This window comes from Polynucleobacter sp. AP-Latsch-80-C2, assembly GCF_018882185.1.
Taxonomy (GTDB): domain Bacteria; phylum Pseudomonadota; class Gammaproteobacteria; order Burkholderiales; family Burkholderiaceae; genus Polynucleobacter.
This window is the reverse complement of record NZ_JACVOY010000004.1, coordinates 1-229,350: the sequence shown is the minus strand read 5'-3', so window position 1 is coordinate 229,350 and position 229,350 is coordinate 1. Positions and strand designations below refer to the sequence as shown.

At 45.6% G+C, this 229,350-nt stretch carries 224 protein-coding genes, 1 tRNA gene and 2 pseudogenes; 137 read left to right on the top strand and 90 right to left on the bottom strand.

Annotated features, from left to right (window positions below; all coding sequences use genetic code 11):
* Window positions 1–443: 443 nt before the first annotated feature.
* From ICN47_RS06630 to ICN47_RS06620, 3 genes are all read left to right on the top strand, one after another.
* Window positions 444–869 carry an organic hydroperoxide resistance protein gene (locus tag ICN47_RS06630; RefSeq protein WP_216219097.1) on the top strand — a complete coding sequence of 142 codons (426 nt, stop codon included), beginning with the start codon at window positions 444–446 and terminating at the stop codon, window positions 867–869.
* Between the two features lie 27 nt (window positions 870–896).
* Window positions 897–1,388: a Dps family protein gene (locus ICN47_RS06625; RefSeq protein ID WP_216219096.1), complete on the top strand. Its 492-nt coding sequence runs from the start codon at window positions 897–899 to the stop codon at window positions 1,386–1,388.
* 252 nt (window positions 1,389–1,640) lie between these two features.
* A complete protein-coding gene (locus ICN47_RS06620; protein ID WP_216219117.1) occupies window positions 1,641–3,071 on the top strand; it encodes an IS1182 family transposase in 1,431 nt (476 codons plus the stop codon).
* A 300-nt stretch (window positions 3,072–3,371) separates the two neighbouring features.
* On the opposite strand, the gene ICN47_RS06615 is transcribed toward ICN47_RS06620, so the two are convergent.
* A complete protein-coding gene (locus ICN47_RS06615) occupies window positions 3,372–4,337 on the bottom strand; it encodes a helix-turn-helix transcriptional regulator (RefSeq protein WP_216219095.1) in 966 nt (321 codons plus the stop codon).
* Window positions 4,338–4,520: 183 nt separating this feature from the next.
* Here ICN47_RS06615 and ICN47_RS06610 point away from each other — a divergent pair, with 183 nt between their 5' ends.
* Both ICN47_RS06610 and ICN47_RS06605 read left to right on the top strand, forming a co-directional pair.
* Complete coding sequence (locus ICN47_RS06610; RefSeq protein ID WP_216219094.1) at window positions 4,521–5,561, top strand: nucleotidyltransferase domain-containing protein; 1,041 nt, start codon at window positions 4,521–4,523, stop codon at window positions 5,559–5,561.
* A 181-nt stretch (window positions 5,562–5,742) separates the two neighbouring features.
* Window positions 5,743–5,814, top strand: a tRNA-Ser gene (locus ICN47_RS06605).
* A gap of 47 nt (window positions 5,815–5,861) precedes the next feature.
* Here the strand turns inward: ICN47_RS06605 and ICN47_RS06600 are convergent.
* A complete protein-coding gene (locus ICN47_RS06600) occupies window positions 5,862–7,187 on the bottom strand; it encodes an MFS transporter (protein ID WP_216219093.1) in 1,326 nt (441 codons plus the stop codon).
* A 166-nt stretch (window positions 7,188–7,353) separates the two neighbouring features.
* Between ICN47_RS06600 and ICN47_RS06595 the strand changes: the two genes are divergently transcribed.
* Window positions 7,354–7,938 (top strand): phasin family protein, encoded by a 585-nt coding sequence (locus tag ICN47_RS06595; protein WP_216219092.1) that lies wholly within the window; start codon window positions 7,354–7,356, stop codon window positions 7,936–7,938.
* A gap of 99 nt (window positions 7,939–8,037) precedes the next feature.
* Here ICN47_RS06595 and ICN47_RS06590 read toward each other — a convergent pair whose 3' ends face one another.
* The 5 genes from ICN47_RS06590 to hemA form a co-directional block, all read right to left on the bottom strand.
* Window positions 8,038–9,231, bottom strand: a complete 1,194-nt coding sequence (locus ICN47_RS06590) for a DNA recombination protein RmuC (RefSeq protein ID WP_255538942.1) — start codon at window positions 9,229–9,231, stop codon at window positions 8,038–8,040.
* A gap of 96 nt (window positions 9,232–9,327) precedes the next feature.
* Complete coding sequence (grxD, locus tag ICN47_RS06585; RefSeq protein WP_216219090.1) at window positions 9,328–9,636, bottom strand: Grx4 family monothiol glutaredoxin; 309 nt, start codon at window positions 9,634–9,636, stop codon at window positions 9,328–9,330.
* A gap of 100 nt (window positions 9,637–9,736) precedes the next feature.
* Window positions 9,737–10,579: a peptide chain release factor N(5)-glutamine methyltransferase gene (gene prmC, locus ICN47_RS06580; RefSeq protein ID WP_216219089.1), complete on the bottom strand. Its 843-nt coding sequence runs from the start codon at window positions 10,577–10,579 to the stop codon at window positions 9,737–9,739.
* 6 nt (window positions 10,580–10,585) lie between these two features.
* Complete coding sequence (gene prfA / locus ICN47_RS06575; protein ID WP_216219088.1) at window positions 10,586–11,665, bottom strand: peptide chain release factor 1; 1,080 nt, start codon at window positions 11,663–11,665, stop codon at window positions 10,586–10,588.
* Window positions 11,666–12,982, bottom strand: a complete 1,317-nt coding sequence (gene hemA / locus ICN47_RS06570) for a glutamyl-tRNA reductase (RefSeq protein WP_216219087.1) — start codon at window positions 12,980–12,982, stop codon at window positions 11,666–11,668.
* 1 nt (window position 12,983) lies between these two features.
* Here hemA and ICN47_RS06565 point away from each other — a divergent pair, with 1 nt between their 5' ends.
* The gene (locus tag ICN47_RS06565) at window positions 12,984–13,280 is read left to right on the top strand and encodes a hypothetical protein (RefSeq protein ID WP_255538941.1); all 297 of its coding nucleotides are present in this window, start codon (window positions 12,984–12,986) and stop codon (window positions 13,278–13,280) included.
* An 8-nt stretch (window positions 13,281–13,288) separates the two neighbouring features.
* On the opposite strand, the gene ICN47_RS06560 is transcribed toward ICN47_RS06565, so the two are convergent.
* The 6 genes from ICN47_RS06560 to ICN47_RS06535 form a co-directional block, all read right to left on the bottom strand.
* Window positions 13,289–13,615, bottom strand: coding sequence for a type II toxin-antitoxin system PemK/MazF family toxin (locus ICN47_RS06560; protein ID WP_216219086.1), 327 nt, complete (start codon window positions 13,613–13,615; stop codon window positions 13,289–13,291).
* Window positions 13,612–13,827 (bottom strand): antitoxin MazE family protein, encoded by a 216-nt coding sequence (locus ICN47_RS06555; RefSeq protein WP_216219085.1) that lies wholly within the window; start codon window positions 13,825–13,827, stop codon window positions 13,612–13,614. Before ICN47_RS06555 ends, ICN47_RS06560 begins: the two co-directional genes overlap by 4 nt.
* 83 nt (window positions 13,828–13,910) lie before the next feature.
* Complete coding sequence (locus ICN47_RS06550; protein ID WP_216219084.1) at window positions 13,911–14,672, bottom strand: uracil-DNA glycosylase; 762 nt, start codon at window positions 14,670–14,672, stop codon at window positions 13,911–13,913.
* Complete coding sequence (locus ICN47_RS06545; RefSeq protein ID WP_216219083.1) at window positions 14,672–16,462, bottom strand: M61 family metallopeptidase; 1,791 nt, start codon at window positions 16,460–16,462, stop codon at window positions 14,672–14,674. The genes ICN47_RS06550 and ICN47_RS06545 overlap by 1 nt, the downstream gene beginning before the upstream one ends.
* A 5-nt stretch (window positions 16,463–16,467) precedes the next feature.
* Window positions 16,468–17,184, bottom strand: coding sequence for a DsbC family protein (locus ICN47_RS06540; RefSeq protein WP_216219082.1), 717 nt, complete (start codon window positions 17,182–17,184; stop codon window positions 16,468–16,470).
* Window positions 17,177–18,451: a UbiH/UbiF family hydroxylase gene (locus ICN47_RS06535; RefSeq protein WP_216219081.1), complete on the bottom strand. Its 1,275-nt coding sequence runs from the start codon at window positions 18,449–18,451 to the stop codon at window positions 17,177–17,179. The genes ICN47_RS06540 and ICN47_RS06535 overlap by 8 nt, the downstream gene beginning before the upstream one ends.
* A gap of 40 nt (window positions 18,452–18,491) precedes the next feature.
* On the opposite strand from ICN47_RS06535, the gene ychF reads away from it, so the two are divergent.
* Window positions 18,492–19,586 (top strand): redox-regulated ATPase YchF, encoded by a 1,095-nt coding sequence (gene ychF / locus ICN47_RS06530; RefSeq protein WP_216219080.1) that lies wholly within the window; start codon window positions 18,492–18,494, stop codon window positions 19,584–19,586.
* Between the two features lie 83 nt (window positions 19,587–19,669).
* Here the strand turns inward: ychF and ICN47_RS06525 are convergent, their stop codons facing one another.
* Complete coding sequence (locus ICN47_RS06525; protein ID WP_216219079.1) at window positions 19,670–20,017, bottom strand: hypothetical protein; 348 nt, start codon at window positions 20,015–20,017, stop codon at window positions 19,670–19,672.
* Between the two features lie 134 nt (window positions 20,018–20,151).
* Here ICN47_RS06525 and ICN47_RS06520 point away from each other — a divergent pair, with 134 nt between their 5' ends.
* The gene (locus ICN47_RS06520) at window positions 20,152–20,724 is read left to right on the top strand and encodes a hypothetical protein (protein WP_255538940.1); all 573 of its coding nucleotides are present in this window, start codon (window positions 20,152–20,154) and stop codon (window positions 20,722–20,724) included.
* On the opposite strand, the gene trpC is transcribed toward ICN47_RS06520, so the two are convergent.
* The 5 genes from trpC to rpe are packed head-to-tail and all read right to left on the bottom strand — an operon-like array spanning window position 20,705 to window position 25,333.
* Entirely contained in the window at window positions 20,705–21,508 is an 804-nt protein-coding gene (gene trpC, locus ICN47_RS06515) for an indole-3-glycerol phosphate synthase TrpC (RefSeq protein ID WP_216219078.1), read from the bottom strand. The genes ICN47_RS06520 and trpC overlap by 20 nt on opposite strands.
* A gap of 6 nt (window positions 21,509–21,514) precedes the next feature.
* A complete protein-coding gene (gene trpD, locus ICN47_RS06510; protein WP_216219077.1) occupies window positions 21,515–22,540 on the bottom strand; it encodes an anthranilate phosphoribosyltransferase in 1,026 nt (341 codons plus the stop codon).
* 12 nt (window positions 22,541–22,552) lie between these two features.
* Window positions 22,553–23,119 (bottom strand): aminodeoxychorismate/anthranilate synthase component II, encoded by a 567-nt coding sequence (locus ICN47_RS06505; RefSeq protein WP_216219076.1) that lies wholly within the window; start codon window positions 23,117–23,119, stop codon window positions 22,553–22,555.
* Window positions 23,103–24,608: an anthranilate synthase component I gene (trpE, locus tag ICN47_RS06500; protein ID WP_216219075.1), complete on the bottom strand. Its 1,506-nt coding sequence runs from the start codon at window positions 24,606–24,608 to the stop codon at window positions 23,103–23,105. The genes ICN47_RS06505 and trpE overlap by 17 nt, the downstream gene beginning before the upstream one ends.
* The gene (gene rpe / locus ICN47_RS06495; RefSeq protein ID WP_216219074.1) at window positions 24,608–25,333 is read right to left on the bottom strand and encodes a ribulose-phosphate 3-epimerase; all 726 of its coding nucleotides are present in this window, start codon (window positions 25,331–25,333) and stop codon (window positions 24,608–24,610) included. Before rpe ends, trpE begins: the two co-directional genes overlap by 1 nt.
* A 49-nt stretch (window positions 25,334–25,382) precedes the next feature.
* On the opposite strand from rpe, the gene apaG reads away from it, so the two are divergent.
* The 3 genes from apaG (at window position 25,383) to ICN47_RS06480 (ending at window position 27,827) form a co-directional block, all read left to right on the top strand.
* On the top strand, window positions 25,383–25,757 hold the full coding sequence (gene apaG / locus ICN47_RS06490) for a Co2+/Mg2+ efflux protein ApaG (RefSeq protein ID WP_028819232.1): 375 nt from the start codon (window positions 25,383–25,385) through the stop codon (window positions 25,755–25,757).
* Window positions 25,758–25,843: 86 nt separating this feature from the next.
* Window positions 25,844–27,025, top strand: a complete 1,182-nt coding sequence (locus ICN47_RS06485) for a murein transglycosylase A (protein WP_255538939.1) — start codon at window positions 25,844–25,846, stop codon at window positions 27,023–27,025.
* A 25-nt stretch (window positions 27,026–27,050) separates the two neighbouring features.
* Entirely contained in the window at window positions 27,051–27,827 is a 777-nt protein-coding gene (locus tag ICN47_RS06480) for an enoyl-CoA hydratase (RefSeq protein WP_216219073.1), read from the top strand.
* Here the strand turns inward: ICN47_RS06480 and ICN47_RS06475 are convergent.
* From ICN47_RS06475 to bioA, 4 genes are read right to left on the bottom strand one after another with little or no spacing between them, the layout of a single operon-like run.
* A complete protein-coding gene (locus ICN47_RS06475; RefSeq protein WP_216219072.1) occupies window positions 27,824–29,020 on the bottom strand; it encodes a M20 aminoacylase family protein in 1,197 nt (398 codons plus the stop codon). The two genes, ICN47_RS06480 and ICN47_RS06475, sit on opposite strands and share 4 nt — an antisense overlap.
* A gap of 58 nt (window positions 29,021–29,078) precedes the next feature.
* Window positions 29,079–29,798 (bottom strand): dethiobiotin synthase, encoded by a 720-nt coding sequence (gene bioD / locus ICN47_RS06470; RefSeq protein ID WP_216219071.1) that lies wholly within the window; start codon window positions 29,796–29,798, stop codon window positions 29,079–29,081.
* Window positions 29,795–31,027 (bottom strand): 8-amino-7-oxononanoate synthase, encoded by a 1,233-nt coding sequence (locus tag ICN47_RS06465; protein WP_216219070.1) that lies wholly within the window; start codon window positions 31,025–31,027, stop codon window positions 29,795–29,797. The genes bioD and ICN47_RS06465 overlap by 4 nt, the downstream gene beginning before the upstream one ends.
* Window positions 31,024–32,370, bottom strand: coding sequence for an adenosylmethionine--8-amino-7-oxononanoate transaminase (gene bioA, locus ICN47_RS06460; protein ID WP_216219069.1), 1,347 nt, complete (start codon window positions 32,368–32,370; stop codon window positions 31,024–31,026). The genes ICN47_RS06465 and bioA overlap by 4 nt, the downstream gene beginning before the upstream one ends.
* 89 nt (window positions 32,371–32,459) lie before the next feature.
* On the opposite strand from bioA, the gene bioB reads away from it, so the two are divergent.
* The 19 genes from bioB (at window position 32,460) to lpxC (ending at window position 53,452) form a co-directional block, all read left to right on the top strand.
* Window positions 32,460–33,497: a biotin synthase BioB gene (gene bioB, locus ICN47_RS06455; RefSeq protein ID WP_216219068.1), complete on the top strand. Its 1,038-nt coding sequence runs from the start codon at window positions 32,460–32,462 to the stop codon at window positions 33,495–33,497.
* 12 nt (window positions 33,498–33,509) lie between these two features.
* Window positions 33,510–34,139, top strand: coding sequence for a 2-polyprenyl-3-methyl-6-methoxy-1,4-benzoquinone monooxygenase (coq7, locus tag ICN47_RS06450; protein ID WP_216862625.1), 630 nt, complete (start codon window positions 33,510–33,512; stop codon window positions 34,137–34,139).
* Between the two features lie 298 nt (window positions 34,140–34,437).
* A complete protein-coding gene (gene mraZ / locus ICN47_RS06445) occupies window positions 34,438–34,866 on the top strand; it encodes a division/cell wall cluster transcriptional repressor MraZ (protein ID WP_216219112.1) in 429 nt (142 codons plus the stop codon).
* Between the two features lie 12 nt (window positions 34,867–34,878).
* Window positions 34,879–35,829, top strand: coding sequence for a 16S rRNA (cytosine(1402)-N(4))-methyltransferase RsmH (gene rsmH / locus ICN47_RS06440; protein WP_216219067.1), 951 nt, complete (start codon window positions 34,879–34,881; stop codon window positions 35,827–35,829).
* Entirely contained in the window at window positions 35,826–36,092 is a 267-nt protein-coding gene (gene ftsL, locus ICN47_RS06435) for a cell division protein FtsL (RefSeq protein WP_216219066.1), read from the top strand. The genes rsmH and ftsL overlap by 4 nt, the downstream gene beginning before the upstream one ends.
* Window positions 36,089–37,861 carry a penicillin-binding protein 2 gene (locus ICN47_RS06430; protein WP_216219065.1) on the top strand — a complete coding sequence of 591 codons (1,773 nt, stop codon included), beginning with the start codon at window positions 36,089–36,091 and terminating at the stop codon, window positions 37,859–37,861. Before ftsL ends, ICN47_RS06430 begins: the two co-directional genes overlap by 4 nt.
* Entirely contained in the window at window positions 37,858–39,408 is a 1,551-nt protein-coding gene (locus ICN47_RS06425; protein ID WP_216219064.1) for a UDP-N-acetylmuramoyl-L-alanyl-D-glutamate--2,6-diaminopimelate ligase, read from the top strand. The genes ICN47_RS06430 and ICN47_RS06425 overlap by 4 nt, the downstream gene beginning before the upstream one ends.
* Window positions 39,408–40,856 carry a UDP-N-acetylmuramoyl-tripeptide--D-alanyl-D-alanine ligase gene (gene murF / locus ICN47_RS06420; RefSeq protein WP_255538938.1) on the top strand — a complete coding sequence of 483 codons (1,449 nt, stop codon included), beginning with the start codon at window positions 39,408–39,410 and terminating at the stop codon, window positions 40,854–40,856. Before ICN47_RS06425 ends, murF begins: the two co-directional genes overlap by 1 nt.
* Entirely contained in the window at window positions 40,847–42,016 is a 1,170-nt protein-coding gene (gene mraY, locus ICN47_RS06415; RefSeq protein WP_216219063.1) for a phospho-N-acetylmuramoyl-pentapeptide-transferase, read from the top strand. Before murF ends, mraY begins: the two co-directional genes overlap by 10 nt.
* 13 nt (window positions 42,017–42,029) lie before the next feature.
* Window positions 42,030–43,652 carry a UDP-N-acetylmuramoyl-L-alanine--D-glutamate ligase gene (gene murD / locus ICN47_RS06410; RefSeq protein ID WP_216219062.1) on the top strand — a complete coding sequence of 541 codons (1,623 nt, stop codon included), beginning with the start codon at window positions 42,030–42,032 and terminating at the stop codon, window positions 43,650–43,652.
* Between the two features lie 32 nt (window positions 43,653–43,684).
* Window positions 43,685–44,920 carry a putative lipid II flippase FtsW gene (gene ftsW / locus ICN47_RS06405; protein WP_255538952.1) on the top strand — a complete coding sequence of 412 codons (1,236 nt, stop codon included), beginning with the start codon at window positions 43,685–43,687 and terminating at the stop codon, window positions 44,918–44,920.
* A complete protein-coding gene (gene murG / locus ICN47_RS06400) occupies window positions 44,917–45,990 on the top strand; it encodes an undecaprenyldiphospho-muramoylpentapeptide beta-N-acetylglucosaminyltransferase (protein WP_216219060.1) in 1,074 nt (357 codons plus the stop codon). The genes ftsW and murG overlap by 4 nt, the downstream gene beginning before the upstream one ends.
* Window positions 45,987–47,423 carry a UDP-N-acetylmuramate--L-alanine ligase gene (gene murC, locus ICN47_RS06395; RefSeq protein WP_216219059.1) on the top strand — a complete coding sequence of 479 codons (1,437 nt, stop codon included), beginning with the start codon at window positions 45,987–45,989 and terminating at the stop codon, window positions 47,421–47,423. Before murG ends, murC begins: the two co-directional genes overlap by 4 nt.
* A complete protein-coding gene (locus tag ICN47_RS06390; protein WP_216219058.1) occupies window positions 47,416–48,420 on the top strand; it encodes a D-alanine--D-alanine ligase in 1,005 nt (334 codons plus the stop codon). The genes murC and ICN47_RS06390 overlap by 8 nt, the downstream gene beginning before the upstream one ends.
* Complete coding sequence (locus ICN47_RS06385) at window positions 48,417–49,274, top strand: cell division protein FtsQ/DivIB (RefSeq protein WP_216219057.1); 858 nt, start codon at window positions 48,417–48,419, stop codon at window positions 49,272–49,274. The genes ICN47_RS06390 and ICN47_RS06385 overlap by 4 nt, the downstream gene beginning before the upstream one ends.
* A gap of 9 nt (window positions 49,275–49,283) precedes the next feature.
* The gene (gene ftsA, locus ICN47_RS06380) at window positions 49,284–50,513 is read left to right on the top strand and encodes a cell division protein FtsA (protein ID WP_216219056.1); all 1,230 of its coding nucleotides are present in this window, start codon (window positions 49,284–49,286) and stop codon (window positions 50,511–50,513) included.
* Window positions 50,514–50,561: 48 nt separating this feature from the next.
* Window positions 50,562–51,893, top strand: coding sequence for a cell division protein FtsZ (gene ftsZ, locus ICN47_RS06375; RefSeq protein ID WP_216219055.1), 1,332 nt, complete (start codon window positions 50,562–50,564; stop codon window positions 51,891–51,893).
* A gap of 113 nt (window positions 51,894–52,006) precedes the next feature.
* The gene (locus ICN47_RS06370) at window positions 52,007–52,507 is read left to right on the top strand and encodes a peroxiredoxin (protein ID WP_216219054.1); all 501 of its coding nucleotides are present in this window, start codon (window positions 52,007–52,009) and stop codon (window positions 52,505–52,507) included.
* 30 nt (window positions 52,508–52,537) lie between these two features.
* Complete coding sequence (gene lpxC, locus ICN47_RS06365) at window positions 52,538–53,452, top strand: UDP-3-O-acyl-N-acetylglucosamine deacetylase (protein WP_216219053.1); 915 nt, start codon at window positions 52,538–52,540, stop codon at window positions 53,450–53,452.
* 24 nt (window positions 53,453–53,476) lie between these two features.
* Here the strand turns inward: lpxC and ICN47_RS06360 are convergent, their stop codons facing one another.
* Complete coding sequence (locus ICN47_RS06360) at window positions 53,477–53,980, bottom strand: hypothetical protein (RefSeq protein WP_216219052.1); 504 nt, start codon at window positions 53,978–53,980, stop codon at window positions 53,477–53,479.
* Between the two features lie 53 nt (window positions 53,981–54,033).
* Between ICN47_RS06360 and secA the strand changes: the two genes are divergently transcribed.
* From secA to ICN47_RS06330, 6 genes are all read left to right on the top strand, one after another.
* The gene (secA, locus tag ICN47_RS06355) at window positions 54,034–56,793 is read left to right on the top strand and encodes a preprotein translocase subunit SecA (protein ID WP_216219051.1); all 2,760 of its coding nucleotides are present in this window, start codon (window positions 54,034–54,036) and stop codon (window positions 56,791–56,793) included.
* Window positions 56,794–56,955: 162 nt separating this feature from the next.
* Complete coding sequence (locus ICN47_RS06350) at window positions 56,956–57,414, top strand: (2Fe-2S)-binding protein (RefSeq protein ID WP_216219050.1); 459 nt, start codon at window positions 56,956–56,958, stop codon at window positions 57,412–57,414.
* A 12-nt stretch (window positions 57,415–57,426) separates the two neighbouring features.
* Entirely contained in the window at window positions 57,427–59,556 is a 2,130-nt protein-coding gene (locus ICN47_RS06345; RefSeq protein ID WP_216219049.1) for a molybdopterin cofactor-binding domain-containing protein, read from the top strand.
* 90 nt (window positions 59,557–59,646) lie between these two features.
* Complete coding sequence (gene argJ, locus ICN47_RS06340) at window positions 59,647–60,882, top strand: bifunctional glutamate N-acetyltransferase/amino-acid acetyltransferase ArgJ (RefSeq protein WP_216219048.1); 1,236 nt, start codon at window positions 59,647–59,649, stop codon at window positions 60,880–60,882.
* 15 nt (window positions 60,883–60,897) lie between these two features.
* Window positions 60,898–61,755, top strand: coding sequence for an ATP-binding protein (locus ICN47_RS06335; RefSeq protein ID WP_216219047.1), 858 nt, complete (start codon window positions 60,898–60,900; stop codon window positions 61,753–61,755).
* Window positions 61,756–61,769: 14 nt separating this feature from the next.
* Window positions 61,770–62,186 carry an NUDIX domain-containing protein gene (locus ICN47_RS06330; RefSeq protein ID WP_216219046.1) on the top strand — a complete coding sequence of 139 codons (417 nt, stop codon included), beginning with the start codon at window positions 61,770–61,772 and terminating at the stop codon, window positions 62,184–62,186.
* On the opposite strand, the gene zapD is transcribed toward ICN47_RS06330, so the two are convergent.
* From zapD to ICN47_RS06300, 6 genes are read right to left on the bottom strand one after another with little or no spacing between them, the layout of a single operon-like run.
* Window positions 62,183–62,935 carry a cell division protein ZapD gene (gene zapD / locus ICN47_RS06325; RefSeq protein WP_216219045.1) on the bottom strand — a complete coding sequence of 251 codons (753 nt, stop codon included), beginning with the start codon at window positions 62,933–62,935 and terminating at the stop codon, window positions 62,183–62,185. The genes ICN47_RS06330 and zapD overlap by 4 nt on opposite strands.
* 26 nt (window positions 62,936–62,961) lie before the next feature.
* The gene (coaE, locus tag ICN47_RS06320; RefSeq protein WP_370626278.1) at window positions 62,962–63,633 is read right to left on the bottom strand and encodes a dephospho-CoA kinase; all 672 of its coding nucleotides are present in this window, start codon (window positions 63,631–63,633) and stop codon (window positions 62,962–62,964) included.
* Complete coding sequence (locus ICN47_RS06315) at window positions 63,588–64,088, bottom strand: A24 family peptidase (RefSeq protein ID WP_216219044.1); 501 nt, start codon at window positions 64,086–64,088, stop codon at window positions 63,588–63,590. The genes coaE and ICN47_RS06315 overlap by 46 nt, the downstream gene beginning before the upstream one ends.
* Complete coding sequence (locus tag ICN47_RS06310) at window positions 64,088–65,140, bottom strand: type II secretion system F family protein (protein ID WP_216219043.1); 1,053 nt, start codon at window positions 65,138–65,140, stop codon at window positions 64,088–64,090. Before ICN47_RS06310 ends, ICN47_RS06315 begins: the two co-directional genes overlap by 1 nt.
* A complete protein-coding gene (locus ICN47_RS06305) occupies window positions 65,137–66,216 on the bottom strand; it encodes a GspE/PulE family protein (RefSeq protein WP_216219042.1) in 1,080 nt (359 codons plus the stop codon). Before ICN47_RS06305 ends, ICN47_RS06310 begins: the two co-directional genes overlap by 4 nt.
* Window positions 66,213–67,502, bottom strand: a complete 1,290-nt coding sequence (locus ICN47_RS06300; RefSeq protein WP_216219041.1) for an HlyC/CorC family transporter — start codon at window positions 67,500–67,502, stop codon at window positions 66,213–66,215. Before ICN47_RS06300 ends, ICN47_RS06305 begins: the two co-directional genes overlap by 4 nt.
* Window positions 67,503–67,619: 117 nt before the next feature.
* Here ICN47_RS06300 and ICN47_RS06295 point away from each other — a divergent pair, with 117 nt between their 5' ends.
* The gene (locus tag ICN47_RS06295) at window positions 67,620–68,129 is read left to right on the top strand and encodes a methylated-DNA--[protein]-cysteine S-methyltransferase (RefSeq protein ID WP_216219040.1); all 510 of its coding nucleotides are present in this window, start codon (window positions 67,620–67,622) and stop codon (window positions 68,127–68,129) included.
* Here the strand turns inward: ICN47_RS06295 and ICN47_RS06290 are convergent.
* On the bottom strand, window positions 68,126–69,100 hold the full coding sequence (locus ICN47_RS06290; protein ID WP_216219039.1) for a squalene/phytoene synthase family protein: 975 nt from the start codon (window positions 69,098–69,100) through the stop codon (window positions 68,126–68,128). The genes ICN47_RS06295 and ICN47_RS06290 overlap by 4 nt on opposite strands.
* 108 nt (window positions 69,101–69,208) lie before the next feature.
* On the opposite strand from ICN47_RS06290, the gene ICN47_RS06285 reads away from it, so the two are divergent.
* Both ICN47_RS06285 and ICN47_RS06280 read left to right on the top strand, forming a co-directional pair.
* Window positions 69,209–70,624: a sodium:solute symporter family protein gene (locus tag ICN47_RS06285; RefSeq protein ID WP_216219038.1), complete on the top strand. Its 1,416-nt coding sequence runs from the start codon at window positions 69,209–69,211 to the stop codon at window positions 70,622–70,624.
* 104 nt (window positions 70,625–70,728) lie between these two features.
* Window positions 70,729–71,748 carry a 2-dehydropantoate 2-reductase gene (locus ICN47_RS06280; protein ID WP_216219037.1) on the top strand — a complete coding sequence of 340 codons (1,020 nt, stop codon included), beginning with the start codon at window positions 70,729–70,731 and terminating at the stop codon, window positions 71,746–71,748.
* Window positions 71,749–71,841: 93 nt separating this feature from the next.
* On the opposite strand, the gene ICN47_RS06275 is transcribed toward ICN47_RS06280, so the two are convergent.
* Window positions 71,842–72,609 (bottom strand): fumarylacetoacetate hydrolase family protein, encoded by a 768-nt coding sequence (locus ICN47_RS06275; RefSeq protein ID WP_216219036.1) that lies wholly within the window; start codon window positions 72,607–72,609, stop codon window positions 71,842–71,844.
* 56 nt (window positions 72,610–72,665) lie between these two features.
* On the opposite strand from ICN47_RS06275, the gene ICN47_RS06270 reads away from it, so the two are divergent.
* A complete protein-coding gene (locus ICN47_RS06270; RefSeq protein WP_216219035.1) occupies window positions 72,666–73,601 on the top strand; it encodes a reductase in 936 nt (311 codons plus the stop codon).
* A 6-nt stretch (window positions 73,602–73,607) separates the two neighbouring features.
* Here ICN47_RS06270 and ICN47_RS06265 read toward each other — a convergent pair whose 3' ends face one another.
* On the bottom strand, window positions 73,608–74,612 hold the full coding sequence (locus ICN47_RS06265; RefSeq protein ID WP_216219034.1) for a polyprenyl synthetase family protein: 1,005 nt from the start codon (window positions 74,610–74,612) through the stop codon (window positions 73,608–73,610).
* 75 nt (window positions 74,613–74,687) lie between these two features.
* On the opposite strand from ICN47_RS06265, the gene rplU reads away from it, so the two are divergent.
* The 4 genes and pseudogenes from rplU to proB form a co-directional block, all read left to right on the top strand.
* Window positions 74,688–74,999, top strand: a complete 312-nt coding sequence (gene rplU / locus ICN47_RS06260; protein WP_011902040.1) for a 50S ribosomal protein L21 — start codon at window positions 74,688–74,690, stop codon at window positions 74,997–74,999.
* A gap of 19 nt (window positions 75,000–75,018) precedes the next feature.
* Complete coding sequence (gene rpmA / locus ICN47_RS06255; RefSeq protein ID WP_011902041.1) at window positions 75,019–75,279, top strand: 50S ribosomal protein L27; 261 nt, start codon at window positions 75,019–75,021, stop codon at window positions 75,277–75,279.
* Window positions 75,280–75,366: 87 nt separating this feature from the next.
* Window positions 75,367–76,455: an Obg family GTPase CgtA gene (gene cgtA, locus ICN47_RS06250; RefSeq protein ID WP_216219033.1), complete on the top strand. Its 1,089-nt coding sequence runs from the start codon at window positions 75,367–75,369 to the stop codon at window positions 76,453–76,455.
* A gap of 26 nt (window positions 76,456–76,481) precedes the next feature.
* Window positions 76,482–77,258: pseudogene (proB, locus tag ICN47_RS06245) on the top strand (glutamate 5-kinase); the annotation flags it as partial.
* A 22-nt stretch (window positions 77,259–77,280) separates the two neighbouring features.
* Here the strand turns inward: proB and ICN47_RS06240 are convergent.
* On the bottom strand, window positions 77,281–77,832 hold the full coding sequence (locus ICN47_RS06240; protein WP_216219031.1) for a CNP1-like family protein: 552 nt from the start codon (window positions 77,830–77,832) through the stop codon (window positions 77,281–77,283).
* Window positions 77,829–78,428, bottom strand: a complete 600-nt coding sequence (locus tag ICN47_RS06235) for an RNA pyrophosphohydrolase (protein WP_216219030.1) — start codon at window positions 78,426–78,428, stop codon at window positions 77,829–77,831. Before ICN47_RS06235 ends, ICN47_RS06240 begins: the two co-directional genes overlap by 4 nt.
* A gap of 48 nt (window positions 78,429–78,476) precedes the next feature.
* Here ICN47_RS06235 and ICN47_RS06230 point away from each other — a divergent pair, with 48 nt between their 5' ends.
* Window positions 78,477–80,219, top strand: a complete 1,743-nt coding sequence (locus ICN47_RS06230) for a proline--tRNA ligase (protein ID WP_216219029.1) — start codon at window positions 78,477–78,479, stop codon at window positions 80,217–80,219.
* A gap of 18 nt (window positions 80,220–80,237) precedes the next feature.
* Here ICN47_RS06230 and ffh read toward each other — a convergent pair whose 3' ends face one another.
* Window positions 80,238–81,620, bottom strand: coding sequence for a signal recognition particle protein (ffh, locus tag ICN47_RS06225; RefSeq protein ID WP_216219028.1), 1,383 nt, complete (start codon window positions 81,618–81,620; stop codon window positions 80,238–80,240).
* A 20-nt stretch (window positions 81,621–81,640) separates the two neighbouring features.
* On the opposite strand from ffh, the gene ICN47_RS06220 reads away from it, so the two are divergent.
* The 5 genes from ICN47_RS06220 to ICN47_RS06200 all read left to right on the top strand — a co-directional run bounded on the left by ICN47_RS06220 (window position 81,641) and on the right by ICN47_RS06200 (window position 88,431).
* Entirely contained in the window at window positions 81,641–82,489 is an 849-nt protein-coding gene (locus ICN47_RS06220) for an inner membrane protein YpjD (protein ID WP_216219027.1), read from the top strand.
* 3 nt (window positions 82,490–82,492) lie between these two features.
* Window positions 82,493–83,311: a 1,6-anhydro-N-acetylmuramyl-L-alanine amidase AmpD gene (gene ampD / locus ICN47_RS06215; protein WP_370626276.1), complete on the top strand. Its 819-nt coding sequence runs from the start codon at window positions 82,493–82,495 to the stop codon at window positions 83,309–83,311.
* 275 nt (window positions 83,312–83,586) lie between these two features.
* Window positions 83,587–86,553: a ribonucleoside-diphosphate reductase subunit alpha gene (locus ICN47_RS06210; protein WP_216219026.1), complete on the top strand. Its 2,967-nt coding sequence runs from the start codon at window positions 83,587–83,589 to the stop codon at window positions 86,551–86,553.
* Between the two features lie 45 nt (window positions 86,554–86,598).
* Complete coding sequence (locus tag ICN47_RS06205; protein ID WP_216219025.1) at window positions 86,599–87,783, top strand: ribonucleotide-diphosphate reductase subunit beta; 1,185 nt, start codon at window positions 86,599–86,601, stop codon at window positions 87,781–87,783.
* A 333-nt stretch (window positions 87,784–88,116) separates the two neighbouring features.
* Window positions 88,117–88,431 (top strand): hypothetical protein, encoded by a 315-nt coding sequence (locus tag ICN47_RS06200; protein WP_255538953.1) that lies wholly within the window; start codon window positions 88,117–88,119, stop codon window positions 88,429–88,431.
* A 225-nt stretch (window positions 88,432–88,656) separates the two neighbouring features.
* On the opposite strand, the gene ICN47_RS06195 is transcribed toward ICN47_RS06200, so the two are convergent.
* From ICN47_RS06195 to ICN47_RS06170, 7 genes and pseudogenes are all read right to left on the bottom strand, one after another.
* Window positions 88,657–89,622, bottom strand: coding sequence for a carbohydrate kinase family protein (locus ICN47_RS06195; RefSeq protein ID WP_216219024.1), 966 nt, complete (start codon window positions 89,620–89,622; stop codon window positions 88,657–88,659).
* A 42-nt stretch (window positions 89,623–89,664) separates the two neighbouring features.
* Complete coding sequence (locus tag ICN47_RS12950) at window positions 89,665–90,186, bottom strand: DUF3426 domain-containing protein (protein WP_255538949.1); 522 nt, start codon at window positions 90,184–90,186, stop codon at window positions 89,665–89,667.
* Between the two features lie 78 nt (window positions 90,187–90,264).
* Window positions 90,265–91,185 (bottom strand): annotated as a pseudogene (gene prmA, locus ICN47_RS12945) (50S ribosomal protein L11 methyltransferase); the annotation flags it as partial.
* Between the two features lie 16 nt (window positions 91,186–91,201).
* Window positions 91,202–92,566 (bottom strand): acetyl-CoA carboxylase biotin carboxylase subunit, encoded by a 1,365-nt coding sequence (accC, locus tag ICN47_RS06185; RefSeq protein WP_216219022.1) that lies wholly within the window; start codon window positions 92,564–92,566, stop codon window positions 91,202–91,204.
* A gap of 48 nt (window positions 92,567–92,614) precedes the next feature.
* Entirely contained in the window at window positions 92,615–93,070 is a 456-nt protein-coding gene (gene accB, locus ICN47_RS06180; protein ID WP_216219021.1) for an acetyl-CoA carboxylase biotin carboxyl carrier protein, read from the bottom strand.
* 37 nt (window positions 93,071–93,107) lie between these two features.
* A complete protein-coding gene (gene aroQ, locus ICN47_RS06175) occupies window positions 93,108–93,557 on the bottom strand; it encodes a type II 3-dehydroquinate dehydratase (RefSeq protein ID WP_216219020.1) in 450 nt (149 codons plus the stop codon).
* Window positions 93,558–93,796: 239 nt separating this feature from the next.
* The gene (locus ICN47_RS06170; protein WP_216219019.1) at window positions 93,797–94,324 is read right to left on the bottom strand and encodes a redoxin family protein; all 528 of its coding nucleotides are present in this window, start codon (window positions 94,322–94,324) and stop codon (window positions 93,797–93,799) included.
* A 26-nt stretch (window positions 94,325–94,350) separates the two neighbouring features.
* Between ICN47_RS06170 and mpl the strand changes: the two genes are divergently transcribed.
* From mpl to mtgA, 6 genes are read left to right on the top strand one after another with little or no spacing between them, the layout of a single operon-like run.
* Window positions 94,351–95,748: a UDP-N-acetylmuramate:L-alanyl-gamma-D-glutamyl-meso-diaminopimelate ligase gene (gene mpl / locus ICN47_RS06165; RefSeq protein WP_216219018.1), complete on the top strand. Its 1,398-nt coding sequence runs from the start codon at window positions 94,351–94,353 to the stop codon at window positions 95,746–95,748.
* 24 nt (window positions 95,749–95,772) lie between these two features.
* Window positions 95,773–96,507, top strand: a complete 735-nt coding sequence (gene fabG / locus ICN47_RS06160) for a 3-oxoacyl-ACP reductase FabG (RefSeq protein WP_216219017.1) — start codon at window positions 95,773–95,775, stop codon at window positions 96,505–96,507.
* A gap of 2 nt (window positions 96,508–96,509) precedes the next feature.
* Window positions 96,510–98,522, top strand: a complete 2,013-nt coding sequence (locus ICN47_RS06155; RefSeq protein ID WP_216219016.1) for a ribonuclease catalytic domain-containing protein — start codon at window positions 96,510–96,512, stop codon at window positions 98,520–98,522.
* Complete coding sequence (locus ICN47_RS06150; protein ID WP_216219015.1) at window positions 98,506–99,360, top strand: energy transducer TonB; 855 nt, start codon at window positions 98,506–98,508, stop codon at window positions 99,358–99,360. Before ICN47_RS06155 ends, ICN47_RS06150 begins: the two co-directional genes overlap by 17 nt.
* Before the next feature lie 58 nt (window positions 99,361–99,418).
* A complete protein-coding gene (gene aroE / locus ICN47_RS06145) occupies window positions 99,419–100,321 on the top strand; it encodes a shikimate dehydrogenase (protein ID WP_216219014.1) in 903 nt (300 codons plus the stop codon).
* A gap of 11 nt (window positions 100,322–100,332) precedes the next feature.
* A complete protein-coding gene (mtgA, locus tag ICN47_RS06140) occupies window positions 100,333–101,076 on the top strand; it encodes a monofunctional biosynthetic peptidoglycan transglycosylase (RefSeq protein ID WP_216219013.1) in 744 nt (247 codons plus the stop codon).
* 26 nt (window positions 101,077–101,102) lie between these two features.
* Here the strand turns inward: mtgA and pyrF are convergent, their stop codons facing one another.
* On the bottom strand, window positions 101,103–101,948 hold the full coding sequence (gene pyrF / locus ICN47_RS06135; protein WP_216219012.1) for an orotidine-5'-phosphate decarboxylase: 846 nt from the start codon (window positions 101,946–101,948) through the stop codon (window positions 101,103–101,105).
* 73 nt (window positions 101,949–102,021) lie between these two features.
* Here pyrF and corA point away from each other — a divergent pair, with 73 nt between their 5' ends.
* Entirely contained in the window at window positions 102,022–102,987 is a 966-nt protein-coding gene (gene corA, locus ICN47_RS06130; protein WP_216219011.1) for a magnesium/cobalt transporter CorA, read from the top strand.
* On the opposite strand, the gene ICN47_RS06125 is transcribed toward corA, so the two are convergent.
* From ICN47_RS06125 to thiL, 3 genes are read right to left on the bottom strand one after another with little or no spacing between them, the layout of a single operon-like run.
* Window positions 102,988–103,488, bottom strand: a complete 501-nt coding sequence (locus ICN47_RS06125) for a CinA family protein (RefSeq protein ID WP_216219010.1) — start codon at window positions 103,486–103,488, stop codon at window positions 102,988–102,990.
* A gap of 7 nt (window positions 103,489–103,495) precedes the next feature.
* Window positions 103,496–104,053, bottom strand: coding sequence for a phosphatidylglycerophosphatase A (locus ICN47_RS06120; RefSeq protein ID WP_216219009.1), 558 nt, complete (start codon window positions 104,051–104,053; stop codon window positions 103,496–103,498).
* Window positions 104,050–105,069 (bottom strand): thiamine-phosphate kinase, encoded by a 1,020-nt coding sequence (thiL, locus tag ICN47_RS06115; protein ID WP_216219008.1) that lies wholly within the window; start codon window positions 105,067–105,069, stop codon window positions 104,050–104,052. The genes ICN47_RS06120 and thiL overlap by 4 nt, the downstream gene beginning before the upstream one ends.
* A gap of 84 nt (window positions 105,070–105,153) precedes the next feature.
* On the opposite strand from thiL, the gene ICN47_RS06110 reads away from it, so the two are divergent.
* Both ICN47_RS06110 and ICN47_RS06105 read left to right on the top strand, forming a co-directional pair.
* Window positions 105,154–107,475 (top strand): NADP-dependent malic enzyme, encoded by a 2,322-nt coding sequence (locus ICN47_RS06110; RefSeq protein WP_216219007.1) that lies wholly within the window; start codon window positions 105,154–105,156, stop codon window positions 107,473–107,475.
* Between the two features lie 128 nt (window positions 107,476–107,603).
* The gene (locus tag ICN47_RS06105; RefSeq protein ID WP_216219006.1) at window positions 107,604–108,224 is read left to right on the top strand and encodes a barstar family protein; all 621 of its coding nucleotides are present in this window, start codon (window positions 107,604–107,606) and stop codon (window positions 108,222–108,224) included.
* 35 nt (window positions 108,225–108,259) lie between these two features.
* On the opposite strand, the gene ICN47_RS06100 is transcribed toward ICN47_RS06105, so the two are convergent.
* Window positions 108,260–109,021, bottom strand: coding sequence for a 16S rRNA (uracil(1498)-N(3))-methyltransferase (locus ICN47_RS06100; protein ID WP_216219005.1), 762 nt, complete (start codon window positions 109,019–109,021; stop codon window positions 108,260–108,262).
* Between the two features lie 44 nt (window positions 109,022–109,065).
* Between ICN47_RS06100 and tkt the strand changes: the two genes are divergently transcribed.
* Both tkt and gap read left to right on the top strand, forming a co-directional pair.
* Complete coding sequence (tkt, locus tag ICN47_RS06095; protein WP_216219004.1) at window positions 109,066–111,060, top strand: transketolase; 1,995 nt, start codon at window positions 109,066–109,068, stop codon at window positions 111,058–111,060.
* A gap of 37 nt (window positions 111,061–111,097) precedes the next feature.
* Entirely contained in the window at window positions 111,098–112,126 is a 1,029-nt protein-coding gene (gene gap, locus ICN47_RS06090; protein ID WP_216219003.1) for a type I glyceraldehyde-3-phosphate dehydrogenase, read from the top strand.
* 134 nt (window positions 112,127–112,260) lie between these two features.
* On the opposite strand, the gene fur is transcribed toward gap, so the two are convergent.
* Window positions 112,261–112,716, bottom strand: coding sequence for a ferric iron uptake transcriptional regulator (gene fur, locus ICN47_RS06085; protein WP_216219108.1), 456 nt, complete (start codon window positions 112,714–112,716; stop codon window positions 112,261–112,263).
* Between the two features lie 43 nt (window positions 112,717–112,759).
* Between fur and bamE the strand changes: the two genes are divergently transcribed.
* The 10 genes from bamE to hemL all read left to right on the top strand — a co-directional run bounded on the left by bamE (window position 112,760) and on the right by hemL (window position 123,466).
* Complete coding sequence (gene bamE / locus ICN47_RS06080; RefSeq protein WP_255538937.1) at window positions 112,760–113,449, top strand: outer membrane protein assembly factor BamE; 690 nt, start codon at window positions 112,760–112,762, stop codon at window positions 113,447–113,449.
* 61 nt (window positions 113,450–113,510) lie between these two features.
* Window positions 113,511–114,311 (top strand): 4-hydroxy-tetrahydrodipicolinate reductase, encoded by an 801-nt coding sequence (gene dapB, locus ICN47_RS06075; protein WP_216219106.1) that lies wholly within the window; start codon window positions 113,511–113,513, stop codon window positions 114,309–114,311.
* A 37-nt stretch (window positions 114,312–114,348) separates the two neighbouring features.
* Window positions 114,349–117,021, top strand: a complete 2,673-nt coding sequence (leuS, locus tag ICN47_RS06070) for a leucine--tRNA ligase (protein WP_216219002.1) — start codon at window positions 114,349–114,351, stop codon at window positions 117,019–117,021.
* A gap of 29 nt (window positions 117,022–117,050) precedes the next feature.
* On the top strand, window positions 117,051–117,611 hold the full coding sequence (lptE, locus tag ICN47_RS06065; RefSeq protein WP_216219001.1) for an LPS assembly lipoprotein LptE: 561 nt from the start codon (window positions 117,051–117,053) through the stop codon (window positions 117,609–117,611).
* A gap of 16 nt (window positions 117,612–117,627) precedes the next feature.
* Complete coding sequence (gene holA, locus ICN47_RS06060; RefSeq protein WP_216219000.1) at window positions 117,628–118,689, top strand: DNA polymerase III subunit delta; 1,062 nt, start codon at window positions 117,628–117,630, stop codon at window positions 118,687–118,689.
* 12 nt (window positions 118,690–118,701) lie between these two features.
* A complete protein-coding gene (locus ICN47_RS06055; protein ID WP_216218999.1) occupies window positions 118,702–119,979 on the top strand; it encodes a glutamate-5-semialdehyde dehydrogenase in 1,278 nt (425 codons plus the stop codon).
* Between the two features lie 8 nt (window positions 119,980–119,987).
* Entirely contained in the window at window positions 119,988–120,413 is a 426-nt protein-coding gene (locus tag ICN47_RS06050; RefSeq protein WP_216218998.1) for a CopD family protein, read from the top strand.
* Window positions 120,414–120,454: 41 nt separating this feature from the next.
* Complete coding sequence (locus tag ICN47_RS06045) at window positions 120,455–121,909, top strand: class I SAM-dependent RNA methyltransferase (protein WP_216218997.1); 1,455 nt, start codon at window positions 120,455–120,457, stop codon at window positions 121,907–121,909.
* Between the two features lie 49 nt (window positions 121,910–121,958).
* Window positions 121,959–122,129 (top strand): rubredoxin, encoded by a 171-nt coding sequence (locus tag ICN47_RS06040; protein WP_216218996.1) that lies wholly within the window; start codon window positions 121,959–121,961, stop codon window positions 122,127–122,129.
* 35 nt (window positions 122,130–122,164) lie between these two features.
* Complete coding sequence (hemL, locus tag ICN47_RS06035; protein WP_216218995.1) at window positions 122,165–123,466, top strand: glutamate-1-semialdehyde 2,1-aminomutase; 1,302 nt, start codon at window positions 122,165–122,167, stop codon at window positions 123,464–123,466.
* A 12-nt stretch (window positions 123,467–123,478) separates the two neighbouring features.
* Here the strand turns inward: hemL and ICN47_RS06030 are convergent, their stop codons facing one another.
* Complete coding sequence (locus ICN47_RS06030; RefSeq protein ID WP_216218994.1) at window positions 123,479–124,318, bottom strand: symmetrical bis(5'-nucleosyl)-tetraphosphatase; 840 nt, start codon at window positions 124,316–124,318, stop codon at window positions 123,479–123,481.
* A 33-nt stretch (window positions 124,319–124,351) separates the two neighbouring features.
* Window positions 124,352–125,830 carry a deoxyribodipyrimidine photo-lyase gene (locus ICN47_RS06025; protein ID WP_216218993.1) on the bottom strand — a complete coding sequence of 493 codons (1,479 nt, stop codon included), beginning with the start codon at window positions 125,828–125,830 and terminating at the stop codon, window positions 124,352–124,354.
* 64 nt (window positions 125,831–125,894) lie between these two features.
* On the opposite strand from ICN47_RS06025, the gene ICN47_RS06020 reads away from it, so the two are divergent.
* From ICN47_RS06020 to ICN47_RS05995, 6 genes are all read left to right on the top strand, one after another.
* Window positions 125,895–126,704, top strand: coding sequence for a YdcF family protein (locus ICN47_RS06020; RefSeq protein WP_216218992.1), 810 nt, complete (start codon window positions 125,895–125,897; stop codon window positions 126,702–126,704).
* 127 nt (window positions 126,705–126,831) lie between these two features.
* Window positions 126,832–127,371 (top strand): YqgE/AlgH family protein, encoded by a 540-nt coding sequence (locus ICN47_RS06015; protein ID WP_255538948.1) that lies wholly within the window; start codon window positions 126,832–126,834, stop codon window positions 127,369–127,371.
* Window positions 127,364–127,789, top strand: a complete 426-nt coding sequence (ruvX, locus tag ICN47_RS06010; RefSeq protein WP_216218990.1) for a Holliday junction resolvase RuvX — start codon at window positions 127,364–127,366, stop codon at window positions 127,787–127,789. The genes ICN47_RS06015 and ruvX overlap by 8 nt, the downstream gene beginning before the upstream one ends.
* Window positions 127,790–127,821: 32 nt before the next feature.
* Window positions 127,822–128,325, top strand: coding sequence for a bifunctional pyr operon transcriptional regulator/uracil phosphoribosyltransferase PyrR (gene pyrR, locus ICN47_RS06005; RefSeq protein ID WP_216218989.1), 504 nt, complete (start codon window positions 127,822–127,824; stop codon window positions 128,323–128,325).
* On the top strand, window positions 128,322–129,302 hold the full coding sequence (locus tag ICN47_RS06000; RefSeq protein WP_216218988.1) for an aspartate carbamoyltransferase catalytic subunit: 981 nt from the start codon (window positions 128,322–128,324) through the stop codon (window positions 129,300–129,302). Before pyrR ends, ICN47_RS06000 begins: the two co-directional genes overlap by 4 nt.
* Window positions 129,303–129,311: 9 nt before the next feature.
* Window positions 129,312–130,682, top strand: coding sequence for a hypothetical protein (locus ICN47_RS05995; protein ID WP_370626272.1), 1,371 nt, complete (start codon window positions 129,312–129,314; stop codon window positions 130,680–130,682).
* A gap of 9 nt (window positions 130,683–130,691) precedes the next feature.
* Here ICN47_RS05995 and ICN47_RS05990 read toward each other — a convergent pair whose 3' ends face one another.
* From ICN47_RS05990 to gmd, 3 genes are all read right to left on the bottom strand, one after another.
* Complete coding sequence (locus ICN47_RS05990; RefSeq protein WP_255538936.1) at window positions 130,692–132,125, bottom strand: mannose-1-phosphate guanylyltransferase/mannose-6-phosphate isomerase; 1,434 nt, start codon at window positions 132,123–132,125, stop codon at window positions 130,692–130,694.
* 104 nt (window positions 132,126–132,229) lie between these two features.
* Entirely contained in the window at window positions 132,230–133,171 is a 942-nt protein-coding gene (locus ICN47_RS05985; RefSeq protein ID WP_216218987.1) for a GDP-L-fucose synthase, read from the bottom strand.
* On the bottom strand, window positions 133,164–134,255 hold the full coding sequence (gmd, locus tag ICN47_RS05980) for a GDP-mannose 4,6-dehydratase (RefSeq protein WP_216218986.1): 1,092 nt from the start codon (window positions 134,253–134,255) through the stop codon (window positions 133,164–133,166). Before gmd ends, ICN47_RS05985 begins: the two co-directional genes overlap by 8 nt.
* A 208-nt stretch (window positions 134,256–134,463) precedes the next feature.
* Between gmd and ICN47_RS05975 the strand changes: the two genes are divergently transcribed.
* Both ICN47_RS05975 and ICN47_RS05970 read left to right on the top strand, forming a co-directional pair.
* Entirely contained in the window at window positions 134,464–135,621 is a 1,158-nt protein-coding gene (locus ICN47_RS05975) for a glycosyltransferase family 9 protein (RefSeq protein ID WP_216218985.1), read from the top strand.
* Window positions 135,622–135,638: 17 nt separating this feature from the next.
* Entirely contained in the window at window positions 135,639–136,970 is a 1,332-nt protein-coding gene (locus tag ICN47_RS05970) for an undecaprenyl-phosphate glucose phosphotransferase (protein ID WP_216218984.1), read from the top strand.
* Here ICN47_RS05970 and ICN47_RS05965 read toward each other — a convergent pair.
* Window positions 136,967–138,346 (bottom strand): O-antigen ligase family protein, encoded by a 1,380-nt coding sequence (locus tag ICN47_RS05965; RefSeq protein ID WP_216218983.1) that lies wholly within the window; start codon window positions 138,344–138,346, stop codon window positions 136,967–136,969. The two genes, ICN47_RS05970 and ICN47_RS05965, sit on opposite strands and share 4 nt — an antisense overlap.
* A 134-nt stretch (window positions 138,347–138,480) precedes the next feature.
* Here ICN47_RS05965 and galE point away from each other — a divergent pair, with 134 nt between their 5' ends.
* The 3 genes from galE to ICN47_RS05950 are packed head-to-tail and all read left to right on the top strand — an operon-like array spanning window position 138,481 to window position 141,374.
* Window positions 138,481–139,491, top strand: coding sequence for a UDP-glucose 4-epimerase GalE (gene galE, locus ICN47_RS05960; RefSeq protein ID WP_216218982.1), 1,011 nt, complete (start codon window positions 138,481–138,483; stop codon window positions 139,489–139,491).
* Window positions 139,492–140,397, top strand: a complete 906-nt coding sequence (locus ICN47_RS05955) for a DUF6492 family protein (RefSeq protein WP_216218981.1) — start codon at window positions 139,492–139,494, stop codon at window positions 140,395–140,397.
* Window positions 140,398–140,399: 2 nt separating this feature from the next.
* On the top strand, window positions 140,400–141,374 hold the full coding sequence (locus ICN47_RS05950) for a glycosyltransferase family 2 protein (RefSeq protein WP_216218980.1): 975 nt from the start codon (window positions 140,400–140,402) through the stop codon (window positions 141,372–141,374).
* Window positions 141,375–141,381: 7 nt separating this feature from the next.
* Here the strand turns inward: ICN47_RS05950 and ICN47_RS05945 are convergent, their stop codons facing one another.
* Window positions 141,382–142,272, bottom strand: coding sequence for an alpha-1,2-fucosyltransferase (locus tag ICN47_RS05945; RefSeq protein WP_216218979.1), 891 nt, complete (start codon window positions 142,270–142,272; stop codon window positions 141,382–141,384).
* Between the two features lie 95 nt (window positions 142,273–142,367).
* On the opposite strand from ICN47_RS05945, the gene ICN47_RS05940 reads away from it, so the two are divergent.
* From ICN47_RS05940 to waaC, 6 genes are read left to right on the top strand one after another with little or no spacing between them, the layout of a single operon-like run.
* Window positions 142,368–143,444 (top strand): glycosyltransferase family 10 domain-containing protein, encoded by a 1,077-nt coding sequence (locus tag ICN47_RS05940; RefSeq protein ID WP_216218978.1) that lies wholly within the window; start codon window positions 142,368–142,370, stop codon window positions 143,442–143,444.
* Window positions 143,441–144,499, top strand: coding sequence for a dTDP-glucose 4,6-dehydratase (gene rfbB / locus ICN47_RS05935; RefSeq protein WP_216218977.1), 1,059 nt, complete (start codon window positions 143,441–143,443; stop codon window positions 144,497–144,499). The genes ICN47_RS05940 and rfbB overlap by 4 nt, the downstream gene beginning before the upstream one ends.
* 26 nt (window positions 144,500–144,525) lie before the next feature.
* The gene (gene rfbD, locus ICN47_RS05930) at window positions 144,526–145,479 is read left to right on the top strand and encodes a dTDP-4-dehydrorhamnose reductase (protein ID WP_216218976.1); all 954 of its coding nucleotides are present in this window, start codon (window positions 144,526–144,528) and stop codon (window positions 145,477–145,479) included.
* A 19-nt stretch (window positions 145,480–145,498) separates the two neighbouring features.
* Complete coding sequence (rfbA, locus tag ICN47_RS05925; RefSeq protein ID WP_216219103.1) at window positions 145,499–146,413, top strand: glucose-1-phosphate thymidylyltransferase RfbA; 915 nt, start codon at window positions 145,499–145,501, stop codon at window positions 146,411–146,413.
* Between the two features lie 12 nt (window positions 146,414–146,425).
* A complete protein-coding gene (gene rfbC, locus ICN47_RS05920; RefSeq protein WP_216218975.1) occupies window positions 146,426–146,995 on the top strand; it encodes a dTDP-4-dehydrorhamnose 3,5-epimerase in 570 nt (189 codons plus the stop codon).
* A 55-nt stretch (window positions 146,996–147,050) separates the two neighbouring features.
* Window positions 147,051–148,088 (top strand): lipopolysaccharide heptosyltransferase I, encoded by a 1,038-nt coding sequence (waaC, locus tag ICN47_RS05915; RefSeq protein ID WP_216218974.1) that lies wholly within the window; start codon window positions 147,051–147,053, stop codon window positions 148,086–148,088.
* Window positions 148,089–148,100: 12 nt separating this feature from the next.
* Here waaC and ICN47_RS05910 read toward each other — a convergent pair whose 3' ends face one another.
* A complete protein-coding gene (locus ICN47_RS05910) occupies window positions 148,101–149,723 on the bottom strand; it encodes a TolC family protein (protein ID WP_216218973.1) in 1,623 nt (540 codons plus the stop codon).
* A 121-nt stretch (window positions 149,724–149,844) separates the two neighbouring features.
* Here ICN47_RS05910 and ICN47_RS05905 point away from each other — a divergent pair, with 121 nt between their 5' ends.
* Genes ICN47_RS05905 through trmB form a run of 4 tightly spaced genes read left to right on the top strand, consistent with a single transcriptional unit; the run spans window position 149,845 to window position 152,940 of the window.
* Window positions 149,845–150,690: an undecaprenyl-diphosphate phosphatase gene (locus ICN47_RS05905; RefSeq protein ID WP_216218972.1), complete on the top strand. Its 846-nt coding sequence runs from the start codon at window positions 149,845–149,847 to the stop codon at window positions 150,688–150,690.
* Window positions 150,691–150,714: 24 nt separating this feature from the next.
* Window positions 150,715–151,170 carry a DUF2721 domain-containing protein gene (locus ICN47_RS05900; RefSeq protein ID WP_216218971.1) on the top strand — a complete coding sequence of 152 codons (456 nt, stop codon included), beginning with the start codon at window positions 150,715–150,717 and terminating at the stop codon, window positions 151,168–151,170.
* A gap of 47 nt (window positions 151,171–151,217) precedes the next feature.
* The gene (locus ICN47_RS05895; RefSeq protein WP_216218970.1) at window positions 151,218–152,153 is read left to right on the top strand and encodes a UDP-glucuronic acid decarboxylase family protein; all 936 of its coding nucleotides are present in this window, start codon (window positions 151,218–151,220) and stop codon (window positions 152,151–152,153) included.
* Window position 152,154: 1 nt separating this feature from the next.
* Window positions 152,155–152,940, top strand: a complete 786-nt coding sequence (gene trmB, locus ICN47_RS05890; protein WP_370626271.1) for a tRNA (guanosine(46)-N7)-methyltransferase TrmB — start codon at window positions 152,155–152,157, stop codon at window positions 152,938–152,940.
* 27 nt (window positions 152,941–152,967) lie between these two features.
* Here trmB and ICN47_RS05885 read toward each other — a convergent pair whose 3' ends face one another.
* The 4 genes from ICN47_RS05885 to ribBA form a co-directional block, all read right to left on the bottom strand.
* A complete protein-coding gene (locus tag ICN47_RS05885) occupies window positions 152,968–154,446 on the bottom strand; it encodes an NAD-dependent succinate-semialdehyde dehydrogenase (RefSeq protein ID WP_216218968.1) in 1,479 nt (492 codons plus the stop codon).
* Between the two features lie 146 nt (window positions 154,447–154,592).
* Window positions 154,593–155,108 (bottom strand): transcription antitermination factor NusB, encoded by a 516-nt coding sequence (gene nusB, locus ICN47_RS05880; protein ID WP_216218967.1) that lies wholly within the window; start codon window positions 155,106–155,108, stop codon window positions 154,593–154,595.
* Between the two features lie 2 nt (window positions 155,109–155,110).
* A complete protein-coding gene (gene ribH, locus ICN47_RS05875) occupies window positions 155,111–155,623 on the bottom strand; it encodes a 6,7-dimethyl-8-ribityllumazine synthase (RefSeq protein WP_216218966.1) in 513 nt (170 codons plus the stop codon).
* A gap of 7 nt (window positions 155,624–155,630) precedes the next feature.
* Window positions 155,631–156,776, bottom strand: coding sequence for a bifunctional 3,4-dihydroxy-2-butanone-4-phosphate synthase/GTP cyclohydrolase II (gene ribBA, locus ICN47_RS05870; protein WP_216218965.1), 1,146 nt, complete (start codon window positions 156,774–156,776; stop codon window positions 155,631–155,633).
* A 122-nt stretch (window positions 156,777–156,898) separates the two neighbouring features.
* Between ribBA and ICN47_RS05865 the strand changes: the two genes are divergently transcribed.
* The 8 genes from ICN47_RS05865 to ICN47_RS05830 all read left to right on the top strand — a co-directional run bounded on the left by ICN47_RS05865 (window position 156,899) and on the right by ICN47_RS05830 (window position 161,233).
* A complete protein-coding gene (locus ICN47_RS05865; protein ID WP_216218964.1) occupies window positions 156,899–157,222 on the top strand; it encodes a hypothetical protein in 324 nt (107 codons plus the stop codon).
* A 4-nt stretch (window positions 157,223–157,226) separates the two neighbouring features.
* Window positions 157,227–157,787 (top strand): hypothetical protein, encoded by a 561-nt coding sequence (locus tag ICN47_RS05860; RefSeq protein WP_216218963.1) that lies wholly within the window; start codon window positions 157,227–157,229, stop codon window positions 157,785–157,787.
* Window positions 157,784–158,113, top strand: a complete 330-nt coding sequence (locus ICN47_RS05855) for a hypothetical protein (protein WP_216218962.1) — start codon at window positions 157,784–157,786, stop codon at window positions 158,111–158,113. The genes ICN47_RS05860 and ICN47_RS05855 overlap by 4 nt, the downstream gene beginning before the upstream one ends.
* A complete protein-coding gene (locus ICN47_RS05850; protein ID WP_255538935.1) occupies window positions 158,106–158,675 on the top strand; it encodes a Tfp pilus assembly protein FimT/FimU in 570 nt (189 codons plus the stop codon). The genes ICN47_RS05855 and ICN47_RS05850 overlap by 8 nt, the downstream gene beginning before the upstream one ends.
* A 93-nt stretch (window positions 158,676–158,768) precedes the next feature.
* On the top strand, window positions 158,769–159,857 hold the full coding sequence (ribD, locus tag ICN47_RS05845; RefSeq protein ID WP_255538934.1) for a bifunctional diaminohydroxyphosphoribosylaminopyrimidine deaminase/5-amino-6-(5-phosphoribosylamino)uracil reductase RibD: 1,089 nt from the start codon (window positions 158,769–158,771) through the stop codon (window positions 159,855–159,857).
* A 9-nt stretch (window positions 159,858–159,866) separates the two neighbouring features.
* Window positions 159,867–160,478: a riboflavin synthase gene (locus tag ICN47_RS05840; RefSeq protein ID WP_216218960.1), complete on the top strand. Its 612-nt coding sequence runs from the start codon at window positions 159,867–159,869 to the stop codon at window positions 160,476–160,478.
* A 66-nt stretch (window positions 160,479–160,544) separates the two neighbouring features.
* Entirely contained in the window at window positions 160,545–160,853 is a 309-nt protein-coding gene (locus ICN47_RS05835; RefSeq protein WP_216218959.1) for a type II toxin-antitoxin system HigB family toxin, read from the top strand.
* On the top strand, window positions 160,850–161,233 hold the full coding sequence (locus ICN47_RS05830) for a type II toxin-antitoxin system HigA family antitoxin (RefSeq protein WP_216218958.1): 384 nt from the start codon (window positions 160,850–160,852) through the stop codon (window positions 161,231–161,233). The genes ICN47_RS05835 and ICN47_RS05830 overlap by 4 nt, the downstream gene beginning before the upstream one ends.
* 2 nt (window positions 161,234–161,235) lie before the next feature.
* Here ICN47_RS05830 and queC read toward each other — a convergent pair whose 3' ends face one another.
* The 7 genes from queC to tolQ form a co-directional block, all read right to left on the bottom strand.
* Window positions 161,236–161,976 (bottom strand): 7-cyano-7-deazaguanine synthase QueC, encoded by a 741-nt coding sequence (gene queC, locus ICN47_RS05825; RefSeq protein WP_216218957.1) that lies wholly within the window; start codon window positions 161,974–161,976, stop codon window positions 161,236–161,238.
* A gap of 12 nt (window positions 161,977–161,988) precedes the next feature.
* Window positions 161,989–162,720: a tol-pal system protein YbgF gene (gene ybgF / locus ICN47_RS05820; protein WP_216218956.1), complete on the bottom strand. Its 732-nt coding sequence runs from the start codon at window positions 162,718–162,720 to the stop codon at window positions 161,989–161,991.
* Window positions 162,720–163,208, bottom strand: a complete 489-nt coding sequence (pal, locus tag ICN47_RS05815) for a peptidoglycan-associated lipoprotein Pal (RefSeq protein WP_216218955.1) — start codon at window positions 163,206–163,208, stop codon at window positions 162,720–162,722. Before pal ends, ybgF begins: the two co-directional genes overlap by 1 nt.
* A 128-nt stretch (window positions 163,209–163,336) precedes the next feature.
* Window positions 163,337–164,638 carry a Tol-Pal system beta propeller repeat protein TolB gene (tolB, locus tag ICN47_RS05810; protein WP_216219101.1) on the bottom strand — a complete coding sequence of 434 codons (1,302 nt, stop codon included), beginning with the start codon at window positions 164,636–164,638 and terminating at the stop codon, window positions 163,337–163,339.
* A 13-nt stretch (window positions 164,639–164,651) separates the two neighbouring features.
* Window positions 164,652–165,476, bottom strand: coding sequence for an energy transducer TonB (locus ICN47_RS05805; protein ID WP_216218954.1), 825 nt, complete (start codon window positions 165,474–165,476; stop codon window positions 164,652–164,654).
* A gap of 30 nt (window positions 165,477–165,506) precedes the next feature.
* Window positions 165,507–165,926 carry a protein TolR gene (tolR, locus tag ICN47_RS05800; protein WP_216218953.1) on the bottom strand — a complete coding sequence of 140 codons (420 nt, stop codon included), beginning with the start codon at window positions 165,924–165,926 and terminating at the stop codon, window positions 165,507–165,509.
* Window positions 165,927–165,937: 11 nt separating this feature from the next.
* The gene (gene tolQ / locus ICN47_RS05795; protein ID WP_216218952.1) at window positions 165,938–166,594 is read right to left on the bottom strand and encodes a protein TolQ; all 657 of its coding nucleotides are present in this window, start codon (window positions 166,592–166,594) and stop codon (window positions 165,938–165,940) included.
* Window positions 166,595–166,658: 64 nt separating this feature from the next.
* Between tolQ and glyA the strand changes: the two genes are divergently transcribed.
* The 4 genes from glyA (at window position 166,659) to ICN47_RS05775 (ending at window position 169,148) form a co-directional block, all read left to right on the top strand.
* Window positions 166,659–167,903, top strand: coding sequence for a serine hydroxymethyltransferase (gene glyA, locus ICN47_RS05790; protein WP_216218951.1), 1,245 nt, complete (start codon window positions 166,659–166,661; stop codon window positions 167,901–167,903).
* A 15-nt stretch (window positions 167,904–167,918) separates the two neighbouring features.
* Entirely contained in the window at window positions 167,919–168,365 is a 447-nt protein-coding gene (gene nrdR / locus ICN47_RS05785) for a transcriptional regulator NrdR (protein ID WP_216218950.1), read from the top strand.
* Between the two features lie 183 nt (window positions 168,366–168,548).
* Entirely contained in the window at window positions 168,549–168,845 is a 297-nt protein-coding gene (locus tag ICN47_RS05780; protein ID WP_216218949.1) for a type II toxin-antitoxin system RelE/ParE family toxin, read from the top strand.
* Window positions 168,846–169,148, top strand: coding sequence for an addiction module antidote protein (locus ICN47_RS05775; protein ID WP_216218948.1), 303 nt, complete (start codon window positions 168,846–168,848; stop codon window positions 169,146–169,148). It abuts the gene before it with no gap.
* Window positions 169,149–169,207: 59 nt separating this feature from the next.
* Here ICN47_RS05775 and adk read toward each other — a convergent pair whose 3' ends face one another.
* The 6 genes from adk to ICN47_RS05745 all read right to left on the bottom strand — a co-directional run bounded on the left by adk (window position 169,208) and on the right by ICN47_RS05745 (window position 173,193).
* Entirely contained in the window at window positions 169,208–169,873 is a 666-nt protein-coding gene (adk, locus tag ICN47_RS05770) for an adenylate kinase (RefSeq protein WP_216218947.1), read from the bottom strand.
* Window positions 169,874–169,977: 104 nt separating this feature from the next.
* Window positions 169,978–170,742: a 3-deoxy-manno-octulosonate cytidylyltransferase gene (kdsB, locus tag ICN47_RS05765; RefSeq protein ID WP_216218946.1), complete on the bottom strand. Its 765-nt coding sequence runs from the start codon at window positions 170,740–170,742 to the stop codon at window positions 169,978–169,980.
* A gap of 21 nt (window positions 170,743–170,763) precedes the next feature.
* The gene (locus tag ICN47_RS05760; RefSeq protein ID WP_216218945.1) at window positions 170,764–170,940 is read right to left on the bottom strand and encodes a Trm112 family protein; all 177 of its coding nucleotides are present in this window, start codon (window positions 170,938–170,940) and stop codon (window positions 170,764–170,766) included.
* A 32-nt stretch (window positions 170,941–170,972) separates the two neighbouring features.
* Window positions 170,973–172,061: a tetraacyldisaccharide 4'-kinase gene (gene lpxK, locus ICN47_RS05755; RefSeq protein WP_216218944.1), complete on the bottom strand. Its 1,089-nt coding sequence runs from the start codon at window positions 172,059–172,061 to the stop codon at window positions 170,973–170,975.
* 26 nt (window positions 172,062–172,087) lie between these two features.
* Window positions 172,088–172,549 carry a biopolymer transporter ExbD gene (locus ICN47_RS05750; RefSeq protein ID WP_216218943.1) on the bottom strand — a complete coding sequence of 154 codons (462 nt, stop codon included), beginning with the start codon at window positions 172,547–172,549 and terminating at the stop codon, window positions 172,088–172,090.
* A complete protein-coding gene (locus ICN47_RS05745) occupies window positions 172,546–173,193 on the bottom strand; it encodes a MotA/TolQ/ExbB proton channel family protein (RefSeq protein ID WP_216218942.1) in 648 nt (215 codons plus the stop codon). The genes ICN47_RS05750 and ICN47_RS05745 overlap by 4 nt, the downstream gene beginning before the upstream one ends.
* A gap of 314 nt (window positions 173,194–173,507) precedes the next feature.
* Between ICN47_RS05745 and xseA the strand changes: the two genes are divergently transcribed.
* Together xseA and ICN47_RS05735 are read left to right on the top strand one after the other, a co-directional pair.
* Window positions 173,508–174,719 (top strand): exodeoxyribonuclease VII large subunit, encoded by a 1,212-nt coding sequence (gene xseA / locus ICN47_RS05740; RefSeq protein ID WP_216218941.1) that lies wholly within the window; start codon window positions 173,508–173,510, stop codon window positions 174,717–174,719.
* 37 nt (window positions 174,720–174,756) lie between these two features.
* Window positions 174,757–175,848, top strand: a complete 1,092-nt coding sequence (locus tag ICN47_RS05735) for a GSU2403 family nucleotidyltransferase fold protein (protein WP_370626270.1) — start codon at window positions 174,757–174,759, stop codon at window positions 175,846–175,848.
* On the opposite strand, the gene murB is transcribed toward ICN47_RS05735, so the two are convergent.
* Window positions 175,849–176,892, bottom strand: coding sequence for a UDP-N-acetylmuramate dehydrogenase (gene murB, locus ICN47_RS05730; RefSeq protein ID WP_216218940.1), 1,044 nt, complete (start codon window positions 176,890–176,892; stop codon window positions 175,849–175,851).
* 102 nt (window positions 176,893–176,994) lie between these two features.
* Between murB and ICN47_RS05725 the strand changes: the two genes are divergently transcribed.
* The 8 genes from ICN47_RS05725 to ICN47_RS05690 all read left to right on the top strand — a co-directional run bounded on the left by ICN47_RS05725 (window position 176,995) and on the right by ICN47_RS05690 (window position 181,958).
* Entirely contained in the window at window positions 176,995–177,480 is a 486-nt protein-coding gene (locus ICN47_RS05725) for a YajQ family cyclic di-GMP-binding protein (protein ID WP_216218939.1), read from the top strand.
* Window positions 177,473–178,429 (top strand): site-specific tyrosine recombinase XerD, encoded by a 957-nt coding sequence (gene xerD / locus ICN47_RS05720; RefSeq protein ID WP_370626269.1) that lies wholly within the window; start codon window positions 177,473–177,475, stop codon window positions 178,427–178,429. Before ICN47_RS05725 ends, xerD begins: the two co-directional genes overlap by 8 nt.
* A 55-nt stretch (window positions 178,430–178,484) precedes the next feature.
* Window positions 178,485–179,150 (top strand): glycerol-3-phosphate 1-O-acyltransferase PlsY, encoded by a 666-nt coding sequence (gene plsY / locus ICN47_RS05715; protein ID WP_216218938.1) that lies wholly within the window; start codon window positions 178,485–178,487, stop codon window positions 179,148–179,150.
* A complete protein-coding gene (locus ICN47_RS05710; protein WP_216218937.1) occupies window positions 179,147–179,518 on the top strand; it encodes an MAPEG family protein in 372 nt (123 codons plus the stop codon). The genes plsY and ICN47_RS05710 overlap by 4 nt, the downstream gene beginning before the upstream one ends.
* A gap of 42 nt (window positions 179,519–179,560) precedes the next feature.
* Window positions 179,561–180,355, top strand: a complete 795-nt coding sequence (locus ICN47_RS05705) for a GTP cyclohydrolase I (RefSeq protein ID WP_216218936.1) — start codon at window positions 179,561–179,563, stop codon at window positions 180,353–180,355.
* A gap of 4 nt (window positions 180,356–180,359) precedes the next feature.
* On the top strand, window positions 180,360–181,271 hold the full coding sequence (locus tag ICN47_RS05700; RefSeq protein WP_216218935.1) for a hypothetical protein: 912 nt from the start codon (window positions 180,360–180,362) through the stop codon (window positions 181,269–181,271).
* A gap of 3 nt (window positions 181,272–181,274) precedes the next feature.
* A complete protein-coding gene (locus ICN47_RS05695; RefSeq protein ID WP_216218934.1) occupies window positions 181,275–181,493 on the top strand; it encodes a hypothetical protein in 219 nt (72 codons plus the stop codon).
* 156 nt (window positions 181,494–181,649) lie between these two features.
* Window positions 181,650–181,958 (top strand): high-potential iron-sulfur protein, encoded by a 309-nt coding sequence (locus tag ICN47_RS05690; protein WP_216218933.1) that lies wholly within the window; start codon window positions 181,650–181,652, stop codon window positions 181,956–181,958.
* A gap of 282 nt (window positions 181,959–182,240) precedes the next feature.
* Here ICN47_RS05690 and ICN47_RS05685 read toward each other — a convergent pair whose 3' ends face one another.
* Both ICN47_RS05685 and ICN47_RS05680 read right to left on the bottom strand, forming a co-directional pair.
* On the bottom strand, window positions 182,241–183,404 hold the full coding sequence (locus ICN47_RS05685) for a hypothetical protein (protein WP_216218932.1): 1,164 nt from the start codon (window positions 183,402–183,404) through the stop codon (window positions 182,241–182,243).
* Window positions 183,405–183,414: 10 nt separating this feature from the next.
* The gene (locus ICN47_RS05680) at window positions 183,415–185,538 is read right to left on the bottom strand and encodes a DUF6311 domain-containing protein (RefSeq protein ID WP_223146612.1); all 2,124 of its coding nucleotides are present in this window, start codon (window positions 185,536–185,538) and stop codon (window positions 183,415–183,417) included.
* A 70-nt stretch (window positions 185,539–185,608) separates the two neighbouring features.
* On the opposite strand from ICN47_RS05680, the gene ICN47_RS05675 reads away from it, so the two are divergent.
* The 4 genes from ICN47_RS05675 to ICN47_RS05660 all read left to right on the top strand — a co-directional run bounded on the left by ICN47_RS05675 (window position 185,609) and on the right by ICN47_RS05660 (window position 193,257).
* Window positions 185,609–187,783, top strand: a complete 2,175-nt coding sequence (locus tag ICN47_RS05675; protein ID WP_216218930.1) for a DUF6311 domain-containing protein — start codon at window positions 185,609–185,611, stop codon at window positions 187,781–187,783.
* A gap of 76 nt (window positions 187,784–187,859) precedes the next feature.
* The gene (locus ICN47_RS05670) at window positions 187,860–188,927 is read left to right on the top strand and encodes an acyltransferase (RefSeq protein WP_216218929.1); all 1,068 of its coding nucleotides are present in this window, start codon (window positions 187,860–187,862) and stop codon (window positions 188,925–188,927) included.
* A gap of 36 nt (window positions 188,928–188,963) precedes the next feature.
* On the top strand, window positions 188,964–191,099 hold the full coding sequence (locus ICN47_RS05665) for a DUF6311 domain-containing protein (protein WP_216218928.1): 2,136 nt from the start codon (window positions 188,964–188,966) through the stop codon (window positions 191,097–191,099).
* Between the two features lies 1 nt (window position 191,100).
* Window positions 191,101–193,257 (top strand): DUF6311 domain-containing protein, encoded by a 2,157-nt coding sequence (locus ICN47_RS05660; protein WP_216218927.1) that lies wholly within the window; start codon window positions 191,101–191,103, stop codon window positions 193,255–193,257.
* Window positions 193,258–193,263: 6 nt separating this feature from the next.
* Here ICN47_RS05660 and ICN47_RS05655 read toward each other — a convergent pair whose 3' ends face one another.
* Genes ICN47_RS05655 through ICN47_RS05645 form a run of 3 tightly spaced genes read right to left on the bottom strand, consistent with a single transcriptional unit; the run spans window position 193,264 to window position 197,439 of the window.
* Window positions 193,264–195,399: a DUF6311 domain-containing protein gene (locus ICN47_RS05655; RefSeq protein ID WP_216218926.1), complete on the bottom strand. Its 2,136-nt coding sequence runs from the start codon at window positions 195,397–195,399 to the stop codon at window positions 193,264–193,266.
* Between the two features lie 33 nt (window positions 195,400–195,432).
* Complete coding sequence (locus ICN47_RS05650; RefSeq protein WP_216218925.1) at window positions 195,433–196,545, bottom strand: glycosyltransferase family 1 protein; 1,113 nt, start codon at window positions 196,543–196,545, stop codon at window positions 195,433–195,435.
* Window positions 196,546–196,554: 9 nt separating this feature from the next.
* Window positions 196,555–197,439, bottom strand: coding sequence for a GDP-mannose 4,6-dehydratase (locus ICN47_RS05645; protein WP_216218924.1), 885 nt, complete (start codon window positions 197,437–197,439; stop codon window positions 196,555–196,557).
* A gap of 97 nt (window positions 197,440–197,536) precedes the next feature.
* On the opposite strand from ICN47_RS05645, the gene ICN47_RS13085 reads away from it, so the two are divergent.
* The gene (locus ICN47_RS13085) at window positions 197,537–199,699 is read left to right on the top strand and encodes an O-antigen ligase family protein (RefSeq protein ID WP_216218923.1); all 2,163 of its coding nucleotides are present in this window, start codon (window positions 197,537–197,539) and stop codon (window positions 199,697–199,699) included.
* A gap of 17 nt (window positions 199,700–199,716) precedes the next feature.
* Here ICN47_RS13085 and ICN47_RS05635 read toward each other — a convergent pair whose 3' ends face one another.
* Window positions 199,717–200,808, bottom strand: a complete 1,092-nt coding sequence (locus ICN47_RS05635) for a glycosyltransferase (protein ID WP_216218922.1) — start codon at window positions 200,806–200,808, stop codon at window positions 199,717–199,719.
* Between the two features lie 196 nt (window positions 200,809–201,004).
* On the opposite strand from ICN47_RS05635, the gene ICN47_RS05630 reads away from it, so the two are divergent.
* From ICN47_RS05630 to ICN47_RS05610, 5 genes are all read left to right on the top strand, one after another.
* Window positions 201,005–201,649, top strand: coding sequence for a hypothetical protein (locus ICN47_RS05630; RefSeq protein WP_216218921.1), 645 nt, complete (start codon window positions 201,005–201,007; stop codon window positions 201,647–201,649).
* Window positions 201,650–201,761: 112 nt separating this feature from the next.
* Window positions 201,762–202,805, top strand: a complete 1,044-nt coding sequence (locus tag ICN47_RS05625) for a hypothetical protein (RefSeq protein WP_216218920.1) — start codon at window positions 201,762–201,764, stop codon at window positions 202,803–202,805.
* Between the two features lie 4 nt (window positions 202,806–202,809).
* A complete protein-coding gene (locus ICN47_RS05620) occupies window positions 202,810–203,505 on the top strand; it encodes a glycosyltransferase (protein WP_216218919.1) in 696 nt (231 codons plus the stop codon).
* Window positions 203,502–204,401, top strand: a complete 900-nt coding sequence (locus ICN47_RS05615) for a glycosyltransferase family 2 protein (RefSeq protein WP_216218918.1) — start codon at window positions 203,502–203,504, stop codon at window positions 204,399–204,401. The genes ICN47_RS05620 and ICN47_RS05615 overlap by 4 nt, the downstream gene beginning before the upstream one ends.
* Window positions 204,398–205,177 (top strand): glycosyltransferase family 2 protein, encoded by a 780-nt coding sequence (locus ICN47_RS05610; RefSeq protein WP_216218917.1) that lies wholly within the window; start codon window positions 204,398–204,400, stop codon window positions 205,175–205,177. The genes ICN47_RS05615 and ICN47_RS05610 overlap by 4 nt, the downstream gene beginning before the upstream one ends.
* Window positions 205,178–205,195: 18 nt before the next feature.
* Here ICN47_RS05610 and ICN47_RS05605 read toward each other — a convergent pair whose 3' ends face one another.
* Both ICN47_RS05605 and ICN47_RS05600 read right to left on the bottom strand, forming a co-directional pair.
* Window positions 205,196–206,128, bottom strand: a complete 933-nt coding sequence (locus ICN47_RS05605; RefSeq protein WP_216218916.1) for a glycosyltransferase family A protein — start codon at window positions 206,126–206,128, stop codon at window positions 205,196–205,198.
* Window positions 206,125–207,135 (bottom strand): glycosyltransferase, encoded by a 1,011-nt coding sequence (locus ICN47_RS05600; protein ID WP_216218915.1) that lies wholly within the window; start codon window positions 207,133–207,135, stop codon window positions 206,125–206,127. The genes ICN47_RS05605 and ICN47_RS05600 overlap by 4 nt, the downstream gene beginning before the upstream one ends.
* Before the next feature lie 72 nt (window positions 207,136–207,207).
* Between ICN47_RS05600 and ICN47_RS05595 the strand changes: the two genes are divergently transcribed.
* Complete coding sequence (locus tag ICN47_RS05595; RefSeq protein WP_216218914.1) at window positions 207,208–208,095, top strand: hypothetical protein; 888 nt, start codon at window positions 207,208–207,210, stop codon at window positions 208,093–208,095.
* Between the two features lie 47 nt (window positions 208,096–208,142).
* Here ICN47_RS05595 and ICN47_RS05590 read toward each other — a convergent pair whose 3' ends face one another.
* Entirely contained in the window at window positions 208,143–209,084 is a 942-nt protein-coding gene (locus ICN47_RS05590; protein ID WP_216218913.1) for a hypothetical protein, read from the bottom strand.
* A 154-nt stretch (window positions 209,085–209,238) separates the two neighbouring features.
* Between ICN47_RS05590 and ICN47_RS05585 the strand changes: the two genes are divergently transcribed.
* Both ICN47_RS05585 and ICN47_RS05580 read left to right on the top strand, forming a co-directional pair.
* Window positions 209,239–210,318: a glycosyltransferase family A protein gene (locus ICN47_RS05585; RefSeq protein ID WP_216218912.1), complete on the top strand. Its 1,080-nt coding sequence runs from the start codon at window positions 209,239–209,241 to the stop codon at window positions 210,316–210,318.
* 31 nt (window positions 210,319–210,349) lie between these two features.
* Window positions 210,350–211,702 carry a glycosyltransferase gene (locus ICN47_RS05580; protein WP_216218911.1) on the top strand — a complete coding sequence of 451 codons (1,353 nt, stop codon included), beginning with the start codon at window positions 210,350–210,352 and terminating at the stop codon, window positions 211,700–211,702.
* Window positions 211,703–211,723: 21 nt separating this feature from the next.
* Here ICN47_RS05580 and ICN47_RS05575 read toward each other — a convergent pair whose 3' ends face one another.
* Genes ICN47_RS05575 through ICN47_RS05560 form a run of 4 tightly spaced genes read right to left on the bottom strand, consistent with a single transcriptional unit; the run spans window position 211,724 to window position 214,994 of the window.
* Window positions 211,724–212,482, bottom strand: coding sequence for an FkbM family methyltransferase (locus ICN47_RS05575; RefSeq protein ID WP_216218910.1), 759 nt, complete (start codon window positions 212,480–212,482; stop codon window positions 211,724–211,726).
* Between the two features lie 19 nt (window positions 212,483–212,501).
* Window positions 212,502–213,362: an alpha-1,2-fucosyltransferase gene (locus ICN47_RS05570; RefSeq protein ID WP_255538943.1), complete on the bottom strand. Its 861-nt coding sequence runs from the start codon at window positions 213,360–213,362 to the stop codon at window positions 212,502–212,504.
* Between the two features lie 26 nt (window positions 213,363–213,388).
* Window positions 213,389–214,177: an ABC transporter ATP-binding protein gene (locus ICN47_RS05565; RefSeq protein WP_216218908.1), complete on the bottom strand. Its 789-nt coding sequence runs from the start codon at window positions 214,175–214,177 to the stop codon at window positions 213,389–213,391.
* Window positions 214,178–214,181: 4 nt separating this feature from the next.
* On the bottom strand, window positions 214,182–214,994 hold the full coding sequence (locus tag ICN47_RS05560) for an ABC transporter permease (protein WP_216218907.1): 813 nt from the start codon (window positions 214,992–214,994) through the stop codon (window positions 214,182–214,184).
* A 193-nt stretch (window positions 214,995–215,187) separates the two neighbouring features.
* Between ICN47_RS05560 and ICN47_RS05555 the strand changes: the two genes are divergently transcribed.
* From ICN47_RS05555 to ICN47_RS05530, 6 genes are all read left to right on the top strand, one after another.
* Window positions 215,188–216,153, top strand: a complete 966-nt coding sequence (locus tag ICN47_RS05555; protein WP_216218906.1) for an NAD-dependent epimerase/dehydratase family protein — start codon at window positions 215,188–215,190, stop codon at window positions 216,151–216,153.
* A complete protein-coding gene (locus tag ICN47_RS05550; protein ID WP_216218905.1) occupies window positions 216,150–218,102 on the top strand; it encodes an HAD-IIIA family hydrolase in 1,953 nt (650 codons plus the stop codon). The genes ICN47_RS05555 and ICN47_RS05550 overlap by 4 nt, the downstream gene beginning before the upstream one ends.
* Window positions 218,099–219,091, top strand: coding sequence for a GHMP kinase (locus tag ICN47_RS05545; protein WP_216218904.1), 993 nt, complete (start codon window positions 218,099–218,101; stop codon window positions 219,089–219,091). Before ICN47_RS05550 ends, ICN47_RS05545 begins: the two co-directional genes overlap by 4 nt.
* Before the next feature lie 50 nt (window positions 219,092–219,141).
* Window positions 219,142–219,711: an SIS domain-containing protein gene (locus ICN47_RS05540; protein ID WP_216218903.1), complete on the top strand. Its 570-nt coding sequence runs from the start codon at window positions 219,142–219,144 to the stop codon at window positions 219,709–219,711.
* Between the two features lie 64 nt (window positions 219,712–219,775).
* A complete protein-coding gene (locus ICN47_RS05535) occupies window positions 219,776–220,678 on the top strand; it encodes a glycosyltransferase family 2 protein (protein ID WP_216218902.1) in 903 nt (300 codons plus the stop codon).
* Window positions 220,679–220,689: 11 nt separating this feature from the next.
* A complete protein-coding gene (locus ICN47_RS05530) occupies window positions 220,690–221,874 on the top strand; it encodes a glycosyltransferase family 1 protein (RefSeq protein WP_216218901.1) in 1,185 nt (394 codons plus the stop codon).
* Window positions 221,875–221,906: 32 nt separating this feature from the next.
* Here ICN47_RS05530 and ICN47_RS05525 read toward each other — a convergent pair whose 3' ends face one another.
* Window positions 221,907–223,847: an acyltransferase family protein gene (locus ICN47_RS05525; RefSeq protein WP_216218900.1), complete on the bottom strand. Its 1,941-nt coding sequence runs from the start codon at window positions 223,845–223,847 to the stop codon at window positions 221,907–221,909.
* Window positions 223,848–224,075: 228 nt separating this feature from the next.
* On the opposite strand from ICN47_RS05525, the gene ICN47_RS05520 reads away from it, so the two are divergent.
* The 3 genes from ICN47_RS05520 to ICN47_RS05510 are packed head-to-tail and all read left to right on the top strand — an operon-like array spanning window position 224,076 to window position 227,517.
* On the top strand, window positions 224,076–225,080 hold the full coding sequence (locus ICN47_RS05520; RefSeq protein ID WP_216218899.1) for a polysaccharide biosynthesis protein: 1,005 nt from the start codon (window positions 224,076–224,078) through the stop codon (window positions 225,078–225,080).
* Window positions 225,081–225,096: 16 nt separating this feature from the next.
* Window positions 225,097–226,209, top strand: coding sequence for a non-hydrolyzing UDP-N-acetylglucosamine 2-epimerase (gene wecB, locus ICN47_RS05515; RefSeq protein ID WP_216219098.1), 1,113 nt, complete (start codon window positions 225,097–225,099; stop codon window positions 226,207–226,209).
* Between the two features lie 48 nt (window positions 226,210–226,257).
* Window positions 226,258–227,517: a glycosyltransferase family 4 protein gene (locus ICN47_RS05510; RefSeq protein ID WP_216218898.1), complete on the top strand. Its 1,260-nt coding sequence runs from the start codon at window positions 226,258–226,260 to the stop codon at window positions 227,515–227,517.
* Between the two features lie 28 nt (window positions 227,518–227,545).
* Here the strand turns inward: ICN47_RS05510 and ICN47_RS05505 are convergent.
* Window positions 227,546–229,350: hypothetical protein (locus tag ICN47_RS05505; protein WP_216218897.1), on the bottom strand; the 1,805-nt coding region annotated here is incomplete at its 5' end.

The following is a 229,350-nucleotide window of genomic DNA, read 5'->3' as shown; positions in this document are numbered from 1 at the left end:
CAGGCGGTCACGATCGCTGAAATACGCAATTGTCATTTAAAGTCTTAAGAGGTGCGTTGAGATCGGAATGATTAGTATGATCATATCCAAATCTTGTTATCGATATTATCGATTATTAAATCCAATTTAATTCATTGGACCGATATCTCAATATCCCCCAGAATCACTTCACCGCCATTAAAAAACTAAAGGAGCGAGAAATGAAGAATCATCACCACTTATCTGAGGGCCTGTACTTTCTCAATCACGAGTTTGAAAAGGATTTAGCCACCTTCTTTTGCACCAGAAAATAGGAGAAAGATATGTCAGCTTTTATCCAATCAAAGAATCCAATGAAGTTATACGCAGGAGTTTGCATCAATGCTCTTGGAGCTGGATTAACTGTCTTTGATATCGCCAAGCACTTTATTCGTTAAACACATTTAATTAGAAGGAAAAGTATCATGAATACGCTAGATAAAGTAATGTACACAGCCCACACCCACACTACTGGTGACCGAGATGGCAAGGCAGTTAGCGATGATGGCCTGCTGAATGTAACTCTATCAGCACCTAAAGCCATGGGTGGAGCTGGTACGGCCACTAATCCAGAGCAATTATTTGCAGCTGGTTACTCAGCTTGTTTTATGGGAGCGCTTAAGCACGTAGCAGGATTGAAAAAAGTAAAGGTGCCTGATGATGCTTCAATTGACGCCAGTGTTGATATCGGTCCAATCCCACAAGGATTTGGTATCGCTGTTAAGTTGGCCATAGCCTTACCAGGCTTAGAAAAAAAGGTTGCTAAAGACTTAGTCGATGCGGCTCATCAGGTTTGCCCCTATTCCAACGCTACCCGTGGCAATATTGCAGTTGATATTTCCGTCTTATAAATCATTATTTCCAATGAAGGGGAACTTATGAGTAACAAATTAACTAAAACCATAATAGATATTGGCATTAGTGAAAAAGATCGCAAGACCATTGCTAAAGGATTATCAGAGCTTTTGGCGGACAGCTACTCTCTCTATTTGATGACTCATAACTTTCATTGGAATGTGAAAGGTCCAATGTTTAACACCCTTCACGCTATGTTTATGACTCAATACACTGAGCAATGGGCAGCGCTTGATTTAATAGCAGAACGAATCAGGGCGCTTGGGGAACCAGCACCGGGTACTTATAAGGAATTCTCAAAGCTTACCTCCATCAAAGAAGTAGATGGAGTGCCCAAGGCGATGGATATGGTCAAGTATCTTGTGAAGGCTCAAGAGGCTACTGCGAAAACTGCTCGCAAACTTTTCCCTTTAGTAGAAAAAGCGAATGATCAACCTACAGCGGATCTATTAACTCAACGACAAGATATTCACGAGAAAACTGCTTGGATGCTAAGAAGTTTATTGGAAGAGTAATTCCATCGGCATCGTTTAAAAAGATAGATTGATATTAGGCCTAAAAGAAAATAGCCCAATTCAATTGATGGGCTATTTTCTTTACTCCCCGGGGAGAATTACTCCGTCAATACAAAGTCTTCAATCATCTGCTCTACCGACCGCTTCTGGCCGAGGCTGTGTAAAAACCCCCAATAATCCCCCTGTTTTTGTAAACACCTAAGCACCCTCAAACGTTAATTAAGTATCACTAATTAACGGGTGTTCATGAAGATGAAACGATTCATTACTGTCCAAGATCGAACCCAAAGTACTTTATTACCTGAGCTGCTTGATGAGTACATCACCGAAGAAAATCCCGTGCGCGTCATTGATCTGTTTGTCGATCAATTAGATTTAAAGAGTTTAGGTTTTGAAGGAGTAGTTCCTGCTGATACTGGTAGGCCGTCCTATCATCCTGCAGTGCTGTTGAAATTGTATGTCTATGGATACCTTAACCGTATTGCATCGACTCGTCGCCTTGAAACCGAAGCGCTACGTAATGTTGAACTCATGTGGCTCATTACCCGCTTAGCTCCTGACTTTAAAACCATTGCGAACTTCCGCAGGGAGAACGGCAAAGCCATCCGTAAAGTCTGCGCCCAGTTTATTGAGTTGTGCCGTCAGATGAATCTCTTTACCGACGCGATGGTGGCAGTCGATGGCAGTAAATTTAAAGCCGTGAACAGCTCCGATCAGAACTTCACCCAGGCCAAGATCAAACGTCGTATCCAAGAAGCTGAAGCCAGCATTGCGCAGTACTTAAAAGACTTAGAGGCAGCTGATCTGCGCTCTCCAGCCCAATCAACCGCACACCAAGCCAGACTTAAAGAGCGCATCGCGCTCTTTACAGAGCAGATGGCGCAGCTACAAGCTATTGAAGAAAAAGTACAAGCAGCACCAGATAAACAGATCTCCATGAGTGATCCCGATGCCCGGTCGATGCAACACCGTGGAGGCGGTATCGTGGGCTATAACGTGCAAGCTGCTGTAGATACCAAGAACCATCTCATCGTTGCCCATAAGTTAACCAATGTCGGGCATGATCGCAGTAGCCTAGCTAAGATAGCAAACCAAGTCAAAGAAGCGCTGCAAGTAACGCAGCTGACCGTAGTGGCAGACAAGGGTTATTACAGTGGTGAACAAATCAAAGACTGTATGGACTTGGGTGTCACTCCCATCATGCCTAAATGTAAAACGTCTAGCAATCGATCTAGTGGTCTGTTTGATAAGAATGCGTTTATCTACCACCCTGATAAAAATGAATACGAGTGCCCTGCAGGGCAAGTATTAACAGAGCGATTTAAAACCGTGGAGCATGGTAAGAATCTGATTGCATACTGGAGCTCGAGCTGCAAAAACTGCGCCTTAAAGCCTCAGTGCACTACCGGAACAAACAGAAGAGTCAAGCGCTGGGAACATGAAGCAATGCTCGATCAAATGCAGGGCAACCTAGAAGCCATGCCTGATGCGATGAAGATTAGGCGTTGCACGATTGAGCATACTTTTGGCACACTCAAGAGCTGGATGGGGGCGACGCACTTCCTCACCAAAACCAAAGAGCACGTCAGTACAGAAATGAGTCTACATATCCTGGCTTACAACCTTAAACTAGTGATGAACATCATGGGTAGCAGCAATCTAATGAAGGCGATGGCGACGTAAGGCGAGAGCCTTACTTAATCTGTAATAAGCAGGCCTGAGTAACGCCTCTATGAGGTGTTAATAAAAAACCAATATTTACCGAAACAGGATGCTTGAGCCCCTCAGGGAGCTTTATTGAGAAACCAAAACCCGTGTGCACGCTCTAAATCGAAATTAATGGAAGTGTTTTGAGTTTTTACACAGCCTCGACCGAATTGAGACATTTAAGATTGCAACCTAGTGAGTTATCGGCGTCCAAATTAGCTTTAAAAGCAGCCACAGATCCCATTAAAGAAAAGTCATACTCTCGCCGCCCCTCAGTCAGGGCGCCTCAGTAAGTGCAGCATTTATCTCCTCTGGGCTAATATCCAGTTTTTTAAGAATCAAAGGTAGTACTGCATGGATCGCCCTCATTCCTTCCAGCAATTCATTCATATAGATATCTGGATGGCTGCGCTGACTTTGAAATATCCACATATCCCGGTCACTAGTGTCATCCCTTATGTTCTCAGGATTCTCGGTTATTAGGTCATTCAATTCGGCTTCAAGCGGAAGGCCTAATTCATATGCCTTCGCCTTAACTTCACCAATTAAATTGCTGAAATCACTCATCGTGATGAACTGAAACTTCCCAAATAAAGGCGCGATTTCTTTATTCACATTGGCCTTTGCTGTAGCAAGCTCAAGCTGACGATGCAAGATCTCTTGCTTGGCTTCCAGATTTTGAAAGTTTGGATGATTTAATCCCAGGTTGGATACATACATTCCAATGAAATGATCAATGCAGGCGTAATTATCAAAAATTGATCTGATTAAATGAATGAGGGGCTGCTCTTCAAATGCATCTATCGTCGCATCAACCTTATCATTGCCCTCGCCATAGTGGTCATACATTTCCTCATATTCCCATTGCAAAATGAACTCTTGCGGAAAAGGTTTTGGGATGTTGACTCCAATGAGGGCTAAGATTCTCATTAGCTCGGCACAAACCGCTTCATCCTCAATCCCATAATCTAGTTCGGCCTCATTGTTATACATTTGGTAAGTGATCAATTTGGCCCATTTTTTAGCGTCGTCCACCGATCCGCAAGAGATTACAAAATCGGGATCAAGGTCTCCAGCCTGGGTTATATCGCGCAGTTTCTTTTCCATAACTGCCGACATTGACTCCCCATTCTTCCACTTGCTGATCTGGACTTTTGAGACACCCATCTCTATAGCTAATTCTGTTTGATTGCATTTCAATATCTCTAAGGCAATTTGCACCAGCGTTTTTCCGTTTGACATATGTACCTTTTAAAAGTTACTTAATTATTATTAATGTTAAGTAACAATTTACACCTTTATTTGAAGTCATAAAAATTAGTTTTTGAATGCCTGCTATGTATAAGGTCCAAAGTTTTACGTAATTAGTGGGGCTATACAGGGGTTTTGATTGACAACGCCTATATTTCCAAGTAATTTATTAAAATGCAAAATAACTTGGAAATAATAGATCTTCCCGAAGATTCCATCCGGCAATATATTGACGCTAAAAGCGCATTTACCGCTTTAGAGCAGGCTAAATTACGGTCGGCAGAGTTTCGTGGAGGAATGGTTTGGAAAACCGTTAAAGGTAAGGAATATCTGGTGCGCACGACTACTAGGGGCGACCAAACCGGCCTTGGTGCCAAAAGCGCTGAAACAGAAGCCATCTACAACAAATTTACCGCCGGCAAAGCGCGCGCAGCAGAACTCTCGTCAGGGTTAAAGCAAGCCGCTGTAAAGCATCAGCGACTAAATCGTGCGCTAAGGGTGGGCAGAACACCCAACATCATTATTGATATCCTGGTTGGGTTGAGTGATGCTGGCATGTCTGACAAGTTCACCATTATTGGCACTAACGCACTATATGCCTATGAGACTGCCGCTGGGGTCCGCCTTAATGAGGCTCATCTGGCAACTCGGGATGTTGACTTGCTATGGGATAACCGTAAAAAATTAAGCTTGTTTACTCAAGAAAATACCCTTGCTGGCGGTATGCTGGGCTTTCTTCAGAGCATTGATTCAACCTTCACGCTGCGTGATGACCAGCTGTATACCGCTGTTAATAAAGATGGCTATGAGGTTGATATTTTGCGCCGCATGGGTCAGGGCAGTGATGCTGAGCCTGGTCGCTTTAGTACTCTGGTTGATGATTTTTGGGTAGTAAAAGCGCGTAATGCAGATTGGTTACTCAGTGCACCCAAATTTAGTGAGGTTATCGTTGGCGTTAATGGCAAGATGGCCCGTATGAATACAGTTGATCCACGTGCTTTTGCTTTATTTAAGCTGTGGATGGCTGATCAACCCGATAGAGATCCGGGCAAGCGCATCCGTGATGCTAGTCAGGCCCGTATTGTGGTTGATGTGATTAACAGTCATTTGCCGCAATATAGCTTTGAGGATATCAAGGTGTTTCCATCAGCCGTTGCCGATAAGATTGCAGTTGATGATATGGGTAACCGGAGAATTGTTAAGCCCCTGAAGTGAAGTTGAACGTTTAATTTGAATTAAGCAACGCATTAAAATTGAGGCATACTCATTCTGTAGGGCGTAAGTGCTCAACAAGACCCCTCATTGAAAATCCGTCAACAAAGTGTCAACCTAAGCTGATAAAAACGTGATCCAATGTGGTTTAATATTAACCAAGCCCAATGACTGTATAGGGGAGGCCTTACTGGCAAAGCTGTTAAACTGCTTTGTAATCAGTAGGTGGTCTGTTCGAGTCGGACAAGGGGCACCAAAATCAAAAGGCATCTAGGTTAATAAACTTAGAAGCCTTTTTCACTTTCAGTGATGCAGATTAGTCTTGTGAGTCTCAGGCAGATAGAGCAAGGCGACAATCGCGCCGCTTGCTAAGAAGATGGTTGGATACCAAAGTCCAGCAACATCACTGCCCCATTTTTGATTTAACCAGGTCACTATCAAAGGTAACAATCCACCAATCCATCCTGCTGCCAGGTTGTGTGGAAAGGTTGCAGCACTACTTCTAGTCTTTGCGGGAAAGAGTTCGGCCAGAAGGGCGGTTTGTGGACCAACCACCAAGGCGAGTGCAAGGGATAGGCCTGTGAGCACTAGTACGATCATGATGAGATTTGATGTCTGTCCAAATACTTGCAGCAATTGATATGCTGGATGAATAAATATCGCCCCGAGGAATAATCCACTGACAACTACAGGTTTTCTGCCGATCTTGTCAGAGAGCCAGCCAGCAAATAGCGTTAAGGGGAATAGGGCTAAGGTTGCATAAATACTGAGTTCATCAACCAGCTGCGGCGCAAGCTTGACAGAAGTTTTGAGAAAGATCGCCGTATATACCTGCACAGAAAAGAAGAGTACTGCGCCGCCTGCAGAAATGCAGAAGAAAAGCAGGAACATTCTCTTGCGCGTATGCGAATCTCTGAAGTTATTCAAGAAAGGATTTTTGACTTTCTTACTGCTTTTATTAAGCTCCAGAAATACCGGAGTTTCTTCTAATGCCATGCGCGCTTTAAAGGCGATTAGTAGCAGCACAATCGAAACCCAAAAAGGTACACGCCATCCCCAGGATAAAAATTCTTCATTGGTAAGGCAATGGTGTAATAGGGCAATTTGCAAAGTAGAAAATAAAATTCCCAATGGCCCCATCAGTTGCAAGAAGCTGGTTTTAAAACCTCGATATTGATCGCCCGCATGCTCGGTTAAATAAACTGCGCTCCCACCGATTTCGCCGCCGGCAGACAGACCCTGCATCAGGCGTAGGCTGACAAGTAAGATTGGCGCCCAAATACCTATCTGTGCATAGCTCGGTAAAAAGCCTACGCTGACAGTAGCTAGCCCCATCAAGGCGATGGTGATCATAAAGACAGGCTTACGACCAATACGGTCGCCCATAGAGCCAAATAGAGCGGCTCCAATGGGTCTGACTACCATTCCAACACCAAAGGTCGCCAAGCTTGCCAAAAGGCCTGTGTTGGGGTCGCTTGAGGGAAAGAATAAGGGGGCAAATACCACTGCTAAAGTGGCAAAAGTTAAGAAGTCATACCACTCTAAAAAAGTACCAAAACAGGCTGCAATAGCGACTTTTCGGTAAGAATGGGAGGATTGTGATTTTTCTAAGTTATTGATTTTATTCAATTTAATACTTTATTAGTGAATATATGTTGCATAGCAGCAAAAAGTTCTTGCATTGTCATATTGCTTCAGTTAAAGTTTCATGGTGCAGTGCAATATTTAAGGTAAATGAATTCTCCTTAAATGCACTTAATTGATTAGTTGTACCACTTAATTACTGGAGAAATACATGAACCAAGACCAAATCACCGCTAAATTGTCCCAAATGAACAGCAAAGGCCTCGAGGCTTCTTTTTCTTTAAGCGAAGCTGCTTTGGAAAATGCTCAGAAATTGGCTGAATTGAACTACGCTGCATCTAAAGATGCATTAGTAAATGCTCAAGACGGTATTCAACAAGTTTTGACTGCTAAAGACCCAAAACAAGTTACTGAAATGATGAGCGCTGATGCATTGCAAGCTGCTGGTAACCAAGCTGCTGCGTACCAAAAGAAAGTTTCTAAAGTATTGCGTGATGGCAATAAAGAATTTGCAAACGTTGTTGATGCGAGCATCGACCAGTTGCAAGATGGTTTTCAAGACTGGATCAACACTGTAGCTGCTAACGCACCTGCTGGTTCTGATGTATTTGTATCTTCTTTCAAAACTGCATACGGTAGCGCATTGCAAGGTTTCGAGCAGTTCCGTGCTGCAAGCAAAGAAGCTTTTGCAACTGCAGAAAAAACTGCTGACCAAGCAATTGATGCTGTTCAAGGTCAGATGGCTCAAGTAAAGAAAGCTGCTACACCTGCATCACGTAGCCGTAAATCTGCTTAATTAACTTTGATAAGTTGGTTGTAGTTTAGTAATGCGCCTTAAAGAAAACCCCGCTTAGTGCAATCTAGGCGGGGTTTTTGTTTGTCTTAAATAAAGACTTTATTCAGTATCTACAGAAGACTCAATGAGGGGCGCAGATAAATTCTTGCTAGGCTTAACGCCTAATTCGCGTACCTTCTCAGCAGAGCGAATAAGGTTTCCCTTACCGCTCTTGAGTTTGTTGAAGGCGTCGTGATAACTAGTTTGCGCCTGATCTAAGCGTTGACCTAGTTTCTCTAGATCATCTACAAAGCCAACAAACTTATCGTAGAGGTTGCCACATTGTTTGGCAATTTCTAAAGCATTGCGATTCTGATGATCTTGTCTCCAGAGGTGCGCAACAGTTCGCAGAGTTGCCATCAGAGTGCTTGGGCAAACAAGCACAATATTTTTTGCCAGTGCTTCTTGATAGAGATTGGGTGCAGTTTTGAGGGCCAATAAGAATGCTGGCTCAATTGGCACAAACATCAACACAAAGTCCACAGAGCCAATGCCATATAAGGAGCTGTAGTTCTTTCCAGAAAGGCCTTGTATATGTTGGCGTAAAGACTGAATATGAGCCGCTAACTCCTGTTCTGCAGCGGCTGGATCGGTTGCTTCTGCATGCCGTGCATAGGCAGTAATGGAAACTTTGCTATCGACTACCAGGCTTCTGCCTTCAGGAAGTTTGACAACAACGTCGGGCTGCAGTCTGGAGCCATCGATTTGGGTATGACTATCTTGTACTAAGTATTCTTCGCCCTTACGTAAGCCCGAAGATTCCAGAATAGACTCTAAAACCAACTCACCCCAGTTGCCCTGAACTTTAGAGTCACCCTTTAAGGCTTGCGTCAAAGAGCGTGTCTCATCTGACATGCGCAGATTGAGGTTGGCAAGGCGTTCGATTTCACTCTTCAGCGCAAATCGTTCGCGAGCTTCATTGCCATAAGAGGTGCTGACCTGCTCTTTAAATTCTGTGAGCTTGGTTTGTAAAGGTTTGAGAAGGGCATCTAAGCTGGCAGCATTTTGTTCCGTAAAACGCTTAGATTTATCTTCCAAAATTTCATTCGCTAGGTTTTTGAATTGACTAGTCAAGGCTTCTTTGGCTTCATTCAGTGATTCAATTCTGCCCAGGCCCTGCTTGCGCTCAGAATCTAACTCGGCTTCTAGGCGAATCGCATTTTGCAATGCCTGATCCCGCTCTGTACGCAAGCTAATAGCCGCAGCAGACTCTGTTTGCGCTATTAGCTCAGTGCGCGCAAGAGTAGAGCGCATATTCAATGCATAAACTAAAAGGCCTACACAAAAACCAAATGGTAGGCCAAATAGCAGCAGAGAGCTTAGGTCAAAAGTCACAGGGTAATGCTGAAATTAAGCCTGAACTAACTTCTTGAGCTCACCCGATTGGAACATTTCAGTCATGATGTCTGAGCCACCAATAAACTCACCGTTGATATACAACTGAGGAATGGTTGGCCAGTTTGCATATTGCTTGATACCTTGGCGAATACCTTCGTCCTCTAAGACGTTCACGGTATGCAACTTATCAACACCACTTGCGCGGAGGATATTGATGGCATTTCCAGAAAATCCACACTGTGGAAACTGGGCAGTGCCTTTCATAAACAAGACCACGGGGTGGCTTGTCACGATTTCTTTAATTTGAGCTTGTGTATCCATAAATTCTTTCTAGAAGAGCGGTATATCTATCAATGCGCCTATATAAATCGGCACTAGTCTAATTTTAAGACTTTATCCCAAAAAGGGTTATTCAAACACCCTATTTCCTGCCGGAGGCTACCCGGCGATGGCCTGCTAAATCGAGGTGGGTTTGAATATCAAGCAAACCGGCAGATCTCATGAGGTCGACTACGGCATCAGACTGATCAAAGCCGTGCTCGACCGCAATCAATCCTTTGGGATTTAAATGCTGACTGGCTTTGGAAATAATGCGTTCTAGGCAGCTCAGCCCATTTGCTTCATCGGTAAGCGCATTGAGCGGCTCAAAGCGTAGGTCGCCTTGGGTTAGGTGGGGATCGCCACTTTCGATATAGGGTGGATTACTCAGAATGAGATCAAAGCATGCCTCTTTACTAATGGCGTCATACCAGTTTCCCTGAGCAAATTGCACTTGGCCCTCTAGATGTAACTGTTTTGCATTCAATCTTGCAATAGCCAATGCGTCTGGCGATTGATCGGTTGCTATGACAAATGAGCTTGGCGCAGCACTGGCAATAGCTAATGCAATTGCCCCAGAGCCTGTACCTAAATCGAGTAGCTTAGCTTTGCCGCCGAGTTGCGTGATTTCACGAAGTCCAATTTCAACTAGCAATTCCGTTTCTGGACGTGGAATCAATACACCTGGTGCAACTAGTAATTCAATATTGTGAAAACCTTTTTTACCCACTAAATAAGCAATGGGTTCGCCATCAAGGCGCTTGGCCTCAAGCATCTTCCAGTCCGCCAATGCATCGGCGTTGAGCGTCATCTCATCTCGAGACAGCAGGGCTGAGCGGGGTAGTTGATAGTGCTGCTCAAGGACGTGTGCTAGCAGCAGGCGTGCCTCACTTTGAGGAAGGGTGGAGCTGCGCAATAAGTCGCGCAATGACAAATCAGCACGCATCAATTATTAGCTATCGCCAAGAGCAGCGAGCAATTCCGCTTGATGTTCAGATGCCAGGGCATTGCAGAGATCATCGATATCCCCGTCCATCATGGCATCTATCTTGTAGAGCGTGAGGTTAATGCGGTGATCGGTAATGCGACCCTGCGGGAAGTTGTAGGTGCGAATACGATCGCTACGATCGCCCGTGCCAACCAGTGATTTGCGGGTTTGGGCTTCAAGCTGATGCTTCTCGCGTTCGCGAGCATCCATGATGCGTGATACCAATACCTTCATTGCTTGTTCGCGGTTACGGTGTTGGCTGCGATCATCTTGGCACTCAACCACAGTGCCAGTGGGCAAATGGGTAATCCGCACTGCGGAGTCTGTTTTATTAATATGCTGACCACCAGCTCCAGAGGCACGGAAGGTATCAATACGCAGTTCAGCTGGATTAATTTTGACAGCTTCTAGTTCATCGGCTTCAGGCATTACCGCCACCGTACAAGCAGATGTATGAATCCGTCCCTGCGTTTCAGTTTGGGGAACACGTTGTACACGATGGCCGCCAGATTCAAATTTGAGGCGTGAGTAGACGGATTGACCTACTAAGCGTAGAACAACCTCTTTGTAACCCCCTAAATCGGATTCAGCGGCGCTGACAACTTCTACCTTCCAGCCTTGGCGTTCTGCAAAGCGGGTGTACATGCGCAACAAGTCCCCAGCAAACAGGGCGCTCTCATCACCACCAGTGCCTGCACGAATTTCTAGAAAGACGTTGCGCTCATCATTCACATCTTTGGGAAGCAGCAGTTTTTGTAGTGCAGCCTCTAGCGTCTCCATTGTTGCAGTCGCTTGTTTTGCCTCATCATCCGCAAAGTCTTTCATCTCCGGATCTTTACGCATTTCTTCGGCGGCTTGGGCATCTGCCTCAGCTTGCTTATATAAACCAAATTGCTCTACTACCGTAGCAATATCAGAATGCTCACGCGTGAGTTTCCGATAAGCATCCATATCTTTGGTTGCTTCTTCAGAAGTTAAAAGGGAATTAAGTTCGGCTAAGCGTGTGTCTAGGTGATCTAGCTTAGCCCGCATGCTGGGCTTCATCTAATGGTCTTCTAGCTTGGAGTGCGAGGCGAATAACTTGGGTAACAACTTCATCAGGGCGTCACGCTCAGCGCCATTGGAATGTTGTAATGCATGCAGAGAGCCATGTAAAAATTTATTAGTCAGACCTTGAGCCATGGCATTGAGAACTTCTTGTGGGTCATCGCCACGCATCAAGCGTTTCATTGCACGCTCAAGCTCAAGCTGTCTTAAGCGTTCGCCTTGCTGTTGAATGTCCTGAATAATCGGAACAGCATGGCGACCTTGCATCCAGTGCATGAAGTTGCCAACGCGATCTTCAATAATGGCTTCCGCCTGACTAACAGCTGCTTGACGTAAGTTAGTCCCTGTCTGAATCATGACCCCTAAATCATCAACGGTATAAAGATAGACATCATCGAGCCTGGAGATCTCTGGCTCAAAGTCCCGCGGAACGGCTAGGTCAATCATCACCATCGGTTTATGGCGACGGACTTTCAGGGCGCTTTCCACCATACCAAGACCGATGATGGGTAAGGAGGAGGCGGTGCTCGAAACAATAATGTCGAATTCATGCAGGCGACTAGGAAGATCCGATAACTTAAACGATTCCGCTTGAACGTCTTGCTCAGAAATGGAGTCTGCCAATTCTTGACCGCGTTCAATCGTACGATTTGCAATGGCGACATTTTTGGGTTTGCGCGCCACGAAGTGCGTTGCACACAGGGTGATCATGTCACCAGCGCCAATAAATAAAATGCGTTGATCAGAAATCTTTTCAAAGATCCGTTCTGAGAGACGTACAGAAGCTGCTGCCATTGAAATGGAATGTGTACCGATTTCGGTTGAGCCACGAACTTCTTTAGCAACAGCAAACGTTTTCTGAAAAAGTTGATTGAGGTAAGTACCCAGTACCCCTGCATCATTCGCAGTACGAACCGCATCCTTCATCTGCCCCAAGATTTGGGTTTCACCAATGACCATCGAATCTAAGCCGCACGCTACTCTGAAGGCATGACGCACAGCATCGGATTGGGGAAGGGAATAAATATGGGGCTGTAGGCTGCTTGGCGCAAGCTGCTGTGTTTTTGCGAGCCAATCAAAGGTGGCTTCGTGCAAGAGACCAGCGGCGCTCGCATCATTCGCAGCGCAATAGACTTCAGTGCGATTACAGGTCGACAAAATGGTTGCCTCGGGCAGGCCAGCCTGATTCGCGCCAACAAGGTGTTGGCGAAGATCGTGCAACGCTTCTTGAAGAAATTCAGGGTCAAAGGCGACCTTTTCCCGAATGGCGACCGGCGCTGTGTGATGATTGATGCCGAGTGTCAACAACTTCATAATGGGGATTATAGATTTGATGACGCTATTAATGGGGGTAACAATGGGGTTTTTGGCTTTTCTGCTAATTGGTGGGGCATCTGGCGCCTCAGCCTGGATTTTTTACCCCAGCAAGCCTGGCGTATCAAAACCTGGAAAGCTCCTTGTGGCAGTCCTCCTGGGCTTTCTAGCTGCTGCTGCCAGTTCTTATTTAGGGCAATACCTGGGTTTTTTCCAATCAGGGCAGATGTTCGAATGGCTCAGCGCCATATTGGCCTCTTGTTTGGTGGGCTGCGTCTTTACGGCTTTTGCCAAATAGTGTGGCGGCTAGACCAATCCAAGCCAAAGCGCTAAGGCTCGGTTCACTCTTACCAATAGCGGTTCTTCTATTTCCCCGATCACAGAACCAATTTTTTCTTTTTTAATGCTCATGATTTTGTCCATCTGAATTTGACTATCTTTTGATAGCCCATTGAGTTGGCTTGGGGCAATATCAAGACGGAATATTGGCCCCTGAATTAATCTACTGGAAATTAATGCAACCGTGATGGTTTCGTGGATGTCATTAAAGACATCCGATTGAAGAACTAGAGCAGGCCTTGGTTTTCCAAAATCACCCTGAAGGGCAATCGTCACGATTGAGCCGCGTTTCATAAGTCCTGCAAATCAGATAGGGCAAGATCCATAAAAGCCATCAGTTCATGGTCTTCCCGGTCGGATTGTGCGGCCAAAGCAGACTGACGGCGACACTCTTCAATAAACCCGGTAGAGCGTGTATCTGGAACCCAAATTTGAACGGGTCTTAGGCCAGCGGCGCGTAGAGCGAGACGGTGTTTTTGAACCCTTTTGGCTGTATTGGAGGACATTTTTCTAATCCCGATCGTTTGTTACATGTAACATTTTAGCGCCGAAAGTAGACGCTTTGCCAGTTTTTATTTAAACATCTAAATTAAATGAGGTTTATTTGATGAGGGCCGCTGTGAGGCTTTATCCACTGAATTACAGGCTTTCCGTGAGACTCTAACCATGTATTGGTTTTGCTGAAGTGGCCACAACTCTTTTGACCCCCGGGTTCTAAAAAAGGCTTATCGGTTTTATAGACGCCGAGTCCTGAAGGGTGGGACGATTGCAGAATAAGTTGGCCGACACTATTAGTAATTAGCGGTAATTTGGATTGAGCGTGTCCACCCCATAGCATCCACGCGAGATTGGGTTTGTGCAGTGCCAGTGCGTAAATCAATTGGTCGATCAGAGTCTTCCAGCCTAGGTTAGCGTGACTACCTGCTTCACCTAATTTCACACTCAAGGCGGTGTTTAGAAGTAGCACCCCTTGCTGTGCCCAGTGATGCAAATCGCCGTTGGGAAGGGCGCCAAATTGTTCAAGCAACAGTGCTTTGCTGATGTTGCGCAGTGAACTTGGAAATGCACGTGAGTTGCTTGGAATATCTGCAGGAATTGAAAAAGCTAAGCCTTGTGCAAGTCCTGGCGAGTGATAGGGATCTTGGCCGAGAATAACGACTTTTACAGAATCCACCGGTGTTAATTGCAAGGCTTTAAAAAAATCTTCAGGCGCCGGACGAATGAGATCAGAGCCATGATCTAAAGCTGACTGTAAATTATTTTTTAATGCAATCCATGCGCTTGATTGAAAGTAATCACCAAGTAACTCTCGCCAATCTGAGGGGATATCTTTTTCTGAAAAAGCGTACATTAAGTTGATGTTGATTTGCTCATTGAGCTCAGTTCATATTGGTTAGGGATTTGGCTATCTTCTAAAAAAGCCATACGCTCATGCATTAAGTCATCCCGATAAAAACAGATACTCATGCTTTGGCCTTCGCATAAGCTGCCAAGAACCCGATCCCAGCGGGCATTGGTAAGGCGTTGGCCATTAATGCTTGCTAGTAGGTCACCTGCCGCCAGACCAGCGGCCTGCGCCAGTCCGCCGTCTAAAACGTGGGTGACCTTTAGCCAACCACTCGATTCCGTATGGCGCATTCCAAATTGCAGCTTCAGCTTTTCTAGTTTGGATTGGGGTTTAGCTTTTACTGAAATCAGTTTTGAGCCAATCCATTTTTGAATGGGAATATCTTCTGCGCCAAAAATATATTTGGTTTTGATGGTATTCCAGGTTTTAGTAAAGCCATCGCCCAGCAAGGAGAGGATCAAATCATCTAATCCATCTTCAGCAATGCCCTCTAAGGTGAGCCCATGTTTTTGCCAAATCAAGCGCATGAGATCGTCGAGAGATTTCTGATTTTTAGAGAATGCTCGAATTTGTAAATCCAGCCCTAAGGCAAGTAGAGCTCCTTTGCCGTAGTAACTGACCACAGCGTTAGGGGTATTTTCATCTGCCTGATAATACTTGGTCCAAGCATCAAATGAGCTGTCCGCTAGACTCTGTTTGCGTCTGCCGGGGCCCCGCAAAATACCATTCCAATTATCGGCAACTAATTTCAAATACGTTTTGAGATCAATCCGCTTACTGCGGAATAATTGGAGATCATCGTAGTAGCTTGTAAAGCCTTCGAATAGCCAAAGCAGGCGCGTGTGATTTCTACGATCGAGTTGATATGGTTGAAAGGCTTTGGGCTGAATGCGCTTTACCAACCATGCATGAAAGTACTCATGACTACATAAACCTAGAAATTCACGATAGGCATTTTCTTCAAAGAGTACCTTCTCTTGCGGAATTTGGTCGCGCCGACATAACAGGGCAGTGCTATTGCGATGCTCAAGACCACCATAGCCATTCAGTACAGCATTGACTAAAAATAAATAGCCATCAAATGGCGCCCGTTTTGTTTTGGGCTCAAATAACGCAATAGTAGATGTACAAATGGCTTGCAGATCATCCGCTAGACGACTGGTATCGATCGGATGTACGCAGCCTTGAATGGCCATACGGTGGTCCACGCCTTGGGATTCCCAGCTGATCAATTGAAATTCACCCATTGCTATAGGATGATCTAAGAGGTCATCGTAGTTTTGTGCGAGATAAAAACCAAAACCACGCGAATCGGTTTTGACAGCCCTCAAACTAGTCTGCACTGTCCAGTGCTCTGCGGTAATCGCCTCAGGTGCAAGAATGGCTAGAGAGCACGGTACCTGCTCTTGACCTTGCGCTGCCAAGCAGAGGCTGCTGGCATTAAAGAAGGCGCGCTCGGTATCTAGATAAGCTGCGCGTACAGAAGAATCAAAGGCATACACAGTAGTTACAACATTGACTGCGCCACTTCCCTTGGGTAGGCGCCACCGATCGTTATCAATTCGCTCTAAGGAAAGTAGTCTTCCATTTGCATCTGCCGAATACGCCTCAATAGATTCAATCTGCTTACTAAAATCCCGAATTAAATAACTTCCCGGAATCCATGCTGGCATTTGTAGGACTTGCCCATCAGGATCGGGATTGGCAATATGCAGCTTAACTTTAAAGCGATGACCATGAAGGTCTGCTGGCCAGACGGTGTATTGAATTTCGGGAAGATCGGATTGACTCATAGAGATTATTTAAGTGAGCTAAATTTCTTTTCGATATCGGTGATCTGAACGGCGCCTGGGAAGCGACTCCCGTCTGTAAAGAAAAGGGTGGGCGTTCCAGTAATCCCATAAGACTTTGCAAAAGCCATATTTTTGTCTAAGGGAGTGCTGCAATCACTCTTGCCGCTAGGGGCAACCCCATTAATCATCCAGTCGATATAGGCCTTATAGGGGTCAGTAGAGCACCAAATTTGCTTGGATTTCTGAGCGGAGTCTGGCGACAAAATGGGAATCAGATAGGTATAGATGGTGACGTTATCTAGTTGCTGAAGGGATTTTTCAAGACGCTTACAGTAGCCGCAATTAGGATCTGAAAAGATCGCTAACTGGCGACTTCCATTACCGCGGACAGTTTTGATGGCATTAGCTGGAGAAAGATCAGTCCATTTGATGCGATTGAGATCTGCCTGTCGTTGCTCGGTAAGATTTTTACCGGTTGCCAATTCAATAATCTCACCCTGGATTAGATATTTTCCAGTGCTATCGGTATAAAAAACATCATTGCCAACCAGTACTTCATATAGGCCATTAACAGGGGCGGGTGAAACGCTACGAACTTTGGCATTACTCCCTAATTTTTTTTGCAGATCTGTTTTGAGTTGCTGTTCTGCTTGCGCATGTACTAGTTGAGTGCAAAGCAGGGTAGCAAATACAAATGCACAAGCTGTTAAAAATTTATTCAAAATCAATTTCCCCTAGGGCGCGTTCAATGAGACGCTGTTTTATAAAGTGGCTTTTATTTACTAGGCCTAGACCCCAATTCCGGAGCTGGCGCTCGGTGTTGCTTGATGCAGAAAATAATTTCTTAAGTTTGTCAGTAACCCATAGTAATGCGCTGGTATCACCCTGACGCTGTCGTTCATAGCGCCGCAATAGCACGGGGTCGCTTGGCGAGCGGAAAGATTCGCGTTTACCGAGAATGTTGAGTAAGACAGCAACATCACGCAGCCCCAAGTTCAAGCCTTGTCCTGCCAGTGGGTGCATGACGTGGGCAGCGTCACCAATTAAGACCACCTTCGGTGAAGATTCTGGACCTATAAAGCGACTTGCTCGAATTTTTCTCAGTGGGAAGGCTGTGGGCGCTGAGTTAAGTGTGAGTTCTCCGAGTTGCTTTTCGATTGAGCCATTGGCAATCGTCGAGAATTTCTCAGCCCATTGGACTTGATCTAGTTTTAATAATTCCGCTGCATTCTCTGGTGAAGTTGACCACACCATGGACACTTGCTTGTTGGGTAATGGCAGCATTGCAACGATGTCGCCGCCAGGTAGGAACCACTGAAAGGCGGTTTCTAAATGGGGATAGGTGCAATTCCAATTGGCGACAACGGCACTTTGAGAATAACTTTCTTCGCTGGTAGTAATTCCGAGTTCGGATCGAATGGGAGAGTTGGCGCCGTCCGCAGCAATAACTAACTGAGCGCGGATCGTAGTGCCATTTTGAAGCTTGAGGGTAACGCCTTCAGGATCGACCTCTATTTTTTCCAGAACATCAGCAATACGTTCTAATTTATTTTGAAAGCGTGAAGCTTGATCAAGGGTATGTTCAATTAAATTGGCTTCACCAATCCAGGCTAGTTGAGGTGTACCTGCCTCAAATGCAGAAAGATGTAGCTGATCATTTTTTTCGCCGCGATCACCATAAATTCGCATATCGCGCACTGGTTGAAGGCGAGTATGGTCAAGCGCATCCCAAATCTGTAAGTGGGCCAGTAATTTTTGGGTACTTGGGGAAAAAGCATAAACGCGCTGGCCCCATTGCATGCCCTGGGGGCTAGGGACTGGCTGCCCTAGGTCAGGAGCAATTTCCACGGTTTGCAGGCCGAGTTGCGCCAAACCGAGTGCACAAGCTTTACCAGCAATGCCTCCCCCAATTACTGCCACATCTACTAAGCGAGTTTGGCTGGAATGGGCGGGGGATTTTGAGGGTGTTTTTAAGTGAACTTCTGACATAACTCGATGATATCGAAACCAGCCCCTTTACAATACGGACATGTCTTTGAAATGTGGCATCGTCGGCCTGCCTAACGTCGGCAAATCTACCCTCTTTAATGCGCTTACCAAGGCTGGAATCGCAGCGGAAAACTATCCTTTCTGCACGATCGAGCCAAACGTAGGCGTAGTTGAGGTTCCTGACCCCCGTTTGGCCGCCCTGGCTGAGATTGTGACGCCAGAGCGTGTGCTGCCGGCTGCAGTCGAGTTTGTGGATATTGCGGGCTTGGTGGCTGGCGCTTCGAAAGGCGAGGGCTTGGGAAACCAATTTTTAGCCAATATTCGGGAAACAGATGCCATTACCCATTTAGTGCGCTGTTTTGAAGACGCTAACGTGATTCACGTTGCAGGAAAAATCGACCCGATCTCCGATATCGCAGTAATTGATACTGAATTGGCCCTATCTGATTTAACAACAGTTGAAAAAACCCTTCAACGGTCAAGTAAGGCAGCAAAGTCAGGTAATGATAAAGATGCTGCAGCCTTGGTGGCTATATTAACTAAGGTACAAGCCCATTTAGATCAGGCTCAGCCAGTGCGCAGTATGAAGCTGACTGAAGAAGAAAATCTTCTTTTAAAACCACTTTGTCTAATCACGGCAAAACCAGCGATGTATATCGCTAACGTCAAAGAAGATGGTTTTGCTAATAACCCCCATTTAGAGGCTGTGATTCAGCATGCTGCTAAAGAAGGCGCCCCAGTAGTGGCAGTGTGCGCAGCAATCGAAGCTGAGATTGCCGATTTAGATGATGCTGATAAGGCCGAGTTTTTAGCTGACTTGGGTATGGAAGAGTCTGGATTGGATCGAGTAATTCGGGCGGGCTACAAGCTATTAGGTTTGCAGACTTACTTTACAGCGGGCGTTAAAGAAGTTCGCGCTTGGACTATTCATCAAGGCGATACAGCGCCACAGGCTGCAGGTGTTATTCATACTGATTTTGAGCGTGGCTTTATTCGTGCGCAAACCATCTCATACGAAGATTTCGTTCAGTTCAAAGGTGAGGCGGGGGCCAAAGAGGCAGGCAAGATGCGCGCTGAAGGCAAGGAGTATGTTGTTAAAGATGGAGACGTTCTGAATTTCTTATTTAATGTCTAACTCAATATCAGTTCTTCAGTAATAAAAAAGCCCTTCTAGTGAGGGCTTTTTTATTGAATACTAATTTAGCAAAGAATGCTCGATCACCCTGCTTTAGCGGCCTTCTCTAGGCACTTTGAAATCTCATCGTAACGTTTGAGTGCTAGCTTGGTTGGTACCACTTCCTTCTTACGCCCATCGACATTTGCAGCCATCTTGATATAACCCATCGCACTTAAGTTTTTTAAGCGACCATGCAAAGTAGCTTGTGAGCCCAGTGAGGAGAGTGAGATTAAATCGCCAACCAAGACAGATTGTTTTGCATGAAACGAGAGAATGATCTTATCGAGCAGACTTTCTTCTGTGCAGTCGAGCTTCTTGCCAGGGTTCATGCGATCAAGCGCATCAATCAGATTCAAAAAGCGAAGGTAAGAGGTTTTATTAATTGACATGGTATTGGTTTGAATAGCGATTCACTTAATAGCTATTCACCTGATGTAAACACCTAGAGTATATCTTTAAAAACCACTCCAAACTTGTTTGTTACTTGTCCGCACATATTAAAAAATTATTCTGATGCTTGGTAATGGATAAAACATTTTCTACGACACCGATGGCGTGGTTCTCTGAGCTGCTAATTAGTTCGTTGTCGTACACAATTCTCTATTACTTAAATCAATGGCTCACAATAGATTTAACTTACGACTTAGGGGTCAATTGGATTTATTTGCCCGCCGGTCTTCGATTATTTCTGACATTAATCTTTGGCTTGCCCGGCGCTATGGGCATCGCGCTTTCCTCATTTTTAATTAGTTATTACGGGGCTTTTCCGCTGGGCATCACGGCCTGCATTGGTATTGGCGTGATATCAGGGTTCGCGCCTTACTTGGCCAGAATCTTTGTTGTCAAAAATATTCATCTCGCTCCCGATCTGAGGAATCTTAGCGTTCAAAAGCTGGGCTTATGTATCTTGATTTATGCCTTATGGAGTGCGGGCCTGCACCAGTGGTGGTTCATGACTGTAGGCCTAGAGAATGCGGGAACGATCAAGCACTTTTTAGTGATGGTGCTGGGAGATATCTTAGGCTCTGTATTACTGATTGCCATCATTAAATATGGCATAGATCTTTTTAAGGGATCTAGAAAAACAGTTCACTAAGTGCGGAACCAGGATCTTGGGCTCGCATAAAAGCTTCGCCGACTAAAAACGCATTGATTTGGTTATCGCGCATGAACTGTACGTCTGCACGATTCAAAATTCCTGACTCAGTCACCAAGGTCTTATTGCTAGGTACCATCGACAATAGCGAGAGCGTGGTTTGTAAAGTAACCTCAAAGGTTTTGAGATTGCGATTGTTAATCCCGAGTAAAGGCGTCTTTAACTCTAGCGCTTGCTCAAGTTCAGGCGCGTTATGAACCTCAACCAAGACATCTAAACCCAATTCATGGGCGCACGCTTCAAGCTCTTTCATTTGATTCAACTCAAGGCATGCAACGATCAGCAAGATGGCATCAGCACCAATCGCACGGGCTTCATACACTTGATAGGGATCAATCGTAAAGTCTTTGCGCAACACGGGAATGGAGCAGGCGGCATGAGCTTCTTGTAAATAGGCATTGCAGCCCTGAAAGTAATCAACATCCGTTAATACGGATAAACATGCGGAGCCATGCTGCTCATAAGAGCGTGCAATTTCTGCAGGATTAAAGTTTTCGCGCAGGATGCCTTTACTTGGGCTTGCCTTCTTGATTTCGGTAATAACACCAGCTTTTCCAGAGACAATCTTTTGATTGATAGAGTTGATAAAGCCGCGTGGTTGTAATAGAGCATTTTGATTATTCGCAAGGGCTATTTCACGTTGATTGCCCAAAGAGATTTTCTGAGAGATCGCCGCTATCTCTACTTTTTTGGTGGCAACAATTTTGTCGAGAATATCGCTCATAAATAATTACTTAGATTGGGTTGCGCTAACAAAGGCGTCGAGTTTTTGACGGGCGGCGCCTGAACTAATTGCTGCTTGAGCCATCGCAATGCCACTGGCAATATCTTTAGCCACGCCAGCAACATATAAGGTAGCACCAGCATTAAGACAGACGATGTCACTTGCTGCCCCAGGTTTATTGTCAATCACGTCTAAAACGATTTTCTTTGACTCTTGGGCATTAGCTACTTTGAAGCTATTTGTAGGGGCTGTATTCAGGCCAAAGTCTTTAGGGTGGATCTCGTACTCACGAACTGCGCCATCTTTGAGTTCGCCGACTAGAGTTGGTCCTTCCAGAGAAATTTCATCCAAGCCATCGCGGCCATAGACTACGAGGGCATGTTCCATACCTAGGGCTTGCAACACCCGTGCCTGAATGCCCACTAGATCCGCATGAAAGACGCCCATCAGGATGCGCTTTGCATCAGCTGGGTTGGTGAGTGGCCCCAGGATATTGAAAATAGTGCGTACACCCAATTGTTTGCGAATCGGTACGACATTTTTCATGGCAGGGTGATGGTTAGGTGCAAACATGAAGCCGGCACCCACTGTAGAAATACACTTTGCTACTTGCTCTGCTGACAGCGCAAGATTCACTCCTAAGGCTTCTAGTACATCAGCGCTACCGGATTTACTACTGACGCTGCGATTGCCATGCTTGGCAATCTTGGCGCCAGCTCCTGCAGCAACAAACATAGCTGCAGTAGAAATATTAAAAGTATGGGCACCATCACCGCCAGTTCCTACGACATCCACGAGGTGGGTGCGATCTTCTACGTGTACTGAAGTTGCAAATTCACGCATGACTTGAGCTGCTGCTGCTATTTCTCCAACGGTCTCTTTCTTAGTACGCAAAGCTACCAACAGACCTGCCACCAGTTCAGGAGACATTTCGCCACTCATGATGAGGCGCATCATCGCCGTCATCTCATCATGAAAGAGTTCACGATGTTCAATACAGCGTTGTAGGGCTTCTTGTGGAGTAATGGGCATGGCGCTGAGGACTTATTTATTTTGCAGAAAATTCTTGAGCAAGGCGTGACCATGTTCAGACAGAATGGACTCTGGATGGAACTGCACACCTTCTACTGCAAGCTCACGATGGCGTACGCCCATAATCTCGCCGTCTGAAGAGGTGGCTGTTACTTCGAGTACGTCTGGTAATGAGCTCTTCTCAATTGCTAGAGAGTGATAGCGGGTGACTTTAAAAGGATTAGGTAAGTCCTTAAAAACGCCTACGCCAGTGTGATGAATATCATCCGTCTTGCCGTGCATGACTTTTTGTGCGCGAACAATATTGCCCCCAAAGGCTTCACCAATGGCTTGGTGACCAAGGCAAACACCCAGAATCGGAATGTGTCCCGCATAGCGCTTAATGGTACCAACAGAAATACCAGCCTCCGCAGGGCTACAGGGGCCAGGTGAAATGCAGATACGCGCAGGATTAAGTTTTGCAATATCTTCTACTGCAATTTCATCATTCCGAAATACTTTTACCTCTTCCCCAAGTTCTGCAAAATATTGCACGAGGTTATAGGTAAACGAATCGTAGTTATCAATCATGAGGAGCATCGAGACCTCCTTGTACTAAATCAGCAGCAGTCAGGACGGCACGTGCTTTTGCTTCGGTTTCTTTCCACTCGGCAGTTGGGTCGGAGTCGGCTACAACGCCAGCACCTGCTTGTGAGTGCAGCATGCCATCACGAATCACGCCCGTTCTGATCGCAATTGCAACATCCATATCACCTGAGAAGGAGAGGTAACCAACCGCGCCCCCATAAACTCCACGCTTCACAATTTCCATTTCATCAATGATTTCCATCGCACGAATTTTGGGTGCTCCAGAGAGAGTGCCTGCTGGGAAGGTGGCGCGCAATACATCCATATTGCTCATATTGTCTATAAGGTGACCTTCTACTGAACTCACAATATGTTGCACATGGGAGTACTTTTCAATCGACATTGAGTCGGTCACTTTGACTGAGCCCGTTTTGGCGATACGACCAACGTCGTTGCGCGCCAAATCAATCAACATCACATGCTCAGCAATTTCTTTGGGATCAGCCAAGAGCTCTTTGGCAAGCCGCTCATCTTCATCAGGATTAGCGCCGCGAGGACGAGTCCCTGCGAGTGGGCGAATAGTCACAATTTTTTCTGCAGCCCGTTTTTCTTGGCGTACCAAAATCTCAGGAGAAGATCCTACGATTTGCATATCGCCAAAATCGTAGAAATACATATAAGGCGATGGATTCAGAGAGCGCAAGGCTCTATAGAGGGCCAATGGTGAGTCTGTGAAAGGCTTGCTGATCCGCTGTCCAATCACCACCTGCATGCAGTCGCCCGCCAAAATATATTCTTTGGTTTTCAGTACAGCCTTCTCAAAATCTTCCGCTTTAAATTTTCTGATTAACTCAGTCTTCGCGCTTGGTAACGATGCAGGCATAGCAACTGGCTTAGAAAGACAGGCTAATAATTCTTTTAATCTGGCTTGAGTGCTATCAAAAGTATCGGGCTTACTTGGATCGGCATAAACGATCAAATAAATTTTGCCTGCAACGTTATCAATGACTGCTAACTCTTCGGTAAGCATCAGTTGAATATCTGGTACTCCTAACTCATCTGGTAATTCATGTTGGGCAAGACGCGATTCAATATAGCGAACGGTGTCATATCCAAAATAACCAGCTAAGCCTCCGCAAAAGCGTGGTAAGCCAGCTTCAACCGAAACTTTAAAGCGCTTGAAATAAGCGTCAACGAAGTCGAGGGGATTATCCGTGTTGGTCTCGACAACTTTGCCATCAGTAATCACCTGATTCACTGGTGCCAAAGGAGTGCCAACGGTTTTGACAATTGTCTTGGCGGGCAGGCCAATAAAGGAGAAGCGGCCAAAACGTTCGCCACCCAAAACCGATTCCAAAAGATAGGTATTGGTCTTACCAAATGCTTGTGTCAGTTTGACGTACAGGGATAGTGGAGTCTCAAGATCAGCAAGCACTTCCTTCACCAAAGGAATGCGATTGAAACCCTGCTTAGCGAGGGCGTTAAATTCTTCGCGCTGCATTACGCTTTACTCAACTTTCCTAATTCCGTGTGCATAGATTCAATCACACTGGCGTAATTGTCTTTGCCAAAAATTGCTGAACCAGCAACAAAAGTATCTGCGCCAGCTTTGGCAACTTGTGCAATGTTGTCTACCTTGATACCGCCATCAACTTCAAGGCGAATATGGCGCCCAGTTTCTGCTTGGTATTGGTCTAAGCGCGCTCGCACCAGAGCAATTTTATTCAGAGTGCTGGGAATGAAAGACTGACCACCAAAACCTGGATTCACTGACATCAATAAAACTAAATCGAGTAACTCAAGCGTATGGTCGAGATGATCTAAGGGAGTGGCGGGATTTAAAACCAATCCTGCTTGACATCCTTGATCTCGAATCAAGTTGAGTGTGCGATTAACGTGTGGACTAGCTTCTGGATGAAAGCTGATGATGTTAGCGCCAGCTTTTGCAAAATCAGGAACGATGCGATCAACCGGTTCAATCATGAGGTGAACATCAATCATGGCTGGTTTGCCATCTTTTAGGGCATGCGGACGAATTGCCTCACAAACTAAAGGGCCAATGGTGAGGTTGGGAACATAGTGGTTGTCCATCACGTCAAAGTGAATCCAGTCAGCGCCGGCCGCTAGGACATCTTGGACTTCCTTGCCCAGGCAGGCAAAGTCAGCCGACAAAATGGAGGGGGCGATAACAAATTGGCTATGAGACGGTGATTTTTGGCTTTCCATCCCTAGATTCTAGCTTGCAGTTGGCCTTGGGATGGAGCAGAATTCGTGCATGAACCCCCACGAAATAAGCATTACGGTCAAGACCCAGTACCTTCCTGAGCAATCTGACCCCGATAACCGTCAATTTGCCTTCGCCTATACGGTCACTATTCGCAATACTGGTACAGCCAGTATCCAGCTCATAGCCCGCCATTGGTTCATTACGGATGGGGATAACGAGGTTCAGGAGGTTCGGGGCTTAGGTGTTGTTGGGCAACAACCCTTATTACGTACCGGCGAACAATTTGAGTACACCAGCTGGGCGACTTTGCCCACGCCAGCGGGCACGATGCGTGGTGAGTATTTTTGCGTCACTGAGGAGGCTCAGTTTTTCCAAGCGCCTATCCCAGAGTTTGCGTTAGTAATGCCGCGTACCCTGCATTAAAACGCTATTTTTTGCCCTTACCTGTCCAAAGGACAATAAATAACAAAAGTCCCAATGCAATTGCACCTTCAAGAACAAAGAGCAGCATGGGGTATTCATCGAATAATTTGGCAATCATGTTTTCAATATTTAAATTTATACAGCCGGTAACAAAACAAACTTTAGTAGCAAGTGTATTCGCTATCCTGATTGGTGGTTTGATTGCGGGTTGCTCAACCCCACCTACGCGAGGCACGGGATATCGCTCTGGCTCAGGTGCAGCGCCAACAAATTACAGCTCTCCGATCGCCAGTTTTAATGCCGTCTCCTGGCAAGCCTTGCCAGGCTGGCAGGTAGATGACTTATCTCAGGCTTGGCCTGCATGGTTGAGAAGTTGTGAGGCACTACGTAAGCGCAATAGTGAAATCAATTGGCGTCAGGTCTGCTCTCAAGTTAGCAATGTTTCAGCAAAAGACTCTCAAGCTATTCGGCGATATTTTGAAGACAATTTTCAGGCTTATGAAATTCGCAATAGCGCAGGTAGTGAAATGGGTTTGATTACTGGTTATTACGAGCCCGTCATGAATGGTTCACAAACTCGCACAGGTGCTTTCACCATACCTCTCTATGCTTATCCCAATGTATGGCGGCAAGCAAGACCTAATCCGGGCTCAAGCCGCGCGGAGTTGATGAGCTCAGGTATTTTGAAGGGTTCCGAGATTGCTTGGGTTCAGGACCCAGTGGCAGCAGCCTTTATGCAAATTCAAGGATCGGGAAAAATTCGTTTGCAAGATGGGCGCGTGTTGCGTTTAGGTTATGCCGGAACCAATGAACAACCATTTAAATCTTTTGCACAATGGTTGCTCGACAGAAAAGAAATTACCCGTAGCGAAGCAACCATGCAGGGAATCTCGCAATGGGCAAAACGCAATCCCGATCGCGTCAATGAAATGCTCAATGCCAATCCGCGCTTTGTCTTTTTTAAAGAGCTTCCTGAAAATGTCAGTACCGATCTCGGCCCTACGGGCGCCTTAAATGTCCCCTTAACGTCTGAGCGCAGTATTGCTATTGATTTGCAAGCAATGCCCCTTGGCGCACCAGTATTTTTGGCAAGCACCAAACCCCTGAGCGATCAACCTTTGCAAAAATTGGTGATGGCCCAAGATACGGGAAAAGCGATTGTGGGAGGCGTTCGCGCCGACTACTATTGGGGTTCAGGGGATGCTGCTGGAGAAATGGCCGGGCGCATGAAACAAAATGGCAAGATGTGGGTATTGCTACCTCGCTAATTGAATACACCTTAGAAAGAAAACGATGAGCTACAAAACTATTTTGACTGACGTGGATGGTAAGGTTGCCACCATTACCCTCAATCGCCCTGAGGTTCTCAATGCACTGAACGACGAATTGATGAATGAGTTGGGCACAGCTTTATTGGGTTTTGATGCCAATGACAACATTGGTTGCATCATCATCACCGGTAGCGAGAAAGCATTTGCTGCTGGTGCAGATATCGCTTCGATGGCAAAGTATGGATTTAAAGATGTCTATCGCGAAGATTTTATTTCTCGCAACTGGGAAGAAATGAAAAAAGTGCGTAAGCCTGTAATTGCAGCTGTTTCTGGATATGCCCTTGGTGGTGGTTGTGAGTTAGCGATGATGTGCGACACCATTATGGCTGCAGACAATGCCAAGTTTGCACAGCCCGAAGTAAAGTTAGGGATCATTCCCGGTGCCGGCGGAACCCAGCGTTTGCCACGCGCAGTATCCAAAGCAAAAGCAATGGATTTGGCGTTGACGGGTCGCATGATGGATGCCGCAGAGGCAGAGCGAGCAGGCTTGGTAGCGCGTATCTTCCCACAGGCAGATCTATTGAAAGAAGTAAAAGCGATCGCCAAAGGTATTGCGGATATGCCTTTGCTCACTGCGATGATGGTGAAAGAGGCGATCAACACAGCTTATGAAACAACGCTGTCTGAGGGTATTCATTTTGAGCGTCGCTTATTCCACGCTTGCTTTGCAACGAACGATCAAAAAGAAGGTATGGCGGCGTTTATGGAAAAACGCCCAGCCAAATTTACGAACTCTTAATCTTGTTCTAGGTAGCGCTGAGCAAGCTTGATCCAATAGCTTACGCCTACCGGAATAAGAGCATCGTTAAAGTCGTAGGAAGGATTGTGAAGATGGCATGGGCCCATGCCATGACCTGCTGAGCGATGGTCACCATCACCATTGCCTAAGAATACATAGCAACCCGGCTTCTCAAGTAAGAAGAATGCAAAATCTTCTGCACCCATCGTTGGATCTATTGAGGTATCGACGTTTTGAGGGCCAACAACCTCACCCATGACTTCAGCAGCAAAAGCCACCTCTTTGTCATAATTAATTAAAGGCGGGTAGCTTCTTCTAAAAACAATTTCTGCCTGACAATCAAATGCACCAGCAACGCTATGGGAGATTTCTCGAAGGCGTTGTTCAATGAGATCTAGTACTTCTAATGTAAAGGTGCGAACTGTGCCGCCAATGAACGCGCTATCCGGAATGACATTACTGGTTTCGCCTGCATGAAATTGGGTAATCGACAAAACGGCTGCATCGACAGGGCGCTTATTGCGTGTAATGATGCTTTGCAATGCCTGCACAACTTGAACTCCAGTAAGTACTGGATCAGCGCTGTTATGCGGTAAAGCAGCATGACCGCCTTTGCCTTTGATGGTGATTTCAAAAGCATTACTTGAGGCCATCATCGGCCCGGTGGTAACGCCAAAGCTACCTTCAGCTAAACCAGGCCAATTGTGTAAACCAAAAATAGCATCACAGGGAAACTCTTTGAAGAGACCGTCTTTAATCATCTCTTTTGCACCAGCGCCGCCTTCTTCGGCTGGCTGGAAAATGAAGACAACGGTTCCTTTGAAATCCCGATGATTCGATAAATATTGAGCAGCACCTAGCAACATGGCGGTGTGGCCATCATGGCCACAGGCGTGCATTTTTCCAGGGTTACGGGAAGTATGTTCGAAAGTGTTGTGCTCTTGCAGTGGGAGAGCATCCATATCAGCGCGCAGGCCGATCATTTTTCCTGGCCCCAGATCGCCATCTAAACGACCAACTACGCCAGTCTTACCCATGCCACGGTAAACCGAAATACCCCAACTAGCGAGAGCTTCAGCGACGAGATCGGAGGTGCGATTCTCTTCAAAGCGCAACTCAGGGTGAGCATGAATATTGCGTCGAATATCTTGGATATCTTTTGCGGAATCGATAATTTCTGGAAGTAAATGCATGCCTTCATCTTATCCGAAAATGTATTCAGATGCGCCTTGAAGCCTAGCTACAGGGTCTTTAGGGCCTTGGCAGGCTTAGGTGCTGCGCAGCAAATGAGAGCGCTGCGATTGAATATGGTGCGTTATTGGGTTTTTGCAGGGATTTTGGCAAAGTGGGTATGCACCCTAGAAAAGGGGCAGGTATTTTTGAAATGAGCGTCTGAATATTTTGATCCAGCAGCGGCATTTCAGTTGAGAGTGAGTTGGCAATCCAGCCGGCAATCTTCAAATGACGCGATTTGATGGCTTCGCAAGTGAGTAATGCATGGTTAATACAGCCTAATTTCATACCTACAACCAGGATGATCGGTAAACCTAGGCTTTGAGCCAAATCCCCAAGATCCTCTTGAGTGTTCAGAGGGATTAAAAAACCACCAGCTCCCTCAACAATGACAGCGTCACCCTGTTTGCAGATCTGCTGATAAGCCTGGGTAATAGTGTTGAGATTTAATGGTTGTTGTTGTTTTTCGGCGGCAAGATGCGGTGCGGCAGCCATCTCCAGCAGGTAGGGGCAAAGCTCCATTTGCTCAGGCTCTAAACCAGAAGCAAGACGTAAGGTTTCTACATCTTCATTGAGTAGTTTTCCTTGAGCGTCTTGATAGCATCCTGCTGCTACAGGTTTAAAGCCTAAGGCTGTAAATCCTGCTTCGCGCAACTTCAAAATCAACGCACCAGACACTAGTGTTTTGCCAACCTCAGTATCTGTACCAGTAACAAAATATCCCTTAGCTTGACTCATGATGTACTTGCCAAAACCTCTCGCTCAATCGTTTGTAGAGTGCGAATCAGTTGACGCACATCATCAACGCTATGGTTGGCTGAGAAAGTGATGCGTAAGCGTGCGCTACCAGCGGGTACAGTGGGCGGACGTATTGCTGGAATCCAATATCCTGCTTTATCTAACTGACTTGCCGCCAAAAGAGCGTTGGCATTACTACCCAGAATGACTGGCTGAATTGGTGTACGAGAAGGTGCTTTTTCCCATTGAGAAAAAATCATTTCTTGTTGCCAAATCCCAATCAATTCCGATAATTTCGCTCTGCGCTCTTGGCCTTCCGGGCCTTCAATCATCTCAATGCTTTTGAGGAGGGCATGAGCAATCGCTGGCGGTGTAGCAGTGCTGTAGATATAAGGGCGACCCTTTTGGATGAGCCATTCGATAAAGGAATCTTGGGCACAAATAAAGGCGCCACTAACTCCCGCAGCTTTGCCTAACGTGCCAACATAAATGATGCGAGCGGAGTTCAGATTTTCTTGTTCCAAAATCCCGTGACCTTGTTTGCCTAGCACTCCAAATCCGTGAGCATCATCAATCAACAACAGCGCATCAAATTCTTCGGCAATTTTCAGGAGTGCTTGCACAGGCGCAAGATCACCATCCATACTAAAAACACCATCAGTCACGATGAGCTTTAGAGGTCTCAAGTCTTTCTGCAAATCTGCTCTTAAAGAGTCCAGCTGTTGGTGATTAAACAAGGTAATGGAGGCTTTATCTTGAGCGCTAGCCAAACGAACGCCGTCGATGAGGGAGGCATGATTGAGTTTGGCTGAGTAGATGCTGGCTTCGCCCGCGGGCGCCAGTCTTACAAGGCCAGTAATTGCAGTGAGATTGGCAAGATAGCCTGTACTAAAAAATAATGCGCGCGCTTTAGGAATATGGGGGCTCTGAAACGAGGCTAATTTCTTTTCCAATAACTCATGGGCAACGCTGTGACCACTAATTAAATGGGAGGCGCCACTCCCAGCGCCATACAGTTGTGCGCCCTGGGCTAGTGCGCTAATCAGAGCAGGGTGATTGGCAAAACCCAAATAGTCATTGCTACAAAAGGCAGTTACTTCACGTCCGTTGATTGTTATCTTGGTATCGCATGCTGAGTCCGTAACGCGTAACTGACGTCTCAGTAGTTGCGCATCCAAATCGGCAATTTGTTTTTCAGCCAGGTTCATGGCATTAAACGAATGGGTCATAACAAAACCTGCTCAAGTGCGCCCGCTACATTTTTGCCCATTTGCATTGCTTCATCTGTGCTCAAGATATAAGGCGGCATGACATAGATAGTGTTACCGATCGGTCTAATCAGCAAACCTTGATCAATGCATGCAGAAAACATCTCTCGTGCAAAAGTTTTGGAGTTCTTTAAATATTTTTCCTTAACATCGAAAGCCAAGATCATGCCTTTTTGCCGCCAATGCTCAATGCGTTCGTCAGACTTTGCCCACGCAAATGCATTTGCTAAATCGCGAGTGCGCGCTTTATTTTTTTCTAGAACATTTTCAGTTTCAAATATATCTAGGCAAGCAAGAGCGGCGGCACAGGCCAGTGGATTTCCAGTGTAAGAGTGAGAGTGCAAAAATCCATGCTTGGTTTCTTCTCTGTAAAACGCACGATAGATTTTGTCTGTGGTGAGGCACAGTGAGAGTGGGAGATACCCACCGCTAATCCCTTTTGAGAGCGTCAGGAAGTCAGGCCAGATCTGGGCTTGTTCGCAAGCGAAAAAAGTACCAGTGCGTCCACAACCTACGGCGATCTCATCGGCAATTAAGTGAATGCTGAAGCGATCACACAGGGCGCGTACTAGACGAAGGTATTCTGGTGAATACATTGCCATTTGTCCTGCGCATTGCACAAGGGGTTCAACAATAATCGCAGCAATATTCTCATGTTCTTTTTCAAACAGAATTTCCAATTCTGCTGCAGCGTGTTTCGCAACATCTTCCGCAGTCTCTCCGGATTTAGCTTTGCGTGCATCTGGAGATGAGACAGTAAAGACGTCTTGTAAGAGCGAGCCATAGGCTTCACGGAAGATCGCAACATCGGTTACGGCTAACGCACCTAGAGTTTCACCGTGATAGCCGTTTTGGAGACAAACAAATTTTTTCTTCTGAGGCTTCTGATTCAGATTCCAATAATGGTGACTCATTTTGAGTGCAATCTCGACCGCAGAGGCACCATCAGATGCGTAAAAAACGTGACCTAAGTTCCCCTGGGTAAGTGCAGATAATTTTTCAGAAAGCTCCACTACTGGTTGGTGAGTAAATCCAGCGAGCATCACATGCTCAATTTTTTCTAGTTGCTTGGTAATGGCTAGGTTGATGCGGGGATTGGCATGACCAAAGAGGTTGGTCCACCATGAACTAATGCAATCGAGCAGAGCATTTTCAGCTTCGTCATAGAGCCAGGCTCCTTTTCCGCTGGCAATAGCAATCAAGGGAAAAGATTCGTGCTGCTTCATCTGGGTACAGGGATGCCAAACAGCAGCCAAACTGCGATCCACCAGGGAGGATTGATTTAGATCAGAAATAACCTTCATGTTTGGTATTTGACCACTAGTTTTTCCTAAATTAAGCCTGTATCTGTTATGTTTATGGCTTGAATTGACCTATTTTCTGGAATTTACCTATGTTGGACACTCAAACCGTAGAAAAACCCCTCACTCTCGTGAAATCTCAAGCGAATTTACGTAAAGAGGTGGATGCTTCTGGGGAATGGTCGGTTGCACAAATAGAGGCCTTATTTGACCTGCCTTTTAATGAGCTCATGCTCAAAGCCCAGGAGACCCACAAAGCCTTTTTTCCTGAGGGCGATGTTGAGCTGGCTACCTTGTTATCAATTAAGACTGGTGGCTGTCCTGAGGATTGTGGCTACTGCCCGCAAGCGGCCCGTTATGACACGGACGTTAAAGCTGAAAAGTTGATGGGTCTAGAGGAAGTCCTCGAAGCGGCTAAAGCGGCTAAGGCTGCTGGCTCAAACCGCTTTTGTATGGGTGCCGCTTGGCGTGAACCCAAGGACCGCGATATTGAGAAAGTCACAGCCATGATCAAGGGTGTTAAAGCTCTCGGTCTGGAGACTTGCGCTACCTTAGGGATGTTAGAGGCTGATCAGGCCCAAGCATTGCAAGAGGCTGGACTGGACTTTTATAACCATAACCTAGATACCAGCGAGGATTTTTACCGTTCTGTCATTTCTACTCGCGGCTATCAGGATCGTTTGGATACGATCTCCAATGTTCGTGCGGCAGGCATGTCTGTTTGCTGTGGCGGTATTGTGGGTATGGGCGAATCCCGTGAGCAACGCGCAGCCTTTCTGGCCCGTTTAGCCAATTTGAGCCCTTATCCTGAGTCGGTCCCAATCAATCACCTGGTGCCGGTTGCCGGCACTCCTTTGGCCGATCAAAAGCCTTTAGATCCCCTGGAATTTGTAAGAACTATTGCGGTTGCACGTATCACGATGCCCAAGGCACGAGTGCGTTTATCTGCCGGGCGTCAGGAATTAGGACGCGCAGTTCAGGCAATGTGCTTTATGGCTGGCGCCAACTCGATTTTTTATGGTGAGCAACTACTCACTACCGGTAATCCCGAGGCAGAACAAGACCGCGCCCTTTTGGCTGAACTTGGCTTAAAAACCAAGCAAAGCTGCAAAGCCGAAGTTTTAGTCTAGTTTTTTAAGTCTATGTCTCCGATAGATCGCCTCATTATTGAGTTTGATACGGCTTTGCGTTCGGTGGTCGGTGGCGCAAATGCACAACGCTCTACCCCCGGTTCTGAACACAACTCAAAATCAGTTTTGGATGCGCAAGAGCGCAAACATGCCGCTGGATTAATGCGCGTTAACCATGTGGGTGAAGTTTGCGCTCAAGCGCTCTACCAATCTCAAAAATTAGTGGCACGAAATCCGCAAATTCAGGAGATGCTTAGTCACTCGGGACAAGAGGAAATGGATCACCTTGCATGGTGCGAAACCCGCCTCCAAGAGCTAGGTTCTCATACGAGTTACCTCAATCCGTTTTGGTATGCGGGATCCTTTGCAATCGGCTTGGCAGCTGGCTTAGCGGGCGATAAGTGGAGTTTAGGTTTTGTAGCTGAAACTGAAAAACAAGTTGAAAATCATTTAGAGAGTCATCTTGAAAAATTACCGCAAGAAGACCATCGCTCACGTGCGATTGTTGAGCAAATGCGAGTAGATGAAATTGAGCATGGACAGGCAGCCTTGCAAGCGGGCGGGGCAGTATTGCCAGAGCCTATTCAAAAAATGATGCAGATAATGTCAAAAGTAATGACAAGCACTGCTTACAAAATTTAAATTTGAATTACCTATCCGAGAATCAATTTTTGAATAATTTTGTTATGTTTTGATTTAGGCTACTGTTTTTAAATACAGTATATTGATGCATTATCTAGCTCTATAGCTAAGATCTATTCTTAAGTATATTTTCCAAGCCATTGTTTCAAGTAGCTATTTTACTATCACCATTTTGTGAACACATGACGCTAAGTGTTTGTAAACACTAGAGAATTTCCCAAAAAAATACCCAAAAACACTTGACCCCCTATTAGTGATCCTCTAAAGTGGGAGGAAGTGTGAAAAAGTGGGGTAAATGGTGTTTCAAGGTGCGTCAGCTCTCAATTTAGATGCAAAAGGTCGGATGTCTGTTCCGGCTAAGCATCGTGACGCCTTGTTAGTTCAAGGTGAGGGCCGTATCACGCTCACAAAACACCCCGATGGTTGTTTACTCCTCTTCCCAAGACCAGAGTGGGAGACTTTTCGAACAAGGGTTGCGCAATTGCCGATGGATGCCCACTGGTGGCGCAGAATTTTTCTTGGTAATGCTGCTGAATTGGATTTGGATAGCGCTGGCCGTATTTTGGTGAGCCCAGAATTACGTGCAGCAGCTGGTATCGAAAAAGAAATCATCTTGCTGGGCATGGGAAGTCACTTGGAGTTGTGGGATGCAGCAACATACGCCGCAAAAGAACAGGCTGCCATTGCACAAGGCATGCCTGAAGCACTCAAGCAATTTAATTTTTGATGACAGGGTGCCATGAACATGATTCATCGCCCAGTGTTACTGGCCGAGGCGGTGACGGCGCTAATCAGCGGCCCACTCATTCAAGAACAAAACCCAACAAAAAATATTTTGCTGATCGATGGAACGTTTGGGCGCGGTGGTCATACCCAAGCCTTGCTCAAGCAATTGCCAACATCGGCGCAGATGATTTCCTTCGACAAGGATTTGGATGCGATCGCAGTAGCTCAGCAGATCAACGATCCGCGCCTGAGAATTGTGCACGACAGTTTTGCGCAAATGGATCAATACGCAGAACCAGAATCAGTCGATGGAATTTTGTTGGATTTGGGAATCAGTTCGCCTCAGGTAGACGAAGCACATCGCGGTTTTTCATTTCGTCGCGAAGGTCCGCTCGATATGCGCATGAATACGGACCATGGTCTAACAGCTGCTCAGTGGTTGGAGCAAGCGCCGCAGGAGGAAATCACACACGTGATTAAGACTTACGGAGAAGAGCGTTTTGCATTTCAAATTGCGAAGGCTATTGTGGCCAAGCGCGAAGAAGGCTTGTCTCCGCAAACTACGACACAGCTTGCCAGCCTGGTAGCAAGTGTGGTGCGCACTCGTGAGGCTGGCCAAGATCCCGCCACCAGAACTTTTCAAGCATTACGAATTTTTATCAATCGCGAATTAGAAGATTTAGAGCTTGGTTTAAAGGCAGCACTGCGTTTATTAAAACCAGGAGCAAGATTGGCGGTAATTAGTTTTCATTCTTTAGAAGACCGTATCGTGAAACAGTTTTTGCAGGCGCATTCAAAAGTGGATGTGCCTCGGGGTCTGCCGGTGCGTGAAAAAGATTTACCGCAAAGCGAATTAGAAATTATTGGACGCGTGAAACCGAGCGATGCAGAGGTTTCAGAAAATCCTCGTGCTCGTTCTGCCATTATGCGTGTAGCAGAAAAGCGCATGGGGGAGTTAGTATGAACCGCGCTACCTTAACATTGCTCGCTTTGCTATTGGTTTGCGCTCTATCGCTAGTGGCGGCACAGCAGCGCGCACGGAAATTATTTCTTGCTCAAGAACACGCCCAAATTGAAGAGCGTAAATTAAATCAAGAATGGCTGCGCTTAGAGTATGAACAGCGCAATCTTTCTAAATCTGCCCGTATTCGTGATGTAGCACGCAATCAACTGCATATGTCACCGATTTCTCCTGAACGTACCTTGTACTTGAGAGAGGTCAAATGAGGCCGGTAGGATTTTCAACTTCTCCTAATTTAGTTTTGCGTCTGCCGATGTGGCGGTCACGCTTAATGCTATTCCTGCTGTTCTTCGTCTTCATGTTGCTATTAATCCGAGCTTTTTGGATTCAAGGTCCGGGAAATGCATTTTATGAAGCCAAAGGTGTGCGTGGTACGCAGCGCGAATTAGAGTTGCCTGCAAGTCGTGGAAAAATTCTAGATCGCAATGGTCAAGTGATTGCTACTAGCTTAGAAGCAAAGTCTGTCATCGCCTATAACGATACGGTGCCAGATGATCTATCTGCCGAGAAAGTCAAAAGTCTGGCTAATCTCTTGCAAATCAGTGAACCAGAGTTGCGCAAAAAACTCAAAGAAGAGCGTAAGCAGGTTTTCTTAAAGCGCCAGGTTGATCCTGTAGTGGCGCAGCAAATTAAGCAATTGGAAATTCCAGGGATTGGTTTGAACAATGAATATCGTCGCTTTTATCCAGAAGGCGAAGCGATGGCGCACGTTGTAGGTTTTACGAACGTCGAAGATCGTGGTCAGGAAGGTATGGAGCTCTCCAGAGAGAAGGAGCTCGCCGGACATCCAGGACAAAGAAGAGTGGTGGTAGATCGTCTTGGTCGAGTTGTAGAAGAGATGGCGATTTTGCAATTGCCTCAAAACGGAAAAGACTTAAATCTATCGATTGATAGCAAAATTCAATTTCTTGCCTATAACGCAGTAAAGAATGCGGTTGAAGAGCATCATGCAAAAGCGGGTGGTGCGGTGGTTTTAGATACTCAGACTGGTGAGATCTTGGCTTTGGCAAATTATCCAAGTTATAACCCAAACGATCGTAAATATTTAACCGGCGAACAATTGCGTAACCGGGTTTTAACTGACACCTTTGAGCCAGGCTCGACTATGAAGCCTTTAACAATTTCAATTGCATTAGAAAAGGGTGCCATTGCGCCAAATACCAATATGGTCATCGGCGCTAAGTATCTTATTGGCCCAAAGCCTATTACGGACACTCACCCATATGGAAATTTAACAGTAGCCCAGATCATTCAGAAGTCTAGCAATATTGGTACTGCAAAAATTGCCATGAACTATCTTTCTGCGCAAGAAATGTGGGATTTGTATACAGCGGCTGGATTTGGGCAGGCTCCGAAGATTGGCTTCCCAGGCGCCGTTGCTGGGACATTACATCCTTATAAAAAATGGGTTCCTTCTGATCAGGCGCGTATTGCGTTTGGTTATGGTGTTTCTGCTTCGCTCTTTCAGGTAGCGCGTGCCTACACGATCTTTGCGCGTGATGGCGAGCTAGTACCGTTAACCATTGAACGTAGTCCAGAAGTTAAGCCGGGTACACCAGTGATTTCTGCTAAGACTGCGATTGAGATGCGCAGCATGCTCGAGACAGTAACTGAGCCAGGCGGTACTGCAATTAAAGCGCAAGCTGAAGGTTTCCGCGTTGGCGGTAAGACGGGCACAGCTCATAAATTGGTGGGCAAAGGCTATGGCAATAAATACCGCGCCTATTTTGCAGGCTTAGCGCCAATTAGTGCTCCTCGTATTGTGGTGGCAGTAATGATCGATGAACCGACTGGTGGCAGTCATTATGGTGGCGACGTTGCGGCCCCTGTCTTTTCTGCGATTGTCAGTGAAACCTTGCACACCTTAAATGTCCTGCCTGATGCCAAAGTGAAGCAAATGGTGTTGCAAGATAAAGCACCGGAAGAAAGCCGTACGGCAAATGTACAAGCCCAGCATGTGGTTCTGAAAAGATGAGGGTGGCGTTGAATATAGAACCCAATCGCTTGATTGAATACTTACATAGCCTAGTAGATAGCTCTGCTAAGGTGAGTGCAGATAGTCGCCAGATTCGGTCTGGCGACATCTTTTTTGCCTATCCAGTGGGTCACGGCAACGCCTTACGTGATGGTCGTCAATATATTGATGCAGCACTATCTAATGGTGCAGCAGTTGTAGTGTTTGATCCAGCAGATTTTGGCGCGCAATATTTAGATCATCCACATTGCGTTGCAGTAGAAAATCTTGCAGCTAATGCGGGAGATCTTTGTGCGCAATGGTATGGCTATCCCAGCAAGCAATTGCAAATAATTGGCGTAACCGGCACCAATGGGAAAACCAGCATTAGTCAGTGGTTAGCAAGCGCCTTAGATGGTGTAGATCATCGCACTGCCGTACTAGGAACCTTAGGAACGGGTTTTGTTGGCAATCTGGTTCAGACTGGTTACACCACTCCGGATGCGCCGCGTTTGCAAACGCAATTACAAGAGTTGCTCGAGGCTGGCGCTAAACAAGTGGTTATGGAAGCGTCCTCCCATGCCCTAGAACAAGGTCGTATTGCCGGTATTGAATTTAATTGTGCGGTATTTACTAACCTCACTCAAGATCATTTGGATTACCACGGCAATATGGCGAATTATGCCGATGCAAAAGCGAAGCTATTTCAAATGGCGGGTCTTGAGCATGCAGTCATTAATTTTGACGATGCATTTGGTCGCGAATTAGCGATGCAGTTGTTAGCAAAGGGCGCTGTCAAAGTATGGGCATATGCACTAAGCAAAGCAGCATTAAGTGGCTTTGAGAAATTTGGTGATCGACTTCAACGAGTCTATGTAAATGACTGCGTCCTCAATGGCGTCGGTTATGACACTGAGTTTATTCATGAGGGTGTGAGCTTAAATGCAATACACATTCCGGTTGTAGGTGAATTTAATTTAAGTAATGCTTTGGCAGTGTGGGCTGTACTGCTGACGCAGGGGTTAAGTGCGGATGAGGCAAGCAAGCGTGTTACAAAGTTGCGCCCTGTTCCAGGACGCATGGAATTAATCTCCTTGGGTAACAGTGCTAAGTCCGATGGTTTGATGGTCATTGTTGACTATGCACATACTCCAGATGCTTTACAGAAGACCTTGCAAGCGATTCGTCCGATTGCAGATCAGCGCCATGGAAAAATTTGGTGCGTCTTTGGCTGCGGAGGCGATCGCGATAACGGTAAACGTGCCCAAATGGGTGCGGTTGCGGAGAAGCTAGCGCATCACATCATTATTACTAGCGATAATCCTCGCTCGGAAGATCCCCAGGACATCATGAACATGATTAAGGCGGGTACTAGCGATCAGGCTCAGAATATTCAAATGATTGCCGATCGTGCTGCTGCCATCATGGCAGCAGTTCGTCACGCGGATGCTTGCGATATTGTTTTGGTAGCTGGTAAAGGCCATGAAACGTCACAAGAAATTAATGGCAAAAAATTCGATTTCTCTGACCAGGAACATATTCTCTTGGCAGCCGGGGGTGTAGTCTGATGTCGCTGATGGCAACCCTCTCATCGCTTCAGGCAATGTTGCCTGGCAGCACACTGATCAATACTAGTGAACTTGCCGCTCAGAAAATCAATATTTCTAGGGTCGGAACAGATAGTCGCCAGATTGATGCAGATGAATTATTTGTAGCGCTAACGGGTGAGCGTTTTGATGCGCATGATTTTTTATCCGATGTAGCTAAAGCGGGTGCGGGCGCTGCACTGATCAGTACGCAGGATAAGTGCCCCAAAGAATTAGCGGCGATTTGTGTCCCCGACACTAGAGTTGGACTTGGACTCTTAGCTGCCGCTTGGCGTGCAAAACATTCGATTCCTTTGGCATTGGTAACTGGCAGCAATGGCAAGACTACGGTTAAAGAAATGATTGCTGCGATTTTTAAGGCAGCAGTTGGTGAAGATTGTACCCTGGTGACTAAAGGCAATCTGAATAACGATATTGGTTTGCCATTAACTTTATTGAAGCTACGCTCAACAGATAAGTTGGCGGTAGTGGAGTTGGGAATGAATCACCCAGGCGAGACAACAGTATTGGCAGCCATTGCCCGGCCTAATATTGCATTAATCAATAACGCGCAGCGTGAACATCAAGAATTCATGGCAACAGTCGCTGCTGTTGCTGAGGAGCATTCAGCAGCAATTAAGGCTTTGCCTTTAAATGGGGTGGCAGTATTTCCTGCGGATTCTGAGTTTGGCAACGTATGGCGCAAAGCGGCTGCCGGTCGCAAGATCATGGACTTTGTATTGAACTCTGGTTCAGCAAATGATAGTGCAGCTGTCACAGGGCGACTTTTAAATAATGGCCGAGTGCAAGTGCAGGCCGGGCAAGTTACGGTCGAGATTCAACTCAATACCTTAGGTAGTCATAACGTACGCAATGCTTTGGCAGCATGTGCTGTTGCTCTAGCTGCAGGTGTCAGTCTTGAAAAAATTAAGCAAGGTCTTGAGGCCTTTACACCTGTAAATGGTCGTATGCAGGCTAAGTCAATGGATTCCAATCACACCCTCATTGACGATAGCTATAACGCAAATCCAGATTCAGTTCGTGCTGCAATCGACGCTTTGAAAGCGGCCGGTAATGGAGCTTGGTTAATTTTGGGTGATATGGGTGAAGTGGGTAATCAAGGGCCAGAGTTTCATCGTGAAGTAGGCGCATATGCAGCCGCGCAAGGCGTAGATAAATTGTTTGCTCTTGGTGAGCAATGTCAGTTTGCGATCGCTGGCTTTGAAGAAAGTAAGCAAACACTTTCACTGACTGCCAGCTCTCAGCATTTTGCAGATATGGATTTACTCATTTCAACCTTAAGAAATGAATTACAGAATCAAGCGGTACATAGCAGCAGACATTTGAATATTTTGGTTAAAGGCTCTCGTTTTATGCGTATGGAGCGTGTAGTACAAGCTTTGTTAGAGGAGGCTAAAGCATGCTCTTAGCCTTAGCGCAATGGTTACAGGACGATTTTGGATTTTTCCGGGTCTTTAACTACATCACCTTTAGAGCGGTAATGGTAACAGTGACTGCTTTGTTGATTGGCCTAGCAGCTGGCCCATGGGTCATTCGGAAGTTGAGTGAATTGAAGATGGGTCAGGCTGTCCGTACGGATGGACCACAAACCCATTTAGTAAAGTCTGGCACCCCAACGATGGGTGGAGTGCTGATTTTGATTGGTATTTTTGTTTCATGCATGTTGTGGGCAGACTTAAGCAATCGCTTTATTTGGATTGTGATGATTGTTACGTTTGGCTTTGGTTTGATTGGTTGGGTTGATGACTACCGCAAGGTCGCTCGTAAGGACCCTAAGGGTATGGCTTCAAGAGAAAAATTCTTTTGGCAAACGCTGATAGGTTTGTTTGCTGCAATCTATCTGGCTTTTTCTGTTTCAGAAGTGAACAACCTTAAAGTATTGCAACTCTTTTATGAGTGGGTAAAAAGTGGGTTTGCATTAGATCTTCCAGCCAAGACCAATTTACTACTCCCCTTCATTAAGGAAGTTAGCTATCCCTTGGGCATGATGGGTTTCATTATTTTGAGTTACCTAGTCATCGTAGGTAGTAGTAATGCTGTGAATTTGACAGATGGCCTTGATGGCTTGGTCATCATGCCAGTCATTTTGGTGGGCGCCGCATTAGGCGCATTTGCCTATGTGATGGGTAATGCAATTTATGCCAAATATTTATTGTTCCCCTACATCCCAGGTGCTGGTGAGCTCATGATCTTCTGCGGTGCTATGGGTGGAGCTGGTTTGGCATTCCTTTGGTACAACACGCATCCTGCACAAGTATTTATGGGTGATGTCGGTGCACTTGCATTGGGCGGAGCTTTGGGAACCATAGCAGTCATCGTTAGACAAGAAATCGTACTGTTTGTCATGGGTGGCATTTTTGTTGCAGAAACATTTTCAGTGATGTTGCAGGTGTTCTGGTTTAAGTTCACCAAGAAGCGCTATGGAGAAGGTAGACGTATTTTCCGCATGGCACCTTTACATCACCACTTTGAATTAGGTGGCTGGAAAGAAACACAAGTGGTGGTTCGTTTCTGGATCATCACCATCCTTTTAGTCTTAATTGGCTTATCAAGCTTGAAGTTACGGTGAGTCAATAATCCATATGCTTAATTTAGAAAATATTTTCGCCAACCCTGCTGCCATAGCTGATGCAGGCTATGAAGCCCCACATCGTTTTCTGATTTTGGGTCTAGGGGAGTCAGGCTTGGCCATGGCGAAATGGTGTTTGCGTAATGGCGCTCAAGTGCGCATGGCAGATACACGCGATGAGTCTACATTATCGGCCCGCCAACTCGCTTGGGTTGATGAGTTAAGAATGGTGGGCTTAAAGGATATTCAATTTGGCCCTTTAGCTGATGACTTGCTAGTCGACATTGATGTCATTGGTATTAGTCCGGGCCTATCTCCATTGCAGGAGCCTGCTCAGTCCTTCTTAGTGAAGGCCAGAAAATCGAGAATCGATGTCTGGAGCGAGATTGAATTTTTTGCGCGAGCCATTGCTGCCCTAAGCCGTATGGCCCTGGAAACCCAATCAGCCTATGCATCTACTGTCTTAGCGGTCACTGGCACGAATGGTAAAACAACTACCACTGCATTGACTGGGCAATTGTGTGAGCGAGCCGGCAAGAAAGTTGCCGTTGCGGGAAATATTAGCCCAGCAGCGCTAGAGAAATTAATGTCTTGTTTGGATACATCTGATCAGCTTGAAGATATGCCAGATATTTGGGTATTAGAGTTATCTAGCTTTCAGTTGGTCTATACCTATTCTTTAAATGCAGCAGCAGCAACAGTTCTCAACCTCTCTCAAGATCATTTGGATTGGCATGGAGATATGCAGAGCTACGCAGCTGCGAAAGCCAATATATTTGGCAAAGACACTATTTGTATCTTGAATCGTGATGATGATTTAGTCATGAAGCTATTAACTGACGACCAAAAGGCAGAGCATTCGATAGTGACGTTTGGGGCTAATCGACCTGATGAGCAGGGTGCTTTTGGCATTGAGCATGATTTACGTGCAGGCGGAATTGATTGGCTGGTATGGGCTGAGGTTGATGAAGATCTTGAGCCAAAGCCGAAGCGGCGTCGTAAAGGCGCTGCAGTAGAAGAAGATGAGCCTTTACGTTTAAAACGTTTAATACCAGCCGATGCACTACGTATTCGGGGGCGTCACAATGCCTTGAACGCCTTAGCCGCATTAGCTTTGGCAAGAGCCGCCAATTTACCGATGAATGTTTTATTGCATGGATTGCGTGATTATCATGGCGAGCCACATCGTGTTCAAAGTATTGCCATCGTCAAAGATGTGGAATATATCGATGATAGCAAAGGCACGAATGTCGGTGCTACTGTTGCAGCCTTAAATGGCTTGGGTAACAGTGAATCTGGAAAGAGAATCTGGTTGATCGCTGGTGGCGATGGCAAAGGGCAAGACTTTGGTCCCTTACGTGAGCCAGCCTTACGTTTTGTTAAAGGCATCTTCTTAATTGGTAAGGATGCAGAAAAAATTGCTGAGGTTCTGAGTGATGAAGTGGCATGCATTCTCAGCGCTACCTTACCAGCAGCCGTTCAAGCAGCAGCAGCGCAAGCGCAGTCTGGAGACTTGGTTTTACTCTCGCCAGCTTGTGCAAGTCTTGATCAATTCCGCGACTACGTTGAGCGCGCTGAATTATTTGCTTCTGAGGTAGAAGAATTGGGAATGCGTTTCGAAGGAGTTCAAGTATGAGCCTAAGAGAAAAAATCTTTCCTGAAAACCGGATGGGTTTAAACCGTTTCTGGAATTTTTCTCGTGGCGGAATTCATAATTTCCGCAGTGGCTTAAGAGATGCCGTCTCTGGCGTTGAGCAAACCCGTTCGCGCATGATGGACTATGACCAATTATTAGTATGGGCAGTCTTATCATTGGCTCTGATTGGTTTAGTGATGGTTTATTCAGCCTCCATTACCTTGGCTGATGGACCAAAGTATGCAAACTACAGTAGTAACTTCTTTCTCATTCGTCACTTGATTTCTCTGGCGATTGCTGTGGGTGTGGGGATTTGGGCATTTAAAATTCCTACAAAAGTATGGGATCGTTACTCGCCAGTGATTTTTGGTTGCACTGTGCTGCTTCTTATTGCCGTCTTGATTCCTGGAGTGGGTAAGGGTGTGAATGGCGCTAAACGCTGGATCCCCTTGGGTCTGATGAACTTCCAGCCTTCCGAGCTCATGAAATTTGCAGCGGTGATCTTTGCTGCAAGCTATACCGTGCAACGCCAAGAATATCTTCACTCTTTTGTGAAGGGCATGTTGCCTATGGGTATTGCAGTTGCCTTGGTTGGTGGTTTGCTGATGGCAGAACCAGATATGGGTGCCTTTGTGGTGGTGGCATTGATAGCATTTGGAATTCTATTTTTAGGCGGCATTAATGCCAAATTATTCGGCGGTCTCATTGCGGTTGGCTTAATGAGCGGCGCTACGATGATTGCTTTATCTCCCTTCCGTCGCGGCCGTATGTTGGCGTTTATGGATCCATGGCAGGTAGATAACGCCGCAAATAAGGGATATCAGTTAACGCACTCTCTCATGGCATTTGGTCGTGGAGAATGGTTTGGTACAGGCTTAGGCGGAAGTGTTGAGAAGCTCCATTATTTGCCTGAAGCACATACTGATTTCATTATGGCGGTGATCGGTGAAGAGCTTGGCTTCGTTGGCGTCGTCGTCATGATCTTCCTCTTTTATTGGATCGTGCGTCGTGCATTCATGATCGGTCGTACGGCTTTGCAATTGGACCGAAGCTTTGCAGGACTCGCTGCAAAAGGGGTGGCTATTTGGATTGGCTGGCAAGCCTTTATCAATATGGGTGTGAATTTAGGCTTGTTGCCTACTAAAGGTCTGACATTACCATTAGTGAGCTACGGTGGTTCAGGCATATTGATGAACGCAGTAGCGATTGCAATGCTACTCAGAATTGATTACGAGAATCGCATTTTGATGCGCGGAGGGAAGCTGTGACAAGACCCTCTATTTTAGTGATGGCTGGAGGTACTGGGGGGCACATCTTCCCGGGCCTTGCTGTCGCTGAATATTTGCGGATCTGCGGTTGGAGTGTGTCATGGTTGGGAAACCAAAATGGCATGGAGTACCGTCTTGTGAAGTCTTGCGATTTTCCATTTGAGGCAGTTGATTTTGGCGGATTGCGTGGCAAGGGACTCAAGGCCAAGTTAATGTTGCCAATCAATTTAATGCGCGCCTGTTTCCAGAGCTGGAAGATTATGCGTCGACTAAAGCCAAGTGTTGTATTGGGTATGGGCGGATACATTACCTTCCCAGGAGGCTTGGTAAGTAAGTTACTAAAACGTCCATTGGTTTTGCATGAATCAAATGCAGTTGCAGGCAGCGCTAATCGTGCGCTCGCCAAAATTGCAATGCGTGTCTTAACAGGCTTTCCAAATACGATGAAACCTGCCGAGTGGGTAGGTAATCCAATTCGTCAAGAATTTGATCATGTGCAAGCGCCTGCTTTACGTTATGAGCAGCGTCAAGGACCCTTATCGATTCTGGTGGTGGGCGGTAGCTTAGGCGCTACAGCCTTAAATGAGAGTATTCCCGCTGCACTAGCTTTGATTCCTCAGGAGCAGAGACCTACCGTTATTCATCAGGCGGGTGATAAGCATTTAGCCGATTTGCAAAATCGCTATGCAAAGTTAGGAGTTGTAGCTGATATTCGTCCGTTCATTGACGATATGCCGTCAGCGTATGCACAGGCAGATTTAGTAATCTGCCGTTCTGGTGCGATGACGGTATCCGAGTTAGCTGCTTGCGGAGTTGCCTCCTGTTTAATTCCTTTTCCGCATGCGATTGATGATCATCAAACTGCGAATGCCAAATTTTTATCTGATGCAGATGCTGCCATTTTATTGCCGCAGCAATATCTCAATCCACAAGATTTAGCATTAATGATTCAAAACCTCAATCGTGCCGATTTAAAAGAGATGGCATTGCGTGCTCATGCTTTATCTAAGCCACATGCCACTCAGCGTGTAGCTGAGGTATGCGCTAATTGCGCAGGAGTAGGCATATGAAACATATCGTTCAACAAATTCATTTTGTAGGTATTGGCGGCGCTGGTATGAGTGGCATTGCCGAGGTCTTGTTGAACTTAGGTTACCAAGTATCGGGTTCGGATTTGGCGGAGAGCGCCACCACTAATCGTCTTCGTGAATTGGGCGCTGTCATTTATATAGGACATGATCCTAAAAATGTCGGAACAGCAGAGGCGGTAGTGATTTCAACTGCAGTTGCTGGTAATAATCCCGAAGTCTTGGCTGCACGTGCTGCGAAGATTCCTGTAATACAGCGAGCTGTGATGCTTGGTGAGTTAATGCGTCTGAAGCAGGGTATTGCGATTGCTGGGACACATGGTAAGACCACTACCACCAGTCTAGTAGCTTCAGTATTGGCAGAAGGGGGATTAGATCCAACCTTTGTGATTGGTGGGAAGTTAAATTCTGCCGGCGCTAATGCGCGCTTGGGGCAGGGTGACTTTATTGTGGTCGAGGCTGATGAGTCTGATGCTTCTTTCTTGCAGTTATTCCCGGCAATGGAAGTGGTAACCAATATTGATGCTGATCATATGGATACCTATCAGCATGACATGGCTAGATTAAAACAGGCATTTGTGCAATTTATTCAGCGCATGCCTTTTTATGGTGTTGCTGTGCTCTGTATTGATGATGCCAATGTGCGGGACATCATTCCATTTGTTTCTCAGCCGGTTCTACGCTACGGTATATCGGATGATGCGGACATCCGTGCAAGTAATGTTCGTGCGGATGGAACACAAATGCATTTCACAGTAGATCGTCGTACGGTGCGTCGTCATGGTAATAAACCAGGTCCACTCAATATCACCCTCAACTTACCTGGTTTGCACAATGTTCGAAATGCTTTAGCGGCTATTGGTATTGCAACTGAGTTGGGTGTTGGTGACGAAGCAATTCAAAAGGCCTTATCTCAATTTGGTGGCGTAGGTCGGCGCTTTCAGCGACATGGTGATATTGCCTTGCGTTCAGGTGGAAGCTTTACCTTAATTGACGACTATGGCCATCATCCTGTTGAGATGGCCGCAACTTTAGCTGCAGCACGAGGTGCTTATCCAGAGCGCCGTTTGGTGCTAGCGTTCCAACCTCATCGCTTTACGAGAACACGCGATTGTTTTGGTGAGTTTGTGCAAGTCCTAAAGAACTTCGATGCTCTTGTGCTTACAGAAGTCTATCCCGCTGGCGAAGCCAAAATTCCAGGTGCCGATGGTAAGAGTTTGATGAAGGCAGCGCTTGTTGAAGATAAGCAATCGACATCATCGCTGGATTCAAATGCCGTGATGTTTGCAGCAAACGTTGCTGAGATGCCAGAAAAGTTAAGTCAAGTTTTAAAAGATGGAGATGTATTGATTACGATGGGTGCAGGATCTATTTCGGCTTTGCCAAACACTTTGGTGGAGGCAAAAAATGTCTAAACAGTTGATGGATTGGGGGCAGCGTGTTCAGGCACAACTATCTAGTTTAGACGTCAAGTCTTTGGGTCGAGTGGGAGTCCTTTTAGGGGGTCGCTCAGGCGAACGTGAAATCTCCCTCATGTCCGGTAATGGAGTATTAGAGGCACTCCTATCTAAGGGTGTTGATGCCCATCCTTTTGACACGGGCTTGCGTTGCCCAACTGAATTGGCCGGTGAAAAGTTTGATCGGATATTTATTTCCTTGCATGGTCGTTATGGTGAGGATGGAACTATCCAAGGTCTATTAGAGCTCCTGAATGTGCCTTATACCGGCAGTGCAGTATTGGCTTCAGCTTTAGCGATTGACAAAATTGCCACCAAACAAATTTGGCTGAGCAATGGCTTGTCTACGCCAGAGTTTGAAGAGCTCACTGCTACAAGTGATTGGAATGCAGTAGTCAAAAAATTAGGACTACCGTTGATTGTGAAGCCTGCGCATGAGGGTTCATCGCTTGGTCTTACTAAAGTGAAATCAGTCGATGAGTTACCAGATGCCTACCAATTAGCGGCTGGGCTAGATAAAAAAGTCATTGCCGAGACTTGCATTATTGGAGATGAATTAACCTGCCCATTAGTAGGTCAAGGAAATACGGCAGAGGCTTTACCGGTCATCAAGATTATTCCGCCACAAGCCAATTACGATTTTCATAATAAGTATTACTCAGACGAAACTAAATATCTTTGCCCTACGGGCTTCAAACCAGAAGTTAATGCCCAGATCCAGGCTTTAGCTCTCGCGGCTTACAAGGCTTTGGGATGCCGTACCTGGGGTCGTGCTGATGTGATGTTGGATGAAAAGACTGGCAAGCCCTATCTCTTGGAAATGAATACCTCTCCAGGAATGACTTCACATTCCCTGGTGCCTATGGCGGCAAAAGCAGCAGGTGTTGGCTACGCAGATTTAACCCTCTGGTTATTGAGCCAAACCTTAGAGCAAAAGGTGGGATTTAAGGGATGAATAATTTCATGGACCGGTTCGGCGAAATTTTCGCCATGCTGATGTCTCCACTCTGGAATCACCCAGAGCGGATGCAAAAGCTGAGCCGTTTCTTGATGCGTTGTTTCGCAGTCATGCTAGTGATTGGGGTTTTAGTCTGGCTCAGTCAGCGCCCCGTCTTCGAGTTAAAACAAATCCAAATTGAACCCGTGGCCGGTCAAACCCTCAAACACATCAATAAACCCATTGTGAAGCAACAGTTTCTTGAAACTGTGCAGGGCAATTTCTTTAGTGTGCGATTAGAGGACGTTAAGCGTGGCTTTGAAAACATGCCTTGGGTACGTCATGCCAATGTTCGTCGCGTATGGCCAAACGGATTAGTGGTGAGTATTGAAGAGCAAAAGCCTTTTGGCACTTGGGGTGGTGCTGATAGCCATACCTTGATGAATACGCATGGCGAATTATTTTCTGGGCGCTCTTCCGAAATTGGTGATGATGTTCGCCTCATTGATTTTTATGGCCCAAGCGATGCCGGCAAAGAAGTGATGAGTCTTTATGACAAAGCCACAACCTGGTTTAAGCCATGGGATGTGGAAGTGAGAAGTCTTGCGCTGACGGAACGCTATGCCTGGCATGTGAAATTATCCAATGGCATGAAAGTGGAGTTTGGGCGAGATGAAGAAAGTTCTGACAAAAACTTAACTGAAGAACGGGTTGCACGCCTGTTTAAGTATTGGCCACAGGTTCAAGAAAAATGGGCGAATCGCGTTGATGCAGTGGACTTGCGATATGCCAATGGATTTGCTGTGCACTTGGCATCTGCCAGTGTAAAAAAGAATGACGTAGATGGTAAAAAAAGTGAGCAGAAGCAATGAGGAATTGGAATGAGTAAAGACAATCGCGATCTATTGGTGGGTTTAGATATTGGAACCTCCAAGGTGGTTGCCTTGGTGGCTGAATTGGCGCCAGATGGTCAATTTAATGTCGTAGGCGTTGGCCAAACCGCATCTAAAGGTTTGAAGAAGGGCGTCGTTGTCAATATTGAGGCGACTGTGCAATCTATTCAGAAGGCGCTTGAAGAGGCTGAGGTAATGGCAGATCGCCAAATCGTTCAGGTCTTTACTGGTATCGCTGGTAATCACATTGTGAGTTTTAACTCTAGCGGTATGGTGGCGATTCGTGACAAGGAAGTTGGTCAAGGTGATGTAGAGCGCGTACTTGAAACTGCTAAAGCAATTAATATTCCAACAGACCAGCAGATTCTGCATATTCTGGTTCAAGAATTCATCATCGATGGTCAAGAAGATGTGCGTGAGCCAATTGGTATGAGTGGCCTACGCTTAGAAGTGAAGGTGCATATCGTTACTGGCGCTGTGAGTGCCGCACAAAATATTGTGAAGTGTGTACGCCGTTGTGGCTTAGAAGTAAACGATCTCATCTTGCAACCTCTAGCTTCGAGCTTAGCGGTATTAACGGATGATGAGAAAGAGTTGGGCGTTGTTTTGGTCGATATTGGTGGCGGTACAACCGACATCGCGATTTACTGCCAAGGATCTATTCGTCATACGGCAGTTATTCCAATTGCAGGTGATCAAATCACCAATGACATCGCGATGGCGCTTCGTACTCCAACCATTGATGCAGAGGATCTCAAGATTGCTCATGGAATAGCCCGTCAAGAATTAGCTGATCCGACAACCATGATTGATGTGCCTGGCGTGGGTGATCGTGAGCCTCGTCCAATGTCTAAGCAGGCTTTGGCTGCGGTGATTGAGCCCCGCGTTGAAGAATTATTTACTTTAGTTAGAGGCGTGGTTCGTGACTCTGGCTATGAGGACATGGTCTCCTCGGGAATTGTTCTAACGGGAGGCACTTCATTGATACCCGGCATGGTAGAGCTTGCTGAGCAAGTGTTCTTACGCCCTGCTCGTATTGGTACTCCAGAGTACCGCGGTCATTTGCATGAAGTATTACGTAGCCCCAGATATGCCACCAGCATTGGTTTGCTGATGGAAGGTCAAGCGCAGTTATTGCGCGGTCGTCGTGTTTCTCAGTCAGGCGCGTTACAAGGGGTTATCTCGCGCATGAAGGAATGGTTTGCAGGGAATTTTTAAGTTTTTTCGTCGTCGTCAATGTAGTAATTTAATTACCTAGGAGGGTATATGGAATTTGAAATGTTAGATCAAGATACTGCTGGCAAAACCATTATTAAAGTGGTTGGAGTCGGTGGCGCTGGCGGTAATGCCGTTCAGCACATGATCCGTCGCGGAGTAAACGGCGTAGAGTTCATTTGCATGAACACCGATGCAGGCGCTTTGCAGCGTTCTGAAGCATCTGTGAATTTGCAACTGGGCTCTAGCGGATTGGGAGCTGGTGCAAAACCTGAAATCGGTGCTTCTTCAGCGATTGAAGCGCGTGAGCGTATTGCTGATGCATTGCAAGGTGCTCATATGGTGTTCATCACCGCTGGAATGGGCGGCGGTACTGGAACTGGTGCGGCTCCTATCGTGGCACAAGTGGCTAAGGAGATGGGTATTCTGACAGTCGGCGTTATTAGCAAGCCATTTGATTTCGAGGGCGTTAAGCGCTTGAAAGTTGCTGAGAACGGTGCTTCTGAGCTCGAGTCATATGTAGATTCATTGATCGTTGTGTTGAATGAAAAACTATTTGAAGTGATGGGTGAGGATGCTGAGTTTGATAAAGCCTTTGCTTGCGCCGATGATGTGTTGCATAACGCGGTTTCTGGTATTGCAGAAATCATCAATGTTCAAGGTCTGATTAACGTTGACTTTGAGGACGTAAAAACAGTAATGGGCGAGCAAGGTAAAGCCATGATGGGAACAGCAACTGTTTCGGGCATGGATCGTGCACGCTTAGCAGCAGAAGCTGCTGTAGCTTCACCATTGCTTGAAGGTGTTGATTTGTCAGGCGCACGCGGTGTATTAGTCAATATCACTGCAAGCCGTTCATTGAAATTGTCTGAGACTCGTGAAGTGATGGCTGCGATTCGTGGTTATGCAGCTGATGATGCAACGGTGATCTTCGGTACTGTATATGACGATAGCTTGGGTGATGCTTTGCGTGTAACAGTAGTTGCTACTGGATTGAATAATCCACAAGCCCGTCAAGCACATCAACCAGAAGTAGTGTGGAGACAGGCTACAGGTACACATGACGCAATGCCAACGATGGCCGATCTCAATAGCTTTGCTCCTGCCAGCCCATCGGCTGCAATGAGTAAGGTGGGTATGGACTCTGCTTTAGGTGCTAGTGCTGCCATGGCTGGAGGTTTATCTTCCGTGCCTGCGCAATCAGCTGGTGCTGGTAGTGTTGATTACAGCCAATATGATTTGCCACGGGTTTTTCGTAGCTCTCGTGAAGCGACTCCTGCGCCTACATTAGGTGCGGATAGCTCTCCTCAGGCTAAATCCATGTTGGACAAGGGGGCTGATTACTATGAAATACCAGCCTTTTTGCGTAAGCAAGCAGATTAATTGACTGCTCAATACAATAGGTAGTTGCGAAATGCCAGCGCGGGCGCCCCTCCGGACGACGAATCCCGCGCTTGCGTTGGCATACTAACGAACAACTAATTATTGGAGATGTCATGATTGCTGTTGGACAAAAATTACCTAACGCTACTCTTTATGAATTCATGAATGAAGAGAGCGAAGGCTGCTCCCTAGGGCCAAATGCATTTGAAGTTGAGAAGCTGTTAGCGGGTAAAAAAATTGTCATTTTTGCTTTGCCTGGTGCTTTTACGCCTACTTGTTCTGCAAAACACGTTCCTGGATATGTGGAGCACTACGATGCAATCAAAGCAAAAGGTGTTGACGAGATTTGGTGTATTTCTGTAAACGATCCATTTGTCATGGGTGCATGGGGTCGTGACCAAAAGGTCGGCAAAAAAATTCGCATGATGGGCGACGGCAGTGCAGAGTTCACTAAAAAAGTAGGCTTAGAGTTGGATTTAACTGCCCGCGGTTTAGGTGTGCGTTCAGATCGTTATGCCATGATTGTTGAAGATGGCGTAGTGAAAATATTAGATCGCGAAGCTCCAGGAAAATTTGAAGTAAGCGATGCTGCATCTATTTTGAAAAAGCTGTAATTCACATCCCCTGAATAGAGAAACATCATCATGATGAAGCAACGCACTATCGCTACTCCGGTGAAAACCGTAGGGATTGGCTTGCACTCTGGGCGTAAGGTAACGATTTCGATCAAACCTGCACACGTCAATTCAGGGGTTCAATTCGTGCGTGTTGATACACCAGAGCATTCGGTAGTTCCTGCCACTGCTCTGGCTGTGTGCGATACCCGCCTCGCCTCTGTGATTCAAAAAGATGGCGTTAGAGTCTCTACGGTTGAGCACTTGCTTTCTGCTTGTGCTGGCCTGGGCCTAGACAATCTCTTATTTGAATTAGATGGGGAAGAAGTTCCCATCATGGATGGTAGTGCTGCATCTTTTTTATTCTTAATTGAGTCTGCTGGCATTGTTGAGCAAGAAGCTCCACGTCAGTTTGTAGTGATTAAAAAACCAATCGAGGTTCGTGAAGGCGATAAGCTTGCACGCTTAGAACCATTCTTTGGATATAAGTTGGATTTCACCATCGACTTTAAACATCCAGCTGTAGATAAAACAGGCCAACGTTTCGTAGTGGATTTTGCAGAGCATGCTTACCGCAGTGAAATTGGCCGTGCTCGCACTTTTGGTTTTGCTCACGAAGTTGAAGCATTACGAGAGATGGGTTTAGCTCGTGGCGGCAGCTTAGATAACGCAATTGTTTTGGATGAGCATCGTATTTTGAATAACGAAGAACTTCGTTATGAAGATGAGTTTGTGCGCCATAAAATTTTGGATGCCATTGGCGATTTGTATTTAGTTGGCCATCCGATTGTTGGTGCTTATGTAGCTGAGAAATCAGGACACGCCCTAAATAACGCCTTGCTACGCAAGTTATTAGAAGATCCAAGTGCCTATGAAATTAGTACTTTCTCAGCCAATAAGGCACCTGAAGCTTATTCACAAGAGAGTCAGCCTCTCTTTTTCTGATAGATTCTTCCCGATTACTTAGGTTTACTTAGGTTTATTTTGTAGCAACTTCTCAACTGCCTTACGCAAACTTGAGTCAGGCGCCAATTTTTCAAGTAATCCTTGCCAAGATGATCTGGCTATTTCATTTAAACCAGTGGGTTTTCGTAGCGCTCCAGCATCGGTACGGGGTTTTATTTCCCGGCTTGCTGGCGCAGGCTTCACCTGCACCTTGATGGCGCTACAAACTAAGCCATTCTTCGCTAACTCATTGATTAAACTAGGTAAAACTTGTTGCAGACGGCTTGCAATGCTGGCGTTGCCGACGAGTAAAAACAACTCATTTTGGGTGCCTTGACGCCATCCAGATTCGATTTTTTGACTCAAGTGACCCAATTCGAGCGTGGTTAAGGCTCGCGCGAGGATGGACTTCAGCTTGGCTAGATCCTCGGTCTTAGCCAAAATGCCCCCCAAGCCCTCAGAATCCCGAAGGTAATCAACCCATTCATGGGCTGTTTGCTGACGTTTCGGTTTAGGAGCAAAGTTCATAAAAAAGGGGTTGCGGGTGATAAACTCAAGGACTTCATTTTCTTCAATATCCCATGGTAATCGGTCTTCTTAAAACCCTGGTCGGCAGTCGTAACGACCGCCTCTTAAAGCAGTATCGCAAAGTCGTTGCCAAGGTTGGCGCTTTTGAGTCCAGCCTTCAAGCTTTGGATGATGCTGCATTGGCCGCAAAAACTGAGCAATTTAAAGCGCGCTTAGCTGCGGGCGAGTCGCTGGACGACATCGCCCCGGAGGCATTTGCTGTAGTTCGCGAAGCCAGTGTGCGCGTTATGAAGATGCGCCATTTTGATGCCCAGATCATCGGTGGTCTAGCATTGCATCAAGGCAAGATTGCTGAAATGGGCACAGGTGAAGGAAAAACTTTAACTGCTACGCTTCCAGTATATTTAAATGCACTGACTGGTAAGGGTGTGCATGTAGTTACAGTAAATGATTACCTTGCTCAGCGCGATGCTGAGTGGATGTCCAAGTTATATAACTTTCTAGGAATGCAGGTAGGGATCAATCTTTCGCAGATGGATCACACTACTAAGCAAGCAGCTTACGCAGCAGATATTACCTACGGTACTAATAACGAATTTGGATTTGATTACTTGCGCGACAACATGGTGCAAGATTTAGGTCAACGCGTACAGCGTGGTTTAGCGTATGCCATCGTCGATGAGGTCGATTCGATTTTGATTGATGAAGCGCGTACGCCATTAATCATTTCCGGCCAAGCAGATGACCATACCGATCTCTACCTCAAGATTAATGCACTTCCCTCTTATTTAGATTTGCAAATTGGCGAAGAAAAAGCGGATGGAACTGGTGTTGAAAAGCCAGGTGATTATTGGGTAGATGAAAAGTCTCAGCAGGTATATTTAACTGAGCAAGGTCACGATAAGGCTGAGGCTGTATTAGTGCAATTAGGTGCTCTCAATGATGGCAACTCCTTGTATGCTCCGCAAAACATTACTTTGATGCACCATGTATACGCAGCCTTGCGTGCGCATTCCTTGTTCCACCGCGATCAACATTATGTAGTGCAAAACAACGAAGTCATCATCGTTGATGAATTTACTGGCCGCTTAATGCAGGGTCGTCGCTGGTCCGATGGATTGCATCAAGCTGTTGAGGCCAAAGAAGGCGTTCCGATTCAGAATGAGAATCAAACCTTAGCGACGATTACATTCCAGAACTATTTCCGCATGTACGGCAAGTTAGCTGGTATGACTGGTACTGCTGATACTGAAGCTTACGAATTTAAAGAAATTTACAACCTCGAAACGGTTGTGATTCCACCAAACAGAATTAGTCAGCGTAAAGATCGTCAAGATCAGATTTATAAGTCATCGCGCGAGCGTTATGATGCCGTGATTAAAGATATTGAAGATTGCTATGAGCGCGGCCAACCCGTACTAGTAGGAACTACTTCGATTGAAAATTCTGAGTTAATTGCGAAGATGCTTGATCAACGCAAAATGCCTCATCAAGTTTTGAATGCAAAACAGCATGAGCGTGAAGCGGAAATTATTGCGCAAGCTGGCCGCCCTAAGATGATCACGATTGCCACCAATATGGCTGGTCGTGGAACCGATATTGTATTGGGCGGTAATGTTGGTAAGCAATCCTCATTGATTGAAGCAGATTCAGCGTTTGCAGATGCAGAGAAGGCCGCAAAGATTAAGAGCCTTCAAGATGAGTGGCAAAGCATTCACGACCAAGTCTTAGCTGCTGGTGGTTTACATATCATTGGTACTGAGCGTCATGAAAGTCGACGCATTGATAACCAGCTAAGGGGTCGCTCAGGTCGTCAGGGTGATCCAGGTTCCTCACGTTTTTATCTTTCTTTAGATGATCCTCTTCTGCGTATTTTCGCTGGCGATCGCCTGCGCGCAGTCATGGAACGCTTGAAGATGCCAGATGGCGAGCCAATTGAAGCAGGTATGGTGACTCGCTCGATTGAATCTGCGCAACGTAAAGTGGAAGGCCGCAACTTTGATATTCGTAAGCAATTGTTGGAGTACGACAATGTTGCGAATGATCAGCGTAAAGAAACTTATCGCCTCAGAAATGAAGTCTTAGAGAGCAGTGATGTTGGTGAGTTAATTGCTAATCTGCGTGAAGACGTACTTCGTACAGTGTGCTCTGTATATGTGCCACAAGACTCCATGGAGGAGCAGTGGGATTTAGCGGGTCTTGAGAATGCCCTTGCAAGTGAATGGGGTCTCACGGTAGATTTACAGAAGTGGGTTGAAAGTGCTGAGACGGTGGAAGATGCTGAAATCCTAGAGCGTGTTCAGCAAGCTGCTAAAGCGGCATACGATGCCAAAGTGGATTTAAGTGGTAGAGAGTCCTTTGCTGGTTTTGAGCGCTCAGTGCTTTTGTATAGCTTAGATACTCATTGGCGTGAGCACTTGGCTGCATTGGATCATTTGCGCCAAGGTATTCATTTGCGTGGCTACGCTCAGAAAGATCCTAAACAAGAATATCGCCGTGAAGCCTTTGAGTTGTATAGCGAGCTCTTAGATGTAATCAAGAATGATGTTGTGAAAAGCATTATGACCGTGCAAATTCGAAGTGCTAGCGAGTTAGATCAGGCCTCTGAATCCATGAATGAGGATTTAGCTAAGCTATCTGACGTGCAATATCAGCACGCGGAAGCGGATGCTGCGATCTCCAATGCGCCAGATCTGGCTGATGTTGAATTAACCCCAGCACCTTTGCGTACAGGACCTAAGGTGGGTCGCAACGATCCTTGTCCTTGTGGCAGTGGCAAGAAATATAAGAGTTGCCACGGCGCTCTAGCGTAAATAGTTAGCCTCCGTCTCCGAGAGCCCAGTGAATGCTGGGCTTTTTTCTTGGTGAAATCCCTAGTAAATGATATGGGCAAGACATGAGTAAATCTGTCATGATTTGAGAGTGCTGCAAGGTTGAATTTATATTCGCAATAGAAAAAATCTAAGGGGGGTGATATGGCTATTTCTTTTAATCTCAATGGCAAAGCCGTTCGTTTTGAAGGGGACCCTGAAACCCCTATTTTATGGGTTCTTAGAGATCATATGGATGTAACGAGCCCTAAATATGGTTGTGGTGCAGCTCTGTGCGGAGCTTGTACTGTTCACCTTGAGGGCACTGCCATTCGCTCCTGCTCAACCCCGGTTTCAGCCGCAGCTAGCAAATCAGTTACAACCCTGGAAGGCCTACCAGCAAAAATGGGTAGCGCTCTTCAAGAGGCTTGGATTGAGTTTGATGTGCCACAGTGTGGATATTGTCAGACAGGGCAAATGATGTCAGCAGCTGATTTGCTAGCCAAAAAATCAAAGCCAAATTCTGAAGAGATAAAAAACGCAATGAGTGGAAACATCTGTCGTTGTGGAACTTATTCTCGGATTGAAAAAGCGGTTAAACGTGCTGCAGATAAATTGGCCTAAGGGGTAAACAATATGAAAAATAATTCCGTTAAGAGTTTAGGTCGTCGCCAATTTATTCAGCATGGTGCATCAGTATCAGGTGCATTTGTTCTTGGAATGTACCTGCCATTAGCTAGTGAGGCAGCTACTAGTGCTTCTGCGCAGCCTGCATTAGCAAATGCTTGGATTCGTATTACGCCCAATAATCAAATTACTTTGATTTGTGCTCGCTCAGAGATGGGTCAAGATGTCTACACATCAATGCCTGCTTTGTTGGCGGAAGAATTAAATTTGCCACTCTCCATGATTAAGGTGGAGATGGCAGGTGTGGCGCCGGTTTATATCAATGCCTTGCTGGGGGGTCAAATTACTGGCGGCTCAACATCTGTTCGCGAAGCCTTCGATAAGCTGAGAACAGCCGGCGCAGCGACTCGCACCGTGTTAGTAGAAGCGGCGGCTGCACGCTGGAAGGTATCACCTGAAAGTTGTCGGGCAATGAATGGCAAGGTTACTCATGTTGGCGGCAAGTCCGCAACTTATGGTGAGTTAGCTGCCGATGCGGCTAAATTACCATTACCTGAAAAGCCAGCCCTAAAGCCGCCTACAAAATTTATGGTGATCGGTAAAGAAAGTATGCGGCGTTTGGATACGCCCTTGAAAGTAGCTGGTAAAGCCATCTATGGAATCGATGTCAAGATTCCTGGTATGGCAATTGCTTCTTTGGCGCAATGCCCAGTTATTGGAGGAACACCTACTTCATTTGATGCATCTGCTGCCATGAAGGTATCAGGCGTGATAAAGGTAGTTCAGATTTCAGATGGTGTCGCAGTATTAGCTAAAGATTTTTATGCGGCTCGAAAAGGGCGAGATGCTCTCAAAATCGTTTGGAATGAAGGCCCTAATGCAAATTTGAATACCGCCATGATTCGCAAAAGCTTAGAGGAGTCATTGACGAAAAAAGGCGCCACTATTAAGACGGCTGGCAATACTGATGCCGAGTTGGCTAAAGGCAAAGTCATTAGCGCCCAGTATTTCTTGCCCTATTTAGCCCACTCCACAATGGAGCCAGTCAATTGTTCTGCTGATGTATCTAATGGTAAGTGCAGAATTATTGGGCCGATTCAGTTTCAGCAGGGTGGTGAAGCAGTTGCTGCTGCAGCAGCAGGTGTAAAGCCTGAGGATGTCACCATTGAAACAACATTCTTAGGTGGTGGTTTTGGTCGCAAATTAGAACTTGATTTCATTCGACAAGCTGCTGAGATTTCTAAGGCGGCTGGCATGCCTGTCAAGATGTTGTGGACAAAAGAAGATGACATTACGCATGACTTCTATCGTCCTATGAGCCTTCATAAGGTAGAGGGTGTATTGGGTGCAGATGGAAAATTAAATGTTGTTAAAGCGAAGATGGTTTCGCAATCCGTTACTGCTCGTGCATTCCCTGGGTTTGTAAAAGATGGCTTTGATCCTTTCATGGTCGAGGGCTCTCAAAACGTGACCTATGATGACGTACCAAATTTGGATCTTACCAATGTTATTTCTGATACCGGCGTGCGTGTTGGATATTGGCGCTCGGTAAGTAATGCATTAAATGCATTTGCTATTGAAAGCTTTGTTGATGAAGTCGCATTGGTGGCCGGCAAAGATCCTGTTGCATTCCGCTTGGCATCGCTTGGCAGAAAGCATCTGAGAGCAAACACTGTGCTCAATATGGCTGTGAAAATGTCTGGTTATACCCCTGGTAGTAAGCGTTTTGGGGTGGCGCAGATGGAATGTTATGGCACCTATTCAGCCTGTGTTGTTGAGTTAGATCCCACTGCAACTCAAACTAAAGTAAAGAAAGTGACTTTTGTTGCAGATTGCGGAATAACAGTTCACCCTGATCAAGCGAGAGCGCAATTAACGGGCGGAGTAATTTACGGTCTCAGTGCAGCCCTTAATAATGAAATTACGATTGAAAATGGTCGAGTACAACAAAGTAACTTTAATAACTACCCATCTCTACGTCAAAATCAGGTGCCTGTGGTTGAGGTTCATTTGATTCCAAGTGAAGAAAAGCCTGGTGGCTTGGGCGAAGTCGGGGTTCCTTTGGTAGCCCCTGCTTTGGTAAACGCTATTGCTGCCGCAACTGGCAAGCGGATACGTGAGTTACCAATCAAGGTATAGGGTGTTACAAAGCTAGCTCTAAAGTAAGTCAAGAAGCGCGCCATACTCTGGCGCGCTTTGTTTTTGTACGTCATCTACAATTGTCGAACTATGACCGTTAACTTACCTCTCCCTCAAAAATCAGACCTCAAGCCTATTGCAGGCTTTGAGATGGGTATCGCTCAGGCCGGAATTAAAAAGGCCAATCGCAAGGATCTATTGGTCATGAGATTGGCGCCAGGTTCGCAAGTAGCTGGTGTATTTACGCTCAATCGCTTTTGTGCAGCCCCCGTTCAAGTATGTCGAGAGCATTTGGCTCAAGAAGGTCGTAACGGCGAGATTCGGGCATTGGTCGTCAATACAGGCAATGCCAATGCGGGCACCGGTGAGCAGGGCATGAAGCATGCCCTAGAGACCTGCGCCGCTTTAGCAAATGACCTCAAATTAAACCCAGAGCAAATCCTACCTTTTTCTACCGGTGTGATTTTGGAGCCTCTACCCATTGAGAAAATTATCTCTGCTTTACCAGCGGCAGTTGCAAACTTAGGCGAAGACAATTGGTTGGATGCGGCTGAAGCCATCATGACAACGGATACTCAGCCGAAGGCTTGCTCCGCTTCAGTTCAGAGTCCTGCTGGCCTAGTGACGATGACTGGTATCTGTAAGGGTGCCGGCATGATTCATCCTAATATGGCAACGATGTTGGGCTTCATCGCTACTGATGCAGGCTTTGCACCAGGCTTGTTGACCGGCTTGACCCGTGAGGTTGCCGACCAATCATTTAATGCCATCACTATTGACGGTGATACCTCAACAAATGATTCTTTCATCATCATGGCGACGGGAAAATCTACCGTTCAGATTAGTTCCACAGCTGATGCCAACTATGCCATTCTGCGTGATGCCCTGATTGCGATCGCTAGAAAGTTAGCGCAAATGATTGTGCGTGACGGCGAAGGCGCAACAAAATTTATGACTATAGAGGTCGTTGGTGGCAAGACGGTTGAAGAATGCCGTTTAGTAGCGAAGGCTATTGCCCATTCACCTTTGGTAAAGACAGCCTTTTTTGCGAGTGACCCTAATCTTGGGCGAATCCTGGCAGCCATTGGGTATGCGGGTATCTTAGACCTGGATGTTGGCAAAGTTCAAATGTGGTTGGGAGACGTTTGGGTTGCCAAGGATGGTGGGCGCAATCCTAGTTATCAAGAGGCTGATGGCCAAAGGGTCATGCAGGCTTCAGAGATTACGATCAAGATTGATTTAGGTCGTGGCACGGCTTCGCAAACGATGTGGACTTGTGATTTATCGCATGAATATGTTTCGATCAATGCAGACTATCGCTCTTAATAAAGCCAAAAAATCATGAATGAAAAATTAGAGCAACTTTTAAATCATCTCGAAACTTTCCTGCCTAAGCCTTTAACGGAGAATGAGTGGAAATCTTCTACTGCATTTAGATGGCGTAGACGCGATAGTATTTTTGGTAGCATTGGATTTATGCAGCCGGTTAAGCATGTTGCAGATATTACCTTTGACGATCTGAAGAATATTGATCGTCAGCGTGATGCCATTCGGGACAACACCAAAAACTTCATTCAAAAAAAGCCCGCTAATAATATTTTGCTCACTGGCGCTAGGGGTACTGGTAAATCTTCCTTAATTAAAGCGAGCTTGCATGAATTTGCAAGTCAGGGCTTGCGCTTGGTCGAGGTTGAGAAAGATCATTTAGCAGACCTAGCGGATATTGCTGATATCTTGGCCGAGCGGCCTGAGCGCTTTATTGTTTTTTGTGATGACCTGTCTTTTGATGAAGGTGAATCAGGCTACAAGGCCATGAAATCAGCCTTAGATGGCTCAGTTTCTGCGCAAGTCGACAATATTTTGATTTACGCTACTTCAAATCGACGCCATCTTCTACCCGAATATATGAAGGATAACGAAGGTTATTCTTATAGTGATGATGGCGAAATTCATCCGGGTGAGGTGGTTGAAGAAAAAATTTCTTTATCAGAGCGATTCGGATTATGGCTGTCCTTTTATCCCCCCAAGCAAGATGAATATTTAGCTATCGTGGCACATTGGCTAACGCACTTTGGCTTAAGTGCGTCACAGATTGAAGCAGCACGTTCCGAAGCTTTAGTCTGGGCGCTTGAACGTGGCTCACGTTCTGGTCGTGTCGCGTGGCAATTTGCTAAACATTGGGCTGGATCGCACGCTTAAAAGCGGTTTATTTTATGGCTCAAGATCAGCGTCCCGTCACAGAAGTTGCGGCTGGTATCTTATTGGATACACAAGGTCGCTATTTATTAGGACAAAGACCAGAGGGCAAGCCCTATGCTGGTTACTGGGAAGTGCCTGGTGGAAAAATTGAAAAAGGGGAGTCTGTTTTTGAGGCTCTCAAGCGTGAGCTGCAAGAAGAGTTGGGTATTGAGATTGAGTCTAGTGAGGAGCTGACGGTTCTAGAACATGATTATCCTCATGCTTATGTGCGTTTGCATGTGAGTGTGATTCGCCAGTGGTCAGGTACCCCTGTAGGCTGTGAAGGTCAGGCTTTATCGTGGGAGTTGCTGACAGCAAAAACACCTTCAGTTGAACCCCTTTTGCCGGCCGCTTGGCCAATGCTGGAAAGGCTGAGAGAGCTACTCGCTTAAAACTGACAGAGCGTCAGCTTGAATGGCACATCTACGTTGACGTGCTGTGCTTTTTTATCCCGATCTGCTTTTAAGAAACGAACCGAGAGTAGATATTTATTGGCGCTAATTTCTGAGAAGAGCGTGTCATCTTCAACAGCCAGACGCATTAATTGATAGACTTTTCCTGAGGGTGCTTGCTGAAAAGAGCCATTGTGTGCAACAACATCTTTGGCTTCACCCGATTGACGAAGTAAGCGTAAAAATAATTGACAAGCTTCTTGCCATGGCAAGAGTGGTGTAACAAATTGATCGAGTAGTGCGCGACGTTCACTCGAGGGGCTATTTTTCCAGGCATGATAGCTCGGTAAATCTATCGGGCTGGTGCCGCCGGGAATATTTAATCTAGTGCGGATGGCATTGAGCCACTCGCTTTCTGAGATGGCTAAATTTGGCCTACCCATCGAACTGTTAATGCTACTTGCAACAGAATCAATTTCACTAAGGGTTTGGGTAAGAGCTTCTTGATCTACTTTTTGCGATGACTTAAGACCATTCAAGTTGTATTTCTGACGCTCAAATTCTTTTAAGAGTAATGACTTGATGTCACCGCGTGATCCGATGTCGCCGAGATCAAACAAAATCGAGATTGCATTGTGGTGAAGTTCAGGATCGTCAGAGCGATTAAAGTGATTGAAACGGGCGTACAAATACTCCAGCCGAAGCATGCTTCGAACTAATTCGTTGAAGGGGTATTCGTAAACAATCACAAGCCCATATTCTATGACGAACTGGCTTAAGCTTTCTTAATCCCTAGGATTTTTTGGTGCAATTGCTCAACAGCCAATTTGAGCTCAGCCAAGCTGCCTTGGTTTTCAATGACGGCATTTGCCAGCCGAAGTCTCTGTTGACGGCTTGCCTGGGCGTTTAATATCCCTTCGACCTCAGTTCTAGATAGCTTGCTGCGCTGCATCACCCTCTGGATTTGGGTTTCCTCTGGGCAATCAACCACTACCAGGTAATCAACTTGGCCTGCCCAGCTTCCAGACTCAATTAAGAGGGGAACTACAAAGACAAGGTATGGAACACCAGTATCGGCCAATTCCTTGGCCTGCTTTAGGGTCTCTTGGCGAATTAAAGGGTGGGTAATTTCCTCTAAGGACTCTCTGGCATCCGGAGAACCGAAGACAAGGGTTCGCATTTTGGCTCTATCTAGAGCGCCATTAGGCTCAATAAACTCAGGTCCAAATTTCGCCTGAATCAGCGGAATAGCAATTCCACCAGGAGCGGTAATCTGATGCGCTATCAAATCGGTATCGATGATGCCGGCACCCATTTGACCAAGTAAGTCGCTGACTGCTGTTTTGCCTGAACCAATTCCCCCGGTTAAGCCAACTAAAGGCAGAAGTTCCCTTAAGGTACTTAAGGGAGATTGCTCAGAAGGAATGGTAGGAGATGCTGTGGCCATAACAACTCAATAATGCCAGCAAAGGCAAGAAATGGCCCAAAAGGAAAGGCGTGACGAGTATTTTTTTTGCGCCATTTCAAGTAGATCAGCCCACCAATAAGGCCGGAGACTGAGGCAATCAGTAGGATGCTTGGTAAAGCCGCCCATCCCAACCAAGCGCCAAGAGCCGCCAGTAATTTTGCATCCCCCATGCCAATTCCATCTTGCTTTTTAGTTAGACGGTAAAGACGATTTAAGAGCCAGAGAGACCCATACCCAATAGCTGCCCCAGTAACAGCGCTAACAGGATCAACAAAGCTTATAGGTGATAGCTGATTAAAAAGAATGCCAGCAATGATGAGTGGCAGGGTGACAAAGTCTGGAAGCCTAAAGCTGCGTAAATCAATGTAGCTCAAATACAGTAAAGCCAGTATGAGCAAATAACGGATGAGGTCAAGATTATTAAGTAAACGCATTACACAATCTGTCCAAGATTAAAAATCGGGAGATACAGGATGATGACTAGGCTACCGATGATTATCCCAACAATCACAATTAAAAGGGGTTCAAGTGTTTGGCTAAGGGTATTTAATCGATTGCTTAGTTCGGAACCCAAAATATTGGCACGCTTGCAAAGCATGCTATCTAGCGAACCGCTCTCGGATGCAATCCTGAGTAATTGCAGTGTTTCAAGATCAAATAGGATCTGTTTTGGATCTGCCCTGGTTAATGATTCTCCTAATGGCCAGCCTCGAGTGAGCTGCTTAAATACCTCGGCGCTGAAATCATGGCTAAGCCAATGATTGGATGATTGGGCTGTAACCCGCAGGGCGTCTGGCAAGGAGAGTCCTGAAGAAATGAGGTGGCCGAGTGTTCGACACCAATGCGTTAAGGTAGCCAGCCTTAATAGCGGGCCGAGGATAGGAAGACGAAAACTGAGCCGATCACATTGCCTTTGTAGGCGCATAGACTTCGCCCAACTAAGGTAAAAGGTGACAATGCTTAGAACCAAGCCAAACCCAAGCTCAAGAAAGTAATGCTCTATCAGGGAGGAGGCTTGGATCAACATTCGCGTGGGCCCCGGAAGCTCTGCCTGAAAGTTGGCAAATACATCCTTAAAGACGGGTACCACCCAAACCATCATGACAATTACCAGTGCCAGAGAGGTCGTTAGAGTGATGAGGGGATAAGCCAGCGCTTGCTGTACTTTACGGCGTAATTCAATTTGCGCTTCGAGTTGTTCGCAGATGGCGGTAAGTGCAAGTTCAATATCTCCCGTGCGTTCACTCACACTGATGAGATTAATCAATTCCATCGAGAAAAGATCGGCATTCAAACGGAGACATTGTGACAGGCTGTACCCATTTTTTAATTGAGCATGAATGTTTTGTAACCATGCATGCCATGATTTGGGCGCGGTTTGGTAGATCAGCTCGATGGCATTTAGAAGTGCTAGGCCAGCCTGCAGTAAGGTAAGGAGTTGCCGAGCAAAGCCAAGTTGATCTTGTTTGGATAGTCTGTGACTCATGCCCAGGTACCCACTTCCGCGGCTAGAGCATCCTGTGTAATCCAGCCTCTTTCAACATGGCGTATTCCTGCGGCATGCATAGAGGGGTAACTTAAGTCAGGATTTAATATATGGGATGTATTGAGTACCTCATGAACGCCCAGACGCCCAAAGTATCCAGACCCCTTGCAGGACTCACAAATACTTTGTTGTGAATTGTCTTGTCCATGGCAGTGTAGGCAAGTTTTGCGTACTAAACGTTGAGAACTAATACTGCGAATGCAAGATTCAAGTGCGCCTTGATCAACACCAAGATTTTGCAATCTGGATACGGCAGCACGAGCATTGCGGGTATGCAGTGTGCTTAAAACGAGATGCCCTGTTTGCGCTGCTTGAATAGCAAGTTCAGCGCTGGCCTTATCCCGAATCTCACCAATCATGATGACGTCTGGATCCTGTCTGAGCAGGGCTCGAATGATGATTGAAAAGTCGAGGCCTGCTCGTGGATGGTAAGCGACTTGATTGATACCTGGTAAACGAATTTCAATCGGATCTTCAATAGAGCAAATATTGCGGTGCATGTGATTAAGCGCCTGCAAGCAGCTATACAAGGTACGCGTTTTACCGCTCCCGGTTGGGCCGGTCACCAAAATTAATCCATTGACTTGGGACAGAGCGCCTTTAAAAATATCCAGTTGCTCAGGTAATAGGCCTAATTGGTCTAGCGCGAGTTCATCAATTCGGTTTGGCAGAATACGAATGACTGCTTTTTCTCCATAGAGGGTTGGCAGTATGGATACTCGGCAATCTATATCCGGTCTAGAAAAATCATGACCTATACAAAGGCGCCCATCTTGTGGAAGGCGCTTTTCAGCTATATCAAGCCGCGCCAGAATTTTGATGCGAGTAATGAGTCGTTCGTGGAGTTCAGCAGAATATTGGGAGTGCTTTTGTAATAAGCCATCTACTCGGATGCGCACTAAGGTGTTGTGCGGGCCGGCCTCAATATGAATATCACTCGCCCTGGAGTTAATCGCATTAACAGCGATTTCATGCCAGATCCGAATAATGAGTGAGTCATCATGATTTACTCTCAATCTTGATCGCTATTAGTAGCGGGTCGATATAGTTTGACGGTTTTAATACCCTGCTCATCAAATTGCACGATCTCCATCACGACTCCTGCAAGGCGCACGCTGACATCATGATCAGGAATCGCCTCAAGCTTGTCCAGCAGTAATCCATTTAAAGTGCGCGGACCATCTAGCGGTAAATTAAGATTGAGAAGGCGATTGAGGTCGCGAAGTGAGGCGCTGCCGCTGGCTAAGTAAGTGCCATCAGCAAGCCAATGAGGGTCGGTAGATAGGTTCGAGAAGGATGTTGTGAACTCACCAATTAACTCTTCAACAATATCCTCGAAGGTAACGAGACCTAATACTTCGCCATACTCATTTACAACCAAGCTCAAGCGTTGTTGGTTGTCTTGGAAAAATTGCATCTGCTGCAGTACGGGTGTGCCGCTGGGGATGAAATAGGGTTCATTCACCAAAGACTTAAAGTCCTCATGTTTTAGATCGGTATCACCAAGCAGAGAAAGCGCCTTCTTCACCGACAAAATACCAATGATGCGCTCTGAGTCACCATCGCATACAGGTAATTTGTTGTGATAACAGGTCTCTAGCTGCTGTATTACTTCATCGATCGGTCTAGAAAGATCTAGAACCTCAATCTTGGATCGAGGCGTCATGACATCATCCACTGTAATTTTTTCTAGATTGAAAAGGTTGAGCAAAATATTGCGATGGTGAGTTGAGACGAAGCGATTGGATTCCAGCACGAGGCTACGTAACTCCTCTTTGCTCATCGCCCGGCTATCTGCAGAAGACTGTAGACCGGAGACTCGCATCAGGCCAGAGACAAAGCTATTGATAAGCCATAGCAGGGGCTTGAAAATAAAGGTGAGGGGCAGGATGAACCAGCCAACGCTGGAAGCAATTTTTTCTGGAAAGGCTGCGCCAATGACTTTCGGTGTGATTTCGCTAAAAACAATAATTAGCAAGGCAACAACGAGTGTAGCGATAGATAGAACGAGACCACTTTCTCCAAAAATATGAAGCGCAATACCGGTAACTAAAATCGGTAGGATGGTATTGATCAAATTATTGGAGATCAGTAATACGGAAAGTAATGAATCAATGCGCTTGAGAAGTCTTTCAGCTAAAGCAGCACCAGCATTGCCGCCATTGGCCATGGCACGTAGCCGATGACGATTGGAAGACAACATGCTGGTCTCTGCCATGGAAAAAAAGCCAGATAGTGCGAGTAGAAATAGGACTAGCGCTAGTTGGCCTATGAAGGGCCAATCGTCAAAAAAGGTGTCCATGTGATTTGCCTGCAATAAGTAAGATGGATTCAATATAGCAAAGTGTTATTTCACAAGCTATAGCTTGGGCGTAAAGCTACGTCATCTCATCTCTGAATGTGTGTGAGAATCTTCCTTATGGCTTCCTCTCCCCAGAAAACTTCTCCCGACCTGCAGTATTGCGTCATTGAGGCGCCCTTTGGGCGTTTGGGGATCGAAACAGAAATGGTGGAGGGTAGTTTGATGGTTTCCAGAATCGACTATTTGCCTGTTAAAGCAGTGTTAATCAAACCCCGGAATCAATTGGCTCGTGAAGTAGCTAAACAATGCCAGGCTTACTTCAAGAATTCAGATTACCTCTTTGATCTACCTTTGAAGCCACAGGGTACGGATCATCAAAACAAAGTTTGGAATAGCGTATTGAATATTCCCGCTGGCCAAACAAGCACTTATGGGCAGGTCGCAAAACAAATCAAGAGTGGGGCGCGTGCAGTGGGAACTGCTTGCGGTGCCAATCCCTATCCTCTCATTACACCTTGTCACCGCGTAGTTTCTGTGCAAGGTCTTGGTGGCTTCATGAAAGAGGATGCACCAGGGTTTTATCGGCAGATCAAAATCTGGCTTTTAAAGCACGAGGGAGTAATTTAAGTTCTATTGAGTTTTCTCAGTGAACCAGTCGATAGATAAAAAAATACTTTCATCAAAATATCACTAGAGGCAGCGAGCTTCGTAAGGCTGTAAAAGCCCATGACGGTGCTGCGAGAGAGTTTGACTTCATCTTTATGAGCAAATTGCTTACGATTGGCAATCTTAGAGAGGGTCATGGCAGCTAAGCCAAATGCCAAAAAGCAAAACTGTCGCATCCCAATATCTTGCTTGGGTATTAATTGGATATAGCGCAAGGAGTCTTCCAGTTTTTGATAGGCAATGCACAGTAACTCCGATTGGCTGACGTTGGTTGGCTTCCAAGACACACCACGAGCCCTATCTTCAGGGGAGTCCTTCAATATATTGGTCATTTGTAGTGCTTGACCAAAGGCGATGGAAAGGTCCTCATGTCCACCGATATGTTTGGCAAATTCAGGAGAGTGGTTGCTAAAAATAGTGGTGAGGAGTTCGCCAACAACGCCTGCAACTACATAACAGTATTCTTCGAACTCTTGAAGATCTTTAAGGCCTAATGCATTTTGTTTGCCATGAAAGTGCGACATGCCATTGGACATAATCGAAACGCAGCGACTTACAGCGGCCTGATCGCTAAGAGAGCAGGTATGCAAAATACGGAGAACCGTTGGTGTATGAATAATTAAATCCAACTCATCTTGATTGCTGTAATTCTTGAGGGCCTCTAGACAAGGGGTTACAAAAGAATCAACAGAAGATTTTTCAAGGACCGCATCTAAAAAAAGTTTAGAGAGTGCTTGTTTAGTGCCTGGACTTAAGTCTGCGGCATCTTCAATCGTATCGACGATGCGGCACAGCAAATAGGTGTTGCCAACCACTTTCTCGATAGCTTGGGGCAGCAAGGGAATGGTCAATGCAAAGGTGCGGGAGACTGATCCCAGAATGGTTTTCTGATATGCCAAATCGGCATGAGGGTTCTCTTCAAGGGAATTCACCCTTGAATTATGTCAGACCAGCCCGCATCAAATTGGTACTTATTCCCTTATTGCTAAAAGTGACAAGGCCATATAATTTGACCAATTTCCTTAAGGAGAAACTGGGCGATGTTGATTTGGTTTGTCATCATCTATTGGGTGGTATCGGTAGGCATAGGCTTATGGGCCGCCCTACGCGTGAAGAACACTGCAGACTTTGCTGCAGCTGGCCATAGCTTGCCCTTGCCTATTGTTACGGCAACGGTTTTTGCCACTTGGTTTGGATCTGAGACTGTCTTAGGTGTTCCGGCCACCTTTTTGAAAGAAGGTTTGGGCGGCATTGTTGCGGATCCTTTTGGCTCTTCACTCTGTTTGATTTTGGTGGGACTCTTTTTTGCAAGACATCTCTATAACCGTCGCATGCTCACCATCGGCGACTTTTTTCGTGAAAAATATGGCCGCACAGTAGAGGTACTGGTTACCTTATGTATTGTGGTTTCCTATTTAGGTTGGGTAGCTGCACAAATTAAAGCGCTCGGTTTGGTATTCAATGTAGTTTCCGAAGGTAGCATTTCACAGACGGGTGGCATGTTGATAGGCGCAGGAAGTGTGTTGATCTATACGCTCTTTGGTGGCATGTGGTCTGTAGCAATTACAGACTTTATTCAGATGATCATCATTGTGATTGGCATGCTCTATATTGGCGGGGAGATGACAGCACAGACCGGCGGCATCAGTGTTGTGGTTGAGCATGCTTCGGCTGCGGGGCTGTTTAGTAATTTCTGGCCAGAAATGAATCTGGCATCCATTCTTGGCTTTACCGCAGCCTTATGCACCATGATGCTCGGCTCAATTCCGCAGCAAGACGTTTTCCAGCGTATCACTTCATCAAAAAACGTCAACATCGCAGTACAGGCAGCCCTTTTGGGTGGCGTGCTGTATTTCATCTTTGCTTTTGTGCCGATGTATTTGGCGTACTCTGCAACCCTCATCAGCCCTGATTTAGTGAAGCAATATTTGGATACTGATCCACAAATGATTTTGCCAAAGCTAATTTTGAATCATGCCCCTGTCTTTGCTCAGGTCATGTTCTTCGGTGCGTTGTTGTCCGCGATTAAGAGTTGCGCAAGTGCAACCTTATTAGCACCATCGGTTACCTTTGCGGAAAATATTGTGCGAGGCTTTTTTAAACATTTAACCGATCATGATTTACTGAAAGTCATGCGTATTACAGTCTTGTGTTTTGCAGTAGTGGTGACCTTCTTTGCCGTGAACTCTGAATTGTCGATTTTTAAGATGGTAGAAAGTGCCTATAAGGTCACTTTAGTGGCTGCTTTTGTACCGCTGGCTTTTGGAGTCTATTGGCCTAGGGCAAATTCTTTAGGGGGTCTTTTGGCGGTGGTCTGCGGTTTAACGGTATGGATCAGCTGTGAAGTTTTGGCTCCCCACGATATCTTGCCTCCTCAATTGGCTGGTTTATTTGCCAGCATTGCAGGCATGCTTTTAGGGAGTCTGGTGCCAAAAGATATGCTCAAGGCGGTCTAAAGGGCATATTGCCTAAAAATTAGGCAATAATATTTTGTTGCAGTGCAAAATAATCTCCTCTAATATGGCATTAATTCAAAAATTTTTGTTCTTATGGAGTTCCTATGAAAATTTGTGTGATCGGTGGAGGAGGCGCAATTGGCGGTTATCTTGCTGTCATGTTGGCCCGAGCCGGCAATGATGTCACTGTCGTTGCGCGTGGCGCAACATTAGCAGCAATTAAAGAGCGTGGTCTCGCGCTAATTATGGATGACCAGCCTGAGCCTTTAGTTGCAACGGTAAAAGCGGTCGAAAAAATTAAAGATGCAGAAACACCGGATGTCATTATTCTGGCAGTCAAGGCGCATCAAGTGGAGCCGATTATTGATGACTTAGCTGCCATCATGGGACCAGAGACAATCTTGATCCCAATGCAAAACGGTATTCCATGGTGGTACTTCCAGAAGTTGGGTGGCGAGTATCAAGATCATGCTGTTGAAACAGTTGATGCTGGTGGTCTTGCTAAAAAAGCAATTAACCCAAACAACATTATTGGTTGCGTAGTGTATCCAGCAACCTTTACTCAAGCTCCTGGTGTGATTCGTCACGTAGAAGGCAATCGCTTTCCGCTGGGCGAATTAGATGGCAAGACAACAGATCGTATTCAGAAAATCTCCGAGATGATGACTGCTGCAGGATTTAAGTCACCGATTTTGGATGACATTCGCTCTGAAATCTGGCTCAAGTTGTGGGGCAATATGACCTTCAATCCGATTAGCTCTTTAACGCATGGCACGCTAGAAGGAATCTGTCAGTACCCATTAACCAAAGAGTTGGCACGCAATATGATGGCTGAAGCGCAGACCATTGCTGAAAAATTAGGAGTAACTTTCCGGGTTGATATTGAGCGTCGTATCGCTGGTGCTGAAAAAGTCGGTAAGCATAAAACCTCGATGTTGCAAGACTTAGAGGCTGGTCGCAGTTTAGAGATTGATGCTTTGCTTGGTTCTGTTATTGAGCTTGGCAAGATCACTAAAACGCCAACGCCTTGTTTGAATACCGTATTTGCTTTAACTAAATACTTGGATGAAAACGTTCAAGCTTCTAAAGGTAGTTTGGCGTTGCCATCGGTTTCTGGCTACTAATAAAAGAGAGCCACTGAGTTAGTGACTAAGCCCTATAAAAAAACCCTTGCTTTGTGAGTAGCAAGGGTTTTTTGTTATTTGCTCAGAATGGATTTATTCGAAGCGATTATCCAAACGACCTACGCCATCAATAATGATGCTGACATTGCTGCCGGGTTTCATAGAGCCTACACCAACTGAAGTGCCGCAAGCAATAATGTCACCTGGTTCCAATGGCACATCTTGTGAAATCAGACTGACCAATTTTGCAGGCGGGAAAATCATATCGGCAATAGGATAGTTTTGACGCTCTTGCTCATTCAAGATGGTCTTGATGTGGAGTTTGCTTGGATCAACATCAGTCGTGATGTAAGGACCAAACACACCAAAGGTATTAAAGCTTTTTGAGCGTGTCCACTGGGCATAACCCGGGTCACGATTGAGAATTTCAATCGCGGTGACATCATTGATGCAGGTATAACCAAAAATGGTGTTTGCAGCTTCAGCTTCGCTGACTCCATGACACCGCTTGCCAATCACAATCCCCAGTTCGCCTTCATAAACCACTTTGCCTGAGTAAGACTTTGGTGTGCGAATCACTTGGTTAGCTGCTAAAAACGAGTTATTGCCTTTGAGGAAGTACAAAGGCTCTGCAGGTACAGCATGCTCCAGCTTGGTTACTAATGCATGAAAGTTATCTACCATCGCAACCATTTTGGATGGCGTACATGGTATATCAATCGTGACGTCTGCTAGCTTGAGCGTCTCTCCAGTGGCCTTAGGTTGATTAAAAAGATCGCCGGTATAGACAGCGATTTGATCGCCTTGAACTTGCCCTAAACCACTTTTTCCTTGGTGTTGATATCTCAGCCATTGAGCCATAATCAGTTCCTGTGAAGTTTAATATTTAATAAGCAATATCTTACAGGGATGTATTGATGGCAAAGACTTCAGAACTGCCTTTTGCACCAGAACAGGATCAGCCAGTTCGCTATATCGAGCGCACCCGAAGCTATTACTTCGGATTGGGTTATGACAACCCTTACGTATGGGCACATTACTTGGATGTGCCATTTGCGCCCTTAAAGAAACCTCTCAATCAGTCTGCACTCGGCCTCATTACTACCGCCGTACCTTACGATGCTGATAAAGGGCCTCAAGGAAAGGGGTCACCCTATAACGCGGCTGCAAAGTTTTATCAGCCCTATAAAAGCGCTATCAATCAAAAACTGGATTTGAGAATTGCTCATGTGGGCGTCGATCGCAAAAATGCCAATATGGAAGAGCTTGAATGTTGGTTTCCGTTGGCTGCGGCAAGACGTGTGGTTGAGATGGGCAGACTCCGGATGGTATCGCCAAACTTTTATGGTTTACCAACGAATCGCAGTCAGCGTCACACATTAGAAATTGATGCCCCGATTATTTTAGAAATGTTGCGTGCAGATAATGTGGATGTTGCCGTTTTAATTCCGAACTGTCCGATTTGTCATCAGAGCCAAAGTTTGTTGGCGCGGTATTTGGAGGCAGCTGGTATTTCGACGGTTGTCATGGGTACCGCGAAGGACATCGTAGAGTACTGCGGCATTCCACGATTTTTATTTAGCGATTTTCCATTGGGTAATGCTGCTGCTCGTCCAAATGATCCAGCATCGCAAGACCTTAACTTTGAGCTTGCTCTGAAGTTATTGGAATCTGCCCCAGCCCCGAGAACCACGGTGCAATCACCCCTGAGGTGGTCTATTGATGCAGATTGGAAGTTGGATTATTCCAATCTAGAGAGATTATCGAAGGAAGAAATTGCGCGCTTAAGCGAAGAGGCAGAGAAGGCGCGCGTTACCGCGCGTGAACTGAGAATGAACAGCGTTGGAAGTTAAAACTACTTAAGTTTGTCTAGCTAGAGAGTATTCGCACAAGGCATGTAATGCGCTAGTAGCTTCATTTTTTGGGAAGTTTTTAATGCGATCTAAGGCTAAGTCTGCTTCGCGTTTGGCAGCAGCCTGGGTGTAATCTAAAGCGCCTGAACTTTGTACGGCTCGCAAAATTTGTGCGAAGACGTCATCAGGTAAATCTTGGTTTTGTTCAATCGCTGCGCGGACTAATAAACGCTCTTCGTTTGTACCGTTTTCTAGCAAATAGATGAGTGGCAGTGTCGGCTTGCCCTCGCGCAAATCGTCGCCAGCATTCTTACCCATTTGCGCCGCGTTTGCGGTGTAGTCCAACAAATCGTCCATCAACTGAAATGCTGTACCAATGTGTCTACCAAAGGCAGCGGCTTGTTCGCGATGCACATCGCTGGCGTTTGCCAGAATGGCGCCAAGTTCAGTAGAGGCTTCAAATAATTTCGCAGTCTTATAGCGAATCACTTGCAGATAACTGGTTTCATCTACTTCTGGATCGTTCATATTCAGAAGTTGTAAAACTTCGCCTTCAGCGATCGTATTGGTTGCATCGGACAGAATTTGCATGACCCGTAAGTCATTTGGGCCAACCATCATCTGGAAGGCTCTGGAATATAAAAAGTCACCTACTAAGACACTTGCTGCGTTGCCAAAAGCGGCATTAGCCGTCTCTCGACCTCTTCTGAGGGTGGATTCATCAACCACGTCATCATGCAAAAGGGTGGCCGTATGGATAAATTCCACTACTGCTGCCATTTCCAGGGAATGGGGGGTTGGCTTGCCGTTGGCCAATGCTTTAGCCACCAGCATTAGCAGGGCCGGTCTGACCCGCTTGCCGCCTGCTTGGATGATGTAAGTCGAGATTTGGTCAATTAAGGCGACTTTTGAGGCTAATCGAAGGCGAATAACCTCATCTAAGGCCTTGAAATCTAAGGAAATTGGGGCCAGGATTTGGCTTAAGTCATTGGTTTTGACAGTGCTCGTCATGCAAGATATAATAATGGGCTTAGCTTCTCCAGGGTGGATTAGCTTAAATGTAGATATTAATTGAGGTTTCAAACCATGTACGCGGTCATAAAAACCGGTGGCAAACAATATAAAGTTGCTGCAGGCGAAAAATTGAAAATAGAACAGATACCAGCGGAAATCGGCAGCGAAATCACTCTTGACCAAGTCCTCGCCGTTGGCGAAGGCGCTTCACTGAAATTAGGTGATCCATTGGTTAATGGTGCAGCTGTGATGGCCACTGTCGTCTCCCAGGGACGTCACGATAAAGTGACAATCTTTAAGATGCGCCGTCGCAAGCATTATCAAAAGCACCAAGGCCATCGTCAAAATTTCACTGAAATTTTGATCAACACGATTAAAGCCTAATTCAGGGTAGGAGAAAGATATGGCACAGAAAAAAGGCGGCGGCTCAACACGAAATGGCCGCGACTCAGAATCGAAACGCTTAGGCGTTAAGGTATTTGGTGGCGAGCATATTAATGCTGGCAGCATCATCATTCGTCAACGTGGCACACGTGTTCATCCAGGTGCAAACGTTGGTATTGGTAAAGATCACACATTGTTCGCCTTAATTGACGGTCAAGTGGAATTCGGCGTTAAGGGTGCTTTGAAGAAGGCCCAGGTTTCAGTTCTCCCGCGTTCATAAGACGCCTGACTGAGACACGTTTGATTCAGATTTATTCCGAATTTAACTCTTAGGAACAGGCCTCGCTAAGCGAGGCCTTTTTTATTCATGAAATTTATAGACGAAGCACGTATTGAAGTCATAGCTGGCCAAGGTGGCGCCGGGAGTGCCTCCATGCGCCGCGAAAAGTTTATTGAATTTGGCGGTCCCGATGGTGGTGACGGCGGCAAAGGCGGAAGCGTCTGGGCCATTGCTGATCGCAACATTAATACCCTGATTGATTATCGCTACGCAAAAACGCACACCGCTAAAAATGGTGAGCCTGGTCGTGGTGCGGATTGCTATGGTCGCGCAGGGGATGACATTGAATTACGGATGCCAGTGGGAACCATCATTGCTGACTACGATACTGGCGAACCCATCGCTGACTTAACAACCCATGGTGAGCGCTTATGTTTGGCTCAGGGTGGCGTAGGTGGTTGGGGCAATATTCACTTTAAGAGTAGTACCAATCGTGCGCCACGTCAGAAGACCAACGGCAAACCAGGCGAGCGTCGTAAGCTGAAGTTAGAGCTCAAGGTCTTGGCGGATGTTGGATTGTTAGGAATGCCAAACGCAGGTAAATCCACCTTGATTACTGCAGTTTCTAATGCACGTCCAAAAATTGCTGACTATCCCTTTACTACTTTGCATCCCAATCTTGGTGTGGTGCGGGTTGGGAATGAGCGCAGCTTCGTCATTGCCGATATTCCAGGTTTGATTGAAGGCGCGGCAGAAGGAGCGGGTTTAGGTCATCGCTTCTTACGTCACTTACAGCGTACCGGTGTTCTATTACATTTAGTCGATATCGCCCCGTTTGATGAAAACATCGATCCGGTTGCAGATGCCGTTGCGATTGTGAATGAGCTGCGTAAATATGATGAAGCTTTAGTTGAGAAACCACGTTGGTTGGTGCTCAACAAGGTCGATATGATTCCTGAAGAGGATCGTAAAAAGGTTGTGGCGGATTTTGTGAAGAAGTTTAAGTGTAAGGGTCCCGTATTTGAGATTTCTGCTTTAACGGGTCTTGGCTGCGACAAGCTTTGTTACGCCTTGCAGGATTATTTAGATTCTGTTCGTCGTGATCGCGATGATGCTGAGGAACGATTGGCCGATCCTCGCTACCAAGATCAAGCCGAAGACAAAGCTCCAGATTAAATCCGTATTAGAGATGTTTCATTGATATGACTGTTCAAAAATCCAAACGAATTGTTGTCAAGGTAGGTTCAAGCCTCGTAACCAATAACGGCGAAGGCTTGGATCATGCTGCTATTGCGATGTGGGCTGATCAAATGGCGGCATTGCAAAAAGATGGCCATGAGGTATTGATGGTGAGCTCCGGCGCGATTGCTGAAGGCATGCAACGCTTAGGTTGGACTAAACGTCCTCAAGAAATTCATCAACTGCAAGCTGCTGCTGCAGTAGGTCAAATGGGCTTGGTGCAGGTCTACGAAAGTTGTTTTGCACGCTTTAATTTGCGTAGTGCTCAAATCCTATTAACCAATGCGGATTTGGCGCATGCAGAACGCAATGCGAACGCTAAGGCGACGGTAGATACTTTGCTCAAGCTGGGAGTGGTCCCCATCATCAATGAAAACGATACGGTTGTTACGGATGAGATTAAGTTTGGTGACAACGATAGTCTGGCAGCTTTAGTAACGAATCTAATCCATGCTGATCTTCTTGTGATTTTGACGGACCAAGGCGGTTTATATACTGCTGATCCACGTCAAAATCCCGATGCAACCCTCTTATCGGACGCGGTTGCTGGCGATCCTGCTTTGGAAAAAATGGCTGGCGGCGCGGCGAGTGAGTTGAGCAAAGGTGGGATGCTCACTAAGGTCTTGGCTGCAAAGATTGCTGCTCAAACTGGAGCATCCACTGTGATTGCCTCAGGACGCGAACCGCATATTCTGACTCGCCTATTGGCAGGCGAAAAAATGGGTACCTGCTTGACAGCAAAATAAGCTTTGCTGAGTAATCTCAATAAGGTGGCGGCGCAATACTGCCAGTAAAATTCCTGGGGTTAAGATTTTGCAGTACCTTCTGCAGGACTTTTTCTTGAGTGAGTAGGTTACAAAAAGCCCCTTGTGCTAAAGCTGCCTGATAACGATTAGGAACAGGATCGCTAATGGCTCGCCATGCAGACAAAGGGTTTTCTTTCCACTTACCATTTTCAAAAGTGCCATATAGGCGCCATTGAAATGAGTCACATCGAATGCCTTCGTATTGCAATTGCGTTTCACCGCTAGGATTGGTAATGGCGACTGTGTAGCGTGTCACGCCATCAGCACCAATCAAAATAGAGTTGGTATCTACTGCAAATTTGAAAATAGTGGTGCGTGAAACATAAAAAGGTTGCAAGGTTGATGGATTGGGGGGATTCAGAGGCAATGCAGTGATTCCTTCCTTAAACACCATCGGTGCAAATGGGTCTAGGCCACTCTCAAGTGAGTCGCCGGCACATCCCACAATACTGAAGCATAGGATTGCACTGCTTAGATAGAGATGAGAGCGCTGGATGAATAGCATCATGTTGATTTTTGTTCTGGGTCAGGTTCTTTGGGATGATCTTCATTATTTGAATAAAAAGACTGTATGAGGTCAAGAGGCGCGCCCCAGGCAAGTTGTTGCATGCGCAGTCCGCGAGATAGGTAGCGCGCTAACTCAGAGAGGGCAAGTTGATAAACCTCTCTTTTGAAGTCAATAACGCCATCGAGCTGAATCCAGAAAGGAACCCATCGCCAAGCATCAAACTCAGGATGTTCAGAGGCGCGCAATTGAATATCGCTATCCAGACCTACTAATCTCAGTAAAAACCAAATTTGTTTTTGTCCGCGGTAAGCGGCTCTGTGAACGCGGGTGGCATGTTGACGGCGCAAGTATTCCTCAGGGACGTCGTAACGAAGCCAATCCCTAGTTCGTCCAATAATTTGGACATGTTCCGGCAGCAAGCCAACCTCTTCATGCAATTCGCGGTACATGGCCTGCTCAGGGCCCTCGCCATGTTGTATCCCGCCCTGCGGGAACTGCCACGAATGCTGCCCAACGCGTTTTCCCCAGAAAACCTCGTTACGGGCGTTGAGGAGGACAATGCCGACATTGGGGCGATACCCTTCACGGTCAAGCATGATCGTGCCTCAAATCCTTTAAAATCAATGATTTGATTATATCCATACATGAAAGCATCACAGTCATTTCTCGCCACGCTAAAAGAAGCCCCTTCAGATGCTGAGGTGGTTTCGCACAAGCTCATGGTGCGCGCAGGTTTAATTCGCAAACTCAGCGCCGGTATTTATAACTATTTACCCTTAGGTTTGAAGGTAATTCGCAAGGTAGAGAACATCATTCGCGAAGAAATGAATCGTGCGGGTGCCATCGAATTGTTAATGCCGATGATTCAGCCAGCTGAGCTGTGGCAAGAAACAGGCCGCTGGGAAAAGATGGGCCCTGAATTACTGCGTATTAAAGATCGTCACGATCGTGACTTTTTGATTCAGCCAACTTCAGAAGAAGTTATTACTGATTTGGCCCGCAATGAAATCAAGAGTTATAAACAGCTCCCGGTCAATTTTTATCAAATTCAAACAAAATTCCGTGATGAGCGTCGCCCCCGTTTTGGCATCATGCGTGGTCGTGAGTTCAGCATGAAAGATGCTTACTCATTCGATCGTGATACCGAAGGCTTGAAGAAATCGTATCAAGTGATGTTCGATGCATACACCAAAATTTTTAAGCGCATGGGTCTGCAATTCCGTGCCGTCACTGCTGACAACGGCGCTATTGGTGGTTCCGGTAGTCAAGAGTTTCATGTGATTGCCGATACTGGTGAGGATGCGATTGTGTATTGTCCAAACTCCGATTACGCAGCCAATCTAGAGGCGGCAGAATCTCTGGCATTAATGGCCTCACGGGCTCCAGCAGGTGCTGCTATGGCAAAAGTACCAACACCAGATAAGACGAATTGTGCTGATGTTGCGAAGTTCTTAAATATACCGCTTGAAAATACTGTGAAGTCTTTGCTCTTTGCAGCGGATCAGGAAAATGGGCCAGCAAAACTCTTTATGTTGTTAGTGCGTGGTGATCATGAACTAAACGAAGTGAAGGCCAGCAAAGTACCGGGTATGACTGAATCTCGCTTTGCTACTGAAGCAGAGATCTTGCAAGCATGCAAGGCACCCGCTGGTTATTTGGGTCCAGTCGGCGTGAGCTCTGAAGTCACGGTGGTGGCTGATCGTACAGTTACCAATATGTCTGACTTCGTGTGTGGTGCAAACGATGCGGGACATCACTTAACTGGTGTGAACTGGGGGCGTGATTTACCTGAGCCTTTGGTATTGGATATTCGCAATGCGGTGATTGGTGATCCATCACCGGATGGCAAGGGTGCCGTGGACATCTGTCGTGGCATTGAAGTAGGCCATGTATTCCAACTGGGTACACGTTACTCTGAAGCGATGGGCTGTACTTATTTAGATCAGCAAGGCAAAGCACAGCCTATGGTGATGGGTTGCTACGGCATCGGTGTAACGCGTTTACTGGGCGCTGCGATTGAGCAAGGTCACGATGAGCGCGGCATCATTTGGCCGATTTCGATGGCGCCATTTGAGGTAGTGATTTGCCCAATGAATTACGACAGGTCAGAGCTTGTTAAGGCAACTGCTGACCAACTTCATGATGAACTCATTGCTGCCGGCATCGATGTGATTTTGGATGATCGCGGTGAGCGTCCAGGTGCGATGTTTGCTGACTGGGAATTAATTGGTGCCCCATATCGCGTGGTGATTGGTGACCGCGGTTTAGCGGACGCTGTGGTGGAATTTAAAGGGCGGACTGACGAAGAGTCACAAAATATTCCACTTGCTGACATCAGAGAAAAAGTCATTGCTTCCGTTGCAGCAGCCAAGAAATTGGTTGCTTAACTAAGAACCAATTCAGTTCTATTTTTTAAATAGCCCGCCGATACCTTTGGCTGCGCCTTTTGCGGCCATGGTCGCCATAGTGCGGGCCATTTTTCCACCTTTGAATTGCTTCATCATGGTTTGCATTTGCTCAAACTGAACCAGGAGTCGGTTGACTTCTTGCACCTCTACGCCAGCACCAGCAGCAATTCGACGCTTGCGACTGGCTTTGAGTAATTCGGGTTTGCTCCGTTCGCGAGGCGTCATGCTGTCAATAATTCCGCGCATGCGTTTCGTTTGTTTGTCAGCGTGACTAAGATTCGTTTTTGAAGCGGCTTGAGCAACTTGACTTGGTAATTTATCCATCAAGCTAGCCATGCCACCCATCTTCTGCATTTGTAGCAATTGATCGCGGAAGTCTCCCAGATCAAATCCACCTTTAGAAATTTTTGTTGCTAGCTTTTCTGCTTGAGCAACATCCACATGTTGTTGTGCTTGCTCGACCAGCGCCAGAATATCGCCCATGCCCAAAATGCGATTGGCCATGCGTTCTGCATCAAAGGCCTCCAGGCCATCCATCTTTTCTGCTACACCAATAAACTTGAGCGGGACGCCAGTCACTTGGCGAACAGAAAGCGCAGCACCACCGCGTGAGTCACCATCGAGCTTGGTGAGGATGACGCCAGTTAAAGGCAGCGCCTCATGGAAGGCCTTAGCGGTATTGACAGCATCTTGACCTAGCATCGCATCAACCACAAATAAGGTTTCAATCGGATTGAGGCTGGCGTGCAAGGTTTTAATTTCTTGCATGAGGGTTTCATCAATACCTAAGCGTCCTGCGGTATCGACAAGTACGACATCGAAGTAGTGACGACGCGCCCAATCCAGAGCAGCCAGAGCAATGTCATTTGGCTTTTGATTGATATTGCTTGGGAAAAATTCTGCACCCACTTGCTTGGTAACCGTTTCTAGCTGTTCAATAGCAGCAGGGCGATAAACGTCACAAGAAACCGTGAGTACTTTCTTTTTCTTTTTCTCTTGTAGCCACTTCGCCAATTTACCGACTGAAGTTGTCTTACCAGCACCCTGCAGACCAGCCATCAAGATCACCGCAGGAGGCTGAGTCGCTAAATTAAGTTCACCACTTTGATTGGTATCGCCGCGCATGACTTCTGCGAGCTCTCTTTGAACTACGCCTACCAAGGCTTGACCAGGGCTAAGACTGCCAACCACTTCTTCGCCCAAGGCTTTAAATTTAATTTGCTCTAGCAAAGACTTCACCACTGGTAGGGCTACGTCGGCCTCTAATAAGGCCAAGCGGATCTCCCGCAGCATCTCTGCGGTGTTGCTTTCGGTGAGGCGGGCTTGCCCACGCATTGTTTTAACAACGCGCGATAGGCGATCGGTGAGGTTCTCTAGCATTTATGGATTAGACTTTCTAGATGGACATTTTAGGTTACTCAAGTTACGGATATCTGCCTTGTGCACTTTATTTGCTTCTTTTGCTCTTTTTAAGCTTCAGAGCAAAGGCTGGCGTGGAGTCTCCTACTTCAAGCGCCTTGATACAGGCGGCTATCTTTGGGACTTTGGTTATTCATGGCATTCAATTACATGACTCTGTTTTTACGCCTTCAGGCTTTGTATTTGGATTTGCCCAAGATTTATCCCTGATTGCCTGGGTGGGTTTGGCTTTTTACTGGTTTCAGTCTTGGTTTCTGCCTATCTCCAGCTTACGCTGGGTAGCCATTCTATTTGCATTTATTTGCACCATCTTGCCCAATCTATTTCCTGGCACCTTGATTTCTCCAAAGGCGGTTTCAGATCCTTGGTTTAAGGGCCACTTTATTGTGGCAACCATATCAGTGGGCCTACTCAGTTTGGCAGCGATGCATGCAATGTTGATGAGTATTCAGGACCGTGCCTTGCATCGGCAGCTGGCCATTGTCCCCAATAGTCGCGCAGCGCATTGGTTAGAGGACTTACCCCCATTAATGACCATGGAAAGCCTCTTGTTTAACTTACTGTATGTTGGCTTTGCTTTACTCAGTCTGACAGTATTTTCTGGTTTACTGTTTTCGCAAACGCTCTTTGGTAAGCCGTTGGTGTTTGATCACAAAACTATTTTTGCGCTGCTCTCTTGGTTTTTATTCGCTGGCCTCTTAATTGCCCGTTGGAGAGTGGGTTTACGTGGGCGCGCGGCAATACGCTGGGTCCTCAGTGCATACACTGCCTTATTGCTAGCTTATGTCGGTAGCCGTTTTGTGTTGGAAGTCATTCTCCAAAGAGCATGATCCGTGTTTAAGTGGCTTCTCTTGATTGCAGGCTTTACTCTGTTTTACTTTTGGCTTAAAGGCAATAAGCAGGCCAAAGTTCAACGCGAGCAATCCGCTAGATCCAATCCCCGTAAGGCTAAGGCGGCGGTTGAGCCAGAGGCAATGGTTCTCTGTCAGTACTGCCAAGTACACCTTCCAAAGTCCGATGCGTTAGTGAAGGAGGACCGTTTTTATTGCTCGAAAGAACATCTGCAAGCACTCGATCATCAGGGTTGGTTGGGCAATGCTACTTGGAGAATTTCTCCAAACCAAGATAGTCGACCTGAAAACGTGACACCTGACTTAGTGGTGGTTCATCACATCAGTCTTCCCCCGGGGGCTTTTAAAAGTCAGGCCTCTAGTCAATACATCATTGATTTTTTTCAAAACAACTTAGATACCACTGCGCATCCCTATTTTGAGGAGATTGGTGCTCAAAAGGTATCCAGTCATTTTTTAATTACCCGTTCAGGTCAGTTAATTCAATTTGTCTCTACACACAACAAGGCTTGGCATGCTGGGGTTTCTGCATTTTTCGGTCGGGAAAAATGCAATGATTTTTCAATTGGTATTGAGCTGGAGGGTGATGGCGATACTCCTTTTGAGGAAGCGCAATATCAAGTACTGGCAAATTTGATTAAAAAATTAAGCAGTTCGTATCCAAAACTGCAATTTGCAGGACATAGCGATATCGCTCCAGAGCGAAAAACTGACCCGGGAATATTTTTTAATTGGAAAAAGTTCCAAAAAGAGACAGGCATTTCTCAGGAAAAATTACCTTACGGACTAGATTCCCGCTAGAGCTCATTTTTGTATGTGAGCATATGCTCACTTTTCTAGCCTTTACCTAAAAAGGGCTGAAAAATACGCACCAAAATGACCCCAAAATAAGTACAAAACTTAGTAAAAATACTTATAAATATTCGTCAGAAAAAGCTTACCAAAGCTTCAATATTTCCCTATACTTAGTGCCTAATGCACTTCGAAACACTAGATGTAGTGTTTGAATCTCGCAATACACCATTGTTTTATAACGATTTTTTGTCCAAATAACTATATATAAAAGCAGGAGCAACATGACATACGCTAATCCACAAACAGCAGGCCAACCCTCTGGTGCTAGTAATCCAGGAATGAGCCCTGCAGGGGCTATGAATCAAGCCCCTTCTGCTGGCTTTGTCGCCGGTGGTGTTGGTGGTACTCAGGCAACGCAATTGTCTGATTACAAAATTATTCGCCGCAATGGCTCAGTGGTTGCTTTTGAGCCATCCAAAATTGCAATCGCAGTAACCAAAGCATTTTTAGCTGTAAATGGTGGGCAAGGGGCAGCTTCAGCACGTGTGCGTGAGCAAGTAGAGCAATTGACCCATTCCGTAGTTCGTGCCTTATTGCGTAGCCGTCCTAATGGCGGAACCTTCCATATTGAAGATATTCAGGATCAAGTTGAATTGGCCTTGATGCGCAGTGGTGAGCACAACGTTGCTCGTGCCTATGTTTTGTACCGTGAGAAGCGCAATCAAGAGCGTGCTGCCCAGCAAGAAGTTTCCCAGCAGACACAAAGCTCTCATGAGGCAGGTGAATCAGGTATCAAAGTAACTGATAACGGTGTTGAGAAGTGGTTAGATATGGCCGCTTTACGTACCGTGATTGAGGCGGCTTGTGAAGGTTTAGGCAACAACATTGATGCAACACCAATTATTACTGAAACCATTAAGAATTTGTACGATGGCGTACCCATGGCGCAAGTGTATGACTCAGCGATCTTGGCATCACGCACATTGATTGAGAAAGATCCGGCTTATAGCCAAGTGACAGCGCGCATCTTGATGCACGTGATTCGTAAAGAAATTTTGGGTCATGAGGTATTGCAAGGTGATATGCAAGCTGAATACGGCACGTATTTTGCGAAGTACATCAACGAAGGTATTTCTGCAGAGTTGTTGGATCCACGCATGCGTGAATTTGATTTGCCAAGATTGGCTGCTGCCTTGAATGCAAGCCGTGACTTGCAGTTCAATTACCTTGGCCTGCAAACTTTGTATGACCGCTATTTCTTGCACATTGAAGACCGTCGCATTGAAATGCCACAGGCTTTCTTTATGCGCGTTGCGATGGGCTTATCCCTGAATGAATTGGACCGTGAGCGTCGTGCGATTGAGTTCTATGAAATCTTGTCTACATTTGATTTCATGTCCAGCACACCAACTTTGTTTAACTCTGCAACAACACGTCCACAGCTTTCTAGCTGCTATTTGACAACAGTGGATGATGATCTTGACGGCATCTACGAAGCATTAAAAGAAAATGCGTTGTTGTCTAAGTTTGCAGGTGGCTTGGGTAATGACTGGACTAACGTTCGCGCCTTAGGTAGCCATATCAAAGGGACTAACGGTAAATCACAAGGCGTTGTGCCATTCTTGAAAGTGGTAAACGATACAGCGGTTGCTGTGAACCAAGGTGGTAAGCGTAAGGGTGCAGTTTGTGCCTACTTGGAAACATGGCACTTGGATATCGAAGAGTTCTTGGAGTTGCGTAAGAACACTGGTGATGACCGCCGTCGTACCCACGACATGAATACTTCAAACTGGATTCCTGACCTGTTTATGAAGCGTGTCATGGAGAACGGTGATTGGACATTGTTCTCACCATCTAATACGCCCGATTTGCATGACAAGTTCGGCAAGGCATTTGAAGAAGCTTATGTTGCTTACGAGCAAAAAGCGGACCGTGGTGAGTTGAAGCCATTCCGCAGAATTCCGGCGCAACAGTTATGGCGCAAGATGCTAGGCATGTTGTTTGAAACTGGCCACCCATGGATCACTTTTAAAGATCCTTGCAATATCCGTAGCCCACAGCAGCATATTGGTGTTGTGCACTCTTCAAACTTGTGTACTGAGATTACTCTCAATACCAACGAGAGCGAAATCGCCGTATGTAACCTCGGTTCTGTGAACTTAACTGCTCACATGACTACTGATGCTAATGGCAAGATGATTTTGGATCACGAGAAGCTCCAAAAAACCGTGCGTACTGCAATGCGCATGTTGGATAACGTGATTGATATCAACTACTACGCAGTGGCAAAAGCACGCAATTCGAACTTAAAGCACCGTCCAGTCGGTATGGGCATTATGGGCTTCCAGGATTGCTTGCATATGCAACGTATTCCTTACGCTAGCGATGAGGCTGTGAAGTTTGCGGATTCCTCAATGGAAGCCGTTTGCTACTACGCCTACCAAGCTTCTTGCGAATTGGCAGAAGAGCGTGGCGTATACAGCACTTACAAAGGTTCTTTATGGGATCGCGGCATTCTTCCACAAGATTCAGTAGCCATGCTTGCTACTGAGCGCGGTGGTTATGTTGAGGTTGATAACTCTTCTACGATGGATTGGAGCGGTTTGCGTTCACGCATCAAGCAGCACGGTATGCGTAACTCCAATTGCGTGGCAATTGCACCAACAGCAACGATTTCAAACATTATTGGTGTTTCTGCCTGTATCGAGCCTACATTCCAGAACTTGTTCGTGAAATCCAATCTTTCCGGTGAATTCACGGTAGTGAACGAGTACTTGGTACGTGATTTGAAGGATCGCGGCCTTTGGGATGAAGTCATGATTGCTGACTTGAAGTACTTTGACGGCACTTTGTCTAAGATCGACCGCATTCCACAAGATTTGCGCGATTTGTACGCTACAGCATTTGAAGTAGAGCCAAGCTGGTTGGTTGAAGCGGCTTCCCGTCGTCAGAAGTGGATCGACCAAGCTCAGTCACTCAATATCTACATGGGCGGTGCATCCGGCAAGAAACTGGATGACACTTATAAGTTGGCATGGTTGCGCGGCTTGAAAACGACTTATTACCTCCGCACGATGGCTGCAACGCACGTTGAGAAATCAACAGTTGCTAGCGGTCAGTTGAACGCCGTTTCTAGTGGTGGTGGCGTAAACGGAACAGATGCTGCAGCAGCGCAAGAGGCGGATGGTCCAGTTTGTACAATGCGCCCCGGTGATGACGGCTTTGAAGAATGTGAAGCATGCCAATAAGCGATTTGCTTATTGGTCAGAAATAGAAGAATTTAGGAGAAAGTTATGTTGAATTGGGATGAGGAAGTTGCTCCAGCACTAGCGAAAGCTGGTCTTGCACCGCAGCCGGTTGCAGTGGAGCCACAACGTCCACAGCCAGACGAAGTAGCAATGGCGCCACAAACAGCTGCGCCAGCATCAGTTGCCGCAGCAAATTTAGCGGGTGGCGCAGCCTTGCGCGTCAATGCTGCTGATAAGCGCGTGATTAACGCGAAGACTGACGTCAATCAGTTGGTTCCATTTAAATATAAATGGGCATGGGAGAAGTATTTAGCTGGTTGCGCAAACCACTGGATGCCACAAGAGATCAATATGAATCGCGATATCGCGCTTTGGAAAGATCCAAATGGCTTAACTGAGGATGAGCGTCGCATTATTAAGCGCAATCTCGGTTTCTTTACGACTGCAGACTCTTTAGCTGCAAACAATATTGTTTTGGGTACTTATCGCCACATTACCGCTCCAGAATGCCGCCAATACCTATTGCGCCAGGCTTTTGAAGAGGCAATTCATACTCATGCCTACCAATATATTGTGGAATCTTTGGGTCTAGATCAGTCCGAAATCTTTAATGCGTACAACGAGATTGAGTCAATTCGCGCTAAAGATCAGTTCTTAATTCCCTTTATCGACGTCTTAACTGATCCAAATTTCAAGACTGGCACATTAGAAGCTGACCAAAAATTACTTCGTTCGCTGATTGTTTTTGCTTGCGTAATGGAAGGTTTGTTCTTTTATGTTGGTTTTACGCAAATACTTGCAATGGGTCGTCAAAACAAAATGACGGGTGCTGCTGAGCAGTATCAATACATCTTGCGCGATGAGTCTATGCACTGCAATTTTGGTATTGATTTGATAAACCAAATCAAGCTGGAGAACCCGCAGTTATGGACTTCCGAGTTCAAAGACGAGATCAAATCGATCTTCGAAAAAGCGGTCGAATTAGAGTACCGTTATGCCGAAGATACGATGCCTCGCGGAGTGCTCGGATTGAACGCTCCGATGTTCAAAGGGTACCTAAGATACATCTGTAATCGCAGATGTTTGCAAATAGGACTTGACGCGATGTTCCCAAATGAAGAGAATCCATTCCCATGGATGTCAGAAATGATTGATCTTAAGAAAGAAAGAAACTTTTTTGAGACACGCGTTATTGAGTATCAAACTGGTGGTGCGCTAAGTTGGGAGTAGTAAGGTAGTTTGAAAGCGCACAGCCGGTTAATTGGAGATTAGACGGTTGGATAGTTTAAGAAGTCAGCAAAACAAGACTCAAATCCGAAAACCCTTGTTCAAGGGTGTCTGGACTACTCTCTCTATTTTTTCCAGCATATTTAAGAAGCCGTTGCCCTTTGGGGCTACGGCTTTTTTTCCAAGATTCATTAGCGTGCAGCACTTTGCATCAAGCCGCGCGCCGATGAATGGCTCGCTCGTCAGATCCAATCGGTTGCAAAACCAGGCGGAAATGAATGGTCGGGTCTTCTTAATCGGTAGTTTGTACTAATCCTCACGTGAAGGAGCATGACTATGGCAATCGCCAAAAAGAAACCTGCTGCAAAAAAACCAGCTGCTAAGAAAAAAGTAGCTGCTAAGAAACCAGCTGCTAAAAAAGTAGCTAAGAAGAAGCCTGCTGCTAAGAAGCGTGTAGCTGCTAAGAAGCCTGCTGCTAAAAAAGTAGCTGCTAAGAAGCGTCCTGCTGCTAAAAAAGCTGCTGCTAAAAAGCCAGCTGCTAAAAAAGTAGCTAAGAAGCGTCCTGCTGCTAAAAAAGCTGCTGCTAAAAAGCCAGCCGCTAAAAAAGTAGCTAAAAAAGTAGCAAAGAAGCGCGTAGCAAAAAAAAAGTAAGTAAGCCTGCTGCGAAGAAAACGGGCTCCGCTGTAAAAAAGCCCGCGGCTAAGAAAGCTGCACCAGCGTCTAGTGCGTTGAATCCTGCTGCTGCCTGGCCCTTCCCAACTGGCACACGTCCTTAATCGGACGGGTGTTACTAGAAGGGGTCTCTCACGAGACCCCTTTTTTTATTGCTTATTTTTTCCGAAGGGCTCTGGTGAAGCCCAGACTCAGCTAGGGTGTTTAGAGGCTAAAGCTAAAGCCAAAGGCTGATTTGAATTGATCGGCGATCTGATCTTTGCTCAATTGATGGTTTTGCGGACCTTGATGGGTAATTTTGATAGAGCCCATCAGACTTGCTAGGCGACCAGTTATTTCCCAATCCATGTCGTTTTCTAATCCAAAGAGCAATCCACCACGGAATGCATCTCCACAACCCGTTGGGTCAATCACTTTTGCTGCCGGTACTGGTGGGATAGCAATGCATTTACCATCCGAGTAAATATCTGCACCTTCAGCGCCTTTAGTAACGATCAGGGCTTTAACGCGCTCCGCAACTTTTGCCAGGCTTAAGCCAGTCCGCTGGGAAAGCATCTCTCCCTCGTAGTCATTTACTGCCAAGTAGCTTGCAATATCCACCAATTCAAGCAACTCAGGGCCATTGAACATTGGCAAACCTTGGCCTGGATCGAATACAAATGGAATGCCTGCCTCAGCAAGCTGGTGACAGTGCTCCCACATTCCTTGACGACCATCGGGCGCAACGATGCCGAACTTAGCGGCACCCTTGGCATTGTTGCTGCGCTCAGCCACGACTTCAGAGACTTGGTTTAGATGAGACTCTCCCATTGCCCCGGGATGAAAAGCGGTGATTTGATTGTTGGCTTGATCGGTGGTGATCATGGCTTGTGCAGTAAATGCTTGATCAATCTGGCGAATATGGCTGGCATCAATCTTGAGTTTTGAAAGACGATCCATGTAAGGGGCAGCATCACCACCAACAGTTGCCATGATGATGGGGTCGCCGCCCAAGAGCTTTAGGTTGTAGGCAATATTGCCGGCGCAGCCACCGAATTCACGGCGCATGGTGGGAACTAAAAACGCCACATTCAGAATATGAATTTGTTCAGGCAAGATTTGATCGGCAAATTTGCCTTCAAAGTTCATGATGGTGTCGTAGGCGATAGAACCGCAAATCAAGCTAGCCATAAATTACTTTCTGTAGGTGGTAAGGGGTAAAAAGATTGAGAATTATTGAGGATAAAGAATGCGTACGCGATAGCCAGCAGCATTTGCTGGTAGCAAAAGCGGTAATTGCGCTTGAATGAGATCTCCAGAGGGTGCACCTGTCGATAAAAAATCGGGATGAGTCTCTTGCCACGCAACCGGTAACCATTCTTTTGGTGTGAGTTGAATCGATTTCAGTTCAGATTCTTCTGAATCCGTGAGAGAAATTTCTAAATTTGGTATCAAAACTGCGATTGCAAGACGATTTTGTATTTCAACTTGTAATACAGATTGATTAGGAGCGTTTTTAAGCCCCTCTCGCGCGTTTTCAGGTGTGAGTGTGGCGGAAGTTATTTTCCACGCAGCAAAATCGCTTACGGGACGGTTAATGCAGCCCAATGCGATACACAATTTTTGATCAACGCGTTTTAATACAGAAAAAGTGCTGACTGCGATAGCGGGAGATGTGCCATCGACGCGTGGCGCCAATATTGGTAGCAAAGAATTTCTTGAAAGGTGTTCACCAAACACCAGCAAGATCAGCAAAAAAAGTCCGAGCAGGATTAATTTAAGACTTTTTTTTTGAGCCGGCGCGGAAATAGCTTGTGATTTGCGATCTGCTAGCGTGCCATGTAGGCAAACCCAGCCTTCACTTTCTTTCCAGACGGAGAGCGTTAGCCATTGGCTATAGGTTGCAATCACTTCTTCTGCCTGGCGTGCAAGGACGCCAGATAAAACAATTTGACCGCCAGGGCGCATTTTATTGACGAGTGCTGGCGCAAGGACTTGCAGTGGATTGGCCAAAATATTAGCGATCACGATGTCGTATTTAGTTTTGGCAGCTAATTCAGGAGCATCTTCGTTCGGCAATACAAACTGAATCACCGTATTGTTGATTTCAGCGTTACTCCGGGCGGCAACCATGGCTTGTGGATCGATGTCGGTTCCCACGACAGGCTTGGCACCCAGTTTTGCAGCAGCAATTGCCAGTATTCCTGAACCACATCCGTAATCAAGCAAACTTTGGTTTTGTAAATTGCGATGTTGTTCTAACCACAGCAGGCATAAGTGGGTCGTAGGATGACTGCCCGTCCCAAAAGCTAGTCCTGGATCTACCGCTAAACAAATGGCATTGGGATCAGTGGGAGCTTCGTGCCAAGAAGGGACAACCCAAATCCGCTCGCCAATTTGGATGGGAGCAAATTGGCTTTGGGTAAGTCGAACCCAATCTTGTTCTTCGACAATTTTTTCTTCAGGGGGGGAAAGATGAAACCCCGCTTCTTTCAGAGAGACAAGCAGTTGAGAGACAAAATCAGCGCTTCCTGAATCATCTATCTCTGGGTTAAAGAGGGCGGTGACTGAAGATCGTTCCCAAGCTTGTACTTCTGGGGAAAGACCGGGCTCTCCGTAGAGAGGGTTCTCGTCATAGCCACCGGCAGCATCATCCTCAACCGTGACTGACAAGGCGCCCAAGTCGATGAGCGCATCACCTAGCGGTTCGGCAGTTTCGGCAACGACCGTAAAGACGAGCTCACGATATGACATGAAGAACCCGTATCAATTAAGATTTCCCGCGACTTGCGGCTTGCTCTTCTAGGCGATGCTCTAGGTAGTGAATGCTGGTACCACCCTCCATAAAATTAGGATCGAGCATCAATTCACGGTGCAAAGGAACATTGGTGGTGATGCCATCAATGACCATTTCGGAGAGCGCAATTTGCATACGACGAATCGCTTGTTCGCGAGTATTGCCGTAAGAAATCAACTTACCAATCATCGAATCGTAGTTCGAGGGAACTACGTAGCCACTGTAGGCATGAGAGTCCACACGAATCCCTGGACCACCGGGCATATGGAAGGAACCGATTTTCCCTGGGCTTGGGGTGAACTTAAACGGATCTTCTGCATTTAAGCGGCACTCAATGGCATGACCACGGAAGACGATGTCTTTTTGGCGATAGCCTAACTTGAGACCCGCAGCAATGCGAATTTGTTCTTGAACAATGTCGACACCAGTAATCATTTCGGTAACGGGGTGCTCAACTTGAACACGGGTATTCATCTCAATAAAGAAAAACTCGTTGTTTTCATAGAGGAACTCAAACGTTCCGGCACCACGGTAACCAATCTTGCGGCAAGCTTCTGCACAACGTTCGCCAATCTTCGCGATTAAACGACGATCAATACCTGGTGCTGGTGCTTCCTCAATGACTTTTTGGTGGCGGCGCTGCATAGAGCAATCGCGCTCGCCCAGCCAAATGGCATTACCATGGGTATCAGCCAAAATCTGAATTTCTACGTGGCGTGGCTTTTCTAAAAACTTCTCCATATAGACTTCAGGATTTCCGAACGCACGACCAGCTTCCTCTTTTGTCATATTGACAGCATTGAGGAGGGCGGCTTCAGTATGTACAACACGCATACCGCGGCCACCACCACCACCTGCAGCTTTGATGATGACCGGATAGCCCACCTTTTTTGCAGTAGCAATAATTTCTTTTGGGTTGTCTGGCAATGCGCCCTCTGATCCAGGAACGCAAGGTACGCCTGCTTTAATCATGGCGCGTTTTGCAGAGACCTTGTCGCCCATTAAGCGAATTGATGCTGCAGTTGGACCAATAAAGGCAAATCCTGATTTTTCAACGCGCTCAGCAAAGTCCGCGTTTTCAGAGAGAAAGCCGTAACCAGGATGAATGGCTTCTGCATCTGTTACTTCAGCCGCAGAAATAATCGCAGGCATGTTGAGGTAACTAAGTGGCGATGGCGCTGGTCCGATGCATACCGCTTCATCAGCTAGTTTGACGTATTTCGCTTCTTTGTCAGCAGTCGAGTAGACGACGACAGTTTTTATTCCCAACTCGCGGCACGCTCGTTGGATACGGAGGGCAATTTCCCCCCGATTGGCAATCAGAATCTTATCGAACATGTCGGCTCTGAGTTAGGTAATAGTGGATAAAAAGAATGCGTTAAGTAATTAAGCAATGATGAAAAGTGGCTGGTCAAATTCAACGCCTTGACCGTTTTCACAAAGAATCTGCTTAATCACGCCGTCTTTTTCGGATTCAATTTCATTGAGTAATTTCATCGCCTCAATGATGCAAAGTGTTTGACCAACCTTCACAGTGTCACCAATGTTGACAAAGTTTGGTGATTCAGGATTTGGAGCGCGGTAGAAAGTTCCCACCATCGGTGAGCGTGCGACAAAACCAGTTTCTACTGGCTCTTCTGGGGCGACCGGCGCGGCTACAGCAGCTGGTGCAGATTGCATCACTTGGGCTGGTGCAGGATTTGCATAAACCATTTGCCCGGCAGGAGCTGGCGCACCAGCGTTGACGATGCGCACACGGTCTTCGCCTTCATTCACTTCTAATTCAGAAATACCTGATTCAGAGACTAGGTCGATCAAGGTTTTTAGTTTTCTCAGATCCATATGAGTACTTCCTCTCTTGTGATTCTTTAAATTAAGCTTATTTTTGTAAACGAGTAATGGCTGCTTGCAGGGCTAATTCATAGCCGATCGCACCTAAACCGCAAATCACACCAGTGGCAATGTCAGACAAATAAGAGTGCTTACGGAATTCTTCACGCTGGTGAATATTGGATAGATGGATTTCCGTAAACGGAATAGCAACACCAGCTAAGGCATCACGCAAAGCCACGCTGGTATGAGTAAAGGCACCCGGATTGATGATGATGAAATCAACCCCATCTTGCTTTGCCTTTTGAATGCGATCAATTAATTCGCCTTCATGATTGCTTTGATAGGTATCAAGCTCGACCGAGTTCGCTTTTGCGGTCTCACCCAGCTTTTTATGAATATCTTCTAGGGTTGTTTTCCCATAAACCTCTGGTTCACGGGTTCCCAGTAAATTAAGATTTGGGCCCTGAATAACGAGAATTGAAGCTTTTTTAGACATATTTCCCTGTTTTTAGATGCAGTTCAGTATCAATTGCTTACTTTGGCTTTTGACTACAAATGCGTCTTGGATGAATTTGATGCTTCATTCATTACAAGGGAAAGTATACCCGCTCAATCTCTTAAAAAGGCTAAAAAATAACGATTTTTAGCTACAGATATTGAAAATTTAGGACCTAGAAACGGATTTTTTGGCTGTTTTGAGACTCGTTTTTTTAGTTAAAAAGTCTTTAAATATTCTCAAATTGCTTCTTTAATTGCTTTTCTGAGATCATCTTCGTTTATTTTTCCTAATTTGCTAAATACTGCCTTGCCCTTGGCATTAATGATGATCGTATAAGGTAGGGCGCCTTGGGTGTTACCTAGCTGCTTAGAAAGATTGCTGCCCTCAAGGCCGCCAATCACGATAGGATAAGAAACATTGGTCTTTTTGAGAAATTCACGAATATTAGAGGGTGAATCAATACCGATGCCGACAAATAAGACATTTTGTTGCAAAAAATCTTTCTGAAGGAGATCTAAAGTAGGCATTTCCTCTACGCAGGGAGGGCACCAGGAGGCCCAAAAGTTCACAACTAAGACTTTTCCCTGCCAATCTGCAGAATTGATGGCTTTTCCATCCGGAGATTGCCAAGCATTGGCAAAAAAAGCTTTAACGGCAGGATCACTTGCAAGCCCTGTTTTAGAAATCCACTGTGAACTGAAGACTCCAGCCATTAGTGCCAAAAGGCTAATTACGCTAATACTTAACCACTGTCTTCGATTCACTGCCACTCCTTCGCTAAAATTCGCTGATGCATATACATATCTTGGGCATTTGCGGCACCTTCATGGGCGGCATTGCCGCAATCGCTCGACAGGCTGGACATCGCGTCACAGGCTGCGATGCCAACGTGTATCCACCAATGAGTACGCAACTCCAAGCACAGGGCATTGAACTCATTGAGGGATTTTCTCCGGATCAATTATCCCAGTTTGACACGATGCCGGATTTATTTGTGATTGGTAACGTGGTTTCTCGTGGCAATCCATTAATGGAGGCCATTCTCAACCAAGGTCTTCCTTATATTTCTGGTCCGCAATGGCTCGGTGAACAAGTTTTATATAGCAAGCATGTGTTAGCAGTGGCAGGCACCCATGGTAAAACAACCACTTCTGCAATGCTTACATGGATTCTGGAATTCAATGGGTATAAGCCTGGTTATTTAATTGGTGGAGTGCCACTCAATTTCACAGTCTCTGCACATTTGGGTGGCGGTAAATATTTTGTGATTGAAGCAGATGAATACGACACCGCTTTTTTTGATAAGCGTAGTAAGTTTGTGCACTACAGACCTCGCACTGCACTTCTCAATAATTTAGAGTTTGATCATGCCGATATCTTTGCTGATTTAGCGGCAATCGAAACGCAATTTCACCATTTAGTGCGTACCGTTCCCGGTGATGGCCTATTGGTAGTCAATGGTGAGGAACAAGCGCTTGAGCGGGTTGTGACACGTGGCGCATGGGCCCCCGTAGAGCGCTTTGGGCAGGAGTTGAGTAATGAGTGGTCACTCATTTCACAAGAGGCCGATGGTTTCATTGTTCGAAAATCTGGCAAAGAGATGGCCACGGTGAAATGGGCACCCGACTCTGGTGTCATGGGTAGACATAATCAGTTGAATGCGCTTGCTGCGATCGCTGCTGCGAATCACATTGGTATCTCCCCCGAAAATTCAGCACGTGCTTTGGCGGCGTTTAAGAATGTCAAACGCCGTTTAGAAACCGTCGGTGTAGCAAATGACGTTACCGTTTACGATGACTTTGCCCACCATCCCACTGCTATTACGACTACTGTGGATGGATTACGGCGTCGTGTCGGTAAATCACGCATCTTGGCGGTGTTGGAGCCACGCTCCAACACAATGAAGTTGGGCGTGATGAAGGCGCAGCTTCCTGCTAGCTTAGAAGCAGCGGACAAAATTTTTGCCTATGGAGCCAATTCCGGTAAAGAATCTTTAGGTTGGGATTTAGACGAGGTTCTAGCGCCCCTCAATAGTGGCAGCTCTGGAAGAGCAAAAGCTTTTGACGAGCTGAATGCATTGGTTGAAGCTGTGGCTATGGAGGCTAAACCCGGAGACCATATTCTGGTGATGAGTAATGGCGGCTTTGGTGGTGTGCATCAAAAAATACTGAAAGCCCTTTCGGGATAAATAGTTAAAACAAGAAAGAAAAAAATGAGCGATAGACTAAAAGACAAAGTAGCGATCATTACTGGCGCAGCCAAGGGCATTGGTTTTGCGACTGCAAAGCGCTTCGCAGAAGAGGGTGCGAAGGTGATAATTGCCGACATTAATCTCGAGTCTGTGAAAGGTGCCGCTGCACAGATTCCTAATGCTGAGCCCTATGAGATGAACGTGACCGATCGCGGTAGTATTCAGGCGGTAGTAGATCAAGTGATGCAAAGACATGGACGCATTGATATCTTGATCAACAATGCTGGTATTACGCAAGACGCCCGTCTCATCAAAATGACTGAGGCACAATTTGATACGGTGATTGATGTGAATCTGAAGGGTGTGTTTAATTGCACTCAATTGATTGTTCCGCATATGCTGGAAGCGGGCTCTGGCGCTGTGGTGAACGCATCAAGCGTAGTAGGGCTCTATGGAAATTTTGGACAAACCAATTACTCAGCCACCAAGTTTGGCGTAATAGGATTTACTAAAACTTGGGCGCGTGAATTAGGCCCTAAAGGTATTCGGGTGAATGCAGTCTGCCCCGGCTTTATTGCCACGGAGATGGTTAAAGCGATGCCTGAAAATATTTTGCAAGATATTGAGCGCCGTAGCTGGCTTGGGCGCCTAGGTACTCCAGAAGAAATGGCCAATGTGTATTTATTTCTGGCGAGTGATGAAGCAAGTTATGTCAACGGTGTAGCTTTGGAAGCGAGTGGCGGGATTTCCCTCTAAGTATGAATCTTTTATATGAAGAGGGCGGGGATATCAAACTCGCCACGGTGCAGTCTGCATCTGGTTCTGGGGATGCTGAATCTTGGCAGGCAACTAGTCTGTCGGGAAAAAAGATCAAACTAAAGGCTAAAGAAGTTTGGTTGCGCTTTGAAAAGCCTGAAGCGCAGGCCGTCATGGATGAAGCGCAGACACTTTCGAAAGATATTGATCTCCAATTGCTTTGGGATTGCGCTCCGGATGAAGAGTTTAGTTTGGTAGATGTTGCGATGGAGTACTTTGGTGCGCAAGCGAGTATTCCGCAGCAAGTCGCTTTAGCAATCGCTTTGCAAGGTGCCCCAGTATTCTTTCGGCGCAAAGGGCGTGGCCGCTTTCAGAGAGCGCCACTGGAGCAATTGCAGGCTGGCTTGGCGGCTTTAGAGCGCAAACAAAAAGAATTGGAGCAACAAGGTGTTTGGCAGCAAGAGCTAGTACAAGGCATCTTCCCAGAAACCCTCAAGTCCTCTGCAACACAATTACTTTTTTCTCCAGATAAAAATACTTCAGCCTATAAGGCCTTGATTGCTGCCTGTACGGAAACTGGTGAATCTCCTGCGCAATTGATGATTCGCTGTGGCGCTATTGAGTCTCCATTAGCGTATCACCAGGGATTATTTTTAAAGGCACATTTCCCAAATGGTGCTGCTCATCACGAGAGCATCGGTGTTGACCAGTCTGCCTACGATGCTGCTATTGCGCAGTTGCCGCTCGCTGAAGTAAAGGCATTCTCTATTGATGATGCCGGGACAACAGAGATCGACGATGCCTTGTCTGTAACCGATTTAGAGGGTGGCGGTCACCGTGTAGGTATCCATATTGCTGCTCCAGGTTTAGCAATCGCCAAGGATGATCCTTTAGATCAAGTGGCTCGCAGCCGAATGTCTACGGTGTATTTCCCCGGCAACAAAATTACGATGTTGCCAGATTCGGTGATTGAGCAATTTTCACTAGATGAGGGCGCACCTCGACCAGCACTATCCATCTATGTCGATATTGATGCGGATGGCCAAGTCAATCAAGCGTCTTTGCAAATGCGTGCCGAGATGGTGCCCATGGCGGCAAATTTACGCCTAGAGGATTTAGAGCATTTAGTGAGCGAAGAAAGCTTGCTTGATGATGGGGCGGCCTACCCCTTTCGCAAAGAGCTAGCAGTCTTATGGAAAACAGCCAAATTACTTCATGCTGGCCGTCAAGAGAAGCGTATAGCCAATGGCCTGCGTGCAGAGCAACTTGGCGTGACAGATCCCAATGCTTTAGCCAGAGACTTTTATTTTGAAGTGGAGCAAATCAATGGTGAGGAACACGTAGAAATTATTCCTCGTCAGCGGGGATCGGTGCTCGATACCATCGTTGCTGAATGGATGATTTTTTGTAACAGCGCTTCCGGACAGTTGCTTGCTGATTATGGCCTACCTGGACTCTTTAGAACCCAAAAGGGATGGGGTCCACTGCGCACTCGGATGCAAACCACTCCAGGACCTCATGAAGGTTTAGGTTTGGATTATTACGCTTGGTGTACTTCTCCATTGCGTCGCTATTCTGACTTGGTGAATCAATGGCAACTGATTGCTTTGGCTCAGCATGGGGTAACTGCCAAGATGGTTGCGCCATTTCCCCCAAGGGATGCAACTCTCATGGGAATTGCTGCCGACTTTGAGTCTTGTTATCAGGCTTATGGGGAGTATCAGGACAGATTAGAGAAATATTGGTGCTTGCGTTGGATTGCGCAAGAAGGCGGATCGAGAACGGTTTATGTTCGTCACCTTAAAGAGGGTATGTCACGAGTGGAATTAGTGCCTCTACATATTCCTGTGCCAGAGCTAGCTGCTCATCCCCGTATGACGCAGGCGCAAGTGCTTATCGCTGATGTCGATTTATTGCAACTTGGGGCTGGGGTAAGAGTATTGGAAATTGAGGCGCCTGCAAAAATTGCTGAAGAGATCGTAGAAAATCCTGCTGAAGATGGAAGTCCACAGTAACTCCACCATACTTTATTTGCAAAATGCTTGGCGTCGCCATCCATTTCAATTTGCTCTTTGTGCCTCGCTGGTAATACATCTCCTTTTTTTATCGGTTCGTTGGGGTGCAGGAGAAATCCAAAGTCGCCGACTAAATACACCTCTGAGCGTGGTGTTGGTGAATGCCAGCAGCAAGACTCCGCCTTCACAGGCTAATAAATTAGCTCAAGCGGATTTGCAGGGCGGTGGAAAAATGGAGAATCAAGATGCTACTGCTTTGCATCGGGCTCGTTTGGGCGCCGAGGCGCGCTTAGAAGTTTTAGAGAAACAGCAAAAGCAAATGTTGGCCAAGTTAGATGAGCAACGCGCTCGCTCTGGCGGACGGAAAAGTGGTGATGAGCAAAAAATTACGCCACAACTCAATTCTTTAGAGGCAGAGCTGGCAAAGCGTTTGCAAGCAGATGGTCGCGGACCGCGGCGCAAGGTCTTAACAGGCGCAAATGCTAAGGCGGTGAGTTTTGCGCATTACTACGATGCGATGCGTCAAAAGATTGAGGCCTACGGCAGCGCATTCTTCCCTCGCGCTAATGGCCGGCCTTTATATGGCAGCCTCATCATTGTGGTGAGTGTCGATGCCCAAGGCAACATTACGAGTAATGCCCAAGGTAAGGATGGCCTATCCATTGGTCGCAGCTCTGGTAATGCTGAGTTAGATCGCCAAGCCTTGGCTATCGTTCGGGCTTCAGCGCCTTTTGGCCCCTTTCCGTCAGAAATGCGCAAGCAAATTGACGTCTTAGACTGGGTCTCGACTTTTGAGTTTGCTCGTGATGGTGCCGATCGCTTGGAATTGCGAAATTAAATTCAATTACAAAATAGTCCAAGAAATTCACTACAAATTCGCTTATCCTCTACTCATCATGACATCACCGGCGCCTATTGATTTGCATACCGATCCCAAATTATTTGATGGGGTAGATGTGTATGCGGTTGCAGGTAACCCTATTTCACATAGTAAGTCACCACTGATTCATGCAAGGTTTGCACAACAGTCCAAACAGGCCATGCACTATGGACGTTTACAGCCTGAACTGGGTGGATTTGCAAAAGCAGCGCAAGAATTTTTCACTGCCGGTGGCAAGGGTATGAATGTGACAGTCCCGTTTAAGTTGGACGCACAAGCGCTAGCGGATGTCTTAACGCCTAGGGCGCAATTGGCTGGCGCAGTTAATACGCTCTGGAATCGGGATGGCAAGGTTTACGGAGACAACACTGATGGTGCCGGCCTAGTGCGGGATTTACTGGCGCAAGGCATTGCGCTTCATGGTGCGCGCATCTTGCTTGTAGGAGCAGGCGGCGCTGCCCGCGGTGTTCTTGGTCCCTTGCTAGATCAGTCTCCTAAACATTTAGTTCTTGCCAATCGCTCCAGCGCTAAAGCTGATGAATTGGTTGCTCTCTTTGCGGGCTTGGCCAAGGCTAAAAATACGACTCTAGAATCAGCCACGCTTGAAAGTTTGGAAGATGCAAAAAGGACAACACCTTTTGATTTGGTAATTAATGCCACTGCTGCCGGACTGGATAATCAATCTCCACTCAGTAATACGGCAGCTGCAAATATTTTTGTGCCCAGCTCATTTGCTTATGAAATGCTCTATGGCAAAACAACAAGCTTCATGCAGCAAGCTTTGCAAAGAGGCTCGCGAGTCAGTGATGGCTTGGGGATGTTGGTAGAGCAAGCTGCCGATGCATTTTTGCTCTGGCGGGGCGCAGACCTTGCAACTACTATTGATCCGAGAGTAGTGTTGGCTGAGCTCAGAAGCTAAACTCCACGCCCATGCGCTGGTTTACTTATCCCATTAAATGTCTTTTATGTGGCTTCCTAGCAATGCAAGCCTATTTTGCTATACAGATCGGCCTATGGACTACGTTGAACCCTGACAGTACCGCCTTCCAGAGGGCGGAGCGCTGGCGCTTATGCACTTGGCATTGGTCTTGCCCCATTCAGTCGAAGTGGACTCCATACGACAAAATTTCTGGGAATCTCAAGCGCGCGGTTTTGGTCAGTGAAGACGATATCTTTTTTCAACATAAGGGCGTTCGTGTTGAAGACATGCAAAAAGCCTGGGAGAAGAATCAACAGAAGCGGCGCACTGGTAATAAAGCAACGACTGCATTGCGGGGTGGTTCAACCATTACACAGCAGCTTGCTAAAAATCTATTTCTCTCTTCAGAGCAAAATTATTTCCGCAAGGGTCAAGAGCTCATCATCACTGGCTTGTTAGAACTGACGCTTTCTAAGCAGCGTTTGTTTGAGATTTACCTCAACTCAGTCGAGTGGGGTGAAGGTATTTTTGGTATCGGTGCCGCTTCCGCGCATTACTACGCTACTTCCCCGGCAGCGCTAGACCGTGAGCAGTCTGCAGCGCTAGCTTCGGCTTTACCGGCGCCTAAATGTTTTGATAAAACGCAGTATTGCCGTAAAGCCAATATTCATTTCCCCACCCGCCAGGAATTCATTTTGGAATATATGGATCGGGTAGCGCTAACTCCAATACCTAAGAGTGCTACTAGCAAGTAAGCAGCAACCAGCCCCCTTAAGAGTATTTACTTAGCTGTAGCCGCTCTTAGCGCATCATGGGTATTGAGGGCAACCGTTCTAGCTGCCTCTGCAAAATCACTTCCTGAGCTGGCATACAGAATGGCTCTAGAGGAATTAATGATCATGCCAGTACCGGGTTTATTGGGAATAGCACCTGCTTTTACTGTGGCATCGATGTCGCCACCTTGAGCTCCAATACCCGGAATGAGTAAAGGCATATCACCAATGATGGCGCGTACCTTGGCAATTTCTTCGGGGAAGGTAGCGCCGACAACGAGGCTGATTTGACCTGAGCTATTCCATTTCTCTGCAGCTAACTTCGCTACATGGAGATAGAGTGGTTGACCATCAGGAGATACGTTTAAGAACTGTAAATCTGAGCCGCCTGGGTTAGAGGTGCGACAGAGGACGATGACCCCTTTGCCAAGGTGTTTAAGGTAGGGCTCAATGGTGTCAAAGCCCATATAGGGGCTAACGGTTACTGCATCTGCGCCATATCGGTCAAATACTTCCATGGCATAGTGGTCCGCGGTACTGCCGATATCGCCGCGCTTGGAATCCAGAATCACCGGAATATGCGGGTATTTATCTTTTAGATGTTGGATCAGCTTTTCTAGCTGGACTTCAGCTCTTTGCGATGCAAAGTAGGCGAACTGGGGTTTGAATGCGCAGACCAAATCCGCAGTAGCGTCAGCGATTTCTCTACAGAACTCAAAGATGCCCTCGGGCTTCCCTTGAAGCGACGGGGGTAAACGCTTTGGATCGGGGTCAAAACCAACGCACAGCATGCTGCCTTGGGAAGCCCATGCAGACTGGAGTTGCTGGTTAAAGGTATTTGAGCTTGAGTTCATTGAATTTTGCTTATTTTAGTCAAAGTGTCATGTTCTATAGGATAAACTAGCGCACATTCCTTAGGAGTTCACCATGATCAACTTGTTCGTCCTGCAAAATGGCCGCCTCTCTCAAGAGCAAGTCGAAGATCGCAATGAATTGTTGCAATATGCCAATCCTATCTGGATCGACGTTGTTGACCCAGAAGAAGAGGAACTCATTTGGATTAAAGAGGCTTTCGGAGTGCTTTTGCCTGAGTTGGATGACTTGGGTGACTTAGAGGCTTCCGCTCGATATTTTGAAGCTGACGATGGCCACCTTCATATTCGTACCGATTTCTTATTGGATGAAGAAGAAACTTCTCGTAACGTACGCGTTGCGTTTGTGCTCACTAAGCAAGTCTTGTTCTCCATTCACGACGAAGATCTTCCCGTTTTCCGTTTAGTTCGTTTGCGTGCACGCTTGCGTCCAGGTTCAGTCAGCAATGCAAAAGATGTTTTGCTCGATCTCTACTCGACTGATGCTGAGTACTCTGCTGATGCGCTCGAAGAGGTTTATGAAAATCTTGAGCAGGCAGGTAAACGGGTTCTGCAAGATGACATCAATGATGCTGATGCCGAGCAAGTTCTCGAAACGATTGCAAAAGAAGAAGATACCAACGGACGGATTCGCCGCAATGTGATGGATACCCGTAGAGCCTTATCTTTCTTGATGCGTAGCAAGTTATTGTCAGATGAGCAGCAAGAAGAGGCGCGTCAAATTTTGCGCGATATTGACTCTTTAGAAAACCACACCGCATTCTTATTCGACAAGATTAACTTCTTGATGGATGCGACCGTCGGTTTCATTAACTTGAATCAATCCAAGATCATCAAGATCTTCTCGGTGGTATCCGTTGCCTTAATGCCGCCTACATTGCTCGCGAGTATTTGGGGTATGAACTATAAGTACATGCCAGAGCTCGATGCTACTTGGGGTTACCCAATGGCTATTGGCGCCATGGTTGTATCCGCAATCATTCCACTCTTTTATTTCCACAGCAAAGGCTGGATGAAGTAATTAAGACTTTACTGCTTTTAGTAGAGTTAGCAATTCTTCTAATGCAAAAGCAGTTGCCTGTTGGCGCACCGCTTGTCTATCGCCGGTAAAGAGTTTGGTCTGGCAGGTAGTGGCTACAGCTTCCTCGCTCTGAATCGCCCACCCAAAGCAAATGGTCCCCACTGGTTTTGCAGATGACCCTCCTGAAGGACCTGCAATACCTGTGATGGAGACTGCGGCTTTAACCTTGGCATTGCGCTGCGCTCCTTCAGCCATGGCTCTGGCAACCGCTTCACTGACCGCACCATGAGACTCGATGAGTTCTATGGGCACTCCTAGACACTCGGTCTTGGCTTGATTGCTATAGGTGATGTATCCGCGCTCAAACCAGTTGCTGGAGCCGGCCAACTCAGTTAGCGTTGCGCAGACCAACCCACCAGTGCAGGATTCAGCTAGGGCGACTTTCCAGCCCGTAGTTTCCAGGAGATTAGCCAGTTCTTTGGCGGTATCGAGTGCATTCATATTGTTCCTAGCGGACGAATACTTGTACTAATGCCATGATGAGTAATGTGAAGAAGGCTGCAGCAAGGTCATCGACCATGATGCCAAATCCCCTCCAAAGAATTTGAAAGATGCTTGAAGGTAAATGATCTCCTTCGAGGTTTTTAAAGTGGCGATCAATCATGCCAATGGGGCCTGGCTTGACTGCATCAAAAAATCGAAAGATTACAAAAGCACCCGCTTGCATCCAAATATTAGTCGGCATGATAAAAATCAGTACCAGCCAGAAGGCGATGATTTCATCCCAAACGATCCCACCAAAATCTTTTTTGCCCAACTCTTCGCTAACGTGACCGCAAACCCAGCAGCCTAATAAAAATCCGCCAGCGATGATCCATAAAAAATCTTCAGTAGAAAGAAAATATTCACCCAGTAAAAAAGCAGCCCATGCCCAGAGGGTGCCGGCAGTCCCAGGCGCCATGGGGCTCAGTCCGCTACCAAAGCCAAAGGCGATGGTACGTCCAGCGGTTTGGAAAACCCATTTAAAAGTAGGCTTTACTGGCGAGGAGTGTGTGGGTAGGTTCATGAGGCGAAGTGATCGAAAGATTTCATGAATACTTTTGTTTCTGCATCAGACAGCGGATTTCCATCAGCAGAAAAAAGTACTACCTTAACTTCAGTGGTTTTCATCGCTACAGTTTGACCAATACGAGTCAGTTGTAAATCAAGCGACTTACTCAGCTGCTCAATATTGTTTCGCTCAAGAATGGGAGCAGTAAAACAAATTTCATAATCATCGCCACCACAGGCGGCAAATTGATTTTGGATTGCTTCACTTTGTTTTAATAAAACGGCTGACTTTGGAAGTTGCTCTAAAAATATTTCGGCATCTACTTGAGATTGCTTGAGAAGATGTTTTAGATCTCCCAATAGTCCATCTGAGATATCTAAGGCAGCAGTCGCAATATCTCTGAGTGCAATACCCAATTGCACTCGGGGTGTTGGTTGATGCATGCGATGCTCGATTGCTTGGAGATCCGATTCAGGCGGGGCTATTTCATGATGCAATGCAGCAAGAGTAAGTCTTGCATCTCCAAGTTCCCCTGAAATCCAAATGTCATCCCCAGCTTTAGCCCCTGATCTTCGAATGGCTTTATCAGTAGGGATGCTGCCAAACGCTGTAATACAAATATTGAGTGGGCCAGCAGTGGTATCTCCCCCGATTAGGGCGCAGGAGTATTCGTTGGCTATTGAAAAAAGACCTTTACTAAAACTTTCTAGCCACACAGGGTCTGCCTTGGGGAGGGCCAGCGCCAAGGTAAAACCTAGGGGCTTAGCACCCATTGCCGCAAGGTCGGAAAGGTTGACTGCTAGGGCTTTTCGGCCCAATTGCTCGGGATTAGCGCCTGCTAAAAAATGTCTACCTTCAACTAACATGTCGGTGGTAATGGCTAATTCTTCCCCGGCAGCAGGGCGTAAAACAGCGCAGTCATCTCCAATGCCAAGGGCAATACTGGAATGCGATGACATTGCCTCAGCCCCCGTTTTAAAAAAACGTTGGATTAGGTCAAATTCACCGATGGGGGCGGATGGAGATTGCATGCCTCATTTTAGGCTGTTGGCAGACAGACATCTGAGAGGAATAGAATTGGAGACTTCAATATGCGTACACCTAAGAGTTAGTTGATGAGCAAAGAAAACAATAAAGAGCAACAAATTGCAGCCCTTCGTGAAGCTGCCCTTCAGTATCACGAGTTTCCTACACCAGGCAAGATTGAAATTGCCCCAACCAAGCAACTCACAAATCAGCGCGATTTAGCTCTGGCATATACCCCTGGTGTTGCTGCACCATGCGAAGAGATTGTTAAAGATCCAGCCAATGCCTTTAAATACACAGCCCGTGGAAATTTGGTGGGTGTTATTACTAACGGTACCGCTGTTTTAGGTTTAGGAAATATTGGGCCACTGGCGAGTAAGCCGGTGATGGAAGGTAAAGCAGTACTCTTTAAAAAGTTTGCTGGTATCGATGTATTTGATATCGAGGTGAATGAAAACGATCCTGATAAATTAGTAGAAATTATTGCGGCGTTAGAGCCAACCTTTGGTGGTATTAATTTAGAAGACATCAAAGCACCAGACTGTTTCGTTGTTGAGCGCAAATTACAAGCGCGCATGAAGATTCCGGTCTTCCATGATGACCAGCACGGCACAGCGATTGTGGTTGCAGCCGCTATTCTGAACGGCTTAAAGGTTGTCGGTAAAGATGTCGGTAATGTGAAGTTGGTGACATCTGGCGCAGGCGCTGCTGCACTGGCGTGTTTAGACCTCTTAGTGGATTTAGGTATCCCTCGTAAAAATATTTGGGTAACCGATCTCGCTGGCGTGGCTTACAAGGGCCGTAAAGAATTAATGGATCCTGAGAAGGAACCGTTCTGCCAAGAGACAGACTTAAGAACATTAGACCAAGCGATTGAGGGCGCGGATATTTTCTTAGGCCTTTCAGCGGGCGGCGTACTGAAACCAGAGATGGTAAAGAAGATGGCAGATAAGCCATTGGTATATGCCTTAGCAAATCCAACCCCAGAAATTCTTCCGGAAGAAGTCAAGGCAGTTCGCCCAGACGCGATCATGGCAACTGGACGTACGGATTATCCAAACCAAGTAAACAATGTTTTGTGCTTCCCATTCATCTTCCGCGGTGCTTTAGATGTGGGCGCAACAACCATTACTCGCGGCATGGAGGTGGCTGCTGTTAAGGCGGTTGCAGAGTTAGCGCAAGCCGAGCAAAGTGAGGTAGTTACCTCTGTGTACGGTATTGAAAATCTCTCGTTTGGTCCAGAGTATTTAATTCCAAAACCGTTTGATCCCCGTTTGATTACGGTGATTGCCCCAGCAGTTGCCAAGGCGGCGATGGATGATGGCGTTGCTTTGCGTCCCATCAAAGATTTTGATGCCTATCGCAATCAGCTCCAACAATTTGTGTATCACTCTGGCACTTTGATGAAGCCACTCTTTAGTATTGCTAAACGAGTCCCTGCTAATCAAAAACGCATTGTTTTCCCAGAGGGAGAAGATGAGCGTGTATTGCGCGCTGTCCAGATCATTATTGATGAGCACCTTGCTACCCCAATTTTGATTGGTCGTCCCGCAGTGATTGAGCACCGCCTTGAGAAATTTGGTTTACGTATGAAGGCTGGCGAAGATTTTGAAATAGTCAATCCAGAGAATGATCCACGTTACCGTGATTTCTGGCAAACCTATTTAGGTATGACTGAGCGCAAGGGTGTTACTGCATCTTTTGCAAAGTTAGAGATGCGTCGCCGCAATACCTTAATTGGTTCCATCATGATTATTAAGGGCATGGCGGACGGTATGATTTGTGGAACCGTTAGTAATTCTGCAACGCATCTGAAATATATTGACGAGGTAGTTGGTCGTGAGCCAGGTGCAAATGTTTATGGCGCAATGTCTGGTTTGATTCTTCCAGGTCGCCAAGTCTTTTTATTAGATACCCACATCAATTTGGATCCTACGGCTGCAGAGTTGGCTGAATTAACTTTGATGGCTGCTAGCGAAATGCGTAAGTTGGGATTAGTGCCAAAGGTTGCACTTCTCTCGCACTCTAATTTCGGTTCAAGCAACGCGCCATCCGCAATCAAGATGCGTGAAGTATTGGCATTGATTCAGAAGGCTGCCCCTGACCTAGAGGTTGATGGTGAGATGCATGGTGATAGCGCCTTAGATGCAACGATTCGTGCGGGCGCGGTGACAAGCTCCCCATTGAAAGGGGATGCAAACCTTTTGGTAATGCCTAATATTGACTCAGCGAACATTTCTTACAACCTACTCAAAACAGCCGCTGGAAATGGTATTGCTATCGGCCCATTGCTATTGGGAGTGGCTAAGCCAATTCATATTCTGACCCCAGCAGCCACTGTGCGCCGGATTGTGAATGTGACTACTTTGGCTGTAGTTGAGGCTGCAAGTAATGCGAGAGGTATTTCTTAAGCCCTTATAATAAATGTAAGTTAGTAATAACTTACATTTATTATTCCTATATAAATCAACGATTTATATAAAATGCACTGTATTTGGGCTTGATTTGATGGCGTGTTGAGGGTAACCTAGCACCCATCATGAATAATCGCTCTGAAAACAGCAATACAGCTAGCTTTGATGAACAAGGCCGTGCTGAAAGTTGGGACAGCAATGATCGTCTTAAAACCGAATCGTCCGCTGCCAATATTTACGCTCAGGGCGGTTTATCTCGTTTACAAACCTATGCAGCAACTCAAGTTTCGGGGAAAAAAGTGACAGCTTCTTGGCGTGCCGCTTTGGCCGTTCGCGATGCCGGACCGCCGGCAATGTTGCGCAGTGTGCGCCCTAATATCGTGCAATCTATTCGTGCTTTCCGTACTCCTGATTTACAGGAAGCGGCTACTGAGCTCGGTCAACATTTCATTTACGCCAATTGCGCAAATGCCATGACCAAAGGCGAAGTTTTGGAGGCGATTGCAATTGCGTACTCATTTACCAAGCAACAGGCAAAGAATTTTGATCCTTTGTTAGATGCCTTAACAACTACGGTTGATAAATCAGGCCCACAGCCTGGATTTGTAGTGGTTCTGGAAGGATTGCCTTGTACTCAGAAGTTCGACAAAGAAGCACGTGAGACGCTGTTAGATGTTTTCCGTGATGCTGTAGATTTTTGGGCAGAGCGTCGTACACCGTATCGTGTTTTCTATTCTTTCGCTTAACGCTAAAGCCTTCTAGAAACCAGCAGAAATCGCCTCTATTTGAGGCGATTTTGCATTTCAGGATTCCAGATGCTGTGAACCGCTGTAATGGCCACTACGCCAGCTGTTTCGGTACGTAGCACGCGTTCACCTAATGAAACGATTTGATAGCCTGCAGCCTGCGCTAAGGCCTCTTCTTCAGGGGAATGCCCACCTTCAGGCCCAATCATCAGCACAATATCTTGCGGGGCATTTGTAGCCAAGACTGAATACATGCTTTGAGTTGCATCTGGACTTAATAGTAGCTTTAAGGCTGGTTTGGGAATTGCCTTCAAGTAGGCTTCAAAAGTTTGAATCGGCTCTAGGTCAGTAAAAACCGTGCGATCACATTGCTCACAGGCGGCTTGAATGATTCCACGCCAGTGGGCCAGTCGTTTTTGGGCGCGCTCTTCATCGCTCGGGCGGGTAAGTTTGATGACGGAGCGTTCGCATTGCAGGGGCGCAATGATTTGAGCCCCAGTTTCAACGGCCTTTTCCACAATCCAATCCATTTTGTCGCCACCAGCCAGCCCTTGGGCCAAAGTAATGGCGTATGGGGTCTCACGATGGGTGTCAATTCGGATGTCATTCAATTGGGCTTGCCCAGTTTTTCCGCTCAACGAGAGGAGTGTGGCCTCTCCAATTTGGCCATTTCCATCAAATACTGGGAAGCTTTCCCCAATTTGAACCCGCCGGACTCGTAAATGGTGGGCGACCTCTGGGGTGAGGGTGTTTGGCTTTTCGGAATCCCATGGCCCGGGAAGATAAAATTGAGGCATTACTGAAATATAGCCAATTTATTTTCCTCGAGACCACTTTTACGATGTCAAACCTTCAAATTCGCATGGCAAACGCCATACGCGCCTTATCCATGGATGCTGTTCAGCAGGCCAATTCAGGACATCCTGGTATGCCAATGGGTATGGCAGATATCGCTGTTGGACTTTGGAATGAGCATTTGCAACATAACCCAACGGATCCACATTGGATAAACCGCGATCGTTTTGTTTTATCCAATGGCCACGGTTCGATGTTGTTGTATTCACTCTTGCATTTATCAGGCTACGACTTACCGATTGAAGAGTTAAAAAATTTCCGTCAACTGCACAGCAAAACACCTGGTCATCCAGAGTATGGGATTACACCGGGTGTTGAAACAACTACTGGTCCATTAGGACAAGGTATTTCCAATGCAGTCGGTATGGCGCTTGCTGAAAAATTACTTGCAGAAGAATTTAATCGTCCCGGCCACAAAATCGTTGATCACTTTACCTATGTATTTTTAGGTGATGGTTGTTTGATGGAAGGTATTAGTCATGAAGTATGTTCATTGGCCGGCACCTTAAAGTTAAATAAGTTAATTGCATTGTGGGATGACAACGGGATTTCTATTGATGGCAAAGTCGTTTCTTGGTTTAACGAAGACACACCAAAACGCTTTGAAGCCTACGGCTGGAATGTCATCCGTGATGTAGATGGCCATGATGCGGAAGCTGTTTCTAAGGCGATTGCTAAAGCCAAGAAGAGCGACAAACCTACGCTCATTTGCTGCAAGACCGCCATTGGCCAAGGCTCGCCCAATATGGCTGGTAGCGATAAAGTTCATGGTTCACCATTAGGCGCAACAGAAATTGCTGCCACTCGCGTTGCCTTGAATTGGCCTTATGCCCCTTTTGAGATTCCGAAAGATATTTATGCAGCTTGGGATTTTAAAAAGCGCGGTCAAGCCCTCGAGCACGATTGGAATAAGCAATTCCAATCTTACAAAAATAAATATCCTGAGCTTGCTTCTGAATTGCAACGTCGCATGCAAGGCGACTTATCAAAAGATTTTTCCGCAACACTCAATGCTTATTTAAAAACCTGTGAATCTAAAGCAGAAACAGTGGCGACTCGCAAAGCAAGTCAAAATGCAATTGAAGCTCTCGCACCAGCTGTCCCAGAATTTATGGGTGGCTCTGCTGACTTAACGGGTTCTAATTTAACCAATTGGTCTACTTGTAAAGCGGTACGTGGAGATCAATGGGGTAATCACATTAACTATGGTGTGCGCGAATTTGGTATGAGCGCCATCATGAACGGTATTGCTTTGCATGGTGGTTACATTCCATTTGGCGGCACATTCTTAACTTTCTCTGACTACAGTCGCAATGCCTTGCGTATGGCGGCTTTGATGAAGTTGCGTAGTATTTTTGTGTTTACCCATGACTCGATTGGTCTGGGTGAAGATGGCCCAACCCACCAATCCGTCGAGCAGGTAGCCAGTCTGCGTTTGATTCCGAACCTGATGGTTTGGCGCCCTTGCGATACCACGGAGAGTGCAGTTGCTTGGGGTGCAGCGGTTGAGCGTAAGAATGGTCCCAGCGCTTTGATCTTTAGCCGTCAAAATTGCCCATTCGTCTTTCGTAGCGCTGCTCAAGTCAAAGAGATTGCTCGCGGTGGATATGTATTGCGTGATCCAAAGTCAGGCAAGCTTGATGCCGTCATCATTGCGACGGGTTCTGAAATTGCGCTAGCTTTGCAAACTGCGCAACAGTTGGAAAAAGAGGGCTTAGGTATTCGAGTGGTGTCAATGCCTTCAACCACTGTCTTTGATCAGCAAGATGCTGCTTACAAGGCAAAAGTATTACCAGCTAAGGTCCCACGTATTGCTGTAGAGGCAGGCGTAAGTGATTTCTGGTGGAAATATGGCTGTGCTGCCGTTCATGGCGTAGATACCTTTGGTGAGTCTGCGCCGGCACCACAGTTATATGAATATTTTGGTTTAACCGCGGATCAGATTGCTAAGACAATAAAGCAATGTATCGCTCAGAAATAAGCTTGATTAAAGAATTTATATTTGTAAGGGGAATGGAATGACAATTCGTGTCGCAATTAATGGTTATGGACGTATTGGCCGCATGGTACTGCGTGCTTTGTATGAAGATCAGGTCAACGACAAGCCAAGACGGGATATCAAAATTGTGGCGATCAACGCCATGGGCGATATCGATATCAATGCCCATTTGACCCAATACGATTCAGCGCATGGCCGCTTCCCTGCTGAAGTTAAAGTCGATGGTGATTGCATGGTAGTAAACGGCGATCGCATCAAAATGTTTTCAACCCGTAATCCTTTAGAAACACCATGGGGTGAATTGGGTGTGGATTTAGTTTTAGAGTGCTCAGGTAAATTTACCTCTAAAGAAAAAGCTATGGTGCACATTAATCAGGGCGCCAAGAAAGTATTGATTTCTGCTCCTGGTGAAAAAGATGTGGATGCAACGATTGTTTACGGTGTGAACCAAAATGTTCTCAAAGCCAGTGATGTGGTTGTCTCTAACGCCAGTTGTACTACCAACTGTTTGGCTCCACTCGTTAAACCATTGCTAGAAAAAATTGGTATTGAATCTGGTTTGATGACTACGATCCATGCATTTACCAATGACCAAGTATTAACAGACGTGTATCACAAGGATATGCGCCGTGCGCGTTCAGCGGTGACCAGCATGATTCCAACGAAGACCGGCGCTGCTAAAGCGGTTGGTTTAGTTTTGCCAGCCCTCGCTGGTCGCTTTGATGGTTTTGCAATGCGCGTTCCAGTCATCAACGTTTCTGTTGTCGACTTAACTTTTGCTGCAAGCCGTGCCACTAGCGTGGATGAGGTCAATTCCATTCTGAAGGCAGCTAGTGAAGGTGAGCTTAAGGGCATTCTGGGCTTTAATACTTTGCCATTGGTCTCAATCGACTTTAACCATGATCCTCGTCCAAGTATCTATGACGCTTCTCAGACTCGTGTCTCTGCCGACGGTAAATTGGTCAAAGTATTGGCTTGGTACGACAATGAATGGGGTTATTCAGTGCAAATGTTGAATGCTGCTGAAGCTTTAATGGCGGTTAAGTAATTAAAAGTTGTTAAAAGTAGCTAAAAATCAGTAAAAGTTGCTTAAATACTGATTGAAAGATAAGTAGCAATAAAAAAAGACCTCTACCCGAGGTCTTTTTTGCGTTAAGAGTCTCTAAAAGACGCTAAAAGTCTTTATTTTTGCTTATTTCGGCAATTTTTCTTCTGGCAGTGGCCATACATCGCTAAAGAATGCTCTTGCAGGGTAAATCCAAGGGTTTTTGCAATATCCCGCTGTCTTTTCTCAATAGCCTCATCTACAAACTCCTCTACGTGACCGCAATCGAGGCAAACCAGATGATCATGGTGCTGACCTTCATTTAGCTCATAGATAGCCCGACTATCACCCTTGCTGGATTCAAAATGACTACGGAGCAATAGGCCGGCTTGTTCAAACTGAGTCAAGACCCGATAAACCGTTGCCAGGCCGATTTCTTGATCTTCCTTCGCCAGTGCCATAAAGACATCTTCAGCGCTGAAATGGGTGCCCCCATTTTGATGAAAAAAATCCAAGATTTTCATACGAGGACCGGTAGCCTTGAGGCCGATATCTCTTAAATCTGCGGGGGATGGGTTTTGGTTCGTAGTCATGGCTTTGGGAGCTAAAATCAATGTCTTAATGATACGGCCAGCCATGCAAAATTGCCTTGTACTTTTTCGTCAGTTTTTGAACCCCATATTGAAGGGGGTTTTTGCCCCTTCTCGGGCGGGATTGCTCACACTTACCTGTGTTGGCCTATTGAGCGCTTGCACCTCAGCCGTTGATGATCATCAACGCGCTTGGATGAATACCATTTTTAGACCTTATGTTCCTGATGTAGTCCAGGGGAACTTTATCTCTAGCGAGCAATATGCAAAATTGAAAGTGGGCATGACTCGTGAGCAGGTGCGCCAAATATTAGGTACTCCGTTATTGGCAAGTTACTTCCATGCGAATCGTTGGGATTACGTTTTTGAATTTAAAAGGGCGGGTCAACGGATAGGTGACGAGCGCTATGTGACTGTCCTTTTTGAAGGCGATAAAGTAGTGAAGTTTGATGGCACACCTTTGCCAACCGAAGTCGAAATGGTTGCAGAGATTGATAACTATGCAAAACAAAAACGATCCTTCTGGGAGATCTTTACAGGCAACAATAAGCCGCCCGTAACGCCTCCCTTACAACAGCCAGAGTTGTTGGTTCCAAGCCCAACTGATAATGCGCCGCCCGAACCTAAAGTTGCCGAGACTCCAGCACCTCTCCCTGCCGATAGCGCAGCTCCAACAACCAATTTAGTAACAGAATCTGCTGGCGCTGATAAGCCAACCCCGCTGAAAACGCAGTAATAAAAATTCAAGGGCTGTAGTTCGTACTTAATACTTTAATGACAGAGCAAAGATATTCATGATGAAGATTGCAATAGCTGGAGCTACCGGTCGCATGGGCAAGATGCTGATCGAAGCAGTTCTCAATACTCCTGATGCCCAATTGGTGGGCGCATTAGAGCATTCCTCATGCCCATTGCTGGGTGAGGATGCTGGTGGCTTCTTGGGTAAAAAAACAGGCGTATTGATTTCTGCAGATGTAACGCAAGTATTAAGTGGTGCTCAGTTTTTGATTGATTTCACCAGACCTGAGGGAACGATGGCCCATTTGGCGGTAGCTGAAAAAACTGGTACCAAGATGGTGATTGGTACAACGGGTGTGAGCACTGAGCAAATTGCTAGTCTTAAAACTGCTTCAGCGAAATTAGCAATTGTGTTTGCGCCAAACATGAGCGTTGGTGTGAATGCCACATTCAAGTTGCTGGAGATTGCGGCAAAAATGTTGAACGAAGGTTATGACATTGAGATTATCGAAGCACATCATCGCCACAAGGTGGATGCTCCTTCTGGAACTGCCTTGAAGATGGGCGAAGTGATTGCTGATGCTCTCGGTGAGAAGTTAGATGATGTCGCCGTGTATGCGCGTGAAGGGCATACTGGTGAACGTAAAGAAGGCACGATTGGTTTTGCGACTATTCGCGGTGGCGATATTGTGGGTGACCACACTGTGCTGTTTGCGGGCGAGGGTGAGCGGATTGAAATTAGCCATAAATCATCTAGCCGTCAGTCGTATGCGCAAGGATCTTTGCGCGCAGCCCGCTTCTTACAAAACCAAACATCTGGTCTTTATGACATGCAAGACGTTCTGGGTTTGCGCAAGTAATTGAATCCATATTGATAGAAGAAAAGAGCTGTATTAGATGAGCAAGGATTACGACCACCGCGGTATTGAAGCTGCGGCCCAAGCCGATTGGACTAGCGCGCAGGTATATCGCGTGACGGAAGATGCGGTAGATGCCGCCGGCAAGCAAAAACCAAAGTATTACGCCTGCTCGATGTTGCCTTACCCATCTGGAAAGTTGCATATGGGGCATGTCCGCAACTACACTATCAATGATGTGATGGCTCGTCAGCTTCGTATGCAGGGCTATAACGTTTTGATGCCAATGGGTTGGGATGCGTTTGGTATGCCAGCCGAAAATGCGGCTATTCAGAACAAAGTACCACCTGCGCAATGGACCTACGACAACATTGCTTACATGAAAAAGCAAATGGCGGCGATGGGACTAGCAATTGATTGGTCACGTGAGGTTGCCACTTGCAGTCCTGATTACTATCGTTGGAACCAATGGCTCTTTTTGAAGATGTTAGAAAAAGGGATTGCTTATCGCAAGACTCAGGTAGTGAATTGGGATCCGATTGATCAAACTGTTTTAGCAAATGAGCAAGTAATCGACGGACGCGGCTGGCGTTCTGGTGCCTTGGTCGAGAAACGTGAAATTCCAGGTTATTACTTCAACATCACTGCTTATGCAGAGCAGTTGCTAGAGGGTCTTGATGGTTTGGGTTGGCCTGAGCGTGTTAAGACAATGCAGCAAAATTGGATCGGCAAAAGTCGCGGAGTTCGTTTTGCTTTTAAGCATGAGATCGCTGATGACCATGGCAACTTTATTCAAGATGGTTTGCTCTATGTCTTCACTACCCGTGCAGATACGATCATGGGCGTTACCTTCTGCGCCGTTGCTGCTGAGCATCCATTGGCAAGCAAGGCAGCTGCTACGAATCCTGCGCTTGCAGCCTTTATTGAGAAATGCAAAACCGGTAGTGTGATTGAAGCAGACTTGGCTACTCAAGAAAAAGAGGGCATGTTCACGGGTCTGTACGTCACCCATCCTTTGACGCTTGAGCAAGTTCCGGTTTGGGTTGGTAACTATGTCTTGATGTCTTACGGTGATGGCGCTGTCATGGGTGTGCCCGCACATGATGAACGTGACTTTGCCTTTGCTCTCAAATATCAATTACCCATTAAGCAAGTGATCGCCCTCAAGGGTGAATCACCGATGTTTAATCCCACTCGCTGGGAAGATTGGTACGCCCAAAAAGAAGGCGTGGTTTGTTTAAACAGTGGCAAGTTTGACGGCTTCTCGCATGAAGAGGCGGTGAGCGCTGTTGCCAAAGATTTAGAAAAGCTCGGCATCGGTGAAATCAAGACTACCTATCGTTTGCGTGATTGGGGAATTTCTCGTCAACGCTATTGGGGTACACCAATCCCGATTATTCACTGTGGTGATGAGGCGAACCCAGGTTGTGGTGCAGTGCCTGTACCAGAAGCAGATTTACCGGTAGTGTTGCCGGAAGATTGCGTGCCAGATGGTAGTGGCAATCCTTTAAATAAGCGCGCTGATTTCTTAAATGTGAAGTGTCCAAAGTGCGGCAAGCCTGCGCGTCGCGAGACTGACACGATGGACACCTTTGTAGACTCTTCTTGGTATTTCATGCGCTATACCGGTCCTGATGCGAAGACCATGGTGGATCAACGCAATGAGTACTGGATGCCAATGGATCAATACATTGGTGGTATTGAGCATGCGATTTTGCATTTACTCTATGCGCGTTTCTGGACTAAGGTCATGCGAGATCTGAAGCTCATCACTTTTGACGAGCCCTTTCAGAATTTGTTAACGCAGGGTATGGTTCTCAATGAGACTTATTACTCTGAAGATGCGTCCGGTAAGAAAACTTGGCTTAATCCTTTAGACGTGGAATTAGATCTTGATGAAAAAGGTCGTCCACAAGGCGCTAAATTAAAAGATGGAAGTTCTAGCTCTCCAATCATTATTGGTGGTGTAGAAAAGATGTCTAAGAGTAAAAATAACGGCGTTGATCCTCAAGCCTTGATTGATCAATATGGCGCTGATACTGCCCGTTTATTTGTGATGTTTGCAGCGCCACCAGAGCAGCAGCTCGAGTGGTCGGGCGCCGGTGTTGATGGCGCTTCGCGTTTTTTGCGTCGTGTCTGGATGTACTCTAGTAGTCAAGCCGATGGATTGCGGGCTGCAGATGACAAGTTGCCAACCGATCTCAATGATGCTGAAAAAGAATTGCGCCGTGAAGTGCATGGCATCTTGAAGCAAGCTAACTTTGATTACCAACGTCGTCAATACAACACGGTGGTATCTGCGGCAATGAAGATGCTCAATGTTCTTGAGCCAATCAAGTTAGGCCAGGGCTGCGCTATTAGCGCGCCAGTGCTGCGTGAATGTCTTGGGATTTTGTTACGTATTTTGTATCCAGTGGTGCCGCATTTAACCCATGTGCTCTGGCAAGATGTGGGTTATCAAAATGCCTTTGGTCCCTTATTAGATGCTCCATGGCCTTTAGTAGATGAGGCCGCACTAGTACAAACTGAAATTACCTTAATGCTGCAAATTAATGGCAAGTTGCGTGGCGATATTCGGGTAGCGGCAGATGCTAGTAAAGAGCAGATTGAGGCGCTAGCATTGCAAAGTGAGCCAGCCCAAAAAGCACTCAATGGTGGCACACCGAAGAAGATCATTGTCGTACCTAGTCGCTTAATCAATATTGTTGCTTAGCCCAAACCTATTAACTGGAAACTAAAGACATGAGCGCAGATCACCGAAATCCTAAAGCTAATGCAGCCTCTGCAAGCATTAGCTTGCTGAGAAGGTCTACGCTGAGTTTGCTGGTATTGGCACCATTGGCAGCTTGCGGGTTTAGATTGCGCGGTGCGGTGGACTTACCATTTACAGCGATCGCTATCACCGGTAATCCTTCTCCACCTATGCGTGCTGACTTACAGACGGCTGTATTAACAGGCACCGATGTAAAGGTTGCAATTAATCCTCGTGATGCCGATCTCATTCTGGAAATTACGAATGAGCTTACTGGCCGCGAGATCTTGGCGTACAACGCCAGCGGTCAAATTTCTGCATATCGCTTAAATATTCGAGTGGGCTTTAGAGCATTTGATACCGCCGGTACAGAAATCGTGCCCGAGTCAGAGGTTTACATTACGCGCGACATGGACTTCTCAGTTTCGACGGTGTTGGCAAACGATGCGCAGGTTCAGGCTTTCTTGGGCTTAATGCGTCGTGACTTGGCGATTCAGATTTTGCGACGTGTAGCAGCATCTGCTAAAGCGCCGAAGACAAAGGCTTTCTGAGGCCTCATGACATTGCATGGTTAAAACCGACGCACTACTTGTCCACCTGAAGAAGTTAGAAGCTGGGGGTGCAATACTTCCTCTCTATGTCTTTAGTGGCGATGAGCCGCTTTTGATGATGGAAGCGATGGATCAACTTCGTTTAAGTGCTAAAAAGTTAGGTTATACCGAACGCGAAGTCTTACTGCAAGAGCGCGGCTTTGATTGGAGTGCTTTGTTGAGTGCCGGTCAAACGATGTCACTGTTTGGAGATAAGCGCTGGGTTGATTTACGCATCCCTACAGGCAAGCCGGGTCGTGATGGGGCGGATGCTCTCAAGCAATTTTCAGCACAAGTTAATTCACAAGCACCGGGTCCTGATGGTCCTGACACGGTAGTGTGCATTGTTTTACCAAGATTAGATGCCAAGACGAAGACCTCAGCTTGGTTTAGCGCTTTGGATGAAGCGGGCATGGTGGTTCAGATTGATTCCTTGGATCGCGGGCAACTACCGCAGTGGATTGCCGGACGCCTAAAGAAGCAAAATCAAGAAGTAGAAGCTGGGCCAGAAGGCATGCGCTCACTCGAATTTATTGCTGATCAGGTAGAGGGTAATTTGATTGCTGCTCATCAAGAAATTCAGAAACTGGGATTGCTATACCCCTCAGGCAAGTTAAGCGAAGAAGAAATTCGTACTGCAATTTTGAAAGTAGCACGCTATAACGTATTTGAATTAACGGAAGCGATGCTTGCAGGAGATTTACCTAGACTCAATCGTATGTTGGATGGCTTAAAGGGTGAGGGCGAGCCATTGGTCCTGATTCTTTGGAGCGTGACTGAGGAGCTTAGGCTACTATCTAAGCTAAAGGCTGCCAGCGATGCTGGCGAGTCTATTCAGCAGTTATTGCGGGCTAATCGCGTTTGGGGCAATAAAGAACGCCTCTACCCAACAGCTTTAAGGCGAGTTCAGCCCTTAAAGCTTCGCAGGGCCATGCAAGTAGCTGCCGGATTAGATCGTCAAGTGAAGGGTTTGTCAGCTGCGGATTTACCAGCAGACCCATGGGATGGTCTGCGTTTGGTCGGTAATTTATTACGCTAGAAAGTTAGAGAGATGAGTTCAGCTATTCAACAAATGATGCAAGACATTGGTCAGCGAGCACGTAGTGCATCGCGTGCGATGGCGCGCGCATCGGCTGAGCAAAAGAACCAAGCTTTATTGCATATCGCCAAAGTGGCAAGACAAAAAGCGAGTGAGATTCAGACAGTGAACTTGATTGATGTGGAGCGTGCGAAGGCTAATGGTCAAGATGCTGCTTTTATTGATCGCCTGACAATGACGCCTATAACCATTGAGACCATGGCTTTGGGTTTAGAGCAAATTGTGACGCTCGAAGATCCGATTGGAAAAATTTCCGCACTTCAAAAACAAGCCTCAGGAATTGAGTTGGGTCAGATGCGTGTGCCGCTGGGTGTGATTGGCATCATTTATGAATCCCGTCCTAATGTCACGATTGATGCCGCAGCGCTTTGCCTCAAATCCGGTAATGCCGTCATTTTGCGCGGTGGCTCTGAAGCCATTGATTCCAATACTTTGTTAGCGCAAATTATTCAGGAAGGCCTTGCAGCAGCAGGCTTGCCGAAAGATGCTGTGCAGGTAGTTACAACGACTGATCGCGCTGCCGTAGGCGAGATGATTACGATGACGCAGTACATTGATGTGATCGTCCCGCGTGGTGGCAAGAGCTTGATCGCTCGTCTGATGGCAGAGGCACGCGTACCAATGATTAAGCATCTTGATGGCATTTGTCATACCTATATAGATGCTGATGCAGATATAGAGATGGCAGTTAAGGTGTGCGATAACGCCAAGACACAGCGCTATGCGCCTTGTAATGCGATGGAAACACTCTTGGTTAATCAAGCGGTTGCAGATAAGGTATTGCCTGCTCTTTGTAAGATTTATCAAGATAAAGGCGTTGAGCTTCGCGTTGATGGGGCTACTCGCAAAACTTTAGAGACCGCTGGCCTTAAGAACTTAGTGGATGCCCAAGAGGAAGATTGGCAGACGGAATATCTTGCACCAATTTTGTCGATCAAGACCGTTGCTGATATTGATGAAGCTATGAATCATATTGAGCGCTACGGCAGTAAACATACGGATGCCATCATTACAAACAATAAGGCGACTGCTGATCGGTTCTTGCGCGAAGTAGATAGTGCAAGTGTGATGGTTAATGCGAGCACCCGTTTTGCCGATGGCTTTGAATATGGCCTAGGAGCTGAAATCGGCATCTCAAATGACAAGCTCCATGCGCGTGGCCCTGTGGGCCTGGATGGTTTGACCTCTCTTAAATATATCGTCATGGGTCATGGCGAGATTCGTAGCTAAGGAGCGTCATGAGCAATGCTTATCTTTGGGTAAAAACCTTTCACATTGTCTTTATTACTTCTTGGTTTGCAGGCTTGTTTTATTTGCCTAGAATCTTTGTCAATTTAGCCGATGAGAAAAATGCCGAAGCGTATACCCGTTTGTTGGGTATGTCCGATCGCCTCTTCCGGTTTATGACGATCTTGGCTGTGCCAGCAGTGTTGCTGGGATTAACGCTGTGGCTCTACTTTGGAATTGGTGCTGGTGATGCATGGATGCATGCCAAATTATTTTTTGTGCTGCTCGTGATTGGCTATCACCATGCTTGTTGGAGTCTTCTGAAAAAATTCCGTGCGGGCGTAAATACCAAGTCTGGTGTTTGGTATCGCTGGTTTAATGAAGTTCCTGTGTTGTTATTGGTAGTGATTGTGGCTTTGGTTCTTTTCAAGCCTTAATACTGTATTTAAATTTCCCCCTTTCGAAGATTGCTAGACCTATGAGATTTTTTGTTGTTTGCCCTGGTGGTCTAGAAGTACCTCTCGCACAAGAGTTAGCAGAGATTGCGAGTCGCCCTGACTCTAAGGCGTTGGGCGCTTGGGTGATTGATAAAACCCCAACCAGTCCTACAGGCGGCATCGGCTTAGCAGCCCCTATTTCTGCGGCAATGGCACTCAATCTGCATTCCAGAATCGCCAGCCGTGTTTTATTACAAATGGCGCAAGCGCCTTATCGGCAAGAAGAAGATCTTTATAAGTTAGCCAGCGGATTGGCTTGGGAAGATTGGTTTACGTCAAAACAAACCTTGCGTGTGGATGTCACTGCACATCGCTCTCCATTAAAGAGTTTGAATTTTGCTACCCTCAAAATCAAAGACGCCATTGTGGATCGATTGCGTGATGTCACCGGTGATCGACCAAGTATTGATACTGCGTTTCCGGATGTACGTGTACAGGCGCACTTGACTGCTACTCAAGTCACGATTTATTTAGATACTTCTGGTGAAGCTTTATTTAAACGCGGTTGGCGCGATGAGAAGGGCGATGCTCCTTTAAAAGAAAATTTAGCCGCTGGCATTTTGTCCTTTACGGGCTGGAAGCCAGGGCAAACGCTGTTTGACCCAATGTGCGGTAGCGGTACTTTTCTGATTGAAGCAGCGCAAATGGCATTGGCTATTCCGCCGGGGGCAATTCGGGCGGGGATGTATGGTGATGATGTAAAGCCCAGTCGATTAGCTTATCGTCCATTAATTACTTCAGCCCATGGCTTTGGTTTTCAGAGGCTTAAGCCCTTTAATGAGTCTGCCGAGCAAAAGCGTTGGGTAGATTTAAAAGAAGCGGCATTAGCGGGAATGTTGGCTAAGCGCAAACAATATCCTTCTGCAGATTCCTTGAGCATTTGCGGTGGCGATATTAATGAGAAGCTGGTATCCATGTTTCGCGGTAACTGGCAAAGAGCGCAATTACCCGATCAGCCCATAGTGCGCCAGGTAGATGCTTTAGCAGCTAAACCGCCTGCAAATCCTAGGGATGGTGTGATGTTGCTCAATCCTCCATATGGTGAGCGTTTAGTCATCAAGGGTGGCCGTGGTCAAGATCGCAATCAAGCCGAGTCCAGCTACGATGAAGAACCAGAAAACCGTTTTGAACTGCATCTGGAAACTGGTCGACAAAGTGCTAAGCGTTCTAGTCGTGAGTCACTCAAACGCTTGCAAGCTCAAGAAGAGCAAGATCCTAAGTTTGTAGAGTTTTTAAGACAGTTTGGTCAACATCTGAAAGATGCTTTTAGTGGCTGGAATGTCTTTGTCTTAACGGCAGATATGGCTTTGCCAGGACAGCTGCGGATTAAGGAATCTAAGCGCACCCCTTTATTTAATGGACCGCTTGAGTGCCGTCTATTTAAATTTGAGATGCATGCCAAGCGCCCCGCAGACAATAGTGCTGATATGGAATAAGCCCTTTAAAATTACTAAAGCAAGACAAGAATAAGCGGAGAAAAGATCCATGGAATTTAAAACCTATATGTGCCTTATCTGTGGCTGGGTTTATGACGAGGCGGCAGGTTTGCCTGACGAAGGCATTGCGCCGGGAACCTTGTGGGCCGATGTGCCAATGAATTGGACCTGTCCAGAATGCGGTGCGCGTAAGGAAGATTTTGAAATGATGGCGATTTAATCCGCCAATAATTAGGAAGTCATTAGGAATTCATTGTGGAAAAAGTAGATCAAAACGAAGTTTTATTTGAGCGTGCACAAAAGACGATTCCGGGAGGGGTGAATTCTCCTGTGCGGGCTTTTCGTCAGGTGGGGGGAACGCCACGTTTTGTTACTAAAGCCAAGGGCCCCTATTTTTGGGACGCAGAGAATAAGCGTTACATCGATTTAATTATGTCGTGGGGCCCCATGATTGCGGGTCATGCGCATCCAGAGGTAGTTGAGGCTGTCAAGCGCGCGGCTGAAACAAGTTTTAGTTATGGCGCACCGACTGAAGGTGAGATTGAGTTAGCAGAACGTATTTGTGCCTTGATGCCTAGCGTTGAGCAAGTGCGTATGGTCTCTAGCGGTACCGAAGCGACGATGAGTGCTTTGCGTTTAGCGCGCGGCTACACCAATCGCGATTTGATCATTAAGTTTGAAGGTTGCTATCACGGCCATGCTGATAGCCTTTTGGTTAAAGCGGGTTCTGGACTATTAACCTTTGCCGACTCTACTCAGAATGCGCCTTCCTCTGGCGGCGTTCCTCAAGACTTGGTAAAACACACCCTCGTATTGCCCTATAACGATGTAGCGGCAATTGAGGCAGTATTTAAGAAGCAAGGCGATCAAATTGCAGCGGTCATCATTGAGCCGATCGCCGGCAATATGAATTTGATTCAACCTTCAAAAGCATTTTTATCAGCTATTCGAAGTCTTACTGAAAAGCATGGCAGCGTGCTGATCTACGATGAAGTAATGACGGGCTTTAGAGTTGCCTTAGGTGGGGCGCAGTCTCTCCAAGGTATCGTTCCTGACTTAACTTGCTTAGGCAAAGTGATGGGTGGCGGTATGCCAATGGCTGCCTTTGGTGGCAAAAAAGAAATCATGTCTAAGCTTGCCCCCCTGGGTAATGTGTATCAGGCAGGAACGCTCTCAGGAAATCCCGTAGCGGTTGCTGCAGGCCTGAAAACTTTAGAGATTATTTCTAGGGAAGGTTTCTACGAGTGCTTAACGGGGCAGACTCAAAAGCTGATGACTGGTTTGAAGCAGGCTGCTGACAAGGCAAGAATTCCATTTACAGTTGATAGCGTTGGCGGTATGTTTGGATTTTATTTTGCCGATACTATTCCGAATTCATTCGAAGCGGTTACCAAAACCAATATCGAATCATTTAAGAAATTCTTTCATTTGATGCTGGATGAGGGTGTGTATTTAGCGCCATCAGCCTATGAGGCTGGATTTACTTCTATAGCGCATGATGATGCAGTGCTGGCTGAAATTATTGCCGCCGCTGAAAAGTCATTTCCAAAACTCTAAGGTAAAAGCACATTACATTCGGAGTGGATGGTCATAGCCAGCCACCTGAATGATCTTGGCTTTTCTGGAATCGATGCCAGATTCTGCAACTTCGATTGCTGTAAGCTTTCCACCCCACACGCAGCCTGTATCTAACCCAATCACATTGTTTTGCCGCATCAAGCCTAGAGTAGACCAATGGCCAAAGTAGACCAAGGTATCTTGCGTTTTGCGTTTAGGAACACTAAACCAGGGGATATAGCCTGCTGGGCCTTGCTCCAACCCTTCTTTACTCTCAAATTCCATTTGACCGCCTAGGGTGCAAAACCGCATACGAGTCAGCGCATTGGTGATGACGCGCAGTCTCTCGTGTCCCTTTAGTGAAGAACTCCATTTATTGGGTGTGTTGCCATACATATTGGCTAGAAAATCTTTATAGCTTTTTTGACGCAGAACTTTTTCTACTTCCTGGGCGCACTCAATGGTTTGCTGTAAGTCCCACTGGGGGAGTACGCCGGCATGGACAGTTAATACCTTGCCATTACTGAGAGCCATGGGGCGCTTACGCAGCCAATCAATTAATTCAGTACGATCGGGTGCTTGCAAAATGCTATCGACAGTATCTAGACCTTTGGTTTTTCTTAAGCCAGCATCAATTGCCAAGAGGTGCAAGTCGTGATTACCGAGAATGCATTCAGCGCGACCAGATTCTTGCAGGGATTTTAGTTGACGCAAACTACCTAATGAATCTGGGCCTCGATTGACGAGGTCTCCCAAAAAAATCATCTTGGATTTTTGGGGAAGTTTTTTAACGAGGGCTTTTAGTGAAGGCCCACATCCTTGGATGTCACCAACAGCATAGATCTTGCTCATACCCTATCTTAAAGCGGAAAGAGGGTAGTTCCTTTATTCCGCAGTGATTTTTTTAACCACGCTATAGCGCACCAAGGTTTTCTTGCGCGCTTCATCGTGGTTCACAACGGGCAGGGGGTAGTCTCTTCCAAGTAGAAGGCCTGCGGCTTCAAGCTCAATATGGCCTGCCAACCAAGGGGCATGAACCGACTTCTTGGAGAGCTTTTCTAATTGGGGTAAGTAGCGTTTGATGAACTTACCTTCAGAATCAAATTTTTCAGATTGGGTAATGGGATTAAAAATACGGAAGTAGGGCTGTGCATCGCATCCAGACGATGAGGCCCATTGCCAGCCACCATTATTTGAAGAGAGTTCAAAGTCATTGAGGTGCTCAGCAAAATACGCTTCACCCCAGCGCCAATCAATCCCCAAGTCTTTTGTTAAGAAGCTGGCGACAACCATCCGTAAACGATTGTGCATATAGCCACTTTGATTGAGTTGATGCATTGCTGCGTCAACCAAGGGGTAGCCAGTCTTGCCTTCGCACCAGGCGGCAAATAGTTTCTTCGCAGTAGCACCGCTTTCCCAAGCAATATTGTCATAGTCAGGTTTGAAAGAAACGCCACTGGCCAAGCGTGGGTGATTTGCCAAAATCATGAAGTAGAAATCACGCCAAATTAATTCACTTAACCAGATGGTTGCACCCATACTACCTGCGAGCATGCGTCGATGTGCTTCTCGGACTAAGCCGCGAATGGATAACATGCCAAAGCGCAGGTGTGTGGATAGATAACTCACACCCTTGATAGCTGGAAAGTCTCTACCGATTTGGTATTGGTCAATACGAGAAAGGAAGTCTTCCAGAAAGGCTTGGCCACCCTCTGAGCCTGGTAGTAGATAGGTTTCAATGCCAGTAGCCACAAATCCCATGGACTCTAGTGATGGAAAGGGCTCATCTAACTTTTTAGGAATAGCTGCAAATTGTCCGCTCTTCGGGGTGCAGTCATAAGCCGCTAAATCTTTTTCTTGCAGTGTTTTGAGCCAATTATTTTTATACGGGGTGAAAACCGAAAAGACCGTACTGGAATTCGTCAGAATTTCTTTCTTTTCAAAAATCACTTGGTCTTTAAAGCTTTCAAAACCAATGTCTAATTTTTCAAGCAATGTTGCTACTGACGCATCACGTGCAATTGCGGAAGGTTCGTAATCATGGTTAGTGAAAACCGTATTAACCTCCAGTTCTTTGGCAATCTGAGGAATGCATTCGGTAGGCTTGCCAAAGCGAACGATCAAACCACCACCTTGACTGCGTAGTTCAGCATCAATTTGCTGTAAGCCTTGCCAAATAAAATCGACACGACGATCGTGTTTAAGGCCTTTGGCATCTAACTCACCTTTTAATAAAGGTTCCAGAATGTCAGTATCGAAAATAAATGCCAGCCAGACCTGACCAGCCTCTTTGAGGGCGTGGTGAAGGGCGGCATTGTCATAAAGACGAAGATCGCGGCGGAGCCAGACAAGTGCTTTTTGCATAGCCCCTATATTAGGGCTTATTTACCGCTTTTGCTGGCAAGGGAGGTTAAGATCGAGAGCATTCATGGATACGATATTTTTTATTCTCTCGAAGGTAGTGCAATTTTGTATTGAACCTCTGAACTGGGTCATCGTTTGGGCGGTACTAGCCTTGCTATTTCTGCTTTTGAGAAAGAGCCATCTCGCTAAACGCTTTCTCTGGATCTGTATATTCAATCTAGGTCTGGTGGCTTATCTGCCGACTTCGGAGTTTTTTCTAAGAACCCTTGAGAATGCCGCACCTCGCACGAATCTCTCCCAAGTAGGCAATGGGAATTTGGGAGGCATCATTATTTTGGGCGGGGCCATAGAAGGCGGTGAAATTGCTATCGATCGCGGAGAGATATCTATTTATTCCTCTGCTGAGCGTGTCACTAAAGCATTTGAATTAATCCGCAAATATCCCGAGCTCCCTTCGATCTTTAGCGGGTACTCGGGTCGCGTCAATCCCAAGGGGATCTCCGAAGCGGATGCTTTTAAGCAATTGATTCAAGAGCAGGGTTTAGATGGGGCGCATGTGCATTATGAAAACCAATCACGCAACACCTATGAGAATGTTCTGTATCTGAAGCCTATGATGCAAGAATTTGGAGCCAAGACCGATGCAGGTTTATTAAAGCCCTGGCTGGTGATTACCTCGGCCAGTCATATGTATCGATCTCTCCAGATCTTTCAAAAACAAGGTCTTGATGTTTTGGCTCTGCCTGTCGATTACCAAACAGCAAATCGCCTCCAGTGGACTTCCTTTGACTTGGTAGAAGGCGCTCAAAACTGGAATAAAGCCTTGCACGAGCTCATTGGGCTTTTAGCCTACTGGATTACAGGAAAACTCTAGATATTCTGTAAAATAGAGGCATATGACTACGGCGAAGAAGGCCTCCAAAGTAATAGACCCAGCGTCTACGGCAGACCCTTTGATCTCTTATTCAGCTGATCACTTAGCCAATCAATTCTTAATTGCCATGCCAGGGATGGTGGACTCCAACTTTGCGGGTTCCGTTATCTACCTTTTTGAGCATACCGAAAGGGGCGCCATGGGCTTGGTAGTCAATCGACCTACTGAAGTGAATCTGGGAAATCTGTTTGACAAAATCGAGCTCAAACTCGAAATCGCTCCCTTACTCGATCAACCGGTTTACTTTGGTGGACCAGTGCAAGTAGAGCGTGGCTTTGTACTACATGAACCCAATCCCTTGATTTCTTATAGTTCTTCTTTGGTAATTCCGGGTGGTCTAACGATGACTACGTCTAAAGATGTTCTTGAGGCGGTTGCATCTGGCAGTGGGCCCAGAAAGTTTTTAATGACCTTAGGTTATGCGGGTTGGGGCGCAGGACAACTCGAAGAAGAAATTACCCTGAATGGCTGGATGAATGTGCCGCTCTCGCGCGAACAAATGAGTGAGATTCTTTTTAATACGCCTTATACCCAGCGTTATCAAAAAACCATGAGTCATTTAGGCTTTAATTTAGCCGACCTCTCGGGTGAGGCAGGGCATGCCTAAGCCGATGACGGCGATGGCCTTTGACTACGGTACGCGCCGCGTAGGTGTAGCAGTTGGAAATTCAGTCACTGGCAATGGACAGGCATTAAAAACCATTGCCGCTCCTAGTATCGATGGCCTCTTCAAAGAAATCGAAATCCTTTTAAAAGAGTGGCAGCCTGATTATCTGGTGGTTGGCAAGCCCGTTCATCCAGATGGTACTGAGCACGCCATGACTGCAAAAGCCACCCGCTTTGGCAATCAACTACATGGCAGATTTAATCTGGCCGTAGAGTGGGTGGATGAGCGCTATACCTCCGCTGTTTTGGAGGGCGATTCAGAGATGCAGGACAATCTAGATGCGTATTCAGCAGCCCTGATCTTGGAGCAGTATTTTGCTGAGCTAGCTGCAAAAGAGATGCTCAAGAATGTTAGTTAAAAATATTTGTTGATAAGTGGCGGAACCCCGGAATGAACGCTGAGAAGTTATACGAAAAGTTACTAGACAATATGCGCCAAAGGCAGCAGCAAGGCCCATTTGAGTTGGCCGGTTTAGCCATGGGTGGCGCTTGGATTGCTGAGCGACTTGCCAAGGATTTAGGATTGCCCCATTACGGCGTGATTAACGTCGCCTTTCATCGGGATGACTATGCCGAAAAAGGGATGACCGCTTTGCGTACCGCCAGCACGATGTCGACCCACCTGCCATTTGATGTCAATGGTGCCAATATTATTTTGATTGATGATGTGCTCTTAACTGGCAGAACAGTGCGCGCTGCCCTAAATGAATTATTCGACTTTGGGCGCCCTGCACACGTGGAATTAATGGTACTTGCTGACCGCGGTAATCGTGAGCTTCCAGTTGCTGCAAATTTTGTCGGCGAAACAGTTGAAGTGGCTGATCACAAAATCCTGGTTTTAGAAAAAGATGCCGCTGGCAAATTCAGCTTCCAGCTTGAGGAGCGCGCAGAATGAGCTCAAACAATAAAGAAACTAGTCAATTCGTGAATCAATTTAATGCCGCCGGGGAACTAACCCACCTCCTGACCCTAGAGGGTTTACCGAAAGAGCAGATTCTGCATATTTTGGATACCGCCCAGCAGTTTGTGAGCGTGACTGATCCCGCAAGAGAGGTGAAGAAGGTTCCTTTGCTTCGTGGCAAGAGTGTTTTCAACCTGTTCTTTGAAAACTCCACACGCACTAGAACCACTTTTGAGATTGCTGCTAAACGTTTATCAGCTGATGTGATTAACTTGGATATCTCAACCTCTTCTACTGCCAAAGGCGAGAGCTTGCTCGATACCATTGATAACTTGGTGGCGATGCAGGCAGATATCTTTGTAGTGCGCCATAACGTTTCTAGAGCGCCTATTGAAATAGCAAACCATGTCCCTGCACATGTGCACGTGGTCAATGCTGGAGATGGAAGTCATCAACACCCCACTCAGGGATTGTTGGACATGTACACCATGCGCCATTTCAAGCAAGACTTCCGCGGTTTAAAAGTCGCCATTGTTGGTGATGTCGTTCATAGCCGAGTAGCCAAATCTAATATCCACGCATTAACCACTTTGGGTTGCGAGGATATTCGAGTCATTGGGCCAGAGAGTCTCTTGCCGAGCGATTTAGACATGTTGGGTGTGAAAGTGTTCCACAGCATGGAAGAGGGCTTAAAAGGTGTGGATGTCGTAATGACGCTGCGTATTCAAAAGGAGCGCATGGAAGTAGGTCAGGTTCCTGAGGGCGATGCCTTCTTTAAGCAGTATGGCCTGACACTGACTCGCTTAGCACTAGCCAAGCCAGATGCCATCGTGATGCACCCAGGTCCAATGAACCGCGGGGTTGAGATTGATTCAGTGGTTGCCGATGGTCCACAGTCGGTCATTCTGAATCAAGTGACCTTTGGAATTGCTGTGCGCATGGCGGTCATGTCGATCGTTGCTGGTAACTAGAAAGCCGCGGTGAGTATTTCTCAAACAGTAGAAAATACTGTGCAAATTCCTAAAGTGCTGCAGCAAAAGCGTTGGCTGATTCTGACGCATGCTTTCAATATGGATGGCCGCGCTGCAAGCTTAACCATTACCGACAAGATTCCTTATTTACTCGATGCTGGTGTAGAGCCATTTGTGTTCAGTGCCATTACTGGAATCAAAGATCAACGTTTTCCTCACTATCAGTTTTTAGCCTGGGGTCCTTCAGGCTTTCGTTTTGACTTTCGTCATTGGATTGCTAATAAATATGGGCGTGGTCTTTTCTATAAGATCACGACGCGCACTGTTTCCTGGCTGCTCGCCCCATTCATTGCCATTGAGAAGCTTTGTTTGGGTTACTCCAGTCAATGGTCTTGGGCTCTGCCAGCCTTTATCCATGGGCGCAGGTTAATTAAAGAAGGCAAAGTAGATGTTGTCTTTTCGGTAGGTAGTGCATGGTCCGCTCATTTAGCTGGTGTCTGGCTCAAAAGAGCTACCGGGATTAAATTAATTTCTGAAGTGCATGATCCTCTAGTCATCCGTCAGAGTCCTGGAGATGATGGTGCAATAAAGCCAAAGAATCGTGATGCACGCTTTCGCCACTTTTTAGAAAGTCAGCTTTGCAAGTATTCTGATTTTGTTTGGTGGTTTACCGATGGCGCCCTGCATTACGCCAAAGTGCGCAATACCAATCTCAATACGGTAGCTAACGCTCATGGCTTTGTAGTGATGCCAGGAGCAGAACCGCCGGGTGCAAAAAATATTCAAGCAGGACATGCTTACTCAGAGCATTTAAATCTGTGCCACTTTGGTTCTTTAGCAAAAGACCGTAGTTTGTCGGTGATTTTGAAAGCCCTAAACGAATTACTCAAAAAATACCCACAAGCCAGATCGGCTATTCGTGTACATGCTTACGGCGCGCCCTTAGATAGCTATTCAGTGCAAGCGATTGAGGAGTATGGCTATCAAGATGTTCTGTTGGCTCATGGGCGTCTTGAAAAGGATCCCGTTACAGGCTTATCAGGACGTGAGCGCGTGGTGGAGAAGATGCAGCAGGCTGATGTCTTGATTCTGCTGCATGGTACGGGTGAGGAGTGTGCTGAGTACATCCCCTCCAAGTTTTATGACTATCTCTGGGCGCAGCGTCCTATGTGGGCAATTACGCATCGCAATCCACAACTCGATCAAATGCTGCTCGAGCGCAATTCCTATTTGAGTATTAGTGGGGATGAGGCAAGTTTGGCGATGACACTAGAAAAGATCTGGCTCGATTGGCAGCAAAAAAATCTCAATCAAGTGAGCGGCACTCCTATTGGAGTCAATCAAGCAGTCAAGAAAATTCTAGAGACTGCAGCGAGCTAAACCTAAGATTTAAGCTCTACCGTATTGATCTTCGAAACGCACAATATCATCTTCGCCTAAGTAGTCGCCTACCTGAGCTTCAATGATGACTAAAGGTGTGTCACCCAAGTTCGTCAATCGATGCTGCGTTTCTTTCGGAATATAAGTCGACTCATTGGCATTGAGGTGCAGAACCTTTTCACCATTAACAATTTCAGCTTTGCCAGTGATTACGACCCAATGTTCATTGCGGTGATGGTGCATTTGCAATGACAGTTTGCCGCCTGGATTGACCACAATGCGCTTGATCTTATAGTCGGGACCTTCTTCGATCACGGTGTAAGTACCCCATGGGCGGTGTACTGTGCTGTGATAGATAGCGCGCTCATCTTTATCTTTATTCAGAGCATCGACAACTTTTTTAATCGACTGAGAATTACCTTTGGCGCTGACTAGTAAAGCATCTGGGGTATCAACGATGATGAGATTATCTATTCCAACAGCAGCAATCAAGCGCTCGCGACCAAAAACAAAGTTGTTTTTAGAGTCAATAAAGATGGCCTTGCCTTCAGCGGCGTTGCCACTCTCATCTTCTGGAAAGTGCTTAGCCATAGCGTCCCATGAGCCAACGTCATCCCAGTCAAAACTGGCATTAACAGAAACGACATTAGGCGCTTTTTCCATAATGGCGTAATCGAGAGAAATATCTTCGATGGCCGTCATAGTAGCTTTATCTAATGTGAATGAATCTGTGCCACTTGCAGGTTTGCTTGCTGCCCAGCAAGCTTCTACTTGCTTAGACAAAGTTGGCGCAATGTCATTAGCTACTTTAAGTAAGGTGTTTGGCGTGAAACAGAACATGCCTGAGTTCCAGTGGAAATTTCCGGCAGCAACATATTGCTCTGCTAAAGCCATGGCTGGCTTTTCAACAAACTGCTCAACAATGCGACCTTCTGCATTTCCAGGAGTGCGGGCAGGGTTGCCCAGTTTCAAATAGCCATAGCCCGTTTCTGCATGGGTTGGTGGAATGCCAAAAGTAACCAGATTTCCTGCCATTGCAAAATCAACCGCTTTAGCAACAGCCATTTCAAAACCAACTTTGTCATGAATAACGTGGTCAGCTGGCAGAACCAACATCGGCACATCGCCACGCCCGGCATTTTTAGCTGCTAGCGCGGCAAAGAGAACGGCCGGCGCAGTATTGCGACGCAGGGGTTCAATGATGGTGAGATTGGCTTCTTGCTCAGAATCTTTTAAGTCCGCTTGAACTTGGAAACCAAGGCTTTCTGAAGTGACAACACAAAGCCAGGGATTGGAAGAACTAATGCGATTGGCAGTTTCACTAAGGAGTGACTGTTGGCTAGCAACCGGCATAAAAACCTTTGGACGGTTTTCACGGGACACGGGCCACAAACGGGAGCCTGCTCCCCCACAAATGATTACCATCGAAAAGTTCAGTTTCATGGACAAATTTTACCTAAAGAAAAGGGGCCACATGGACCCCTAGGAATATTACTTTGATTGTTTAAGCTGCGTTTCTGGTTTTTCCAGCTTTTTATTACTATTTCTTACTTCAAAGTCGGCGCCACATGCTCCAAGAACCAGTTATAGGCATCCTGGATACCAGGGCGAAGGGCGATTTCAGCCTTCCAGCCAAGGGCATTGGCTTTGCTCACATCGAGTAGTTTTTGGGGTGTGCCATCGGGTTTGGAGGTATCAAACTGCAATTCCCCTTCAAAACCAACGACTGCGACCACTTCTTCCACTAATTCGCGAATGGTGATGTCATTGCCACAACCAATGTTCACAAAAGAGCCGTCATAACCTTGTTCCATAAGTTGGACGCAAGCTCGGGCCATATCATCCACATGTAAGAACTCGCGACGAGGCTTGCCTGATCCCCAAACCATTAAATGGGGGTCTTTGCGTAACTTCGCTTCATGCGCCTTGCGGATCAGTGCAGGAAGAACGTGTGAGTTGTTCAAATCATAGTTATCGCCAGGACCATAGAGGTTGGTTGGCATGACGCTCACATACTTGGTGCCGTACTGGCGGTTGTAGTTCTCACACAACTTAATACCAGCGATTTTTGCCAAAGCGTAAGGCTCATTGGTTTGTTCCAATGGGCCAGTCAATAAATACTCTTCTTTGATCGGCTGTGGGCAGTCTCTTGGATAAATACAGCTTGAGCCTAAAGACATCAAATTATTAATGCCGGCTTGATAAGCACCATGAGTCAGATTACACTCAATCATCAAGTTTTGATAAATAAAATCAGCGCGGTAAATATTGTTCGCTTGAATACCGCCCACTTTTGCTGCGGCGATAAAGATGTAGTCAGGCTTTTCAGTATTGAGAAAAGCATGAACAGCCGCTTGATTTAAAAGGTCAAGCTCAGCGTGTGTGCGGGTAATGACATTTTCATAGCCACGGGATTTGAGTAGGCGGGTAATACCACTACCCACCATCCCACGATGACCTGCTACATAAATCTTTGCTGTTTTATTCATTTCGATTCAGTGTGGTGTAGCCGTGTTTCTTCACGAGCTCATCACGCTCGGCACCCATCAGGTCTTCGCGCACCATCTCTTTAACGAGATCTTGGAATGAAGTTGCAGGAACCCAACCCAATTTTTCTTTTGCTTTAGTAGCGTCACCGAGCAAGGTCTCTACTTCGGTTGGGCGGAAGTAGCGTGGATCAACCGCTACGATGCACTTACCAGCGGCGTCATAACCCTTCTCATCAACGCCTTTGCCCTTCCAGGTGATCTTCATGCCAAGCTCTTCAGCTGCGTAGTCAATAAATTGACGCACGCTGTACTGAACGCCAGTAGCAATCACAAAATCTTCTGCTTGTTCTTGTTGGAGCATCAACCACTGCATCTCAACATAGTCACGGGCATGACCCCAGTCACGCAGAGCATCTAGGTTGCCAAGGTATAAACACTCTTGCAAACCGAGTTTGATGCGTGCAAGAGCACGGGTAATTTTTCGTGTAACAAAAGTCTCACCGCGCAGTGGGCTCTCGTGGTTAAACAAGATACCGTTACACGCATACATGCCATAGGCTTCGCGATAGTTCACAGTGATCCAGTATGCGTAGAGTTTTGCTACTGCATATGGGGAGCGTGGGTAGAACGGTGTTGTTTCTTTTTGTGGAATTTCTTGGACCAAGCCATAAAGCTCAGAAGTCGAAGCTTGGTAAAAACGGGTTTTCTTTTCTAACTTGAGGATGCGAATCGCTTCCAAAATACGCAGTGCACCAAGTGCATCTGAGTTCGCTGTGTACTCAGGCTCTTCAAAAGAAACCGCTACGTGTGATTGCGCTGCTAAGTTATAGATCTCGTCAGGCTGAGTTTGCTGAATGATGCGAATGAGGCAAGAAGAATCAGTTAAGTCACCATGATGCAGGGTTAATTTATTACCCTCGATGTGCGGGTCATGGTAAAGATGATCGATACGATCAGTATTAAAGAGTGAGGTGCGGCGTTTAATCCCGTGTACTTCATAACCCTTTTTAAGGAGTAACTCGGCTAAATAAGCACCATCTTGGCCAGTAATACCTGTAATCAGGGCAACTTTTGATTTTGACATGGGGGTTTTCTTATATTTGGATTAAACAGTTAAATACGCAGTAAATGCGCTATTGTAAATTGTTTTAAATGCCAACTTCAGGCTAGTCAGCCATGAGAAACACAAGCAAATACAATGGGATGGAAGATTTAGTAAATCGGCGCTAGAGTAATAAAGCCATTTACTGAGCTTGATAATCGATTTTTAGAAATACCAAGGATAAATATTGGTGGCTTTGCCTGTAAAAGCGGAACGCGGTAGAGGGGTCTTGCGCAAGCTTGACCGCTGGATTGGCGTGCCCATTTTGTTTGGGCTATCGCTTTTGAGGTCCAAAAGGGCAAAACCCGAGCAAATTCAAAGCATTGGCCTCTGCATTTTTGCTGCCATCGGGGATGCCTTATTAGCCTCATCCTTGATTGCGGACCTGCGTAAAGCCTATCCTGGCTCAAAAATCACTGTTTTTGCTACTTCAGCCAATGCTGCTGCCTTTGATCTGATTACTGGCTTTGACGATCTGGTTTTGGTGCCGATTACCCAGCCTTTAGCAGCAATTGAGCGGGTGCGCGCTCATCCGGTTGATATTTTGATCGATACCTCTCAGTGGCCCAGAATAGGGGCCTTAGTTGCTACTTTTAGTGGAGCCCGCTGGACGATCGGGTTTGAGACAAAAGACCAAAATAGGCACTTTTCTTACGATTTTTCAGTAAAACATAGCCCAAAAGTGCATGAATTAGACAATTTCAGGGCTTTATTGGCTCCGCTGGGAATTGCGGCAACTTCAATGCCTCCAATTGATTATTCGACCTTTGCCAGCATTGATTGCTTAAATATTAAGCAGCCTTACCTAGTTTTACATCCCTGGGCCAGCGGGAATCATTTTGAATTGCGTGAGTGGCCAGCATCCTCCTGGGCGGCGCTAGCCTGCAGGATCATAGATTCTGGATATGGTGTGGTGATTACTGGCGGTACTGGTGATCTGGATCGTGCTGATCCCCTATGCCAAGAAATCATCCGAATTCTGGATGGACTGCCCCCAGACTCTCTCCTCAATCTGGCAGGCAAAGCCAATCTCATGACAACCGCGGCCTATCTCAATGGGTCATCTGGCGTAGTTGCGGTAAATACAGGCACGATGCATCTGGCGGCTTTATTGGAAAAGCCATTGGTCGCCTTGCATGGCCCAACCAATCCTCATCGTTGGGGCCCCATTTATCCCGGTCATTCTAGTCAAGGCAACACACTGGTATTGGGACTGGGACTGGAAGAAGGGGGCGCTTATCTGAATTTAGGTTTTGAGTATCCTGAAAACCCAACTTACCTAATGGATCAAATTTCTGTAGAGGCTGTAATTGTGGCGCTACGCAAATTTTCCTTAAATATCGCGTAGTACTGCAAAATACGACGATGGCTGCATCCTTCCTGATTAATTCCTATCTGATTCGCATCTTTGATTTTGTCACCATCAATTTGGTGGGGCTTTGTACGTTCTTTGCTATTCAGTATTTCAAAGACCCAGATCTAGATCTGCAGCGCTATGCGTCTTTAATGTTGCTAGCGAGTTTGGCGTATTTGTTTTTAACCAATCGCGCTTATCGATCATGGCGTGGCGGCAATCTCATGGCGCTCTTCGGTCAAGTAGCCAGTGGTGTGTTGAAGACTTGGATTTTGATTCTGATTTGGTTGGTATTTAGTAAATCCACCGAAATGTATTCACGACTTTGGTTGGGTTCTTGGGCCACCATCAGCTTGTTTGTTTTATGTGGCAGTCGATTATTTAGTTATGTGTTGATACGCCGTTATCGCAGCAAGGGAATCAATCTCAGGCATATTGCTATTGTTGGATCTGGTGGAACCGCTGATGAAATCGCACGTCGCATCAATGAGTCACGTTGGTCAGGGTATCGCGTACAGACTCAGTTGCGAGATTTAGATGCTGAGAAATTAATGGATTTGGCTAGGCAGCCCCTCAATGAGATTTGGCTCGCATTGCCAATGGGTGATGGCTCGCAGATGCGCATGGTAATGGAGCATTTGCAGATGAGTACTGCAACCATTCGTTTTGTGCCGGATTGGTTTTCATTCCGCTTAATTAACCATGGTGTAAGTGAAGTACTAGGTATGCAGATGATCGATCTGTATGGCACCCCCATGACAGGCATGAATTTATTCCTCAAATCCATGGAAGACTTTTTCTTATCCATTGTGATTTTGATTCTGATTAGTCCGCTGATGTTGATTCTGGCGATTGGTGTCAAGCTGAGCTCTCCAGGCCCAGTCTTATACCGCCAAGAGCGAGTGGGATGGAACGGCGAAGTCTTTGAGATCTATAAATTTAGATCCATGCCGGTGGATCTGGAAGACGGCAAAGTGGTTTGGGGTGGCTCTGCAGGTAAATCTGTCACACCATTTTCTAAGTGGTTGCGCTCCACAAGCTTGGATGAGCTGCCACAATTTTTTAATGTCCTACAAGGCAAGATGTCGATTGTGGGACCAAGACCAGAACGCCCAGTATTTGTAGAGCAGTTCAAAAAAGAAATCCCGGATTACATGAAGAAGCATTTGGTCAAAGCCGGCATTACCGGCTGGGCACAAATTCATGGCTGGCGTGGTGATACTGATCTCAATGCACGTATTGAGCATGATCTGTATTACATTGAAAACTGGTCCCTCTGGTTGGATCTGAAGATTATTTTCTTTACGATCTTCCGCGGCTTCGTCAATAAAAACGCGTACTAGCTGTTCGTGCTTTCTTGCTCTAACAGCATGGTGTTGAGCAAAGCGATACAGAAGAACAAAATCTCAATCGTATGTTTGCTACTCACTTCAGCAATCGTGAAGGTCAGTAGGATGTCCGCTGCAATCCAAATCACCACCAAGCGATTAGCTGAATTGCTTTTCAGGGCTAAAACAATGGTGGAAAGAAGGGCGCCTAGAGTCAGGATTAAGCCTGGAATACCGAACGCCAACCCAAGATCTATCCAGGCACTGTGAGAAGAGCGAATCATGGCTTCTGGATAAGATTGACGAATCACCTTGCCTAAAGAGTGCTCGAGCATTCCATAGCCCAGCGGGTTTTTGGATATCGAATGAATACCTGCAGTTGCCCAGGCAGCCCTCTCATAATTATTTGGATAGACAGGCTCACCAGAGGCTGTGCTGGGGTAGCCATACTTCTTAACATCTTGCCAATTGGGCACTTCATCAATTTTGACGGCAACGGTGACATCATCAACAAAGTGATTCCATCCACGATTAATGCTCAGGTGTTGATGAACAAAGATGGCTATCAACACCACAGGAATTAATGCGGCTAAGCCCATTTTCCAATCGAGCTTGCTTGAGCGAATTTGCTGTCGTAATTTTGAGACGCCAATATAGAGTGCCCAGCTTGCTATCAAGATGATGCCAACGCCAACGCCATTGCGCGTATCAATAATGGTTGTGAAGGCAAACAAAATGGCTAATACGCCTAAGAGCCAATAACAATAGATTGGCCATGGGTATTGCGGGCGATTAGCGATGAGGGCGCTAGCAGAAGAACCGCAGATAGCGCTAATAAATAAGCCGCCCATTAATACCGTATTAATTTTGTTACCAAAGGGGCTCGAAAAATAATAGTTCGGCATGAACGCTTGGCCGGTCTGAAAATACATTCCAAGGTAATGGACTAATAGGTAGAGAAATCCACAGAAAATACCAAACCAAAGAAATTGGGCGCGCTGCGGGTGATTGCGCAATACCAGTCCAGTGGCTGCTCCAATCAGAAGGGACTCCAGCACTCGTACCCAAGTACTGGTGAGCTCTTGAAATTGTTGCCCTGGCTCACTAGTAAAGAACACATAGTGAATGACAACCCAGGTCAGCATGACAAAGCAGAGGGCAAGAGGCATATAGCGACCAAGGCTCTGGCTTTGGGAGTGGACAGCCTGCGCCTTACGCTGCTTTGAATATTGCCAAAGCAAAAAGAGGGCCGTTAGGGTGCCAATGGCTAAAAGTGCATTACGCAGGGCAATCGTATTTCTGAGAGACCATACGGCCAGCAAAGCACTGCTGATAAAGATGATCAAGGCGCTCAAAATAGAGAAAGAGCGGTTTGAGCCTATAGGTTTCATATAATCAAATAATAACGGCTAAATTGGGAAAATCAGCTTCTCACCCCTTTATCGATCCGCTCGGGGGTTGATGATGGATGAGGTTTCCAGTATTTCCGAGTTAATTAAGTGTTTACATTGGCGGACAAATTGCAATGATTCTTTTAACGGGTGCCACTGGCTATATAGGCTCACATACATGGCTTGAATTGCTGCTCGCAGGCAATCGCGTTATTGGTCTAGACAATTTTATTAATTCCAGCCCATTGGCTTTATCTCGGATCGAGTCTCTCGCTGGCCAAAAATTAGAATTTATCGAAGGCAATGTTTGCGATAAAGCTTTTTTAGAAACTGTCTTCAAAAAATATCCAATCAAGGGCGTGATTCATTTTGCCGCCCTAAAAGCAGTTGGCGAGTCCGTTGCGCAGCCATTGCGTTATTACCAAAATAATCTCGCAGGCCTTTTTACCCTTTTAGAAGTGATGCAGGAAAACAACTGCAAGAATTTTGTTTTTAGTTCTTCCGCAACGGTCTATGGTGACCCTAGTGTGGTGCCCATTAATGAATCCTCACCAGTACAGCCGACCAATCCCTATGGTCAAACCAAACTGATGAGTGAGCAGGTCCTACGTGACTTAGAGGTATCTGATCCTAGTTGGCGCGTAGCGTATTTGCGTTACTTCAATCCTGTGGGCGCACATGAGTCTGGAATGATTGGTGAAGATCCTCAAGGCATTCCAAACAATCTCACGCCATTAGTTGCGCGTGTTGCAGCTGGCAGAATGCCTGAGCTCAAGGTGTATGGGAATGACTGGTCTACCCCTGATGGCACGGGCGTTAGAGACTACATCCATGTGGTGGATTTGGCGCAGGCGCACGTGAAGGCTGTGGAATATTTATTGGCTGGGCGCGATTCCTTGACGGTGAACTTGGGAACTGGTCAAGGCTATAGCGTGATGGATGTACTCAAGGCCTACGGTGATGTCGTAGGTCGCCCTATTCCTTATCAAGTGGTGGATAGAAGGCCAGGTGATATCGCTACTTGCTATGCAGATCCTTCCTTGGCTGAAAAATTACTCGGTTGGAAAGCGCGTCGTAATTTAGGGCAAATGTGTGCCGATAGTTGGCGCTGGCAATCTCAAAACCCAATGGGTTACGAATCTTAAATGGCAGTGGATTTCGTTCTATATTGCAAATCGTATCGACGAGATTTGTTGCGCGTAAAGCGTTTACTCGAATCCATTCGTAAACACAATATTGAATCGATTCCTTTTTATATCTCCACCCCACTAGAAGACCGAGATATCTTATTTGCACTCTTGGGCGAGAACCAGGGTTATCAGTGGATTGCTGATGAGACGATCGTGCAAGCAAATCCTCGTGCTCCAAAAGATATTCAGAAGACGAGATCCGGTGGTATCGCTCAACAAGTCATTAAGTCTGAATTTTGGAGATTGGGTCTCGCAAGTAATTATTTATGCATTGATTCCGATAGCATTTTTATTCGGGATTTTGGTAAGGCAGATTTCCTGGCGCCTGATGGGTTGCCATATACCGTCCTCCATCAAAATAAAGAGCTGTTCCAGATAGCAACAAATCGTGGCCATCTTCGGGTTGAAAAAGAATTGCGCAAAGAGGCTGAAACCGTCAAAGCCTTATTTGGCAGGGTTGGTCCTAACTACTACTGCGCTCCAGCCCCCTTTATTTGGTCGGCTAAAGTATGGGAGTCTTTGGACCAGCAGTATTTGCAACCTAAGGGCATGACCCTTTGGGATCTCATTACCCCAGAGCATCCCGAGACCCTGATCTATGGTGAGACTTTACTTAAATACCAAGCTATTCCAGTGCGAATGATTGAACCCTTGTTCCGGATTTATCACTACGACTGGCATTACTATCTCTCGCGTCGCTTAGGTGAGACTCAAGAGAAGTTAAAACAAAACTTTATGGGCGTGATTTATCAATCCGCTTGGGAATCTGAATTAGATTTTGGCGCCCCCACCAAGTCTTTGCCGTCCAGATTATTAAAACGAAGCAAGCGCTTCTTGCGCCTTTTGCAAAGTTATCTTTAAATATGAATGACATTGCTAATACCGCAGAAATTGCAAAAGTATCTAAGGGCGATAAGAGTGACCTACCTTTGGTCAGCGTCTCCATGCCGGTGTTTAATTCTGAGCGCTATATTACCGAAGCAATCGAAAGTGTATTAGCCCAAACCTATACGAATTTTGAGTTGATCATTGTGGATGATGGCTCTAGCGATCGAACACGCAAGATCATTGATCAATTTACCGATAAACGCATTATTAAGGTGTACTCCGATCAGAACCGGGGTTTGATTACTACCCGCAATCTCATTGCTGGCATGGCCAAAGGCAAGTACCTTGCGCTCTTGGATGCTGATGACCGTGCCTTTCCTGAAAGACTTGCGCTTCAAGTAGATTTTTTAGAAAACAACTTCGCAGATTTATGTGGTGCTGACCATTTCACTTTGAATCAGGTGACTGGTGAGCGCAAGAGTTCTAAGCAACGCCACTCCAATGCCGATATTCAGGCATTGCTCAGCGTATGTAGTCCAGTATGCAATCCAGCGATAATGGGTAAGCTTGAGATATTTAAGCAATTTCCTTACAAAGCTTCATATATGCATGCGGAAGACTATTGCTTATGGACTGAGATTGCTTTGGCTGGGTACCGTTTTGCCAATATTAAAAAGAAGCTGATTACTTATCGCTTGCACTCTACGCAAACTAGCGTGAACCATCTTCAGGCTGCGCGTAATGTGTTTTCAAATGCGCAGGCAAGTTATTTAAAGACGCTGGGCATCCCCGAGACTTGTTTGCCCAGGCCACTTCCTTTTTATGAGCGCCTAAAGTACGGTGTGACTTTTATTAAGCTCATTAATGAACGCATTCCCCATATCTCTATTGGGGCGAATATGGAGCTGTATGCCCGCTTTCAATTTCGGGGTAATGGCTTATGGACTCCCCTTACGCGTTTAGAGCGTATCTGCGTTGCCTTCTATGGCAGCGTTATCGGACGTTCTTAATAGTTTTCTAGGCGGGAAGTCTTTGCCAGCTGGCTGGCAGAAGATTAGATAGATCAAGACTACTATCGCTAATCCAGCGATTAGGCGCGAACACCAAACCACTGCAATCTTTCTTAAGCCAAGCACCCCACCAACTCAAAGAGCTGTTTGCAATGATGTGATGCTTGCACTCATACATGAGTTGCAACTCTTGGGCGGCAGCATCTGCTTGCGAGGAATTCTCTACAAAGGTGATCTTGAGATCTTGAGGTAGAGCTTCTTTGGCCCAGGGTAGATCGTCTGAAAAGATAAAGAAATGCGCATTGGGCTTATTGAGTAAAAGTGCTTCAATAGCCTGCTGGTAATAACTTAGCGCTAGAACGCCATGAAACTTGGCTGCTGAAGGGGAGTTCACATAATCCCCACGGCGTATATGGAGCATTACTGAATCGCTAGAGCGAATTTGCTCGAGATAAGGCTGATAGTGCTCGGCAGCAGGCCTTTTGGTTTTAAATTCACTTTGAAGAATAGGGCGAATTGCTTCTACATAAGGGAAGGCTTGCCAATAGCCAAATAGAAATAGATCTCGCTGAGCCATTGCCCGTAAGTGCAAGAGTTGCTCGTCAAACCCAAAGGCATTTTGTTGATAGTAGATAACAGGACCAATAGGTAGCCATTTTTGTAAAGACCGTATGAGCTTATTCGGTCTTTTAGGGAAGGTGACTTTACTACTGACACCTTCTCTAATATTGAGTAGATCTAACTGATAGGGGCGCGGTGTTGTTTCGGCTTGTGGTACATCAAACCAAGAACGATCAAGCAAAAAGGTGCTTTGATAATGTTCTGATAGGGCTCTAGCAATCGCATATTGAAACATTTGATTGCCTAGGCCGCCCTGGAGGTATGAGTAAATGGCCATAACCCTATAATTAGACCATTAACAATGAAGCCCCTTACCTTGGCGTTGATTCATGTAGGTGCTTCAGAAACGTAACCTTAAGTGAGCGGCCTGCTATGTTAGTTGGAGGGATTGTCGGATGGGAGGAGGGTCAAGATGATCTATTTAATCCTCAAAGCCTCCGAAATCGCGATGATTGCCTTGAGCCCTTCAGAGTGTTGCAGGCTAAAGCCGCCCAACAGGGAGTTGAGCTGCACACAATAGATGTTCTCCAGCAAAAAGGCATTACACCGAATTTCACTCTGTATTTGGAGGCGGTGCCATTAATCCCAATTAAGAATTGCAAGAATTACCTGATTCGTTTTGAAACAGAGCTTACCGTTCCGGTAAATGGCGATCCTCAATATCTCAATCAGTTCGATGGCATCTTTACTTGGGATCAGGCTTTATTGAATGCCAATTCAACCAATGCGCTGAATCAAAAAACAGCTTTAGTTCCCAAATTTGCCATTGCTTATCCGAATGTATTGCCTGCTCAATTTACATCAAACGAAATCGTCAACCCTGGGTTTGCCAATCGTGATCTCTTTTGTGTGTTGATTGGCAGCAATCGTCATGCTAATTTGCCTGATGCTAGAGAGTTGTATTCTGAACGAGTCAAGGCGATTCGTTGGTTTGAAACGCATGCGCCAAAAGATTTTGCTTTGTTTGGTAATGGTTGGCTGGTGCCACAAAAGCGTCTGGGTAAATCTGGTAAGTGGCGTTATCGCATGGAAAAGGTCCTGCCATTTTTATTGGGGCAAGCTGTCTTTTCGAGTTACAGGGGCTCTGCAAGAAATAAGTTTGAGGTCTTAGCTAAATCCCGTTTTTGTATTTGTTTTGAAAATGCAAAAGATATCCCTGGCTATATCACTGAGAAGTTATTTGATTCTTTGTTTGCGGGTTGTGTGCCGGTTTACTGGGGCGAGCCGAATATTGAAAATATCGTGCCCAGCGCCTGTTTCATTGATTTCCGCCAGTTTTTAGGTAGCGCAGATCCTTATCGTGATTTGTATCAATACATTAGTAAAATGACGGAGCAGGACTATCTTGCCTATCAAGAGGCAGGCAGGCAGTTCTTGGCTTCCCCAGCATTTAGGCCGTATAGCTCAGAGGCATTTGCGGATGCCATTTTAGGACCACTTCAATCATGATTTTAGTTACTGGCGGTGCAGGCTTTATTGGCGGCAATTTTGTATTGGACTGGCTTGCCAATCCAAATGCCGAAGGTATCGTCAATCTCGATAAGTTGACCTATGCGGGCAATCTCGCCACTTTAGATTCTTTGAAAAAAGATTCTCGCCATGTTTTTATTCATGGTGATATTGGCGATAAAGAGCTCGTCACCAAATTACTAAAAGAGCATCAGCCTCGTGCGATCGTGAACTTTGCAGCAGAGAGTCATGTGGATCGCTCGATTCATGGACCTGCAGAATTTGTGCAAACCAATATTGTGGGAACCTTTAATTTATTAGAGTGCGCACGTGAATATTGGAATGGACTCCAAGGCCCCGCAAAAGAAGGCTTTCGCTTTCATCATGTTTCCACGGATGAGGTCTATGGATCTTTGTCGATGACGGACCCTGCATTTACAGAAACCAATCCATACGAACCCAATAGCCCTTACTCTGCCTCTAAGGCAGCATCAGATCACTTGGTGCGCGCTTGGTTCCATACCTACGGTTTCCCTGTAGTGACAACCAATTGTTCTAATAACTATGGTCCTTATCACTTCCCGGAGAAGTTGATTCCATTGGTGATTCTGAATGCGCTCAATAGCAAGCCCTTGCCGATTTATGGCGATGGACAACAAATTCGTGACTGGCTTTATGTAGGCGATCATTGCTCGGCAATTCGTGAAGTGTTGGCCAAAGGTAAATTGGGTGAGACCTACAACATTGGTGGCTGGAATGAAAAAGCCAATATGGAGGTTGTGAAAACGATCTGCACTATTTTGGATGAGCTCAAGCCACGTGCGGATGGCAAATCGTACGCGGAGCAAATTACTTTTGTTAAAGACCGCCCTGGTCACGATCGCCGCTATGCCATTGATGCGAGTAAGGTAGAGCGTGACTTAGGTTGGCGTCCAGCAGAAACCTTTGATACTGGTATTCGTAAAACGATTCAGTGGTACCTGGATAATCCAGTGTGGATTGAGGGTGTGGTTAGCGGCTCTTACCGCGACTGGCTGCAAAAGCAGTACAACTAAGCTATCAATACGCCAAAGTATCCCGCATGAATATCCTCATCTTTGGTAAAGACGGTCAATTAGGTAAAGCCTTTCGTACCTTAATTGACAGTACAAGCCTCTCTAAGGATCATCAGATTCAATATGTGGGGCGTGATGATTGCGATCTTTCACAAGTTGAAAAAGTAAGAACCCTATTGAGCGCAGCTAAACCTGATCTCATCATCAATGCTGCGGCATATACCGCAGTAGATAAGGCTGAGACCGAGGTGGAATTAGCGAATGCGATCAACGCCAGGGCGCCAGAGGCGATGGCGCAATATGCCGCTGCTCATGGTGCAATTTTCCTGCATTACTCAACCGATTATGTTTTTGATGGTAGTAAAGCGGGGTTTTACACAGAAGATGATGCGCGTAATCCGCTGGGCGCTTATGGCAAGAGTAAAGCAACAGGCGAAGAAGCAATTGAAAAAGCTTTTTCAAATACGACCCAAGGTCAGTACGCTATCTTTCGCACGAGTTGGGTCTATGGTACAGGTAGTAATTTCATCAGAACCATTTTGCGTTTAGCCAAAGAGCGCGATGAACTTAAAGTGATCCAAGATCAACTCGGTGTACCCACTTCTGCTGATTGGCTGGCTAAGCTAAGTTTAGATTTAGCTCTCAATCAAAGTGGTGAGCTTAGAAAGTTTGATTCAGGTATTTACCATGCAGTCCCTCCGGGAGAAAGCAATTGGCATGCTCTGGCTTGTTTGGCCGTAGAGGCTGCAAGCGATGCTGGCATCTCTTTGAAGAGCGCTTCAGGCGCAATTAAGCCCATCAAGGCTGTTGAGTACCCCTTACCAGCCCCAAGGCCTATGAATTCACGGATGGCGACAGACAAGCTCAGGCAGGCTATTAAGGCTACTGGGGATGTGTCAAAATTGCAGCAATGGAACAAACCCTGGTCCGATGATGTTTGGGCTTATGTTCAGCAATTGGCCAAAGATGGCCTGATATAAAAAGTAGATAAAAATGGCAATCAATCGTAAAGGCATTATTTTGGCTGGCGGCTCTGGAACGCGTTTGTATCCAGTAACTCAAGCCGTCTCAAAACAATTGATGCCGGTCTATGACAAGCCCATGGTCTATTACCCGCTGACAACATTAATGTTGGCTGGTATTCGCGATATCTTATTAATCTCGACCCCGCATGACACCCCCCGTTTTTCTGAGCTCTTGGGTGATGGATCGCAGTGGGGTCTAAATATTCAATACTGCGTGCAGCCTTCTCCTGATGGTTTGGCGCAAGCTTTCACCTTGGGCAAGAACTTTGTGGGCAATGATCCCAGCGCATTGGTGCTCGGAGACAATATTTTTTATGGCCACGAGCTCGTGGGACAGCTTGATAGCGCTAACCAAAGAACGTCTGGTGCTACTGTTTTTGCTTATCACGTGACCGATCCAGAGCGTTATGGCGTAGTGGAGTTTGATCAGAATTACAAAGCCCTCTCGATTGAAGAAAAGCCTGCTAAACCCCGAAGCAATTATGCGGTAACAGGTTTGTACTTTTATGACAATCAAGTCTGTGATGTAGCTGCTGCGATTAAACCGAGTGCTCGTGGCGAGTTAGAGATTACTGATGTCAATCGTTTTTACCTGGAGAGAAATGAACTCAATGTCGAAATTATGGGTCGTGGTTTTGCCTGGTTAGATACTGGTACGCATGATTCTTTATTAGATGCCGCTGGATTTATTGCTACCTTACAAAAGCGTCAGGGCCTGATGGTTGCTTGCCCTGAAGAAATTGCCTACCGACAAGGTTGGATTAGTGCAGAAGTAGTGCAAAAGGTAGCAGCGCAGTTGAGCAAGAATAGCTATGGTCAATACCTCAATAAGATTTTGCATGAGCTCAATACCTCAGCTCAGCCAATCTCTTTGTCTCCTAAGAAATAAGGGAAGCTTCGTTTGACTACTGCTCCTTTAAAACTCCAAGTAACACCAACGGCGATTCATGATGTCTTAATCATTGAGCCAAAAGTCTTTGGTGATGAGCGCGGTTGGTTTACGGAGTCCTTTAATGCACAAGATTTTGCGCAAGCCACTGGTCTGACCGTCGACTTTGTGCAAGATAACCATTCTTTTTCTAAGCAATGGACTTTGCGTGGATTGCATTACCAGTTAGAGCAATCTCAAGGTAAATTAGTCCGCGTAGTTGCTGGTAGCGTATTCGATGTGGCGGTCGATATTCGTAAGTCTTCTCCGTCCTACGGTAAATGGGTGGGGGTAGAGCTCAGCGCTCAGAATCATAAACAGATGTGGATTCCGGCAGGATTAGCCCATGGCTTTTTGGTCTTATCAGAGTCTGCAGAGTTTCTCTATAAAACCACCGACTACTATCATCCGCAAAGCGAAGCCTGTCTGGTTTGGAATGATCCTACCGTGGGCGTGCAATGGCCATTGCCGGCAGGAATCACTCCCAATATGAATGCCAAGGATCTCAATGGCTTGGCTTGGGATGTAGCTCCAAAGTTTTAATTCGGCTTTAACTCCGTTTTAAATCACTACTATTAAAAGATAAGATAATGCTCACATGAGCACTGCATCGCCCAAAATCCTGATCGTCAAACTCTCCTCCTTGGGAGATGTCTTGCACAATCTCCCGCTGGTTTGGGATCTGCGTGCAAGATTGCCCAATGCGCAAATTGATTGGGTGGTCGAAGAGGCTTATGTTCACTTGCTCCAGCCTTTGTTATCAAAGGATGGATTCAAAGGAATTGATCGCATCATTCCCTTTGGGCTGCGACGCTGGAAAAAACATCTTCTTGAGATCAAGACTTGGCAACAATTTTTTGCCTTCAAAAAACAACTGCAAGAAGTCACTTACGACACGGTTATTGAGACTCAAGGCTTATTGAAATCTGCTTTGGTGTGTGCTTTAGCAAAAAAGACCCCTAATGCAGTTGTGGCTGGCCTGGCAAACGCTACTGAGTTTTCAGGTTACGAGCCCATTGCAAAGAATTTTTACAATCATTTAGTACAAGTTCCGATTCATACACATGCGGTGGACCGCTCTCGTTTAGTGATGTGCTCTGCATTCGATTGGCCTGTCATCAAACGTGCTGATACTCCCCAGTTTTATGGATCCCAAATTCAATTGGATTTAAGTAAGGCTGCGATCCCAGAGCTAATAACACCATATGTACTCTTTTTTCATTCGACTGCGAGAGAAGCCAAGCGTTGGTCCAATGAGGCTTGGGTTGCCTTGGGCAATGAACTGGCGAGCCGCGGATATCAAGTGGTTTTGCCGTGGGGTAATGCCACTGAGAGGGCTGTAAGTGTGGAGTTGGCTAAGCAGATTCCTAATGCCTTGGTGCCTCCGGGATTCTCTATTGAGGAGGCATTCTCGGTGATTGCGGGTGCAGCGCTGACTGTGGGCGTCGATACAGGCTTAACCCATTTGGCTGCCGTCCTTGGCTTGCCTACCGTAGAAATCTACTGTGATTCACCGCTATGGAAGACAGAAGGGTATTGGGCTCATCACATCCGCAATGTGGGCGATATTCAATCGCCGCCGAGCACAGAAGAGGTCATCAAAGCCTCTCTGGAATTACTGACTAGACCTACTTAATAACTAAATTGCTCAGCGTAACAAAGTATTGATGGAAATTAAATCTTCATCAGAGAGTGCAGCTGCTTGCGCCTTTAATTTAATTGCGTTGAGGATGGTGTTGTAGCGCGCCTGTTGCAACTGGGATCTCGTATTGATCAACGTATCTAATGCAATGAGCACATCGATATTGATTAATGTCCCCACCTGAAATCCAAGCTTACTAGATTCAAGAGCTGAGCTCGATGAGCGCTCTGCTGCTTCAAAGGCTTTGACGCTCGCTAGGCCGCCGTAGAACCCGGTAAATGCCGCGCGCGTGTTTTGTGCTGCAGTTCTTCTGGCGTTATCAAAGTTGGCCTTGGCAGTATCTACTAGTGCAGCATTCTGACGAATCACAGAACTGGCGTAACCGCCAGACACCAAAGGAATATTCATCTGCAACGAGATGGTGTTGTTATAAACATTCGAGTTGTTTGGTTGATAGCTATTTGGTGTGCCGTTAGAAGTGTTAAAGCCGCTAGTACCTACTAAGTTAATAGAAGGGTAGTTCAGGGCTTGTGAACCTCGATAAGTACTTTCAGCCAGATTGACGCTGAGCTGTCCCGCCAGAACATTAAAGTTTGCTGTCTCCGCTTGCTTAATCCAGTCATCTAAGGTTTGGCCTGGGGGCAGTTGTGGATTAACGCTGTCAGCAATGGAAATTTCTTTAGCATCTTTGCTCTTAGAGCGTGGATCTTTGAGGACGCCATCAATCTTCGCTTCTTTAGTGAGTGGCTTGAGGGCGCCTACAGGGCGGCCCACGATCTGCTCTAATACGCCTCGCTTCACAACGAGATCAGCTTGCGCTCCAATCTCTTGGGAGTTCGCCAAATCAAGAGCAGCTTGTGCTGTATTGACATCCACAATGGTGGCAAGTCCAGCATCAAACTTCGCTTGAGCAATTTCTAATTGCTGTTTGATTAAGCTCTTTTTGTTGCGATAGAGCTCAACGTTATCTTGACTGGTGAGTGCATCGAAATACGCTTGTGATACCCGAATAATTAAATCTTGCTGTGCCAAATAAAAACGCATGTCGGCTAACTTAGTATTTAAATCTCCCTGCTTGAATGCTTCAAGAGCAGTCAGATTAAATATCGGTTGCGTTAGTGTGACGGTGTAGTTCTTTTGGTCAAAGACGCGGGAGTTACCCGGGCCTTGAGCTACTGTTGTTGTACCTTGACCGTGTTGGTAGTAACGCGTGCCACCAGGCGTAGCGTTAGCCTGCGGTAACAGCAGTGACAGACCTTGCCAATAGAGTTCTTTGCTCGCTTCATAGTTAAAACGAGCGGCATTGAGAACTGGGTCGCTAAATGCAGCCTCTTGATAGAGTGAAATTAAATCGTTTAGACGGCTCTTGTCAATATTTGCTGAGCTATTAGCATTGACATTCGAGGGCGTCGCTTGATCCGGTAAGGCTAATTTAGGCGGCGCAATAAATTGGGGTGGTTGATCTAGGCCAGTTAATGATTTAGCGCTAATGGGGGTGGGCAAAGAAGGGGGAGCCCCATTTGCAGCCTGTGCCCAAACATCAGAAGAACCAAGCCCGAGGCCGAGCGCCTGACTCAGGATTAGGCTGATTGCTTTTATCTGAGAAGGATGGGGGCGTCTTGGGGTCATGTAATTCAAATGCTTTTTTAATGTGCCATGCAGTTTAAGGCTAATTTATTCAAATTGCTCATTTCTGCTGTATTTTGCCAAATAGTCTAAAACTTGCCTGGATACCTATAAAATTTAGCCCATGGATCTAATTTTGTTGGCTAAAGCGGTAATTCTGGGGGTGGTTGAGGGCTTAACGGAGTTTTTGCCGATCTCCAGCACAGGGCATCTGATTTTGGTCGGGGATTTGCTCAATTTCAATGACGATCAAGGCAAAGCCTTTGAGGTCATTATTCAGTTCGGCGCTATTTTGGCAGTTTGCTGGGAGTTTCGGCATAAGCTCTGGAGCATAGCCTCCTCATTTAAGGCGAGCTCTCAGTCTCGTCGCTTTGTGCTTAACCTCATCATTGCTTCAATCCCAGCGATGGGCCTAGGCTTGTTGTTTAGTAAACACATTAAGGCAGTTTTATTTGCTCCTATTCCCGTAGCCAGTGCTTTTATTGTTGGAGCCTTGGTCATTTTCTGGGCAGAGCGTAGGCAGCTACATTTAAGTCCTTCAGAAAGAGCCATTCATTCTGTTGAAGATCTCACTACTTTAGATGCGCTGAAAGTAGGTTTAGCGCAATGCGCTGCCCTGATCCCTGGCACTTCACGATCGGGTGCCACCATCATTGGGGGCATGCTCTTTGGTATTCCGAGGGTAGTAGCGACTGAGTTCTCTTTTTTCTTGGCGATCCCCGTGATCGGTGGAGCCACTGCTTATGAACTACTCAAGCTTTGGAAGGCGCCAGTAACCTTCTCGGGGGCGTACAGCTTAGCAATTGTGGTGGGTTTCATCGCCGCCTTTATCTCTGCCTTTATCTGCGTACGCTGGTTAATTCGTTATGTAGGCCACCACAATTTTGTGCCATTTGCTTGGTACCGAATTGCCTTTGGCTTAATAGTTCTCATCACTGCATACACTGGCTTAATTGCCTGGTCTCATTAATTCATCAATCATTTAGGAATCAATATGGACGTATCCATTGATGCAATTACCAATAATATTCAGCTAGCCTTGGCGCCGGTTTTTTTATTAACTGCGGTTGCTACTTTGCTCAATGCGATTTCAGCGCGATTAGCGCGATCGGTAGATCGTATGCGCTCGATTCAAAAACTCATTCATGGGGATCCCAACCTGACAGAGACGGCTCGAGTGCAAATGCGGATTGAGGCGAATGAGGCAAAAATCCGTGGTCGTTTGTGCACTGCGGCGATCTTTTTTGATGTCTTAAGCGGATTATTTATTTCCTTAACCGTGCTTGAGCTCTTCTTCTTTCAGGCCGGGGCTGTCAGATCCCTTCAGACTGCCTATGTCATTTGGACCTTTGTGCTGGGTTTAGTGTCCTTTATGACCTCATTGGGCTTTGTATTGGCTGAAGTGGTATTCGCCTATCGCTCGGCTGGCTGGGACTCTCCTCATCACTAGGTGATTGATGCCGTTAAAATTGGCAGAACTTTAATAAAAGACTCAATATGAACAAAATCCTCATTACTGGTGGCGCAGGCTTTTTAGGCTCTCACCTCACTGAAAGACTTCTTAAGGATAAGAATGAGGTTTTGGTGGTCGATAATTTCTTTACCGGTAGCAAGCAAAACCTTGAGCATTTGCTATCGAATACCAAATTAGAAGTCATGCGTCACGATGTGACTTTTCCGCTGTATGTAGAGACAAATCAGATTTACAACTTAGCCTGTCCTGCATCACCAGTACATTATCAGTATGACCCTGTGCAAACGACGAAGACCAGTGTGCATGGTGCGATCAATATGTTGGGTTTAGCAAAGCGAACTCGTGCGCGTATTTTGCAAGCATCGACCAGTGAAGTGTATGGCGATCCAGAAGTACATCCCCAGCCAGAAGAATATTGGGGAAGAGTCAATCCCATCGGCATTCGCTCTTGCTATGACGAAGGCAAGCGTTGTGCAGAAACTTTGTTCTTTGACTATTACCGTCAACACGGTTTGGATATTAAAGTCGTGCGTATTTTTAATACCTACGGCCCTCGTATGAATCCCCATGATGGACGCGTAGTGAGTAACTTCATCGTCCAAGCACTACAAGGTAAAGACATCACTATTTACGGCGATGGTCAGCAAACTCGCAGCTTTTGCTACGTAGATGACTTGATCGATGCTTTTGTACTCATGATGAATTCCGAGCAAGGCTTTACAGGCCCTGTAAACACTGGTAACCCAGGTGAATTTACGATGCTGCAGTTGGCTGAAACTATTTTGCGCCTCTCTGGCAGTAAATCGAAATTGGTTTTTGAGCCATTGCCATCCGATGACCCAAAACAGCGTCAGCCCAATATCGAGCTTGCAAAAGCAAAGCTGGGTTGGGAGCCAAAAGTAAACCTAGAGGATGGTTTAAAAGAAACCATTGCCTACTTTAGGAAGGTACTGGCTTAACTTGTCGTCCCATCCAGTTGAGCGCATTCGCTCTTTTGTCTTAAGGGCAGGCAGAACCACCGCAGGTCAGCAGCGCGCCATTGAGGAGCTAGGCCCGCAATTTTTGATTCCGTTTCAGGATGGGCAAGTTGACTTCGTCAATGCTTTTGGGGGATCAAATAAACCCAAGATTCTAGAAATCGGATTTGGTATGGGGGAGACCACTGCCAAAATCGCTGCCCTTCGAAAAGATGATGATTTTCTGGCGATTGAAGTGCACCCACCAGGAGTGGGCGCGCTACTCAAGTTGATTGGTGAAAACCAACTCACCAATCTGAGGCTAATTCGCCATGATGCTGTGGAGGTTTTGGAGAGGATGCTTCCAGAAAATGCTTTAGATGGAATTCATATTTACTTTGCAGATCCCTGGCACAAGAAGCGCCATCATAAGCGTCGCCTCATTCAATCTACTTTTGTAAAGTTGTTGGTCTCTCGTTTAAAGCCTGGCGGCTACCTGCATTTAGCAACCGACTGGCATAACTATGCCGAGCAAATGCTTTTAGTCTTGAACGCTGAACCTGCATTGCAAAATACTTCTGGTGAGCAAATCAAGATTGAGACCTTCGGTGCTGATGATGTCGCTAAAGATGGTGAGTCTTCAAATGAATTTAAGCCAAGCTTGGCTCAGCTAGAGGCCCATCATGCGGGGTATGTAGAAAGACCAGCATATAGACCCATCACCAAGTTTGAGAACCGTGGCATCAAGCTAGGCCACGGTGTTTGGGATCTGGTCTATATCAAAAGGTAAGCGTTTTGAAGTTGGACTGCTGAAGTATTACAGCGTGATACAGACGTACTTGAGTTCTAAGTATTCATCCATACCAAAGACGCTGCCTTCTCTGCCTAAGCCGGATTGTTTTACTCCACCAAATGGCACTACTTCGTTGGCGATGATGCCGCTGTTGACGCCCACCATGCCGTATTCCAAAGCTTCAGCTACTTTCCAGATACGACCGATATCACGGCTATAGAAGTAGGATGCCAAACCATACTGACTATTGTTGGCTAACTGCACTACTTCTTCATCACTTTCAAAAGTAATGATTGGGGCAACTGGCCCAAAAGTTTCTTCGTAAGTAATGAGCATGTCGTTGGTGACATTGTCCAAAATAGTAGGCTCGTAGTAAGTGCCACCTAAAGAGGAGGGCTTACCACCAGTTACTAACTTGGCGCCTTTACTTAGCGCATCAGCAATATGACGCTCGACTTTTTCAAGGGCTGCTTGATCAATCAAGGGGCCTTGAGAGATCCCTGCTTCCATGCCGTTGCCGACTTTGATAGCTTGAACCGCTTTAGCAAATTTTTCGACAAAGACGTCATGAATTTTTTTGTGAACGTAGAGGCGATTAGCGCAAACGCAGGTTTGGCCAGAGTTACGATATTTAGAAGCTATAGCGCCTGCTACAGCCGCATCAATATCAGCATCATCAAATACGATAAATGGCGCGTGACCACCTAATTCCAGGCCGAGCTTTTTCACAGTCGGCGCACATTGCGCCATCAGAATGCGGCCTACTTCAGTCGATCCCGTAAAGGACAGGTGACGAACCGTTGGTGAGGCGCATAGTGTTTTACCAACAGCAATAGATTGATCAGCATCGGCAGTGATGATGTTCACGACGCCTTCCGGAATGCCTGCGCGCACTGCAAGCTCAGCAAGTGCTAAAGCTGACAATGGGGTTTGCTCAGCTGGCTTGATCACAATCGTGCAACCGGCTGCCATTGCTGGCGCGATTTTGCGAGTGATCATGGCGTTCGGGAAGTTCCAGGGCGTGATGGCTACGCAAACACCTACAGGTTGCTTGAGAACCATGAAGCGCTTATCACCCCAGATAGTAGTTGGGATGGTTCCAGAGACTCGCTTGGCTTCTTCTGCATACCATTCAATAAACGATGCGCCGTAAACGACTTCACCAGCAGATTCAGCGAGGGGTTTACCTTGCTCTAAGGTCATCAAAATGGCGAGATCATCTTTGTTTTGCAAAATGAGGTCAAACCACTTACGCATCAGTCCTGCACGCTCTTTGCCGGTGATGGCTTTCCATTTTGGCAGCGCTTGATCGGCAGCAGCAATCGCCTTCTCAGCATCTGCAGCACCTAAGTTAGCTACCTGCGCAATGATCTCGCCAGTAGCTGGATTGTTGATTGGGAATGAAGCGCCCGAGCTTGACTTGACCCATTGGTTATTAATAAAGGCCTCTTCTTTAAAAAGGCTTGGGTCTTTTAGGAGCTTGCGAATATCAATTGTTGGCATGGTGGACTTTAAGTAAGTGCAAATTGAAAGGAACTAAAAATCATTTTATCCCCCTAAGATCGGCTTTGCTTAAATGCTGCATCGCCCAAAAGAAAAAGCCTCCAAGGAATAAACCTGGAGGCTCAGTCTAGCAAGCGTCTTAGCGATTAGCTGGCTTGGATTTCTGTACTGCGAAGGTTCTGGGCTAGAAGATCGAGGACACCATTAACGTATTTGTGGCCATCAGTCCCACCAAAAGTTTTGGCCAGCTCAACTGCTTCGTTGATAGCGACTTTATAAGGTACGGACAAGTCAAGAGCTAGCTCATATGCGCCAATCAGAAGGGCAGCATGCTCCACTGGGGAGAGCTCATTGATCGGACGGTCTAGGGCGGGGGTAATGATGGCCTCTAGTTCATCAGTGTGATCTAAAACGCCTTCAAAGATGCCTTGAAAGAGTTCTAACTGGCAACGACGAAATGCTGGATCTTCAGCCAGTTGTTTAGCAATAGCGGCTTTATTGGGAATGCTACCTGCACGACGCGTTACCAGGCTTTGGTAAACACCTTGAAGGGCGTACTCACGAGCGCGACGACGTGGAGTCAGTGAGCGTTTTGGTGCGCTTGGCTTGCCATCCTTCGATTCTGGAGTGGGAACGGGTGCGCTGGATTTAGGGATGTTCATCTTTACGCTTCATCAGAGTTGATCTCGATATCAAGATCGGGAGTTAGTGCGAGGGCTAGGTTGGCCATTTCAACAACCGCTTTGGCGCAATCAGCGCCTTTAACATTGACGCGTACTTGCGCTTGCTCATCGGTTTCACAAGTGAGTACGCCGTTGGCAATCGGTAAACCAGACTCAAGACAAATACGGGTAATGCCAGCGGCAGATTCGTTAGAGACCAATTCAAAATGATAAGTTTCGCCACGGATCACTGCGCCTAGCGCAACAAGACCATCGAACTCACCGGTCTCTGCCATCTTCTGTAATGCAAATGGAATTTCTAATGCACCTGGAACAGTTACCAATTTAATGTCTTCTTGGGCAACACCCAATGCTAAGAGTTCAGTAATGCAGGCATTCGTCAGTGCTGTGCAGTGATCTTCATTAAAACGCGCTTGCACGATACCAATACGCAGATCTTGGCCATTCAAGTCGGCTGCTAAGACGCCAACATAATCATTGTTAGAGTTAGTCATATCCAATCTACTTTTCTAAATGGGTTGGTGTGTAAGGAGCATAGCCCGTTACTTCTAATTTATAGCCAGAGAGGCTAGGCACTGGACTTGGGTTGGCAAGTAGACGCATTTTGCCCACGCCAATATCTTTGAGGATTTGTGCACCGATGCCATAACTTCTGAAATCCGTCTTACGCGCGAGCGGTGTGGAATCTTCTGGTTTTGCGCCATTGAGTTTTTGAAATTGGGCTAACCAGTCCGTATCGTTAGGCGCAGCAATACCTGAGGCATTGAGCAGAACGGCCACACCTGCACTGGAGGCAGCAATCTGCTGAAGTGCTTGAGCAAGCGGCCAGGAGTGTGTGCTGACGTTAGCGTCTAAGAAATCCAATACTGTCACGGGCTCATGCACGCGCACTAAAGTTTCTTGATCCTCTGATGGTTTACCGTGCACTAGCGCAATATGAATGCAAGAACTAGGCTTATCGCGATAGATAACGCCTTTGAATTTACCCCAAGGTGTAATGAACTCACGTTCACCTTCGCGCACCACGATACTTTCATGCTGGCTACGATATTGAATCAGATCAGCGATGCTGCCAATCTTGAGTTGATGCTCTTTGGCAAACTCTAGTAAGTCAGGAAGACGCGCCATGCTGCCGTCGTCTTTCATGATTTCACAAATCACAGAAGTAGGCGAGCAACCTGCCATCGCAGCTAAATCACAACCAGCTTCAGTATGTCCTGAACGAATGAGCACGCCACCAGGTTGTGCCATCAGTGGAAATACGTGCCCTGGCTGAACGAGATCATTCGGTTTTGCATTAGGTGCGACTGCGGTTTTAATAGTCAGCGCACGATCAGCCGCAGAAATACCTGTGGTGACTCCAGTAGCCGCTTCAATTGAAACTGTGAAGTTGGTTCCCATGGAGGTACCATTATCCCGAACCATCAGCGGCAGATTGAGTTGCTGGCAACGCTCACGAGTTAGGGTGAGGCAAATCAGGCCACGACCATGTTTGGCCATGAAATTGACTGCCTCAGCTGTGACATGGTCAGCGGCCAGGACGAGATCACCCTCGTTTTCACGATCTTCTTCGTCGACCAATATGACCATCCGCCCAGCACGGAGCTCTGCAATGATTTCTTCGGTAGAGGCGAGTTTATTTGGCATAGCCCTCTATTTTAAGCTGATGAGCTAATTACTGTGATCTCTTACAGCAATACCCCAACTTTCCGACAAGAAGTGCCCAGCAGGGGTGTTTTAGAAGCTTAGGAGAATCTTGAAAATGGCCTATGCGCTTACCAGATCAACACCGTAAAAAAGCCCAGGGCGGATTTATTTTGCTAGAAGTCTTGGTGGCGATGAGTTTGATCATAGGCAGCTGGACAGCAATGACGCATATCTATCAAGGCTTGGTATTACGCCAAACCCAATTACAGACCAAAAAAGCAGAACTTCGAAAGGAATCAGATGTTTTTGAGAGTAGCGAGTATGCGCGCAATACGCGCAATACCAATATTTCTGGTGACTCAGTAAAGAATGAGTCTGCTCGAGTGTCTAGTCGCTCTCGCTCTAAGTACAGCACTGCTAGCCCCCTTATTAAAAACCAGCGCTGAGTTAGTGGCAAAGCAAATTCAGTATGAAAAAACCCAGGCATTAATTTCCGAAGGAGATAGGGCTTTGGAGTTGATTGGGCGCGCTATTCGGATGGCGGGATATTCCAACGTTAAGACTCAGTCAGTAAAAAATAAAAAATCCAATTCCCAAGAGTTCATTCAGATTCAGAAAAAGTCGGGATACCGATCATCTGATTCTTTGACGGTAAAACATGGTTTATCTGATGGCGTAGATTTTGATTGCATTGGTAATGTACTTTCTCAAGATCGCACTAAAAATCAGTTAGCACTTCAGGGATTTTTAGTTGAGCGCCAAGCAGGTATACCCAAAGGGGGCAAGGTAAATGGTGGCTCTTTGATGTGCCAATCACTCGATCGACAAGGACGAATTCAAAATACCACGCTCATGAATGGCGTCAATCTATTGACTGTTGAAGAGCTTCACTCATCTCACGGCAATACAGCTTCAAGCCAGAGGCTATATAGGGTTAGGCTGCAGATGACAGATGGGCGCTTACTTCAGTTGGATATGGAGCGCAGCTTTGCCACTAGGAATCTACCGTGATTCTGGCATGGGTACTTTCTTTGTTAATGCTTTGCTCCTCGCTCATTGTGTATTTGGAACGCATGGCGACCCTATCCATCGTAGAGCCCGGCACAATGTCCACTGCACGTCGAGGATTCATTGCTGCAGAAAAGGCAGTGATAGAGTGTGAGAAAAATATTTCTAATATTTCTGCTCTGACAGAGAATGCATGTTTCATTCAACCTGCTGGAAAAAATATTTGGCTGATCACTAGCAAGCAAAAGCCTGGAGTGCAGATACACGTTTTCTTGGATGAAAAAACGGGCGTAGCATCACGTTTAAATTGGCGACAAGTTTTTGAGTAAGACACCTTATCAATATCAGAGTACTCAGTTCGGTGGCAGCTTGTTAGAGTTGATGGCCGTTATATTGATCGTCGCCATCATGGCAGTGGCAACAATGCCGCACTTGCAAGAGCAAATTGCTGCACGAGAAATCGATACGATTGCGAGACGATTTATTGCTCACGCACACTTTGCCCGTAATCAAGCTTTGCAATTGGGTGAATCTGTTCTCATCGCTCCCCGTGCAGACAATGCCTGGGAAACAGGCTGGCTAGTCAAAAGTGGTTGTATTGGAAAAGGCATAAAAGCGGGCTGCGTCAGCAAGAGCTGGTTCTCCCAAGAAAAAATTTATCCGATTTACTTTAAGGGTGGTGGCAAAGGGTTTACTGATCCCCATTCAAATCAAAAGGGTATTTTGTTTAATCCGGCCGGAGCTGCTAAAACGGGTCAAGGTGGATTTGTAGCGAATCGCTTGATCTTGGGTCACCTAAGGGCGCCTCATCTAGAGCGGCAGCTGGTATTGGGTAGTGGTGGGCGTTGGCGGATCTGTGATCCCAGTAAAGATTCAAAGCGCTGCAAATAAGCCAATAAGCCTCAGCAAATTCTTGGAAATTTGGTGCTTCCGTAAACAATCGGTTTTAATAGACCCATGTATAGCGCAGTCGACCACCAATTTATGAGCGAGGCTTTGGCCCAGGCTCAAAAATCGCTTTATTTATCCAATCCCAATCCTCGTGTAGGGTGCGTGATTGTGAAAGATGGCCAAGTCATAGGCCGTGGCAATACTCAAAAAGTAGGTGGCCCTCATGCAGAAGTGCAGGCATTGGCTGATGTCAAAGCTAAGGGTTTAAATGCACAGGGCTCTACCGTTTACGTCACATTAGAGCCATGCAATCACACTGGCCGCACGCCGCCTTGTGTAGACGCTTTGATTGCTGCAAAGCCAGCTATGGTGGTAGTGGCAATGTCTGATCCCAATCCTTTGGTTGCTGGACAAGGCCTGGAGCGTTTAAAGGCTGCAGGCATCGAGGTACGCTGCGGATTATTAGGGGCTGAAGCCCAAATTCTGAATCGTGGATTTATTTCTCGGATGACACGTGGATTGCCGTGGGTGCGATTAAAGATTGCTGCGAGCTTAGACGGCAAGACTGCATTACCAAATGGACAGAGTCAGTGGATTACAGGGCCGCTCGCGCGTGCTGATGGACATCATTGGCGCGCACAAGCGTGTGCGATTGTCACAGGTGTGGGTACTGTTAAGGAAGACGATCCGAGCCTGAATGTCAGGGATGTGCAAACAGATCGACAGCCTTTCAAAATCATTATTGATTCCAAACTCGAGACACCACCTTCTGCGAAGATTCTGAAGAATCTTGATCAAGCCGGTGCACTCATCGTTTGTGCTGATCTGAGTAGTCCTGAGCTACTGCAAAAGGCCAAAGCATTTGAGGAGCGTGGCATTGAAGTGATTGCAATGGCCAACCCTCAGGGCAAAGTGGATTTACCCAAACTATTCTCCTATCTCGCCAAAGAGCGCGAGATGAATGAAATTCATATTGAGTCTGGCTTTAAATTGAATGGCTCCATGCTTAGAGAAGGCTGCGTAGATGAATTGCTGCTCTATTACGCTCCTTTCTTTATGGGTGAAGGCATTAGTATGGCTAATGTCAGCCCGCTCCAAGCTCTAGAGCAGCGCCAGGATTGGAAAATCATCGATCAGAGCCTCCTTGGTCCTGATTTACGACTCCGCCTCATTCGGAATTAAAATCACAGCATGTTTACAGGAATTATTACTGCCGTTGGTCAGATCAAAAGTGCTCAAGCAAAGGGCGACGGTTTGCATTTGGTGCTTGAAGTGCCTGCCGGGTATTTGGATGATGTTGCTCTAGGCGATAGCATTGCGATACAAGGCGCTTGCATGACAGCAACGCAGATTGAAGGCAATACTTTTGCTTTGGATATTTCTAGAGAGTCTTTAAATAAAACGGTTGGTCTAAATCAAATTGGCCCTGTCAATTTAGAGAAGGCGCTGCGTTTAAATGATCGCTTAGGTGGCCATTTAGTGAGCGGACATGTGGACGGGGTTGGTAAGGTGGCTCACTTTGCCCAAGTAGCGGCAGATGCCTATGGCTCTTGGCTTTTGCGTATTGAAGCGCCAAAAGCCTTAGCCGCCTTCTTGGCCTACAAAGGATCTATCGTTGTGAACGGTGTTTCATTAACGGTCAATAAAACCGAAGATACTGCTACGGCGTGCTTAGTAGATATCAACATCATTCCGCATACACTCGAGAACACAACGCTTGGCAAGTTAAAGCAAGGTGACGCAGTGAATCTCGAAATAGATTTGATTGCACGTTACGTAGCGCGGATGATGAATTTGGCTTGACCCTAGCTTGATAGGGTTCTTTTAACCCTTATTGCAATAGTCCCAATTTGGGACTATAATTCACGAATGAGGGTAATCGCCAAAAAGCACTTGATACAGTTTTGGGTTGTTCATAGGAATTCAGCGCAGCCTTTAAGGGCTTGGTATGACGAGGCAGTGAGTGCAAATTGGCAATCACCTCAGGATATAAAAAATCACTATAGAAGCGCCAGCTTTATTGGTAACAATAGGGTTGTTTTTAATCTTAAAGGCAATGACTACCGTTTAATTGTGGCGGTCGCCTACAGAATTGGCGTGCTTTACATAAAATTTATAGGCACTCATGCTACGTATGACGGCATTGACGCAAAGACAGTAAAGATGGAGGGTATATGAAAGATTTGAGACCCATTCGCACCGAGGAAGAATACGAATCAGCATTGGCTGAGGCATCAGATTTTGTAGATCGCGAGCCATTACCTGGCACTAAAAAAGCAGATCGCTTTGAAATACTTTTAATGTTAATTGAGGCTTATGAGGCTAAACATTATTTTATAGCGCCGCCTGATCCGATTGAGGCCATTAAGTTTCGAATGGAGCAATCTGGCCTAACTCCTAAAGATTTACAACCTATGATCGGCGGGTTAAATCGTGTTTATGAGATCCTAAATCGTAAACGGCCATTAACCTTGAAAATGATTTGGAAGTTACATTCCATGCTTGGAATACCAGCGCAAAGCTTGATTCAGCAAGCTGATGAGTTGCGCGCAGCGTAAATTTAGTTTTTACGATACCTAGTAGGATCACTCAGATTGGCTTGCTTAAAGCCTGCTTGTCGTAAGCGACAAGATTCACATTCTCCACAAGCTTCGCCTAAATCATTGGCTTGATAGCAAGATACAGTTTGCGAGTAATCAACCCCTAAGGTGCTACCCAGTTCAATAATCTGCGCTTTGCTCATATTGATGATGGGGGCATGTACTCTAAAGCGGTTCTCATGATTGATGGCCTCCACACCTGCTTTAGTTGCTAGGTTGGCCATCTCTTCAAATGAAGCTACGTATTCAGGGCGACAGTCTGGGTAACCAGAGTAGTCAACCGCGTTGGCGCCATAAAACACATCTAAGCCACCTAAGGACTCAGCCCAGCCTAAGGCTAGGGAGAGGAGAATCGTATTGCGCGCCGGAACATAAGTCACCGGAATCTCTTGATCATTGCCCGGGGTAGTTGGTACTGCAATTGCTGAATCCGTGAGTGCCGAACCACCAAAGCGAGTGAGATCTAGATTTACGACCTCATGACGAATCACGCCCATCTTCTTGGCAATATGTTTTGCGGCTGCCAATTCAGAAGAGTGGCGTTGACCATAGCCAACGGAGAGAACGTAGGGTGCATAACCCAGATCTTTGGCTAAAGCCAGAATTGTGCTGGAGTCTAGGCCACCTGAAAACAAGATGACCGCAGGCGCATTGGGTTTGCGTGGCGCAAATTGTTCAAAGGCTGCGGACAACGAGGACATTGCGTAAGCGAATTACTTTGTTGCAGAAATCAGAGATTGCGCTTGCTGTGCAGCATCGCTATCGGGATACTTTGAAACGATATCGGTAAAGATTTTCTTAGCCGCTGCTTTATTTCCGCTCTCTAATTGGCAGTTACCTAAAGTAAGCATTGCTGCTGGAACACGGGGATGATTTGGGAAGCGCGCGATTAAGGATTGCAGTTGTGCAATAGCACCCTTGTAATCTTTATTAGCGTATTTGCTGTTGCCACCCCAGAAGAGGGCCAATGGAAGATAGGGGCTCTTTGGATATTTGCTTGCAAAGGCAGAGAAACCATCTTCTGCCCGTTTGAGATTGCCGGCTTGGAATGCTTTTAAGGCATCGTCGTAGGCTTTTTTCTCAGCGGGTTGCACTACGCCACTAACACCTTCAATGGTGACAGTGCGTGGCTCAAAGCTACCGAGACGATTATCTAAATCTTGGTAATAGGTTTTTTGGCTAGAGCTAATGTCTTCGCCTTGTTTTTCTAAATTCTCAATCTTGCCGCGCAACTCTGCATTCTCGGATTTGAGCTTATCAATTTGACCTTGGAGTTCAAGTTGAGTAGTAGTTACCGTCCTACGCAGATCCAGTATGGCTCTGCGGGCCTCATCATCATCAAACAGTGCCCAGGCGCTAGTAGAGCTTCCCAAGCAAATGACAGCAGCACTTAAACAAAACGCTCGTGAGAGCGTTTGTTTATGAAGAGAAGAAAGCGTCAACATTAGTTTGTAATGTAGACGATATCAGCGCGGCGGTTTTCTGCCCAAGCTGCTTCGTTGTTACCGTCAGCTTTTGGTTTTTCTTTACCAAAGCTTACTGCTTCCATTTGGCCATCAGAAACGCCCATCAAGTTCAATGATTTGCGAACGGCATCTGAACGACGTTGTCCTAAGGCTAAGTTGTACTCAGCTGTACCGCGATCATCGGTATTACCCTGAATGATGATTTTTTGTTTTGGATTTGCTTTGAGGTAGCTAGCATGCGCTGACAACATTTTTTGATACTTGGTTTCAACCGTGTATTCGTCAAGACCGAAGTAAACACTCTTCTCAAACAATGGGCTCTTAGGATCATTCCATGGTTGTGAACCGAAGCTGCTGTTAGCACCATCAACGTCATCGAGTTTTACGCCAGATGAGCAAGCTACCAACAATGCGGTTGCTCCTAAAAGTGCAAATGTAGCGGCACGACGTGCGATTGAGATTGTCATTTGTGTTCCTTTTTCCTACAAATTAGTAAATAAATTAGCTGATGGCTAATATTCTAACCCCCTAGGGGGTTAGAAGTGCCTAAATTGCTATAAAAGTTAGGATAAATTGCGTACCCAATGCTTTGGTATTAGTCCATGAAAGGACCCCAGGATGGCTGACGTACGTCAGATCCCGGAATGCTCAATACCTGCTTGGAGTTGCCATCAACTGAGACGGCTGCTAACACTCGCTTGCCTCCCACCTTGGTGGAATAGAGGACGTATTTTCCGTTGGCAGCAAAAGAAGGGGATTCATCAGTCGTGCCATCGGTAAGCGCTTGAGTATCGCCAGTCGCTAAATTCATGATGTAGAGGCGGAAGGCGCCACCAACGTTAGCGATATAGGCTAAATACTTCCCATCTGGAGAAATACGCGGCGAAGTTACAAAGCCCTGCTTAAAGCTGACGCGTTTTGCGCCCTCAGCTTGTTCGCCCTCAGCGCTCATGCGATAGATCTGGGGATTGCCACCACGATCGCTTGTGAAATAAATATAACGACCATCTGGAGAATATTGTGGCTCTGTATCAATCGTATTGCCGCGTGTCAAACGATGTAAGCCAGATCCATCAGCATTGATACCGTAGATTTGGGTGTTGCCATCTTTTGATAAAGAGATGGCGAGCTTTCTACCATCGGGCGACCATCCAGGCGCACTGTTATTACCCTTTTGATTAGACAGAGCAATACGACGACCGGTGGCTAATTCATGAACGTAGATGACAGGCTTACGATCTTCAAAAGAAACGTAGGCTACTTTCTTGCCATCGGGAGACCATGATGGAGAAATGATTGGATCGCCACTGGACATGGCGTTACGAATGTTCTGACCGTCTGCATCAGAGATCACCAGGCGGAAACGTTTGCCATCCTTGATGACATAAGACAAGCGCGTAGAGAAGATGCCGCGCTCACCCAATAGCTTCATGATGATGTCATCAGCAATTTTGTGAGCCGCTGCGCGAAGATTATCCGCACTGGAGTTGATGTTTAAGCCACCAAGACTTTGGGATTTGCGAATATCAAACAGTTTGTATTGGATATCGAATTGATCGTTTCCTTTTTGCACTACAGAACCGACTACTAAGGCATCTGCGCCGCGGGCAGCCCATGACTTGTAGTTTGGTGTACCTTCATCGCTCTCACTAGCATTACCGTTCTCAGTATTTTTAAAGTAACCGCTGCGTGCTAAATCCTGACGAATGATGTCTGTGACACTAGCAGGTAATTTATTTTCATCCTTAAAACGCATGACTGCGATTGGATAGAGTGACTGACCTACACCGGTAATTTCAATACTCATTTGCGCAAAGCTTGGCAGGCTCAATAAGCTCAGCACTGCTGCGCTCAGAATCAAAATAGTTTTTTGCAAAGTACGAGCGATTAAATTCATCATGTTTTGATATTTACTTTGGTTTTAATTTCAGTTCAGGGGTCAATGTTGGAAATTGTCCGTTGTCATCTCTTGGCAAACTTTGAGTTGCATCAATTGCACTCAACACCGCTTGATCCCAAGCATTATCGCCGCTACTGGCGGTCATGGTTCTAGAAAGAATAGCGCCATCCGGAGCTAATCGCACCTGAACAACGGTTTGCCTATTACCTTTAAAGGAATCGGCATTGAAAGTGATATTGGCGCGGACCTTTTTAATGACTTTATCGCTCCAGCCTGGAGGCGCATTGCCACCGCCGCCGACGCCACTACCCACGGAGCCACCAGTGCCGCCATCCTTTGCTGCCATACCACGCAAGCTAGCAATATTGGCTTCACGACGCTTATCCGCTTCCGCATTGGCCTTGATTTGTGCAGGAGTTAGTGTCGCAGGCTTGGGGGCTTCTACCTTTTTAGGAGGCTCCAATTTTTTTGGCACTTCTTTTGGAGGTGGCGGTTTGACTGCTTTAGGAACTTCCTTTGCTACTTCTTTCTTAGGAGGTTCTTTTTCTACCTTCTTTTTCTTCACTGCGATATCGGCAGCTTCTTCTTTGAACTCAGTTTTGAGTTCTGGTGCTGGCGGTGTTTCTACTGGTTGTGTGGAGTCCCACAACTCAACTTCGACTCCAGCGGGTGTACTGTTATTCCAGCTAATACCAATGACTAAGAAAGCGAGTAAACCTAAGTGGGCTACTAAGGAAAAAGTAAATGCACGTTTAGTGCTCTCTTCTTTAGTGAGACGACCACGCTCACGGCCACCACGGCCAAAAGGATTTTGTGAAAGTTGCGCGCTAGTCATTACTGAGAGATGCGGTATCTGTAAAAAGAGTTATTGACTCTTTACTGCAAGACCTACACGCTTTACGCCATTCTCTTTGAGCTTAGACATCACGTCCATCACTATTTCATATTTGATGGACTTGTCTGCAGCCAAGACTACAGGCTGCTCAGCAGACTTTTCCGCTTGAGATCTGGCAAAAGCACCAAGTTCAAATTTATCTAAGGTTTGTACTGGCTCACCGTCTTTGCGAACGATCACTTTTTCATCGGCATCGATTGTCAGAAAGACTGGTGGCAATGATTGCACCTTGGCGCCGCCTACTGTTGGAAGATTCACAACGCCAGGATTGACCATTGGTGCAGTGACCATAAAGATCACTAAGAGCACGAGCATCACATCAATGTAAGGGACCACATTGATGTCAGACATTGCCCGACGTTTGTTTTTACGTAATGAAGAACCGGCCATAACTTTTTCTCTTATCGACCAGCAGTTTGGCGTTGCAAAATATTGGTGAACTCTTCAATGAAGGTTTCAAAACGAATCGAGAGACGATCCACATCGGTCGCAGCACGGTTGTAAGCAACGACTGCAGGAATCGCAGCGAACAAACCAATCGCGGTTGCAATCAATGCTTCGGCAATACCAGGAGCTACTGCAGAAAGTGTTGCGTTTTGGACGTTTGCTAAACCGCGGAAGGAATGCATGATTCCCCAAACAGTTCCAAATAAACCGATGTATGGAGAAACGGAACCAACGGATGCCAAGAAAGGCAGGTTTGCTTCCAGGGTATCCATTTCGCGCTGGTAGGTTGCTTTCATGGCGCGACGGGCGGCATCGATTTCGCGAACTTTTAGGAACTCCTGCATGCCGGACTCAAAGATGTGCTCTAGAACCGCATCGCTACGGGTATTACGCTGCGCAGCCTCGAGGAGGGTGCCCAAGTCGCCACCGGACCAGAAATCGCGCTCAAAACGCTCTGTATCCCTTCTGACGCCTCTCAAAATGGCTGTTTTCTTGAAAATGATGGTCCAAGAGGCAACCGACATACTCAGTAATAACAACATTACTAACTGTACTAATAGGCTGGCATTGAGGACTAGGGAGAGGAAGGAAAGGTCTTGTGTAGGGTTCATGGTGAGTTTTGTATGATGTAGGTTGATTTTACTAAAGCAGTTCAACTACATCAGGATTATCGCTATGTTTGACCGTCAAAATACTTTATCTAAAACCGACCCAGAATTGTGGGCAGCGATTCAGAACGAGAATCGTCGTCAAGAAGACCATATTGAGCTGATTGCATCGGAGAACTACACCTCTCCAGCAGTGATGCAGGCACAGGGCTCCCAGTTGACGAATAAGTATGCGGAAGGTTATCCAGGGAAGCGCTACTACGGTGGTTGTGAATTCGTGGACGTTGCTGAGCAATTGGCAATTGATCGCGTTAAAGCCTTGTTTGGTGCTGAAGCAGCTAACGTACAGCCCCATTGCGGTGCATCTGCAAACCAAGCAGTTTTCTTGGCTTTCTTAAAACCTGGCGATACCTTCATGGGGATGAGCTTAGCTGAGGGCGGTCACTTAACGCATGGCATGGCATTGAACATGAGTGGTAAGTGGTTCAATCCGATTGCCTACGGTTTAGATAAGAATGAAGAAATTGATTACGAGCAAATGGAGCGTTTGGCTCGCGAGCACAAACCAAAACTCATCATTGCTGGTGCATCTGCTTACTCCAGAAAAATTGACTTTGAGCGTATCGGAAAATTAGCAAAAGAAATCGGCGCGATTTTCATGGTGGACATGGCTCACTATGCAGGTCTCGTGGCTGCTGGTGTTTATCCAAACCCAGTGCCACACGCTGACATCGTGACATCTACTACCCACAAGAGTTTACGTGGCCCCCGTGGCGGCATTATCTTGATGAAGGCTGAGCACGAGAAGGCGATTAATTCAGCGGTATTCCCCGGCTTGCAAGGCGGCCCTTTAATGCATGTCATTGCTGCGAAAGCAACCGCATTTAAAGAAGCGCAAGAGCCAGGCTTTAAGGATTATCAAAAGCAAGTAGTAGCTAACGCCAAAGCTTTGGCAGAGACATTGATTGAGCGTGGTCTGCGCATTGTTTCTGGCGGCACTGACTCTCACGTGATGTTGGTTGATTTACGTGCCAAGAAGATGACTGGTAAAGAAGCGGAAAAAGTATTGGGTGATGCGCACATCACTTGCAACAAAAACGGTATTCCAAATGATCCAGAAAAACCAATGGTGACTAGTGGTATTCGTTTGGGTTCACCAGCGATGACTACACGTGGATTTAAAGAAGCTGAAGCAAGGCAAGTTGGTAATTTCATTGCGGATGTTTTGGATAATCCAAATGATCCAGACAATATTGCTAAGGTTCGCGCACAAGTGGCTGAGCTCACTAAGCGCTTCCCGGTTTACGGCTAAACAAGAAAGCCCCCATTGCGCTGCCCTTTTTGCCATAACGACGATACCCAGGTACTTGATACCAGGGTATCGGACGAAGGCGATACCATTCGTCGTCGTCGCCGTTGTGCCAAGTGCGATAAACGGTTCACCACCTATGAGCGTGTAGAGCTGGTGCTGCCAGCCATCGTTAAGAAAAACGGTAGCCGCGTTGAATACAGTCACGACAAGTTAGCCAGCTCGATTAAGCTAGCCTTGCGTAAGCGCCCAGTGTCTTCAGACTCCGTGGATGAATCGATTGCCCGCATTGAAGAAAAATTAATCAGCCTGGGTGAAAAAGAAATCCCAAGTGAGCGTGTTGGTGAGCTTGTGATGCGCGAGCTAAAGCGTTTAGATAAGGTTGGCTATATTCGCTTTGCTTCTGTTTATCGAAGCTTTGCTGACATTGAGTCTTTTGAGAGTGCGCTCAAAGAGTTGAAGTAAAACTTAAAAAATAAACGGCTAAATGTTGGTTATGTCAGGCAAAAGTCCTTTCTTGATGGAAGACTTCTTTCATTTCCTGGATCAAATTTAGTATCAATTAGCCGCTCAAATTCGTCCCGAAAAAGCTATTTCACCTTGATGGTCTTTGCTTGTATACTGTAACCAATTGATTACAATTTGTTCATGTATGAGATTAGAAAAACAGAAGAATTTGAGAGTTGGCTTAAAGGGATTCGGGACTCCATTACCCAAAAGCGTTTGCTTGCACGACTCCGTAAGCTTAGCCTGGGCAGTCTTGGGGATGTGAGCCCCATAGCCAATGGCATTTGGGAAATGCGAGAGCATTTTGGAGTTGGGTGGCGTATGTATTACATCCAATATGAAAAGATATTTTTGTTGATGTTGGGTGGCGGATCCAAAGCAACCCAAGCCTCTGATATTGAGCGGGTTAAAAGGCTCCTAAAAAATTTGGAGAAGTAAATGAAGAAAGTTAAGAAAATTAAAATTACTGACTTTGCCGTCTTCGATGCTGTGGATTACTTAAAAACAGATAAGGATATGGCGGATTACCTCAATGCCGTATTGGATGATGGCGATCCTGCCTTGTTTATTGCGGCTATAGGAGATATCGCTAAAGCAAAGGGAATGATGGAGATTTCTAAAAAAAGTGGGGTTACGCGTGAGGCGCTTTATAGGGCTCTAAAGTTAGGTTCGCAACCACGTTTCGAGACGGTCGCAAAAGTCATTAATGCATTAGGTTTGAGATTAACGGTTCACAGTTAATAAAAAAGGACTGCACTGCAGTCCTTTTTTATTGAATCAAAATTATTTACGGGAATAACTTATTGAAGCTCAGCAAAGATTGAGGTGGTAATGTCTTCAACGCTACCAGTACCGCTGACTTTGCGATAGGCTGGCGCCTTTACTTTGTCTGTAGGACTAGCTTGCACAGCCCAGCTAGAGTAGTAATCCACTAAAGGACGAGTCTGGTCGTCATAAACCTGAAGACGCTTACGCACTGTCTCTTCTTTATCATCATCACGCTGAATCAGTGGGTCACCTGTTACATCATCTTTACCTTCCACCTTTGGTGGGTTGTATTTGATGTGATAAGTACGGCCTGAGGCTGGATGAACACGACGCCCACCCATGCGATCGATGATGGCGTCAAATGGCACATCGATTTCTAAAACGTAGTCAATTGGGACGCCAGCATCTTTCATGGCTTGGGCTTGTGGAATGGTTCTTGGAAAACCATCAAATAAATAACCCTTGTTGCAGTCTGGCTGAGTCAAGCGATCTTTTACTAAGCCGATGATGATGTCATCAGATACAAGACCACCTGCATCCATAATTTTTTTAGCGGCAACGCCAAGTTCTGTTCCTGCTTTAACAGCAGCACGCAACATATCTCCAGTAGAGATTTGTGGAATCGCAAATTTTTCGCAAATGAACTGAGCTTGTGTTCCTTTGCCAGCACCTGGTGCACCGAGCAGAATTAACCGCATTATTTTCCCCTTAGAAGACCTGTAATTGTCCTGTATTTTGCAAGGAACCTTTATACCTTGTTCCTAGGATTATCCCCAAGTAAACCCTAGTATTCCAATTCGAATCAGGATTTGCTAAGGATCTGACGAACTCTGTCGAGGTCCTCAGGGGTATCTACCCCTGCAGGAGGGGCTTCTGAGGCGACATGAACCGCAATTCGATAGCCATTCCACAGCGCTCTGAGTTGCTCAAGCGCTTCCGCTTGTTCAGGAGGTGCAGGCTCTAGGCGGGTATAGGCTTGTAAAAAATCGGCGCGATAAGCATAGATGCCTAAATGACGTAAGTGCGCAGTCTGCGCTTTCATATTCTGATCGCGCACAAATGGAATAGGCGCTCTCGAAAAATAGAGGGCTTCATTGGCTCGGTTAAGTACTACTTTGACCGCATTGGGATTATCAATTTCTGCAAGATCAGTGATTGGAGTCGCAACCGTTGAGATCGCACAGTTGGAATTGTCGGCCAAGGTTTTCGCAACCTGATTGATGAGTTCAGGCGGAATGAGGGGTTCATCGCCTTGCACATTCACTACCAATGCATCAGCTGGTAATTTTAGGAGTTGGGCTACTTCAGCAATACGATCAGTTCCAGTGGGGTGATCAGGGCTGGTGAGTAAACATTCAATGCGATGCTCATCACAAGCTGCTTGAATCTCAGGCGAGTCAGTGGCAACCACTACGCTATGAGCATTGGAGAGTTTGGCGCGCTCAGCGACGCGCACCACCATCGGTTTGCCATCTAAATCAGCGAGTGGCTTGCGAGGTAAACGCGTAGAACCTAAGCGCGCAGGAATGACCACTAAAAAATCAGGGGCCTTAGAAGTCGTGCTCATCAGATTTGAAATAAATAGAGCTTAGACTTCGTCAGCGCCAAGGCTGCGTGCTTCATCCACCATCATCACGGGGATGTCATTGCGAATTGGGTAGGCCAAGCGATCTGCTTTGCAAATCAACTCATTTTTTTCTGCGTTCAAATGCAAAGGGCTTTTGCACAAAGGGCAGACCAAAATATCGAGAAGGCGTTTATCCATGATGTTTCTTTTGAAGTCGTTAGGTATATGAATTACAAAGTGTAACGGTTTGGATCGGGTCTTTGTAAGATCGATTGCAGCCACTCAGCCAGGCTATCAGAAATGCGCAAACTCATCGGCACCACCCAAATACGCTCATCACTAACTCCTGCACACTTCACAGCGTCTTTCTCTGTAATGAGGATCAAGCTTGCATTGATTGCACTGAAGAACTCAGCTGTAAAGGTCGCGTGATCTGGCAGGGAGATGCATTTACTCCCAATACCGTGCTTAAGGAGATCGTCAAAAAAGCCTTGTGGGTTACCTAATGCAGCCACAGCGGTAATTTTGTTGGGTAAATAGTTGTTAGCAATTGAATCCAAGGTTTGTGTATTGCTTGGATTAATGAGTTGATAGGGTGTATCTAATTCACCAGTCATCGTAAAAGCACGACGCCCTAAAAAGTATTCATCGCGCAAGCCATTGGTTTTGTTTGGCTCTTGTTTACCGGTCAGCAAGGTGGCATCCCGTTCGCGGGTGGCTGGTTCACGTAATGGCCCTGCTGGCAGCAAGAAGCGATTGCCTTCACCACGAGCATCACGCACAACAAATTCAATATCGCGGCCACCTTCACGTGCAGGCCAGCGCACCAAACCTCTGTGTTGCAAACCATCATCGCTAATGATGACGTTGACATCAGGGGAATGCTTTAGCAGTGCGCGAATCGATTGATTGCGTTTAGGAAAAACCCAAATCGGAAATTGATCATGCGTACGTTTTGCAATCAAGACAGGCTCATCACCAACTTGAGTAGGATCGGAATCACTGCGTACTTGTTGTGGACTTGTTTTTGAGGTGGACCCATAGCCTCGGCTAATGATTCCGGGTTTCCAGCCAAGCTGACTCAGGCGTTCTGCTAAAGCAATGACGATTGGTGTTTTGCCGGTACCGCCAACACGAATGTTGCCAACAATAATGATTGGAACGGGCGCTGACTTTTGTTTGCCAATACCCAAATCTTGAATGAGTTTGCGTGCACGAAGAACGCAGCCATGGATCCATGAGAGAGGCCACAAGATAATGCTCGTTGGGCCACGTCTTTCCCAAAACTTGGGGGCTTTGCGAAAGAAAGAAAGTGACATGGGCTTAGTGACGAATTCTGTGTGAATTACTTCTTAGTTTGACTACTAAAGACAATATTAGACAGATTAGCATCGCGCGCGGCTTCTAGGGCGCTCATGACCGCCTGGTGTGGCGCTCTAGCATCAGCATCAATATTGACCTGCATAGTATTTGGTGTGTCTTTGGCTGCGCCACTTTGATTGCTCATCTGCGTGAGCAATGCACTCAATTGGCTGCGATCAGCAACCTTGCCATTGACCGCAAAGCGGCCATCACGACTCACTGCAATATGAATTTGCTTTACTTCTGCCTGAGACTCGCTGCCATTGGCTGTTGGCAAAGTGATTGCCAATTCTTGAAAGCGTGTAAACGTAGTAGAGATCATTAAAAAAATGAGTACCACCAACAACACATCAATAAAGGGAATGAGATTAATCTCGGGCTCTGCAGGACTCTCGATTTCTCCAAGAGAAAATTTTCTGCGAGCGTGTGAATCTAGCCAACTCATACTGTAGTAGTTGACTCAGATGCTGGGTAGAGTTTTTTAAATAACTGTCTGGTGAATTCTTCGCACTCACGACGGCGCTGATTGGCGATCGCGCGTAGTCCGCGCCAAGCCGCTAATGCAGGAATTGCAATTAACAAACCAAATGCTGTGTTGTATAGCGCTACTGAAATACCATGCGCTAATTGTTGTGGACTGCCGGCAGCACCATTGATTGCACCTTGGCTGCCAAAGATTTCAATCATGCCAACGACGGTGCCAAACAAACCGAGTAACGGAGCAACGGTGGCGATAGTGGCAAGAGCGCCTAAATAACGATCCAGCTTTAACCAGACGGATTGCGCTGTAGCCTGAAGTTCTTCGATGGCTGAGTCTGCGCTATTGCCATCTAATTTCTCGCGCAAGAGGCAGGCAAAGAGGCTACCAGCTGGGGAAGTCTGTTTGAGGGCGGTAATTTCGGATTCCGAGATGGATTTGCCGCTAGAAATGGCATTTGCCAGCCCAAAGGCGGTTTCCAGGCAATCCTTAGGAAATACCTGAATTTGACGCAAATACCAGGCCCGTTCAATGACGATAGCCAATCCAATGATCGAAATTATCAGAAGAGGCCAGATAGGCCAGCCGGCAGACAGTAAGATTGAGTACATAAGCTCATTACTTTAGCTGAATTAAAAAAGCGTTTTCTGAAAGCTAGCCTGTGGATAACTCTGTGTGTAACTTTTTCAGAGAAGCGTTGTAAGTCATTGATTGATCGTTGCGAGGGGTTATTTTGGTGCAATTCTCTTCAAATAATCCTGGATAATTATTCATATAAATCAATAGCTTAAGATTTTACTGTAGTATTTATGAGACGCTTAGGGTCAGTAATCACTTACTTACTTGATGGAATTCAAGTGTCTTTTGGCTTCTGTGGATAGTTTTGGGGCTCAAAGCCTTATGTTGTAGAAGATAAAGAGAAAAAATGTCGGAAATATCAAGGGAAGTCCTGACTGTCGGCGATCTAAACCGCGCCATTGCTGCCTCTTTAGAGGAGCGTTTCGATACCGTCTTGGTTAGCGGGGAGATTTCCAATTTCAAGGCCTATGACAGTGGGCATTGGTATTTCTCATTGAAGGACGAAGAAGGCCAAATTAAGTGCGTCATGTTCCGTGGCCGCAATGGCCAAGTCGGATTTATGCCGCAATCCGGAGATTTAGTAGAAGTGAGTGCCAATTTAGGGATGTATGTACCTCGGGGTGACATCCAACTCACAATTCAATCGCTGCGTCGCGCTGGAATGGGTGGTTTGTATGAAGCCTTTTTAAAGCTCAAAGCAAAACTGGCCAAAGAAGGTTTATTTGATGCTGAGCGCAAACGCGAAATTCCATCGCACCCAAGAGCCATTGGCATCATTACCTCTCCACAGGCCGCAGCATTAAAAGATGTCTTAAGCACACTTGCTAGAAGAGCGCCCCATATTCCGATTGTGATTTATCCAACTTTGGTTCAAGGACCAGATGCACCTGCCGGAATTATTGCTGCGCTGAAAGCTGCTGAAAAAGAAAAAGCAGTCGATGTCATTTTGATGGTGCGTGGTGGTGGGAGCATCGAAGATCTCTGGGCATTTAATGATGAGCAATTGGCATATGCGATTGCTAAATCAAATATTCCTGTGGTGAGTGGTGTTGGTCATGAAACCGACGTTACCATCGCAGACTTTGTTGCTGACTTGCGTGCACCAACACCTACGGGTGCAGCAGAGTTGGCAGCGCCGCGCAAAGATCAAATGTTGCAAGAGTTAGAAGCCATTAAGCAAGCGATGCTGCAGCGGGTGCGCCAACGTGTTGAGCGTGAGGCGCAAACCTTAGACCAGTTAGCACTTCGCCTAAGTCATGCTCTGCCAAATCCAGAGCGTATGCGTGAGCAGATTACCAATTGGCAATTACGACTTCAGCAGGCTTGGTCAGTCAGAATGGATTCGTGGAAACGCAATCAAGTGCATTTTCAATCCCAGCTTGAGATGCTTAACCCCCAGCGCACGCTGGAGCGGGGCTATGCCGTAGTGCTCAATGTTGCCGAAGGCTTGCATGCGGTGCGTGAGCCAGGTGAGCTTACCGTTGGTCCGGAGTATGAAATTCGGCTGGCGAAGGGCAAAGCGAATGTCACATTGAGTGATGTAAAGAAGTTTATTTAAGTCTTTAATGCTATTGGTGGGAACAAGACAACCATAAGTGAAAAGTAGTTATTATACAAAAAATTATATGTATAATAACCACATGAGTAAAGATTTATACGTACCCTTATCTCTATCGGCACAGAGTGCATATGCTGAATTACAAGATGAATTGAGAATTCAAAGCATTGATCGTTTTCGTGCGCTTCCTGGTTCATTTCATCGGCAGCAACAGAAAGGCAAGCCCTATATCTATTATGGATATAGGGATATAGATGGAACTGGCCGAATGGCTTATGTAGGCCCCGAGGACAAAAGAGTTCTTGAGCTTATTGAAAAACATCAAGTTATTAAAAGTGCAGCACTGCACGATAAGATCAAGAAACAAGCAAAATCTGCTGAAGCGCTAGGTTGTGCAATAACCTTAACCAAACATTTTCGAGTTATTAATCGACTTGAGCAGTATGGTTTTTTTGGGGCAGGCGGGGTTTTAATTGGTACTCACGCATTTTTAGCAATGGGCAATATGCTTGGAGTGCATTGGCTTTCATCCCAACTAACAATGGATGTAGATTTTGCACATGCAGGTAAAAATGTATCGATTGCTTTAGGTGCGAATGTCAAAATTTCAGTACATGATGCCCTCAATTCTCTTGAAATGGGTCTGCTACCAATTACGGAGTTTTCTGGAAAAACGGGGGCGCAATATCGCAATCCTCAAGACCCAGAACTACGCCTAGATTTTGTAACTCCACAAACACGCAATGGCGGTCCTATAGCGATGCCGGAATTAGGGTTGACCCTCGAGTGTCTCAAGTTTATGGAATTTTCATTAATTAACGTTACTCAGGCAGTGCTTATTTCAAGAGAAGGGGCTTGTATAGTCAACATTCCAAGTCCCGAGAGGTATGCAGTTCACAAATTAATTGTTTATGGAGAGAGGCCGATTCAAGAGAGGGTGAAGGCAAATAAAGATTTAGGTCAGGCCGCTGCAATTTTCAAAGCAATGTTCGAGAATGGGCAGGCGAATTTAATTAGAGATGCATGGTCTGACGCTCTTTCGCGAGGCCCTGGATGGAAAAGGCGACTAAATCAGGGAAGAGCAGCCTTACTTAAGCAATATCCTGAATTATTGGCATTTACTCAATAGCTAAAGAATGTTTGGCTCAATATCCAGAGTGACGCCAAACCTTCCTTTTACAGAATCTTGAATCGTTTTAGCTAGCGACAAAATATCTGCAGCAGTGGCATTGCCATGATTGACGATGACCAGCGCTTGTTTTTCATAAACACCTACTTCGCCAACGCGTTGGCCTTTAAAGCCACATTGATCGATCAGCCAACCTGCAGCGAGCTTGCGTTGTCCAGCGGCATCGGGATATGAAACAACATTAGGGAACTGTTTCATCAGCTGTGCATATTGATCTGCGCCAACAACTGGGTTCTGAAAAAAGCTTCCTGCATTGCCGATCACTTTTGGATCTGGTAATTTTTTAGTCCGAATTTGGCAAACAGCATCAAAGATTTCTTGGGTGCTAGGGTTGGAGTTTCCTGCTTCAGTAAAAAAATTGGCGAGATCGGCGTAATGCACTCTTGCTCGCCATGCTTTCGGGATCTTGAAGATCACCTTAGTGACAATAAAGCGATGGGGGTTTTGTTTAAAGAAACTATCGCGATAAGCAAACTGACAGTCTTTATTAGAAAGTGTCACAAATGCATTGCTCTTGCTGTCGAAGGCTTCAATGCTGTCGATGTACTGGGCGATCTCTACACCATAGGCGCCAATGTTCTGAATCGGTGCTGCACCAACGGTTCCTGGTATCAAGGCTAAATTTTCTAGGCCCGGTAATTTGTGATTGAGGGTCCAGGCGACTAATTCATGCCAATTCACCCCAGCACCTACGACAAGATAGGTATCGCTCTCATCTTCGCGGACTACTTCTTGGCCGGTGATATTCATCAGCAGGGTTGCGCCCTCTAGATTGGGGGGCAGAATCACATTGCTTCCCCCGCCTAAGACGCGCCAAGACCAATGTTTCAAGGCAATTTCTTCAAATAAAGCAGGCAGCTGTGCGGCATCATTAATTTCAAATGCACGCTCGGCTTTCACCTCTAGGCCGAAGGTATTTCTGGATTTGAGCCCGAGATTGAGAGTCAAATTGGGTGGAAGGGGCGCATTTTTTGCACAGTTCATGCCACAATCTTATTCGTCTTCGGAATTCCAGGAGAATTTTCTGGAAAATCCCAGTAATGCCTTACTTAGTAAAGATGTAATACAAAAATACAAGGAGTTGTTATGCCCTCATTTGACGTGGTTTGCGAACCGGATATGATCGAGCTCAAAAATGCAGTTGAGCAATCAAATAAAGAAATTACCAATCGTTTTGACTTTAAAGGTTCTGATAGCCGAGTAGAGCAAAAAGACGAAACACTCATTTTGTTTGGTGATGATGATTTCAAATTGGGTCAAGTGCGTGATGTACTCTTTGGCAAGATGGCCAAACGCAATGTCGATGTCCGTTATTTAAAAGATGATAAAAAAGAAACGATTGGCAGCGATAAGCGCAAGCAAACCATGAAGATCCAAAAAGGGATTACTTCAGACTTGGCTAAAAAAGTCGTGCGCATTGTCAAAGACAGCAAGATCAAAGTACAAGCCAGTATCCAAGGTGATGCAGTGCGCGTTACTGGTGGCAAGCGTGATGATCTACAAGAAGTGATGACCTTATTGCGCAAAGAAGTAACAGAGGCGCCATTGGGCTTTAATAACTTCCGTGACTAAAAAAGAAACATCAGCGGGCACTGGCTTAAAGGCTAAGCCTGCTGACATAGCGCCGGCTAGCCAAGAGGCTATTGAGCGCTTTTGTGATGCCTGCTGGCTTGAAGACGGCCTTGCGCAAAATAGCCTAACTGCCTACCGACGCGATCTCTTGCTCTTGGCGCAGTGGCTCTACAAACAATCTGGTGGCGACTTATATGGCGTTACTGAAAAAGATTTAACTGCCTACTTTGCATTTCGGCGCGCAGATAAAGCAACTACTGCAAATCGGCGACTCACAGTATTTAAGCGTTTCTATCGTCATGCACTGCGTATCAACTTAGTGAAGTCGGATCCGTGCATTGGGCTACGTGCTGCGAAACAAGCCATGCGTTTTCCAAAGACTTTAAGTGAAGAGCAGGTGACTGCATTACTGGGCGCGCCTGATATTGATACACCCCTCGGTTTACGTGATCGCACTATGCTCGAATTAATGTATGCCAGTGGTTTACGTGTTTCTGAAATTGTTTCTTTGAAAACAGTTGCGCTCGGAATGAACGAAGGTGTTGTACGGGTTGTGAATGGCAAGGGCGGTAAAGAGCGTTTAGTCCCTTTTGGTGGGGAGGCGGGGCAATGGCTACGACGTTACCTTGCCGAAGCGAGGGCAACCTTGCTAGAGGGTAAAACCACGGATGCCGTCTTTGTGGGGCGCCATACCGGCACAGGATTGACTCGTCAGGCCTTCTGGGCGCTGATTAAGCGTTACGCCACCATCGCCAATATCCCAGTCGCCTTATCGCCTCATACCTTGCGCCATGCCTTTGCTACCCACTTGTTAAACCATGGGGCAGACCTAAGGGTGGTGCAGCTCTTACTGGGGCATGCTGATATATCTACTACCCAAATCTATACCCATGTGGCCAGAGAGCGTCTTAAATCGATTCATCAGCAACACCACCCACGGGGTAGCTAGGCAATCAGCCAAACCTCATTCCCTGCATTTCCCTTTTACTGTTTAAGATAGCGCTATGGATCAAAATTTAGCCCTTTTGCTTATTCCCATTGCGTATTTGATTGGGTCAGTTTCTTTTGCGGTGGTCGTGAGTAAATGCATGCGTTTACCGGACCCCCATTCTTATGGCTCAGGCAATCCTGGTGCCACTAATGTTTTGCGTACCGGTAATAAATTGGCTGCCGTTCTTACTTTAATTGGCGATGCCTTAAAGGGTTACCTCGCAGTGATGTTGGCGCGCGTCATTTTGGGTGATGCGTCATTGACATCGACCATGGGTTCGTGGATTTTATGTGGCGTAGTGATCGCTGTTTTCTTGGGTCACTTGTTTCCGATCTTTCATGGCTTTAAAGGCGGCAAGGGTGTTGCAACCGCTTGCGGTATTTTGTTCGGCATTAATTGGATCTTGGGCGCGGCCACTTTAAGTACTTGGATTATTGTGGCGATGTTTATGCGCTACTCCTCATTAGCTGCGCTGGCTGCTGCAATATTTGGTCCAATTTATTTTGTATTTTTGTTTGGCTTTCAGCCGATGGGCGCAGCGCTCTTGGTAGTTTGCTTGCTACTCATCTGGCGTCATCGCAGCAATATTCAAAACCTGATGAATGGCACTGAGTCACGTATAGGATCTAAGGGCTCTAAAAAGAATGCACAAGCTACTGACGAAAAAGGAAACGTATGACCATTGCTTACTTTTGCATATTGATTATGGGTTTACTTCCCTACGTGGCTGCTGGGATCGCCAAAAAAGGTTTTGAAGGTTACGACAATAGTGCGCCTCGCCAATGGTTAGCAAAGCAGACTGGATTTAGGGCGCGTGCCAATGCTGCTCAAGCCAATCTATTTGAATCCTTACCTTTCTTTTTTGCTGCAGTCATTATTGCTTCGATTGCGCAGGCACCCCAAGCGCGTATTGACTTGCTGGCGGTCGGTTTTGTGCTGGCGCGTATTGCCTATTTGGTTTGCTATGTAGCCAATTGGCCAACGACCAGATCCATTGTTTGGTCTATTGGCATTCTTTGCGTAGTCAGCCTCTTTTTCCAGATTTAAATTTCAGCATTCTTAAAAACATTAACGAGACAATCATCATTTATGCCTACTAAAAAAGTAGCAGTTAAAAAAAGTACCCCTGCAAAGACGCCGCTAAAGAAGGTGGTGGCTAAGAAAATCACCCCTGCTACAAAAGTTGCTAAAGCTACTAAAGCAGATGAAGGTTTGCCTTTATCAACACTGATTCGTCGTCGCATCAAGGCGCAGAATGCCCGCTTTCATGCGAATGACAATATTGCCGCTTTCATTAAGCCAGGTGAGCTGGAGGGCTTAATGGATGAGGTGGCCGAGAAGATGCAGGCCGTCTTAGAAAGCTTGGTGATTGATACCGAGAGCGATCACAATACGAAGAACACAAGTCGTCGCGTTGCCAAGATGTATGTCCAGGAAGTATTTAACGGACGTTATGTTGAGCAGCCCGCCCTAACGAAGTTCCCTAATGTCAGTCGTCTCAATGAGTTGATGATTATTGGCCCGATTACCGTCCGTAGCGCCTGCTCCCATCACTTATGCCCAATCATGGGTCGCATCTGGATTGGTGTTCTACCAAGTAAGAACTCAGCATTAATTGGCTTGTCTAAGTATTCCCGTCTGACAGAGTGGGTCATGTGCCGTCCTCAGATTCAGGAAGAGGCGGTAGTGGAATTGGCCGACATGCTGGAGAAGAAGATTAAGCCGGTTGGCGTAGCTGTGGTCATGGATGCTGATCACTTCTGCATGCAATGGCGTGGCGTAAAAGATCGCGACTCCAAAATGATCAATAGTGTGATGCGCGGAGCCTTTTTGAAGGATTCCAATCTGCGTCGGGAGTTCTTGGCTCTGATTGAGCGAAAATAGACGAATGAGAAGATCTTTATTTCTACTTTCGCTTTGGGCTTTACTGATTTCTGGGTGTACTTTTCTGCCTCAGCCGCCAGATGTCGAGAAAATCACCGGCCCTAAAGTAGAAAACCCTTTCTTTAAGATTCCACCTGAAAACTTGAAGGATTACCAAGATCGCTCCTGGATCTTGCTCGCCGAATCATCCACCAAGAACTGGTTTTACGATCCCTATACCTTGACTGAAGATGAAGATGGTGTGATTACATTTGATGCCTTCATCTCTCCTCGAGAAAAGAATCGCCTCGATCGATTTAATCCAACGATTGTTGGGCCTTACCGTCAAAAAATGGATTGCTTGGGTAACCATCAATGGTCAGAAATCTTTTATGCGCAGAATATTCCGCCAGCGGTAGCAATGAGTCAAGCGAATGATCCAACCAAAGAATATGGCTGGATCAAGATTCGCCCAAAAACAGCGATGGCTTATATTCGTAGCAAAATCTGCGGACGGAAATTTATCGATGAAAAAAACATCAATTACTTCTTGTATCAAGATGGTCAAGTAAAAACTGAAAAAGAAAAGAGTACCGATCCAATTATTCAGGCCTCAGATTCCTTGAGCTCTGCAGCACCAAACTTCCCAACATTTTTTGAGGTAATCAATAACGAAGTTCTGGTGGTCGATAGCAAGAAGGATGTTCGAGAAATTAAAATTTCTTCATATGTTCTGGATAAAGACTTTCCGAAAAAAGGTGATTTCACTTTCACTGCGAATTGTCAAAGTAATACCTATAGTGTTCAAGTACAAGGCAAGGGTAGTTCTATTCGTGGAACTGTCGAAGGCAAAGAATCTTTAGCTGCGGTAGCCTTTAATCGTGCCTGCGGTAACCATGGTACTTATATGAAAGCCATCTCTCGAGCAAGTCGATAAGCCATGAATCAAACTCTCACCAAATATTTCATCTTATGTTCAGCGCTAGCATTGCTCTTTGCCTGCAATAGCTTTCCTACTGAAAATATTGATCCTAATAAAAATAACAAAGATGTTTACCGTAAGGAACTTGCGGAGTGCAAGCAGGACTACCCGGAGTCTGGATCGGGAGTGCACTTTAAGCAGTGGGCAAACTGCATGAACCTCAAGGGTTGGAAGTAAGCTTCAACTCAACATCTGTTTGAGAACAATTCTCAACAAAATAGCTATATAAATCAAGCAATTAAGAGGCTCCTAGTGCGGAGCTCTTTCCTCTACTATGATTCGTATCAGTAATGAGTTTTTACCTTCCCACTTTCTTGAAACTTTGGAGTTCACATGAAAAATAGTCGTCGCCAATTTATGATTTTGTCTGCTGCTGGTGCTTGCACATTAGCCTTGAACGGTAAAGTTCAAGCTCAAGCAATGGTTGCAGAAACTGATCCACAAGCTGCTGCCCTAGGTTACAAGGCCAATGCAACTACAGTTGATAAAGCTAAATACGCTAAATACGCTGCTGGTCAAGAGTGTGATAACTGCGCATTGTTCCAAGGTAAAGCTGGTGCAGCTGCTGGTGGTTGCGCATTGTTTGCTGGTAAGCAAGTCGCTGGTAAAGGCTGGTGCTCTGCTTACGCTAAGAAGGCTTAATAGCTCAATAGCAAAAAAGCATTAAACAAAAAGTCACCTTAGGGTGGCTTTTTTACTGTCTAAATACTTACAAACTCATTATTGCTTTTGCGCAGCAATAGATTTGATGCAGTCTTTGATGCCGTAGTTGTAATATTTACCAGCATTCTCTTTTTTGACTGACTGCGCACATTCCGTTACTGAGTTACGTAGATCGATTTTTGCTATGTTTATTCTCCTGTTTGTTTAATAAATTATTGTAAAAATGCTTTTTTGTTGTCTGGGTATTTTATAAAAACCAGATTACTTTTTCAAAGAATATCCTGGTTTCAAAAGAAAGTACGGCATCATCCCAATAAAAACTAAGCCCATGCTTAGATAGTAGACGTTCAGTGGGTCAGACAAGATGCCGGTATGTGCAAATAAGGGTGTGCCTGCTAACTGGCTCAGGGATAAAGCATAGGCGACCACAAATAGCCATTTGGCAATAAGTCCCTGCTTTAGGGGTGATGCAAAGATAAATAGGGCGATGAGTGCCGGAAAGAGATCATAGACCTTCAATCTGGGATTGAGAATAGTCAGCAGAAAATAGAGCAGCAGAGTAAATCTAGCACTATTGAGCAGGCCCGAGCGCTTTGCCAAGAAGAGGGCGGTCAAAATGACGGCACCTAGGATTGCAAAATGTAATACAAAAGCACGGTAGATGAGAGAGCCGGCGCTCAGGTAGTGCTCATAGAAATACATCACCAAGCCATATCCTAGATCTCGCTTACCAAGCGTTTGGCCTTGGACTGCCGAGAGGAAGGATTGGAATTCAGCACCAAAATAAAGGGAGCTAATTAGCAGAGTAAGCGCCAACAAACTAGCCGCCATAAACACAAGAGACCAGATGGATTTTTGTTTAGAAGTTTTCCAGGTGGAAACTAATGGAATGATCAGGTAAGCCAACATATAGGGCTTGACCAAGCTAAATACCATCACAGTCAAAATAAATACTGCAGTGAGCTTGCTAGGGACACCCTCCAAAGCGTTGCCATTAGCAATTTTTCTTAGTAATAGGCCAAGTAAGACCAAATGAAAGAAGACGGTCACATTTCCGCTGCCAATAGAGATGGTGCCAATACCGCAGTAGGCAAAGGCAAGAAAACTATAGAGCCACCAAGAGCGATTGCTGCCCAGGCTACTGACAAAGAAGAGCAGGCTTGCTAAATAAGCGCCCATAAGAGCTATGCCTACATTGTTGCCAAAGAGCGCCATGAAGCGCAGTACTAATGGGTGATAGACAAAAGAGAGGTAGCCGTTCAGTTCGTATGGATTGCCGCCAGCATTAAAGACCCCAACAGCTTTTTCATAAATCCCCAGGTCCCAGAAAATACCTTGATCTAGAAATTGCAGGGAATAGAGGGACCAAGCAACACCAATCAATAAGACAAGCAATAGCCTGACGGAAGGAAGGTGCTTTTTCATGAGGGTTAGTCTAGCGAACATCTACTTTGGTTAAGCCGATACCCAGCTCTCGAGAATCATCGCCTAAACCCAATGATTTTGGGCTTACCGGATTCAGTAATTTAAATTCAACCAATGCATAGCCATCAGCGCGCATGGCAGCGGTTACTGGAACATCAATTTGGTTTCTAGAAAACTGGCTCAAAGTAAGTGACTTGAAATTTTGACCATCGGTAGTGAATTCCATTTTTTGCTCAGGATGCATGCCATTAACAAACGCTTGCAAGGAAAAGGTAATGACTTTTGCATTTGGATTAGTAATAGGAACGTAGATCTTTACTAACGTTCCATCAGACCAAGTTCCCCAGTTTTCTGATTTACTCCAAGCTCCACACAAAGCAAAGGGTGCTGACACGGGAGTGTCCTTAGAGAGCATGGGCTTAATTTGATCTAGCTGACTTAAGCTATCGGTATTCTTGAAATACCCAGGTGCGTATACATAGTAGGCATCAATTTTGGCGAACAAATCCGATGGAGATCGAAGGCTGGTACATGCTGCAGTATTTATTTCCTCTGGAGCAACGATATATAAATTTTCAGCCGTCAAATCGCCTGTATTTAACTTATTTAAATATTCGCGATTTAGCTCTAGAGACTTTGGTTCGTCATAACGAGCAAGGTAAACAGCATTAGTTCCCATGTGGTTTGTGGATGCGAAACGACCGAAGACACGCCATTCATTGGATAAGAAACGTGACATAAAGTCAGGTTGCAAATTAAATCTACTGGAAACCACAATAATATTCTTATATTGCTTGGCAGCCCGATTCCAGAACGGGTTTTCAAGCGGTAATTTACTGTAGGGAAATGGACCATTGGATGTCATTCGCTGGCGGACATCGAGCCAGCCAATGCTCAGATCAGTGACTTGTAGTACTAGGCAGCTGGCCAGAATCAAAAGGGCGCCTTTTCTGGAGAATTGTTTGGAAACGAGATAGCAAACTAAAAGCAGCAGTGCATAAAAAGTTGGAATAAAAAAGCGTCCTGAGCTCCTCAAAATGCTTGCAATAGAAATCCATTTATCAGGTATGGGGAAAAGAAATTCTCTCGATCCAATGGCAATGTTATTGCTTATAGCAAAGATAGAAAGTAAAGATAGCATCACAACTAAAAATAAATTCTTGCTAATGATGCTTTTAAAAGAGGTCCGTAATTTAGCCCCTTTGCCCAAAGCAAATAACACCGCAGTTATGCCGCCAAGCCCAAGATAGATTGGCTCTTCAATCCACCAATGGGGCTTAACATAAATTGTTTTTACAAAAATAGACCATCCGGCAGGATTCAGTAGTCCCAGTAGATTAATTTTGAAGACACCATATCCGAATGCTCCTATGGAGCTAATGGTAAAGTAACCAGCCAAATAGCTTGTAACTATTACGCTAGCTGTTGAGATGAGCATGGTCAAGAAGGCTTGAGCATGGGATATTATTCGTTTGATAAATACGCTGTCGAAAAGGTTCGAGAGCCATAGCGCCCCAACGATTGCAAAAATATAAAAATGAATCAATAGACTTGCTAAGAGCAGCACGAGCCATGACAACGCAGGATATGTTTTGTTTTCTTTGAGCGAGAGGTAGAGTGATGCAAGTATTAAAAAGAGGCTTCCAAGAGCAGGATTCTCTGGGAAAAGACTTAGAAGTGGAACCGAAAATACAAATAGCCCAGTGCAAAAACTACAAGTAAGTACATCCTTTGAAAAAAGATTTACCAGTTGCCACGAAAACCAAGATTGAAGCACGAAGCAGATTAAGATCCAAATTCCAAAGTACTGAAAGGTTTCTGGTAAAAATGGCGATATCGCTTTGAGGGGTATGGCGAACAGTGGAATGGAATCGCTATATACGATCGAATTATTTAAGTTGGTCCCATAGTCTAGATTAACCCCAAGAGGCCAAGACCAGGTACTATTTCTATAAAACAACCACCCAAAATAGTGCATTGTTGCATCGCCACCCCCTAATAGCCATTGCTCATTCCACGGGTTAAGTACACTAAATCCGCAAACGACCCCAAAACAGGCTATGCCAATGAGGATCGGGATTATATTTCGAAAATCGAATCTCCAATGATGGGGTAAACCACTTAATTTCAACATGTCCACATTATCTAATTAAAATAAACGGAATTATTAAAACAGCTTTAAAAAATAAGGATTTATTAGTCAATTGTCAGTAGCGCATCTACCGAATAAAGGAACTTCAATCTGGATGCCAGTCTTGATTGGTGTTTGCGCATTCTTAATTATTGCTGGACCTCGATTTTTGGATCCGACTAATGTCGCATGGTTGGTAGGCGGAGATCCTTTGCAGCATTACCTAGGCTGGGCTTTCTATCGCAGTAGTCCATGGACTTGGCCTGTTGGCTTAAATCCACTCTACGGCATGGAGTTTAGTAATTCCATAGTCTTCACTGACTCTATTCCATTGCTGGCAATTCCATTTAAAGCAATCTCTCAGTTTTTGCCATATCCATTTCAGTACTTAGGAATTTGGGTGTTACTTTGTTTTGTATTGCAGGCCTATTTTGCATTTCGGCTGATAAGTCTTGCTACGAACAGTATTGCAATTCAGTGTTTGGGAAGTGTTTTGTTCTTATTTTCCCCGCCGCTGATTTTCCGCTTGAGTTTGCATGAAAGTTTAATGGGGCATTTCATCATCTTGGCTGCCCTATATTTAAATTTAAAACCCATCCCAAAATCAATTGAGACAAATAAAAAGTATTTATATTCGTTTGCTTGGATCATCTTGTTATCGATTGCGGTGTTAACGCATTTTTATCTCGCAGTGATGGTTTTGGTCTTATGGATGGCAGATTTGATTTCAAGGGTTTTTGCCTCAAAGAGCTCATCATTTAAAGATGCGGCTATGGAATCAGTTCTCGTTATTGGGGTTATTATTTTTGTGGCTTGGCAGGCAGGCTACCTTGCTATTGAAGGTGCTTCCGGAGCATCTCGTGGGTTTGGGGACTTCAGAACCAATCTCTTGGCTTTATTTAACTCCAGAGGTTGGTCATATTGGTTAAGACCAATTCCATTGCGCGACGCTGTGGAAGCTTCTACCGGCGAAGGTTTTCAGTACTTAGGTGCTGGTTCATTATTTCTATTTCTTAGCGCGATCTTTGCGGTTATTACAAGAAGAATCGTTATTACCAGCGTATTGGCGACCATCTGGAGAAAAAATCGATTCTTGGTTTTGTCTTTAATGGTGATGGCCTTAATAAGTTTCAGTAATCGGGTTGGATTTGGGCCTTGGAATCTAGCATTCCCGTTGCCTGAATTGGTTATTAATATATTTAGTGTAGTTCGAGCTTCTTCGAGGTTATTTTGGCCTTTGTATTACATCATTCTTCTTGTGATTATGTGGGTGACAGTGAAGTCATATCCAGCAAGGAATACCTTGTTGATATTTAGTATTGCTGCAGTAGTGCAAATCATTGATACCAGCGCGGGTTGGTTGGCAATTCGGGAGAAGGTGTCTATGCCCGTCTCAAAAGAATTTAAAACAAAGTTAAATAATCCATTTTGGCTTAGTTCTGGATTGCATTACAAAAATGTGGTTACTAATGATAGCCCTGGCGTATGGGAGGATTTTGGGATTTTGGCTTCTCGATATGGCATGGCTACAAATATGACTTACATGGCTCGAGTTGATGGCGGTAAAGAAGTTAGATTTCTTGCGTCCATCAGAGACCAGCTTTATAGGGGGCCTTTAGATACTCACAGTCTTTATATATTGCGTGATTGGAAAAATGCACCCGATAAGGCTAATTATAATTTTCTTAGATATAACGCTGAAACCGATTTACTTGCGCGCATTGATGGATTTAATATATTGGCGCCTGGTTGGAAAAATTGTCAAACATGCCCAAAGGTTAATAAAAATTTTGAGCTACCCCAATTTACACCAGTTCTAGAAATTGATCAATTGGTGGAATTTACTAAAGCGGGTAATGGACGATCGCGGTTCATGTTAAATGGATGGGGGTATACGGAGGAATGGGGTACTTGGGCAACACAGCCAGTTGCCTCGACTGTTCTGCCCATGCCCAAGGGCGATCCTACTAAGCTAGTAATTAAGGCAAATGCGTTTTTAACTTCCAATCATCCTCGGCAGATTGTGGACATAGCTATCAATGGAGCTCGTGTAGCTGATCAAACAGTTCTTAATAAATCCCAGGGAAATATTCTTGAAATTAAATTACCCAGAGGACCCAAGCTGCCTGGCGAGCCAGTAATGATTGAGTTTCACTCTTTGGGCGCTACTAGTCCTATGACGGCTGGTTTGGGTGCTGATGATCGCACATTGGGTATTGGCTTGGTATCTATTCAGTTTGCTCGCTAACTAATTCTTATTGATAAGCTCTGAGGCTAAATATGAACATTAGAATGGCTACTATCCTAATTCTAGAAATATAAAAATGGGCCTTATTCGATTTCTATTGGCTTACTCTGTTGTAGTGGGCCATTTCACTTTTTTCCCGACTTATAAATTAGTTGGGACAGATACGGCAGTTGAGGCCTTTTTTATCTTGTCTGGGTTTTATATCGCCATGATTTGGGATACTCAGTACAACTCAGTAAAAGATTTCTGGATCAATCGTTTCTTAAGGCTATATCCAGCCTATTTTGTGATTGCAGCTATTAACCTAGTCGTCAACTTGATTGAGCCTGGTGAGTTAAAAAATATTTTCACTTTCCCACCATTGCTTAGCGCTTATCTCATTTTTACAAATGCGACGATGATCTTGCAAGACTGGGCGATGTTTTTAGGGTTGCAAGATGGACATTTGCATTTTGTCAGCAACTTTAATAACTCTAATCCACCGATTTGGCGTTATCTACTGATTCCACAGGCGTGGACTCTTGGTGTTGAAATTAGTCTCTATATCCTGGCGCCATTACTTTTTATTAAGAAATTTAAATACGTTTTTGTTGTATTTATTGCCTCGATGCTCATTCGCATTTATTTGCTAATGCATGGCAAATATGATGATCCATGGGGCTATCGTTTTTTCCCAAGCGAGCTAGCTTTATTTATGATGGGCGCTGTAGCGTATTGCTTCTACTCGAAGATTAAGTTTGATTCCAATCCAGACTTGTTCAATCTTTTGGGTAAATGGTTAACAACCCTGATTATTGGGTTTATCTTCTTCTTCCCCAATATCGTTGCTGGTTATGAATTTAAGAAGGGACTCTTTTATCTCCTATTGGCTAGTGCGACACCTTTTATCTTTTATTACTCCAAATCCAATAAGTGGGATCGATTTATTGGAGAACTTTCCTATCCTATGTATTTAGTTTGGGCCTTACGTATTGATGTAGTGGGCCCAATTGTTAAATTCTTCAATCTGACCAGTGAAAGTGCGATTGGGGTGGTTTCTTACGGCTACATCATTTTGATGTCAATCTTAATTCATCTGTATGTCGAAAGGCCATTTGAAAAGATCAGAGCACGCTTTAGGTCTAAAAATAAGCAGGTTGCTTAATGGGGTGTTTGTTAGCGCCTCCAGGATAATGTTTCTATGAGCAAGTTATCTCAATCCTCTAAGTCAGGCTGGATCAATCTGATTCCGATTGCCATGGGCCTTGTAGCTTTTGTGACTGTTGTTGGCTTAGGCATTTTGAATCCCCGTAACGTCAGTTGGCTTTTGGCAGATTTCGATATGACCCTGGAATACCTGGGCTGGGCTTTCTATCGTTATGGCCCCTGGACTTTCCCTATCGGGCTCAATCCTAATTTTGGATTGGATATTAGCTCTTCTATTATTCATTCCAATTCCATGCCATTGTTTGCGATGGTATTTAAACCATTTTCTGCGTTATTGGGTGAGCCATTTCAGTTTTGGGGCATTTGGATTCTGCTTTGTTTTGTATTGCAGGCGTGGATGGCTTGGTTGCTCATGGGGCTTATCACCAAAGAACTTTGGATAAAGATACTTGCAACAGGATTGCTACTATTTTCTCCGCCAATGTTTTCGCAGATTGGATTTCATAATTCAACCATTGGGCATTTCCCAATATTGGCCGCACTTTATTTAATATTGCGTCCCAATCAAAATAAAAGAGTGTTGTGGTGGTCAATCCTGTTGCCATGCACCTTGATGATTCACCCCTATACCTTTGCCATGCTGGTAGCGCTCTGGCTGGCTGATTTGCTAGATAAATTAATCATTCAGAAAAAACTCAGTATTTTTCAAGTGCTACTTGAAATGGCATGCGCATTCGCTACAACCCTTTTGTTGGCCATGCAGGCTGGCTACTTCATGAATGTCAGTCCTGGAGAAACTGGTTTTGGCATGTATCGCATGAACCTACTAGCTTTATTTGATCCAAGTGGATTTGATGCGCGTAACTGGTCGTTCTTATTTAGCTTGCCTTGGGTCAGGGGCAATAATAATTACGAGGGATTTGTTTATCTTGGCTTAGGGTTAATTTTGGTTCTAGCAATCTCCTTGCCGATGATGGCAAAGTACCGCGAAAAATTGTCTAAATTTCTGCTTGACCATGTATTTATTTTCCTCTGCTTGATTTGTTTGACCTTGTTCGCACTCTCAAATAATATTGGTATTGGCCCCTGGACTTTTACTATTCCACTCACGCCGAAGCTCTTTTCAATTGCCAGTATTTTGCGTGCCTCAGCCAGAATGTTTTGGCCAGTCTTTTATGTAATAGCCATCGCCGGAATTTATTTCTTAATTCGGGGCTACTCCAGGAAAATAGCTATAACTGTTTTGGCTATTGGATTGGTAATTCAAGTATTGGATACCAGTGGCGCCTGGCTTGAGATTAAAAATAAGATTAATCACCCCGGTGCCCAACCAGTTTCTTCCCTATCTGACCCATTCTGGGCGGATGCCGCCAAACATTACAACAAGGTAGTTCGCGTGCCCGTCTGGAATGAGCAAGCTATCTGGGAAAAGTTTGCTTATTACGCAGCCAAATATCAGCTAGGTACTAATTCAGTCTTTATGGGTAGGGTTGATCAGCAAAAAATTGAGAGATCCAATCAAAAAATAAAAGAGATGTTGGCGCAAGCTAAGTTTGATCCTAATACGCTTTACATAGTAGAAGATAACTACGTACCGCAGTTTGCAAAAGCGATGAAGCCCCAAGTGGATTTGTTGGCTCGCTTTAATGAGATAAACGTCTTTGCTCCTGGTTGGAAGTCTTGTCAGAATTGCCTAAAGGTCAATGAAGTGTCCCAAATCAATCCTGTCATATCCAATGATCGCCTAACCCGCATTGGTGAGCGCATTGATTTATCGCGATTTGGAAAATACTCCAGAGTGTATTTAGGCGGTGGTTGGTCAGTACCTGAAAATTGGGGTGTGTGGTCTCTCAATAAAAAGGCATCCTTGACTTTGCCTTTGCCCGCAAGCGTACCTAAAAAACTGGTGATAGATACTCAGGCTTTTATTGGAGGGGCGCAATCTTCTCAAGATGTAGAAATTTGGATTAATGGAGCTCCTCAAACTAAGGTGACTTTAAATAAGCGCTTTGGGAATGAGATTGAGGTGCCGTTGCCTGCCGCTGTACTCAATTCAGAGAGATTAAAAGTGGACTTTGTATTCCCAACCGCTGTTTCGCCCAAGACCTTGGGTATTGGGATTGACGAGCGCCCATTAGCAATTGGCCTAGAGGCCGTAAGATACGAGTGATATGAATAAGCTACGCCATTCGATTTGGGATGTGTTGATCCCGCTGTGCATCGGTATTTGTGCTTGCTTGATGGTAGTTGGCCCCAAAGCTTTAAATCCAACAGTCTTGGACTTAGCCCAAGGCGTAGATCCCTTTAAGGATTATGTTGGCTGGATGTTCTTTCGCAATAGCCCTTGGACTTTTCCAATTGGCTTAAATCCAACTTACGGTCTGGATTTTAGTAATTCGATTGTATTTTCTGATTCGATTCCTTTGATGGCTGTTGTGTTTAAAGCTATTCGTTTTGCACTGCCAGAAACATTTCAATATTTAGGCATCTGGACTCTCATATGTTTTGTATTGCAAGCCTATTTTGCATGGCTGGTTTTGGGATTAATGACGCAAAACAGGTGGATGAAAACTTTTGCATGCGTAGTCTTAGTTTTCGCACCGCCTATGCTTTGGCGGGTAAACCAGCACACTGCATTGGTGGCGCACTTCATGATTCTGGCCGGGTTTTATTTAATATTTTCGCCAGAGCGCACTTCTAAAGTTTTAAATAAAGGGGTTTTCTGGGCGCTATTGCTTAGTGCTGCGGTCCTCACCCATTTCTCCCTCTTTGTAATGGTTACAGCGCTTTGGGCAGCTAATTTAGCTGATCAAATTGTTTTTTCTAAAGCCAATCGGCTAGCAATCTTAAAAAATTGTGCCTTACAAATTACTTTCATCGGACCCTTGATTACGTTTTTAATGTGGCAGACAGGTTATTTTGCGGTGAGCTCCTCTTCTGGCTCATTAGGTGGATATGGCTTCTTCCGGATGAATCTACTCTCACCATTAGATCCTAAGGGCTGGTCTTATCTCTTGCGAACTTTGCCGCTACCAAGTGATTATGGTGAAGGATATATGTTCTTTGGCTTAGGTCTTTTGCTGCTCTGGCCCTTTGCCATTTATAAATTTATACGTGATGGCAGTCTTAGGACCCTCTTTAGAGGGGAAATTTTCAAACATCTTTTCCTGGCCCTTGCCCTGATTGCTTTAAGTCTATTTGCCATTACGAACCACATCGCTATTGGCCGTAAAGAATTTGGATTTGGAATTTCAGACTCTGTTTATGCAGTTGCAAGCATCTTTCGTGCATCCGGTAGGTTCTTTTGGCCGATGTTTTATGCGTTAAATCTTGCTTGTATTTTCATCGTTATGAGAGGCTACTCTAAGCGCTTTGCATTGACGCTCTTGGGGATTGCATGTTTTCTGCAAGTAGTTGATACAAGCGCTGGTTGGAGGTTGATGCGGGAGCATATTGCTGATCGAAGTAAGAATATTCCGCACGAACTGTCGCTAGCTAACCCATTCTGGAGCCAGGTGGCTCAGCAATATGAGCAAGTTCAGTTAGTCCCTCCGCAGGATAAGGCTCCTGGATGGGATCAAATTGCCTTGTATGCCGCCAAAAATCATTTGTCGACTAATGCCGTGTTCTTTGCAAGAGCTGATATTGGCAAGCTTTCTAAGGCACAAGAAACTTTTATAAATGGCCTTTATGGGTCAAGCTGGAATCCAAAAAGCCTATATGTATTGCAACCCGATGCAGTCCTTCCCGCATACTTTCATTCAAATCCAGCTGCCGATTTATTGGTTGGCTTTGATGGTTTTGCTGTATTGGCTCCCAATTGGAAAAACTGTAAAGACTGTCCAGTAATTCAAGAGAATTTGCGTGATGAGCTTAATCAACTCACCAGGCAAATAGTTCTGAATAAGCCTTTTGGTTTTGGCAAAGGACAATTGGGTAATCGCTTTTTAATCGGCGTCGGCGGAAGCTGGGCTTGGCCAGAAGAGTGGGGTGTCTGGAGCAATAGTGATCAAACAAAGATGATCCTGCCAGTGCCGCAAGGTGCCCCGCCTAAGCAGCTTAAATTAACGGTAAGAGCTTTTGTTGGTCCACTGCACTCTAAGCAAGATATTGAAGTCTTTATTGACGGTATGCCCCCTCAATTGTCCTCCTTGAGTGACCCTAAGACTAATACTTGGGTGATTAACTTGCCGCCTTTTATGGATAAAAAGAAGTATCTAGAACTACAGTTCCACTTTAAAAATCCCGCCAGCCCTAAAGATGTGGGCGGCGTTCCGGGTGATGATCGTAAGCTTGGAATGGGCCTGATTTCAGCGCAGTTCCAATAAATCTCCCTATCTAAATACGGCAGATCTCACGCCGATACCGAGTTTTCGATGATCAGGTCGATCCTCTATTAGGTCAACTGGCCGTGCTAGGTTATGCATTTCAAATTCAATGGATAGGTACTTAGATTTTTTCATCTCTGGGGTGAGGAAAATATCTAATTCATTCTCATAGACATGAGTTAAGAATAATTTTTTGTAAAAAACACCATTTATTTTGACATCAATTTCTTGAACCAAGTGCTTGCCTTTAACTACAAAGGTATCAAATTTAAGGTTGAGTAATTTAGGCCAATGCTGTGGCCAAGAAAAGTTGAGAGTAGCAGTTTTACTATCTGACCAGGTTCCCCAGTCTTCTGACCATGACCAGCCGCTACGAAAGTAGTAACTTCTATTGGGCGATGAGTTTGCAAACGAAATCACTTCACCGAGCTTTGATGCATAGCGGTCCCGAGTCAATATTAGCTTTGGATCTATTGGGGGGCAATTGCCACATTCATTCCATCCGGGAGCGATCACATTAAAGGTGTCTATTTTAGCTATCTCTGTACTGTCAGGGGCCGTTGCTAGGGCGGCAATGACAAAGCGGTTTTCTACTACATATAACGTGCCTTGATCAAAAGAACCGGCATCAATCTGCTGATTTAGTTTGATATTGCTCGCTTCTTGTTTAACAAGATCAACTCGCGCCATATGAGCAGCATTCGTTCTCATATGATGAGTCACTGTATAGATAGAGAAATTTTCCCAATTAGGCGGTCTGTTCACTGAAGGAACTATAGTCAGGTCACTATAATGTTTTCCTGCCGCATTCCAAAATGAATTGCTAAGATTATGGTTATGTTCTTCAGCTGAATGGCGAGTAGCTAATTGCTTGCGATTATGCAACCAACCTTTGCTAGTATCACCTGCCTGCAAAACAAAACAAACGGCAATAATTCCCAGAGCCACTTTATGAGAAAACGTTCTCACTATTGCAACAAAGAATGCAATGATTAAAAGGTAATGAACAGGCCAAAATAGTCTTGCAGAGGAGCGAAGGGTATCTGCCATCTTCAATAGCCAAGCGGGTAAGGGGTAGGTAAAGCTCAAGTCACCTAGCCCAACTCGATTGCTGATGGCAAAAATCGGCAAGAAAATGATGAGCACGCCAAGGTAGCGATGATTTCTAAAAAATGCTTTAAGTGCAGATATATTTCCTGTTGACGTTTTGAATAATGCAATGAGGGTAAATAGCCCGGCAATAATCGCTCCTAGCCCAAGGTACGCAAATCCCTCGCCCCATGAGGACGGATTTGTTTTGCTTTCAAGAAAATATGACCAGCCTTGGGAGTCAATTAGCCCAAGGACATTCATGCCATAAAAACCATAACCTCGCTCACTGTTGAGAGAAGCGGAGATTGCAAAATATCCCGCTTGCCATGCAAGTAGCAAGGTACAAATTAATGCTAAAAGAATTTCCTTTAAAGCACTTTTAGCGCTGATATCACGCTGAATAAAGTGGCGATTAGCCAAATCGGCTAGCCATAGCAAACTGACGATGGCAAAGAGATAAAAATGGGTCAAGACCGCTGTAGACAACAACAACACCCAAAGAAGAGTGCGTTTATTTTGAGTGGGTCTGAGAATTAAATAGAGCGCCCATAAAATGAGAAATTGACCCACAAGAGCAGAATGACCGCCGGCGGGTGTATTGATACGCCAAAGCATTGGCGGAAAGAAAACAAATAACCCGCATCCTAGAAGTCGGAGGATCTTGCTATTGGAGTAAAGACCTAATATTTTCCATGCAAGCCAGGCTTGCAATAGAAAGCTGGCAAAGATCCAAATGCCAAAATAGTGAAATCGATCAGGTAATAAGACGCCAATTGCCTTGAGGGGGATTGCTAGCAGTGGGATTGAATCGGAGTAGACAATCGAACTACTCAAGTCTTGGCCAAAGAGCGGACTTAAGCCTACTGGGAAAGTCCAAGGCCCATTGCGGTAAAAAAGCCAACCCAAATAATGTTGCGTAGGATCAAGACGACCCAAAATCCAGTCAGGGTTATTGGGGTTTAGTGGGGCAAATCCAACCACCATAAAAAAAGCAACAGCCCCAAGTAATAAGGGGTACAAAAATGAGTAATCTCTTTTTTGTAAATTCATGACAGAGCTGTAATTAATAAATTAACGCGTGTGTTAAACCATTGTTTGATAGATAGAGACTGTTTTCTTAGCGTTTTCTTCCCAAGAAAAGAGCTGAGAGCGTGCTAACCCTGCAGCTTTCAGTTGTTTCACCAAAACGGAGTCCTGAATAATGGCTTCTAGCGCTGCAGTAATCTCCTGGGAGTTCAGCGGATCAACAACAATAGCTGCGTTTCCAGCAACCTCTGGCATAGAAGTGCAGTTGGATGTAATTACCGGTAATTCGGAGGCAAAGGCTTCTGTAATAGGTAGGCCAAATCCCTCATATAGACTAACAAAGGTTAGAGCTGTGGCACTTTGTAATAAGCAATGCTTTTGATTTTCTGAAATGTAATGAAGCCATTTGGCTCGACCTTCGGCAACAGCCTGATGAATCGCATCTAAGGCCTTTCCATCATCCCAAGCAAGTTTTCCGGCGACAACCAAGGGGTAGTTACGGGAAAGTGAGCCTGGAAGTTTGGCGTGCGCCTCTAGTAGGCGCACTAAGTTCTTGCGGGGCTGAATAGAGCCTAAAAATAAAAAGAACGGCGTAGTAATGCCAAGCGCTTTAAATACTGTCTGTTTGTCAAAATCGGAAACTTTTTGAAAGTAGCGCTTATCTACCCCCAGTGGGATTACGTTAATTTGATTTTCAGAAAATCCAAGATGCTTGGTAATTTCTGTTTTAGAAAATTCAGAAATCGTAATAATGCGGTCAGCGCGTTGAGTTAATTTTTTCCAAGGAAATGATTTGAGGTAACGCGATTTCGATTTTAGAAATTGTGGATGACTTAAGGGGATAACATCCATAACTGTTGCAAGCAAAGGCTTATTCGCAATAGGTATAAATTGGTCGGTTGAATGTATTAAATCCACATCCTTAAAAAATACTTCTGGATGTATATGGCTTAGCCCACCAAGTACATGATTTGAATAGCTTGGCAATAAAGTTGCGCCACATTTACTTTGCTCTTGACCAAAAGAGTAAGGGGTAATGGTTGGGGTAGATGGGATTTGCTGGTATTGCTGCAAAAGCGCTTGGCAATATTGGCCTATGCCATCAATTCCATCTTGCTTTGGATTATTTAAACCTCGATCAAGCAGGGTGGTTCCAAATGCAACTTTCACACTCAAGCCTTAGGTAGAGAGGATCGAAGAAGCAGTAAGCATTTGCTTAAAGGTATATTCTAAAGCAGGTGCTTGTAGTGATAGCGCATTACTAGCTAGCAAGTGATTTAGCTTTTCGGGGTTGCCCACCATGCGATGGACCTCACTTGCTCGAACAAAATCCGGATTAACACGGATTTCAATATCGTGGCCTGTAATCTGTTTTAGGGTATCCATAACAAACTGCAACGAACGAGCTTGTCCTGAGCAGACGTTATAAATTTCATTTTCTTTCCCTAAATCCAGTAACTTAAGATAGGCGTCACAAATCATATTGACGTCATTAAATTCACGTTCAATATTTAAATTTCCTAATTCAATAAAAGGTTTGCGTTTGGCAAAATGATCAACCAATTTTGGGATCAGGAAATTACCCTTTTGGCCAACGCCGGTGTAATTAAATGGCCGGGCAATCACAATAGGCAAGCGGTTGAAAAAAGTCTTAGCCATTTCTTCCATCGCTACTTTGCTGATAGCGTAATGGTCAATCGGTGTTAATGCTTGATCTTCGACGGATAAATGATTGGCGCTGTTTCCATAAACTGTTGCGCTACTCGCTAGCAGAACTTTCTTTGGGGCTTTCTCTAGTTTGGTAAGTGCTTGCAGCAGATTGCTGGTCCCTAAAGCATGAACTCGATAAAAAGCTTCATGATCTTTGGACGCTACAAAGCTAATGCCAGCAAGATGAGCCACATAGTCTGGCGTTGCTGATAAGACTTCTTTTTCCAAGGCTTCTACATCATTGAGATTCGAGGTGAGTTCATGCACCTTGAGGCCAGATTTTTGAGCTGCGTCCTTCAAATAAAGGCCTGTAAAGCCTCTAGCGCCTGTAATGAGGATGTTTGATGAGTTCAAATGATGTTTTGCTTGGTTCAATATTGGGTAGAAAACAGTGTAATCCTGCTAAAGGAGTCATTTTGCCGTAAATTTGTATTGCACCCCCTAAAATAGGGTGCATACAGAATATGAAAAATATGACCCAAACTCCCTCAGCTTTCCAGGGCCCTACCTTCAGATGAATTTGCCAGTCAAATCAGGTCAAACACCATTATTTAGTTCGGTCGAACGCTTTTTGGCTGGATTTGGTCTGTTTTGTGCCCTTATAGCCAGTTTGGCAGTTTTGGGCAACGATGCATATTACTTTGGTCGTCAAGGTTTGACACCCTCCGTATCTCTGTTCCTATTGGCATTCATTATTGGGCTTGTTTCGGAAACTTGGGGTCTTGCGATAGTGGTTGCACTATTACCGCTGACAGCAGGGATTCCAAATCTTCTCAACACGCTATTGGGTGCAAATGCGCTAGCTATGCCAAACCCAGGTCTAGATTTGGCGGCTGGACTGTTATTTGCTTATTTCATCAGGACCTTGTTGAAGCGAATACTTCAACAGCAAACTTTATCTAGCGAGACTAACCCTTCATTTGTAACATCGTCCTGGCCTGTGGGTTTAGTGATGCTAGTGATCACTTCTTCAGTTGCTCTGGCAATTGCCCGAAACCTATACCTCTCGGCTACAAGCACTTCTATTCGTGGAGTGTTATTTAACTTAATGCATTTTCGTCCAATAGATTGGCGCGCAGATTATTTGCCAATTGGTAATTGGGTAGCTTATGCCATTGCAGTTGGACTAATATTCTTGGTGAATTCCACCTTAAAAAAGTTTAATACTGAAAGTCGAAATCAATGGATTTTCCGTTCACTGATGTTGGGCTTGGTAGTTTCGGCTATTGTGGGATTGATTCAAGCAGCAACTGGTTGGGGCTTGCCCGAGACGCAGTTGCAATTTCGCAAAGATGCCTTCGGTTTTGCCGCGATGGGCTTACAGCCCGATTTACATGCCTTTGCCGCTCATATGCTTTTGGGAGTTGTGGGCCTTTGGGGTTATTTTTTAGTTTGTAAAAATAGTGCTGAGAGGTTTTTTATCGCAGTTACCTTTTTGCTCTGTACTGCTGGATTAGTAGCAAGTAAATCTCGCGCATCATTGCTGATCGCATTGATTACCTTGGTAATTCTTAGCCTGATTTATTTTTATCGCCATTCCAAAAAAATATTTTTTATTTCGCTCATGGTTTTTGTTGTCGTAATTGGCATTATTCTTTTGGGCGCAGGTTCAATTCCTAGCTTAGCTTGGGTCGGGGAATTGATAGCCCAAATGCAAAGTCGACGCTTGGATAGTTTGAGTGATTTAGGCGGTATGATGGGCTCGCGTTTTGAAATCTGGAGTGCTGTCATTAATATGTTCTCTTCCTATCCCCTGATGGGTGTAGGTGAGGGCGAGTTTTATCATTTATCTTCTAATATCAGTTTTGCGCGCTCAGAATTTTTACAGTTGAACCGTGGTGAAAATGCACATAACTATTTTTTACAGGTACTTGCTGAAAATGGTTTGATTGGAATTACTGTATTTCCGATTGCTTTCATAGTTCCATATCGTGATTGCCAAAATAAACAATTGATATTACCGGCATCAATGGGTTTATTAAGTCTTTTCTTGGGAAATGTTTTTGCGCACTCATTTTTAGTACGTGAGAACCTAATGCTCGGTGCTACTTTGCTAGGGCTTATTTATTGCTTCTCTGAAGTGGGTATTGCAAATGCACTAAATAAGAGAGCGGCTCTACCAAGCCGTAACCGTCTAATGAGTTTGCTGGTTATCCTAGCGCTGTTGGTTGGCGTGGCTATTGAAGCAGCCTTCTCCTTTGGAAAGCTGCCTTTTATAGCTGGCGCTGATTGCTCTACCAAAGATTTTCCCGTATCGGAAGATCACTGGACAACTGGTGCTTGGGAGCAGCGTTTTCCACAAGGGGCAAAAGGAGTGGAAATTATTTTGTCGCCTAACCGTCCCAATATTAATAAGATTCCGCTGAATGCTCGTTTCGACGTGCTTTCTTGGGAGGCTGGTAAGGGGAAGGTGCCCGTTCTTACAATAAGTCATCAATGGGTAAACAATGAGCCTGAAACGATTTTCTTAGATCTTGCTCCTCAGTATCAGAATTCATCCAATATCGTTACCGCGCGAATTCAATTATCCAATTGCTACACACCAAGAAATTTAGGAATTAATACTGATGGTCGTCGCTTAGGAGTTCAGATTCAAAGCGTACGCTTTAAGTAGCGTGGCGAAGGGTTGTGTTACTTTTGAATGATCAGCCACTTAGGTGTTTTGAAGCGCACGATTGACCAATACAGCCAAATATAAGTTAGCGCAAAAAGTCCCGCGCAAATCTTTAAGGCGACATGGTTATTCCAGAAGATAACGGCTGGAATAACAGCAATGCTTGATAGCAGCCAGAGATATGGCGCAGTAATGGCATTGCGTTGCGTAAGTAGTTCAGCTTCTGTGCTACCAATAGCCCAACGAACTGCTCTTCTATAAATAATTTGATGTAGATGGGCGGCATCTGGTAGTCCAGGGCTTACACGCTTTAAGGCGACTCTGCGATAAACCGTGAATAAAGTTTCAAAGATGGGGTAGAAGCACAAGAGTAGGGGGAACCATTTTGAGACGCTTTGGTTACGTAGCACGAGCAATAGCGAAAGTTCAGCAATCCAAAAGCCAATTAAATATGCGCCACCATCACCGAGAAATATTAAGCCTTTGGGATAGTTCCAAAAGAGAAATCCTACTATGGCCCCAATTCCCGCAAGTGAGCACACCATGATTGGATAGTCTTTTATCTGAAAAGCTACATAACCAAGAGCTGTAAGAATAATTGTTGCTACAGCTCCTGATAGTCCATGATATCCATCTATCAAATTAAAGGAATGGGCTACGCCAGCAATGCAGAAGCAGGTAAAAATCATCGAGATAATGGGGATTGATAAAATCCAATCCACCCCGAAAATTTGTACATTGGTAAGCCATGCCTGCAGCGACCATCCGGCAATTGCAGCTGATACCATAGTGGCTAGCAAACGCTCTTTAGCACCAATCTTTTTGGTGAGATCTTCTAGTAAACCCATTAAAAAACACGGAAGGGCCGAAGCTAATAAAAGAGTGGCAAACGAGGCGACTGTGAGGTCATTAGTCCAGCGAGGGATGAGTGCGCAAGCAATACCAATAAAAATTGGGAGACCTCCAATACGGGGAACGGCTTGAATATGAAATTTCTGGATGCCTTTTAGATCTGTATCTCCCGTAACATGGCTATGAAGATGCTGGAAACGAATAATAAATAGGCAGCCTATTAGGGAAACAAAAAGGGCAATCAGGGTCGATGACATTGAGGCTGCAGATAAATTCTGTGATGGCTAAGAGTGTTCTATTAGAACTGACTTTACCACTTAGAGGGTACAGAGGGCCAAAGCCCTTAATAGTGGTAATTTTAGAAGTAAAATCTGCCATTGGATTCAATTTAGGCGTTTAAATGGCTATATATCTTGCGAAATACGATCCCTATCGTCAAGCCAGAAGATCATTATGAAAATTAGCTATCACTCTGTTACCTCTTGGTTGGGCCGAAATTGGAAGGTTTTAGTAGCTTCCGAGTTGCTGTGTTTGGCCTTGGCTGGTATCTATGTGGGGTTTGCCCCCCGAATTTATGAGGCTAATTTTTCAGTGCGTCTTCCAAAGATGCAGATGGTGAGCCCTCTTGACTCTGGCAAGCTGGAGTGGAAGTTAATGCTCTCTGGTTTGGAGTTTATGCGGGGCATGCAAAATCCCCTGACTTTTTCTAATGCATTTATTCAGGAGTGTCTAGGTGAGGACTCTAATGCTAATCGAAGAAAATTTATTAATTCAATGCAAATTGGATTATTAAATCACGCAGACGTTATTCACTTTTCATTAAGAATCGAGGGGCGTGAAAATGTAATTCGCTGCGCTAATTTGTTACAAGCCCGAGTTCTGGAAGATCTCAATGGGGTTTATGAAGCTCAAACGCAAAAAAATAAAGAAAACGCAAATACAGTAATTGCTTCTGAAAAGGCATCCCCCACTGATTCATTGCGCATAAGTGATAGCTATATACAGCCACAGGTTAGCAAAGTAATTTATGCCGCTCTGATTATTGGTATTTTTATAGCAATCTTTGCTATTAGCTTAAAGGCAAAGTATCGTGCCTAGTTTTCTCAAAAGGCCGCTGCAATTTATTGGGATTATCTTTGCTTGCTTTGCAATACATACAATCTTATTTATTAAGCACTACCCTGTTTATTTTTTACCAGATCTGGTTTTAATGGTTTATCTGATCTACAAGTTTCGTGACCTAAATCAAGCTGTTTCTTCTATCTTTTGGTTTGGTCTCGCCCTCTTGTTGGGCTATTACTTCTTATCGCCAACCCCACCTGATACCAGTTTTCCAAACAACTATATTGTTACCTTAAAACCCTTTGCCTATATTTGCATATTGGCTTTGTATTCTCAGAATATCCCTCAGGTTAATCTGTCTAAATGGATACGCTTGTTCTTGATTGCCTACCCTTTAGTTTTGTTGTGGAATCTTTTTTTAGTTCATCTAAATGAGGGCGCCAATATTTCGCAACTGATGATAACTAGACCATTTTTTATCTTTGAAAATAATTTTGAAATTACTTTCTATCTCAATTGCTTCATTATTGTGTTCTTTATTTATGGCGAACGCCGTTTACTTGATCTTATGCTTTTAGTCGTTACCATCATTCTTGCTGGCAGTCGTTCTGGCTTACTTTCTTTCGCTGTCGTTTGCTTCTTTTACTTTTTATCAGTTGGATGGCGTCATAAGGTTATAGTTGCTGTCTTGGCCGCCGCCGCCGCTGCCTACATTGGTAAAGGTAGAAACATTAGCGCCCCACTAGGATCCATTGATCGAGTGCAGTCCTTTCAGGCAATTTTTAATCACTATGGTGATAGCTTTATTGAGGTTCTCAAAGAGCCTTTTGGTTATGGTGTTTACCAAAAGGTCCCGGGATATATCTGTACTCGTCTTCCTGACTTTGCAGAATGGTTTACCGGCAATAGTCATAACTGTGATCCCTTGATGTTGCAGGCCTTTTACACCCGATCTCTCTATCAGTTAGGTATATATGTCACTTTATTGATTCCAATTTTGTTCTTTTTATTGGTTAAGCGCGTGACTGGTTGGAGGGTGGCAGTTTTGGTGTTAACTCCTATTACTTGTGTCGCAACCTCGGTGGGTGGCTTTTCTAATGGCCTGGCCTTTTGGGGTGTTTTGCTCTCGGTATACGCCTATCAACAGTTTAAAAATCCAACTCTGATATACAAGAGTGCCGCCAGCATTTAATCCTATGCTAAGTATCATCACCATCAATAAAGATAATCGCTTGGGTTTGGAAAGAACGATTGAATCAATGGCGCATCTGGAAGATGGATCGTACCAATGGATCTTTATTGACTCCGCCTCCTCTGATGGGTCTGTAGAGTTGGCTAAGAGTTTTGCAAAATCAGGTGATATTGTTATTTCAGAGCCAGATACTGGTATCTACAACGCCATGAATAAGGGTATAAAGCAAGCTTCAAAAGGTAAGGTTTTATTTTTGAATAGCGGTGATACGCTAGGAAGCAATGTCGCCTCAATCGCTAGTTTAAAATTAAATCCCTTGGCTGATTTAACCTTATTTGGTTTTTGGATTCGCGAACGTTTGCGGATGCCAAGAAGCAATAACTGGCGATATTGGTCTATGCCTACCTCACATCAAGCTATCATTTATTCGCGCAATCTCTTATTGCAAGAGCCATTTGATGAGCAATATCGATTCGCTGCAGATTTTGAGCATTATTTGAGAATTAATAAGCGTCAACTCTCAATTGACTCAAGGCAGCAAGCCTTAATTGTGAATGAGCCCTATGGTAGCGATGCTCATTTGCCAAAATTATTAGCAGAATATCGTGATGCTTTAATTAAAAACGGCTATCCTCGGTGGTGGGCTGAGGCAGTATTTTGGCTAAAAACACATTATCTGGAATGGGCGCTTAAAAGATGAAGTTAACCGTTTTGGTTCTCACCTTTAATGAAGAGCTGCACTTAGCAAGGTGTTTGCAAAGTATCTTGCCCTTAACAAATGATATTGTGGTGGTTGATTGTTTTTCTCAAGACCAAACCATTGCGATTGCTAAGCAATATGGAGCTAGGGTTCTTGAACGCGCTTGGGAAAATAATCATTCGACTCAAGTGAACTGGGCTTTAACCCAGTTGCCAGCAGATACCGAGTGGGTCATGCGGATCGATGCAGATGAATACTTAACTTCAGAGCTGATTACGCAAATTAAAGAAGTGCTACCTACTTTAGCTTCAGATGTAGAAGGCGTGACTTGTATTCGTAAAATGGTATTTCAGGGCAAATTAATTGAGCATGGTGGCGTTGGAGCAAACCGAGTGATGCGCATCTTTCGCTATGGCAAGGGGCAGTCTGAAGCGCGCTGGATGGATGAGCATATCAAGATAGGCGGCAGGTCTGCGAACCTTTCTGGCGTCTTGATTGATGATAATCTCAGGCCTCTGAGTTGGTGGATTGAAAAGCACAATAACTATTCAAGCCGGGAAGCAGTAGATTTACTCAATTTGAAATATGGATTTTCCGGTACTAACTCTGTAGCGTCATTAAAGTCCAGCACTTCCATTGGTACTAAGCGTTGGATTAAGGAAAATATCTATGCCAAGCTACCGGGCGGGCTTCGTGCTTGGACATACTATGTCTGGCGCTATATCTTCATGATGGGCTTTTTAGATGGGGCAAAAGGTGCTCAATTTCATTTCTTTCAGGCGCTGTGGTATCGATCTTTAGTTGATGCCAAAGTCGCAGAGGTAGAGCGTTATATGACTAATCACAAAGTAGACCCTATGGTCGCTATTCAAAAGGTTTTAGGAATCTCTTTGTGAAAGTGTCCATCATTACGGTTTGCTATAACAGTGCAAAAACCTTAGAGCACACTATTCAATCCGTTTTAGGGCAAGATTACCCACAAATTGAATATATTGTTATTGATGGCGCCTCTAAAGATGGCACCTTGGAAATTATTCAAAAACATCAATCAACAATCAGTAAGTGGATTTCTGAGTCTGATCGGGGCATGTACGATGCCATGAATAAGGGCATTGCAATGGCCTCTGGTGATGTTATTGGAATTTTAAACTCAGATGATGTCTATATGAATAATCATGTGGTCAGTGATTTGATATCGAAAATGAAGAAAGATCATGCCGATGTCGTATTTGCAGATCTGATTTTAGTTGATGAGAATCAGCCTGAGAAAATTTTGCGTTATTACGACTCAGGTCAGTTTTATCCAAATCGCTTTCAGTATGGCTGGATGCCGGCACATCCTACGGTTTTTGTAAAAAAGCACATTTATGATGAAGTAGGTCTATTTAAAACGGATTATCAAATTGCGGCTGACTACGAAATGCTGATTCGTATTTTGGCGGTAAAAAAGGCGTCCTATACCTACTTACCAAAGCCTGTTGTTCGCATGAGGGCTGGGGGCGCTAGTACAGCAGGCCTTTCACGTAACTGGATTCTAAATACCGAGATCGTACGTGCTTGCAAGGAAAACGGGATTTACAGCAATATGGCGATGTTGCTACTTAAGATCCCCGCCAAACTATGGGGCAGAATTGCTGCTAGATCAATTCACCAAAAGAGCCTAGGGAAATAATTCTCAGGAAGAAATCGTCTAGGATTTCAGGCTGAGATAAGCTTTTGCAATGATGGCTAAGGGCGCAATTGCTATAAAAGCGATTTTTAGTCTGAGGCCGGACAGTTTCTCTTGTAAGCTGGGTGCACATTGACCAAACCCGGGAATAGCATCGGCTGTCATGTGCTGATTAAAAAGGATAGTGCGAATCTTCCAAAGTAAAAAGAAGTTGCTCTGTTGCAATACTTCAAATTTATTCAAAATCATTAAATCGGCCGAGAGCATGCGCAAGGTATCCTTTTGCATATTAGCGTCATGAAGGCGTATAAGCACCAATTCTTCTGGGCAGTAGTCTGCATGAAAGGATTGAGAAATCCGCAGCCACATATCCCAATCCTCGCCAGCACTGAGTTTTTCATCAAATAAACCGACTGTATCGAACACTGACTTTTTAATGAGAACAGCGCTACCACTACCAGAAATAAAATTACCAAGTAGTAGTTTTCGGGCTACATTACCACGCAGTTTGGGGTGAATTAGCGCTACTGTAGGCAGTCTAGTTGAGGTTTCTGAGATTACCCCGTATGCGCAATATACCAATCCCAATTTTTCATCTTTAGAATGATTAAAAACGGCAAGCTGCATATTGAGCTTTTCCTGAAGCCATAGATCATCTGCATCTAAGAACGCGATATAAGGTGCCGTGGCAGCCTTAATTCCCGCATTGCGCGCAGCAGAAAGCCCTGCATTTTCTTGATTAATAATTTGAATGGTAATTGTGGGATGGCTTGCAGCAAAACGAGAGACTATTTCAGCAGTGCTATCGCTTGACCCATCGTTAACTACGATGACTTTGGCAAGCGCATCGCCTTGCTTAGCTACCGAAAGTAGTGTTTCCTCGATATAGCGCGCAGCGTTATATGCAGGGATGACAACATCGACTAGACCTCGGTTTTTGCTAGCTAGGTTCATCGCCGCAGTTTCTTTAGTAGACTATATAAATCAAAAGGTAAGTATTGATTGATCGCGCGTACTCGAGATTTGTCGTATGCCAATTTTAAGTAGGATCTGCAGTCATGTAAGCCTTTTGCAATATCAGCGCTATCACTTGGCCAACATGCTAACTGATATTGACCTACGCGCTCTAATAATGCTAGTAGCTCTTGGCAACTTTTATTTGTTAGCACTACTGGAATCGAACACATCGCATCAACAAGTTGGACGATCTTGTTTGGCAAAGTAGTGTCACCAAGGATAGTAATCAAGGCGTGCGAAGACATCTTACGTGCACGTGCTTGCATGATCTCAAGTTTTTGACGAGAAATACTGCCTGGTAATTCACGATATTGCAAAAGCATTTTTGGTAGATTGGCTACTTGGGCAACTTGAGCAATACGAAGCCACAAATCATAGTCTTCAGGTGGAAATTTCTCTGGGTCTTCGGGATAAACACCGCACTGATTTAAAGTGGTCTTACGTATCATCACTGAACTGTGTACAAAGCAGTTATAAAACAAGAGTTTGATTTGTATCTCACCATTTTCGCAGGGGTGGGTTAGCGTGCGATTAGTTAAATTGTCTTTTTCAATAATCTGCGCCCAAGTACCTAGCAAAGCGCAATCTGCGTGGGACTCTAAATACGCTACTTGCTCGGACAGCCGGGTTGATAGGCTTACATCATCAGCATCTTGCCTAGCTAAATACTTGCCTTTGGCTTTAGCTATAGCTCGATTCAAAGAGACTGGTAATCCTGCATTTTCTTGATCAATGATCATAATTCGAGGGTCAGCATAAGAATCCATAATGGCTTTAGACCCATCTGTAGAACCATCATTAATGATGATGAGCTCAAAAGCGGTAAAGGTTTGACCTAAGATACTGTCGATAGACTCTCGAAGATAGTCTTGTGCGTTATAGACTGGAAGTAGAACGCTTACGAGAGGGTTGGTCATTGATGCGAGGCCCATTAATGGCGGCATAGAAGGCTATGAGAATAAGTCATTATATTAGGCATTAACGATACAATAAGCCAAACAGAGCATTTGAGCCATATGAACCATACCACGTCAAAACTGAATCTGGGCATCATCACCATTGCCACAGGTAGGTATTACGATGAATTCATTCCGACCCTCAAAGATAGTATTGACCAGTATTTTGATGCATCCCAGTTTCAAGTGCAGTTTTACTGCTTTACGGATATTCTTCAAGTAAGGGGCGATATCATTCGCATCCCAATTGCGCATTTAGCATGGCCTTTTAGTACGCTCATGCGTTTTTATTGGATTCAGCAGCATTTAGATTCTCTTCTGAAAAATGACTTTTTGCTTTACATGGATGCCGACATGAAGGTTGTGCAAGCCATGCCAAGAGAGATTTTTTTACATGATTTGATTGCTGTCCAACATCCAGGCTATCTCAGGGCTTCCCCTGCTTTTGAGGTTGATCGCCAAGAGAGTAGTTACCTAGCGCCTCAATTGCGCAAGACCTACTATCAAGGATGTTTTTGGGGTGGTAATACGCAATCCTTTGGCCAATTGATTCAATCTTTAGCTGCTCAAGTAGAGCAGGATCTAAAAAAAGCTGCCATTCCCATTTGGCACGATGAATCATATTTAAATTTCTATATGGCTACTCGAAATTGCCATTCTTTGCCGCCTACTTATGCTTGGCCACAGGGTGATGACTTTGCTGGAAATCAGCCATATGTATTGCATTTAGAAAAATCCCATAATCAAATTCGTCAAATTGATGGGGAATTTCTCAATACCCAGTCGATATTAAGTGCAGATGCCAATCTACAGTTAGAGCTTTATAAAAAGCTGTATCTCATTTCACATGAAAAGTGCCAGCGACTAGAGGCGCGTTTAGTGCAAAAGAATTACTGGTGGCACAAGTTGCGTGAGTACTTAGCGTTTTATAAAAAGAAATTCAAATAAGGTACGCTTGAGCGATTTTGTCTCCTAATTAAAATGCAGGCTGTGAGCTACATTAGTTTTTGCAGGTGTTTTTCTAGATTTTCGGAGAAACGTGAGTCAAACTTTCTGGCAAATAAATAGGGGTACTCATTCTTGGCACCTTGTTCTATTTGATCAAGATGCTTCTCATCCAAAATCGCAGGGGACTCACCATGACCGATTCCCCAATCCATAAAACGTAGATGGTTGGGAATGATTTTACTTTTATGCGCTTTACCATAGGCGCTATTCATTAAAGCCGTGTGCAATACGAATTCTTCGGCGCAGTGAGAGTTTTTGTAAATTGGATTGGTGTTATTTGATTGCAGGATTGGGTGATCGAGAATTGCAGAGAGCGCATCTTTATGTAGTGACCAGTACCCTAAACCGCCCCAAAATTGGTCAGAATTGATCGGGTATGATTTTCGGCGATCTATTTTCAATAGGCGCTGGCATAGTAGTAAAGTGCGATTGCTAATATCAAATATCCCACGCCATTTTTTAATATCCATCACATCGTAAAGTTGAAAATATTGAATACGAGACAGCCCACCATCGCCTGACCAATGTTTAGCGGGCAGGCTAAAGTGCTCAATAAAATTTTGACCCTTATGCGCGTTAAAAAACGCAGTAAATTGTTCAGGACTAACTACAAGACGGCATTGTCCTGTGAGGGTATGGCAATAGTCGGCGCCACTCAGTAGGGCTTGCCTTATTAGGTCAAGTTGTACCTTGAGATGGTCAGTGCTGGCATACCGAATAACTTGATCATTCAATACTTCAATTTGGGCATAGCGCGGATCAGATTGTGCCTGCTCAGAAACCCACTCATGTATCTCCTGAGCCATTTGTTTGCTTTTATGATCAATGCAGCAATAAATTTGACTGCCGTTAATGGCAACTAATTGCCTAATCAGGGTTTTTAGTGACTTGGGGTCGCGATACGCTGTCAGAATAAAGGCGTGAATCATTACTAATTGCTTTTAGGTGAAGTAGATTTAGTGATGGGGTTCGTATTTATGAGCTCTAGCGCCATATACCAAATCATACTCAAGACTACGTGAATCTATTCATAAATAGGGTGCATACCTTAAAATAGCCCTAATCTTTACTTTTGGCGCCTAAATGTCTGATATGTCCGATATGCCTGATTTTTTACCTACCAAGAATGACATAAATCCTATGCTGTCGGTTGTCATGGCTGTGAAAAATGGTGGCCTATTGATCGCCGATGCAATTCAATCCATATTAGATCAGACCTTTTCTGACTTTGAGCTCATCATCATTAATGATGGTTCAACCGATGATACGTTAGCGACCATTAGTCGATTTAATGATCCCAGGATCACGCTCATTTCGCAAGAAAACCAAGGGGTTTCTCGAGCATCCAATCGTGGCTTATCACTAGCCCGTGGTAAATATATTGTGCGCCATGACCATGATGACTTGTCGATGCCAACGCGTTTTGCCAAGCAGATTCAATTTTTAGAAAACTCTCCACAATGTGCATTACTCGGAACTGCTGCAGAAGTTTGGACTCCTAAAGGGCCCACAGGCCGCTTTCGAGATTTGCCTACCAACCCTGGGGCAATTGCTTTTGATTTGATTTTTGACTCACCCTTTGTACTCAGTTCTTGTATGTTTCGGCGTGAAGTGCTCGATAAAGTAGGTTCATTTTCTACTGATGAGGCGCGCACTCCCATGGAAGACTATGAGTTTGTCTCTCGCGTCGGACGCCATTATGAAATGGCTAATTTGCCGGAGCGCTTGGTAGTCTACCGAGAGGTGCCTAATAGCGAATCTAGTTCTATTCGCCCCAACCAGGTTGGCGCCAGTGATTTAGTTGTCTCAAGGGTATCTTTATTTTCCGCAGAGAACTTAGCTTTTGCTAATGGGTTGAAAGATCTTGGTAACGATGCAATAAATTTTGGGGCGATTAGTCATTGGTATTTCAAAGGTATCGTCGGCACACCAAATTATTTGCTTATTCGAAATTTGGTGGAAAAAGCAGCAGCCAATTTAAATATTCGCTTTCGTGATCCAGCCATTGCTAAATTGGCAGCGCAGCGCTTAGCAACTCTGGATTATCAGTATTACACCTACGCCGGTCAGCAGTTTAAGTGGCAGCGAATTAAATATATTTTGCAAAATCGTCCACTTTCGGCTCATTTCGCCTCAGCTCTAAAATGGTTTAGCTCTAAATGAGCTTGGCTACCAATTTAGATTGTCACAATGAATGAATAAAAAATTATCTATCCTGCAGGTCAATACGCTCGATTTGGGTGGTGGGGCTGAGCAGATTGCCGATAATTTATTGAAAAATTATCGGCAATCTGGGCACGAAGCTTGGTTGGCTGTTGGTGAAAAGCGTAGTTCTAATCTGGAAGTTCTAGCCATTCCGCTGATCCGTGATCAGGGTTTATGGGCCAAGCTATGTTTGTCACTGCGCGAATGGTTGGCACCACTTCATGCTCGCATCAGAGGCATTGCAAGATTGCGTAAAAACCTATTAGATTTGTCTATTGGATCAGATGTCATCCCACGTTGGATTGGGATGGAAGAGTTTCATTATCCGGGCTCTAAAGCCATTTTAGAGTTGGCACCTAAGTTGGTCGATGTTGTGCATCTTCATAATTTGCACGGACATTACTTTGACCTTCGCAGTCTATCTGATCTCAGTCAAAAAGTACCCGTGGTGATAACGATGCATGACGCATGGTTACTAAGTGGAAATTGCGCCCATTCCTTTGCTTGCGAGAAATGGAAAGCTGGGTGTGGCGCTTGCCCTGATATTTCCCTGTACCCTGGTTTATCACGTGATACCACTGCACTCAATTGGAAGCGCAAGCAAGGTATTTATTCGCATAGCCATCTTTACCTTGCCACCCCTTCGCAATGGCTCATGAATAAAGCGCAAGAGTCTATGCTGCTTCCAGCAATTACGCAAAGTAAAGTCATACCTAATGGTGTCGATTTAAATGTATTTCACCCTGCAAGCCAAGCTCTGGCTAGATCTCAATTAACTATCGTACCCAATACTCAGGTTTTGCTTTTTGCTGCCAATGGGATTAAACGCAATAAGTTCAAAGACTATGCAACGATTCGCAGCGCTCTAGAATTACTCTCTAAAAATACTAGTACCCCTATCTTGGTGATAGCTTTAGGTGAGGAAGGGGAGGAAGAAGTATTTGGCAGCATCACTATTCGTTATGTTGCTCCAGTAAGTGACCGCCAAACGGTGGCGACCTATTATCAAGCGGCTGATATTTATATTCACGCCTCTCATGTTGACACCTTCCCCACTTCTATCTTAGAGGCTATGGCCTGTGGTTTGCCTGTTGTGGCAACAGCAGTAGGCGGCATTCCTGAGCAAATTGATCATGGCGTTACTGGCGTATTGGTGCCAGCAGGGGCAAGTGTTGCAATGGCTAAAGCAATTGAGGATCTATTTAATAACCCTCAACTCAGGGTAGATATGGGTAAAGCAGCGGCAATCAAAGCACAAAAGGAGTTTTCTTTGACGCTTCAGGCGCAACGCTACCTAGATTGGTATCAAGAAATTTTAGCGAGCAAAGCAATAGCGCTCTAGGTAACATCAATAAATGCGGGCTTACTCGTAAGCGGTATAAGCAAACTCTGGGCGCTCTTTGCGCACAAAGACCAAATCCATTTGCCAAAAACTATCGTCGTATGCCCGCCACACTGGGTCAACGACATCGATACAACGAAATCCTAAAAAATCTAATTGCTGGCAGATTTCTGAAAAGGTCAGACTGTCAGGCATGAGGCGCTGAGCATAGCATTCCATGACGATGACTTCAGTTTGTCTTAAGGTCTCTTGAGCTCCCTTTAAGATGGGTAGCTCAAAGCCATGAGTATCAAATTTGATCAAAAAGGGGCTACTCAATTGATTTTTCAATACCTCAGCATCTAAGGTCGTGACAGGCAATTCCACATTATTGATCGCAAATGGAGTGTGGGAGGCCTGTCCGCCAAATGGATCTCCAGCATCAAAGTAAATTTTACCGACAGTATCGCCAGCGGCGGCTAGTACATATTTGGCATTGGTATGTTGACTAGTGAACGCTTGCAAGTTAGCCTCATGAAAGCCTTGTGCTTCTACTAAAAGATACTGGGCCTTAGGGAAAAACTCCATCGCATCTTTGCTCCAGCGACCATCGGATGCCCCAATATCGATGATGGTATTAATTTGATAACCACGCTGCGCTAAGGCCCGAATTGCGCCTCGCATCGTGCTGCGATTAATGATCTTGCGATCTTCTGCTGGACTAACGCGAACTAAGGTTAATCCAAATAAGCCTAGGCCTTTTTGAATGAGTCGGTGTATTGGTCGAAGAATAGTTTTCATCAAAGGTACTTAATAGTGATTACAACCGAATCCAAGATTTGGGAATTAAGTCATCAGTCGTTTGCGGACCAGCAATGAACCATTGCTTAGGAGCAATAACAATTTTATTGGGATGTTGATTTAGCCACGCACCCCACCAACTAAAAGAGCTGTTGGCAATAATATTATGTTTGCAAAGGGACATGGCATACAAGTCATGGCATTCAAGGCCATCAGGACTAGGTTTTACAAAAGTAGTAGGCGCATCAAAGGAAAGGTTGTTTTTTGCCCATTCAAAATCATCACTAAATACAAAGAACTGGAGCTCAGGCACCTTGTCCTTCATATACTGGGCGGCTTGTTCGTACCATTGCTTTGAGCAAACTCCATGGTATGCCGTAGTCGTAGGGTCAGAGACGTAATCGCCGCGGCGCACATGTATGGCGACCGCATTACATTGGGTAATTGCATTAACAATATGCGCAAGCTCTCCTGTTAGGGGTTGAGTCGGCTGAAAGTCATTGATTAAAGTTTGGCGAACGGATAGAAAATACTGCTCACTTTGCCAAAAGCCATCTAAAAACGCATTGGTAGAGCAATGCAACACTGAAGGGTCAAAGTCAAAGCTACGCTCTTTGAGAATATCAAAGGGTTGACCGATTAATTTTCTAAAGAACTGCAAAAACGCATTAATGCGACGTTTTGGCCCGGTGGTTGGAAAAAAGGGTAGTTGATCGGATGCAGTTGCACTAATTTGAAAAGTATCAAGACGATAAACCCGCAGATGATCGGTTTTAAAGCTACTCGTTTCTAGTGCTAAGCCAGTATTGCGATCCATTGAAAGGCGGCGCCCAAGTGCATATTGGAACATTTGATTTCCAAGACCACCTTTAAGACGCATCACTATCATTGGTTGCCTTAGCTAACTTAACTATCGCCAAGATAAAGCGCAATCGCTTTGTCAATATCTTTGGTATCGAGGACCAGCCTGCCGTGATCGAGCACAATGGCTTGGTTGCAAAATTGTTTAATGGCTTCTACACCGTGATTAACAAAAATAATAGTAGCGCCACTGTTGCTAATAGCTTCCATTTTTTTCAAGCATTTCTTTTGAAAAGCAACATCGCCAACTGCTAGAACCTCATCCAAAATCATGATGTCAGGATCGAGGTGTGCAGCTACTGAAAAGGCTAAGCGTACTTGCATGCCTGAGGAGTAGCGCTTATATGGGGTATCAATGAATTTTTCAATTTCTGAGAAGGCCACAATCTCATCAAACTTTCTCAAAATTTCCGTACGACCCATCCCTAAAATGGCACCGTTCAGAAAAATATTTTCTCGTCCAGAAAGTTCAGGATGAAAACCCGTTCCCATTTCTAAAAGGCTCGAGATCTCACCATCAATCAAAATGCGGCCAGCGGTTGGTTCAGTAATGTGACTCAACACCTTGAGAAGGGTGGATTTGCCGGCACCATTGCGCCCTAGTACACCTAGCTTTGCACCTTTGGCAATTTCAAAAGAAACATCTTTGAGGGCCCAAAATTCCTCATAGGTGACTTCATAAGGATCAGGTCCCGCATCTTTAAATTTAGGTGTCAGTTTATAGAAAAACTTACGTCGATAATGCTCGACCAATTCTTTTAGAGAGCCAGCAGGTGTGCCATGCTGAATGATGTAGCGTTTGGAAAGGTTTTCAACCCTTATGGCAAAAGTCATAGGCTTAAATTGTATCAGCGAAGCCGTCTTCGGCTAAGCGAAAGACAGTGATTCCAATGAGTAGTGCCGCAATACTAAAACCGATGGAGTACCACAGTCCAGGAGCGTAGAGCGGAATGGAATCGGGAGTAAGGCACCAGCGAAAACCATTAATGATTCCTGCTAGAGGATTTAGTGAGTAGATAAATTCCCATCGTTTGGCGACCAGTTGATTGAGATAGCCAACGGGAGAAATGTACATTCCCATTTGCAGTAAAAAAGGAACGAGCTGTTGAAAGTCTCGGTATTTCACATTCAGTGTGGCAGCAATGAGGCCAAGTCCAATGGCTGTAGAGCCTGCCATCAAAATAAAAAATGGAAAAAAGATGATTTGCCAGCTCGGTATGATGTGATACCAAAACATCATCACCACAAGCAAAAAGAATGACACCGCAAAATCAACTAAGCCCACGAGCAAGATTGCCGCTGGAAAAATGAGGCGAGGGCAATACACTTTGCGTAGCATCGCGCCATTAGTGATTAAGCTACCACTCGTCTCGCTAAATAGGTTGGCAAATAAGTACCAAGGGAGCACACCAGCAAATACGACAAATCCATAAGGCAAGCCATTGGAATCCAGGTTAGCAATCGCGCCAAAAATCACAGTAAAGACCACCATAGTTAAGAAGGGGCGAATGAGGACCCAACTTACCCCTACAAAAGTTTGCTTATAGCGAACGATGAGGTCTTTGCGGGTGAGGTAATAGAGTAGTGAGCGACGAGCCCATAAGCTTTTCCAGTAATGCTGTGTTCTAGCGCCTGCTTCAATGATGTACATTATTTTTTCTTAACTCTTGAGATAACGCGGTATTAGGCCCAGCCAATTATAGCGTCTATGGAGCAAGAATTTATCGCTTATCAGGGATGAAAAACCAATGATTTCAAGGCTTAAGGATCGTTTTGGGCTACTTTGGGCCATACGTTCGGTGATAAAATTGACCCTTATTGATTTCTAGGCTTTCTTTTTCTATATGGCCATTCTCATCACAGGTGTTGCGGGTTTCATTGGCTCTAATCTAGCGCGAAAACTCCTATCGGAGGGAAAAGCCGTCATTGGCTTGGATAATTTATGTCGTGGATCAATGGCCAATATGGCCGATTTTGCACAGCACCCTCAATTTGTCTTTCATGAGATTGATTTAACCGATTTAGCTTCTTATCAAGCGTGCGTGAGCCAATATGCCCTTAAACACCCTATTTCTGAAGTGTGGCACCTAGCGGCAAATTCGGATATTCCTGCTGGCATTAGTGATGCTGCAATTGATCTACGCGATACCTTCATGAGCACCTATAACACCTTGGAGGTGATGAAGCGGCTTGATATTCCTGCTCTTTGTTTTGCTTCGACCTCAGCCGTGTATGGTGATTTAGGTGAACGATTATTACAAGAGGATATTGGTCCCTTATTTCCGATCTCGAACTATGGAGCGATGAAGTTAGCTTCAGAAGCCCTCATTAGTGCTAGCGTAGAAAGCTTTTTAAAGAGTGCTTACATTTTTCGATTTCCCAATGTGATTGGTACACCGGCAACCCATGGCGTCATTTTGGATTTCATCGAAAAACTCAAAAAGACCCCAGATCATTTGGAAGTGTTGGGTAATGGTTCGCAACGCAAAGCCTATTTACATGTTGATGAGTTAATTGATGCCATGCTCTACATTCAAAGCCAGGCGCGCGCACCGTTAAATTACTTTAATATCGGCGCTGGTGATGAGGGTATTTTTGTGCGCGACATTGCTCAGCTTGTTGTCGCTGCAGTCTCTCCGCATGCAACTATTGCCTATGGTGAGGGTGATAAAGGTTGGGTTGGCGATGTGCCCCGTTTTTCCTACTCTATTGAAAAACTTCGCAAGCTTGGATGGCGCCCTAAACTGGGCTCTGTACAGGCGGTGCAACTGGCCATCAAGCAAATTGTGGCCGATCTTTCGCGCGCATGAAGCAAGCCGTTATTTTGGCCGGTGGCAAAGGTACACGCCTTGCGCAGCGCCTGTTAGGCCTGCCTAAGCCCTTAATTGATGTAGGCGGCAAGTCATTACTAGAGCGCCAAATTGAACACTTAAAGCAATATGGCTTTGAGCAGATTTTGATTTTGGTTAATCACGGGGCTGATCAGATTATTACGTTTTGTAATGACAAACAAAACTTTGGTATTGCGATCGAATGCATTGATGATGGCCAGCCCTTAGGCACGGCGGGATCGACGATTCAAATTTTACCAAAATTAGCTGAGAATTTTTTAGTGGTTTATGGCGACACGATGTTTGATATTGATCTAGATCGCTTTGCTACGTTTCATGCCCAAAATACAGGCTCGGGTGCAACATTATTCTTACACCCAAACGATCATCCGCATGATTCAGATTTAGTACAAATGGATGAGCAAAATCAAATTACTGGGTTTTATCCTTACCCACACAACCCGAATCAATATTTATCCAATCTGGTAAATGCAGGAATGTATTTTTTCCGAAAAACAGCATTATTAGATTGGCAAGGCAATACCGCGCCGCTCGATTTTGGAAAAGATCTTTTCCCGGCACTCATTGCTAAAGGAGTATTGCTGCGCGGCTATAACAGTCCTGAGTACATTAAAGATTGCGGTACACCTAAGCGTTTAAATAAAGTCTGCGCAGATCTTGAGTCTGGAAAGATTGCAGCATCGAATTTGCGCTATCAGCAAAAGATTGTATTTTTAGATCGCGATGGCACGATAAATGTACCAGTAGATCAGCTTGCTCACGCCGAGCAATTTCAATTACTTCCAGGTGCTGCCGGTGCGATTGGCGCGCTCAATATATCAAGCTATCGTACCGTGGTAGCGACCAATCAGCCTGTGATTGCGCGTGGGGAGTGCACCCCAGAAGATGTGGACCTAGTTCATCGCAAGATGGAGACGCTCTTAGGCCAAGAAGGTGCTTATGTAGATCGAATCTACTACTGCCCACATCATCCAGATAGGGGTTTTCCTGGCGAAGTGCTATCGCTAAAAAAAATGTGTGATTGCCGCAAGCCTGCGATTGGCATGCTCAAAACAGCGCAGCAAGAGCTCAATGCTAACTTATCAGAATCTTGGATGATTGGTGATAGCACTGCTGATTTGCTTGCTGCGCAGCGTGCTGGTGTGCGATCTATTTTAGTAGAAACTGGCAATGCGGGCTTAGATGGAAAGTATCCTGCGCTACCCGATTTCATCGCGCCTAATCTGCCAATGGCAGTGCACTTTATTTTGCATGACTATCAAGCCATGCTCTCTTACTGCCAAACACTCATTTCCCAGATTAAGCCAGGCGACTTGATTTTTTTAGGAGGCTTGGCTCGAAGTGGAAAAAGTACGCTGGCCTCTTGCTTGAAGGCTGCTTTGCGGGAAAACAATATTGGTGCGGTTATCTTCAGTGCCGACGGTTGGTTAAAGCCTGTGGATCAGCGCGGCAATACGGTCTTAGAGCGCTACGATGTGCCAGCACTGAGCAAACTCATTGAGCAGATAACTGAGCGTAAGCAAGAGATGACCCTAGAGCAGCCGATTTACAACAAGCTAAAGCAACAAGCCCATGGCTTTATTCAAAGTGCTGTGAAGCCTGCTGATGTGGTGATTGTGGATGGTACGATCGCGCTTTATTTGACGCAAGAACCTACTACAGCCAAGATGCATCGTTGGTTTGTTCAGTTTGATGAATCGCTACGACGATCACGCGTGCTTGCGCAATATGCATTGCGAGGAAAGTCACTACAAGAAGCTGGCGCCATTTATGAATCTCGTCAGCAAGATGAAGATTTATTGTTGGAAGCAACAAAAAAACAGGCTAGTTTGATATTAGATCCTCCTTTTTGCATTAGTCTTTCTCCTTTAACCTCAGATAGCACTTTATCAATAGTGGCGCCATGATTATTAGTCGAACTCCCTTAAGAATGAGCTTTGCTGGAGGCGGTAGCGATTTGCCAGCTTACTACCAAGAGTTTGGTGGAGCTGTAGTGAGCGCAGCGATTAATAAATTCGTTTATGTGAATGTAAATCAAAAGTTTGATGAGGGCATTCGGGTTGGATATTCAAAAAATGAAGAAGTAGCTCACACCGCGCAGATTGCCCATCCTTTGGTTCGTAATGCGCTTCAATTTTTGAAGATTGCTGGCGGTGTAGAAATTACCACGATTGCTGACATTCCCTCTAGCGGAACTGGTCTTGGCTCATCGAGCACTTTTACCGTAGGTTTATTACATGCCCTGCAGGAATACTTGGGTAGACAAGTTGATGCTCCCACTCTAGCGGAGCAAGCTTGTCATATTGAAATCGATCTATGTGGCGAGCCCATTGGTAAACAAGATCAATATGCCGCTGCATTTGGCGGGTTGAACTTTATGGAGTTTTTGCCTAGCGGGGCAGTTAAGGTAAGCCCCATTACTTGCTCGGCTCAAACAGTGCAGCGCTTGCAAGAAAATCTACTCATGTTTTATACGGGTAAAACACGTAGTGCTTCGGAGTTACTGTTGGAGCAATCTGAGCTCTTAGGGCGCGATACTCAAAAGCAACAAACAATGCATCAAATGGTGCAATTGGCTCGCAATTTACGTGAGGCTCTTGAGTCCAATCACCCAGATGCTATTGGAGAAATATTGCATGAAGGTTGGGTGCTCAAAAAGAGTTTGGTCAGCGGTATAAGTGAGCAGGAGATTGATCGCCATTACGCATTGGCCTTATCAGCTGGGGCCATGGGTGGTAAGATTTTAGGCGCTGGCGCTGGGGGCTTTTTGCTTTTTTATGCCCCAGCAGAGCGTCATGAGGCCATTAAACACGCACTTGCCCATTTGAAGCCAGTTGAGGTGGCCTTTGATACGCTTGGCAGCCAAATCATTTTCAATGAGAAAATAGCGCCATAAGGCAGTGAACTGCTTGTCAGTAGGCATGAGAATTTAGAAATAGGATCGGTATGAACCCAAAAACTGGTAGCGCACAAAGTTACACCCAAAAATTAGCGCAGTTGCTCGGGCGTCTTGATTTTGCGGCGCTCGATGCTGGCGTTGATGTGGTTGAAAAAGCCTGGCGCGATGGCAAGCAAATTATTGTGCTTGGCAATGGCGGAAGCTCTTTGACGGCGCTTCACCTCGTTAATGATTGGAATAAAAGTATTTTTCTCAGTAGCGGCATTCCATTTCGAGGTCGCACTTTGGTAGATAACGTGGGGCTGATCATGTCTTACGCTAATGATTTAGCGTTTGAGGATATCTTTGCTGAGCAACTCAAAAACATTTTGATGCCAGGCGATTTGGTGATCGCTTTATCTGGCAGTGGTAATTCTGAGAATGTGATTCGCGCTGTCGATTATGCCAATGCGCATGGGGCAATCACCCTGGGCTTATGTGGTTATCGCGGTGGCCGGCTCAAAGAGCGTGCTCAGCAGGTGATTTGGGTAGATGCCGATGACATGCAATTATCAGAAGATGTGCATTTTATTTTTGGCCATATTGTGATGCAACGTTTGTGCGCGGGCGCGCACTAAAATTGTGTTTGTCTTGATGCGTTGGTGTATCTAGGCACGACAAGCTCGGCATGGCAAACTCAGTATGACAACACAGACCCCCAATATTTCGGTCGTTTTACCTGCGTATAACTGCGCCTCTTTTTTGCCGCAAGCCATTAATAGTATTTTGGCTCAAACGCAGACTGATTTTGAATTGCTAGTGGTCTATGACCATTCTACTGACAATACATTAGAAATCATTGAGCGGTATGCGTCTCAAGACCCCCGCGTGCATCTGGTTTATGGTGAGCAAAAGCGCTTGGTAGGTGCTCTTAATTTAGGTATTGCAAAAGCGCGCGGTCAGTTTATCGCGCGTATGGACGCTGACGATATTAGCTTGCCTACCCGTTTTGCATTGCAATTAGCGCTCATGCAAGATAAAGGGCTTGATTTTTGTGGCACCCAAATGTTGATGATCGATGCGCAATCGCGCGCAATACAAGAAGTGCCTATGCCGATCACGCCAGATTTAATTACCATCACCCTGGCATGCACCGTGCCGTTTGCTCATGGTTCGGTCATGATGCGCAACAGTTTTTTAAAAACCCACCAATTGCAATACCAAGCAGGTGCAGCGGCAGAAGATTACCAATTTTGGTGCAAAGCCTATCACCTGGGCGCGCACTTTGGAAACGTTGAGCAATTTGTATTTCAATACCGTCATTTACAGCAGTCCTTATCTAAAGTCCATGCCAAGGTCGTTGGCCAGCATACAAGCGCCTTGCGACGCCAATATGTTCGCGATAATCTACAAGCGGTGCAAACAGCGATTGGGCATCTTGCGCCTTGGGCAAAACAACTGAGTACCCGCGATGCTACATTTTTACTCTTAGCCGCCTATCTGGTTTTTTTGCAAACCAAATCACCCTTAGTCTTTCGCGTTGCACGCCATGCTAGTCTAAAAGCCATTGGCTTAGCGTTAGCTAAAATCGTGATGCGTTTTTAAGGGCCCCGCAATTGAGTCATCCCAACCCAACTTCTGTTGATCGTCCCATTCGTATTGGGATTGATGGCGCCAATATTCGCTTAGGCGGTGGCGTGACCCATTTACTAGAATTACTTTCTGCAATTGATGCGCAGCAGATGCAAGTTGACAAAATCTATCTTTGGGCAAGTAAGCAAACTCTTGCGCAAATGCCAGAGCGTGATTGGCTGATCAAAGTAAATCCTCCAAGCTTAGATGGCAGTATTTGGCGTCGTATCTGGTGGCAGGCATGGTCTTTAAGTGACGCTGCTAAAAAGGCCCAATGCGATGTCTTATTGGTGCCCGGTGGAAGTTATGTAGGCAGCTTTCATCCAGTAGTCACTATGAGTCAAAACCTGTTTCCCTTTGAGTGGTCGGCTATTGCAAAAAACGGCTGGTCACTTAGGGCGCTCAAATTTTTAGCTTTAAGACTAGTGCAATCGAGTAGTTTTCGACACTCCGATGGGGTGATTTTTCTCACGCAATATGCCAAGGACGCAGTGCTCAAGATCACGGGGCCGCTTCAGGGTGCCTGCGAGGTCATCAGTCATGGTTTAAATCCGCGCTTTCGTTATCAAGATAAAACTCAGCTGCCCATGAGCGCTTATAGCGAGCAACAGCCTTTTGAGTTGCTCTATGTTTCCATGATTGATGTGTATAAAAATCAGCCCCAAGTCGTTTTAGCGGTTCATGCTTTGCGGCAAAAAGGCTATCCACTGTCGCTGACTTTAGTGGGGCCGAGCGAACCAAAAGCTTTAGGACAACTACAGGCAGTGGTTGATCAAGTTGATCCACAAGGTACTTGGTTACATTATCTGGGACCGATTGCGTATGAGCAATTGAGTATTCAATACCAAAAAGCGAACTTGGGAATTTTTGCCTCCACTTGTGAGACCTTTGGCATGATTGTTTTAGAGAAAATGGCCGCCGGCTTGCCGCTGGCTTGTTCTAATCAAAGTTCGATGAGTGAAATCTTAGGACGTGGTGGTTTATATTTTGATCCTAATGATGTCAGTAGTATTGCGAGCACCATTGAGCAGTATCTTCTCTCACCGCAGCTACGAGAAGAAAAGCAACTCGCATCACATGACTTAGCTGCGCAGCACTCCTGGAAAGCCTGCGCCAATAAAACAACGCATTTTTTGCGCCAAGTCTGCCAGAACTACCATACTAAGTAGCACCACTGATTTGGAATTCAGATAATCATCTTTTACTGCAGATAAGGAATGAGTAATTGCTTCGCTACGATTTCTGCAGCTTGTGGTGAGAGATGATTGGTGTCATACGAGCTAATCCCAGTTTTGAGATCATCTCCAAAATAGACCAGGCAGCCATCGGTATTGCATAAAAAATCGATTAGATCGATATATTGTTTTTGAGGCGTAGATTCAAATTGCTGTTTGGCAATGGTATTAAGTTGCAAGGCTTTGAGATTAAGGCCGGCTTGGCTATATTGGGGAATGTGATGCCATGATTGCCTAGCCACAATTTTGGGAAGTTTAGCGTTCCACTCCGGTGTTTTCCCCAAATACAGCACTTTTTTAACGCCCATGGCGATCAATTGTTCATACAGTGGATTACTCACGGAGGGATCCCACTCATCACGCTGCGCCAACAATACTGTATGGAGAGGGAATTTTTGTAATTGCTCAGTGGCAAACGCATTGCTGATGTTGCAGTTGCTGGGGTTATCTTGTAATTGCGTTACCAATGCAGGCTTGCAGCCCGGTGAACTAACGAGAAGGAGATGCCAACTTGCAGGTAGGGATTTTTTTAAACCTTCATAGAGCATTGAGGCGTGAGAGTCTCCCCACAACAAAAGCTGAGACTGCTTTTTATCTAATGGCTCGCAACTAGGGCCATGGTGATCACAGGTAAAACCTTTGATGACTCCATTTTGTAGTGTTGATTGGTCTCCTAACAGAGGATCTTTAAAGGTGCTCTCGTACTTTGCAAAGGCATTGGAGCGAAATGCTAAGCCATCGCGTTGATAAATATTGTGTCCTATACCCGCAATGATGAGCATGCCTAAGATCAGTGCAATGGTTTTGGCTTTGGCATATCTTGGGGCTTGAATGGGTTTTTCAAGTAAGTGGTAGGTGAGTGTTGCCAAAATCAGTGATGTGCTTAACGCCAGCCACCGAATGAGTGGGGAAACTTCACCACTTTCAGTGATGCGAATGAAGGAGAGTAAAACCCAGTGCCATAGATAGAGTGGATAACTGATTTTTCCAAGCGCGACCATTGCGCGATTGGAAAACAGGGCGCGATTGATCGGTGAATGAGCGGAAGAGGCGATAATCAGCGCAGCGCCAAAAGTTGGCAGTAATGCGAAATATCCGGGAAATGCAAAGCTTGCATTTAAGCACCCTGCGCCGCCAACAATGAGGAGTAAGCCTATGGCGGATAACCAGGAAAAATCATTTTGGGAGCGCTCTTGGCGCTTGGTAATAGCTGGGGCGTAATAGGCCAGCGCCCCACCCATTAAGAGCTCCCAAAAGCGCGTGATGGGAGAGAAAAATGCCCAGGTTGGATCATTGATCGTGAAATACAGACATAGACCAAAGGAGCCAAGTCCTACCAGTGCAATACACCAAATCGGTTTGGCTTTGACTTTATAAGTGAGCCACAGCAGCAATGGCCATAGCAGATAAAACTGCTCTTCGATCGCAAGAGACCATAAATGCAAAAATGGTTTGGTATCTGCCGCTTCATCAAAGTAGCCAATCTCTGATAGTAAATTGAAGTTTTGTAAAAAGCTCGCGGACGCTACGGTATGCTGACCTAAGAGTCGATACTCATCCGGAAAAAAGGCGAACCAGCCAAGGATCAAGGCAAATGCGAGAACCAGGATGAGGGCTGGAAAAATACGCCGAATGCGCCGAGCATAAAAATCGAGAAACGAAAAACGCTGCGCATCTAAGCTAGCGAGCAAGATGCTCGTGATCAGAAATCCAGAGATGACAAAAAAGACATCGACCCCAATAAAGCCGCCTGGTAAGACTTGGGGAAAAGCATGAAAGAGCACTACCAGCAAAACCGCCAAAGCTCTTAGGCCGTCGATGTCGGGACGATATTGAGGGTGGGCATGGCCCCCTGCAGAATATGCTGCCGTTTTGTCGCGCAGGTCCTGATTGTGGGTGTTATTCATTGAAAAAAGATAAATCGACAAATCAAGCTTTTAGCGAACCCAAGGCGGATGGTAGTTTTTGGCTCTTGTTTATACCCCAAAATAGGCTTTTTGATTTAAATTGACCCTTTATACTTACTACCCAAGGTGCAGATACAGCCTTTTTGCCGGCTGTTTTGGTTTTGGTGATTGCATACTTGTACGGACAGGACAAACTGATCAATTTGATTGAGTTAAATTGGAGCGCATATGTTTAAAAATAAAACACTTCTCATTACCGGCGGCACAGGTTCATTTGGTAATGCAGTGCTCCAGCGCTTTTTAGATTCGGATTTGGCGCAAATTCGCATTTTCAGTCGCGATGAAAAAAAGCAAGACGATATGCGCTTAGCTTTAAATAATGACAAGGTGAAGTTTTATATCGGCGATGTGCGCGACTATCGCGCCGTATCCGATGTGATGCGCGGTGTGGATTATGTGTTTCATGCCGCTGCTCTCAAGCAAGTGCCTTCCTGTGAGTTCTATCCAATGGAGGCTGTGCAAACCAATATTTTGGGCGCAGAAAATGTGATTCGCGCTGCCCTTGCCAATGAAGTAAAAAAATGTGTGGTGCTCAGTACCGACAAAGCGGTTTACCCCATTAATGCGATGGGCATCTCTAAAGCGATGATGGAAAAAGTCATGGTGGCCCATGCGCGATTAGCTGATGCTAGTAAAACAGTATTGTGCGCAACGCGCTATGGCAATGTGATGGGTTCGCGCGGCTCAGTGATTCCATTATTTATGGAGCAACTTCGCGCAGGCAAGCCACTGACCATTACAGACCCCAAGATGACGCGATTTTTAATGTCTCTAGAAGAATCTGTGGAGCTCGTGCTCTATGCCTTTAGCCATGCCAAGCCTGGTGATATTTTTGTACAAAAGGCGCCATCAGCCACCATTGAAAATTTAGCTAAAGCTTTGGCGCAATTATTCAAATCACCTAGTGAGCTAAAAATCATTGGCACGCGCCATGGAGAAAAGCTCTATGAAACCTTAGTCTCGCGCGAAGAAATGGCGCGCGCGCAAGAGTTAGATGGGTACTACCGAATTCCTGCCGATGGGCGAGACCTCAATTACGCTCAGTACTATAGCCAAGGTGAGATCGCTGTTTCACAAATTGAGGATTACACCTCGCATAACACCCAGCTACTAAATGTGGAGCAAGTCAAAGCCTTATTGCAAAAACAAGATTGGATTAAAAGTGTCATCTAAAAAAGCCTTAAAAGTGATGACTGTGGTGGGCACTCGTCCGGAGGTCATTCGCCTTGCACGTGTATTGCCAAAACTCGATCAGTATTTTAAGCACACCTTAGTGCATACAGGTCAAAACTATGACTATGAACTCAATGCCATCTTTTTTGATGAGTTGGGACTGCGTAAACCCGATGTGGTTTTAGATGTAGCGGGCAAAACTGGGGCTGAGACCATTGGCCAAGTGATCGCCAAGACCGATGCAGTCTTTGAGCAATATCAACCCGATGCGCTGCTCATTTTGGGTGATACCAATAGCGCCTTATGTGCCATTGGGGCTAAGCGTCGCAAGATTCCCATTTTTCATATGGAAGCCGGTAATCGCTGTTTTGATTTTCGCGTTCCTGAAGAAATTAATCGACGAATTGTTGATCACATTGCGGACATTAATATGCCGTACAGCACCATTGCGCGCGATTATTTAATTGCTGAAGGTTTGCCAGCCGATCAAGTGATCAAAACCGGTAGCCCCATGCGTGAGGTGCTCGATTTTTATGCCCCGCAAATTGCCAAGTCCAATGCGCTCAAAACCTTAGGCTTAAATACAGAATCCTATTTTTTAGTGAGCGCTCATCGTGAAGAAAACGTGGATTTACCGCAAAGCTTGACGCAATTGGTGAACTTATTAAATACGCTTGCCAAAACCTTTGCTCAGCCGGTGGTGGTTTCCACTCATCCCAGAACCCGCGCAAGGCTTGAGGCTTTAAATCTGCCATTAGATCCTTTAGTAGTACTTATGAAGCCCTTTGGATTTTTTGACTACGTTTGCCTGCAACAAAATGCTCGCTGCGTACTGTCTGATAGTGGCACGATTAGCGAAGAGTCTTCAATTCTTAATTTCCCAGCACTGAATATTCGCCAGGCGCATGAGCGGCCCGAGGGCTTTGAAGAGGGCGCAGTGATGTTAGTCGGCCTTAATAGTGAGCGTGTGCTGCAAGCATTGCCGATCGTAGAGGCCCAAGCGCGGGGAGAAAAGCGCTCTTTACATCTGGTGCAAGATTACGCGATTGACAATGTCTCTGAGAAAGTAGCGCGCATTATTCTGAGTTACGTTGACTTTATCCAGCAAAGAACTTGGAAAGCATTCTAATTTTTTGTTGTGAAGATCTTGCGTGAATATCTTGAGTAAATACGCTTTGTGAACATTCTCTTAGTTACTGATACCTTTCCGCCACTGCGCACTTCGGGCGCTGAGCACATGTATTCCTTAACCGAAGAGCTCACTCACCTAGGTCATCAGGTTACTGTGATTGTTCCAAGCCCCCATTTAGCGAGCCAATTGGAAACACAAAAATACGCCATGGGCGAGCGCTTTTATACGCTCATCAAAGTGCGAACCCTCAAAACTAAAGATACCAACTATCTGGCGCGCACTGTTGCTGAAGTAGTCAATCCTTTGTTAATTGCCCATCGCTTACGAAAAAATGACGTCTTTATGAAAGCTAAAGTTGATGGCGTGGTGTGGTATTCCCCCACCATTTTTTGGGGGCCACTCATTGCCTTTATCAAAAAGCAGTTTGGCTGCCCCTCCTATTTAGTCTTGCGCGATTTTTTCCCTGATTGGGCTGCCCACTTAGGGTTGCTATCACCTCGCGGTTTGCCATTTTGGTTCTTTAAAAAAATGGAGCTCTATCAATATCGCCAGGCTGACACAATAGGTATTCAATCGCCTAATAATTTGCAATACTTTGAGCGCCATTACCCACAGGTTAAAAGCCGTTTAGAAGTGCTGTGGAATTGGGGCTTTACTGATGCTCATCGCCAAGCACAAGATACCAACCAACCAAGCACCCCACAAGCCAACCCCCAATTTGCTTTGGCAGCTTCGCCATTAGCAGGGCGCACGGTATTTGTGTACGCTGGCAATATGGGTGTTGCCCAAGGCATGGATTCAGTCGATGCACTCCTGGAGCATTTTGCAGCAGACCCAAAAGTGGGATTTTTGTTAGTCGGGCGCGGCAGTGAAGTAGGAAAAATTGAGGAAAAGATTCGTACTAAAGCTTGGAGCCATGTATTGCTTTTAGATGAAGTGGCTCCTGATGAAATGGGTGGCATATTGAGTCAATGCCATATCGGTCTAATCTTTTTAGATGCCCGCCATCAAACTCACAATATTCCGGGCAAACTCATCTCTTACTTAAAGGCTGGCTTACCGGTCTTAGCTTATGTCAATGCAGGCAATGATTTGGAGACTCTCATGCCTGATGCTGGCATTGGTCGAGTATGTTCTGGCGCTAGCACTATGAGTCATCATGGTTTGTTTGAAGCAGCCCATGCAGTGCTGCAAGATAGTCTTGATCCTAAGATCAAGGAGCAGGTGATAGCCTTTGGAACAAATCTCTTTTCGGTTGCCAAGGCTGCTGAGCAAATTACCCATCAGTTTGCTGCTAAACAATAAGCTTTATTGGCCGTGCCAATTAATGGGGCTAAGAGGCGGCTTTTGGTTGATCTTTGAGCGAGAGCAGGTAAATGAGTGAGAGTGAGCCCAAAATAAAATAGGCATAAAACGCACTCATTAAATAGAGCGGGATGATTGGAGCCAATCCTAAAAAATCTAATACAGCCATCATCACAATACGCGTCACTAACAGCAGCGCAAAGACCGATCCCAATACCAATAGAGGATTACTTTTCTTTTTCCAGGCAAGAATGAAAAAGAGCGGAATGCTGATCGTAAAGAGTAAATTTAAGTAATGGTAGATCGATGAGCTAGCAGAATAGATCGCTTCAACAATGGCGAACGCTTTAGCACTTCTAGCAGCATTCCATATCGGTTTTTCAGGAGAGGTGAGGGGATTAAAGAGCGGTGCGCAGGCACGCTCTTCATACCGGCCATACTGCTCCCAATGTGCTGTTGCGCTCATGCGCCCAGCCTTGACGGCCTCACCCACTAAAGGATTGGCTTTAAGATAGCACGCCTCATTCCAGGTATTGGTCAAGCTCGATTGAACCACCTCTGAATTAGCGATCACGGTTTTAGTGCGCTCCTTGGCATCAATTGCAAAGACTTCTAATTTGGGCTGATCTTGCGGACCAATAGACACAATAGCTGAGCATAAGAATCCCAAGTTATGGGTATTAATTTGCGCTAGCTCAGGCCTAAAGATATCGGGCGCTACTGAGCAAATTACTTGATCATTGAGTAAGACTTCAAAAGCGCTATAGGGGGTTTGAGTAGAAGTGAGTCCCCACCCGCCTATAGTCAAAATGCCATTACGATACAAAATCAGATCTACTGCCCCCTTGCCGTTGGAGCTAGCTGTCAACGCAGAGTCGGCAGTCAATTTCTCGGGGTTTGCTTGCAAGTTTTTATAGGGACCATCTAATCCAAAGATGTGCAAGCGCCGCTTCATATCAAAATAAGGCTCTCGTCCTTCCATGGTTGGTGCGATCGCGCTGATGGATAGACTTTGATAAGTGATGGTAGTGATTAATGCTTGCTTGATCAGTTCTGCAATGCGGCCTACTGCACCAGGAGTTTGTAGCAATCCAAACTCAATGACATTACCGGTATAAGGTTTGCAGGTAATGCGGCGCTCATCGCACGCAAGATTAATTTGCTGGGCAAGGCGATCTAAGTAGCTAAGCACTTGCGGCAAGGATTTATAACCCGCACTATCGACTGCATCTAAAAAAGCATATGGAAAGTATCCAACTGGTACAGCTTGATCGCAATTGAGCAGCGCCATATTATTGTTGAGCGCGCGAATTGCTGCGCAGCCAATACTAGCCCAGTGCGCATAATGCTTTCCATCAACAAACGTTTTGAGTTCAGAAGCTGCTGGTGACACCTTAAAAATGGCAGGCCAATCAGAATGAGCCATACCATCTAATGGCAATCGATGAGAAGATGCTCTTTGCAAGGCGGCATAAGCTTCTTGATATGGCTTTGTTTTAAAGATGGTGTTAATTGAGCTGCCGTAGACCTTGTGATTCACGGCCAAAAGGCCCATATATAAAGCGCCATAGATGAGCGCTGCTAGGACTCCAGATGCGCAAAAACTTCGCAGATTTGCATGTCGGTAATACGCCCATAAACATACGAGAATGAAAATCCCAAGAGCGGGAATAATCCAAACACCTTCTTCGCGTGTATTGAAAAAGAAAAAGAGGCTTACTGAAAAAATGAGGGCATGACAGATTTGCTTCCAATCGAATTTTTGGGAGCCCCTTTGATAAAGTGCGTATTTCAGGCCAGCGTGACCACCCATTTCAGGCAAATGACCGGTCA

Excerpts from the sequence above, each read along its gene's own strand:
- ICN47_RS06630 (WP_216219097.1), top strand. The coding sequence starts at position 444 with ATGAATACGCTAGATAAAGTAATGTACACAGCCCACACCCACACTACT.
- ICN47_RS06625 (WP_216219096.1), top strand. The coding sequence starts at position 897 with ATGAGTAACAAATTAACTAAAACCATAATAGATATTGGCATTAGTGAA.
- ICN47_RS06620 (WP_216219117.1), top strand. The coding sequence starts at position 1,641 with ATGAAACGATTCATTACTGTCCAAGATCGAACCCAAAGTACTTTATTA.
- ICN47_RS06615 (WP_216219095.1), bottom strand. The coding sequence starts at position 4,337 with ATGTCAAACGGAAAAACGCTGGTGCAAATTGCCTTAGAGATATTGAAA.
- ICN47_RS06610 (WP_216219094.1), top strand. The coding sequence starts at position 4,521 with ATGCAAAATAACTTGGAAATAATAGATCTTCCCGAAGATTCCATCCGG.
- ICN47_RS06595 (WP_216219092.1), top strand. The coding sequence starts at position 7,354 with ATGAACCAAGACCAAATCACCGCTAAATTGTCCCAAATGAACAGCAAA.
- ICN47_RS06590 (WP_255538942.1), bottom strand. The coding sequence starts at position 9,231 with ATGCGCTCTACTCTTGCGCGCACTGAGCTAATAGCGCAAACAGAGTCT.
- grxD (WP_216219090.1), bottom strand. The coding sequence starts at position 9,636 with ATGGATACACAAGCTCAAATTAAAGAAATCGTGACAAGCCACCCCGTG.
- prmC (WP_216219089.1), bottom strand. The coding sequence starts at position 10,579 with ATGCGTGCTGATTTGTCATTGCGCGACTTATTGCGCAGCTCCACCCTT.
- prfA (WP_216219088.1), bottom strand. The coding sequence starts at position 11,665 with ATGAAGCCCAGCATGCGGGCTAAGCTAGATCACCTAGACACACGCTTA.
- hemA (WP_216219087.1), bottom strand. The coding sequence starts at position 12,982 with ATGAAGTTGTTGACACTCGGCATCAATCATCACACAGCGCCGGTCGCC.
- ICN47_RS06565 (WP_255538941.1), top strand. The coding sequence starts at position 12,984 with ATGGGGATTATAGATTTGATGACGCTATTAATGGGGGTAACAATGGGG.
- ICN47_RS06560 (WP_216219086.1), bottom strand. The coding sequence starts at position 13,615 with ATGAAACGCGGCTCAATCGTGACGATTGCCCTTCAGGGTGATTTTGGA.
- ICN47_RS06555 (WP_216219085.1), bottom strand. The coding sequence starts at position 13,827 with ATGTCCTCCAATACAGCCAAAAGGGTTCAAAAACACCGTCTCGCTCTA.
- ICN47_RS06550 (WP_216219084.1), bottom strand. The coding sequence starts at position 14,672 with ATGTACGCTTTTTCAGAAAAAGATATCCCCTCAGATTGGCGAGAGTTA.
- ICN47_RS06545 (WP_216219083.1), bottom strand. The coding sequence starts at position 16,462 with ATGAGTCAATCCGATCTTCCCGAAATTCAATACACCGTCTGGCCAGCA.
- ICN47_RS06535 (WP_216219081.1), bottom strand. The coding sequence starts at position 18,451 with ATGTCAGAAGTTCACTTAAAAACACCCTCAAAATCCCCCGCCCATTCC.
- ychF (WP_216219080.1), top strand. The coding sequence starts at position 18,492 with ATGTCTTTGAAATGTGGCATCGTCGGCCTGCCTAACGTCGGCAAATCT.
- ICN47_RS06525 (WP_216219079.1), bottom strand. The coding sequence starts at position 20,017 with ATGTCAATTAATAAAACCTCTTACCTTCGCTTTTTGAATCTGATTGAT.
- ICN47_RS06520 (WP_255538940.1), top strand. The coding sequence starts at position 20,152 with ATGGATAAAACATTTTCTACGACACCGATGGCGTGGTTCTCTGAGCTG.
- trpC (WP_216219078.1), bottom strand. The coding sequence starts at position 21,508 with ATGAGCGATATTCTCGACAAAATTGTTGCCACCAAAAAAGTAGAGATA.
- trpD (WP_216219077.1), bottom strand. The coding sequence starts at position 22,540 with ATGCCCATTACTCCACAAGAAGCCCTACAACGCTGTATTGAACATCGT.
- ICN47_RS06505 (WP_216219076.1), bottom strand. The coding sequence starts at position 23,119 with ATGCTCCTCATGATTGATAACTACGATTCGTTTACCTATAACCTCGTG.
- trpE (WP_216219075.1), bottom strand. The coding sequence starts at position 24,608 with ATGCAGCGCGAAGAATTTAACGCCCTCGCTAAGCAGGGTTTCAATCGC.
- rpe (WP_216219074.1), bottom strand. The coding sequence starts at position 25,333 with ATGGAAAGCCAAAAATCACCGTCTCATAGCCAATTTGTTATCGCCCCC.
- apaG (WP_028819232.1), top strand. The coding sequence starts at position 25,383 with ATGAACCCCCACGAAATAAGCATTACGGTCAAGACCCAGTACCTTCCT.
- ICN47_RS06485 (WP_255538939.1), top strand. The coding sequence starts at position 25,844 with ATGGGGTATTCATCGAATAATTTGGCAATCATGTTTTCAATATTTAAA.
- ICN47_RS06480 (WP_216219073.1), top strand. The coding sequence starts at position 27,051 with ATGAGCTACAAAACTATTTTGACTGACGTGGATGGTAAGGTTGCCACC.
- ICN47_RS06475 (WP_216219072.1), bottom strand. The coding sequence starts at position 29,020 with ATGCATTTACTTCCAGAAATTATCGATTCCGCAAAAGATATCCAAGAT.
- bioD (WP_216219071.1), bottom strand. The coding sequence starts at position 29,798 with ATGAGTCAAGCTAAGGGATATTTTGTTACTGGTACAGATACTGAGGTT.
- ICN47_RS06465 (WP_216219070.1), bottom strand. The coding sequence starts at position 31,027 with ATGACCCATTCGTTTAATGCCATGAACCTGGCTGAAAAACAAATTGCC.
- bioA (WP_216219069.1), bottom strand. The coding sequence starts at position 32,370 with ATGAAGGTTATTTCTGATCTAAATCAATCCTCCCTGGTGGATCGCAGT.
- bioB (WP_216219068.1), top strand. The coding sequence starts at position 32,460 with ATGTTGGACACTCAAACCGTAGAAAAACCCCTCACTCTCGTGAAATCT.
- coq7 (WP_216862625.1), top strand. The coding sequence starts at position 33,510 with ATGTCTCCGATAGATCGCCTCATTATTGAGTTTGATACGGCTTTGCGT.
- rsmH (WP_216219067.1), top strand. The coding sequence starts at position 34,879 with ATGAACATGATTCATCGCCCAGTGTTACTGGCCGAGGCGGTGACGGCG.
- ftsL (WP_216219066.1), top strand. The coding sequence starts at position 35,826 with ATGAACCGCGCTACCTTAACATTGCTCGCTTTGCTATTGGTTTGCGCT.
- ICN47_RS06430 (WP_216219065.1), top strand. The coding sequence starts at position 36,089 with ATGAGGCCGGTAGGATTTTCAACTTCTCCTAATTTAGTTTTGCGTCTG.
- ICN47_RS06425 (WP_216219064.1), top strand. The coding sequence starts at position 37,858 with ATGAGGGTGGCGTTGAATATAGAACCCAATCGCTTGATTGAATACTTA.
- murF (WP_255538938.1), top strand. The coding sequence starts at position 39,408 with ATGTCGCTGATGGCAACCCTCTCATCGCTTCAGGCAATGTTGCCTGGC.
- mraY (WP_216219063.1), top strand. The coding sequence starts at position 40,847 with ATGCTCTTAGCCTTAGCGCAATGGTTACAGGACGATTTTGGATTTTTC.
- murD (WP_216219062.1), top strand. The coding sequence starts at position 42,030 with ATGCTTAATTTAGAAAATATTTTCGCCAACCCTGCTGCCATAGCTGAT.
- ftsW (WP_255538952.1), top strand. The coding sequence starts at position 43,685 with ATGGGTTTAAACCGTTTCTGGAATTTTTCTCGTGGCGGAATTCATAAT.
- murC (WP_216219059.1), top strand. The coding sequence starts at position 45,987 with ATGAAACATATCGTTCAACAAATTCATTTTGTAGGTATTGGCGGCGCT.
- ICN47_RS06390 (WP_216219058.1), top strand. The coding sequence starts at position 47,416 with ATGTCTAAACAGTTGATGGATTGGGGGCAGCGTGTTCAGGCACAACTA.
- ICN47_RS06385 (WP_216219057.1), top strand. The coding sequence starts at position 48,417 with ATGAATAATTTCATGGACCGGTTCGGCGAAATTTTCGCCATGCTGATG.
- ftsA (WP_216219056.1), top strand. The coding sequence starts at position 49,284 with ATGAGTAAAGACAATCGCGATCTATTGGTGGGTTTAGATATTGGAACC.
- ftsZ (WP_216219055.1), top strand. The coding sequence starts at position 50,562 with ATGGAATTTGAAATGTTAGATCAAGATACTGCTGGCAAAACCATTATT.
- ICN47_RS06370 (WP_216219054.1), top strand. The coding sequence starts at position 52,007 with ATGATTGCTGTTGGACAAAAATTACCTAACGCTACTCTTTATGAATTC.
- lpxC (WP_216219053.1), top strand. The coding sequence starts at position 52,538 with ATGATGAAGCAACGCACTATCGCTACTCCGGTGAAAACCGTAGGGATT.
- ICN47_RS06360 (WP_216219052.1), bottom strand. The coding sequence starts at position 53,980 with ATGAACTTTGCTCCTAAACCGAAACGTCAGCAAACAGCCCATGAATGG.
- secA (WP_216219051.1), top strand. The coding sequence starts at position 54,034 with ATGGTAATCGGTCTTCTTAAAACCCTGGTCGGCAGTCGTAACGACCGC.
- ICN47_RS06350 (WP_216219050.1), top strand. The coding sequence starts at position 56,956 with ATGGCTATTTCTTTTAATCTCAATGGCAAAGCCGTTCGTTTTGAAGGG.
- ICN47_RS06345 (WP_216219049.1), top strand. The coding sequence starts at position 57,427 with ATGAAAAATAATTCCGTTAAGAGTTTAGGTCGTCGCCAATTTATTCAG.
- argJ (WP_216219048.1), top strand. The coding sequence starts at position 59,647 with ATGACCGTTAACTTACCTCTCCCTCAAAAATCAGACCTCAAGCCTATT.
- ICN47_RS06335 (WP_216219047.1), top strand. The coding sequence starts at position 60,898 with ATGAATGAAAAATTAGAGCAACTTTTAAATCATCTCGAAACTTTCCTG.
- ICN47_RS06330 (WP_216219046.1), top strand. The coding sequence starts at position 61,770 with ATGGCTCAAGATCAGCGTCCCGTCACAGAAGTTGCGGCTGGTATCTTA.
- coaE (WP_370626278.1), bottom strand. The coding sequence starts at position 63,633 with ATGGCCACAGCATCTCCTACCATTCCTTCTGAGCAATCTCCCTTAAGT.
- ICN47_RS06315 (WP_216219044.1), bottom strand. The coding sequence starts at position 64,088 with ATGCGTTTACTTAATAATCTTGACCTCATCCGTTATTTGCTCATACTG.
- ICN47_RS06310 (WP_216219043.1), bottom strand. The coding sequence starts at position 65,140 with ATGAGTCACAGACTATCCAAACAAGATCAACTTGGCTTTGCTCGGCAA.
- ICN47_RS06300 (WP_216219041.1), bottom strand. The coding sequence starts at position 67,502 with ATGGACACCTTTTTTGACGATTGGCCCTTCATAGGCCAACTAGCGCTA.
- ICN47_RS06295 (WP_216219040.1), top strand. The coding sequence starts at position 67,620 with ATGGCTTCCTCTCCCCAGAAAACTTCTCCCGACCTGCAGTATTGCGTC.
- ICN47_RS06285 (WP_216219038.1), top strand. The coding sequence starts at position 69,209 with ATGTTGATTTGGTTTGTCATCATCTATTGGGTGGTATCGGTAGGCATA.
- ICN47_RS06280 (WP_216219037.1), top strand. The coding sequence starts at position 70,729 with ATGAAAATTTGTGTGATCGGTGGAGGAGGCGCAATTGGCGGTTATCTT.
- ICN47_RS06275 (WP_216219036.1), bottom strand. The coding sequence starts at position 72,609 with ATGGCTCAATGGCTGAGATATCAACACCAAGGAAAAAGTGGTTTAGGG.
- ICN47_RS06270 (WP_216219035.1), top strand. The coding sequence starts at position 72,666 with ATGGCAAAGACTTCAGAACTGCCTTTTGCACCAGAACAGGATCAGCCA.
- ICN47_RS06265 (WP_216219034.1), bottom strand. The coding sequence starts at position 74,612 with ATGACGAGCACTGTCAAAACCAATGACTTAAGCCAAATCCTGGCCCCA.
- rplU (WP_011902040.1), top strand. The coding sequence starts at position 74,688 with ATGTACGCGGTCATAAAAACCGGTGGCAAACAATATAAAGTTGCTGCA.
- rpmA (WP_011902041.1), top strand. The coding sequence starts at position 75,019 with ATGGCACAGAAAAAAGGCGGCGGCTCAACACGAAATGGCCGCGACTCA.
- cgtA (WP_216219033.1), top strand. The coding sequence starts at position 75,367 with ATGAAATTTATAGACGAAGCACGTATTGAAGTCATAGCTGGCCAAGGT.
- ICN47_RS06240 (WP_216219031.1), bottom strand. The coding sequence starts at position 77,832 with ATGATGCTATTCATCCAGCGCTCTCATCTCTATCTAAGCAGTGCAATC.
- ICN47_RS06235 (WP_216219030.1), bottom strand. The coding sequence starts at position 78,428 with ATGCTTGACCGTGAAGGGTATCGCCCCAATGTCGGCATTGTCCTCCTC.
- ICN47_RS06230 (WP_216219029.1), top strand. The coding sequence starts at position 78,477 with ATGAAAGCATCACAGTCATTTCTCGCCACGCTAAAAGAAGCCCCTTCA.
- ffh (WP_216219028.1), bottom strand. The coding sequence starts at position 81,620 with ATGCTAGAGAACCTCACCGATCGCCTATCGCGCGTTGTTAAAACAATG.
- ICN47_RS06220 (WP_216219027.1), top strand. The coding sequence starts at position 81,641 with ATGGACATTTTAGGTTACTCAAGTTACGGATATCTGCCTTGTGCACTT.
- ICN47_RS06210 (WP_216219026.1), top strand. The coding sequence starts at position 83,587 with ATGACATACGCTAATCCACAAACAGCAGGCCAACCCTCTGGTGCTAGT.
- ICN47_RS06205 (WP_216219025.1), top strand. The coding sequence starts at position 86,599 with ATGTTGAATTGGGATGAGGAAGTTGCTCCAGCACTAGCGAAAGCTGGT.
- ICN47_RS06200 (WP_255538953.1), top strand. The coding sequence starts at position 88,117 with ATGGCAATCGCCAAAAAGAAACCTGCTGCAAAAAAACCAGCTGCTAAG.
- ICN47_RS06195 (WP_216219024.1), bottom strand. The coding sequence starts at position 89,622 with ATGGCTAGCTTGATTTGCGGTTCTATCGCCTACGACACCATCATGAAC.
- accC (WP_216219022.1), bottom strand. The coding sequence starts at position 92,566 with ATGTTCGATAAGATTCTGATTGCCAATCGGGGGGAAATTGCCCTCCGT.
- accB (WP_216219021.1), bottom strand. The coding sequence starts at position 93,070 with ATGGATCTGAGAAAACTAAAAACCTTGATCGACCTAGTCTCTGAATCA.
- aroQ (WP_216219020.1), bottom strand. The coding sequence starts at position 93,557 with ATGTCTAAAAAAGCTTCAATTCTCGTTATTCAGGGCCCAAATCTTAAT.
- mpl (WP_216219018.1), top strand. The coding sequence starts at position 94,351 with ATGCATATACATATCTTGGGCATTTGCGGCACCTTCATGGGCGGCATT.
- fabG (WP_216219017.1), top strand. The coding sequence starts at position 95,773 with ATGAGCGATAGACTAAAAGACAAAGTAGCGATCATTACTGGCGCAGCC.
- ICN47_RS06155 (WP_216219016.1), top strand. The coding sequence starts at position 96,510 with ATGAATCTTTTATATGAAGAGGGCGGGGATATCAAACTCGCCACGGTG.
- ICN47_RS06150 (WP_216219015.1), top strand. The coding sequence starts at position 98,506 with ATGGAAGTCCACAGTAACTCCACCATACTTTATTTGCAAAATGCTTGG.
- aroE (WP_216219014.1), top strand. The coding sequence starts at position 99,419 with ATGACATCACCGGCGCCTATTGATTTGCATACCGATCCCAAATTATTT.
- mtgA (WP_216219013.1), top strand. The coding sequence starts at position 100,333 with ATGCGCTGGTTTACTTATCCCATTAAATGTCTTTTATGTGGCTTCCTA.
- pyrF (WP_216219012.1), bottom strand. The coding sequence starts at position 101,948 with ATGAACTCAAGCTCAAATACCTTTAACCAGCAACTCCAGTCTGCATGG.
- corA (WP_216219011.1), top strand. The coding sequence starts at position 102,022 with ATGATCAACTTGTTCGTCCTGCAAAATGGCCGCCTCTCTCAAGAGCAA.
- ICN47_RS06125 (WP_216219010.1), bottom strand. The coding sequence starts at position 103,488 with ATGAATGCACTCGATACCGCCAAAGAACTGGCTAATCTCCTGGAAACT.
- ICN47_RS06120 (WP_216219009.1), bottom strand. The coding sequence starts at position 104,053 with ATGAACCTACCCACACACTCCTCGCCAGTAAAGCCTACTTTTAAATGG.
- thiL (WP_216219008.1), bottom strand. The coding sequence starts at position 105,069 with ATGCAATCTCCATCCGCCCCCATCGGTGAATTTGACCTAATCCAACGT.
- ICN47_RS06110 (WP_216219007.1), top strand. The coding sequence starts at position 105,154 with ATGAGCAAAGAAAACAATAAAGAGCAACAAATTGCAGCCCTTCGTGAA.
- ICN47_RS06105 (WP_216219006.1), top strand. The coding sequence starts at position 107,604 with ATGAATAATCGCTCTGAAAACAGCAATACAGCTAGCTTTGATGAACAA.
- ICN47_RS06100 (WP_216219005.1), bottom strand. The coding sequence starts at position 109,021 with ATGCCTCAATTTTATCTTCCCGGGCCATGGGATTCCGAAAAGCCAAAC.
- tkt (WP_216219004.1), top strand. The coding sequence starts at position 109,066 with ATGTCAAACCTTCAAATTCGCATGGCAAACGCCATACGCGCCTTATCC.
- gap (WP_216219003.1), top strand. The coding sequence starts at position 111,098 with ATGACAATTCGTGTCGCAATTAATGGTTATGGACGTATTGGCCGCATG.
- fur (WP_216219108.1), bottom strand. The coding sequence starts at position 112,716 with ATGACTACGAACCAAAACCCATCCCCCGCAGATTTAAGAGATATCGGC.
- bamE (WP_255538937.1), top strand. The coding sequence starts at position 112,760 with ATGCAAAATTGCCTTGTACTTTTTCGTCAGTTTTTGAACCCCATATTG.
- dapB (WP_216219106.1), top strand. The coding sequence starts at position 113,511 with ATGAAGATTGCAATAGCTGGAGCTACCGGTCGCATGGGCAAGATGCTG.
- leuS (WP_216219002.1), top strand. The coding sequence starts at position 114,349 with ATGAGCAAGGATTACGACCACCGCGGTATTGAAGCTGCGGCCCAAGCC.
- lptE (WP_216219001.1), top strand. The coding sequence starts at position 117,051 with ATGAGCGCAGATCACCGAAATCCTAAAGCTAATGCAGCCTCTGCAAGC.
- holA (WP_216219000.1), top strand. The coding sequence starts at position 117,628 with ATGGTTAAAACCGACGCACTACTTGTCCACCTGAAGAAGTTAGAAGCT.
- ICN47_RS06055 (WP_216218999.1), top strand. The coding sequence starts at position 118,702 with ATGAGTTCAGCTATTCAACAAATGATGCAAGACATTGGTCAGCGAGCA.
- ICN47_RS06050 (WP_216218998.1), top strand. The coding sequence starts at position 119,988 with ATGAGCAATGCTTATCTTTGGGTAAAAACCTTTCACATTGTCTTTATT.
- ICN47_RS06045 (WP_216218997.1), top strand. The coding sequence starts at position 120,455 with ATGAGATTTTTTGTTGTTTGCCCTGGTGGTCTAGAAGTACCTCTCGCA.
- ICN47_RS06040 (WP_216218996.1), top strand. The coding sequence starts at position 121,959 with ATGGAATTTAAAACCTATATGTGCCTTATCTGTGGCTGGGTTTATGAC.
- ICN47_RS06030 (WP_216218994.1), bottom strand. The coding sequence starts at position 124,318 with ATGAGCAAGATCTATGCTGTTGGTGACATCCAAGGATGTGGGCCTTCA.
- ICN47_RS06025 (WP_216218993.1), bottom strand. The coding sequence starts at position 125,830 with ATGCAAAAAGCACTTGTCTGGCTCCGCCGCGATCTTCGTCTTTATGAC.
- ICN47_RS06020 (WP_216218992.1), top strand. The coding sequence starts at position 125,895 with ATGGATACGATATTTTTTATTCTCTCGAAGGTAGTGCAATTTTGTATT.
- ICN47_RS06015 (WP_255538948.1), top strand. The coding sequence starts at position 126,832 with ATGCCAGGGATGGTGGACTCCAACTTTGCGGGTTCCGTTATCTACCTT.
- ruvX (WP_216218990.1), top strand. The coding sequence starts at position 127,364 with ATGCCTAAGCCGATGACGGCGATGGCCTTTGACTACGGTACGCGCCGC.
- pyrR (WP_216218989.1), top strand. The coding sequence starts at position 127,822 with ATGAACGCTGAGAAGTTATACGAAAAGTTACTAGACAATATGCGCCAA.
- ICN47_RS06000 (WP_216218988.1), top strand. The coding sequence starts at position 128,322 with ATGAGCTCAAACAATAAAGAAACTAGTCAATTCGTGAATCAATTTAAT.
- ICN47_RS05990 (WP_255538936.1), bottom strand. The coding sequence starts at position 132,125 with ATGAAACTGAACTTTTCGATGGTAATCATTTGTGGGGGAGCAGGCTCC.
- ICN47_RS05985 (WP_216218987.1), bottom strand. The coding sequence starts at position 133,171 with ATGAATAAAACAGCAAAGATTTATGTAGCAGGTCATCGTGGGATGGTG.
- gmd (WP_216218986.1), bottom strand. The coding sequence starts at position 134,255 with ATGTCAAAATCAAAAGTTGCCCTGATTACAGGTATTACTGGCCAAGAT.
- ICN47_RS05970 (WP_216218984.1), top strand. The coding sequence starts at position 135,639 with ATGGCTGCATCCTTCCTGATTAATTCCTATCTGATTCGCATCTTTGAT.
- ICN47_RS05965 (WP_216218983.1), bottom strand. The coding sequence starts at position 138,346 with ATGAAACCTATAGGCTCAAACCGCTCTTTCTCTATTTTGAGCGCCTTG.
- galE (WP_216218982.1), top strand. The coding sequence starts at position 138,481 with ATGATTCTTTTAACGGGTGCCACTGGCTATATAGGCTCACATACATGG.
- ICN47_RS05955 (WP_216218981.1), top strand. The coding sequence starts at position 139,492 with ATGGCAGTGGATTTCGTTCTATATTGCAAATCGTATCGACGAGATTTG.
- ICN47_RS05950 (WP_216218980.1), top strand. The coding sequence starts at position 140,400 with ATGAATGACATTGCTAATACCGCAGAAATTGCAAAAGTATCTAAGGGC.
- ICN47_RS05945 (WP_216218979.1), bottom strand. The coding sequence starts at position 142,272 with ATGGCCATTTACTCATACCTCCAGGGCGGCCTAGGCAATCAAATGTTT.
- ICN47_RS05940 (WP_216218978.1), top strand. The coding sequence starts at position 142,368 with ATGTTAGTTGGAGGGATTGTCGGATGGGAGGAGGGTCAAGATGATCTA.
- rfbB (WP_216218977.1), top strand. The coding sequence starts at position 143,441 with ATGATTTTAGTTACTGGCGGTGCAGGCTTTATTGGCGGCAATTTTGTA.
- rfbD (WP_216218976.1), top strand. The coding sequence starts at position 144,526 with ATGAATATCCTCATCTTTGGTAAAGACGGTCAATTAGGTAAAGCCTTT.
- waaC (WP_216218974.1), top strand. The coding sequence starts at position 147,051 with ATGAGCACTGCATCGCCCAAAATCCTGATCGTCAAACTCTCCTCCTTG.
- ICN47_RS05910 (WP_216218973.1), bottom strand. The coding sequence starts at position 149,723 with ATGACCCCAAGACGCCCCCATCCTTCTCAGATAAAAGCAATCAGCCTA.
- ICN47_RS05905 (WP_216218972.1), top strand. The coding sequence starts at position 149,845 with ATGGATCTAATTTTGTTGGCTAAAGCGGTAATTCTGGGGGTGGTTGAG.
- ICN47_RS05900 (WP_216218971.1), top strand. The coding sequence starts at position 150,715 with ATGGACGTATCCATTGATGCAATTACCAATAATATTCAGCTAGCCTTG.
- ICN47_RS05895 (WP_216218970.1), top strand. The coding sequence starts at position 151,218 with ATGAACAAAATCCTCATTACTGGTGGCGCAGGCTTTTTAGGCTCTCAC.
- ICN47_RS05885 (WP_216218968.1), bottom strand. The coding sequence starts at position 154,446 with ATGCCAACAATTGATATTCGCAAGCTCCTAAAAGACCCAAGCCTTTTT.
- nusB (WP_216218967.1), bottom strand. The coding sequence starts at position 155,108 with ATGAACATCCCTAAATCCAGCGCACCCGTTCCCACTCCAGAATCGAAG.
- ribH (WP_216218966.1), bottom strand. The coding sequence starts at position 155,623 with ATGACTAACTCTAACAATGATTATGTTGGCGTCTTAGCAGCCGACTTG.
- ribBA (WP_216218965.1), bottom strand. The coding sequence starts at position 156,776 with ATGCCAAATAAACTCGCCTCTACCGAAGAAATCATTGCAGAGCTCCGT.
- ICN47_RS05865 (WP_216218964.1), top strand. The coding sequence starts at position 156,899 with ATGCGCTTACCAGATCAACACCGTAAAAAAGCCCAGGGCGGATTTATT.
- ribD (WP_255538934.1), top strand. The coding sequence starts at position 158,769 with ATGAGCGAGGCTTTGGCCCAGGCTCAAAAATCGCTTTATTTATCCAAT.
- ICN47_RS05840 (WP_216218960.1), top strand. The coding sequence starts at position 159,867 with ATGTTTACAGGAATTATTACTGCCGTTGGTCAGATCAAAAGTGCTCAA.
- ICN47_RS05835 (WP_216218959.1), top strand. The coding sequence starts at position 160,545 with ATGAGGGTAATCGCCAAAAAGCACTTGATACAGTTTTGGGTTGTTCAT.
- ICN47_RS05830 (WP_216218958.1), top strand. The coding sequence starts at position 160,850 with ATGAAAGATTTGAGACCCATTCGCACCGAGGAAGAATACGAATCAGCA.
- queC (WP_216218957.1), bottom strand. The coding sequence starts at position 161,976 with ATGTCCTCGTTGTCCGCAGCCTTTGAACAATTTGCGCCACGCAAACCC.
- ybgF (WP_216218956.1), bottom strand. The coding sequence starts at position 162,720 with ATGTTGACGCTTTCTTCTCTTCATAAACAAACGCTCTCACGAGCGTTT.
- pal (WP_216218955.1), bottom strand. The coding sequence starts at position 163,208 with ATGACAATCTCAATCGCACGTCGTGCCGCTACATTTGCACTTTTAGGA.
- tolB (WP_216219101.1), bottom strand. The coding sequence starts at position 164,638 with ATGAATTTAATCGCTCGTACTTTGCAAAAAACTATTTTGATTCTGAGC.
- ICN47_RS05805 (WP_216218954.1), bottom strand. The coding sequence starts at position 165,476 with ATGACTAGCGCGCAACTTTCACAAAATCCTTTTGGCCGTGGTGGCCGT.
- tolR (WP_216218953.1), bottom strand. The coding sequence starts at position 165,926 with ATGGCCGGTTCTTCATTACGTAAAAACAAACGTCGGGCAATGTCTGAC.
- tolQ (WP_216218952.1), bottom strand. The coding sequence starts at position 166,594 with ATGAACCCTACACAAGACCTTTCCTTCCTCTCCCTAGTCCTCAATGCC.
- glyA (WP_216218951.1), top strand. The coding sequence starts at position 166,659 with ATGTTTGACCGTCAAAATACTTTATCTAAAACCGACCCAGAATTGTGG.
- ICN47_RS05780 (WP_216218949.1), top strand. The coding sequence starts at position 168,549 with ATGTATGAGATTAGAAAAACAGAAGAATTTGAGAGTTGGCTTAAAGGG.
- ICN47_RS05775 (WP_216218948.1), top strand. The coding sequence starts at position 168,846 with ATGAAGAAAGTTAAGAAAATTAAAATTACTGACTTTGCCGTCTTCGAT.
- adk (WP_216218947.1), bottom strand. The coding sequence starts at position 169,873 with ATGCGGTTAATTCTGCTCGGTGCACCAGGTGCTGGCAAAGGAACACAA.
- kdsB (WP_216218946.1), bottom strand. The coding sequence starts at position 170,742 with ATGAGCACGACTTCTAAGGCCCCTGATTTTTTAGTGGTCATTCCTGCG.
- ICN47_RS05760 (WP_216218945.1), bottom strand. The coding sequence starts at position 170,940 with ATGGATAAACGCCTTCTCGATATTTTGGTCTGCCCTTTGTGCAAAAGC.
- lpxK (WP_216218944.1), bottom strand. The coding sequence starts at position 172,061 with ATGTCACTTTCTTTCTTTCGCAAAGCCCCCAAGTTTTGGGAAAGACGT.
- ICN47_RS05750 (WP_216218943.1), bottom strand. The coding sequence starts at position 172,549 with ATGAGTTGGCTAGATTCACACGCTCGCAGAAAATTTTCTCTTGGAGAA.
- ICN47_RS05745 (WP_216218942.1), bottom strand. The coding sequence starts at position 173,193 with ATGTACTCAATCTTACTGTCTGCCGGCTGGCCTATCTGGCCTCTTCTG.
- xseA (WP_216218941.1), top strand. The coding sequence starts at position 173,508 with ATGTCGGAAATATCAAGGGAAGTCCTGACTGTCGGCGATCTAAACCGC.
- murB (WP_216218940.1), bottom strand. The coding sequence starts at position 176,892 with ATGAACTGTGCAAAAAATGCGCCCCTTCCACCCAATTTGACTCTCAAT.
- ICN47_RS05725 (WP_216218939.1), top strand. The coding sequence starts at position 176,995 with ATGCCCTCATTTGACGTGGTTTGCGAACCGGATATGATCGAGCTCAAA.
- plsY (WP_216218938.1), top strand. The coding sequence starts at position 178,485 with ATGGATCAAAATTTAGCCCTTTTGCTTATTCCCATTGCGTATTTGATT.
- ICN47_RS05710 (WP_216218937.1), top strand. The coding sequence starts at position 179,147 with ATGACCATTGCTTACTTTTGCATATTGATTATGGGTTTACTTCCCTAC.
- ICN47_RS05705 (WP_216218936.1), top strand. The coding sequence starts at position 179,561 with ATGCCTACTAAAAAAGTAGCAGTTAAAAAAAGTACCCCTGCAAAGACG.
- ICN47_RS05700 (WP_216218935.1), top strand. The coding sequence starts at position 180,360 with ATGAGAAGATCTTTATTTCTACTTTCGCTTTGGGCTTTACTGATTTCT.
- ICN47_RS05695 (WP_216218934.1), top strand. The coding sequence starts at position 181,275 with ATGAATCAAACTCTCACCAAATATTTCATCTTATGTTCAGCGCTAGCA.
- ICN47_RS05690 (WP_216218933.1), top strand. The coding sequence starts at position 181,650 with ATGAAAAATAGTCGTCGCCAATTTATGATTTTGTCTGCTGCTGGTGCT.
- ICN47_RS05685 (WP_216218932.1), bottom strand. The coding sequence starts at position 183,404 with ATGAAAAAGCACCTTCCTTCCGTCAGGCTATTGCTTGTCTTATTGATT.
- ICN47_RS05680 (WP_223146612.1), bottom strand. The coding sequence starts at position 185,538 with ATGTTGAAATTAAGTGGTTTACCCCATCATTGGAGATTCGATTTTCGA.
- ICN47_RS05670 (WP_216218929.1), top strand. The coding sequence starts at position 187,860 with ATGGGCCTTATTCGATTTCTATTGGCTTACTCTGTTGTAGTGGGCCAT.
- ICN47_RS05665 (WP_216218928.1), top strand. The coding sequence starts at position 188,964 with ATGAGCAAGTTATCTCAATCCTCTAAGTCAGGCTGGATCAATCTGATT.
- ICN47_RS05660 (WP_216218927.1), top strand. The coding sequence starts at position 191,101 with ATGAATAAGCTACGCCATTCGATTTGGGATGTGTTGATCCCGCTGTGC.
- ICN47_RS05655 (WP_216218926.1), bottom strand. The coding sequence starts at position 195,399 with ATGAATTTACAAAAAAGAGATTACTCATTTTTGTACCCCTTATTACTT.
- ICN47_RS05635 (WP_216218922.1), bottom strand. The coding sequence starts at position 200,808 with ATGTCATCGACCCTGATTGCCCTTTTTGTTTCCCTAATAGGCTGCCTA.
- ICN47_RS05630 (WP_216218921.1), top strand. The coding sequence starts at position 201,005 with ATGAAAATTAGCTATCACTCTGTTACCTCTTGGTTGGGCCGAAATTGG.
- ICN47_RS05625 (WP_216218920.1), top strand. The coding sequence starts at position 201,762 with ATGGTTTATCTGATCTACAAGTTTCGTGACCTAAATCAAGCTGTTTCT.
- ICN47_RS05620 (WP_216218919.1), top strand. The coding sequence starts at position 202,810 with ATGCTAAGTATCATCACCATCAATAAAGATAATCGCTTGGGTTTGGAA.
- ICN47_RS05615 (WP_216218918.1), top strand. The coding sequence starts at position 203,502 with ATGAAGTTAACCGTTTTGGTTCTCACCTTTAATGAAGAGCTGCACTTA.
- ICN47_RS05605 (WP_216218916.1), bottom strand. The coding sequence starts at position 206,128 with ATGAACCTAGCTAGCAAAAACCGAGGTCTAGTCGATGTTGTCATCCCT.
- ICN47_RS05600 (WP_216218915.1), bottom strand. The coding sequence starts at position 207,135 with ATGCCGCCATTAATGGGCCTCGCATCAATGACCAACCCTCTCGTAAGC.
- ICN47_RS05595 (WP_216218914.1), top strand. The coding sequence starts at position 207,208 with ATGAACCATACCACGTCAAAACTGAATCTGGGCATCATCACCATTGCC.
- ICN47_RS05590 (WP_216218913.1), bottom strand. The coding sequence starts at position 209,084 with ATGATTCACGCCTTTATTCTGACAGCGTATCGCGACCCCAAGTCACTA.
- ICN47_RS05585 (WP_216218912.1), top strand. The coding sequence starts at position 209,239 with ATGTCTGATATGTCCGATATGCCTGATTTTTTACCTACCAAGAATGAC.
- ICN47_RS05580 (WP_216218911.1), top strand. The coding sequence starts at position 210,350 with ATGAATAAAAAATTATCTATCCTGCAGGTCAATACGCTCGATTTGGGT.
- ICN47_RS05575 (WP_216218910.1), bottom strand. The coding sequence starts at position 212,482 with ATGAAAACTATTCTTCGACCAATACACCGACTCATTCAAAAAGGCCTA.
- ICN47_RS05570 (WP_255538943.1), bottom strand. The coding sequence starts at position 213,362 with ATGCGTCTTAAAGGTGGTCTTGGAAATCAAATGTTCCAATATGCACTT.
- ICN47_RS05565 (WP_216218908.1), bottom strand. The coding sequence starts at position 214,177 with ATGACTTTTGCCATAAGGGTTGAAAACCTTTCCAAACGCTACATCATT.
- ICN47_RS05560 (WP_216218907.1), bottom strand. The coding sequence starts at position 214,994 with ATGTACATCATTGAAGCAGGCGCTAGAACACAGCATTACTGGAAAAGC.
- ICN47_RS05555 (WP_216218906.1), top strand. The coding sequence starts at position 215,188 with ATGGCCATTCTCATCACAGGTGTTGCGGGTTTCATTGGCTCTAATCTA.
- ICN47_RS05550 (WP_216218905.1), top strand. The coding sequence starts at position 216,150 with ATGAAGCAAGCCGTTATTTTGGCCGGTGGCAAAGGTACACGCCTTGCG.
- ICN47_RS05545 (WP_216218904.1), top strand. The coding sequence starts at position 218,099 with ATGATTATTAGTCGAACTCCCTTAAGAATGAGCTTTGCTGGAGGCGGT.
- ICN47_RS05540 (WP_216218903.1), top strand. The coding sequence starts at position 219,142 with ATGAACCCAAAAACTGGTAGCGCACAAAGTTACACCCAAAAATTAGCG.
- ICN47_RS05535 (WP_216218902.1), top strand. The coding sequence starts at position 219,776 with ATGACAACACAGACCCCCAATATTTCGGTCGTTTTACCTGCGTATAAC.
- ICN47_RS05525 (WP_216218900.1), bottom strand. The coding sequence starts at position 223,847 with ATGAATAACACCCACAATCAGGACCTGCGCGACAAAACGGCAGCATAT.
- ICN47_RS05520 (WP_216218899.1), top strand. The coding sequence starts at position 224,076 with ATGTTTAAAAATAAAACACTTCTCATTACCGGCGGCACAGGTTCATTT.
- wecB (WP_216219098.1), top strand. The coding sequence starts at position 225,097 with ATGACTGTGGTGGGCACTCGTCCGGAGGTCATTCGCCTTGCACGTGTA.